202 protein-coding genes and 2 riboswitches (2 of these 204 only partly in view) are annotated in these 230686 nt (G+C 69.2%); of the genes, 92 read left to right on the top strand and 110 right to left on the bottom strand.

Annotated features, from left to right (window positions below; translation table 11 throughout):
• Positions 1-828: the 5' portion of a response regulator transcription factor gene (locus ACYU7G_RS03045; protein WP_461104632.1), read on the bottom strand. Its footprint begins 75 nt before the window's first position; the window shows 828 of its 903 coding nt (coding positions 1-828); the start codon lies at positions 826-828; its stop codon lies off the left edge, out of view.
• Positions 829-1087: 259 nt separating this feature from the next.
• On the opposite strand from ACYU7G_RS03045, the gene ACYU7G_RS03040 reads away from it, so the two are divergent.
• The 4 genes from ACYU7G_RS03040 to mshB all read left to right on the top strand — a co-directional run bounded on the left by ACYU7G_RS03040 (position 1088) and on the right by mshB (position 5514).
• On the top strand, positions 1088-2449 hold the full coding sequence (locus ACYU7G_RS03040) for a hemolysin family protein (protein WP_461104630.1): 1362 nt from the start codon (positions 1088-1090) through the stop codon (positions 2447-2449).
• Positions 2446-3510 carry a hemolysin family protein gene (locus tag ACYU7G_RS03035; RefSeq protein WP_461104628.1) on the top strand — a complete coding sequence of 355 codons (1065 nt, stop codon included), beginning with the start codon at positions 2446-2448 and terminating at the stop codon, positions 3508-3510. Before ACYU7G_RS03040 ends, ACYU7G_RS03035 begins: the two co-directional genes overlap by 4 nt.
• Before the next feature lie 263 nt (positions 3511-3773).
• Positions 3774-4556 (top strand): hypothetical protein, encoded by a 783-nt coding sequence (locus ACYU7G_RS03030; protein WP_461104626.1) that lies wholly within the window; start codon positions 3774-3776, stop codon positions 4554-4556.
• Between the two features lie 46 nt (positions 4557-4602).
• Complete coding sequence (mshB, locus tag ACYU7G_RS03025) at positions 4603-5514, top strand: N-acetyl-1-D-myo-inositol-2-amino-2-deoxy-alpha-D-glucopyranoside deacetylase (RefSeq protein ID WP_461104624.1); 912 nt, start codon at positions 4603-4605, stop codon at positions 5512-5514.
• Positions 5515-5642: 128 nt separating this feature from the next.
• Here mshB and ACYU7G_RS03020 read toward each other — a convergent pair whose 3' ends face one another.
• Positions 5643-6794, bottom strand: a complete 1152-nt coding sequence (locus ACYU7G_RS03020) for an IS30 family transposase (RefSeq protein ID WP_461104622.1) — start codon at positions 6792-6794, stop codon at positions 5643-5645.
• A 137-nt stretch (positions 6795-6931) separates the two neighbouring features.
• Here ACYU7G_RS03020 and ACYU7G_RS03015 point away from each other — a divergent pair, with 137 nt between their 5' ends.
• Both ACYU7G_RS03015 and ACYU7G_RS03010 read left to right on the top strand, forming a co-directional pair.
• Positions 6932-7573, top strand: coding sequence for a class I SAM-dependent methyltransferase (locus tag ACYU7G_RS03015; protein WP_461104620.1), 642 nt, complete (start codon positions 6932-6934; stop codon positions 7571-7573).
• Between the two features lie 166 nt (positions 7574-7739).
• Positions 7740-10517: a choice-of-anchor D domain-containing protein gene (locus ACYU7G_RS03010; protein ID WP_461104618.1), complete on the top strand. Its 2778-nt coding sequence runs from the start codon at positions 7740-7742 to the stop codon at positions 10515-10517.
• A 46-nt stretch (positions 10518-10563) separates the two neighbouring features.
• Here ACYU7G_RS03010 and ACYU7G_RS03005 read toward each other — a convergent pair whose 3' ends face one another.
• Complete coding sequence (locus ACYU7G_RS03005) at positions 10564-11187, bottom strand: VOC family protein (protein WP_461104616.1); 624 nt, start codon at positions 11185-11187, stop codon at positions 10564-10566.
• Between the two features lie 283 nt (positions 11188-11470).
• Here ACYU7G_RS03005 and ACYU7G_RS03000 point away from each other — a divergent pair, with 283 nt between their 5' ends.
• Positions 11471-11644: a hypothetical protein gene (locus tag ACYU7G_RS03000; RefSeq protein WP_461104614.1), complete on the top strand. Its 174-nt coding sequence runs from the start codon at positions 11471-11473 to the stop codon at positions 11642-11644.
• An 11-nt stretch (positions 11645-11655) separates the two neighbouring features.
• Here ACYU7G_RS03000 and ACYU7G_RS02995 read toward each other — a convergent pair whose 3' ends face one another.
• From ACYU7G_RS02995 to ACYU7G_RS02950, 10 genes are all read right to left on the bottom strand, one after another.
• Positions 11656-12369: an ABC transporter ATP-binding protein gene (locus tag ACYU7G_RS02995; RefSeq protein WP_461104612.1), complete on the bottom strand. Its 714-nt coding sequence runs from the start codon at positions 12367-12369 to the stop codon at positions 11656-11658.
• A complete protein-coding gene (locus ACYU7G_RS02990) occupies positions 12366-13127 on the bottom strand; it encodes an ABC transporter ATP-binding protein (RefSeq protein ID WP_461104610.1) in 762 nt (253 codons plus the stop codon). Before ACYU7G_RS02990 ends, ACYU7G_RS02995 begins: the two co-directional genes overlap by 4 nt.
• Positions 13127-14185 (bottom strand): branched-chain amino acid ABC transporter permease, encoded by a 1059-nt coding sequence (locus ACYU7G_RS02985; protein ID WP_461104608.1) that lies wholly within the window; start codon positions 14183-14185, stop codon positions 13127-13129. The genes ACYU7G_RS02990 and ACYU7G_RS02985 overlap by 1 nt, the downstream gene beginning before the upstream one ends.
• Positions 14182-15051, bottom strand: a complete 870-nt coding sequence (locus ACYU7G_RS02980; RefSeq protein WP_461104606.1) for a branched-chain amino acid ABC transporter permease — start codon at positions 15049-15051, stop codon at positions 14182-14184. Before ACYU7G_RS02980 ends, ACYU7G_RS02985 begins: the two co-directional genes overlap by 4 nt.
• On the bottom strand, positions 15051-16310 hold the full coding sequence (locus tag ACYU7G_RS02975; RefSeq protein WP_461104604.1) for an ABC transporter substrate-binding protein: 1260 nt from the start codon (positions 16308-16310) through the stop codon (positions 15051-15053). Before ACYU7G_RS02975 ends, ACYU7G_RS02980 begins: the two co-directional genes overlap by 1 nt.
• A 67-nt stretch (positions 16311-16377) precedes the next feature.
• Entirely contained in the window at positions 16378-17799 is a 1422-nt protein-coding gene (locus ACYU7G_RS02970; protein ID WP_461104602.1) for an FAD-dependent oxidoreductase, read from the bottom strand.
• On the bottom strand, positions 17796-19208 hold the full coding sequence (locus tag ACYU7G_RS02965; protein ID WP_461104600.1) for an FAD-dependent oxidoreductase: 1413 nt from the start codon (positions 19206-19208) through the stop codon (positions 17796-17798). The genes ACYU7G_RS02970 and ACYU7G_RS02965 overlap by 4 nt, the downstream gene beginning before the upstream one ends.
• Positions 19205-20542, bottom strand: coding sequence for an MmgE/PrpD family protein (locus ACYU7G_RS02960; protein ID WP_461104598.1), 1338 nt, complete (start codon positions 20540-20542; stop codon positions 19205-19207). Before ACYU7G_RS02960 ends, ACYU7G_RS02965 begins: the two co-directional genes overlap by 4 nt.
• The gene (locus tag ACYU7G_RS02955; RefSeq protein ID WP_461104596.1) at positions 20539-21903 is read right to left on the bottom strand and encodes an FAD-dependent oxidoreductase; all 1365 of its coding nucleotides are present in this window, start codon (positions 21901-21903) and stop codon (positions 20539-20541) included. The genes ACYU7G_RS02960 and ACYU7G_RS02955 overlap by 4 nt, the downstream gene beginning before the upstream one ends.
• Entirely contained in the window at positions 21900-22517 is a 618-nt protein-coding gene (locus ACYU7G_RS02950) for a cysteine hydrolase family protein (protein WP_461104594.1), read from the bottom strand. Before ACYU7G_RS02950 ends, ACYU7G_RS02955 begins: the two co-directional genes overlap by 4 nt.
• A gap of 115 nt (positions 22518-22632) precedes the next feature.
• Here ACYU7G_RS02950 and ACYU7G_RS02945 point away from each other — a divergent pair, with 115 nt between their 5' ends.
• The 4 genes from ACYU7G_RS02945 to ACYU7G_RS02930 are packed head-to-tail and all read left to right on the top strand — an operon-like array spanning position 22633 to position 26341.
• Positions 22633-23316: a GntR family transcriptional regulator gene (locus ACYU7G_RS02945; RefSeq protein ID WP_461104592.1), complete on the top strand. Its 684-nt coding sequence runs from the start codon at positions 22633-22635 to the stop codon at positions 23314-23316.
• Complete coding sequence (locus ACYU7G_RS02940) at positions 23317-24216, top strand: isocitrate lyase/PEP mutase family protein (RefSeq protein WP_461104590.1); 900 nt, start codon at positions 23317-23319, stop codon at positions 24214-24216.
• Complete coding sequence (locus ACYU7G_RS02935) at positions 24216-25706, top strand: aldehyde dehydrogenase (RefSeq protein WP_461104588.1); 1491 nt, start codon at positions 24216-24218, stop codon at positions 25704-25706. The genes ACYU7G_RS02940 and ACYU7G_RS02935 overlap by 1 nt, the downstream gene beginning before the upstream one ends.
• Positions 25655-26341, top strand: coding sequence for a class I SAM-dependent methyltransferase (locus tag ACYU7G_RS02930; RefSeq protein WP_461105138.1), 687 nt, complete (start codon positions 25655-25657; stop codon positions 26339-26341). The genes ACYU7G_RS02935 and ACYU7G_RS02930 overlap by 52 nt, the downstream gene beginning before the upstream one ends.
• 355 nt (positions 26342-26696) lie before the next feature.
• On the opposite strand, the gene ACYU7G_RS02925 is transcribed toward ACYU7G_RS02930, so the two are convergent.
• Positions 26697-28859 (bottom strand): heavy metal translocating P-type ATPase, encoded by a 2163-nt coding sequence (locus ACYU7G_RS02925; protein ID WP_461104586.1) that lies wholly within the window; start codon positions 28857-28859, stop codon positions 26697-26699.
• Positions 28860-28918: 59 nt separating this feature from the next.
• Between ACYU7G_RS02925 and ACYU7G_RS02920 the strand changes: the two genes are divergently transcribed.
• From ACYU7G_RS02920 to ACYU7G_RS02905, 4 genes are all read left to right on the top strand, one after another.
• Positions 28919-29338 carry a DUF6153 family protein gene (locus tag ACYU7G_RS02920; RefSeq protein WP_461104584.1) on the top strand — a complete coding sequence of 140 codons (420 nt, stop codon included), beginning with the start codon at positions 28919-28921 and terminating at the stop codon, positions 29336-29338.
• 82 nt (positions 29339-29420) lie between these two features.
• Complete coding sequence (locus tag ACYU7G_RS02915) at positions 29421-30038, top strand: CueP family metal-binding protein (RefSeq protein ID WP_461104582.1); 618 nt, start codon at positions 29421-29423, stop codon at positions 30036-30038.
• Positions 30039-30382: 344 nt separating this feature from the next.
• Positions 30383-32236 (top strand): ABC transporter transmembrane domain-containing protein, encoded by a 1854-nt coding sequence (locus ACYU7G_RS02910; RefSeq protein WP_461104580.1) that lies wholly within the window; start codon positions 30383-30385, stop codon positions 32234-32236.
• Positions 32229-34157, top strand: a complete 1929-nt coding sequence (locus ACYU7G_RS02905; RefSeq protein WP_461104578.1) for an ABC transporter ATP-binding protein — start codon at positions 32229-32231, stop codon at positions 34155-34157. The genes ACYU7G_RS02910 and ACYU7G_RS02905 overlap by 8 nt, the downstream gene beginning before the upstream one ends.
• A 58-nt stretch (positions 34158-34215) precedes the next feature.
• Here ACYU7G_RS02905 and ACYU7G_RS02900 read toward each other — a convergent pair whose 3' ends face one another.
• Complete coding sequence (locus ACYU7G_RS02900) at positions 34216-34758, bottom strand: TetR/AcrR family transcriptional regulator (RefSeq protein ID WP_461104576.1); 543 nt, start codon at positions 34756-34758, stop codon at positions 34216-34218.
• A 205-nt stretch (positions 34759-34963) separates the two neighbouring features.
• On the opposite strand from ACYU7G_RS02900, the gene ACYU7G_RS02895 reads away from it, so the two are divergent.
• The 13 genes from ACYU7G_RS02895 (at position 34964) to ACYU7G_RS02835 (ending at position 50164) form a co-directional block, all read left to right on the top strand.
• Positions 34964-35260 carry a hypothetical protein gene (locus tag ACYU7G_RS02895; protein ID WP_461104574.1) on the top strand — a complete coding sequence of 99 codons (297 nt, stop codon included), beginning with the start codon at positions 34964-34966 and terminating at the stop codon, positions 35258-35260.
• Positions 35257-36471, top strand: coding sequence for a hypothetical protein (locus ACYU7G_RS02890; protein WP_461104573.1), 1215 nt, complete (start codon positions 35257-35259; stop codon positions 36469-36471). Before ACYU7G_RS02895 ends, ACYU7G_RS02890 begins: the two co-directional genes overlap by 4 nt.
• Before the next feature lie 10 nt (positions 36472-36481).
• Positions 36482-36853 (top strand): hypothetical protein, encoded by a 372-nt coding sequence (locus ACYU7G_RS02885; protein WP_461104571.1) that lies wholly within the window; start codon positions 36482-36484, stop codon positions 36851-36853.
• Complete coding sequence (locus tag ACYU7G_RS02880) at positions 36850-37410, top strand: hypothetical protein (protein ID WP_461104569.1); 561 nt, start codon at positions 36850-36852, stop codon at positions 37408-37410. Before ACYU7G_RS02885 ends, ACYU7G_RS02880 begins: the two co-directional genes overlap by 4 nt.
• 72 nt (positions 37411-37482) lie before the next feature.
• On the top strand, positions 37483-38844 hold the full coding sequence (locus tag ACYU7G_RS02875) for a glucose-6-phosphate dehydrogenase (protein ID WP_461104567.1): 1362 nt from the start codon (positions 37483-37485) through the stop codon (positions 38842-38844).
• 128 nt (positions 38845-38972) lie between these two features.
• On the top strand, positions 38973-41462 hold the full coding sequence (locus ACYU7G_RS02870) for an alpha-L-rhamnosidase (protein WP_461104565.1): 2490 nt from the start codon (positions 38973-38975) through the stop codon (positions 41460-41462).
• Positions 41463-41500: 38 nt separating this feature from the next.
• The gene (locus tag ACYU7G_RS02865) at positions 41501-42907 is read left to right on the top strand and encodes an MFS transporter (RefSeq protein WP_461104563.1); all 1407 of its coding nucleotides are present in this window, start codon (positions 41501-41503) and stop codon (positions 42905-42907) included.
• 39 nt (positions 42908-42946) lie between these two features.
• Positions 42947-43924 carry a LacI family DNA-binding transcriptional regulator gene (locus tag ACYU7G_RS02860; RefSeq protein ID WP_461104561.1) on the top strand — a complete coding sequence of 326 codons (978 nt, stop codon included), beginning with the start codon at positions 42947-42949 and terminating at the stop codon, positions 43922-43924.
• A gap of 51 nt (positions 43925-43975) precedes the next feature.
• Positions 43976-46258, top strand: coding sequence for a glycoside hydrolase family 3 N-terminal domain-containing protein (locus tag ACYU7G_RS02855; protein ID WP_461104559.1), 2283 nt, complete (start codon positions 43976-43978; stop codon positions 46256-46258).
• Positions 46259-46375: 117 nt separating this feature from the next.
• On the top strand, positions 46376-47239 hold the full coding sequence (locus ACYU7G_RS02850; RefSeq protein ID WP_461104557.1) for an SDR family oxidoreductase: 864 nt from the start codon (positions 46376-46378) through the stop codon (positions 47237-47239).
• 122 nt (positions 47240-47361) lie between these two features.
• Positions 47362-48141 carry an HAD-IA family hydrolase gene (locus ACYU7G_RS02845; protein WP_461104555.1) on the top strand — a complete coding sequence of 260 codons (780 nt, stop codon included), beginning with the start codon at positions 47362-47364 and terminating at the stop codon, positions 48139-48141.
• Between the two features lie 56 nt (positions 48142-48197).
• Positions 48198-48311, top strand: a riboswitch (SAM riboswitch).
• 32 nt (positions 48312-48343) lie between these two features.
• Positions 48344-49096: a DUF3293 domain-containing protein gene (locus ACYU7G_RS02840; protein WP_461104553.1), complete on the top strand. Its 753-nt coding sequence runs from the start codon at positions 48344-48346 to the stop codon at positions 49094-49096.
• 390 nt (positions 49097-49486) lie between these two features.
• On the top strand, positions 49487-50164 hold the full coding sequence (locus tag ACYU7G_RS02835; RefSeq protein ID WP_461104551.1) for a class I SAM-dependent methyltransferase: 678 nt from the start codon (positions 49487-49489) through the stop codon (positions 50162-50164).
• A 107-nt stretch (positions 50165-50271) separates the two neighbouring features.
• Here the strand turns inward: ACYU7G_RS02835 and pepN are convergent, their stop codons facing one another.
• From pepN to ACYU7G_RS02815, 4 genes are all read right to left on the bottom strand, one after another.
• Positions 50272-52707, bottom strand: coding sequence for an aminopeptidase N (gene pepN, locus ACYU7G_RS02830; RefSeq protein WP_461104549.1), 2436 nt, complete (start codon positions 52705-52707; stop codon positions 50272-50274).
• A 28-nt stretch (positions 52708-52735) separates the two neighbouring features.
• The gene (locus ACYU7G_RS02825; RefSeq protein ID WP_461104547.1) at positions 52736-53536 is read right to left on the bottom strand and encodes a hypothetical protein; all 801 of its coding nucleotides are present in this window, start codon (positions 53534-53536) and stop codon (positions 52736-52738) included.
• Between the two features lie 166 nt (positions 53537-53702).
• Complete coding sequence (locus ACYU7G_RS02820) at positions 53703-55604, bottom strand: YhgE/Pip family protein (RefSeq protein WP_461104545.1); 1902 nt, start codon at positions 55602-55604, stop codon at positions 53703-53705.
• Entirely contained in the window at positions 55601-56278 is a 678-nt protein-coding gene (locus ACYU7G_RS02815; RefSeq protein ID WP_461104543.1) for a hypothetical protein, read from the bottom strand. The genes ACYU7G_RS02820 and ACYU7G_RS02815 overlap by 4 nt, the downstream gene beginning before the upstream one ends.
• 145 nt (positions 56279-56423) lie before the next feature.
• Between ACYU7G_RS02815 and ACYU7G_RS02810 the strand changes: the two genes are divergently transcribed.
• Positions 56424-56828, top strand: a complete 405-nt coding sequence (locus tag ACYU7G_RS02810) for a zinc-binding dehydrogenase (protein WP_461104541.1) — start codon at positions 56424-56426, stop codon at positions 56826-56828.
• A 135-nt stretch (positions 56829-56963) separates the two neighbouring features.
• On the opposite strand, the gene ACYU7G_RS02805 is transcribed toward ACYU7G_RS02810, so the two are convergent.
• The 4 genes from ACYU7G_RS02805 to ACYU7G_RS02790 form a co-directional block, all read right to left on the bottom strand.
• Positions 56964-59042, bottom strand: a complete 2079-nt coding sequence (locus ACYU7G_RS02805; RefSeq protein ID WP_461104539.1) for a glycoside hydrolase family 2 protein — start codon at positions 59040-59042, stop codon at positions 56964-56966.
• Positions 59043-59044: 2 nt separating this feature from the next.
• Entirely contained in the window at positions 59045-59851 is an 807-nt protein-coding gene (locus ACYU7G_RS02800; protein ID WP_461104537.1) for a carbohydrate ABC transporter permease, read from the bottom strand.
• A 105-nt stretch (positions 59852-59956) separates the two neighbouring features.
• Positions 59957-60826 carry a carbohydrate ABC transporter permease gene (locus ACYU7G_RS02795; RefSeq protein ID WP_461104535.1) on the bottom strand — a complete coding sequence of 290 codons (870 nt, stop codon included), beginning with the start codon at positions 60824-60826 and terminating at the stop codon, positions 59957-59959.
• Positions 60827-60890: 64 nt separating this feature from the next.
• The gene (locus tag ACYU7G_RS02790) at positions 60891-62246 is read right to left on the bottom strand and encodes an ABC transporter substrate-binding protein (RefSeq protein WP_461104533.1); all 1356 of its coding nucleotides are present in this window, start codon (positions 62244-62246) and stop codon (positions 60891-60893) included.
• 97 nt (positions 62247-62343) lie between these two features.
• Here ACYU7G_RS02790 and ACYU7G_RS02785 point away from each other — a divergent pair, with 97 nt between their 5' ends.
• The 3 genes from ACYU7G_RS02785 (at position 62344) to ACYU7G_RS02775 (ending at position 64223) form a co-directional block, all read left to right on the top strand.
• Complete coding sequence (locus ACYU7G_RS02785) at positions 62344-63348, top strand: LacI family DNA-binding transcriptional regulator (protein WP_461104531.1); 1005 nt, start codon at positions 62344-62346, stop codon at positions 63346-63348.
• 228 nt (positions 63349-63576) lie between these two features.
• Positions 63577-63831 (top strand): type II toxin-antitoxin system VapB family antitoxin, encoded by a 255-nt coding sequence (locus ACYU7G_RS02780; RefSeq protein WP_461104529.1) that lies wholly within the window; start codon positions 63577-63579, stop codon positions 63829-63831.
• On the top strand, positions 63828-64223 hold the full coding sequence (locus ACYU7G_RS02775; protein WP_461104527.1) for a type II toxin-antitoxin system VapC family toxin: 396 nt from the start codon (positions 63828-63830) through the stop codon (positions 64221-64223). Before ACYU7G_RS02780 ends, ACYU7G_RS02775 begins: the two co-directional genes overlap by 4 nt.
• Here ACYU7G_RS02775 and ACYU7G_RS02770 read toward each other — a convergent pair whose 3' ends face one another.
• A complete protein-coding gene (locus ACYU7G_RS02770; RefSeq protein ID WP_461104525.1) occupies positions 64224-64664 on the bottom strand; it encodes a YybH family protein in 441 nt (146 codons plus the stop codon).
• A gap of 361 nt (positions 64665-65025) precedes the next feature.
• Between ACYU7G_RS02770 and ACYU7G_RS02765 the strand changes: the two genes are divergently transcribed.
• From ACYU7G_RS02765 to ACYU7G_RS02740, 6 genes are all read left to right on the top strand, one after another.
• Positions 65026-65205: a hypothetical protein gene (locus ACYU7G_RS02765; protein ID WP_461104523.1), complete on the top strand. Its 180-nt coding sequence runs from the start codon at positions 65026-65028 to the stop codon at positions 65203-65205.
• 84 nt (positions 65206-65289) lie between these two features.
• The gene (locus ACYU7G_RS02760; protein ID WP_461104521.1) at positions 65290-65700 is read left to right on the top strand and encodes a hypothetical protein; all 411 of its coding nucleotides are present in this window, start codon (positions 65290-65292) and stop codon (positions 65698-65700) included.
• An 81-nt stretch (positions 65701-65781) separates the two neighbouring features.
• A complete protein-coding gene (locus ACYU7G_RS02755) occupies positions 65782-66231 on the top strand; it encodes a hypothetical protein (protein WP_461104519.1) in 450 nt (149 codons plus the stop codon).
• 14 nt (positions 66232-66245) lie between these two features.
• Positions 66246-66836 (top strand): hypothetical protein, encoded by a 591-nt coding sequence (locus ACYU7G_RS02750; protein WP_461104517.1) that lies wholly within the window; start codon positions 66246-66248, stop codon positions 66834-66836.
• Complete coding sequence (locus tag ACYU7G_RS02745; protein ID WP_461104515.1) at positions 66833-67192, top strand: hypothetical protein; 360 nt, start codon at positions 66833-66835, stop codon at positions 67190-67192. Before ACYU7G_RS02750 ends, ACYU7G_RS02745 begins: the two co-directional genes overlap by 4 nt.
• A gap of 40 nt (positions 67193-67232) precedes the next feature.
• A complete protein-coding gene (locus ACYU7G_RS02740) occupies positions 67233-67811 on the top strand; it encodes a T6SS immunity protein Tdi1 domain-containing protein (RefSeq protein WP_461104513.1) in 579 nt (192 codons plus the stop codon).
• A 189-nt stretch (positions 67812-68000) separates the two neighbouring features.
• Here ACYU7G_RS02740 and ACYU7G_RS02735 read toward each other — a convergent pair whose 3' ends face one another.
• The 8 genes from ACYU7G_RS02735 to ACYU7G_RS02700 all read right to left on the bottom strand — a co-directional run bounded on the left by ACYU7G_RS02735 (position 68001) and on the right by ACYU7G_RS02700 (position 74899).
• Positions 68001-68633: a cysteine hydrolase family protein gene (locus ACYU7G_RS02735; RefSeq protein WP_461104511.1), complete on the bottom strand. Its 633-nt coding sequence runs from the start codon at positions 68631-68633 to the stop codon at positions 68001-68003.
• 183 nt (positions 68634-68816) lie between these two features.
• Positions 68817-69590: an ABC transporter ATP-binding protein gene (locus ACYU7G_RS02730; RefSeq protein ID WP_461104509.1), complete on the bottom strand. Its 774-nt coding sequence runs from the start codon at positions 69588-69590 to the stop codon at positions 68817-68819.
• Positions 69587-70699, bottom strand: coding sequence for a FecCD family ABC transporter permease (locus tag ACYU7G_RS02725; RefSeq protein WP_461104507.1), 1113 nt, complete (start codon positions 70697-70699; stop codon positions 69587-69589). The genes ACYU7G_RS02730 and ACYU7G_RS02725 overlap by 4 nt, the downstream gene beginning before the upstream one ends.
• Entirely contained in the window at positions 70696-71481 is a 786-nt protein-coding gene (locus ACYU7G_RS02720; protein WP_461104505.1) for a class I SAM-dependent methyltransferase, read from the bottom strand. Before ACYU7G_RS02720 ends, ACYU7G_RS02725 begins: the two co-directional genes overlap by 4 nt.
• Entirely contained in the window at positions 71478-72464 is a 987-nt protein-coding gene (locus ACYU7G_RS02715) for an ABC transporter substrate-binding protein (protein ID WP_461104503.1), read from the bottom strand. The genes ACYU7G_RS02720 and ACYU7G_RS02715 overlap by 4 nt, the downstream gene beginning before the upstream one ends.
• Before the next feature lie 22 nt (positions 72465-72486).
• A complete protein-coding gene (locus ACYU7G_RS02710) occupies positions 72487-72984 on the bottom strand; it encodes a hypothetical protein (RefSeq protein WP_461104501.1) in 498 nt (165 codons plus the stop codon).
• A gap of 184 nt (positions 72985-73168) precedes the next feature.
• Positions 73169-74584: a serine hydrolase domain-containing protein gene (locus tag ACYU7G_RS02705; protein WP_461104499.1), complete on the bottom strand. Its 1416-nt coding sequence runs from the start codon at positions 74582-74584 to the stop codon at positions 73169-73171.
• Positions 74585-74671: 87 nt separating this feature from the next.
• Positions 74672-74899: a hypothetical protein gene (locus tag ACYU7G_RS02700; protein WP_461104497.1), complete on the bottom strand. Its 228-nt coding sequence runs from the start codon at positions 74897-74899 to the stop codon at positions 74672-74674.
• 287 nt (positions 74900-75186) lie between these two features.
• Between ACYU7G_RS02700 and ACYU7G_RS02695 the strand changes: the two genes are divergently transcribed.
• Together ACYU7G_RS02695 and ACYU7G_RS02690 are read left to right on the top strand one after the other, a co-directional pair.
• Entirely contained in the window at positions 75187-76113 is a 927-nt protein-coding gene (locus tag ACYU7G_RS02695) for a hypothetical protein (RefSeq protein WP_461104495.1), read from the top strand.
• Between the two features lie 48 nt (positions 76114-76161).
• Positions 76162-76467 (top strand): hypothetical protein, encoded by a 306-nt coding sequence (locus ACYU7G_RS02690; RefSeq protein ID WP_461104493.1) that lies wholly within the window; start codon positions 76162-76164, stop codon positions 76465-76467.
• A 269-nt stretch (positions 76468-76736) separates the two neighbouring features.
• Here the strand turns inward: ACYU7G_RS02690 and ACYU7G_RS02685 are convergent, their stop codons facing one another.
• From ACYU7G_RS02685 to ACYU7G_RS02675, 3 genes are read right to left on the bottom strand one after another with little or no spacing between them, the layout of a single operon-like run.
• Complete coding sequence (locus tag ACYU7G_RS02685; protein WP_461104491.1) at positions 76737-79826, bottom strand: DUF3427 domain-containing protein; 3090 nt, start codon at positions 79824-79826, stop codon at positions 76737-76739.
• A 19-nt stretch (positions 79827-79845) separates the two neighbouring features.
• Positions 79846-80241 (bottom strand): (deoxy)nucleoside triphosphate pyrophosphohydrolase, encoded by a 396-nt coding sequence (locus ACYU7G_RS02680; protein ID WP_461104489.1) that lies wholly within the window; start codon positions 80239-80241, stop codon positions 79846-79848.
• Positions 80238-80594 (bottom strand): hypothetical protein, encoded by a 357-nt coding sequence (locus ACYU7G_RS02675; RefSeq protein ID WP_461104487.1) that lies wholly within the window; start codon positions 80592-80594, stop codon positions 80238-80240. Before ACYU7G_RS02675 ends, ACYU7G_RS02680 begins: the two co-directional genes overlap by 4 nt.
• A 61-nt stretch (positions 80595-80655) precedes the next feature.
• On the opposite strand from ACYU7G_RS02675, the gene ACYU7G_RS02670 reads away from it, so the two are divergent.
• Both ACYU7G_RS02670 and ACYU7G_RS02665 read left to right on the top strand, forming a co-directional pair.
• A complete protein-coding gene (locus ACYU7G_RS02670) occupies positions 80656-81192 on the top strand; it encodes a nucleosidase (RefSeq protein ID WP_461104485.1) in 537 nt (178 codons plus the stop codon).
• A gap of 223 nt (positions 81193-81415) precedes the next feature.
• Complete coding sequence (locus ACYU7G_RS02665) at positions 81416-82222, top strand: ribosomal RNA small subunit methyltransferase A (RefSeq protein ID WP_461104483.1); 807 nt, start codon at positions 81416-81418, stop codon at positions 82220-82222.
• Between the two features lie 67 nt (positions 82223-82289).
• On the opposite strand, the gene ACYU7G_RS02660 is transcribed toward ACYU7G_RS02665, so the two are convergent.
• The 8 genes from ACYU7G_RS02660 to ACYU7G_RS02625 form a co-directional block, all read right to left on the bottom strand.
• The gene (locus ACYU7G_RS02660) at positions 82290-82832 is read right to left on the bottom strand and encodes a pyridoxamine 5'-phosphate oxidase family protein (RefSeq protein WP_461104481.1); all 543 of its coding nucleotides are present in this window, start codon (positions 82830-82832) and stop codon (positions 82290-82292) included.
• A gap of 104 nt (positions 82833-82936) precedes the next feature.
• Positions 82937-87211 carry a LamG-like jellyroll fold domain-containing protein gene (locus tag ACYU7G_RS02655; RefSeq protein WP_461104479.1) on the bottom strand — a complete coding sequence of 1425 codons (4275 nt, stop codon included), beginning with the start codon at positions 87209-87211 and terminating at the stop codon, positions 82937-82939.
• A 193-nt stretch (positions 87212-87404) separates the two neighbouring features.
• Complete coding sequence (locus ACYU7G_RS02650) at positions 87405-88478, bottom strand: LacI family DNA-binding transcriptional regulator (protein WP_461104477.1); 1074 nt, start codon at positions 88476-88478, stop codon at positions 87405-87407.
• A gap of 41 nt (positions 88479-88519) precedes the next feature.
• Entirely contained in the window at positions 88520-89386 is an 867-nt protein-coding gene (locus ACYU7G_RS02645; RefSeq protein WP_461104475.1) for a carbohydrate ABC transporter permease, read from the bottom strand.
• The gene (locus ACYU7G_RS02640) at positions 89383-90300 is read right to left on the bottom strand and encodes a carbohydrate ABC transporter permease (protein WP_461104473.1); all 918 of its coding nucleotides are present in this window, start codon (positions 90298-90300) and stop codon (positions 89383-89385) included. Before ACYU7G_RS02640 ends, ACYU7G_RS02645 begins: the two co-directional genes overlap by 4 nt.
• A 58-nt stretch (positions 90301-90358) precedes the next feature.
• Positions 90359-91690: an ABC transporter substrate-binding protein gene (locus ACYU7G_RS02635; protein WP_461104471.1), complete on the bottom strand. Its 1332-nt coding sequence runs from the start codon at positions 91688-91690 to the stop codon at positions 90359-90361.
• A gap of 26 nt (positions 91691-91716) precedes the next feature.
• Positions 91717-93825: a glycoside hydrolase family 36 protein gene (locus tag ACYU7G_RS02630; RefSeq protein ID WP_461104469.1), complete on the bottom strand. Its 2109-nt coding sequence runs from the start codon at positions 93823-93825 to the stop codon at positions 91717-91719.
• A gap of 90 nt (positions 93826-93915) precedes the next feature.
• Positions 93916-94566, bottom strand: coding sequence for a hypothetical protein (locus tag ACYU7G_RS02625; RefSeq protein ID WP_461104467.1), 651 nt, complete (start codon positions 94564-94566; stop codon positions 93916-93918).
• A gap of 255 nt (positions 94567-94821) precedes the next feature.
• Here ACYU7G_RS02625 and ACYU7G_RS02620 point away from each other — a divergent pair, with 255 nt between their 5' ends.
• Positions 94822-95241: an HIT family protein gene (locus tag ACYU7G_RS02620; protein ID WP_461104465.1), complete on the top strand. Its 420-nt coding sequence runs from the start codon at positions 94822-94824 to the stop codon at positions 95239-95241.
• A gap of 185 nt (positions 95242-95426) precedes the next feature.
• Here ACYU7G_RS02620 and ACYU7G_RS02615 read toward each other — a convergent pair whose 3' ends face one another.
• Complete coding sequence (locus ACYU7G_RS02615; RefSeq protein WP_461104463.1) at positions 95427-95726, bottom strand: hypothetical protein; 300 nt, start codon at positions 95724-95726, stop codon at positions 95427-95429.
• A 68-nt stretch (positions 95727-95794) separates the two neighbouring features.
• Between ACYU7G_RS02615 and ACYU7G_RS02610 the strand changes: the two genes are divergently transcribed.
• Complete coding sequence (locus tag ACYU7G_RS02610) at positions 95795-96157, top strand: ArsR/SmtB family transcription factor (RefSeq protein ID WP_461104461.1); 363 nt, start codon at positions 95795-95797, stop codon at positions 96155-96157.
• Entirely contained in the window at positions 96154-96672 is a 519-nt protein-coding gene (locus ACYU7G_RS02605; RefSeq protein ID WP_461104459.1) for an SRPBCC family protein, read from the top strand. Before ACYU7G_RS02610 ends, ACYU7G_RS02605 begins: the two co-directional genes overlap by 4 nt.
• A gap of 2 nt (positions 96673-96674) precedes the next feature.
• On the opposite strand, the gene ACYU7G_RS02600 is transcribed toward ACYU7G_RS02605, so the two are convergent.
• Entirely contained in the window at positions 96675-97049 is a 375-nt protein-coding gene (locus tag ACYU7G_RS02600) for a DoxX family protein (protein WP_461104457.1), read from the bottom strand.
• A gap of 276 nt (positions 97050-97325) precedes the next feature.
• On the opposite strand from ACYU7G_RS02600, the gene ACYU7G_RS02595 reads away from it, so the two are divergent.
• From ACYU7G_RS02595 to cynS, 3 genes are all read left to right on the top strand, one after another.
• Entirely contained in the window at positions 97326-98111 is a 786-nt protein-coding gene (locus ACYU7G_RS02595; protein WP_461104455.1) for a class I SAM-dependent methyltransferase, read from the top strand.
• Between the two features lie 174 nt (positions 98112-98285).
• On the top strand, positions 98286-99479 hold the full coding sequence (locus ACYU7G_RS02590) for a carboxylate-amine ligase (protein ID WP_461104453.1): 1194 nt from the start codon (positions 98286-98288) through the stop codon (positions 99477-99479).
• Positions 99480-99562: 83 nt separating this feature from the next.
• The gene (gene cynS / locus ACYU7G_RS02585; protein ID WP_461104451.1) at positions 99563-100018 is read left to right on the top strand and encodes a cyanase; all 456 of its coding nucleotides are present in this window, start codon (positions 99563-99565) and stop codon (positions 100016-100018) included.
• A gap of 37 nt (positions 100019-100055) precedes the next feature.
• On the opposite strand, the gene ACYU7G_RS02580 is transcribed toward cynS, so the two are convergent.
• Positions 100056-100649 (bottom strand): TetR/AcrR family transcriptional regulator, encoded by a 594-nt coding sequence (locus ACYU7G_RS02580; RefSeq protein WP_461104449.1) that lies wholly within the window; start codon positions 100647-100649, stop codon positions 100056-100058.
• A 106-nt stretch (positions 100650-100755) separates the two neighbouring features.
• On the opposite strand from ACYU7G_RS02580, the gene ACYU7G_RS02575 reads away from it, so the two are divergent.
• Together ACYU7G_RS02575 and ACYU7G_RS02570 are read left to right on the top strand one after the other, a co-directional pair.
• Complete coding sequence (locus ACYU7G_RS02575; RefSeq protein ID WP_461104447.1) at positions 100756-101244, top strand: hypothetical protein; 489 nt, start codon at positions 100756-100758, stop codon at positions 101242-101244.
• Between the two features lie 46 nt (positions 101245-101290).
• Positions 101291-102544, top strand: coding sequence for an MFS transporter (locus ACYU7G_RS02570; protein WP_461104445.1), 1254 nt, complete (start codon positions 101291-101293; stop codon positions 102542-102544).
• Between the two features lies 1 nt (position 102545).
• On the opposite strand, the gene ACYU7G_RS02565 is transcribed toward ACYU7G_RS02570, so the two are convergent.
• Positions 102546-102983 (bottom strand): hypothetical protein, encoded by a 438-nt coding sequence (locus ACYU7G_RS02565; protein WP_461104443.1) that lies wholly within the window; start codon positions 102981-102983, stop codon positions 102546-102548.
• Positions 102984-103091: 108 nt separating this feature from the next.
• Entirely contained in the window at positions 103092-104462 is a 1371-nt protein-coding gene (locus ACYU7G_RS02560) for a hypothetical protein (protein ID WP_461104441.1), read from the bottom strand.
• A 260-nt stretch (positions 104463-104722) separates the two neighbouring features.
• On the opposite strand from ACYU7G_RS02560, the gene ACYU7G_RS02555 reads away from it, so the two are divergent.
• Positions 104723-105115 (top strand): ankyrin repeat domain-containing protein, encoded by a 393-nt coding sequence (locus ACYU7G_RS02555; RefSeq protein WP_461104439.1) that lies wholly within the window; start codon positions 104723-104725, stop codon positions 105113-105115.
• Positions 105116-105182: 67 nt separating this feature from the next.
• On the opposite strand, the gene ACYU7G_RS02550 is transcribed toward ACYU7G_RS02555, so the two are convergent.
• The 8 genes from ACYU7G_RS02550 to ACYU7G_RS02515 all read right to left on the bottom strand — a co-directional run bounded on the left by ACYU7G_RS02550 (position 105183) and on the right by ACYU7G_RS02515 (position 112361).
• Positions 105183-105938, bottom strand: coding sequence for a lipoate--protein ligase family protein (locus ACYU7G_RS02550; RefSeq protein WP_461104437.1), 756 nt, complete (start codon positions 105936-105938; stop codon positions 105183-105185).
• An 11-nt stretch (positions 105939-105949) separates the two neighbouring features.
• Complete coding sequence (locus tag ACYU7G_RS02545) at positions 105950-106372, bottom strand: DUF1801 domain-containing protein (RefSeq protein WP_461104435.1); 423 nt, start codon at positions 106370-106372, stop codon at positions 105950-105952.
• Positions 106373-106414: 42 nt separating this feature from the next.
• A complete protein-coding gene (locus ACYU7G_RS02540; RefSeq protein ID WP_461104433.1) occupies positions 106415-107065 on the bottom strand; it encodes a thiamine phosphate synthase in 651 nt (216 codons plus the stop codon).
• The gene (thiM, locus tag ACYU7G_RS02535) at positions 107062-107832 is read right to left on the bottom strand and encodes a hydroxyethylthiazole kinase (RefSeq protein WP_461104431.1); all 771 of its coding nucleotides are present in this window, start codon (positions 107830-107832) and stop codon (positions 107062-107064) included. Before thiM ends, ACYU7G_RS02540 begins: the two co-directional genes overlap by 4 nt.
• The gene (locus ACYU7G_RS02530; RefSeq protein ID WP_461104429.1) at positions 107829-109187 is read right to left on the bottom strand and encodes an MFS transporter; all 1359 of its coding nucleotides are present in this window, start codon (positions 109185-109187) and stop codon (positions 107829-107831) included. The genes thiM and ACYU7G_RS02530 overlap by 4 nt, the downstream gene beginning before the upstream one ends.
• Positions 109184-110830 (bottom strand): bifunctional hydroxymethylpyrimidine kinase/phosphomethylpyrimidine kinase, encoded by a 1647-nt coding sequence (locus tag ACYU7G_RS02525; protein WP_461104427.1) that lies wholly within the window; start codon positions 110828-110830, stop codon positions 109184-109186. Before ACYU7G_RS02525 ends, ACYU7G_RS02530 begins: the two co-directional genes overlap by 4 nt.
• Positions 110813-110911, bottom strand: a riboswitch (TPP riboswitch). (Overlaps the previous gene by 18 nt.)
• 117 nt (positions 110912-111028) lie before the next feature.
• Positions 111029-111883 carry a GNAT family N-acetyltransferase gene (locus tag ACYU7G_RS02520; RefSeq protein ID WP_461104425.1) on the bottom strand — a complete coding sequence of 285 codons (855 nt, stop codon included), beginning with the start codon at positions 111881-111883 and terminating at the stop codon, positions 111029-111031.
• Between the two features lie 49 nt (positions 111884-111932).
• Positions 111933-112361 carry an SRPBCC domain-containing protein gene (locus ACYU7G_RS02515; RefSeq protein WP_461104423.1) on the bottom strand — a complete coding sequence of 143 codons (429 nt, stop codon included), beginning with the start codon at positions 112359-112361 and terminating at the stop codon, positions 111933-111935.
• A 32-nt stretch (positions 112362-112393) separates the two neighbouring features.
• Between ACYU7G_RS02515 and ACYU7G_RS02510 the strand changes: the two genes are divergently transcribed.
• Positions 112394-113260 (top strand): exodeoxyribonuclease III, encoded by an 867-nt coding sequence (locus tag ACYU7G_RS02510; protein ID WP_461104421.1) that lies wholly within the window; start codon positions 112394-112396, stop codon positions 113258-113260.
• 48 nt (positions 113261-113308) lie between these two features.
• On the opposite strand, the gene ACYU7G_RS02505 is transcribed toward ACYU7G_RS02510, so the two are convergent.
• The 3 genes from ACYU7G_RS02505 to ACYU7G_RS02495 form a co-directional block, all read right to left on the bottom strand.
• Positions 113309-114487 carry a ferrochelatase gene (locus ACYU7G_RS02505; RefSeq protein WP_461104419.1) on the bottom strand — a complete coding sequence of 393 codons (1179 nt, stop codon included), beginning with the start codon at positions 114485-114487 and terminating at the stop codon, positions 113309-113311.
• Positions 114488-114560: 73 nt separating this feature from the next.
• Complete coding sequence (locus ACYU7G_RS02500; RefSeq protein WP_461105136.1) at positions 114561-116063, bottom strand: SDR family oxidoreductase; 1503 nt, start codon at positions 116061-116063, stop codon at positions 114561-114563.
• Positions 116064-116128: 65 nt separating this feature from the next.
• Positions 116129-116788 (bottom strand): DNA alkylation repair protein, encoded by a 660-nt coding sequence (locus ACYU7G_RS02495; protein ID WP_461104417.1) that lies wholly within the window; start codon positions 116786-116788, stop codon positions 116129-116131.
• A 51-nt stretch (positions 116789-116839) separates the two neighbouring features.
• Here ACYU7G_RS02495 and ACYU7G_RS02490 point away from each other — a divergent pair, with 51 nt between their 5' ends.
• The 4 genes from ACYU7G_RS02490 (at position 116840) to ACYU7G_RS02475 (ending at position 121099) form a co-directional block, all read left to right on the top strand.
• Positions 116840-118165, top strand: a complete 1326-nt coding sequence (locus tag ACYU7G_RS02490; RefSeq protein WP_461104415.1) for a hypothetical protein — start codon at positions 116840-116842, stop codon at positions 118163-118165.
• Positions 118166-118460: 295 nt separating this feature from the next.
• Positions 118461-119174, top strand: coding sequence for a hypothetical protein (locus ACYU7G_RS02485; protein ID WP_461105156.1), 714 nt, complete (start codon positions 118461-118463; stop codon positions 119172-119174).
• Positions 119090-120022 carry an HNH endonuclease signature motif containing protein gene (locus ACYU7G_RS02480; RefSeq protein ID WP_461105134.1) on the top strand — a complete coding sequence of 311 codons (933 nt, stop codon included), beginning with the start codon at positions 119090-119092 and terminating at the stop codon, positions 120020-120022. Before ACYU7G_RS02485 ends, ACYU7G_RS02480 begins: the two co-directional genes overlap by 85 nt.
• 75 nt (positions 120023-120097) lie before the next feature.
• Complete coding sequence (locus ACYU7G_RS02475; RefSeq protein WP_461104413.1) at positions 120098-121099, top strand: LacI family DNA-binding transcriptional regulator; 1002 nt, start codon at positions 120098-120100, stop codon at positions 121097-121099.
• Here ACYU7G_RS02475 and ACYU7G_RS02470 read toward each other — a convergent pair.
• From ACYU7G_RS02470 to ACYU7G_RS02435, 8 genes are read right to left on the bottom strand one after another with little or no spacing between them, the layout of a single operon-like run.
• On the bottom strand, positions 121096-122112 hold the full coding sequence (locus tag ACYU7G_RS02470) for an N-acetylglucosamine-6-phosphate deacetylase (protein WP_461104411.1): 1017 nt from the start codon (positions 122110-122112) through the stop codon (positions 121096-121098). The genes ACYU7G_RS02475 and ACYU7G_RS02470 overlap by 4 nt on opposite strands.
• A 5-nt stretch (positions 122113-122117) precedes the next feature.
• Positions 122118-122867: a 6-phosphogluconolactonase gene (locus tag ACYU7G_RS02465; RefSeq protein WP_461104409.1), complete on the bottom strand. Its 750-nt coding sequence runs from the start codon at positions 122865-122867 to the stop codon at positions 122118-122120.
• Between the two features lie 37 nt (positions 122868-122904).
• Complete coding sequence (locus ACYU7G_RS02460; protein ID WP_461104407.1) at positions 122905-123786, bottom strand: carbohydrate ABC transporter permease; 882 nt, start codon at positions 123784-123786, stop codon at positions 122905-122907.
• Between the two features lie 12 nt (positions 123787-123798).
• Positions 123799-124761 carry a carbohydrate ABC transporter permease gene (locus ACYU7G_RS02455; RefSeq protein ID WP_461104405.1) on the bottom strand — a complete coding sequence of 321 codons (963 nt, stop codon included), beginning with the start codon at positions 124759-124761 and terminating at the stop codon, positions 123799-123801.
• A gap of 4 nt (positions 124762-124765) precedes the next feature.
• Complete coding sequence (locus tag ACYU7G_RS02450; protein ID WP_461104403.1) at positions 124766-126100, bottom strand: ABC transporter substrate-binding protein; 1335 nt, start codon at positions 126098-126100, stop codon at positions 124766-124768.
• Positions 126101-126129: 29 nt separating this feature from the next.
• Positions 126130-128520: a hypothetical protein gene (locus tag ACYU7G_RS02445; protein WP_461104401.1), complete on the bottom strand. Its 2391-nt coding sequence runs from the start codon at positions 128518-128520 to the stop codon at positions 126130-126132.
• Positions 128521-128568: 48 nt separating this feature from the next.
• Positions 128569-129879 (bottom strand): Gfo/Idh/MocA family protein, encoded by a 1311-nt coding sequence (locus tag ACYU7G_RS02440; RefSeq protein ID WP_461104399.1) that lies wholly within the window; start codon positions 129877-129879, stop codon positions 128569-128571.
• Entirely contained in the window at positions 129876-130904 is a 1029-nt protein-coding gene (locus tag ACYU7G_RS02435; RefSeq protein ID WP_461104397.1) for a glucuronyl esterase domain-containing protein, read from the bottom strand. The genes ACYU7G_RS02440 and ACYU7G_RS02435 overlap by 4 nt, the downstream gene beginning before the upstream one ends.
• 141 nt (positions 130905-131045) lie before the next feature.
• Here ACYU7G_RS02435 and ACYU7G_RS02430 point away from each other — a divergent pair, with 141 nt between their 5' ends.
• Positions 131046-132572 (top strand): glycoside hydrolase family 3 protein, encoded by a 1527-nt coding sequence (locus ACYU7G_RS02430; protein ID WP_461104395.1) that lies wholly within the window; start codon positions 131046-131048, stop codon positions 132570-132572.
• Positions 132573-132706: 134 nt separating this feature from the next.
• Here the strand turns inward: ACYU7G_RS02430 and ACYU7G_RS02425 are convergent, their stop codons facing one another.
• Positions 132707-133483 carry a YwaF family protein gene (locus ACYU7G_RS02425; protein WP_461104393.1) on the bottom strand — a complete coding sequence of 259 codons (777 nt, stop codon included), beginning with the start codon at positions 133481-133483 and terminating at the stop codon, positions 132707-132709.
• Between the two features lie 18 nt (positions 133484-133501).
• The gene (locus ACYU7G_RS02420) at positions 133502-134137 is read right to left on the bottom strand and encodes a DUF3060 domain-containing protein (RefSeq protein ID WP_461104391.1); all 636 of its coding nucleotides are present in this window, start codon (positions 134135-134137) and stop codon (positions 133502-133504) included.
• 105 nt (positions 134138-134242) lie between these two features.
• Between ACYU7G_RS02420 and map the strand changes: the two genes are divergently transcribed.
• The 8 genes from map (at position 134243) to ACYU7G_RS02380 (ending at position 142434) form a co-directional block, all read left to right on the top strand.
• The gene (gene map / locus ACYU7G_RS02415; RefSeq protein ID WP_461104389.1) at positions 134243-135019 is read left to right on the top strand and encodes a type I methionyl aminopeptidase; all 777 of its coding nucleotides are present in this window, start codon (positions 134243-134245) and stop codon (positions 135017-135019) included.
• A gap of 145 nt (positions 135020-135164) precedes the next feature.
• On the top strand, positions 135165-136958 hold the full coding sequence (locus ACYU7G_RS02410; RefSeq protein WP_461104387.1) for an alpha-amylase family glycosyl hydrolase: 1794 nt from the start codon (positions 135165-135167) through the stop codon (positions 136956-136958).
• A 39-nt stretch (positions 136959-136997) separates the two neighbouring features.
• The gene (locus ACYU7G_RS02405) at positions 136998-138005 is read left to right on the top strand and encodes an NAD-dependent epimerase/dehydratase family protein (protein ID WP_461104385.1); all 1008 of its coding nucleotides are present in this window, start codon (positions 136998-137000) and stop codon (positions 138003-138005) included.
• 85 nt (positions 138006-138090) lie between these two features.
• On the top strand, positions 138091-138429 hold the full coding sequence (locus tag ACYU7G_RS02400; protein WP_461104383.1) for a hypothetical protein: 339 nt from the start codon (positions 138091-138093) through the stop codon (positions 138427-138429).
• Positions 138430-138647: 218 nt separating this feature from the next.
• Positions 138648-139685 carry a sulfate ABC transporter substrate-binding protein gene (locus ACYU7G_RS02395; protein ID WP_461104382.1) on the top strand — a complete coding sequence of 346 codons (1038 nt, stop codon included), beginning with the start codon at positions 138648-138650 and terminating at the stop codon, positions 139683-139685.
• Entirely contained in the window at positions 139682-140506 is an 825-nt protein-coding gene (cysT, locus tag ACYU7G_RS02390) for a sulfate ABC transporter permease subunit CysT (protein ID WP_461104380.1), read from the top strand. The genes ACYU7G_RS02395 and cysT overlap by 4 nt, the downstream gene beginning before the upstream one ends.
• The gene (locus ACYU7G_RS02385) at positions 140493-141428 is read left to right on the top strand and encodes a sulfate ABC transporter permease (RefSeq protein ID WP_461104378.1); all 936 of its coding nucleotides are present in this window, start codon (positions 140493-140495) and stop codon (positions 141426-141428) included. Before cysT ends, ACYU7G_RS02385 begins: the two co-directional genes overlap by 14 nt.
• A gap of 34 nt (positions 141429-141462) precedes the next feature.
• Positions 141463-142434, top strand: a complete 972-nt coding sequence (locus ACYU7G_RS02380) for a sulfate/molybdate ABC transporter ATP-binding protein (RefSeq protein WP_461104376.1) — start codon at positions 141463-141465, stop codon at positions 142432-142434.
• 27 nt (positions 142435-142461) lie between these two features.
• Here ACYU7G_RS02380 and ACYU7G_RS02375 read toward each other — a convergent pair whose 3' ends face one another.
• A complete protein-coding gene (locus ACYU7G_RS02375; RefSeq protein ID WP_461104374.1) occupies positions 142462-143046 on the bottom strand; it encodes a DUF3060 domain-containing protein in 585 nt (194 codons plus the stop codon).
• Between the two features lie 135 nt (positions 143047-143181).
• Entirely contained in the window at positions 143182-143574 is a 393-nt protein-coding gene (locus ACYU7G_RS02370) for a winged helix-turn-helix transcriptional regulator (RefSeq protein ID WP_461104372.1), read from the bottom strand.
• Positions 143575-143672: 98 nt separating this feature from the next.
• Here ACYU7G_RS02370 and ACYU7G_RS02365 point away from each other — a divergent pair, with 98 nt between their 5' ends.
• Positions 143673-144521 carry an SDR family oxidoreductase gene (locus tag ACYU7G_RS02365; protein WP_461104370.1) on the top strand — a complete coding sequence of 283 codons (849 nt, stop codon included), beginning with the start codon at positions 143673-143675 and terminating at the stop codon, positions 144519-144521.
• Positions 144522-144630: 109 nt separating this feature from the next.
• On the opposite strand, the gene acs is transcribed toward ACYU7G_RS02365, so the two are convergent.
• The 7 genes from acs to ACYU7G_RS02330 all read right to left on the bottom strand — a co-directional run bounded on the left by acs (position 144631) and on the right by ACYU7G_RS02330 (position 154794).
• Positions 144631-146616 (bottom strand): acetate--CoA ligase, encoded by a 1986-nt coding sequence (gene acs, locus ACYU7G_RS02360; RefSeq protein ID WP_461104368.1) that lies wholly within the window; start codon positions 146614-146616, stop codon positions 144631-144633.
• A 510-nt stretch (positions 146617-147126) separates the two neighbouring features.
• A complete protein-coding gene (locus ACYU7G_RS02355; RefSeq protein ID WP_461104366.1) occupies positions 147127-147654 on the bottom strand; it encodes a hypothetical protein in 528 nt (175 codons plus the stop codon).
• Positions 147655-148214: 560 nt separating this feature from the next.
• Complete coding sequence (locus ACYU7G_RS02350) at positions 148215-149033, bottom strand: Cof-type HAD-IIB family hydrolase (protein WP_461104364.1); 819 nt, start codon at positions 149031-149033, stop codon at positions 148215-148217.
• Between the two features lie 70 nt (positions 149034-149103).
• Positions 149104-149583 (bottom strand): NUDIX hydrolase, encoded by a 480-nt coding sequence (locus ACYU7G_RS02345; protein WP_461105132.1) that lies wholly within the window; start codon positions 149581-149583, stop codon positions 149104-149106.
• Between the two features lie 71 nt (positions 149584-149654).
• Positions 149655-150887: an AGE family epimerase/isomerase gene (locus tag ACYU7G_RS02340; RefSeq protein WP_461104362.1), complete on the bottom strand. Its 1233-nt coding sequence runs from the start codon at positions 150885-150887 to the stop codon at positions 149655-149657.
• A gap of 173 nt (positions 150888-151060) precedes the next feature.
• Positions 151061-153676 (bottom strand): hypothetical protein, encoded by a 2616-nt coding sequence (locus tag ACYU7G_RS02335; protein WP_461104360.1) that lies wholly within the window; start codon positions 153674-153676, stop codon positions 151061-151063.
• A gap of 479 nt (positions 153677-154155) precedes the next feature.
• Positions 154156-154794 carry a nucleoside/nucleotide kinase family protein gene (locus ACYU7G_RS02330; RefSeq protein WP_461104358.1) on the bottom strand — a complete coding sequence of 213 codons (639 nt, stop codon included), beginning with the start codon at positions 154792-154794 and terminating at the stop codon, positions 154156-154158.
• 52 nt (positions 154795-154846) lie between these two features.
• Here ACYU7G_RS02330 and ACYU7G_RS02325 point away from each other — a divergent pair, with 52 nt between their 5' ends.
• On the top strand, positions 154847-155353 hold the full coding sequence (locus ACYU7G_RS02325) for a hypothetical protein (protein ID WP_461104356.1): 507 nt from the start codon (positions 154847-154849) through the stop codon (positions 155351-155353).
• Between the two features lie 64 nt (positions 155354-155417).
• Here ACYU7G_RS02325 and ACYU7G_RS02320 read toward each other — a convergent pair whose 3' ends face one another.
• Positions 155418-156494 carry a branched-chain amino acid aminotransferase gene (locus tag ACYU7G_RS02320; protein WP_461104354.1) on the bottom strand — a complete coding sequence of 359 codons (1077 nt, stop codon included), beginning with the start codon at positions 156492-156494 and terminating at the stop codon, positions 155418-155420.
• A gap of 381 nt (positions 156495-156875) precedes the next feature.
• Here ACYU7G_RS02320 and ACYU7G_RS02315 point away from each other — a divergent pair, with 381 nt between their 5' ends.
• From ACYU7G_RS02315 to ACYU7G_RS02305, 3 genes are all read left to right on the top strand, one after another.
• Complete coding sequence (locus ACYU7G_RS02315; RefSeq protein WP_461104352.1) at positions 156876-157721, top strand: hypothetical protein; 846 nt, start codon at positions 156876-156878, stop codon at positions 157719-157721.
• A gap of 66 nt (positions 157722-157787) precedes the next feature.
• A complete protein-coding gene (locus ACYU7G_RS02310; RefSeq protein WP_461104350.1) occupies positions 157788-158840 on the top strand; it encodes an NAD(P)-dependent alcohol dehydrogenase in 1053 nt (350 codons plus the stop codon).
• Between the two features lie 4 nt (positions 158841-158844).
• Complete coding sequence (locus ACYU7G_RS02305; protein ID WP_461104348.1) at positions 158845-160158, top strand: MFS transporter; 1314 nt, start codon at positions 158845-158847, stop codon at positions 160156-160158.
• 41 nt (positions 160159-160199) lie between these two features.
• Here the strand turns inward: ACYU7G_RS02305 and ACYU7G_RS02300 are convergent, their stop codons facing one another.
• Both ACYU7G_RS02300 and ACYU7G_RS02295 read right to left on the bottom strand, forming a co-directional pair.
• On the bottom strand, positions 160200-160964 hold the full coding sequence (locus tag ACYU7G_RS02300; RefSeq protein ID WP_461104346.1) for a hypothetical protein: 765 nt from the start codon (positions 160962-160964) through the stop codon (positions 160200-160202).
• A 35-nt stretch (positions 160965-160999) separates the two neighbouring features.
• A complete protein-coding gene (locus tag ACYU7G_RS02295; protein WP_461104344.1) occupies positions 161000-161980 on the bottom strand; it encodes a ribose-phosphate diphosphokinase in 981 nt (326 codons plus the stop codon).
• A 143-nt stretch (positions 161981-162123) separates the two neighbouring features.
• Between ACYU7G_RS02295 and ACYU7G_RS02290 the strand changes: the two genes are divergently transcribed.
• Both ACYU7G_RS02290 and ACYU7G_RS02285 read left to right on the top strand, forming a co-directional pair.
• Positions 162124-163038: a hypothetical protein gene (locus ACYU7G_RS02290; protein WP_461104342.1), complete on the top strand. Its 915-nt coding sequence runs from the start codon at positions 162124-162126 to the stop codon at positions 163036-163038.
• Between the two features lie 53 nt (positions 163039-163091).
• Positions 163092-163751, top strand: a complete 660-nt coding sequence (locus ACYU7G_RS02285) for a hypothetical protein (protein WP_461104340.1) — start codon at positions 163092-163094, stop codon at positions 163749-163751.
• Positions 163752-163843: 92 nt separating this feature from the next.
• Here ACYU7G_RS02285 and ACYU7G_RS02280 read toward each other — a convergent pair whose 3' ends face one another.
• From ACYU7G_RS02280 to ACYU7G_RS02255, 6 genes are all read right to left on the bottom strand, one after another.
• Entirely contained in the window at positions 163844-169546 is a 5703-nt protein-coding gene (locus tag ACYU7G_RS02280) for a PKD domain-containing protein (protein ID WP_461104338.1), read from the bottom strand.
• 114 nt (positions 169547-169660) lie between these two features.
• Complete coding sequence (locus ACYU7G_RS02275; protein WP_461104336.1) at positions 169661-170407, bottom strand: hypothetical protein; 747 nt, start codon at positions 170405-170407, stop codon at positions 169661-169663.
• 248 nt (positions 170408-170655) lie between these two features.
• A complete protein-coding gene (locus tag ACYU7G_RS02270; RefSeq protein ID WP_461104334.1) occupies positions 170656-171396 on the bottom strand; it encodes an ABC transporter ATP-binding protein in 741 nt (246 codons plus the stop codon).
• Complete coding sequence (locus tag ACYU7G_RS02265; RefSeq protein WP_461104332.1) at positions 171386-172297, bottom strand: ABC transporter ATP-binding protein; 912 nt, start codon at positions 172295-172297, stop codon at positions 171386-171388. The genes ACYU7G_RS02270 and ACYU7G_RS02265 overlap by 11 nt, the downstream gene beginning before the upstream one ends.
• A gap of 112 nt (positions 172298-172409) precedes the next feature.
• Complete coding sequence (locus ACYU7G_RS02260) at positions 172410-174284, bottom strand: ABC transporter permease (RefSeq protein WP_461104330.1); 1875 nt, start codon at positions 174282-174284, stop codon at positions 172410-172412.
• Between the two features lie 211 nt (positions 174285-174495).
• Positions 174496-175656, bottom strand: coding sequence for an ABC transporter substrate-binding protein (locus tag ACYU7G_RS02255; RefSeq protein ID WP_461104328.1), 1161 nt, complete (start codon positions 175654-175656; stop codon positions 174496-174498).
• Positions 175657-175806: 150 nt separating this feature from the next.
• Between ACYU7G_RS02255 and ACYU7G_RS02250 the strand changes: the two genes are divergently transcribed.
• Together ACYU7G_RS02250 and ACYU7G_RS02245 are read left to right on the top strand one after the other, a co-directional pair.
• Complete coding sequence (locus ACYU7G_RS02250) at positions 175807-177726, top strand: FAD/NAD(P)-binding protein (protein ID WP_461104326.1); 1920 nt, start codon at positions 175807-175809, stop codon at positions 177724-177726.
• A 42-nt stretch (positions 177727-177768) separates the two neighbouring features.
• Positions 177769-178944, top strand: a complete 1176-nt coding sequence (locus ACYU7G_RS02245) for an AAA family ATPase (protein WP_461104324.1) — start codon at positions 177769-177771, stop codon at positions 178942-178944.
• 2 nt (positions 178945-178946) lie between these two features.
• On the opposite strand, the gene ACYU7G_RS02240 is transcribed toward ACYU7G_RS02245, so the two are convergent.
• The 5 genes from ACYU7G_RS02240 to ACYU7G_RS02220 all read right to left on the bottom strand — a co-directional run bounded on the left by ACYU7G_RS02240 (position 178947) and on the right by ACYU7G_RS02220 (position 186185).
• Positions 178947-179879 carry an acetylxylan esterase gene (locus ACYU7G_RS02240; RefSeq protein WP_461104322.1) on the bottom strand — a complete coding sequence of 311 codons (933 nt, stop codon included), beginning with the start codon at positions 179877-179879 and terminating at the stop codon, positions 178947-178949.
• Positions 179880-179901: 22 nt separating this feature from the next.
• Entirely contained in the window at positions 179902-181791 is a 1890-nt protein-coding gene (locus tag ACYU7G_RS02235) for a hypothetical protein (protein ID WP_461104320.1), read from the bottom strand.
• A gap of 2 nt (positions 181792-181793) precedes the next feature.
• Positions 181794-182654 carry an HNH endonuclease family protein gene (locus tag ACYU7G_RS02230; protein WP_461104318.1) on the bottom strand — a complete coding sequence of 287 codons (861 nt, stop codon included), beginning with the start codon at positions 182652-182654 and terminating at the stop codon, positions 181794-181796.
• A complete protein-coding gene (locus tag ACYU7G_RS02225; RefSeq protein ID WP_461104316.1) occupies positions 182651-184639 on the bottom strand; it encodes an AAA family ATPase in 1989 nt (662 codons plus the stop codon). Before ACYU7G_RS02225 ends, ACYU7G_RS02230 begins: the two co-directional genes overlap by 4 nt.
• Before the next feature lie 184 nt (positions 184640-184823).
• Positions 184824-186185 (bottom strand): MFS transporter, encoded by a 1362-nt coding sequence (locus tag ACYU7G_RS02220; RefSeq protein WP_461104314.1) that lies wholly within the window; start codon positions 186183-186185, stop codon positions 184824-184826.
• Between the two features lie 119 nt (positions 186186-186304).
• Between ACYU7G_RS02220 and ACYU7G_RS02215 the strand changes: the two genes are divergently transcribed.
• A complete protein-coding gene (locus tag ACYU7G_RS02215; RefSeq protein ID WP_461104312.1) occupies positions 186305-186550 on the top strand; it encodes a DUF6458 family protein in 246 nt (81 codons plus the stop codon).
• A gap of 82 nt (positions 186551-186632) precedes the next feature.
• On the opposite strand, the gene ACYU7G_RS02210 is transcribed toward ACYU7G_RS02215, so the two are convergent.
• Positions 186633-187178, bottom strand: coding sequence for a YceI family protein (locus ACYU7G_RS02210; RefSeq protein ID WP_461104310.1), 546 nt, complete (start codon positions 187176-187178; stop codon positions 186633-186635).
• Between the two features lie 264 nt (positions 187179-187442).
• Between ACYU7G_RS02210 and ACYU7G_RS02205 the strand changes: the two genes are divergently transcribed.
• From ACYU7G_RS02205 to ACYU7G_RS02170, 8 genes are all read left to right on the top strand, one after another.
• A complete protein-coding gene (locus ACYU7G_RS02205) occupies positions 187443-188729 on the top strand; it encodes a citrate synthase (protein ID WP_461104308.1) in 1287 nt (428 codons plus the stop codon).
• Positions 188730-188886: 157 nt separating this feature from the next.
• The gene (locus tag ACYU7G_RS02200) at positions 188887-192192 is read left to right on the top strand and encodes a beta-N-acetylglucosaminidase domain-containing protein (RefSeq protein ID WP_461104306.1); all 3306 of its coding nucleotides are present in this window, start codon (positions 188887-188889) and stop codon (positions 192190-192192) included.
• A 122-nt stretch (positions 192193-192314) separates the two neighbouring features.
• Positions 192315-195839 carry a family 20 glycosylhydrolase gene (locus ACYU7G_RS02195; RefSeq protein WP_461104304.1) on the top strand — a complete coding sequence of 1175 codons (3525 nt, stop codon included), beginning with the start codon at positions 192315-192317 and terminating at the stop codon, positions 195837-195839.
• A gap of 159 nt (positions 195840-195998) precedes the next feature.
• The gene (locus ACYU7G_RS02190; RefSeq protein WP_461104302.1) at positions 195999-197789 is read left to right on the top strand and encodes an ABC transporter ATP-binding protein; all 1791 of its coding nucleotides are present in this window, start codon (positions 195999-196001) and stop codon (positions 197787-197789) included.
• A 61-nt stretch (positions 197790-197850) separates the two neighbouring features.
• Positions 197851-198078, top strand: coding sequence for a hypothetical protein (locus tag ACYU7G_RS02185; RefSeq protein WP_461104300.1), 228 nt, complete (start codon positions 197851-197853; stop codon positions 198076-198078).
• Positions 198079-198237: 159 nt separating this feature from the next.
• On the top strand, positions 198238-199056 hold the full coding sequence (locus tag ACYU7G_RS02180) for an ATP-grasp domain-containing protein (RefSeq protein ID WP_461104298.1): 819 nt from the start codon (positions 198238-198240) through the stop codon (positions 199054-199056).
• Positions 199057-199073: 17 nt separating this feature from the next.
• Positions 199074-200510, top strand: a complete 1437-nt coding sequence (locus tag ACYU7G_RS02175) for a sensor histidine kinase (RefSeq protein ID WP_461104296.1) — start codon at positions 199074-199076, stop codon at positions 200508-200510.
• Positions 200510-201172: a response regulator transcription factor gene (locus ACYU7G_RS02170; protein WP_461104294.1), complete on the top strand. Its 663-nt coding sequence runs from the start codon at positions 200510-200512 to the stop codon at positions 201170-201172. Before ACYU7G_RS02175 ends, ACYU7G_RS02170 begins: the two co-directional genes overlap by 1 nt.
• 6 nt (positions 201173-201178) lie before the next feature.
• Here ACYU7G_RS02170 and ACYU7G_RS02165 read toward each other — a convergent pair whose 3' ends face one another.
• From ACYU7G_RS02165 to ACYU7G_RS02140, 6 genes are all read right to left on the bottom strand, one after another.
• Positions 201179-204688: an Ig-like domain-containing protein gene (locus tag ACYU7G_RS02165; RefSeq protein WP_461104292.1), complete on the bottom strand. Its 3510-nt coding sequence runs from the start codon at positions 204686-204688 to the stop codon at positions 201179-201181.
• 61 nt (positions 204689-204749) lie between these two features.
• The gene (locus ACYU7G_RS02160) at positions 204750-205526 is read right to left on the bottom strand and encodes a sirohydrochlorin chelatase (RefSeq protein ID WP_461104290.1); all 777 of its coding nucleotides are present in this window, start codon (positions 205524-205526) and stop codon (positions 204750-204752) included.
• Positions 205523-205930 carry a nitrite reductase small subunit NirD gene (gene nirD / locus ACYU7G_RS02155; protein ID WP_461104288.1) on the bottom strand — a complete coding sequence of 136 codons (408 nt, stop codon included), beginning with the start codon at positions 205928-205930 and terminating at the stop codon, positions 205523-205525. The genes ACYU7G_RS02160 and nirD overlap by 4 nt, the downstream gene beginning before the upstream one ends.
• Positions 205927-208584, bottom strand: coding sequence for a nitrite reductase large subunit NirB (nirB, locus tag ACYU7G_RS02150; RefSeq protein WP_461104286.1), 2658 nt, complete (start codon positions 208582-208584; stop codon positions 205927-205929). The genes nirD and nirB overlap by 4 nt, the downstream gene beginning before the upstream one ends.
• A gap of 232 nt (positions 208585-208816) precedes the next feature.
• Positions 208817-209308 (bottom strand): hypothetical protein, encoded by a 492-nt coding sequence (locus tag ACYU7G_RS02145; protein ID WP_461104284.1) that lies wholly within the window; start codon positions 209306-209308, stop codon positions 208817-208819.
• 83 nt (positions 209309-209391) lie between these two features.
• Positions 209392-209853 (bottom strand): TY-Chap domain-containing protein, encoded by a 462-nt coding sequence (locus ACYU7G_RS02140; protein WP_461104282.1) that lies wholly within the window; start codon positions 209851-209853, stop codon positions 209392-209394.
• Between the two features lie 237 nt (positions 209854-210090).
• Here ACYU7G_RS02140 and ACYU7G_RS02135 point away from each other — a divergent pair, with 237 nt between their 5' ends.
• Positions 210091-211014, top strand: a complete 924-nt coding sequence (locus ACYU7G_RS02135) for a type IV toxin-antitoxin system AbiEi family antitoxin domain-containing protein (protein ID WP_461104280.1) — start codon at positions 210091-210093, stop codon at positions 211012-211014.
• Positions 211015-211109: 95 nt separating this feature from the next.
• Here the strand turns inward: ACYU7G_RS02135 and ACYU7G_RS02130 are convergent, their stop codons facing one another.
• Positions 211110-211910, bottom strand: coding sequence for an HAD-IIA family hydrolase (locus ACYU7G_RS02130; RefSeq protein ID WP_461104278.1), 801 nt, complete (start codon positions 211908-211910; stop codon positions 211110-211112).
• An 87-nt stretch (positions 211911-211997) separates the two neighbouring features.
• On the opposite strand from ACYU7G_RS02130, the gene ACYU7G_RS02125 reads away from it, so the two are divergent.
• The 4 genes from ACYU7G_RS02125 (at position 211998) to ACYU7G_RS02110 (ending at position 215233) form a co-directional block, all read left to right on the top strand.
• Complete coding sequence (locus ACYU7G_RS02125) at positions 211998-212330, top strand: hypothetical protein (protein ID WP_461104276.1); 333 nt, start codon at positions 211998-212000, stop codon at positions 212328-212330.
• Complete coding sequence (locus ACYU7G_RS02120; protein ID WP_461104274.1) at positions 212330-213178, top strand: hypothetical protein; 849 nt, start codon at positions 212330-212332, stop codon at positions 213176-213178. The genes ACYU7G_RS02125 and ACYU7G_RS02120 overlap by 1 nt, the downstream gene beginning before the upstream one ends.
• Before the next feature lie 64 nt (positions 213179-213242).
• Entirely contained in the window at positions 213243-214703 is a 1461-nt protein-coding gene (locus ACYU7G_RS02115) for an AlkA N-terminal domain-containing protein (protein ID WP_461104272.1), read from the top strand.
• Positions 214700-215233 (top strand): methylated-DNA--[protein]-cysteine S-methyltransferase, encoded by a 534-nt coding sequence (locus tag ACYU7G_RS02110; RefSeq protein WP_461104270.1) that lies wholly within the window; start codon positions 214700-214702, stop codon positions 215231-215233. The genes ACYU7G_RS02115 and ACYU7G_RS02110 overlap by 4 nt, the downstream gene beginning before the upstream one ends.
• A 4-nt stretch (positions 215234-215237) precedes the next feature.
• Here ACYU7G_RS02110 and ACYU7G_RS02105 read toward each other — a convergent pair whose 3' ends face one another.
• From ACYU7G_RS02105 to ACYU7G_RS02090, 4 genes are all read right to left on the bottom strand, one after another.
• A complete protein-coding gene (locus ACYU7G_RS02105) occupies positions 215238-216944 on the bottom strand; it encodes a sensor histidine kinase (protein ID WP_461104268.1) in 1707 nt (568 codons plus the stop codon).
• A complete protein-coding gene (locus ACYU7G_RS02100) occupies positions 216941-217306 on the bottom strand; it encodes a response regulator transcription factor (RefSeq protein ID WP_461104266.1) in 366 nt (121 codons plus the stop codon). Before ACYU7G_RS02100 ends, ACYU7G_RS02105 begins: the two co-directional genes overlap by 4 nt.
• A gap of 444 nt (positions 217307-217750) precedes the next feature.
• Positions 217751-218719: an NAD-dependent protein deacetylase gene (locus tag ACYU7G_RS02095; protein WP_461104264.1), complete on the bottom strand. Its 969-nt coding sequence runs from the start codon at positions 218717-218719 to the stop codon at positions 217751-217753.
• A 10-nt stretch (positions 218720-218729) separates the two neighbouring features.
• Positions 218730-219749 (bottom strand): LacI family DNA-binding transcriptional regulator, encoded by a 1020-nt coding sequence (locus ACYU7G_RS02090; protein WP_461104262.1) that lies wholly within the window; start codon positions 219747-219749, stop codon positions 218730-218732.
• Between the two features lie 138 nt (positions 219750-219887).
• Here ACYU7G_RS02090 and ACYU7G_RS02085 point away from each other — a divergent pair, with 138 nt between their 5' ends.
• Genes ACYU7G_RS02085 through ACYU7G_RS02075 form a run of 3 tightly spaced genes read left to right on the top strand, consistent with a single transcriptional unit; the run spans position 219888 to position 222824 of the window.
• Entirely contained in the window at positions 219888-220928 is a 1041-nt protein-coding gene (locus ACYU7G_RS02085) for an NAD-dependent epimerase/dehydratase family protein (RefSeq protein WP_461104260.1), read from the top strand.
• Positions 220928-221995 carry a dihydrodipicolinate synthase family protein gene (locus tag ACYU7G_RS02080; protein ID WP_461104258.1) on the top strand — a complete coding sequence of 356 codons (1068 nt, stop codon included), beginning with the start codon at positions 220928-220930 and terminating at the stop codon, positions 221993-221995. Before ACYU7G_RS02085 ends, ACYU7G_RS02080 begins: the two co-directional genes overlap by 1 nt.
• A 4-nt stretch (positions 221996-221999) precedes the next feature.
• Positions 222000-222824: a Gfo/Idh/MocA family oxidoreductase gene (locus ACYU7G_RS02075; RefSeq protein WP_461104256.1), complete on the top strand. Its 825-nt coding sequence runs from the start codon at positions 222000-222002 to the stop codon at positions 222822-222824.
• A gap of 142 nt (positions 222825-222966) precedes the next feature.
• Here ACYU7G_RS02075 and ACYU7G_RS02070 read toward each other — a convergent pair whose 3' ends face one another.
• From ACYU7G_RS02070 to ACYU7G_RS02045, 6 genes are all read right to left on the bottom strand, one after another.
• Positions 222967-225390, bottom strand: coding sequence for a hypothetical protein (locus ACYU7G_RS02070; RefSeq protein WP_461104254.1), 2424 nt, complete (start codon positions 225388-225390; stop codon positions 222967-222969).
• A 48-nt stretch (positions 225391-225438) separates the two neighbouring features.
• Complete coding sequence (locus ACYU7G_RS02065) at positions 225439-226389, bottom strand: Gfo/Idh/MocA family protein (protein ID WP_461104252.1); 951 nt, start codon at positions 226387-226389, stop codon at positions 225439-225441.
• Positions 226390-226392: 3 nt separating this feature from the next.
• Positions 226393-227295 (bottom strand): carbohydrate ABC transporter permease, encoded by a 903-nt coding sequence (locus ACYU7G_RS02060; protein WP_461104250.1) that lies wholly within the window; start codon positions 227293-227295, stop codon positions 226393-226395.
• Entirely contained in the window at positions 227288-228115 is an 828-nt protein-coding gene (locus tag ACYU7G_RS02055; RefSeq protein ID WP_461104248.1) for a carbohydrate ABC transporter permease, read from the bottom strand. Before ACYU7G_RS02055 ends, ACYU7G_RS02060 begins: the two co-directional genes overlap by 8 nt.
• A 112-nt stretch (positions 228116-228227) precedes the next feature.
• Positions 228228-229538, bottom strand: a complete 1311-nt coding sequence (locus ACYU7G_RS02050; RefSeq protein ID WP_461104246.1) for an ABC transporter substrate-binding protein — start codon at positions 229536-229538, stop codon at positions 228228-228230.
• A 105-nt stretch (positions 229539-229643) separates the two neighbouring features.
• On the bottom strand, positions 229644-230243 hold the full coding sequence (locus tag ACYU7G_RS02045; RefSeq protein ID WP_461104244.1) for an SGNH/GDSL hydrolase family protein: 600 nt from the start codon (positions 230241-230243) through the stop codon (positions 229644-229646).
• A gap of 101 nt (positions 230244-230344) precedes the next feature.
• Here ACYU7G_RS02045 and ACYU7G_RS02040 point away from each other — a divergent pair, with 101 nt between their 5' ends.
• Positions 230345-230686, top strand: partial view of an L-serine ammonia-lyase gene (locus tag ACYU7G_RS02040; protein WP_461104242.1) — the start only. 1014 nt of this gene lie beyond the right edge of the window; 342 of the gene's 1356 nt are visible here — the first part of the coding sequence; its start codon is at positions 230345-230347; the stop codon falls past the right edge of the window.

Here is a 230686-nt window from a genome sequence, read left to right as displayed (position 1 = left end):
AGGACGACGCGGGTCGTCGCCCAGCTTCCGCCTCAGGTTGCCCATGTGGACCTCGATGGTGCGCTCGTCGGCATCCGAGACGAACGTGCCGGCATCCGGCTCCTCGTCACGCAGGGTCCGGAACAGCTGCGCCTTGGAACGCACCATCCGACGCGAGGTCAGCAGCGTGCGCAGCAGGATGAACTCCGTGGGCGTCAACTGCACGTCGTCGCCCTCGACCGTCACCCGGTACAGGTTGGGGAACAACTCGAGCCCGTCGAGGCGGTAGGAGATCTCCTCGCGCCTGGTCGCCTGCTCCGACGCCGTCGCCGCCGAGTAGGGCGTGGGAGCGGCCGAGGCCGCGGTGCCGGGGGTGCTGATCGGAGCACCCGGCACGCCGTGGGCGACCTGCGTCGGGGGCGACGCGCTGCTTGGGGTCCACAGCTCGCCGTTGACGGCGGGCCCGGCCGGCCGCTGCACGCGGGGACGCCGCAGCATGGCCTCGATCCGCGCCCGCAGCTCGCGCGGGCGGAAGGGCTTGGTGATGTAGTCGTCGGCGCCGGCGTCGAGCCCCATCAGGGTGTCGATCTCCTCGGTGCGGGCGGTCAGCATCAGGATGTAGGCGTCGGTGACGCGGCGGATGCGACGGGCCACCTCGAAGCCGTCGATGTCGGGCAGTCCGAGGTCCACGGTCACGATGACCGGGTCGTGCTCCATCACGGCACGCACGCCGTCGGTGCCGTTGGAAGTTTGGTGGACTTCGAAGCCGGACTGCGTCAGCAGCCCAGCGAGGAGTGTCCGAATGTCCGCGTCGTCCTCGACGACGACGGCGGCACCACGCTCATCCACTCCGACCTCCAGCTCCCCCCGACGTACCCCGCAAACTTGCGTGTAGTTTACCCCGCGTGGCCCCGTGGCGTGAAGCCCGCCCTGTGGTAGTGCACAACTGGGTGTCCGGTGGACCGCCGGAGGACGTTAGAATCGGCCCACGAACGTCGCACGTCGAAAGGCATCATGGACCAGCCGTCCCAACCCGAGCCCCCGTCTACCCGGGGGGCCCAGAGATGAAATCCCATAGTCTCAGGCCCCCGAGGATGGGGGCAGCCCGATGACACCGGTCGTGTCACTGCTCGTGGGCCTGGTGGTGGTCCTGCTGATCACCGTCGCCACCGGATACTTCGTGGCCCAGGAGTTCGCCTACATGGCGGTAGACCGCTCCAAACTGCAGGCCCGCGCCGCCGCGGGTGATGCAGCCGCCGCACGCAGCCTGGACATCACGCGGCGCACCTCCTTCATGCTCTCCGGGGCCCAGCTCGGCATCACCGTGACAGGCCTGCTGGTGGGTTACGTCGCGGAACCGCTGATCGGCCAGGCCCTGGCGGAACTGGCGCCGGGCGCCACCACCGCGATCGCCGTCGGCATAGGCGGCGTGCTGGCGATCGCCTACTCCACCTTCATCCAGATGCTGTTCGGCGAGCTGTTCCCCAAGAACTACTCCATCGCCAACTCCACCAAGGTGGCCGGCTGGCTGGCCCGCAGCACGCAGATCTACCTGGCGATCTTCGGACCGCTGATCTGGGTGTTCGACCGCGCCGCCGAGGGGCTGCTGAAGCTGTTGCGCATCCAGCCCGTCCACGACGTCGAGCACTCCGCCACGGCCCGTGACCTGGAGCGCCTCATCGACGCCTCCCGCGAGACGGGCGACCTGTCCCCCGAGCTGTCCATCCTGCTGGACCGCATCCTGGACTTCCCCAACCGCGACGCCGAGCACGCCATGATCCCGCGGCCGCGGATCGACGTGGTGCGCGCCGGGACGCCCACCTCCGAGGTGCGGGAGCTGATGGCCACCGGCCACACCCGCTACCCCGTCGTGGACGACGACGACAAGATCATCGGCATCATCCACCTCACGCACGTGCTCTCCGCCGGCGTCGGCCAGGACCGTCCCATCGAGGAACTGGCCGACGAGCCCCTCGTCGTGGCGGAGTCGATGGCCCTGCCCGACGCGCTGACGCTGATGGACCAGGCGGGTGAGCAGCTGGCCTGCGTCGTCGACGAGTACGGCGGCTTCGCCGGCATCATCACCATCGAGGACCTGGCCGAGGAGGTCGTCGGTGACATCACCGACGAGCACGATCCCAACCCGCCCGAGGAGCTCGACGAGATGGGCGACGGCGTTTGGCAGGTTGGCGGCGAGGTGCACGTCGACGAGGTCGAGCGCACCATCCACCAGGGCCTGCCGCGCGGCGACTACGAGACCGTCGCCGGGCTGGTCATCCACAACTTCGGCGGCCTCCCCAAGGAGGGCGACACCACCGAGGTGGAGCTGCCGCCCTCACCCGAGGACCTCACCGAGTCCGACCCGGAGCCCCGCTTCCTGACCGCGAAGGTGCTGGAGATCGACAACCACGTCCCGTCCCTGATCGAACTCACCCTGCCCGCGACGGGCGAACAGGAGGTGGAGTCGTGAGCGGCCTGTGGGTGACCGTCTGGACGGTCGTGATCATCTTCCTGTCCGCGTTCTTCGTGGCCGCCGAGTTCGCGCTGATGTCAGCCAAGCGGCACCGGCTCGAGCAGGCCGCGAAGGAATCTGCGGCCGGGCGGGCGGCGTTGAAGAACTCCGCCGAACTGACGCTGCTGCTGGCGGGTTCCCAGCTGGGCATCACCGTGTGCACGCTGGCGCTGGGTGCCATCACCAAGCCCGCCGTGCACCACGCCCTGATGCCGCTGCTGGAGGTCACCGGGCTGCCGGTGGCGGTGGCCGACGTCGTCGCCTTCGTGCTGGCGCTGTTCATCGTCACGTTCCTCCACCTGGTGGTGGGCGAGATGGCGCCGAAGTCGTGGGCGATCGCGCACCCGGAGAAGTCGGCCATCCTGCTCTCCCTGCCGATGCGTGGCTTCATGGCCGTGACCCGCCCCCTCCTGAAGGGCCTCAACGGCGCCGCCAACTGGTTGGTGCACAAGACCGGCTCCCCCGTGGTGGACGAGCTGTCCTCGGGTCAGGACCCGGACAGCCTGCGCCACCTCGTGGAGCACTCCGCCAACGTCGGGGCACTCGACGCCGGCTACCGCGCCACCCTCGCCAACGCCCTGGACCTGCGGGAACTGACTGTGGCCGACGTCGCCATCCGCGGCGACATCACCGCCGTCGGCCCGGAGGCCACCGTCGCCGAGATCCAACGCGCCAGCATCAACAGTGCGCACCGTCGCATCCTCGTGCGCGAGGACGGGCGGACCATCGGTGTGGTGCACGTGCGCGACACCCTGGACGCCGCCGCCCAACTCGAGACCGCCGGTTCCCTCGCACGGCCCGCACTGAGCCTGGACGCCGGCACCCTGCTGGCCCAGGCGCTGCGCGAGATGCGCGAGGGTCGCACGCAGCTGGCGCTGGTCTGCGAGGACGGCGTGGAGACCGGACTGCTGTCCGTGACCGACATCATGCTGCGGATGCTGCCCCTCGGACAGGCCCAGGCCGCCGCAGCCGCGCCCGCACCGTCGGTCAAGAGCGCCCACCCGCACCCGCAACCGTGACGTCGGCGCAACAGTGTTGCGGTGGAGCTCTGACTGTGCCTGCTGCGACAGTGCGGTGGCGCGCGGCGGCGCAGGGGTGCGGAGGCGCGGGGGTGCGTCGCTACCGCTGTTGCTCCGTGCTACCCCTGTCGTGGGTGCTACCGCTGTGACGGTAGCACTGAGCGGTTCGGGTAGCGTTGAGCGGTTCGGGTAGCGTTGAGCGCGCTCCGGGGCGACGTCGTCGGCCCGCCTCCCGCGGCCGTGTTGGGCGTAGAATCGAGCCCATGTCGGACGAGCCGTTCCAACGGCCGGGCAGCCATCCCGGCGGGACCGACGTGCGGCTGCGGACCTCATCCGTGTGGGACCAACCCGACGACGACGCGCCCCCGCTGCTGGAGCTCGGCGACCCGCAGGCGCCACCCGAGGAGCCGCCCCGACGAGGACGCGTGGACGTCGCGCTGGCAGCGGCTGCCGGCATCGCGTTGGGCGTGGCGGGCACCGGGTTCGCACTCAACGCCGGCAACGGCACTGGTGACCCGCTGGAGATCACCCCGGACACCTTCCCGCGCGAGGTCATGAACCTGCTGCGCGACGACCTCCTCCCCCGCGACCTGCAGGACGCCGAGGCCATCACCCGCCTCGACGAGCACTTCGCCCAGCAGGTGGAGAGCTACCGGTTCGCCTACGGCGGCGAGGGCGCCTCGATGTACTACTCGGTGGGCGGCAGTGGGGTGGAGTACACCATCGTCAACGGGATCCTGCCGCCGTCGCTGCCGTCGAGCGGCCCCGGCGACGGAACCCTCGCCCCCGTGCTGGTCTCCCACGAGTCGGACCTGGTGGTCTGCACGGTGCAGCGGGGCGGCATCACCGTCGACGCGGAGACCGGCCTGCCGGTGGAGACCGACCTGGACTCGGTGACCGGCTGGACCAGCTGCATCCTCACCGACGGACCCCGCAATCTCAGCCTGCGCCTCACCGAGGTGGGCGTCCAACGCAACAACGCCGTCGCCAGTGCCGAGCAACTGAGCACGGAACTCGAGAGACTGCACGACGACCTGACCAGCTGACCGTCCTACCGGCCGCCTCCCACGCGAGCGACTAGGCTGGGTCGACGTGAGTACCAACGGTCGCATCCTCTTCGTTCATGCGCATCCCGACGACGAGTCCAGCCAGTCGGCCGGGTCCCTCAGCCGGTACGTGGCAGAGGGCGCCCAGGTGACGCTGGTGACGTGCACGCTCGGCGAGATGGGCGAGATCCTCGTCGACGACTGGGCGCACTTCAGCCCGGCCGAACTCGGCAAGCACCGCATCGAGGAACTGGCCGTCGCGCTGGGGATCATGGGCGTGACGGACCACGTCTGGCTCGGCGGCCCGGGCCGCTACCACGATTCCGGGATGGACCGCGACGAGTTCGGCAACGCCTGCCCGCCGCCCCACGAGAAGCTCCCCGAGGGCGCGTTCTGGAGCGCGGACCTGCTGGAGGCCGCCAACCACCTGGTCGAGGTCATCCGCGATCGCCGCCCCCACGTCGTCAGCAGCTACGACACCTTCGGCGGCTACGGCCACCCCGACCACATCCAGGCGCACCGCGTCACGATGTACGCGACGCTGTTGGCCGGCGTCCCGTCGCACCGGCCCGACCTCGGCGAGGCCTGGCAGGTGCCCCGCCTGCTGTGGAGCACCCACAACACGCTCAAGTGGCACGAGGCGGTGGTGGCCGCGAAGGAGCAGGGAATCACCCTGTTCGACGACGAGCAGGAGCAGGAGAGCCGCCGCGACCGCAGCGCCGACCCGTCGCAGATCGTCGCCGTGGTCCCCTACGGCCAGTACGCCGCCCAGGCCAGCGAGGCGCTCTTGGCGCACCGCAGCCAGGTGGACCCCGGCAACGAGTTCTGGCAGTTCTTCGAGATCATGCGCAGGCTCGACGGCGCGGGCGAGGCCTACCTGTACGCCTCCGGTGTGCCGTTCCCCAAGAGCGACGGCCCGGCCGAGGACCTGTTCGCGGGCCTCGACCTCGCCGACTGACCGCGCACCCCATCCCCTCGTGTGGGTCAGACCACCTGGCCCCGGCCGCTGAGTGGGGTCGTTTTGCGGCCCGAATTCAGGGGGCGGTCGCAACACCCGAGTCTTCTGCGATGAGTCTATGGAACTCTTCACGGGGTGTGTGGAAGCCGAGTCGTTCGGGGTCTGTCGTTGAGTTGGTCCTGGACGAATTGGAGGTAGTCGGCGGAGTGGATGGACAAGTCGGTGCCCTTGGGGAAGTACTGACGCAGTAGCCCGTTGGTGTTCTCGTTCGTGCCGCGCTGCCAGGGGCAGTAGGGGTCGGCGAAGTAGACCTCCAGCCCGGTGGCCTTGGTCAGGTTCTTGTGGCTGGACATCTCGTTGCCCCGGTCCCAGGTCACCGACTTCAGGAACGCCGGCGGGTACTGGTTCATCGCAGCGGTGAGCTGGGCAACGACGTGGGCGGTGTTGCGGCCCTGCGGCAGGTGGACCAGCGTGGTGTAGCCGGTGACTCGTTCCACCACCGTCGCGATCGCCGAACTCGACTCGGTGGACCCCACGATCAGGTCACCTTCATGGTGACCGGGAACCTGTCTGGTCTCGACGTCGACGGGCCGTTCATGGATGGAGACCAGATCGGGGATCGTCTTGCCCTTGCGGTGTTGTCTGCCCTGCCGGCGCCGCTCGCTCCGCCGGGACCTCAAATCCGCTTTGAGTAGGCGTTCCAGCCCTCCGACGGGTTTGACGTAGATGGCTTGGTAGATCGACTCGGGACTGATGCGCATGTCACCATCGTCGGGGAAGTCCACCTTCAACCGGCCACTGATCTGCTCAGGTGACCAGTTCTCGTCCAGCCCGGCCCGCACCACCCGACGTAACCGCGGCCGTTGCTGCAGCTTGCGTTCCTTCGGTCTGGCCTGCCTGACAACCGCCTGCCGATGAGCCTCCCACGGCACATACCTGAGCCCGGGGCCGGCGCTGCCGGCGGCGGCGTTGCGGCGCAACTCACGACTGATCGTCGAAGGGCAACGCCCCATCATCCGCGCGATCTGACGGATCCCGTGACCGGCGTGGAACAACTCGCCGATCTCGAACCGCTCCGCCATCCCCAGATACCGCCCCGAGTACTGCCTCACACGCTTGAACATGTCACCAGCCTGTTTGTGGAGCAGCCACATCCACGACTTCGACACACCGAACTCCGCAGCGATCGACTCCACCGGCTGACCTGCTTCCAACCGGCACCACACCTGCTTGTGCAGCTCCAACGAGTACTTCGGCCTCCTCTGGAACCAACCCCTCATCACAACCTCCCTCGCCAAGGGGTGTTGCGACAATCGTTGGATCCTGACCGGGAACTCGAACACATCAGCCCCACTCAGGCCCCGCGGCGGGTCCGGAGGGCGCACTACGGGCCTTCCGCACCGGCAGAATTGAACCCATGAGCAGATTCGACGACGAAGCGAGCACGTGGGACGACGAGCCGAAACTGCAGCGCGCCAGACGCGTCGCGAAACTGCTCAGGACGCGGCTGACGCTCCGCGGCGACGAGCGCGTGCTGGACCTCGGCGCGGGCACGGGCCAGTTGAGCCTCAACCTGGCTGATGCGGTGGGCGAGGTGGTGATCAGTGACGCGTCGCGCGGCATGGTCGAGGTGGCGGCCCGAAACATCGACGCGGCGGGACACCAGGACAAGATGTCGGCACTCCAACTGGACCTCACCACCGAGGAACCGCATCTGGCACCCTTCGACGGCGTGTGGAGCATGCTGGCGCTCCACCACGTCCCGGAGTTGGACCGGCTACTGACACGTGTCCACGCGCTGCTCCGCCCGGGCGGTTGGTTGGCCGTGGTGGACCTGGACAAGGACCCGGAGGGCGCGTTCCACGCCCACGTCGGCGACGACTTCGAGGGCCACCACGGCTTCGACAGGGACAGCTTCCGCCGCCGTTTGGAGGGCGTGGGCTTCACCGACGTCACGACTGAGGACGCGGGCCAGGTGGACAAGGAACTGGGAATCCACGGCGGCCACACGCAGGCGTTCCCGATGTTCCTCGCAACCGCGCACAAACGCCCTGCCTGACGCCTCATCGGCCCCTCACAAGCCACTCCACGCCGATTGGTTTCTGGGATCGCCCCCCGCAGCCGTCGTGAGTCCCTATATTTCGCCCCGGGACAGTCGTTGCATGGACATTGGGGAGATGATGGGGAATCACCGAGGTGGACCACTGGCGCCACGACGTGCATTGATGGGGCTGCTGGGGCTGGTGCTGGCACTGATGGGTGGATTGGCGGCGGTTCCTGCCGCTGCGGACAGCCCAATCATCGTCACACCTGCCACCTACGACTGGGGATCGGTCAAGGTGGGCGAGACGGGCCCATGGGTGGAGTTCGCCGTGGACGCGAACGGCTACACCGGCCCGATGGGGGCCTCCGCCGACGAGGGCATCGAACTGGACCCCAGCGGCAACTACGAATGTCAGGACGGCTTGGTGTGCGTCCGCTTCCGGTTCGCCCCCACGCAACGCGGCACCGTCACTCCAAGCCTCCGCATCCACGCCACCGCTCTGGGCACCTGGACCAGCGTTCCCACCACCGGCGTCGGGCTCGACCACGAAGCCACCCTGACGCCCAGCACGTGGGACTTCGGCATCGTCGAGCCGAACTCGGCCATCAGCAGGGACTTCGTGATCACCAACACCGGCGATTACGACGTCCGGGCGCGCATGATCTCCATCTCGTCCACGAGTCCTACCACGGCTTCGTGCATGGACCCCATTGCACCGGGTGACTCGTGCACCTTGACCATCAATCCGCTGACCGAAACAGCCGGGCCGGGGGAGGGGTTCCTGGCAGTTGAGTTCTTCCACGGCACAACTCTCACCTCCCACTACACCTGGCTCGTCGCCAACCGGTCGGCCACCGTCACCGCCGCCGACTTCGGGACCGTCCACGTGGGGGCGACCGCATCGAGGACCGTCACCCTGACCAACACCGGGAACGTCCCCATGTCCGTCGAGAGCATCGACCCTCCCGCAGGCGTGGCGGTGTCCTCCGCATGCGAGGACAACATCCAGCCGCAGGCCTCCTGCACCCTCACCCTCCAGTGGGTTCCCCACGCCGCCGGCCAGCTCGACGCTGAACTCACCGTCAACACCAGCAACGGCCCGGCCACCGCGAGTGTCACCGGCCTCGCCGAACTCCACGCCGCGACGCTCGCCCCGCTGTCGGTCGACTTCGGCACGGCTGCCGTCGGTACCACGACCGATCGGGTCCTGGTGGTGGAGAACACCGGCAGCGTCCCACTCACGGTCACCGCAGCCACCGCACCCGGCGCCATCACCGTGGACTCGACGGCCTGCACCGCCGCCGCCGTTCCCGTCGGCAGCACCTGCGCCCTCTCCCTCACCTACGGCCACTCAGTCCCCGGCAACATCACCGGTGAACTGGCACTGGCCACCAGCGCAGGCAGCCTCACCGCCGAGCTGACCGGCGTGGGCGAACCCATTCAGGTGGACCGCAGCCTCGTCGACTTCGGCGACGTCACCGTAGGTCACACCGCCACCCGGTCCTTCACCGTCACCAACCTGGCCGACGTCGCCGTGCCGCTGACACTCGACGTCGCCACATCCTTCAACCTTGGGGGCACCTGCGGCACCGAACTGGCGGCGAACGCCACCTGCACCGCACAGGTCACCTTCACGCCCTCCGCGGCAGGGACCAGCACCGGTGCGGTGAGCGTCGAAACCACCAACAATGGGGCAACGCAGACGCTGGCCGTTGACGTCACGGCCGAAGGTCGGGCAGCAGACGTGCTCGTGGGTGCACTCGACTTCGGCGAGGTCGACCTCGGCACCACCAGCACCGCCTCGGCCACCATCACCAATCAGGGCGAGGCTGATGTCACCATCGACGACGTCACCACCGACGCCCCGTTCGACGTGACCAGTTCGACGTGCGACTCCCTTGCACCAGGCGACTCCTGCCGGGCCGAGGTCACCTTCGCCGCCACCACCGCGGGAGCAACCACCGCTGACTTGATGCTTCACCTCCCGGGAGGACTCACCGCCACGGGGGCCCTGTCCGGTTTCGGGTCCGTTCACGGCATCGCGGTCGCCGGTGACGGGCTCTCCGACAACGGCGTGGACTTCGGCGAAGTCCTCGCCGGCACCCAGTCCGAGCCCTTTGAGCTGGTGGTGACCAACACGGGCAACGTCTCGGACGAGATCGCAGCCCCCGTCTTGGAGGGCCCGTTCGAGGTGCTCGGCAACACGTGCGCGGACGCCCCCGTCGAGGCGAGTGCCACCTGCACGCTCAGCGTCGTCTACTCCCCCGGCGCCGACGCCACCGGCGAGCAGGCCGGCAGCATCACGATCCTCCAGGCCAGCACGGGCGTCCCCGGCGAGACCGGCCCAGCGGCCCGGAGGGCTGTGGCTCCGATGGCCGACGACGCCGCAGCAGTCCTGGCCGACGGCCCGGCCGCCACCTCCGTGACAGTCGCCCTGACCGGCTTCGCGGCCGCACCCGCCGTCGCGGTGGACGTCACGGACCTGGACTTCGGCACCGTCGTCGTCGGCGACGAGCCCGCAGTCCGCTCCTTCGAGGTGACCAACACGGGCAACCTGCCGCTGCTGGTCTCACTGCTGGCCGACGACGTCGCGGGCCTGACCCTCGACGCGGACGCCTGTGCCACCGTCGCGCTGGAACCCGGAGTGACGTGCGCGGTGACCGCGACGTTCGGACCCTCAGCCGCCGGCGTGCTGGACATCCCAGCGACCCTCGCGGCCACGGCCATGGTTTCCGGCGAGGAGGTCGTCCTCGACCCGGTGGCTCTGGTGCTGACCGGCGTGGCCGAGGAGCCCGCCCCGACACCCACGCCGTCACCGAGCCCGGCACCCACACCGTCGCCGTCCCCGAGCCCGGCACCCGCACCGTCGCCGACCCCCAGCGCAGCACCCACTGCCACGGCGGCTCCCACTGCCACGCCTGCACCGACCAGGCCCGGCCTTCCCTCAACGGGCGTCTGACGGTTGCCACTGCCCGGGGTGGCTTGGCCAGTTGGCCGCCCCGGGGTCAGCCGATCCGAACCCGACCGTTCGGCGTGTCCAGCTCCACCGCGATGCCGGCCTCGCCGGACTTCACGGCGCTGACCGGGCCGAGGGCATCGACGGCGGCGAGGGCCGAGCGGACGCCGTCGACGTCGGGGTGGGTGATGGTGAAGCTGCGCAGGCTGACTTCTGGCAGCCCACCGGAGGGGTGGGTGGTGTCCAGCCAGTCGATCAGGAACGGGATGACGCCGTCGAACCCGCCGGTGGGTGGGGTGAGGCGCCAGGCGACGAGATCGCCGGCCGGGGTGCGGCGGTCCATGTCGCGGACCTGTCCCGGGTCGTAGCCGGCATCGCGGGCGGACCGGACCAGGGCGTCGAGGTCGTCGGGCCGGGCGGCCCAGCCGGTGACGGTGGCCTCTGACACCTCGTCGACGCGCAGGGGCCGTGGCTGGGTGGGGTCGGGCTGCTCGGGGTCGGGGCCGATGAGCTCGATGTAGCGGCCCTCCCCCAGCCCGACGAGGTAGTTCGCGGTGCCCTGGCCCTCGTGACTGCCACCCTTGACCGGCCTCACCCCGGTCAGGTCACGGAAAGACGCGACGAGTGCCTCCAGGTCCGGTCCGGCGATGGCGATGTGATCGAGCTGCGACATGACCCGAACTGTAGACCTGCCCCATGTCAGGCGGAGCGGGGTCCACGCCTCCTGCTGAACGTCAGGTGCGTCACACCGCTCGGAGTGGAGACGGTCTCGACGGCGCCTCCGCAGTCTGCGGCTCGCCCGTGGCGAAGCCGTCCAGGGAGATGGAGAGATTGTGAATCCGTACTCGCGGCATCGCGACTCCTCGGTTGTCCCCGCCGACTGCCTGCGAGGCAAACGCGGGGCGTCTCCGAAGATCCTACTCGCGACGCCCCGCCGCTACCGTATGGTCTGGCCCATGGATCCCACCACTGCAGCCACAGGCGGTTTCGGCTGGTTCACGCTCGCCTGCATCAACGCGGGACTGGCCGAGTTCAAGGGACGCAGCCGGCTCAACTGGTTCCTGCTGTCCATCTTCCTCGGCCCCATCGCAACCATGCTCGTGGTGGTGATGGGACCTCCGAACCGCTGACCTAGACCGCGTCACACATAATAGTTCGTCAGCTCGGCCCGGTAGTCGGCACCCAACTCCTCCTTGGTCCCGGAGTAGACGGTCTCTCCCCGGCGCAGGACGACGACGTGGTCGGTGGTGGCCATCGCCACCTCGACGTTCTGCTCGATGACCAGCAGCGTCAGCCCCGACGTGGCCAGGGACTTGATGCTGTCGACCACCCGCTGCACCATGATCGGCGCGAGTCCGGCCGTCGGTTCATCCAGCAAGAGCACGTCCGGCTGGGTGAGGAGTGCACGGCCGATGGCCAGCATCTGCTGCTCCCCACCACTCAGCGATCCCGCGGCCTGGCTCATCCGTTCCTTGAGGACCGGGAAGCTCTCGAAGACGGCGTCCACGCTGATGTCCCGGTCCCGGCCCCTGGATGCGATTCCTCCCAGCACCAGGTTCTCCTCGACGCTCATCTGGGGGAACAGGTCGCGGTTCTGGGAGACCTGGGCGAGGCCACCACGCACGATCTGGTGGGAAGTGGCGGACGTGATGTCCGAGCCCTTGTGGAGCACCCGGCCGCCGCGCTTCTTCGCGAGACCACAGATGGCGTCGACAGCCGTCGACTTCCCGGCGCCGTTGGCCCCGAGCAGGCACATGGTGCCACCGACCGGCACCTCGAAGGACAGTCCGCAAAGGACCTCGACGCCGCCGCGCTCCGCGGAGAGCCCCTCGACGTGCAGAGCGATGTCGTTCATGCGGATTCCTCCTCGGTGGTTCCCAGGTAGGCGTCGATGACGCGCTGGTCGTTCCTGACCTCCTCGGCCGAGCCCACGAGCAGGACCGTTCCGTGGTCGAGCGCAAGCACGGTCTCGGCAGTGCCGAGGACGAGATCGGTGTCATGGTCCGTGATGAGCACGCTGGACCCCTGGTCGGCCAACTTCCAGACCAGTTCCTTGAGGAACTCCCGATCCGGCGGTGTGAGACCGACTCCCGGCTCGTCGAGGAGGATGAGCTCTGCCCCGGAGGCCACGCAGCGCGCCACCTCCACCGCTCGCTGGGTCCCGGACCCGATCGCGCCGGCCTCGAACTCCGCGTAGTCGCTGAGCTGGAGGTCGTCGAGGATCTGTCGGGCTTCCTCCAGCACTTGCTTGCGCTTCACAGAGGCGAACCGACGCCCCTGGATCCGCGTCTTGTGGTCGATGCCGAGCACGACGTTCTCGAGGACCGTGAACTCCTTGATCAGCCCACCCAACTGGAAGGTGCGGGCGACGCCGGTCCGCATGCGGCTGTGGGCGGGCAGCCCGGTGACGTCGTTGCCGAACAACTCGACGCGACCCTCGCTGGTCCGGACCACCCCGGTCACGCTGTTGAACAACGTGCTCTTGCCGGCCCCGTTGGGGCCGAGGAGCCCGAAAACGGTGCCCTTGTCGATGGTGAAGGAGACGTTGTTGACCGCCAGGAGGCCACCGAAACGCACGGTCACGCCCTCACAGCGCAGGACTTGCTCGCTCATCACGCCCACTTCTCCCTGGTCCGGGTGATCTTCTCGATGACTCCAGCGATACCGCGACGCATCAGCAGGACGGCTAGGAGCAGCGTGGCCCCGTATACGATCTCGCTGATACCCGCGAAGGAACGGATGTACTCCGACGCCAAGGTCAGCACGATGGCGGAGACCCATGCCCCGATCGGGGACTTGACGCCTCCGACGATCAGGAAGACGAAGTGCGTGAGCATCATGCCGAACCCGAACGTGTGGGGCTGGACGTACTGGTTCACGACGGCGTACCAAGCGCCTGCGAGTCCGATGATCGCGGAGGCGATGATGAATGCGATCAACCGGGAGCGGTACGGGTTCACGCCGACGGCCTGGCCGAACTTCTCGTCGACGCTCAGCGCCGCCCAGCCACGGGCGAGGGAGGTGCGGCGCAGCCACATCACGAAGGCGAGCACGATCACCGTCAGCGCCAGGCCGATGTAGTAGGTGGACACGCCCCGCAGCGGGTTCATGCCCAGCACCAGCACCGGCGGCGCCGAGATCAGGAACCCGTCCACTCCGCCCGTCACCTCGCCGCCCTCACGGGCGACCATCTCGACGACGAACATGAACGAGACCGTGACCACGGCCAGGTAGTAGCCCTTCACCCGCACGGCCAGCGCACCGAAGGCGAGGCCGATCAGCGCGCCGGCCAAGCAGCCGAGCACCAGGCCGACCTCGAGCGGCAGGCCGTCCACCACGTTGAGCAGTCGGCCTCCGGTGTAGGCGCCGATCGACATGAACGCGGCGCTGATGAACGCGAACTGCCCGCTCCAGCCGAGCAGCGGCACGAGCCCGAGGACGACGATGCCGTTGATCAGCATCATGTTGGCCAGGAGGAGCCGGTAGTCGCCCAGCACGAGAGGCAGCGCGATGAGCGCCACAACAGCCAGCACCATGATGGCGATCTTGGCGGGGACCGGAACGCGGGCGCTGACCGAGAGCTTGGGTTGTGCCCCGGCCTCGACACCCCCTTGGACCCCCTCGTGGCGCTCCTCGGTCTCGACGTCGACGGTTTCGGTCGGTGTGCTCATGCTCTGGCTCCTGACGGTGTTCCGAGGATTCCCTGGGGACGGACCAACAGGACCAGCATGATCAGCAGGAAGCCGGCGCCGTCGCCGAGGGTGGTTGAGATGTAGGTGGATGCCAGCACGTTGGTGACCCCCACCAGGAGGCTGCCCAGGACCGCGCCGGGGATGCTGCCGAACCCACCGAGGGCCATCCCGACGAATGCCATGTTGGTGGCCCGTGCCCCCATGTCGGCCGAGACCAGGTAGACGGGAGCCGCCAGCAACCCGGCCACGGCCCCGAGCACGGCCGCGACCGCCCAAGTCACGAGGAACACCCGCTTGGTGTTGATACCCACCAGGGATGCACCCCGCACGCTCTCGGTGGTGGCCCGCAGGATCCGTCCCGTCGAGGTCCGCTGGAACACGACGACCAGTGCGATCAGGCACACCACCAGCACGGCGATGGACAGGAGGTACTGGGGGTTCAGCGCCACCCCGCCCACCCGGAGGACGGCGTCGCCCATGATCGGCGCGACGCGCTGGGGCACGGCGACGAGACTGCGGACGATGCCCTCGCCGATGAACAGCACGGCCACCGTCGCGAACACCTGGGGCAGGTGCTCCGCGTTGAACAGGGGCTGGATGGTGAGGCGCTCGATCAGGAGACCGAGGATGAAGACTGCCGCCAGGGCGATCGCGCTCGAGACCAGCAGGGGCAGCCCTGCCTTGGTCAGGAAGAGCACGAGCACCGGAGCAGCCATGAAGTTCACGGCGTGGCCGAAGTTGAGGATCGTGGTGGCCCGCAGGACCAACACCATCCCCAACGCCATCAGGGCGAAGATCGAGCCTTCGGACAGGCCGGCGACGAAACTCTGGATGAAGGTGGTCATCAGCGGTTGACCCACTCCGCCCAATCGGGCGCGATGACCACGATGCCGCTGTCGGGGTCCTCCTCGTTCAGGTAGGCGAGGTTGCAGGTCTTGACCGCCAGCCGCGTGCTGGGGTCGGACTCGTCGAACGCGGAGAAGGAGATCGGCTGGGCCGCCCCGGCCTCGAAGTCCTTGATGGTCTCGGCCTGCGCGATCCAGGACTCCCACGTGAGGTCGTCGCCGAGATCGGTGAGGATCTGCTCGTTCACCGGGACGCCGGTGGCGCCGAGCATGGAGCTCAGGTCGAACTCGTCGTTGGGGTAGAACTCGGCAGTGGCTTCCTTGAACGGTGCCAGCGCCTCGGAGTCGAGGGTGTCTGCCATGCAGTAGGCCGAGAAGAAGGTTCCGACGGTCTCAGCGCTGCCCAGTCGGTCCAGTTGGTCTTCGGGGAATGTTCCCTGTCCCGTGATCACGGGGATGTCCAGCCCCTGCTGGGACTTGTTCCGCAGGAACACCGACATCGGGTCCGGGTAGGCATAGACGACGGCGAGGTCGACTCCCGCCGACTTCACGTTCTGCACCTGTGCGGTGGCGTCGGTGGTGTCGGGGGCGAGGTCCATCTCGGTGACGATCTCCACGGAGTCCGCCTTGCCGGACTCCTCGAGCGCAGTCTTGAAGCTGTCCGTCCAGCCCTTGCCCCAGTCGTCGGCCTGGGTGACGATCGCGATTTTGGCGGAACCCCCGTTCTGCTCGGCGTAGCTCGTCACGAATGCGGCGTCCGCGTTGGTGCCTCCGGTGTTGTCGGCCCAGCCGTGGAAGACGTTGACGGTGGGCGGGTCGACGAGCGAGTGCGCTGCGGCACCAGCGATGATGTAGGGGATGCCGGACTCAGCGATCAGGGGCATCGCTGCCGTGACGGCACCGCTGCACTCACCGCCGTGGAGCATGAACACCTGGTCCTGCTGGATGAGCTTGGTGATCGCGAGCCGTGCGGTGTCGCCCGCGCACTCGTCGTCCTCGATGATGAGTTCGATCTGGCGGCCGTTGATGCCGCCGTCGGCGTTGATCTGTTCGTACATCGCGGCGATCGTGTTGATCCCCTTCCCGAAGACGGCGGAGGGTCCGGACATGGGTCCGAACAGTCCGATCTTGATGGTGTCGTCGGTGACTCCCTGCGCTGTTTCGCCGCCGTCGCCGTTGGTGCCGGTCGAGGAACAGGCTGCGAGGGTGACTGCGAGTCCGGCGGCGAAGATGGTGCTTGTGATCTTGCGTCGAGACATCAGTGGCTCCTTGTGTGTTTGTGGACCGCGGTCCAAGGTTCTGGTTCGGGTCTGGGCCGTCGTCGGCTCAGGACCTGGTTGGGTTGGACGGATTCTCATTGACTGCGTTGCGGCCGGCGATGCGGCCGAAGGTGATCGAGCGCATGACGGAGGTGGATCCGGCGTAGGCCTCGAAGTACAGGCCGGTCATCTCGCCGGCCCCGTAGAGTCCACGGATGGCGTGCCCGTCGGAGTCGACCACCCGCGCCTCGTTGTCCGTCCTCACCCCACCGAAGGTGAAGACGTTGGCGCAGATCTGCGGGTAGGCGAGGAACGGCCCCTCCTCGATTCGGCGGGCCCAGTTGCTCTTGCGCGGTTGGTCGGCAGGTTCGGCGGCGAGGCCGTCGAGGCTGGTGACCCGGAAGCTGCTCTCGTCCCCGGGACAGGCGGCGTTGTACTGCGCGACGGTGGCACCCAGCGCTTCCGCGTCCACTCCGATGGCGAGCGCGAGTTCCTCGATGGTGTCCGCCCGGATCGGCTCGACGTCGGTCTTCACGGCATGCTCCCAACCCTCGATCCGCGGCGCCCGCTGGTCGAAGATGGCGTAGGCGATGCTGCCCTCCTCCTCGAGGATGGTCCGCGCGACCTTCTCGTAGGTCAGGTCGACGGTGTTGCTGGCCTCGTCGATGAAGCGGCGCCCGGAGCTGTTCACGAGGATGCCGTAGGGGAACATCATGACCACGGCCTCGGCCACGGCAGTGCTGCGGGGGTCCTTGGGCTCGGCGTGGAACAGGTCGAACTGGCCGTCCGTGTCGGCCCCCACCTCGAGGGCCATGAGCAGGCCATCGCCGCGGTTGTGTCCGCCACCGATGGAGATCGGTGGGATCCGGTAGGCGTTCCGGCCGACGTAGCGCGTCATGAGTTCCGGGTTTCCCTGGAACCCGCCGGTGGCGAGGACGACGGAGCGGGTGCCGAGGACCCGGCGGGTCCCGTCCGGGCCCACCACCTGGACCCCGGTCACCGCGCCGGAGTCGTCAGTGAGCAACCGCCTTGCGGCGGTCTCGTACTGGACCTCGACGCTGGTCTTCTCGAGCTCGGCGAACAGAGGCTCGACGATGCTGATGCCACCGCCGACAGGCTGGTACCTGGGCGCTGATGCGGTGACGAAGATGGTGGGCAGCTGGGCGAGTTCCACTCCGCGCTCCTGTACCCACTGGAAGGCCTTCGGCGCTGCTGCCACCAGGGCTTCGTAGTAGTCGCGGCGGGCATTGCCGCTCGAGGCAGCCATGCCGTAGTCGACGAGCGTCGAGACGGGGGTGGTGGGTGCTTCGAGCCTGAGGTAGGCGCCTGACCAGCGCGTGTTACCGCCCCGGAGGTCCTTGGTGGCGCGCTCGAGCACGACGACCCTGGCGTTCGGCGCCTCCTCGATGGCGGTGAGCGCAGCGGAGAGGCCGGCAGCGCCCGCCCCGACCACCACGACGTCGTAGTCGGTCTGTGGATTCTGGTTCATGCGTTGGCTCCAATCGGGAGTGAGGTTTCGACGTCGGTGCCGTTCGTCCGGGCGGCGGCGCTGCTCCCGGCGAGGAATCCGTATCCGAGGGCTGCGAGGAGGCCTGCCCCGGAGATGTATCCCCCGGCACCGGCCGTGCCGACGATGGTCTGCGCGGTGCCGCCGGCCGCGTACAGCCCGGCGACGGGGTGGCCGTCGGCCCGGAGCACGCGTGCCTGGTCGTCGACCACGAGGCCGCCCAGCGTCGTGAGGACGGCGGGCTCGGAGCGCGCCACGTAGAGCGGTCCCTCGAGCGGCGCCCAACCGAAGTCGCGACGCCCGAACTCGTCCTCGGCCTCACCCGCAGCCGCGCGGCCGTACGCGGCGAGGGTGTTGCGGAGCGTGGCCGCGTCCAGTCCGAAGGGCGGGTGGTCCGGGTCCAGGGGACGGATCGGCGACCCCTCCCGCTCCGCCAGCAGCCGGAAGCGCTCCTCCCACTTGCTGACGGAGTTCAGGATCCGCTGGTCGAAGACCACGTGGACGGTGCCACCACCACCCGATTCGAGGATGGTGTCGACGAAGGCCGAGTAGCCGCTCGACTCGTCCCCGAACCGTGCCCCGCTCGGGTCCACGATGAATCCGCCGTTCTCGACGGCTGTCCAGGACACCATCGTGGCCCAGGCCGAGGGTTCGTCGTCGGGGAGGCCCATGCTGGCGAACCCGAGGACGGCAGTCATGCTCGCGGTGTGGCCGCCCAGTCCGGTTCCGAGCCGGATGCCGTCGCCCGTGTTGCCCTCCCCTCCCATGTAGGACAGGCCGGCGTACTGGGGCGCCACCTCGTGCAGCATCTCCCGGTTGGCGCCGAACCCGTCGGTGGCGAGGACCACGTTCCGGGCGCTGTAGGTGTCGGTGGCGGTCAGGACCGCGAAGGTGTCCTCGTCGGAGTGCTCGACGGTGGCCACCCCGCTGCCCGTCTGGATGCGGACGCCGCGGGAACGGGCGAAGTCCGCGAGGTGCTGGACCAGCACCCTGCCCTCACGTCCGGGCGGGTTGTGGAGGCGATTCACGCTGTGCCCGACGTGGCGGTAGTCCTCGGTCAGGGTCAGGGGGATGCCCACCTCGTCGATCAGCCAGTGGACCAGGCTCGCGGACTGTTCGGACAGCAGCCCGAGGCCACGCTCGTTGAACGAGCCTCCCGTCTGCGCGTCGACGTCGGACATGAACTGCGAGGGTGAGTCCGTGATGCCGGCCTCCGCCTGCAGCCTGGAGCCGGCTCCGGGGATGGAGCCGATGCTGCGCGCGGTGTTCCCGCCCAGTTCCGGCTGCTTCTCGAGGAGCAGCACGGAGGCCCCGTCGAGTGCCGCGGAGATGGCGGCTGTCAGGCCTGCGCCGCCGCCACCGACGACGATCACGTCGTAGGTTCCGGTCATGATGTTCTCCTGTCGTGGTTCGTGAGGCGCTCCGGGCCGGGCCAGTCAGCCCCGTCGAGGGCGCGGAAGATGTCGGTGGCCAGTTCGGACACGTCTGGTTGGTGGCGGCGGTCGAGGAAGTCGAGCATCGTCGCCCGATCCCGGAAGAAGGACTCGCGGGGCGCGTCGTCGGCCCGCGCCGAGACCTCCCCGTCCTTGGTCCGGACGCAGACGCTGCCCTCCAGGTACCCCAGGGCCGCGTCCGGTTCGATCCGGGTCAGTGAGACCAGGCGCAGCAGGTCCTCGTCCTCGAGCAGCTCGGGATACTGCGAGTACTGGAACGGCCCGTGCAGCAGGACGGCCGCGACTCCGAAGGCAGTGCTCGCGATGCCCTGCTCCACGCGTTCGAACGGGCCTGCGTACTGGGTGCCGGGGTACTCGGCGAACTGCGCGTTCATGCCGATGGTGATTTCCTCGACCTCCTGCGCCGGGACCTTCCCCGTCAGGGTGGAGGCGGCGACGGCGGGGGCCATGTTGTCCCCGAGGATGGGGTAGGGCTTGAACCACACCTCCAGGAGGGCGTCGAAGCTCGGCGGCCGGTGCCAGCCCTCGGGCACCGCACCGGAACCGTAGGTGGCGAGGAATCCCTTCGGCCCCATCAGCGGATGCTCCGGTCCGCGGACGCCGCGACGGGCGGTCAGGGCCGCCACGAGCCCCCGCTGGGCGGCGAAGCCGTTCTGGAGGCGCCAGTCCTGGGCCCCCGAACGGACCGGCTCGAGCGTCCCGCCGAGCGAGTCGGCGGCGATTCCCAGCGCGGACCTGACCTGCTCGGGGTCCAGCTGGAGCACGGTGGCCGCGCCCATGGCCGCGGCCATCGCCCCGAGAGTCGGGCTGGCCCGGAAGCCACCCTCCACCAACTGCCGCGCGATCTCCTCGTGTGCGGCGAGCCACGCCATCGTCGCGTAGCCGACGGCCAGGCCCTGAAGGAGGGCCCGTAGGTCGCGGCCAGCCAGTTCCGCGGCTGCGGCGACGGCCGGGATGACGACCGAGGCGGGGTGTCCCCAGGTGTTCATGTCCGTGTCGTCCTGGAAGAACGCATGGATGGCCACGCCGTTGACGAAGGCCGCGTCGGTGGCGGAGAAGCGCTCGCCGGTGGGCCAGCTGGTGGCGGCGTAGATGCGGGGAAGGCCGACGACGTCGTGGACCGCCAGGACCACTTCGTGCTGTGCTGCCGCCTTGGCCAGGGAGAGACCGTCGAGCAGGCACAGGGCCGCCTTCTCGAGGACCTCGGGGGACGGGTCCTCCTGCCGTGCCCGGGCCACGAACTGGACCAACCGGTCTTCGGGGGTCGTCACGGGATCCTCACCTCTTCCTGTGCGTGGGCGGCGGCACGGCTGCCCGCCTCGATGCCGAAGAACGCGGCCTTGCCCAGCGAACTGCCCGTCATGTAGGCGGCTCCGTGGAACCCACCGGTCACCTCGCCGACGGCCCACAGGCCGGGGATGGGGGCGCCGGAGGCGTCCAGCACCCGTGCGGTGGCGTCGATGCTGAGTCCGCAGTAGGTCGCGATCAGTGCGGTGGTGCTCGGGTAGGCGTAGAACGGTGCCTGGCGGAGAGGGACCAGCTCCCCGGTCCCGTTCACCAGGCCCGCCCGTCCGAAGTCGTCGCGGGCGCCGCGGGCCACGGCGTCGTTGTAGCGCTCGACGGTGCTGACGAGGGCGTGCACCGGCACGCCTATGCGTCCGGCGAGTCCCTCCAGCGTGTCCGCCTTCAGGATCTTCCCCTCCTCGACCATCGGCCGGGGATCGAACAGGGCCACCCCTTCGGGTGCGGCGTCGAGGATCGCCTGGTCGAACACCTGGTAGGCCAGTGGGGCGGGAAGGGCGACGCAGGCGTCGCCGATGAGCTTGTAACTGATGGACTCGTCGACGAACCGGCGGCCGCTGCCGTCGACGATGATGGCGCCGAGGTAGTAGGCCAGCAGGAACTGGTGCTCGTCGGTGGTGGTGCTGGGGTGCGTCCCGAAAGTCCCCTTGATAAACTCGAAGTCCTTTGCGGCGGCACCGACGTCGAGGGCCATGCGCAGGCCGTCGCCCGTCGATCCCACGCCGCCGACTCGGACGGCGCGCACGTTCTGCGGGGAGTACTGCTGGAGGAGTTCCTCGCTCCGGGAGAAACCACCGGTGGCCAGCACCACTGCCGGGGCCAGGATCTCGCCTTCGGAGGTGTTGACGCCCACCACGCGGCCGGCTTCGAACGCGAGCGATTCGACCTTCGTGTCGGTGCGGAGTTCGACTCCCAGTTCGACACCCTGCGAAACCAGTGCGGCGATGAAGTCCCTGGTGCTGGATCGGTGGCTGCGCGCAGCGGACTGGCCCGAGCTCAACTCCACGTCGAGGGGCTTCCAGCCGTGCGTGGTGAGCCAGTTCCAGAACTCGGACTGCCCGGCGGCGTAGGCATGCACGAGTTCCCTGTCATTGCGGTACTCCCCCACCTCCAGGAGGTCCTGCTCAAGCAGATTCTCGTCGTCGTGGATGCCGAGGGCACGCTGCGCGGGGGTGCCCGCGAGGGCGAAGAACCCTCCGCTCAGCACCGTGCTCCCGCCGACCTTCGGGGTCTTCTCCAGGAGGAGGACACGTGCGCCCGACTCAGCTGCGGAGACCGCGCCCGTCCAGCCGGCCAGGCCGCCACCCACCACGACGACGTCGAAGCTCATGCGAAATCCGCCCCCGACAGGACATCGGCGGTGCTCACGACCGTCGCGAAACTCGGGATGGTCTTGCTGACGGCATGCTGGTGCAGTTCCGGGACGGGGGTGGCGCAGGCGTCCTCGACCACGTAGACATCAAGTCCGCGGTCGGCCGCGTCCCGGGCTGCCGACTCGACCGCCAGGTGGGTCGCGAGTCCCGCGATGACGAGCTTCTCCGTCCCCCGGGCGAGGAAGGCCTGCAGCAGCCCGGTGGACGCGAAGGGGCTGACGGAGCCCTTCGCCACGACGTGCTCGCCCTCGACGGGCCGCACTTCCCCACGGATCTCGCTCTCGACGCTGCCGGCGACGAATCGTCGCGCCTCCTCGTGGCCCTCGAAGCGTGCCGTCCTGTTGGTCCGGTTTCCGTAGGAGGGATCGAACGCGAGGTGGACGTGCGTCACGTCCCAGTTCCGGGACCGGGCCGCCGCCAGGAGTTCGGCGGCATGCTCCAGCACCTTGCCCTCTCGCACGGCCGCGGCGAGTCCGCCTGCACCGGCAGGGCCGTCGTCGTCGCACATGCCGCGCTGGAGATCGACCAAGACCAGGGAAATGGGTTGACGGGACGCAACGTGTGGCTGCATCTGCTCCTCCATCCACTTTGACGGAAAGTGATTGACAACTGCCAATCCTTAGGATGTGATGATCACACCCTAACTGCCAACTGTCAACAGTTGACGTGGAAGAAGGAAACGCCGAATGAGTAGCCGTAACTCGGGAAGAGTGGAGAGGGCGACGTACGCCACATTGGTGGAGCAGACCGTGCGAGGAATGATCCTCGACGGAGAGCTCCCCGCCGGCGAACGGATCAACGAGGTGGCCCTCGCAGAATCGCTCGAGGTGAGCCGAGGCCCGCTCCGTGAAGCGCTCCAACGCCTTGCCAGTGAGGGTTTGCTGGAAGTCAAGGCCCACCGAGGAACCTTCGTCAAGAACTTCGACGACGAGGAACTCGGGGACCTCTACTCGCTCCGCATCGCCCTGGAGACCTGGGCGGTCCGGCAGGTCCGCGAGGACCAGCTGGGCGAGCTCAAGGACATGCTGGAGGAGACTCGGACCGCACTGCGCAACACCGCCGCCAGCTACCCGAGCGATCGCGACTTCCACCGGAAGCTGGTCAGTCTGGCCCACAGCCACGCGGTCACCGAGGCGCACGAATCGGCACTGCGCCGCATCCAGCTCGCACGCCTCCGCTCGGCCCGCGTGCCGGCCCGTGCACAGGCGGCCCTCCAGGAGCACGAGCAGGTTCTCGGCGCCCTGGTGGAGCACCGGACCGAGGATGCCGTGCGTCTCCTGGAGGAGCACCTCTTGCAGTCCTACCGAAATGCCGCGTCAATCATGGTCGGAGGCGACGATGCCCCGCCCACCAACTCAAAGGAGAGCTAGATGGAAGGATCCCTCCGGTCACGCGTTCAGCGGGGCCAACCCCCTCTACTCCTTCCGGGGGCACCCAACGCGTTGACGGCGAGGGTGATCGAGGAGCTTGGCTTCGAGGCCCTCTACGTCAGTGGCGCGGGAGTGGCCAACACCTTTCTGGGCGCGCCCGACATCGGGCTCGTATCCCTGTCCGAACTGACCCAACACGTGGCGGCCATCCGCGACGCGGTGGACCTACCGGTCTTCGTCGACGCGGACACCGGGTTCGGGAACGCCATCAACATGACCAGAACCGTTCGGGAACTGGTCCGCGCCGGGGCCAACGCCCTCCAGATCGAGGACCAGGTCACGCCCAAGCGGTGCGGCCACTTCGAGGGCAAGGACATCATCACGGCAGCGGAGATGGTGGGCAAGATCCACGCCGCCACCGACGCCCGGGATGACCACGAGGTCCTCATCATCGCCCGCACCGACGCCCGCAGCGTCGCGGGTCTGGACCATGCCATCGAGCGGGCCAACTTGTACCTGGAGGAGGGCGCCGACGTGGCGTTCGTCGAGGCCCCGATCTCCACCTCGGAGCTGCAGGAGATCCCCCGGCGGGTGGACGGCCCCGTGATGGCCAACATCGTCGAAGGGGGCAAGACCCCCCAACTCCCGCTCGCGGACCTCGAGTCCTTCGGGTACTCGATCGTCCTCTACGCCAACGCCGCCATGCGTGCCGGCATCTCCGGCATGACCAAGGTCCTCCGGTCGCTGAAGACCGAGGGGGACACGTTGTCCGTGCTGGACGATCTGGCTGACTGGAACCTCCGCCAGAGCCTCGTCCGCAAGCCCGCGTACGACGCCCTGGACAACCGGTACGCCGCAGAGAACTTCACCCGAGACACCACCACTACAAGGAAGCAGTGATGAACAATTCCCCTGAAACCTTCGGCCTCTACATCGACGGGGAGATCACCGTCCCAGCCGGGCGCGACCTGATCGACGTCGAGAATCCCGCCACCGGCGAGTGCTGGGCACGCGTCCCGGACGCGTCGGCCGAGGATGTCGACCTTGCCGTCCAGAGCGCCAAGCGCGCCTTCACCGGGGAGTGGGCCGACTGGCGGGCCGCCGACCGGGCCAAGTTCCTGATCGACTTCGGTCGGCTCGTCGGCGAACACGCCCAGGAGCTGTCCGAACTGCAGGTCAGGGAGAACGGCAAACTCCTGCGTGAGATGGTGGGGCAGTCCAAGCTGTTGCCGGAGTTCTTCAACTACTACGCCGGCCTGGCGCAGATGCCGACGGGGACGACCAACCCCCTCCACCTGCGCGGCATGATGAACTACACCGTTAGGGACCCGCTCGGCGTCGTCGCCGCGATCACCCCCTTCAACTCCCCCATCCTGCTCCTGGTGTGGAAGCTCGGACCGGCGCTGGCCGCCGGGAACACCGTCGTGGCGAAGCCCTCCGAGGTCACGCCCGTGTCCACCATCAGGTTCGCCGAACTCGCCACCGAGGCCGGCCTGCCACCGGGCGTGTTCAACGTCGTGACGGGTTGGGGCAGCCCGTCGGGCACCTCACTGACCTCCCACCCCGACGTGGCGAAGGTTGCGTTCACGGGAGCCACCGGCACCGGCCAGGCCATCGCCCGCACCGCGGCCGACACCCTGAAGGGCGTCACCCTGGAACTGGGTGGCAAGTCACCGAACATCGTGTTCGAGGACGCCAACCTGGAGAGCGCGATGAACGGGCTCGTGGCCGGAATCTTCGGTGCGAGTGGGCAGACCTGCATGGCGGGCTCCCGGATCCTCGTGCAGGAGGGCATCTACGAGCAGGTAGTGGAGGCCCTCGGCAAGCGGGCCGATGCCATCAAGGTGGGCGACCCGATGGCTGACGACACCCAGATGGGAACCATCGCATCCCGCCCCCAGTACGAGAAGGTCCTGTCCTTCTTCGAGGCCGCCAAGGGCGACGGCGCCCGGCTCGTCGCCGGCGGCGTCCCCACCACGGTTCCCGGGATGGACAAGGGACTCTTCGTGCGCCCCACCGTCTTCGCCGACGTGCACAACGATATGATGCTCGCCCGGGAAGAGGTCTTCGGTCCCGTCGCGGCAGTCATCCCGTTCAAGGACGAGGAGGACGCCGTCCGGATCGCCAATGACACCAAGTTCGGGCTCGCGGCCGGGGTGTGGACCGGGGACGTGGCCCGTGCGCACAGGGTCGCTTCCAAGCTGCGGGCAGGCACCGTGTGGATCAACAATTACCGCAAGACCGGGTACTCCACCCCCTTCGGCGGCTACAACCTGAGCGGCGTCGGACGTGAGAACGGACCCGACGTGTTGCGCGAGTACACCGAGGAGAAGAGCGTCTGGGTGGACATGGGACAGGGCGTCAAGGACCCGTTCAACCCCCGCGCCTGAGCGGGCCCGACTCGGCCAGGTACACGCTCGGCTACGCCACAGCAATACAGCGCTCCCACTCCTGGCGCACAGCGGAGCGCTGCGCTCCGGACCTGCTGGCCCGCCTGGGCCCCGGGGACCACGTGCTGGACGTGGGCTCCGGGGTCGGAACCATCACCTGTGGTATCGCGCAGGTCGCGGGTCGAGTCACCGCCGTGGAGGTCACAAAGGAGGCCGCGGCCCTGACCCGTCGCCAGGCAGCCCAGCGAGGAATGACCAACATCGAGGTGGTCATAACCGACGCCACGGCCCTCCAGTTCGAGGACGACACCTTCGACGCCGTGCACATGCACCAGGTCCTGCAGCACCTCGGAGAACCGGTCGCGGCGATCGGCGAGGCCATCAGGGTGGTGCGACCCGGTGGTCTCGTGAGCCTGACAGAGGCCGACTTCGGCGGGTTCCGCTGGTACCCGCCCATGCCCGGGATCTCGCAGTGGCTCACGATCTACCGCGAGGTGGTCCGCCGAAACGGAGGAGAACCGGACGCGGGCGTCCGGCTGCGCCACTGGGTCAACGCCAGCGGCGCGGAGCCGGCGTCGGTGCAGTACCTGTCCCGGGCTTGGGCGTTCTCCTCCCCGGACGACACAGCCTGGTGAGGAGGCACCTGGGGTGAACGAACCACTCACTCCTCGCTCGCGGAGAACCTCCTGCAGGAAGGGCTCGCCAGGCCTGATGACCTCATCTCCCGGCGCGAGGCCTGAGAAACTTGGTCCGTGCATCCGGATGCGTTCTTCCACGTGCCGCACGGGGTGGCGTTGATCGAGAAGTAGGGCCCCAGTCGCTCGGCGTGGTGTTTCCGATGGTGAACCCGCAGAATCACCACACCGTGCGCGCCTGGCCCCTGAGTCTGCTGCCGCGCCGCCGACCCGACCGCTCAGCGTGGCGTTTCCGACGGTGAACCCTCGGAATCTCCACACTGGGCGCCCTGGTGGGAACTGCCTGGACGGTCGACTACGCCTCGAGGAACCGGCGCGCGACGGCGTCGGGCGCGAGGTCCAGCCGGCGCAGTAGTTGCGCGTTCAGCGCTACGACGACGGTGGACGCGGACATCAGGATGGCGCCGACGCTCATGGGGAGCACGAACCCGACCGGCGCCAGCACTCCGGCGGCCAGCGGCACGGACAGCAGGTTGTAGCCTGCGGCCCACCACAGGTTCTGCTTCATCTTCCGGTAGCTGGCCCGCGAGAGTTCGATGACCGAGAGCACGGCGCGCGGGTCGGAGCTCGCGAGGATCACTCCGGCGGAGCCGATGGCGACGTCGGTGCCGGCCCCGATGGCGATGCCGACGTCGGCCTGGGCCAGCGCGGGGGCGTCGTTGACGCCGTCGCCCACCATCGCCACGCGGCGCCCCTCGGACTGCAGTTCGGAGACCTTGGCGGCCTTGTCCTCGGGCCGGACGCCGGCGAAGACGCGGTCGATGCCGAGTTCGCCGGCGACTGACTCGGCGACGGCGCGGGCGTCGCCGGTGATCATGGCCACCTGGACCCCGGCTGCGTGCAGCGCGTCGACGGCGGCTCGGGACTCGGGCCGGATCTCGTCGGCCATCCGCAGCGCCCCGATGGCGGCACCGTCGGCGAGCACGTGGAGGATGATTGCGCCCTCGCGACGCCACTCCTGCGCGACGGGCAGTTCCTCGAGGCCGTGCTGATCGAGCAGGCCGGGGCCACCGACCTCGACGACGACGCCATCCACGCGCGCGCTGACACCGACCGCCGGCGAGGAGGAGAAGTCCGTCGACGCGGGCGCCTGGACCCCACGCTCCCGGGCGGCAGCGACGATCGCCTTGCCCAGGGGATGCTCGCTGTCGGCCTCTGCCGCCGCGGCCAGGGCGAGCAGCTCGCCCTCGGTCCGGCCATCGACGGGGGCCACACCGGTGACTGCGGGCTCGCCCTTGGTCAGTGTGCCGGTCTTGTCGAACAGGACGGCGTCCACGCCGCGCATGGACTCGAGCGCGAGCCGGTCCTTGACGAGGACCCCGGCGCGGGCGGCGCGCTCGGTGGCGATGGAGACCACCAGCGGGATGGCCAGGCCCAGCGCGTGGGGACAGGCGATGACCAGGACGGTGATGGTCCGGACGACGGCGGCGCCGGGCATCCCGAGGACCGCCCAGACGACGGCGGTGACGGCGGCCGCGCCGAGCGCGAACCAGAAGAGCCACCCGGCGGCCCGGTCCGCGATCCGCTGGGCGCGCGAGGAGGAGTTCTGCGCGTCGGAAACGAGCTTCTGGATGCCGGCGAGCGCGGTGTCGTCGCCGGTGGCGGTGACCTCCACCCGCAGGCCGGAGTCGGTGGCGACGGTGCCCGCCACGACGGACTCGCCCACCCCTCGGCGAACGGTGCGGGACTCGCCGGTGACCATGGACTCGTCCATGCTGGCGCCGCCGTCGACGATGCGGCCGTCCGCAGGCACGGCCGAACCGGGCCGCACGAGCACGACGTCACCCACCACCAGTTCCGACGGCGAAACCGGAACCACCGCGTCGCCGTCGACCCGCTCAGCCTCGTCCGGCAGCAGCGCCGCGAGGGAGTCCAGCGCGGAGGTGGTCTGCGCGAGGGAGCGCATCTCGATCCAGTGGCCAAGCAGCATGATCACCACGAGGAGGGCGAGCTCCCACCAGAAGTTCAACTGGTGGTCGAGGATGCCCAGCGACGCGCCCCAGGAGGCGACGAAGGCGACGGTGATGGCCAGGCCGATCAGCAGCATCATCCCCGGCTTGCGGGAGCGGATCTCCGAGACCGCTCCGGACAGGAACGGCCTGCCACCCCAGACGTAGAGGACGGTGCCGAGCAGCGGGGAGACCCAGCGCTGCCACGCGACATCGGGCAGTTCGTAGCCGATCAGGGAGGCGAACATGTCGTTGAGCGCCACCACCGGGACGGCCAGGGCGAGCATGATCCAGAACAGCCGGCGGAACTGGGCGACATGGTTGCCGTGACCACCGTGACCCGCATGGTCGCCTTGGCCGGAGTGGTCCCCGTGACCCGCATGGCCGCCTTGGCCGGAGTGGACTTCGGACCCGGCGTGCGAGTGGCCACCCGGCGTGGCGTGGTCGGCATGTTCATCGTCGCGGTGACTGCTCTCGGCCCGGGTCATGTGCTGTCCGTGGGTGTCCATACCGTCACCCTATACCCCCTGGGGGTATATTCCAAGGGTGTGGCCGATAGATTGGCAGCGTGACAGTCTTGACAGTTCGAGCTGGGAGTGGACGCAGGGCAGGTCTGCGCCCACTCCTGCTCGGCGGCCTGCTGGCGATCGCCGTGACCATCGGACTGCTGACCATGTGCACGTTGAACGCCACGGCCGGCTCGCACGAACCGTCCCCCGCCGGGGCCACGGCAGTGCACCACGGCGCCGACGACGTCGGAGGTCAGCACACCGCCAGCCCCGTCGTCGTGGACGGCCACCATCCCGGCCACGCGATGGCGATGGCGTGCGTGATGGCCCTGCTGGCCTTCATCATCGTGCTCGCACTGCCACGCGGCTCCGGGCGGCGTGCGACAGCCCGCTTCGTCGCCGATCCCCTCCCTCATCAGCGCGCCATCGCCAGACGCACCCCGCCATCACCACTGGTCCTCTGCATCAGCCGCACGTGAGAGTCGAGTGCCGCGGCCCCGACGTCGGTGGCCGCGGGCACCGAACCACCACGCAAACACTCGAACAGAAACCAGGAACCCCATGAAGAACCGTTTCGCGGCGCTCGCTGCTGCAGCCCTTGCCACCACCCTCACCCTGACCGCCTGCGCCGTCACCGAACCCCAGTCCCCCAACACGGCCGAGCACTCGACGTCGGCCACCTCCTTCGGAACCGACACCGACGCCTTCCTGGCCGCCCACGGCCTGGCCGGGCTCGACGTCACCCAGATCATCGAGCGGCTGGACACCACCCCGCTGGCCGATCGCTCGACGGAGCTGATGGTGTCGATCCGCCCGAATGAGGTTGTGTTCGCCGACACCTCGAGCGAGGTCGCCCTGCCCATGCCCGAGGACAGCTTCTACCTCTCGTTCGCGCCCTACGTGTCGCAGACCCACGACTGCCACTTCCACAGCCTCACCACCTGCACCGGCGAGCTGCAGAGCGCCGACGTGCACGTCACGGTCACCGACAACCAGACGGGCGAGACCGTCGTCGACGAGTCCACCACCACCTACGCCAACGGCTTCCTCGGCCTCTGGCTGCCGCGGGATCTGGACGCGACCCTCACCGTGACCTCCGACGGCAGGTCCGCCAGCGCGCCCATCTCAACCGCCGGCACCGAGGACCCCACCTGCCTCACGACGCTGCAACTGGTCTGAGCGGGTCACCGCGGCCCCCGAAGTGCGCGCCCGTCCGTTCGCGTCGGCGTTCCAACGTCGGTGCGAACGGACAGGCCTGCGGCACGCCAGAGCGGCGCCGCGACCCAGAATCGGAGTATGTCTTGACAACCAAACGGACCCGGGACTAGCGTTTACGCGTTGTCGATTCGGAGGAGGTGCGCAGCATGTTGAGCATCATCAACACTGTGATCCTCGGTCGGCCGCGCACGTTCGCAGGCTGACCGAGCCGCGCCGGGCCATGCCCACCTGACGCCCACGAGCGTCCCAACTCCTCCATCGCTTTTCGCGTCGAGAATCGACGCCGTCCGTCAGGACCCCCACTCATGCTTGCACCGCAGCGCGGCCGCTTCGACTTCCCGCCCGCCATCCCTGCCGACTCACGCCCGGATGTCCGCTCCCCGAGCCGGTTCCTGTTCTGGCTGATCCGCTCCTACGGCTGGGTGGTCCCGGCCATGACACTGGCCGCCGCCACCTGGCTGATCCCCGCCTCGGTCACACCGTGGCTGCTGGGCCGCGCCATCGACGCCGGGGTGGCCGGCGGCGTCCCGGCCGCCCTCGGCTGGGTGGCGGCCCTGCTGGGCGTCATCGTCGTCGGCGTGGTGGGCGGCATCGGCTTCCACACCTTCGCGGTGCGGATGTGGCTGCTGGGCATCTACGGCCTCCAGCGTCGCGTCTCCCGGCAGTCGGTCCACCTGGGCCACGTCCTGAACCGGCGCGTCCCCACCGGCGAGGTGCTCAGCGTCTCCGCCTCGGACAGCGACCAGTTCGGAGCCACCATCGACGCCTTCGGACACGTCATCGCGGCCGCCGCCAGCTTCCTGCTGGCCTCGGTGCTGATGCTGACGACGTCGCCCTTCCTGGGTGCGGTGGTGCTGGTGGCGGTGCCGCTGCTGATGACGGCGTCGGCGCCGGTGCTGCGTCCCCTGACGAGGGCGCAGGCCGACGAGCGCACGGAGGGCTCCACCCTGACGTCGCTGGCCAGCGACATCGCCACGGGGCTGCGGATCCTCCGCGGTGTCGGTGGTGAGCGCACGTTCGCGGGCAACTACGAGCGGCAGTCGCAGAAGGTCCGCCGCCTCGGTGTCCGCCTGGGCACGTGGCAGGCGGTGGTGGAGGCCATCAGCATCCTGCTGTCCGGTCTGCTGCTGGTGGCGCTGGTATACCTCGGCGCGCTGCAACTGCTCGACGGCACCCTGAGCGTGGGCCAGCTGATCAGCTTCTTCGGCTACGCCGTGTTCCTGACCTCGCCGATGCAGACCTTCTTCGACTTCGCGCAGAAGTGGGTGCAGGGCCTGGTGTCGGCGGGCAAGACCATCGCACTGCTCGGCGCCGACGTCCCGTGGGCCCCGGCCACCGGCAAGCTCGGGCCCGCCCCGGTGCTGCACGACGAGGCCTCCGGCGTCACCGTGCACCCCGGCCGGATGCTGGGCATCGTCTCGGAGGACCCCGACGCGTCGGCCGCGCTCGCGGACCGGCTCGGCCGCTACCTGCCCGACGGCGCCCAGGAGCAGGGCGACGACGAGGAGCTCAAGGGCCGCGCCAAGCGGAGGGCCCGCAAGGAGAAGCTGGCCGACCGACGTCGCCGCGCCCGCGAGGACGCCGAGGCCGCGGCCCGCCCGTGGGGTGTCACCGCCGACGGCGTGGACTACGCCCAGCTCGACGTCGCGGACCTGCGGCGCCGCGTCATGGTCTCCCACACCGGCGCCATCCTGTTCGCCGGCACTCTGCAGAGCGCCGTCGACCCGTGGGGAACCCACTCCCGCGCCGAGGCCGAGGAGGTCCTGCGGGTGGCATCGGCCGAGGACATCTACGCGTCACTGGCCGAGGGCTGGCAGGGCCGCATCGACGAGAAGGGCCGCGGCCTGTCCGGCGGGCAGCGCCAGCGGGTCATCCTCGCGCGTGCACTGCTGCTGGACCCGGACGTCCTGGTGCTGGTGGAACCCACCTCCGCGGTGGACGCCCACACCGAGGCCCGGATCGCCGAGCGGCTGCCCGGCCACCGCGCGGGCCGGACCACCGTCGTCGTGACGGCTTCGCCGCTGCTGCTGCGGCACTGCGACGAGGTGGCCGTGCTCAGCGAGGGCCGCGAGGTGGCGCGCGGCAGCCACGCCCAACTGCACGAGAATCCCGACTACCGCCGCGTGATCGCACGCGGCATGGAGGAAGACGATGAGTGAGCAACTGCTCACGGCCACCTCCGCCGACACCTGGCGTGAGGGGCCCGCCGTCGCGCGCCTGCCCGAGGGGCTGGAGGTGCCCGTCGGCGCCGGACCGCGCCGTCGGTGGGCCGCGTTCCGGCACCGGCACGAGGTCCGCTCGGCCACGGCCCGCGAGGTCTACGACGACGCCCGCGCACCCAAGCGCGGGTTCCCCGTCGCCACCTCCGGGCAGGCGGCCGGGTTCCTCGGCCAGCTGCTGAAGACCCGACGGGCCGCGCTGGCCTGGGCGATCGGACTGAACGTCGCCGCCGCCGGCGCCGGCCTGGTGGCCCCGCTGCTGCTGGGCCAGCTGGTTGACGACGTGACCGGCGGGGCACTCGGCCGTTCCGGGCTGACGACGATGGTGGCACTGATCGCCGGCGTGGTGCTGGCGCAGGCGCTGCTGACGTTCGGCGCCCGGCGTGCGTCGGCGGTGCTGGGCTACGACCTGCTCGCGGCCGCCCGCGAGGAGGTGGTGCGGATCGTGCTGCGTCTCCCCCTCGGGCACGTGGAGGCATCCGGCTCCGGTGACCTGCTGACCCGGATCACCTCCGACGTCAGCAAGATGGCGGGCGCGGCGCGCTGGGCGTTCCCCAACCTGATCGTGTCCGCGGTCATGATCGGCGCCACGCTCACGGCGATGGTGGTGAACTCGTGGCTGCTGGCGCTGCCCATGCTGGGCACCGCGGTGATCATGTTCTTCGGCGGCCGCTACTACCTGGCGCGCGCCACCGCCGGCTACATCACCGAGTCCGCCTCGTACTCGGTCATCAACTCCACCACCACGGAGACGGTGGAGGGTGCCCGCACCGTCGAGGCCCTCGGCCTGGGCCGGCAGCGCAACGCGCAACTGGACGAGGACACCGAGGTCTCTGCGCAGGCCGAGCGCTACACCATGACCCTGCGCAACATGCTGTTCGCCATGGTGGACTCGTCGTTCCAGCTGCCGCTGGTGGGCGTCGTGCTGCTCGGCGTGTGGGGGCACTCGCAGGGCTGGGTGAGCATCGGCCAGATCACGACGGCGGCGCTGTTCGTCTCGCAGCTGCAGGGTCCGCTGGACCGCGTGATCGCGGTGCTGGACCAGCTGCAGCTGGGCATCGTCGCGACGGCGCGCCTGATCGGCGTCGCCCAACTCGAGGATGACCGCACCCCCGGCCAGGCCCAGCCCGACGGCGTGAAGCTCACCGGCAACGGGCTGCGGTTCGGCTACCGGGAGGGCGTGGACGTGCTGCACGGCGTCGACGTGAACCTGCGTCCCGGCGAGCGGCTCGCCATCGTCGGACCGTCGGGTTCGGGCAAGTCGACGCTGGGCAGGCTCGTCGCCGGCATCAACCGGCCGCGCACGGGTGACGTCACCGTCGGCGGCGTCGACGTGATGGACCTGCCGCTGGACCGGTTGCGCACCGAGGTGGCGCTGGTGACGCAGGAGCACCACGTGTTCGTCGGCACCGTGCGCGACAACGTCGTGCTCGCCCGCGAGGCCAGCGCCTCCGACGCCGAGGTGCAGCAGGCGCTCGTGACCGTCGGCGCCTGGGGTTGGGTGTCCCGCCTGCCCGGCGGGCTGGACGCCGAACTCGGCCACGGCAAGGCCACGCTGACGCCCGCCCAGGCGCAGCAGGTGGCCCTTGCCCGGCTGATCATCGCCGACCCGCACACGCTGGTGCTGGACGAGGCGACGTCGCTGATCGACCCGTCGTCGGCACGCAGCCTGGAGGGTTCGATGGCGGCGCTGCTGGAGGGTCGCGCGGTCATCGCCATCGCCCACCGGCTGCACACGGCGCACGACGCGGACCGGATCGCCGTGGTCGACGGCGGCCGCATCGTTGAGCTCGGGGACCACCACGAGCTCCTCGAACTCGACGGCCAGTACGCCCACCTGTGGCGCACCTGGCGCGACTGACCGCGCTCAGTCCAGTCGCCCTGAGGAGCGAGCGGCAGCGAGCCTGGAAGGGCCAAGCTCAGCCAAGCGCCCCGCGGACGGCCGCCTCGACCACGGGTCGGACGTCCGCGTCGTCGCCCCGTGCGATGCGATGGAGGATCAACCCCTCGGCACAGGCCATCACGGTCTGGGCGCCGACCCGCGGATCGGACGCCCCCAGCACGGCCAGGACCGGCTCGAGGACGGCCGCGAACTGGGCGCGACCAGCGGTCAGCCTCTCCCGCAGCGCGACGTCGTGGCTGGCCTCCATGAACAGCGCGAGCCGGGCGGATGTGAGGACTCGCTGCTCGCCGATGGTGCGGTCCAGCAGCGCCACCACGCCGTCGACGAACTCGTCCGCGCTGCGGGGGACGAACGCGGGACCGGCACCTGCCATCTCGCGCTGGAGGATGGCGTCCAGCACACCGGCGACGAGGGCTCCGCGGGTTCGGAAGTAGTTGGAGGTGGAACCTGGCGGCAGTTCGGCCTGCTGGTCGATGCGGCGGTGGGTGAGGGCCTTGAGCCCCTTGGTACCGAGCAGTTCGATGGCGGCGTCGAGGGCGCGGTCTCGCAGCGAGGGCATGGGGAAACTATAAAGGTAGTGACTCCGTAGCCGGCGCACTCGGCACCGGAGACGGAGCCGAGTGCGCCACTCAAACAAGGTGGCGCACTTGGCTGGCGCAGTTGGCACCGGAGACGGAGCCAAGTGCGCCGGCTCAGCGCGTCCGGCTGACCCGAGCGCTGACCTGCCCTCCTCCTACCCTTGACAGGTCTACGAAGGAGATGAAATGGCACTGGACGTCTCACCGGACGCGGTCCGGGCGCAGGCCGGCAAGGCGGCGGAATCAGCCGACGCGATGCGGCAACTGACGCACGAACTCCACTCTCCCGCGGGCGGCACGTTCGCCGTGGACCAGGTGGTGGCGCAGCTGTTGCCGCACCTGCAGGAGCAGGCCGGCAAGCTCGCCGCGAACCTGGACGAGCTGTCCGAGGGCATGAAGGCTTCGGCCGACTCGATCACCGAGGTGGAGGCCCGCAACACGGCCGCGGCCGCCCAGTTCCCGTGGCTGGGTGGCGGCGCGTGACCATCACGGTTCCCGAGCTCGAGGGCTTCAACCGCATCGTCTGGGACACCACCGCGACGTCGCTGCGCACCACCGCGAGCCTGTCCGACGCGCAGGCGCAGTCCCTGCGCAACATGGCCGCGGCCGTCCGGCAGGCCTGGCGCGACGACATCGGCGCGATGATCGCGCAGCGCTGCGAGGAGCAGGCCGACGACGTGGAGCGCTTCGGCGCGGCGGCGCCCGGCCTGGCGGACATCCTGAGCGGCGCAGCGGACCAGATGACGAAGCTGCAGGCGCAGCTGGCCTCGGTGCTGGCGATGGCGGCGAGCAATGACCTCGTGGTCTCCGACTCCGGCAACGCGCGCCCGAAGCTCGGCGTGATCCTCACCGACCCGATCAGGGCGTTGAAACTGCGCTCCCTGGCCAACGCTGTCTCCGCCCACGTCAAGGCCCTGTTGCAGGCCGCGACGGTGGTGGACCGCACGGCCGCCACGGCCCTGGCCGCGGCCCTGGGGCTCAAGGTGGACGACTTCGACCTGGGGCCGCTGGACCTCAGCCCGGAGGGCCTGCAGGACCAGGCGTTCAACACCTCACAGGGGTCGGTCGGGTTCTGCGCGTGGCTCACGCCCTTGATGAGCATGTCGTCGTCCCACCCGGAGCACCTGGCCGAGCACATGGTGTGGGACCCGGTCACACAGACCTACGAGGTGACGCTCTACGACCCGGAGACCGGTGAGAAGGTGGTCACCAACGTGGACCCCCGCACCCTGGGCCCGAACTTCGGCGACCCGAGCGAGGCCGTGCCCCGCCACACCTACACCGACGACCCCACCTACCTCTCCATCTATTCGCAGGCGCTGCGGCAGGTCTACCCGGACATCACCAGCAGCAACTTCGAGCTCACGGCCAAGATCGTGCTCGGCCCCGGCAACTACGTCGAGACGCAGGCCGCCAACACCAGTTTCGACAGCATCCGCCAGACCCTGGAGGCCAACCCGCCCGGGGCGGTCATGGTGGCGACGACGAACGCGCCGGAGCAGCAGCCGGACAACATGCCGGATGACAAGAAGTTGCAGGGCGGCCACGCCTACAGCGTCACCGGTTTCACGCCGGACGGCCGCATCATCCTCAAGAACCCGCACGGCCCGGGCGCGGCGGACCACACCATCATGTTGACTGAGGACGAGTACCAGCGCTGGCTCAACGGCGTCATGCAGATCCCGGGCGAGTGAGGAGGACACCATGAACGACGACGTGTTGCAGGACTGTTCCCGACGCTACGGGCCGGTGCTCGACGAGCTGCAGGACCTGATCGAGGCCACCATCGGCCCGCTGCTGTGGAAGGAACGAGCGGACACCGCCCTCACCGACGACGAGCTGGCGGTCCGCGTCGGGCCGATCTTCGGCAGCGGTGTGGCCCTGGCCGTCATCGACGCCCCACCGCTGGTGCGCCGCATCAACCAGTTGCTGCGCAACAACGGGTTCGAAGAGGTGCCCGGCTTCGACGTGAAGGAGTGGGCCGAGTGGCGCATCGAGTCGCCGCACGGCGACGGCGCACTGCTCACGCTGCACCTGGCCGGCTACGCCAAGGCCTACGTCACGGTCCGGGCATGACGCTCACCCGGTGGCTGGGCGTCGCGGCCGCTGCGGCGACGGCCCTGGCCCTGGCCGGTTGCTCGCCTACCCCCGCGCCGTCGCCGTCACCCACGGGGGCGGACAGGGTCCCCGAGTGGGACCCGCCGGCGGGGACGGAACTCGGCGTCGGCGTCGACGAGGCCGTGGACCAGTTCTCGGGCCTCTTCGCCGACGCGCGGACGGCGGCGTCGGAGGTGAACGGGCAGGAGCTGACCTGGCAGGGCCTCCTGCAGGAGGTCTCGCTGCTTCCGACCGCATCGGGTGAGGTCTGCGCGCTGTACCTCAGCGACACCAACAAGGAGTTCATCGAGGGCGGGTTCGACGTCGATGCCGACGTGTTCCTCGCCACCTACGCAGCGACGCTCGAGGGCCACGACCTCCCCGCCCCCGAGCAGGTGTTCAAGGATGCCGGCGGCGGCAACGTCGTCGTCTCCGACCGGGACGGGATCCGGTTCCGCGCCACAAACGCCACACGGGCCACCCTCACCCTCCTGGCCCCGCTGCCCGACGAACTCTGCGAGTCGGCCGACTCCTGACCCGCCCGGCTGCAGGGACGCGGTGTTTCCACATCCCCGCGCCGCCACCCCGGCCGTGCCTACAGTGGGGAAATGACCCCAGTCACCCTCGCCATCCTGGGAGCCTCCGGCGACCTGGCCCAACGACTCCTCATGCCGGGCCTGGGCACGCTGCTCAACACCAGACCGGACTACGAGGTGACGCTGGTCGGGTGCGCGGTGGACGAGTTGTCCCACGACGAGTGGGTCGCCCGGGTTCGGGAGGCCATGGGCGGCCAGTGCCCCAGGGCGAGCATCGAGAGGGTGATCGCCACCACCCGCTACGAGAAGGTGGACCTCACTGACGACGACGCGCTGCACACGTTCGTCCGCGGCCTCGGGGAGGCGCCGGTGCTGTACATGGCACTGCCACCCCGGATCACGATGGAGGTGTGCAAGGCCCTCAGGAGCATGGCGGAGGTGCCGGCAGGGCTTCGGCTGGGGCTGGAGAAGCCGTTCGGCTCCGACCTCGAGACCGCCCGCGAACTGAACCACCTACTGGCGGACCTGGTGCCGGAGAACCAGGTCTTCCGCATCGACCACTTCCTCGGCAAGTCCGTGGTGCTCAACCTGCTCGGCCTGCGGTTCACCAACCGGGTGTTCGAGCACGCCTGGAACAACCGCAACATCGAGCGCGTCGAGATCATCGTCGACGAGGCACTCGCGCTGGAGGACCGAGCCCGCTACTACGACGGCGCGGGCGCGTTGCGGGACATGATCCAGAGCCACCTGCTGCTGGTGCTGGCACTGTTCGCGATGGAGGAGCCGCCGTCGCTGGGCGAACGCGACGTCCGTGACCTGATCGCGCTCATGCTGCGCCACACCCACCTGTGGGACGACGACCCGGTGACGTCGTCGCGCCGCGCCCGCTACACCGCGGGCACCATCAAGGGCGAGGCCATCCCCAACTACGTCGACGAGCACGGCGTCGACGGATCCCGCAACACCGAGACACTCGCCGAGATCACCGTCCGCATCAACACGGACCGCTGGGCCGGCGTCCCGTTCCGACTGCGCAGCGGCAAGGCGCTCGGCGACGCCCGAAACGGCATCACCGTCGTCTTCCGTCCCGTGGACCACGTGCCCGAGGGCTTCACGAACGTCCCGCCCAACGTGCTGAGCATCGGCATGAAGCCGGCCAACATCAAGCTGGGGCTGTCCACCAACCTCGAGGTGGACCGCTTCGAGCTCAGCCGCTCCGTGCTGTCCACCGAGCTCGCCGAGAGCCCGCTCAAGCCCTACGGCGAGATCCTGGACTCCATCTTCCGCGGCGACCCGCTGCTGACCGTCCGCGGCGACGTCGCCGAGGAGTGCTGGCGCATCGTCGAACCGGTCCTGGAGGCGTGGCAGCAGAACCTGGTGCCGATGGACGAGTACACCGCCGGCGGCGCGGGACCCACCAACTGGAACGCCTAGCGTCGGACATTCGGCCGGCGTTGGCGGGCAGCCGACAAAGGAGATTTTTGAAACGTATTGCTTCTGCCTCTGGGATCTGAGAAGCTACTTGCGCGCGCAAGTAACTGACTGACGAAGGAGTCCAGCGGATGTTCGCAGCCACCGGTGTGAATGCACACTTCATCACTTCCCGGCGCCCGTGCGGCGCCGCCGAGGATCCCGCGTTGTACGTCCGGCGCGAGTTCGCGGTCGCCGACGGACTACGACGCGCCACCCTCCGCAGCACCGCCGTCGGCCTCGTTGAGGTCCACCTCAACGGTCAGCGTGTGGGCAGCGAGGTGCTGGCACCGGGCTGGTCGTCCTACAGGCACCGGCTGGTGGTGAGCACGCACGACGTGACTGACTTGGTGACCGACGGCGCGAACGCCATCGGCGCGATCGTCGGGCAGGGCTGGGCGGTGGGGCGGATCGGCTGGGAGGGCAAGTCCCACCACTGGTCAGAACAACCCGCAGTGCTGTTGCAACTCGAACTTGACTACGGTGACCGCACCGAGGTGATCGGCACCGATGAGTCCTTCCTCACCGGCACCGGCGGGGTGCGCGCCAACAGCATCTACGACGGCGAGACCTACGACGCGACGCTGGAACAGCCCGGCTGGTGCCGGCCCGGCACGACCGGGGGCGAGTGGACCCCGGCGGTCCGCTTCGACTGGGACCACGACGCCCTGGCCCGCCCCACCACCGCACCCATCACGCGGACGGAGGAGATCTCCCCGCGAGAGATCGTGGACAAGGGCGACGGCAGGTTCGTCGTCGACTTCGGCCAGGTGCTCACAGGCTGGCTGCGGCTCACGGTCCGTGGGGAGCAGCCCGGCCACCGCATCACACTGCGGCACGCAGAACTGCTCATCGACGGGGAGCTGGACCTTCGCACCCTGCGCACGGCGAAGGCCACCGACACGTTCGTCGTCGGCGGTCCCGAGGCGGCCACGTTCGAGCCGCGCTTCACCTTCCACGGCTTCCGCTACGCCGAGGTGGCAGGCCTCTCGTCCGGGCTCGAGCCCGACGACGTCCTGGCCGTCGTCGTCCACTCCGGTATGCGCCGCGCCGGCTGGTTCGAGTCCTCCAGCCCCGAGCTGGACCAGCTCCACGAGAACGCCGTGTGGTCCATGCGCGGCAACTTCGTCGGAGTCCCCACCGACTGCCCGCAGCGCGACGAGCGCATGGGCTGGACGGGCGACATCAACGCGTTCGCCCCCACCGCGGTCCTCCTGCACGACGTCCGTGACTTCCTGTCCACCTGGCTGCTGGACGTGCGGACGGAACAAGCCGCGTCCGGGTTCGTCCCGTGGGTGGTCCCCGACGTCAGCAGCGCACCCTCCTCCCCGACTGCGCTGTGGAGCGACGTGGCAGTGAACCTCCCGATGGTGCTGCACGCGGAGTACGGCGACGTCGCAATCCTGGAGCAGTCGTACCACTCGATGGCCACCTTCACCCGCAGCGTGGCAGAGCTCCTCGATTACGAGGGCCTGTGGAGCACCGGCTTCCAGTTCGGTGACTGGCTGGACCCCGACGCGCCGCAGGACAACCCCGCCGGCGGCAAGACCGACCGCCACCTGGTGGCCACCGCGTTCTTCGCCCGGACCGCCCAACAAATGGCCGAGGCCGCGAAGCTGCTCGGCCGCGACGACGACGCCGAGGAGTTCCTGGCCCTTGCCACGCGGGTCCGGGACGCGTTCCGGCGGGAGCACGTGACGGCCTCGGGTCGGGTCACCGGCGAGTCCGCAACCGCCTATGCACTGGCGATCTGCTTCGACCTGTTGGACGCGGACCAGGTCGCGAAGGCGGGCCAGCGGCTCGCGGCCCTCACCCGGGAGGCCGGGAACACCATCTCCACGGGCTTCGCGGGCACCCCGTTCATGCTGCCGGCGCTGGAGCGCGCCCGTCAGCTCGAAACGGCCTGGGAACTCCTGATGGAACCCAGGTGCCCGTCGTTCCTATACCCGATCAGCATGGGCGCCACCACCATCTGGGAACGTTGGGACGCCATCACCCCCGACGGTGAACTGAATGACCACGGGATGACGTCGCTGAACCACTACGCGCTGGGAAGCGTCGTCGCCTGGCTCTACGGGACTGTGGCGGGGCTCGCGGCAACCGAGGCCGGCTGGCGTCGGATCCGGGTCGCACCGAAGCCGGGCGGCGGCCTCACCCACGCCCGCGCCAGCCACGACACCGTGCTGGGGCGGGCCGAGGCCGGCTGGCGAATCGAGGCGGGCCGGATCACCGTCGACGCCGTCATCCCGGAGGGCGCGGAGGCCGACGTCGTGCTTCCGCTGAGCCCCGAGCCGTCGGTCACGGTCGGGCCCGGCAATCACACCTGGACCTACGACCTCCCGGCCGACCACGACGTCCGGCCCGAGTTCACGATGGACACCCCGCTGTCCGAACTCGCCGCGGACTCGAAGACCTGGCAGGCGCTCACCGCGGTCTTCGCCACCCATCTCCCGGGGATCCCCATCGACGGGAACGACCCCCAGGCCAGGTCCATCTCGCTGAGCACGATGCTCGACTTCGTGCCCGGCGCCACTGATGCGTTCCGCTCGGACCTCGAGAACACCCTCATCAACAACTCCTGACACCCTTCGGCACCCACACGGAAAGAACAGGCAAAGCCATGGCAAAGAAGCCACTCGGCCTCGACACGCAAGGCATCCAGAAGACGATGCGAGCCCACAACTACCTCGGCGACGGCGCCGCGCAGCTGGGCCTCAATGCACTCACCGGAATGGTGGGCATCCTCGTCTACTTCTACACGGACAAGGTTGGGATCGCGGCGGCTGCCGCGGGCACCGTCATGTTCGTGGCACGACTCCTCGACGCGTTCACGGACCTCGCCATGGGCTGGGTCATGGACCGCACCCGCTCGCGGTGGGGCCGGGCCCGACCATGGCTGTTGTGGATGGCGGGCCCCACCTTCCTCGCCGTCGTCCTCATGTTCACCGTTCCGGCCGGAGGCAGCGACGGCACGAAGTTCGCCTACGCCCTGGCGACCAACGCGTTCGCAACGGCGATCGTCTACACCGCAGTGGCCATCCCCTTCGGCAGCATGCTCTTCTACACCACCCGCAGCACGGAGGAGCGCTCGAAGATGGGCGTCGTCCGGGCCGTGTTCGGCTACCTGCTCGGCATGGTCATCGTCATCGGCTACATCCCCATCACCAACGCGCTCGGCGGTGACCAGCGGGCGTGGGTCATCTTCGCCGTCTGCATCGGCGCCGTGGGTGCGATCGGGCTGGTCGTGGCGTTCCTCGCCAACCCGGAACGCAACGCCGACACTCCTCAGGAAGCCCAGCAGCGCGTCCCCTTCCTCGAGGGACTGGGGATGCTGTTCCGCAACAAGTACTGGGTGATCATGCTGGGCGTGATGGCCCTGGTCAACATCGTCTACGGGCTCGCCGCCGGCTCCAGCATCTACTACGTGAAATGGATTCTGGGCGACGAGAACTTGATGGCCATCCTGGGTGCCGTCGGCCTGGTCCCGGTGGTGGTCGGCTTCGTCCTGATCGCCCCCATGGTCAAGCGCTTCGGGGCGACCGGCACGGTCCGCATCGGCCTCCTCATCGGCATCGCCGCCAGCGTGGTCCGCGCAGTGTTCCCCTACGACCTCTGGGCGCTGCTCATCTTCGGTTCCCTGGTCACCTTCGCCACCATCCCGATGATGGCCATCGGCGGCGTGCTGGTCACCAACACCATCACCTACGGCGAGTGGAAGCAGGGCAAGCGTCTGGTGGGCATGGCGAATGCGGCGAACAGTTTCGGCATCAAGGTGGGCACAGGTCTCGGCGCTGCCGGCGTCGGCTGGATCCTCGCCCTCGGTGCCTACGACGGCACCGCCGCCGCCCAGTCGGACTCAGCCATCGCGAGCATCCTGGCCGTCTCGATCTGGGTGCCGGGCATCATCCTGCTGGGCATGTACGCCCTGCTCCACTTCTACGACCTTGACGCCAAGTACCCGCAGATCGTGAAGGAACTCGACGAGCGCACCAACGCCGCCGAGGCCCAGCGCACCGCCCAGATCTGACCCGGCCCTACGCTTGGGGAGACGCCTACGGAGGAGACAATGCCCAACCAGCTCAAACGCGTGACGGCCGCCGATGTCGCCCGCGCGCTCGGCATCTCCCGCGCCACCGTCGGCTACGTCCTGAACGACACCCCGGGTCAGAAGATCTCGGAGGCCACCAGGCGCAAGGTGCTGGAGAAGGCGAACATCCTGGGCTACCAGCCGAACCGGGCTGCCCGGGCGCTGGCCAGCGGCAGCAGCCGGATCGTCCTGCTGCTCCTGCCGGACTGGCCCCTGGACCACAGCATGCGGGCCCACCTCGACGAGACCTCAATCGCCCTCGAGGAGGCCGGGTACTCGCTTGTCACTTTCACCGAGCACCCGGGCAGCCGCGCCAGGCCGCTGTGGGAGACCCTCGACCCCGACGTCGTCATGGGCCTGTCGGACTTCACCGAGGAGCAACTGGCAGCGATGCGGGCCTGCGGGGTCCGCCGTATCGTGGAGCACGGGCCACCCAGCAAGGGACAACTCGGGTACGCGATGGGACCGAAGCTGCAGGTGGAGCACCTCCTGGAGCGGGACCGACGCAGGCTGGCGTTCGCGGGCTCCACCGACCCACGGCTGGCAGAGCTGGTGGGCCAGCGACGAGAACTCGCCGAGGACACGCATCGCCAACTCCTCGGGAGCGGGCTGGCCGCCGCCGCGGACGTCGACCCCGGCAACGTCGCGGCCACGCTGGCCGAGTGGATCGCCGCGGGCGTCGACGGAGTGGTCGCGTACAACGACGACGTCGCGGCCCTCGTCGCTGGCACCGCGCTGCGGATGGGCGTGGGGGTCCCTGACTCGCTGGCCGTCGTCGGGCACGACGACTCCCCCGTCGCGCAGCTGTACTTCCCCAGCCTCACCAGCGTCCGCGTCGACTACAAGGGCATGGGCCGCTACCTGGCCTCACTGGCACTCGCAGAGCTCCAGGAGCAGGAGAGCCGCCCGACAGAGGTCGAGTTCAGCGCCAGCATCGTGCCACGAGAGTCCAGCTAGAACGCCGGACCAACCAACACTTCCATCCCCAACGAACCGGAGAACCTCCAAATGGATGACATGGCCTACCGAAACCCGTCGCTGCCCGTCGAGGAAAGGGTCGCGGACCTGCTGGGCCGGATGTCCGTCGAGGACAAGGCCGGCCAGCTGACACAGTTCTTCTACTTCGGCGGCATGTTCGACCTGCCCGAGGACTTCAACCTCGACTCGCTGCCGCCCGAGCACCGGGCCTTCGTGGAGCAGCCGGCCATGGTGAAGCAGGCCGTGCGGGCCGGCCGGGCAGGCTCGCTGCTGTTCGTGAAGGACCCCGCCCTGGCCAACCAGCTGCAGAAGATGGCGGTGGAGGAGACACCCCTGGGCATCCCGCTCCTCTTCGGCTACGACGTGATCCACGGTTTCCGCACCGTCTTCCCCGCGCCCGTCGCAGTGGCGGCCAGCTGGGACCCGCAGGTGGCCGAGGACGGCCAGGCCGTCGCCGCCCGCGAGGCCCGGGCCGCCGGCATCCACTGGACGTTCGCACCCATGGTTGACATCACCCGTGACGGCCGTTGGGGCCGCATCATCGAGGGTGCCGGCGAGGACCCGTGCCTGGGGTCGGCCATGGCGGCTGCCCAGGTACGTGGCTTCCAGGGGGACCTGGGACCCGAGAATGTCATCGCCGGGCCGAAGCACTTCGCCGGCTACGGCGCCAGCCTCGGCGGGCGTGACTACGACGACGCGGACATCTCCGACGCCGAACTCCACAACGTCTACCTGCCACCGTTCAAGGCGGCCATCGACGCCGGCGCCGGCAACATCATGAGCGCCTACATGGACCTCAATGGTGTCCCGGCAAGCGCGAACAGGTGGCTGCTGACTGACGTGCTGCGTGACGAGTACGGGTTCGACGGCTGGGTGGTCAGCGATGCCAACGCCGTCCGCTCGCTGGAGGTGCAGCACTTGGCGAAGGACCTCACCGACGCCGGTGCCCGCGCCCTGGCGGCCGGGTTGGACATGGAGATGGCCATGTTCGAGCCAGCCTTCGACAACCTGCCCGCAGCCCTCGAGCAGGGGTTCATCACCGAGGAGGCCCTCGACAAGGCAGTGCGCCGGGTGCTGGGGGCCAAGTTCCGGATGGGCCTGTTCGAGAACCCCTGGGCCGACGAGGCCGAGGCCGCCACAGTGCTCGGGCGCGACGACCACCGCGACGCCAGCCGGAACGCAGCGGAGCGCAGCGTCGTGCTCCTGAAGAACGACGGGGCCCTGCCGCTGGCCGCCGGCACGAGGCGCATCAGCGTCTCCGGCCACCTGGCCGATTCCGCCCGCGACACCCTCGGGCCCTGGGTCTTCGCGCACCACCTGGACGAGACCGTCACCATCCTCGACGGGATCCGGACCCGCGCCACCGACGCCGAGGTGGACCACGTCTCCGCCACCGCAGTGCCGCAGCGCCTGACGACATCGATCTTCGACCAGCAGGAGACCAGCCCGCTCCCCTCCACCCCAGAGGACTTCGACGCGGCCGCCGAGCTGGCGCGCGCCGTCGAGAGCGCTCGGGGGGCCGACGTCGCCGTCGTGGTGCTGGGACAGCCGCAGAACATGATCGGGGAGAACGCTTCGACGTCCACGCTTGACCTGCCGGAGGACCAGGTCGAACTCCTGAAGCACGTTCACGCCACCGGCACCCCCACAGTCGCGGTGGTGATGACCGGGCGGCCGGTGGACCTGCGCTGGGCCGAGGAGAACGTCGACGCCATCGTGCAGGTCTGGTATCCCGGCACCTGTGGCGGCGAGGCCGTGGCCCGCGTCCTGTTCGGCGACGTCTCCCCCGCCGGCCGGCTGCCGTTCACGTGGCCTCGCCACGTGGGCCACGTCCCCATCCACTACGCGCACCACCGTACGTTCGCCCCGCAGGACCAGGACAAGCGCTACTGGGACGAGCCGAGCACACCGCTGTACCCGTTCGGGCACGGCCTGACCTACTCCACATTCGAGTACTCCGGTCTGGAGGTGACGGAACAAGTCGCAATCGGGAACACGGCCGAGGTCCGGTTCACCGTGACCAATACCGGCGAGATGGCCTCAGACGAGGTGGCCCAGCTCTACATCCACCAACGACACGGCACCTCCGCCCGCCCTGTGCGCGAGCTCAAGGGATTCGAGCGACTGCACCTCGAGCCCGGGGAGTCGCGCCAGGTCACGCTCCCGTTGGGTCCGGACCAGCTGCGCTACTGGAGCGCCGTCACCCGTGACTGGATCCAGGACGCCACGACGATCGACGTCTTCGTGGGCGGTGACTCGACGGCAGAGTTGACGGCCTCGTTCGAGGTGACCGGTCCCGCGCCCGCCGCTTGAGCGACGCCGAATGCGAGCACGTTCGGCCTCGGCTGGGTGACTACGAAAGTAGTGACTTCACACTACGGGAGTAGTAGGATGGCCTCCTCGGCACCATCGTCGGGAAGGGGGCACACCATGGCAGCAGCACTGGTTACGGGAGCGAGTCGGGGCATCGGGGAGGCCATCGCGCTGCGCTTGGCGGGCGCGGGCTGGCAGGTGTTCGCGGGAGTGCGGGAGCACGCCGACGGTGAGCGCCTCGTCGCGCGGGACGCCCGGATCGAGCCGATGGAGTTGGACATCACGAATGAAGCGCACCTTGCCGCACTCCCCTCCCGGCTGCCGGAGCGGCTGGACGCCGTGGTCAACAACGCGGGCATCGGGGTGCTCGGCCCGGTGGAGGCCGTGGCACCGGCGGACTGGCGGCTGCAGTTCGAGGTGAACGTCGTCGGGCAGGTGGCGGTCACGCAGGCGGTGCTGCCGCGGTTGCGGGCGGCGCGGGGCAGGATCGTGTTCATCTCGTCGTCCGGTGGTCGGGCGGCGGTGCCGATGGAGGGCGCGTACTGCGCGTCGAAGTTCGCGCTCGAGGGCCTGGCCGACGCGCTGCGGCTGGAGCTGCGCCCGTGGGGAATGAGGGTCTCGGTCGTGGAGCCGGGCCCCACGGCCACGGAGACCTGGACCGACGTCGGCACGTTGATCGACGACGCGGAACGGCGCATGTCGCCAGCCCATCGCGACCTGTACGCGGGGCACGTCGCAGGCCTGCGGAAGGTGGTGGGCAGCCTCGACTCGCTGTCCATGCCGCCCGACGGCGTCGCCAAGGTGGTGGAGCGCGCACTGACGGCCCGGCACCCGCGGGCGCGCTACCTCATCGGACTGCCGGCCAAGTCCATGGTGGCGATCCAGGCCGTCCTGCCGACGTCGGTCAACGACGCCATCGGCGCACGGATCAACGGACTGAAGCCTCTGCCCGAGCGGACGGAGCCCAGCTTGCTTCCGTAGACTGGGGCCATGGCGCCCGAGGTGGAGCATCCCCCCACCGCCCTGGACGAGACCAAAGCCGCGCTCGTCACGGCGGCCACTCGGCACGCGACCGCCCCGTCGATCCGGAGGGGGCGACGGACGTGATCACGCTGATCTTCGACTGCGACGGCGTGCTCGCCGAGACCGAGCAGCACGGCCACCGGCCCGCGTTCAACCAGGCCTTCCGCGAGTTCGGGCTGCCCGTGTACTGGTCCGAGCAGGACTACGCGGAGAAGTTGAAGATCGGCGGCGGCAAGGAACGCATGGCGGGCGACCTCTCGACGGAGATCTGCACCGACCACGGCTACGCCGGCCGCAGGGGCCGCAAGACTCTGATAGAGCGGCTGCACGAGCGCAAGGTGGCACTGTTCCAGCAGCGCGTGCAGGCCGGCGAACTGCTCCCCCGGCCGGGCATAAGGCGCCTCGTCACGGCGGCCCTGGCGAAGAAGTGGACGGTGGCCATAGCGTCCACTGCGACGGAGTCCTCGGTGCGAGCGGTCCTGGCCAGCACCGTCGGCGAGAAGGCGGCCGGCGGGTGCAAGGTGTTCGCCGGGGACATCGTCGCGCACAAGAAGCCGGCCCCGGACATCTACCTGAAGGTGGTGGCCGAGCTTCGGCTGGACCCGGAGCAGTGCCTCGTCATCGAGGACAGCGCCCGCGGCTGCCAGGCGGCGATCGGGGCGGGGCTGACCACCGTCGTCACCCCCAGCGTCTACACCATGGGCCAGGACTTCACCGGCGCCGCCAGGGTTCTCCCCCACCTGGGCGACCCCGACAACCCCATCCCCGAGACCGCCGACGCCGGGGACCTGGCCGGCCGCTGCGTCGAGCTCACCGACCTGCGCAGCATCCTGCGCCACCACGGCCACGGCCACACCTGACCGGCCGGGCTCCCCCCAACTGGACTTGTCAGTGGTCCCTGCCATACTCCTGGGCAGGTCAAGAGTTGCGGCCAGAACTCCTCGGGGTGGTCGCACAGCAACCGGAGCCGCTCCGGTGCTTCCCGAGGAAGACCCGGCCTCCGCAGACCGCGAGAGGTCAAGCGGCCTCGTTCCAGCGAGGCTCGGAACGAGGAGTTCTCCCATGTCCCCACAGCCCATCCCCGGCAACAACTCCGGCACCGTCCCGGGAGACCAGATCCCCATCCCGGTGCCCCCGCGCCGTGGCAACCCCGACGGTGCGCGCCGGCTGCTGCAGGCGGTCAGCAGGTCCCGCTCCTACAGCGAGAACGTGATCCGAATCTGGCCCGGCGGGCTCGAGCAGCCGGCAGTGGACCTGGTCCCCTGCCCCGGCGAGGAGGCCCAGCGCCCAGGCGTCGTCTTCCCCGGGAACGAGGAGGTGTTCGTCGTAGCCGGGGTCGCCCCGCCGGGCAGCCCCGCCACCCGCATCGAGGCCGGCGGACACCTGCTCCGCCTCCAGCAGAAGCTGGACGAGCTCGGCTGGGACTGGCGCCCCACCGTCGCCAGTTCGCCCGACCGGCAGTGGGTGGAGGGCGGCGCGCTGGTCCTCGGCGTCACGGCGAGCGACGTCGCCGGGCTGGCCGCGCTCCAAGGCCAGCCCGCGGTGCTGTGCTGGGACGAGACGGGCCTCACACCCGTCCCCACCGCCCCGGACCACGAACCCGACCCGACGCCGGTTCCGGTCCGACTCACGCCTGCGCGGACCGGCTGCCCGCTCCGCGGGGGCGGCGACGACGTGTGCCAGGTCTACGGCGGGGATTGGACCAGCGCCTCCCGACTCGCGCTCTCGCCTGGCAGGAGCACAGGGAACTGCTGTTGGCCGCGTTCGGGTGCGGCGTCTGCCACGGCGAGGGAGGCGCGAGAATGGTCGGGGTGACCTGTGCACCCCGTCGCGCGACGGTGGCTGGGCTCGGGCAGCACCGGGGCCATCCGGGCGACCACGGGACTGAGCCACCCGCGCCGCCGGTGGCCAGGTGCAGGTGCCGCAACCACACGGACACCGGGGGCCCATCCGGAAAGCTCGGTTCCCGGATGCGCCCCCGTGCGTCACCACAGGCGTCGGCGTCAGCGCGATTCCTCCGCCACCGCGTTGCGGCCAGCGATGCGGCCGAAGGCGATGCGCTCCGCGAACAACCTGATCCTCACCCGCGGTCCCGGAGCACCGGAACCCGGACAGCCCTGGCGGCGGCCGCAGGACTCGGCCCGGCGGGAGGTACCGGATTCCGGACTCCCGTCCGGCGCTGGCCGGCGGGGCCAGAATTGTCGGATGGTACTGCGAGGACTGGGCGCCACCCGCGCGGGCGCCGGAGCTGCCGAAGCCCTGCGAAGGTTCAACGCCCGACACCCCTGGAGCCACAACGACCACTTCCACAGCTGGATCGTCGCGAACCTGCCGGAGGGCCGCTCGTCCGCGTTGGACGTCGGCTGCGGGCGCGGTGAACTGGCGTGGAGGCTCTCGTTCCACTTCGAACAGGTGCTGGCCGTCGACGTCGACGAGGACATGCGCGCCGCGACATCCGGGCGGTGTGCGGCCGTGGACAACGTGGCGGTCCGCGCCACCGAGCTCAGGGACCTCGAGGGCCCCTTCGACCTCATCACGATGGTGGCGGTGCTGCACCACCTCGACGTCGAGGCCGCCCTGCGCCATGTCCGCCGGTTGCTCGCACCCGGCGGCAGGTTCCTCGTCGTCGGGCTCGCTGCGGCTTCCAGCCGCCCGGCGGACCTGCTGTGGGACGCCGCCGCCATCGTCACGAACCCGTTGATCGGCTACGTGAAGCACCCTTGGCCCCAGCCGGTGCTGGATGCCCCTGAGCCCTTCCCCGTCAAGGATCCCGAGCTGACCTTCGACGAGCTCCGCGTCCTGGTTCAGCGAGTCCTACCCGGCGCCGAGATGCGGCACCGGCTGGGATTCCGGCACACCATTGGTTGGACGAAACCCCTCTAGCTCCCCGCACCGACCGGGAGTCGGCGCACGGGGCGTCGCCAGCGGCTGGCGGTGCCGGGGGCGCTCGAGGCTGCCGTGCCGGCCGGGATCATGGACGCTTCGCGAGTTCACCCGATTCGCCGGGACAACTCGTCGGCCAGGTCCCCGACACGGCGACGCAGCGGGGCTGCCAGTTCCTCGTCAGCCGCCAGCGCCTGCACTTGGGTCAGGAAGTCCCGCTGCAGCGCGATTATGGGGAAGAACGCCTCGGCGACGTCGGCGAGAACCCAGCCGGAGAACACCCCGGCGGTGGCCGGCAGTTCGTCCAGGTAGCGCTGCACGTACGGGGCGGTCAGTTCCTCCTGCCCGCGCTGCCAGAAACCCTGGCCGATGGCCTTCAGTTCGTAGTTGGAGGCGGCCTCCTCCCCGGTGAACCGCTGCCAGGCCCATGCCTTGTGCTTCGGATCGGGCAGGCTGGCCCTGGCCCGTGCGTACTCCACCCGTGCGGTTGCCGTGGGTTCGGACTCGAACTCGGCGAGGAGTGCAGCTTCGTCGGTCTCGCCGAGTTCGGCGAGGCGAACGTTGATGCGCCAGCGCAGGTCCTCATCCAGTTCGAGGCCCGACGGCAGGTCGTCCTTGCCGAGCCAGCGGCGGAGGCGGTCGGCTTCGCGGCTGGACGAGACGAGCGCACCGAACGCGGCGAGCTGCAGGGTGCTGCCGGCCAGGGCGGCGTCGAGGATCTGGGCGGCGGATTCCTGGACGACGTCCTCGACGGCAGCCGGTTCGGCGACGGCACGCAGGCGTCCGAGGGCCCATCCGCTCAGCACGCCCACCGCGTCGTCGTCGCGCTCGCCGGGCAGTCCGGCTGCGAGGACGGTTAGGGCGTCGTCGGCGGAGACGGCCCCGGCGTGGACGCCGCTGCGCACCGCGTTCCAGATTCCGGCGCGGAGCATGGGGTCGTTGGTTTTCGGGAGCAGCGCGGGCAGTGCGGCGAGGGTGTCGGCGTCGGGGACGTTGCGGCTCCAGGAGTCCTCGAACGGGTCGACGATGACGGCTGCACCCGGCGCCACGTCGAAGGGCGTCGGTTCGGCGCCGAGGCTCACGGTCTGGGTGTTCCACTGCTCGCCCGGGGCGGCGGTGGCGACCCGGACGGTGTGCTGCCGGTCGGCCGGGTACTCGTCGGGGGTGCGGCGCACGAGGGCACCGGTGGCGCGGTCGTAGGCAAGCTCGTCGACGCCCGCGGTGCGGAGCCATCCCTGGATGAAGCCGCTGAGGTCACCGGCGCCGGCGCGCTCCCACGAGGCGAACAGGTCGCCCATGGTGGCGTTGCCGAAACGGTGGCGGGTGAAGTGATCGACGGCACCGGCAAGGAAGACCTCGTCGCCGAGACTGGCGGCGAGCTGCTTCAGCACGCTGGAGCCCTTGGCGTAGGAGATGCCGTCGAAGTCCTGGAGCGCGCTGGCGGCGTCGCGTGCACCGTTGCCGGCGACGGGGTGGGTGCTGGGGCGCTGGTCCGCCACCAGTCCCCACTGACGACGGCGGTGCGCGTTGTGCACCCAGGCGTCGCTGAACTCGGTGACGTCGGCAGCCACGCGGTTACCCATGTACTCGGCGAACGACTCATTGAGCCACAAGTCATCCCACCACACCGGCGTGACCAGGTTGCCGAACCACTGGTGAGCCATCTCGTGCGCGATGGTGACTGCCCGCTGGATGTGTGCGCCGCGGGTGGCGCGGCTGGTGAAGACCATAGGGTCGCGGAACGTGACGCAGCCAGGGTTCTCCATGGCGCCCGCGTTGAACTCCGGCACGAAGGCCTGGTGGTAGTCGCCGAACGGGTAGCGGATGCCGAAGAGCCGGTGGAACTCGTCGAAGCACTGCTTGGTGACGGTGAGGATCTCCGGGGCGTCGGCCTCGAGGTTCTTCGCGATGCTCTGCCGCGCCGACAGGCCCAGCCTGATGCCGTCGTGCTCGTCGGCGATGTGGTGGTACGGGCCGGCCACCAGCGTGACGAAGTAGGTGGACAGCGGCTGCGTCTGCTCGAACTGCCACACACCGTCTCCGATGTGGGCTCCCGGCGCGTTGCCAGTGACGGTCCAGTCCTTCGGGGCCTTCACCGTGAAGGTGTAGGGGGCCTTGAAGTCGGGCTGGTCGAAGCACGCGAAGATGCTCGGGGCCGCGTCCATGAAGCTCATGCCGTAGACGTAGCGACGCCCATCGGCCGGGTCCACGTGGTGGTGCAGGCCTTCTCCGTCGACGCGGAACGGCATGACCGCCTCGACAACCAGTTCGTTCTCCCCCTCGCTGGCCGGCACCGGGAACCTGCCCCGGGCCAGCGCTGAGACGTCCATGTCGGACCCGTTCAGCCGCACCCTCCTCAGCGAGACCGGCTTCACGTCCAGGAATGTGTCTCCACCCGTGTTGCGGAACCGGATGGTGCTGCGTGAGGTGAATGTGTCGTCGCTCGAATCGAGGTCGAGGTCGACTGCGTAGTCGAGCACCTCCAGTTGCGCGGCCCGCGCCTGCGCCTCTAGCTGTGTCAGGGACTGCACTGAGTTGCTCACGGCATCCAGACTAGGCGCCGGCCACGGCTCAGAAGGGGTGGGCCGCCGTCGCCAACGGGTCGGCTCCGGTGAGGGAGACCTGGCGCCAGTCGAGCCGCGCGGCACCTGCGCGGGGCTCGAACTCCACAAGCATCGTGTGCGGAGTCTCGACCAGCCGGAGTTCAGCGATGAAGACTCCGTCACGCCACCCGCCGCTGGCGGCGACGGCCACCTCTGCTCCCCGCTTGGTGGGCCAGTTCGAATCGAGCTGGCGCCCGTCACCGAACCGGGTGACCAGTCCCCCATCCGGGTGGTCAAATGTGAGGACGTGACCGTCGTCTCCGGGTTCCTGCGTGGCGGAGCTGAACGCTGCGGGCAACTGCGACGCCGGGTCCCTCGGGAGTGTGAGGGCGGTCCGTCGCTCCTGTCCGGCCAGGGGCGGGTGCTGGAGGTCGGCCAGACGGCTGGCGAGTTCGACGTCGGCGTCGGGGTCCGGTGCGGCGTCGATTGCTGGGATGAGGTGCTGCCAGAGCAGGTCCAGCACCTCCGCCATGTCGGAGACCTCGGAGGTGATGGCCACCGCCACGTCGTGCTCCGGGAGCACGATGGCGAACTGCCCGAAGGCGCCGTCGCCGCGGTAGCCGTGGCGCTGGCTCCAGAAGGAGTAGCCATAGCCTCGGGACCAGTCGCCGACGTCGTCGCCTCTCCAGAGCTGCTTGCGCATCTCCAGCCACGTTCTCAGCACACCCGACCAACGGTCCGGCGAGAACTCGACCCAGCCGAAGACCGCCAGCCCCGCCGCCGGATGGCCAGAATCATCGGCGTAGATCATCCGCTCCAGGCTCGGCACCGACTGTCACTCCTCTCGCCCCGCCCCGGGGCCGCGGTCCAACGCTGGCGAACGGTCATGCTTGTGAGGCTGATCCATCAGCAGCCCGCGACCACCGCCTGGATCTCGCCGCTACGGACAGTGCTCGTGACGGCAGCCAGACATCGGCTCGACACCGCAGCGAGGGTCAGCCGATCAGGCTGGGCGCCAGGTCCCGCATGGTGCGACGGCGGACCATGCGGGCGACTCCCAGCATCGTCAACACCAGGCCGCCCAACAGCCAGGCCAGGAGGACGGCGTAGTCTGCGGCGACCCGGCCCAAGTCCCCGCCGTACATGAACTGGCGCATGGCGTCGACGACGAAACCCATGGGCAGCACGTGGTGCAGCGCGGCGAGCGGCTCGGGCAGCGTCTGCCAGGGGAACGTGCCACCGGCGGTGACCAGCTGGAGCACCATGAACACCAGCGCCAGGAACTGCCCGACGCTGCCCAGCCACACGTTCAGCGCCATGATGATGGCGGTGTAGGTGAGCGAGGCCAGCACCATGGTCCCCAGCGTCTCCCACGGTTTCTCGAAGCTGAACTGCAGCACGAAGGACAGCACCAGGAACAACCCCACCATCTGCAGGGCACCCAGCGCGGCGGGCGTGGCCCAGCCGCTCAACGTGATCCGCACCGGCGAGCGCAGGGCGGTGATGGCGCGCTTCGAGACGGGCTTGACGATCAGGAACAGGGCGTAGATGCCGATCCAGCCGGCCAGCGCCGCGAAGAACGGGGCCAGGCCCGCGCCGTACTGGCCCGCCGCGGCGAGGTTGCCGGTGTTGACGTCAACCGGGTCCGCGATCACGCCGGCCTGCAGCTCTCGCAGTTCGTCGTCGGTGAGCGGGATCTCGGAGGCGCCCGCCACCAGCCCGGAGTGCAGCGCCTCGGCGCCGTCGGCCAGCTCCCCCAGCCCGGTTGCCAGCTCGCCGATCCCGTCGCCCAGCGTGACCGTCCCGTCGGACAGGGTGAGGGCACCGTCGTGCAGTTGTCCGACGGCGTCGTCGACGGTGACCGCGCCGGCACTGACGTCGGAGGCGCCGTCGGCCACCTGCTCGGCGCCGTCGGAGAGCTGGTCGATCTGCGAGACCGCCTCCTGGATGCGCGAGTTGCCGTCCTTCAGGTCCGCGTCGAGGGGGTCGAGGAGGGCCACCACCTCGGCGGCCTCCTCGGGGGTGAGGCCACGCTCGAGGAGGCGGTCGGTGATGTCCTGGCGGATGGTGGGCAGGGCATCGATTGCGGTCTGGGAGGCGCTTCCGGCGGTGTCGGCGTAGCCGCGGATGGTGGCGACGCCGTCGGCCACCTGGCGCGCGCCGTCGGCCACTTGGGCGCTGCCGTCGACGAGGGTCGCGGTGCCGTCGCCCAGCTCGCCCAGTTTGCCGGCGAGGGTGGCGGCGCCGTCGGAGAGGTCGGTGGCGCCGGCGGACAGCTGGGAGGTGCCGTCGATGGCGGAGGCAACCCCGTCGGAGAGCTGCGACGCGCCGTCGGCGGCCTCCGCGATCTTGGTGCGCACGGTGCCCAGGCCGGTCAGCATGCGGGAGGCGGCCTCCTTGTTGACCAGCTCCGTGACCTCGCGGCGGATCTTCTCCACGGCCTGCGAACCGATGGTGGAGGCGAGGTAGTTGTTGGCGTCGTTGGTCTCGAGCGTAATCTCGGCGCGGCGCGGGTTCTCGGTGCTGCCGGAGACGAGGGCCTCGGAGAAGTCGGCGGGGATGGTTACGGTGAAGTCCACCTCTCCCTCATGGAGGGCCTGCGCTGCGACGGCGGCGTCCATCAGCTGCCAGTCGAAGGCGTTGCCGGCGAGCAGTTCGTCGGCCACTCCCTGGCCGTAGTTCTGCGCCTCGGTGCCCTCGGTGGCGGCGACGCCCTCGTCGGCAACCACGAGCGCTACCGGGATCTCGTTCAGGCGCGCGTACGGGTCCTGGTTGGCCCACAGGTACAGCCCGCCGTACAGGACGGGAACCAGCATCAGCGCCAGGAGCGCGAGGACGGCCATGGGGCTGGCGGTGAGGCGGCGCAGCTCGGCCGCGATCATGGCTGGGGTCTTCATCGCGTCAGGGCCTCCTCGTCGGAACGGGCACGGCGCGGGCGCGCCGTTGGTGGGGTGCCGTCGTCACCGCCGGCCTCGGCCCGGGGAGCGACGCCCTCCAGCACCGAAGCCGACGCACCGCCAGCGATCACCAGCACGGCCAGGCCGCGCTCGCCGAACTCGGCGGCGATGTCCCACCACTCGAACGGGGTGCCACCGTGCCGGTCGGGCGAGACCAGCACGATCCCCTCCACGCCCTTGCGCAGCGCGGCGAGTTCCAGCAGCAGCCGCACCCGGTCCCGAGGGCCCACGTCGGCGATGCTGCGGTTGCGCAGGCCGGACATGCCGAGCCCCTTCAGGAACGCACGCGCGGCCACGCGGTTGGAGAGACGGCCGGCGAACATCAGCTCCTCGGCCACCACAGCCCAGGTGGCGACGTCCGGCGCCGGGTCGCACACCGCCGGAGCGTCCACCAGTGCCACGCGGCGCCGGATGCGGGTGCGGGCGTCGTCGACCTCGCCGTCGACGAGGATGCTGCCGTGCTCCGGCGCCATCCGTCCCGACGCCAACAGTCCCAGCACCGTCGGCCGCTGCTCCGTCTCCGCCGCGGCCAGCCGGGCCGTGCCCGACTCGAACGCCAGGCTCGTCGCCGCGAAGCTGCTGCCCTTGGTCACGTCCCGCAGTTCCACCCTCATGCCCTGCAACCTCCCAGTCCCTGCCGTCGCGAACGGCGCCGACGACTTTACCTGCCCGCCCCCCCCCAGGACCCGGTTCGCGGCGTTCGACCGTCGGCAGAACCAGCAAGCCAGCGCGCTCGTTGCACCACTTCAAGAGAATGAAGTGGCAGTCGGATTCGGTGCGGGCCGGGCGTTCACCGTCGGGCAGGACGAGGTCCCGTCCGAGGAGTACGACGTCGTGTACGAGTGCTCCGGGGTGCCAGCGGCCATCAACACCGCGCTGCTGGCAGTGCGTCGGGCAGGGGTGGTGATGCAGGTGGGCATGCTGCCGAACGCACCCGTGGGAATCAACCTGGCTCCGCTGGTGAGCAAGGAGGTGGCGTTGAAGGGCAGCTTCCGGTTCAACGACGAGATCGACGAGGCCATCACGTTGCTGGCCCAGCGCCCGGAGATCACGTCGATAATCACCCACGTCGTGCCGGTGACGGACGTGGAGAAGGCATTCGCACTTGCCAGGGACTCCCAGGCGTCCGGGAAGGTCGTGGTGTCGCTCTGGCTGGATGACTGAGCGACGCTGGGTCTCGAGGGTCCGGCTCCCTCCCCGGGGCTCCCGACATCGTGGTGACAGGTGTGAACGACACGCCTCGTAGAGGAACTGGCGATCCCGGGCGAGGCGTGTCACTCACGTCTGTCACCAGGCCTGTTACGAGGTGCGGGCACCCCGACGGTTGCGCGGCTCCACCTCGGCTGCATCGAGGAATGCCCGCGCCACGACGCTCCCGTCCGAATCCTCGGCCCAGATCAACAAGCGGCCCGCCCCGGTACGGGCGGGCACAGTCAGCCCGACGGTCACCGAGAGCCGGAACGGCTCGACGAGGACGGCGTCAGTGCTGGAGCTGGCCGTGACATCGGAGACCGCCATCGTCACGCCTGCACGGCCCCAGACGCAGTGCACAGTCAGGGACAAGGGAGCCTTGCCGTGGTGCGAGACAGCCACTCCCAACTCGAACTGGCTGACCGGCACGGCAATGTCGGCGCCGGCCTCACTCGGCACCATGTCCAGTACCAACACCGTCTCGGCGTTCACATCGGCGGGGTTGCAGCCTCCCCAGTCCTTTGCCCGACGGTCGGCTGTGAGCAGTCCCGCACACTCGTGCTCCACATCGGCGAACTCCGTGTAGACGTAGCCCGCGTACCGGTCGTGCCGGCGCAGTTCCTGGGTTTCCCAACGCAGGTGCCACGCCCGTTCCAGGCTGGTGAATCCCTCGCCGTACTCACTGTTGAGGATGGGCACGCCGGTCCGGGGAAAGTCATCTGAACCGTAGAAGGACTTGTCCACCACGAAGTCGGGCCCAAGGCGAACGGGGAAGGTCTCGCGTTCCCCGCTCGCCAGGTCCGCAATCGTCTGCTTCCAAACGGCTAGGTCAGGTTCGTAGTAGTGCCAGTCCACCAAGTCGCTCTCCACGTGCGCCCAGCCAGAGTTCTCCACGATGGGGCGGGTGTCATCCAGGGCTCGCAGCACGCGATAGGCCTGCGCGGCCACCGCAGCCCTTTCCGGGCTGCCGGGGATGTCCCAGTCCAGTCCCCACTCCTCGTTGTAGAGCCCCCAGATGACGATGCTGGGGTGGTTTCCATCACGCTCCACCATGGGCTGCAGCTGGGCCTCGAACGCCGCCACTGCCTCCACGGAGAATCGGCTTGGGCATGCCGGTTCCGCCCACACCAGCATCCCGGCCCTGTCAGCCTCGTTCAGCCAGATGGGATCCTCGAACTTCAGGTGCTTGCGCATCAGGTTGTACCCCAGACCGTCAGCCAGCTCGATGTCCTTGCGGAGCGCGTCCGCTGTGGGGGCCGTCAAACCGGACTCGGGCCAGTAGCCCTGGTCCAGCACCCCCCGCACGTACAGGCGTTCACCATTGAGGAACAACTCCTCACCGCGCGTCTCGATGCGACGCAGGCCAGTGGTGGCGACGACGCGGTCCGCGGCCTCGCCGTCGCCAACGGTGACCTCAACCCGGTACAGGTGCGGGTCCTCCGGGCTCCAGAGCCGAGTGTTCTCAAGTTCTAGCCGCCCGGCGCGGTCACCGTCACCAATGGCCGTCAGCTCGACAGTGACGCCATCCACCTGGGCCTGCGCCACGGCGTTGGCGACGTCGTCGCCCTGAAGCCGGACCATGACGTCGATGCCGGTCAGGGAGTCACCACGAAGTTGGACGGACTCTGCGTAGGTTCGGCCTCGCGCCTCCAGCCACACGGACTGCCAGATGCCGGAGGTGGGGGTGAAGCAGACGCCGTCGTAGTCGGCGCGTGGGATCGAGCGCTGCTTGCCGTGGGCGATGCTGCGCTTGTCAGCGGGCGCAGTCACCTCGACAGCGAGCTCAGCCGGGGTGCCGGGAAGGAGGTGCTCTGTCACATCAATCTCGAACGAGTCGTAGCCGCCCACGTGCTCGCCGACTTCGAGGCCGTCGACGCTGACCGTGGCATGATGGTGGACAGCACCGAAGTTGAGCACGACGCGTCGGCCCTGCCAGGAGGTGGGTACGGTGACCGTGCGGCGGTACACGGCGTGCTCCAGCCAGGTCCAGCCAATCCCGGACATGGGGGTCTCCCAGGCAAAGGGCACGGTGATCTCGGCCCGCTCCCCGTCAGCCTCGAAGTTCCACTGGCCGTTGAGGCTCAGCCACTGCTCGGAGCGGTCACGGTCCGGCCGCGGGTACTCCGGGCGAGGGACGGCGTCGAGCTCGTGCGCCGGGACGGAGGAGTTGGTGTGGGATTGGTACACGTTCAGCCTTTCACGCTGCCGGCGAGGATGCCGTTGATGAAGTGACGCTGGAGCACGATGAAGAGCACCAGCAGGGGGATGAGCGCCACAGAACTGGCGGCAAGGAGCTCGCCGGTCACCGTTGCGTAGTCAGCTCCGACGCGGTTTCCGGTGATGTTCTGGGCCAGGGTGGAGAGCACCACCTGGAGGGTGGCCATCTGCTCGGAGCTTGCGACGATGACTGGCCAGACGAAGTCGTTGTAGATGTTCATGATGGTCAGCACCGCAAGGCCGGCCAGACCCGGCCGGATCACGGGCACGATGACCCGCCAGAAGATGCCGAACTCACCACAGCCGTCCACACGGGCGGCATCCAGCAGTTCATCGGGCACGGCCGAGATCACCTGCCGCATCCAGAAGATGGCGAAAGCGTCGACGGCGCCCGGCAGGATGAGAGCCTGGTAGGTGTTCACCCAACCGAGCGCCTTCATCTCCAGCAGCAATGGGATGATCAGCACAATGGTTGGCAGCATCAGCGTGACCAGCACTGCTCCGAAAATGATGTTCTTCCCGACGAACTGGTACTTGGCGAAGGCGTAGGCGGCCAGCGGCGCGCAGAAGAGCGTGATGGCGCCCTTGAACACCAGCACGATTCCGGTGTTCATGAACCCATGCCAGATGGGGACGTCGGCGAACATGTTGATGAAGTTGTCGAGGGTGAGCGTGGTGGGGTCGAAGCCCAGCGGATCCCGGATGATGTCATTCGGGTGCTTGAACGAGGAGACGATGGCCCACACCACGGGTGCGAGGAAACCCACCAGAAGCGCCATGAGGAAAACGTGTGCGCCCAGCTGGAGGTGACGAGCTGGCCTGCGCCCACTTCCGGCAGCCACTGACGTCGCCGGTTGCGTGGGCGGGGATGAGATGGTCATGGCTCAGTCCTGCGCCTTCAGTAGTCGGACGAAGAACAGCGAGAGCACCATCACCAGGATCACCAGCAGGAACGAGTTGGCGGCGCCGGTGCCAAGATCCCCACGGGTGATGTGGTTGTACAGGTAGTAGCCGGCGGTTGTCGTGGAGTTGTAGGGGCCGCCTTGGGTGACAACGAACGGTTCTGCGAACATCTGGAAGACAGCCAACGTCTGCAGTACGACCGCGAACATCATGGTCCGACGGAGCAGCGGCACGGTGATGCTCCAGAGCTGCCGCAGCCGGGATGCGCCGTCGAGTTCGGCTGCCTCATATAGCGCGGCGTCGATGGACTGAAGTCCCGAGAGCAGGATGATGACGATGAATCCAGTGGTCTTCCACAGGAACAGCAGTGCCAGCGTGGGTTTGGCCCACAGGCTGGTGGTGAGCCAGCCGATCTCCGGGATCCCGAATATCCCGAGCATTGCGTTGACGGCGCCGTAGCGCTGGTCGAACAGCACCACCCAGATCTGGGCCACTGCCACCAATGGGGTGACGAAGGGAACGATGAAGGAGATTCGGTACAGCCCTGTCAGCTTCAACCGGGCCGAGTTCAGAAGCACGGCCACCACTACAGCCAGAACGATCTGGATGGGGACGATCAGTAGCCACAGCACCGCGGAGTTGCCCAGCGAGTTCCAGAAGGCATCGCTGGTGAGCAGGTAGCTGTAGTTTCCCCAACCCACCCACTCGGCGGCACCGGAGCCACGCCAGTTGGTGAAGCTGAGCCGCGCGGTGAAGATCAGCGGGTAGACGCTGAACGCCAGGAAGACCAGCACGAACGGGAGGACGAACAGGTACGGGGCTCCCAGCCGTTTCAGTCTTGCTCTGCTCATCCGGCGACGCGTGGGCGCCGGTGCCGCGAGCGGGAGGGTTGTGGAAGTCATGCCGTCGGGCCCGTCACTGCCTGTCGATCAGGTTGGTCTGGATTTCCTCAGAGGAGTTGCTGATTACCTCCGCGGGAGTCATGTCGCCGTCGAGCATCCGTTGGATGTCGTTGCCCAGGTAGTCGACGGCGCCGTTCCACCACGAGGGGATGGCGGTACCGGCCGGGATGCCGGCTCCTGCGGACGTAGCGACGGCCCAGAGATCCTGTCCGCCCAGTGCCTCGAGCGGCTGGAACAGCGGCTTGGCGGGATCTGCGGCGGGCAGGTAGGCCGGGATGGAGGTGTTCAGGCCTGTGGGGTAGATGTCGTTCTCTCCCCAGACAGCGGTGTAGCCAGCCTCGTCGTACATCAGGAACTCGTAGAACAGCCACGCCAGTTCCGAGTTGGCACCGTCCTTGGGCAGGACGAAGGAGGCACCGCCCATGGCACCGCCGCGGGCGCCGCCGGCCTCCCAGGCTGGCAGTTCCATGGCACGCCAATCGCCGCTGGTCTCTGGGAGTAGCTGCTGAGGGGCGAAGTCGAACCAGATGGCCCACGGGTAGAACACCTGGCTGCCGTTCTCCAGTTCCGCGATGTCGGTTGGACCGAGGTACTCCGCACGGGTGCCGAGGTTCTCTGCGCGGACCGTGTCAAGGAAGGTGAGGATCTGCTCGTACTCGGGGCTGTCCAGCCTGAGCTGCCCCTGGGCGTCGCCGATGGAGGTACCCAGTTGGCTGGCATACATCTCCAGCTGGAGCTGGCCCAGGAACGGGCTCTGCTCCAGGTGGATCGGGCCGGATTCCGGCTTGAACGCCTGGTAGGCGCGCGCTGCCTCCAGCAAATCGTCGTAGGTCTCGATCTGCGTGGCGTCGATGCCAGCAGCCTCCAGGGCCGTGGCGTTGTAGAACAGCAACCCAGGGTTCAGGTCATACGGCACGCCGTGCAGCGCGCCATCGACGGTGGTGGCGTCAATCTTCTGCGGTGCGATGTCAGGAAGGTACGGGGCCAGCACGTCACTGAGGTCCCACAGGTGGTCCGCATAGCTGCTGACCAGGGCGTCGTCGAGGAAGACACCATCAGGTACGTCGGTTCCGGTGATGAGGGTGTTCTGCAACTTCGCGTTGATGTCCACGGCCTCGTGATGGACGGTGATATCCGGGTACTTCTGGTTGAAGTCGTCGATCACGCCTTCGAACACCTCATAGAGGTCACCGGAGCGGTCCCAGATGGTGATCTCTCCGGACGGGTTCTCTGACGATGGTGCCTGCAGGCGGTCCGAACTCGGCTCGTCGCCGCCAGTGATGTCTGGGCCGCAGGCCGAGAGCAGCAGTGCGGAAACTGCACCGACCGCGACCAGGCGGGCACCCCGCCGGTTCCAGTTGCGTTTCATGGACACTCCCTTGTGTGCTGGGCTGGCACTCATTTGCCAACGTATGCAAAAGCGTACTCGACAATTTGCCAACGTTGCAAGGCCTATGATGGAACGCATGCCTGCAACCCTGCGTGACGTCGCTGAGACGGCTGGCGTTTCCGTGCGCACCGTCTCGAACGTGGTCAGCGGCTACGCGCATGTCAGCGACCGCATGCGCGAGCGCGTCCTCAAGGCCATCGCCCAGCTGGACTACCGTCCCAACCCCGTCGCCCGGACCCTCCGGACTGGCCGGACCGGCATGCTGGCCCTCGTCGTCCCGGAGATCGACGTCCCGTACTTCAGCCAACTGGCCCGCAACATCATCGACGCCGCCGCCGAGGAGGGCTACCGAGTGATGGTGGACCAGACCGGCCATGATCATGAGCGCGAGAAACAACTCCTTCTGGGTGGGGACCGCACCATGCTCTTCGACGGCATCCTCTTCAGCCCATTGGTCACTCGCGCCGAACTACTGGAACTGAAACGCGCCACCACCATGCCGTTGGTGCTTCTGGGAGAACACGAGTACGACGGCAGGTTTGACCATGTCACCATCGACAACGTCGCCGCAGCCCGGGATGCGGTGAACCACCTCCTCGCGTCAGGACGGACGCGGATTGCAGCCATCGGTACACAGCCCAAGGAGGAGTACGCAACCCCGCGCCAACGCACCGCTGGCTATGAGGAGGCGCTGCGCTCAGCCGGCCTTGCGGTGGATCCAGAGCTGATCCGCCCCTCGTCAAACTACAGCCGCGCCGGCGGCTACCAGTCAGCCCAGGAACTGCTGCCACTGCGCCCCGACGCCATCTTCTGCTACTCCGACCTGTTGGCAATGGGCGCCATCCGCGCCATCTTCGACGCCGGATTGAGCGTGCCCGAAGACATCGCAGTGATCGGGATCGACGACATCGAAGAGGGGCGGTATGCCAAACCGTCGCTGAGCACCGTCGCCCTTGACACACCTTTCATCGCCCGAGAGGCGGTTCGAGCTATCTCCGCACGAATAGCCGATCCCGAAACCGAGCCGAGTCAGCGCATTGCGCCACATCGCTTGTTTCAGCGTGAGAGCACCGCCACCTGATCCACCCGCTGGTTCCGGGCGCAATGCTCACTGTCGCGACCTCGGACACCCCGGAGTCCAGACCTCGTGGTGACAGGCCTGAGAGACACGCCTCGTGCGAGCCATCCAGTGCCCGGTAACGGGCTTCCGTTCACACCTGTCACCAGACCTTCGCCTCAACGCTCAAATGCCGTGCAGCCGCCACCGAATCCACCATCGATGGTGGAATTCTTCCTATAAGGTTGGGCCATGGCGCTCAACATCAAGGACCCGCAGACCGACGCACTCGCCCGCCGGTTGGCAAATGAAACTGGTGAGAGCATCACCGTGGCCGTGCGCATAGCCATGGAGGAGCGGCTGGACAGGATCCAACGGGCAAACCGCGTGAAGAAGCGACGTCCCGGGCTGGACCGCTACATCGAACGCGCCCGGGCCCGGAGGATCCTGGATGACAGGTCGTCCGACGAGATCCTCGGCTACGACCAGAGCGGACTGCCCACATGATCGTTGACACGTCAGCCCTGATGTCAGTCATCCTCGGCGAGCCAGACGCGGAGCACCTACTGTCCTTGATGAGTGGCGCCAATGAGCTGGCTGTCTCGGCGGCCACGCTGGTGGAGGCCGGGATCGTCGCCGAGGCCAAGGGTGGCCACGAAGCCGCCGACGACCTCCAGGCACTGCTCGCGGACCTGGAATGCTCGGTGGTCCCGCTGGACCAGGAGCAGTCCCTGGCCGCACTGGAAGCGTGGCGACGCTTCGGCAAGGGCCGCCACCCCGCCGCGCTGAACCTTGGTGACTGTTTCGCCTACGCGGCGGCGAAGGTGGCGGGTAGACCACTGCTGTACAAGGGGCAGGACTTCAGCCAGACCGACATCGCCGCGGCAACCGGAATGTGATCAGTCGAGCTGCTCCGGCTCCACCGGATCTTCATCGTCCTCGTCATCCTCGAGGTCCACGGGGATGGACGTGTGCTCGTGGACGAGCAGCCACTGCTCCTCGAACCGCTGGAGGACGAAGGTGGCACGGACCTCCAGCTCGACCTCCTCGTCGGCGCCGAGGATGGTGCCCTCGTACTCGAGGTGGGCGTTGATGACGGCAAGATCCTCCGACTCGATGATCTCGACGTCCTCGAAGTCGCACTCGGCCTCGCCGTCGCGCTCGAGGGAACCGAACCAGCCCTCCACCTGGATGCGCCATGCGGCCTTGTCCGGGTACTCGTCGGGGACGGCGGCGTCGAAGACACGGACGTCGTCGGCGTAGAGCGCAAGGAAGGCCTCGACGTCGAGGGCCTCATAGGCGGAGATGTAGGCGTCGATGAACTCGCGAGGGGTGGACATCTTCTGCTCCTGGGAGTGCGGGGTTCCCGGCCGGGAACCATTGCACGAAACGCTATCCCGGGCAGGCCTGACAGGCAGCCGAACGCATTGCCGGCACCCAAGCATTCACCAGCTGTTCACCTTGCAGCTCTCGGGCGACGTCGCCTCCAGGGTTGCCGACGCCGCCCGCGGGCATCCGACTCCTCACTGCTGCTCGCCGCCCCAGCCCGGGTTGCCTCCGCCCTGGCGGCACGGCGCTCGGGACATGTTGACACCGCAAGACGCTGTGCAAGCACTAAGCGACTACTTTCGGGAGCATCCTCCGCGACTGAATGGTGAACTGCATTTCACGGGAGCGTGGTCGGAAGATGATCGCGACTACATGCCCGTCTGGGGAAGCCGAGAGTTCCTCGTCGAGGGACGTGAAGCGTTCGCGAGATGGGACAACCTGGCCTACTTCGTCGACAAGCAGACCGGCGAGGTTCGCGCTGAGGTATTCAGCGCGAGCTTCGACAAGATCGGCGACATGACCGACTTCTCTGCGGAGGGCACGAAGGCGTGACGATCTCTGCCGGGGTGGACGAGTTCCTCGCCGCCGTTCCTCGACTGACCGGAGCCGATGTCGGCGCGATTGCTGGAGGCCAGGGTGCCTGATGCGGTGATGCCTGCCGGGCTCTACGTGCGCATCGGTGCCGCGGAGTACCGCGTCATCCGAGCCGGCGGGTGGGCGCTGTGGTCACCGAAGCCGGCGACCGGCTTCGCGAAGGTCGCCGGTGTCCGCGGATACGTACGTTCGATCGCTCCTGGCGAGCGGCTCGACTGCTACCGCGTCGCGCAGCGCGGCACGTACCGCGACGTGCCGGTCACGGTGTATCCGAGCAGTGAGGGTCGGGTCATGGTCACCTCCCGCGACCCCAGAGCGGTCGGCTTGGGATTCGACCCGGCGGAGCGGCAGGAGTGGGTGAAGGTCGCGCAACCGTCCGATCCGCACCTGCGCTTCACGACGACCCGCACACCGGAACGAGCCCCGTGGGCTGACCGGGAACCCGGCGGCTAGCCGGTCGGGCAGGACGGCTGCTCCGCGCGCTGCTCGCGATCGACGGGCTCACCCACGCCAACCAAGAGGAAGTGCAGACGGATGACAGCTCATGCTGAAGAGAAGATCCTGCGAGAGCTGATCAGTGGTTGGGTCAGTGTCGGATCGGAGTACGTGCGTGGCGTTGAGGAGATCGACGCGCTGTACTTCTACGCTTCCTCTGAGTCCGGCGTGACCTACGCGAACCTCTATGTCGAGCAAGCCGGCGTGGTGAAGTTCCCGGGCGATCTCGACGGGCTGGCGGCCGACACATCCCGTGTCAGGGCACTCCATGACGCGGTGTACTCGGATCTGCGCGCCGCCGAGGCTGCGTTCGCGGCAGTAGACGTTCCGGCGCCGACCGAGTACCGGGTCTCGTATGTGCTCGAAACGGGTGCACTCGACGTCGAGCTGTCTCGAGCGAGCAAGTTTCCCCCGGAGGGGGAGAAGGACCCGATGGAGGACGGGATCTTCGAGTGGCTGGGCAACCGCGCCCCCAGACTCCCGTTCTGAATGAGGACCGAAACATGGACTTGACCCCCGAGCAGTCACGTTTGGCTGAACTCGCGAAGGCGGTGCTTGCGCCTCGCTTCCCGGATGCAGAGCTGAAAACGGTCGCCCTCCCCGACGATGGAGCCGTGTACGTATATCCCGAGATGCGCGGCGGTGGGGTGCTCATCGTCGGCCCGGACGAATCGATGCTCTTCGCGGCATCGTCGATTCCGGTCGAGACTGCGCTCGCTGAGTATCGGAACGGGCGGCGCAGCGTATCCGTCCTTTCGAGAACCGCTCATGATGTCGTCCGCATCTCGCGGCGGATCCTCTTGACACCGCAAGATGCTGAGCGCGCGCTGCGCGAGTACTTTCGTGAGCATCCGCCGAGCCTGAACGGGCAGTTGCATTTCACGGGTGCGTGGTCGGAGGACGATCAGGACTACCTGCTGACCTGGGGGAGTCGAGAGTTCCTCGTCGATGGTCGCGAAGCATTCGCCCGCTGGGACAACCTCGCCTATTTCGTCGACAAGCAGACCGGCGCGGTGCGCACGGAACTGTTCAACGCGAGTTTCCGCAAGATCAAGCAGATGACCAAGCACTCTGCGGACGAGGCGAAGGCGTGACGATCTCTGCCGGGGTGGACGAGTTCCTCGCTGCCGTTCCTCGACTGACGGGTGCCGATATCGGTGTCGTGAGGGCGGCGGCGCTGGAGATCGGACCACCCGCGCGCAAGGAAGCCCGACGCGCATTGAAGCTCTCAGCTGCGGAGAAGAGTTCGCTCGAGAAGCGCGCACGCGATGCTGTCAGACAGATGGACCTCACCGGTGGCGTGGCAGCTGTTGGCGCCGATGCGGTCACGTCGGTGCTTTCGGCCACGAACGCGATCGCCTCGCGTCACAGCCTCACAGCCGCGCAATACGCCGCGTTGACGGGACCGTTCGCAGGCTTCGACGTGCCGATCCCCGCGTTCGACGCCTGATCGAGCCACACACCTTCCTCATCTCTCACAAGGAGCCCTGATGCCCACGTTCATCGAATTCACCCCGGTCGCACCGATCTCCGAGGAGACGATCGCGCGGTTCGCGCCCCAGGTGCCCGACAAGGTGGTTGCTGCGTGGCGTGAGCACGGGGCCGGATTCGTCGGTTCCGACGGGTACGTCCGCTTCGTGGACCCCGCGCGGGCCGCGCAGATGCTGGAGGGCGTGTTCGGCCTGCCCAAAGGTGCGACGGTGCTGTTCGCGAGCGCGCTCGGAGATCTCATCGTGCATGCCAAGGGGCTGTACCTGGTCATCAAGGCACGGTGGGGCGCGATCGACATCGTCGCCGATCACGCGTTCGAGCAGCTCGTGCAGCGCTTGGAGGATCCCGCGGTGCGGGCGACCGCACGGGAGTGGGAGCCGTATCCGGATGCCCGAAAGCGAATGGGCGTGCCGGGGTTCGAGGAGTGCTTCGGCTTCGTGCCGCTGCTCGCGCTCGGCGGGCGGTCGTCGGCCGACAACCTGCAGCCGGGCGGCCTCTACGAGCACCTGGCCGTGATCGCGAGCATGGCAGGGATGCCGCAGACTCGACGTATCCTCACCTTCGAGCCGACGACCTGACCGCCGGGTCACCACGTTTGCCGGCCCGATGACGCCGAAAGATGCTGGGCGCGCGAGTTCCTCGCCTCCGTTCCTCGACTGACCGGAGCCGATGTCGACGCGATTGCCGGGGGCCAGGATGCCTGATGCGGCACCATCGTGGGCCAGTCAGTGCTCATGCCCCGGACCGTAGGCGACGGCGAGTTCGCGTCAGTAGCCGCGACTCGAGTCTGTCACCTCCGCGCCGGAGAGTTCGGCCACGAACTCCTTGCCCGTCATGGGGCGGGAGAACATCGGGTAGTCGTACTTGATGGCGTTGGCATGCTCCTCGTTGCTGGTGGCACCCACGCAGTCGGTCAGGGTCACGACGTCGTAGCCGCGCTCGTAGGCGCTACGCATGGTGGACTCCACGCAGCAGTTGGTGAGGAACCCACCGAGTGCGATCCGGTCGATCCCCTTGCTGCGCAGGATGAAGTCCAGGTTGGTGCTGCCGAAGGCATCCAGTCCGCGCTTGCCCTCGATGATGATGTCCTCGTCGGCCGGCTTCATCTCCTCGGTGATCTCCGCACCCCAGCTGCCGGCGACGAAGGCGTTGGACTCCACCACGCCGGAGAGGATGCCGTAGGGGTGGTTGGTGATCTCCTGGTAGCCCTCCTTGAAGCTGATGGGGATGTGGATGATGGTTGCGCCAGCGTCGCGTGCGGCCTGCATCACCTCGCTGGAGTTGGCCAGCATGTTGGTCTCGGCCATGTTGGCCTCCACGGCGCCGTGGAGTGCGCCGCCGCTGGTGGTGAAGTCGTTCTGGTACTCGATCAGGAGCAGTGCGGTCTTGCCGTTGGCCATCGGAGATCCGTGGCTCGTCGTCGAGGCCGTCATCCGGGGAGTGCTGCCACCGGGGGCCGGGTGATCCTCCCGGCCCAAAGCCCACTGCCATTTGTTGGCAGCCTCGTGAAGAGGCTACTGACCGAGTACTCACAAAGCACCGAGTTCCTGATTCACGAGGTGGGGTACAGCAATGCCGAGGGCTCACGTGCTGACCCGCAGGTAGGTCGCCACGGGGGCCCCGGTGTGGGGGGACGGCTCGACGACGGCGGTAACGCCGTAGACGTCGTCGATCAGTTCGTCCGTGATGACGTCCGCGGGCAGCCCGGCCGCACGGACCGTGCCCGCCCGGAGCACGACGACGCGGTCGCAGAAGCGCGCGGCCAGGTTGAGGTCGTGCAGCGCCGTGACGACGGTGGTGCGCTCGCGGCGGAGCAGTTCCAGCATCTCCAACTGGTAGCGGATGTCCAGGTGGTTGGTCGGCTCGTCAAGGACGATGACACGCGGCTGCTGCGCCAGCGCCCGGGCCAGCTGTGTGCGCTGTTGCTCTCCACCGGAGAGCGTGTGCCAGCTGCGGGAGCGGTACGCCGCCATGCCGGTCCCGTGCAGTGCGTGCTCCACCGCCTCACGGTCCTCGGCGCGGAGGGGTTCGAACGTGCCGCGGTAGGGGGTGCGTCCCAGGTTGACTGTCTCCTCGACCGTGACGTCCTCATGCACCTCGAGGGATTGTTCGACGATGGCCAGGCCCTGCGCGAGTTCACGCCTGGGCATCTCCCGCACGGGGACGCCGTCGAGATGGACGGCGCCCGCATCCGGACGGCGGAGTCCCGCCAGAATCCGCAGCAGTGAGGTCTTGCCGGCGCCGTTGGGTCCAAGCACACCCAGCACCTCGCGGGGGCGGGCCTCGAGCGAGACGTCGTCGAGGATGCGCCGGGAGCCCCTCACCCAGGTGATGCCCGTGGCCGTGAGCGCGCTCATCGGGCGGCCGCCTTCCGGAGCACGAGCGCGAACACCGGAGCACCCAGGAGCGCCGTGACCACCCCGACAGGGATCTCGTGCGGCGAGAATGCCGAGCGGGCGAACGTGTCCACCCAGATCAGGAAGATGGCGCCGCCGAGCGCCGAAAGGGGCAGCAGCATACGGTGCCCCGGCCCAGCAAGGAGGCGGACCACATGGGGCACGAGCAGGCCGATGAAACCGATCGCGCCCGACGCCGCAACGGCCGCTGCCGTCACGAGCGCGGCCAGGACCATCAGGGACACGCGGGCGCGGGTGACGTTGATGCCGAGGGAGGCTGCGGTGTCCCATCCGAACGCGAAGGCGTCGAGGGCCGGGGCAAACAGCAGGCACAGTCCGGTGCCGACGAGGATGACCGCTCCAGCGATGAGCAGCGGCTCCCACCGGGCCCCGCTGAGGGAGCCGAGCAGCCAGTAGGTGAAGCCGCGGGTGGAGTCCGCGTCGCCGTCGAGCATGAGCACCAGCGACGTCACGGCCGAGAAGAACTGCGAGACCAGCACGCCGGTGAGCACCACGCGGGCGGGGTTGGAGACCCGGCCGCCACCGACCAGCACGAGGACGATGGCGAAGGCGACGACGGCACCTACGAAGGCCCCCGTCGAGAGACTGACCGCGCCGGATCCCAGTCCCAGGATCATCACCGCCACGGCACCGGTGGAGGCGCCGGAGGACACTCCCAGCAAGTACGGCTCGGCGAGCGGGTTGCGGGTGATGGACTGCAGCACGGCGCCAGAGACCGCCAGCCCCATGCCGACGACGCCAGCCAGTAGCACTCGCGGCAGCCGCGACTCCCAGATCAGGGCGTCGGTCAGCGGCGACGCCTCGGGCCCGGGCGCGAGCACCCCCAGGCCCAGGTGCCGCACGAGGATCCCGTAGACGTCGGCCGGCCCGATGTTCGCGGTCCCGATGAACCCGGCCGTCAGCACCGACGCCACCAGGCCGGCCGCGAAGACCACCAGCACCAGCCCCGCTCTGAGTCGTCTGCCCGGCCTGCCGGGAGGCGACGACGGGGTGCTCGGCGTCGACGCGTCCGGGCGGGTCCTTTCCGCCGGGATGGTCGCCGTGGTCATCGTCGGGCCAGCACCACGAGGTCGTCCCAGTAGCGCCAGAGCACGCCCGCCTCCGCGAATCCCGCCGTCCGCAGCGCGGCCAGGTGCAGTTCGAGCGGTGCGTCGGCCGTCGGGGGTCGGTCGGCGAACCGGCGCTCCCTCTCCACCCGGAGCGCTGCGAGTTGGGGTTCGGCCGAAGCCTGTTCCCACCACTGGTCCCAGTCGGGCACGCCGCGCTGGTGGGCGTCCCGCTGCGTGCGGGCGTCGTCCTCGGCGGCGCCGGCGGTGAGGAACGGTTGCGTCCCGGGGTGATAGCGGAGGTGGTCGGCGTTGAGGAACAGGCCGCCCTCGGGCAGCACCTGTCCCAGCTGCTCGTAGAGCGCCACGAGCTGGTGCGGGGCCAGCCAGTGCAGCGCCGTCGAGGAGACTGCCGCCTGGATCGGGGCTCCGGCGAGCGCTTCTGACCAGCTGCCGGCCAGGTCGGCGTCGACGGCCATGAACCGCCCCGGGTGCCGTTCATCGAGCCAGGTGCGGGCGATGTGCAGCAGCACCGGATCATGGTCGACGCCGATCACCCGGACGGCGGGGAACCGGTCGAGCAACCGCTGGGAGAGGCTTCCCGGGCCGCAGGCGAGGTCCAGCACCGTGAGGCGCGCGCCGTCGTCACCGAACTCGCTGGAGGTTGCGAGCAGGTGCGCGATGGCGTCGCACATGATGGCGAACCGCTGTTCTCGGTGGGTGATGTAGGCGGCCTGCTGGTTGTCCCAGTCCTGCACCAGGGCCGCGAGGGATTCGGCGCTCATTCGATGTCTCCAAATCCCACCAGGCCCTCGGCCACCGTCGGGAGGGCCTCGACGGTGTGGATGGAGGGGTCCATGTACTGCCCGGGGACGATGATGAACCGCTCGTTGACCACGGCGTCCATGGTCCTGGTCAGGGGGTCGCTCTTGAGGAAGTCGATCTTCTCCTGCGCCGTGTCACCCGGGTAGCCGCGGGTGAGGTCGCCGAGGATAATGACGTCGGGGCCACGCGAGGCGATCTCGTCCCAGCTGACCTCGGGCCACTTGGTGTCCGCGTCGTCGAAGAGGTTCTTGGCGCCGAGCATCTCCGTGACCGTCTGCGGCAGTCCACCGGGTCCGGCCACCGACGGCGTGGCCGCGGAGGCCGCCGTCGAGTAGAACCAGACGAGCTTCGGCGTGCCCTCGATCTGCTCCGCCGCGGCCAGACCCTCGTCTATGATCCGCTGCTGGTCAGCCACCACTTCCGCCCCGGCCTCGGGGACGTCGAAGATCTGGGCGATCGTCTGGATCTCGTCGAGCAGCATCTCGAACTTCGCGCCGCCATCGACGGCCTCGTGGTAGGTGCAGTCGAACTCGGTCAGGTAGGTCGGGACACCCAGCTCGTGCAGCTCGGCGCGCTCGCCCGCATTCACCGCGGTCAGGAACGACGCGAAGGACGAGTAGACGAAGTCCGGCTCCGCCTCCAGGAGGGTCTCGTGCTTGAGTATCCCGTCGGAGAGCAGCGGGATGGCCTCGTAGGCCGCGGCGATGTCGTCGGCCACGGGCTGGTTCTGGTAGGCCGTCCCGACGACGCGGTCCTCGAGTCCCAGTGCGATGAGGATCTCGGTGGCCGACTGGTTCAGCGAGACGGCCCGTTCGGGTGGGGCCTCGAACACCACGTCCGTGCCGCAGTTCTGGATGGTCATCGGGAACGTGCCGTCGGCCACGCCCTGGGCAGGTCCGTCGATGTCCACCTCGGGCGCGGTCCCGCCACAACCGGCCAGCATTACTGCGGCACCAAACAACACACTATTGGTAACGATTCTCATCTTCATGCCGCGAAGCTACAGCGGCCCGGGAACGGGAGTCAAACCGCGGCGCCGGAGAGGCAGCCCTAGTCAGTGCGGGAGTTCGTCGACGCCGGCGCTCGCAGGTCTGGATGAGCCCGGCGGAGATCCGGTCCGGTGGCCAGTGGTCGGGAGCGGCGAGGACGACGCTGCCGGCGAAGGGTCTGGAGGTGAGGCCGCGGGCAAGCCACCTGAACGACGCGACGTCGTCGCGCAGCCACACCCGGTAGCCAGTGGGAATCTCCCTGCCCCCCCCACGGCGGGCAGCGACGGCGACGTCCCGGCTGGTGAGCCAGCCGCACATCGGCCGCCACGCCTCTACGAGCGTCTCGAACATGGCGACGGCGAGAGCGGGCTCCACAGATCCGCGCTGCGAGTGCGTGAGCGTGCCGGTCAGGTTCTGCCGGGGCAGGCGCCGGCCGAGCTTCGGGCCGCCCACGTCGACTCCCCCGGACAGCACCACCGGTTCCCGCCGGGGTTACAGGGTGAAGGCGCACCCGTCGCTGGGGCCGGTAGGCCGGTGGCGGTCGTGGAGGGCTGCCACCTCAAAACGCCATGCCCGGATCTACCCGTGCACCACGTGCTATGACAACGCCCGGCGCTCCGTCCACGCCAGCGGCACCAGCCGAAACCAACCCGGCGGGTCAGAAAGGGTGGGCTGCAGTCTTCAACGGGTGGGGGCCGGTGAGCGGAATCTGACGCCATACGAGCCGTGCCGCACCAGTACCCGGGTCAAGGTGCACCAGAATCGTGTGTGGGGTCTCGGCCAGGCGGAGTTCGGCGTCGAAGCAGCCGTCCCGCCAGGCCCCACTGGCGGCGACGACAACCTCCAGCCCACCCGGCGCGGGCCAGATCGACTCGACCCATCGCCCGTCACCGATCCGCGTGACCAGACCGCCATCCGGGTGCGCCAGCGTCATGACATGGCCGTCATCGGAGGGCTCAAGCGTCACCTCAGCGAATGCCGGGGGAAGCTGCGACGACGCGGCCAGCGGGAGCGTGAGTGAGGACCTGCGTTCCGACCCACCAAGTGGAACATGCTGGAGCTTGGCCAGCCGGTCGGCGAGTTCGGCGTCGGCACCGGGGTAGGACGTGCCATCCATCGCTGGGATGAGGTGCTCCCAGAGCAGGTCAAGCACGGATGCCATGTCAACGGTCTCGGATGTGATGGCCACCACCGTGTCGTGTTCCGGCAGTACGACGGCGAACTGGCCGAATGCGCCGTCGCCGCGGTAGCCGTGGCGCTGGTTCCAGAAGGAGTAGCCGTACCCTCGTTCCCAGTCCCCGGCTCCACCAGCCATCGAAGCCGCGGTGGGGATGGGGGCTTCCGTGGCATAGTCGACGGGCACGATCCGCCTGCCCTCCCAGACGCCGCCATCCAGCCAGGTCTGGGCCAGCGCCAGGATCGACGGCGTGGTGACGTGCAGTCCGCTGAACCCCAGGTCGCGTCCCTGGTGGGTGCGTTGGGCCTTCGCCGGGGCGCCACCGAACGGGTCCAGCAACAGCCGGCGCACGTGCGCCGAGACCGGCTCCCCAGTGGCTGCGGCAATAGCCTGCGCAACCAGGTAGGTGCCCACCTGGTTGTAGGCCCAGACCTCGCCCGGTTCGCCGTCGGGTTCGCGCTCAAGGATCAAGGAGAGGAGTTCGTCGTCACCGTCGTCATCCGACCGCGGCGGCTCGTCGTCCCCGCGCCAGTCCCACGCGTCCTCGCTGTGCCCGACTGTCATCGAGATGCAGTGACGCACCGTCACCCGGCGCCACCGCTCCGGGACCGAGTCGAGATCTGACAGGTAGGACCACACCGGCGCATCCAGCGAGATGACGCCCTCACCCACAAGGTGACCCAGCACCGTCGAGGTGAAACTCTTGCTCAACGAGTACCCCAGATGCACCCGTCCACGCTCGTAGGGGGACCACCAGCCCTCCGCGATCACTTTTCCGTGGCGCGCAATCATCAGGGAGTGCAAGCCGTGCCCGGGAGTCTCGAGGGCGTCCAACAGACGCAGCAGCCCTCGTGCGTCGACTCCTTCGGCGGAAGGCGAACTGGGTGACATTGCCATCCGGTCACACTATCCCGCGATCGACCTTCACAGGCAGCTGTTCGTCGAGCCCTCGGCCTACACTCACAGGATGGACTGATCCCTTACCTACAGCTCCCAGGACAAGCTGCCGAACCGTTCGAGTTCTATGCATCCGTCTTTGGCGGAAAGGCGAGGCTGTTCACTTACGAGCAGGCGGGGCGCACCGACGGCCCGGCCGACGCCATCACGCACGGCATGCCCCTGGATGGACCAGTCGAGATCGCGGGAGGCGGATGCCGGCGCCGGCAACGACACCGTGCACATGGCGGGCACGTTCTTCTCACTGATCGGCACAGCCGAACCCTAAACGCTCGAAGTCTGGTTCGACGCGCTCGCCGAAGACGGCAAGGTGATCGACCCGTTGCGGAAGCGGTCATGGGGAGACCACGTCGGCACGCTGGTGGACCGGTACGGGGTGCGCTGGCTGATCGGACACCAGGGCTGACTCCGACGCTGCGGCGCGGTCCCACCTTACGCGTCTTGGCCCTTGTCCCTACCGAATGGTGGAGTAGGGCAGAATTTGTCAAGGCACTCGCGCAGGATGAGGTGGGGGAAGTATGCAGGGGTCCGGGTTGCGCACAATGATCTTGGTCGCCGTGGCGACATTTGCTGTAGCTGGCTGCAGCGGCCCTGAACAGCCGGCGCCCACGGTCACTGTCACAAGCACGGCAACAGTGACTACCCAGAGCAGCCCTTCCATCGCTCCCGCACCGGCAACTTCTCCTTCTTCCCCCCAGCCCCAGACTTCCGAATCCTTTGATGTCAAGCCCGAAGACTTCGTCATCACCCTGCACATCACCAAGAAGAAGTGCTTCGGCTCGGCAGGATGCAACCTCGAGTACCGGGTGGCCACGCCTGAGTACCGAGGTACATCACCGCTTCCTGACACAGGAGAAATAGAGGTGATCTACGAGATCCGAGGGGGTGAACACGGCCCAGCCATCGACTCGTTTACCATCCAAGGGGATCAGGTTTGGTGGTCAGACGAAGGAGACATCTCAACGGCATCATCTGCTGACGAATTGACCGCAGTGCCAATGTCGGTGAGCTACGAGAACTACTTCATCGAGAGGCAGGCGCCAGCTCCGGATTCACCTGGCACAGGGCAACGGCCATCCGAGGCGGTCTCACGAACCGTGCAGCTCGGTGAGACCGTGTCGCTGCGCTACTTCGATGTCTCGGTGATCGAGCTTGACACCACGAGTGACTCTGCCGGCTTCCTCGCACGGGTCTGTTACGCGGCAGCGCACCCCGACGCCAATGCTGATGGAACCACACGCGTCAGCACCAACCCGTGGTCAGTCGGACTCGGCGGCTCCGGGGCCAGTGCACTCCAGTTCTGGCGGGTGGACGACTTGAGCACCATTACTTGGCCCCAAAGCTACGGGGAGACCAAGTTGCGGGTAGGTGAGTGCAACGAGGGTTGGGTGGCCGTCAAGACAGACCCCATTTCAGCGGTGAGATACGCGCCTCGCGACTTCGGCGACGTCATCATCTGGGAGCCATGACACCCCATCCCGTGAATCGGGGGTTTCACCTCCAGTACGGTCTGCACCATGGGTTTGAAGGACGTCACAGATCGCGGGGCCGTACTACTTGCTCTTGAGGAGTTCGACGCTTGCGGGAGGGACGCCTTTCTGGAGAAGTACGGGTTCGGACCAGCCCGCAGCTACTTCGTGGTGCATCAGGACCGTCGGTACGACTCGAAAGCAATCGTCGGCGCCGCTCACGGCTTCCAGCATGGCAACCCTCTCGGCCCCAAGGACTTCAGCGGTGGCGTGCAGACCGTGGTTCCTGTACTGGCTGCACTGGGATTCGACATAGTCGCGGACAGCCACATCGCAGGACAACGATCAATCTGACTTGTCGCCGTTCACACACCCAACCGTCCACTAGTCTCAGCGGCACGCTCGCAAGGAGGAGGTCCAACTCAGGAGCCAAGCCCAACACTGAGGAAGCCCACCAGTTAACCACTGCAACCATTGGCAGGCAGGGTTGCGGGGCAGGCAGCAGGTCTATCCGCTCCCGCAGACTTCGCCCCCTACCCGGCCCACAAGATGCCGTACCTGGAGGCGCTTCAGCGGTGCTGTCTCGGCATACCCTTTCCCGTTCTAGGCGGCCCGCATCCCGCTCAACTCACCGCACTTGACTCCTGCAGGATCTCAGTCGGCATCGGACGCCTGAGTCTCCACGTGATCGCGATTGGCTTCTCGCCGCGGTGGTCCACGAAGTCGAGGTCGCCCAGGAGCGTGTACGGGGCGCCCTTTCCGAACTCCCAGGCACCCGTCGACCGCACGAACAGGACCGCCTCCGTACCGTTCGTGCGCTGGTTCAAGTAGCGCTGTCCCGTAGGGGAGTCGACGGACGTCCGCGACTGAGATTCCCAGTGGAACAGCGTCGAGTTGATGGCGTAGTCGCGGTACATCGTCGTCGGGGAGAAGTGCTTCTCTGACTTCACCAGCGTCACCAGAAGTGCGTCGACGTTCAACTCCTGTCCAAAGAACACGCCTTCCCTCAGGTTGGCTGGAGGCCGCTTCAACTTCGCGTACTGCAAGGCAGCGGCGAGTTCCTCTCGCGTGTAGCGAGCGTGAGACCGAAGCGGCGTCTCCACCAAACGGCCTTCCAGAGGACGCGCTACGTGCCCGGCTCGTTCAAGCGCCCAATCGAGCACTTGGGTTGCCTCGGCTCGGAACGCCCGCTCGTTTCGCAAGGCCTCCAGCCCCTCCTCAACGCTTTGGAATCCCCCACCATTCGGCCAGAGGGAGAAGAAGAGCATCCTGGCCCACGTGCCCCATTCCTCATCCAACTCACCTCGCCTGGGGGCAGTGTCACTCAACAGGGTTCGGTACGCGCTGTGCCTGTCGACGTCGTCGACGTGAGCCAGTGCTTTCAGCCTCCCGAGCAAGTGCTTCTCATGCTCACCTCCGGGGTGAGTCTTGAGTTGTGCCTCACGCCGGAGTTGTGAGAAGGAGCCCTTCTGGAGGAGATCAGCCAACTCGATGTCGGTCTGGCTGAGGAACGAGTTGAGATCCACGTCGCCAACAGCCCTCAGTTCCTCGAGGAAGTGCTTCCAGCGAGTTGCGATCTGAGACCTGATGTTCTCCAGCACCTGCTGCTGTGTGACTTCATCGAGGATGATCTGAGACCCCGCGGGCAGGTATGGAAAGCCTCGCTCAACCTGTTCCTTCAGCGCCTTACGGGATCCTCCAACGACAGCTCGGTACCTCTGCGCAAGGTTGAACTCCTTGCGATGGTGGCCGACAAAATCGAGGACGGTGAGGACCGGCTTGTCTGCGGTCCGTCGCAGTCCCCTGCCCAACTGCTGGAGAAAGATCATGGAGCTCTCGGTCGGGCGCAGGAACAGCAGCGTGTCGACGTCGGGGATGTCGACACCTTCGTTGAACAGATCAGCGGTGAACAACGCCACGACCTCCCGCCGCTTCAACCGCTCGACGGCCAACTTACGTTCTGCGGCCGGAGTCTCGCCGTGGACTGCCTCAGCGGGAAGCCCAGCGCCCTTGAAGACTTCGGCCATGTACTGGGCATGCTTCACATCGACGCAGAACCCCAGCGCACGCATGCGGTGAGGCTCCCCAACCTTCTTCTTAAGCTCCTGGAGGATGATGCGTGAACGGGCGTCGTTACCCGTGAACACGCCTGAGAGGTCACCCACTTGGTATCGGCCTCGCGCGAACGGGACCGCGCTCAAGTCCGTGGTGTCAGCTATCCCGAAGTAGTGGAAGGGACTCAACAGATCCGAACTCAATGCATCCCAAAGGCGGAGCTCGTATGCAGAGCGCCCCCCGAAGAAGGAGCGCACGTCTACGCCGTCGCCACGCTCAGGCGTTGCCGTGAGGCCGAGGAGTTCGCGCGGTTCAAGGTGATCGAGGATGCGACGGTAGCTCGCAGCTTCGGCATGGTGGAACTCATCGATGACCACGACGTCGAAGCCCTTGGGATCGATCGAGGACAGCGTGTCTTCGTTCAGGGACTGAACCGACGCGAAGACGTGTTGCCAATGGGTGGGTCGGAATCCTCCGACGAGCAGTTCGCCAAAGCCCCCGTCGGCGAGCACCTCGCGATATGTCCGCATCGACTGCTCAAGGATCTCTTTGCGATGCGCCACGAACAGCAAGGTCGGGCGATCACCGAGGAATCCGCCCAGTCGCTTGTAGTCGATGGCAGCGACTACTGTCTTACCCGTTCCCGTTGCTGCTACTACTAGGTTCCGGTGCCGATTGTGGACGTAGCGCTCAACGTCCAGCGCCTCGAGAATGAGCTCCTGATGCGGCCAGGGCTGGACCTCCAGCCCAGAGACAAGATCAGCGGTGGTCTGCCGCTCCCCTCCCCTGGCTCTCGCAAGTGCGGCATCGAGGCGATCGCCGTCGGCTGGGGTGTAGGGCTCAAAGGCCGGGTCGTTCCAATAGGTGTCAAAGGTCGCGGCGAACTTCCTCAGCAGGTCGGGCGAGCCACCCGACGTCAACCGCACATTCCACTCAACTCCGTCAAGCATTGCCGCGCTGGATAGGTTGGAGGAACCGACGTAGGCCGTGTCGAACCCCGTGTTGCGCACAAATCTCCAGGCCTTGGCATGCAATCTCGTGCGCTTGTTCTCATAGCTGATCCGAACCTCTGCCCCGAACTCGTTGATGAGCCGGTCCAGCGCGACGCGCTCAGTTGCCCCCATGTAGGTGCTGGTGATGACGCGAAGGGGTACGCCCCGATCTCGCAAGCTCCGGAGCGGCTTCTCTAGGGTCCGGATCCCGTACCACTTGATGAACGCGCACAGGAGTTCCACCTGATCAGCGGAGCCCAGTTCCGAACCCACCTCATGCCCCATCGACGGTTCACCCTGGGCATTCGTAAGAAGCGCCAGGTCCGCGAGCGGCGTCTCGGGCGGGTTGAGGTATCGCTGTGGCCTTCCCGGCTCAGCAGCCGCAAGGAGGGAATGGAGGACTCGCGGTTCGTCATCGGCGATGAACTCACCCTCGTCACCGATGACGGCGAGGAGATCATCCACCAACGGACGTCGGTCCCTCTCCTTCAGCTCTCGCAACCGTTGGCCCAAGACCGTACGGAAGTGCTCTGATAGTCGGTCCGCCAATTCATCGGCGTCAATCTTGGAGTCGGATACCTCGTAGCCCGACTCCTTGATCCGCTGCGCCAACGCTCGAGTGATCAGCGCGTCGTAGAAACCCTCTGGCTGCCCAATGTTCCCCACATGGCCCAGGATGGCAGGGTTACGTCAAGGTTGCTGTGATCAACTCAACCGCGGGCACGTCTGCCGGGGCCCACTCCAAGGTCAGGAGATCGCCCGGGGGAACCCATCTAACCTCGGAGTGCTCTGTCAGCTGCGGCGCTCCAGCAACCAGTTCACAGTAGAAGGTGGTCAGCGTCACGACGCCGAAGTCGTACTCATGCGTAGTGGTTGTCACCTCGTCACCGACCCGGATCTGGCATCGGAGTTCCTCGACGATCTCCCGCTCCAGCGCCTCCCGCGGCGTCTCCTCAGGCTCGACCTTCCCGCCCGGGAGCTCCCACATCCCCGGCAGGGCTCCACCCGGCCCCCGCTGAGCACAGAGGACCAAGCTGTCCTTCACGATGACAGCACCGACGACCACGATCGACTTCTTCACAGCCCCAGTGATTCCCCACAGTTGGCACATTCATCACCCTGCGGAGTGCGCAGGTAGCAACTGGGGCAGACGACCTCCGGGGCACGTGACCGATTGCGGCCGCTGCCTCCGCTGCCATCCTCATTGGGAAGGTGTTCGTCACAGAAGAACCGAGTCTGGAAAGAGTCCCCCCATTCACGGCGCATCATCCAGAGATCCGCCCTGGAGCGGCGAGCCGAGTTCTTGCCGCAGGGCGAGCAGTACATGCCCTGCCCATAGTCGCGATATCTCTCTGGTTGGACGGCGAGGGCCGACACCGGCAGGAGTTCACCAAGCGGCAGGTCATCGAAGGATTCGTACTTCTGCTCGGTCACGCAACCATCATGCCGGATCCACCAACGTGGCACCTGCGCTCCGGTTGCTACCGTTCCCCGCATGAGTGATCTCGTCGCCGTCGCGGCAGCGCAGGAAGCCAAGTACCTCCCGTCGGATGTGAACGTGGTGCTGACGGGGATCGGCATGGCGCAGGCCGCCGTCGCCACCACCCGCGCCATCCTTGAGCGCCAACCCACTCGTGTGGTGAACCTGGGCTCGGTGGGTTCACTCGACCCAAGTATCCACGGCATCCAGCGCCCCTCCGCCGTGATCAACCGCGACCTCAACGCCGACGCCCTCCGCGCAGCAGGCCTCACCCCCGACGAGCGGATCGAACTCAGCGGCGACGGTCCGGTGCTCGGCACGGGTGACTCGTTCGTGGCTGGCGGACCGGAACGCGACGCACTCCTCGGGCGATGCCAGCTGGTGGACATGGAGGGGTTCGCCATCGCCCACGCCTGCCGGGTACTGGGCGTGGAACTGGTGATGGTCAAGCACGTCTCGGACCCCGCCACGGAGGAGTCCCTCGGCTGGAAGGAACTCGTCGACGTCTCCGCCCGAGCGCTCGCCGAGGCCTACGCGGCCATCCGTCGGTGACCAGCGGCTCCCCAGCCAACCGCGCGTTTGGCATCGGCCGCCGTCGACGCATATGGTCTTGTGCATGGGTAACTGCATGATGTTCGTTCGGATCCGCCGCCACTGACGGCGCGGACCCGCAACCCTTCCTCAGAATCACTGTCGCGTTCGCGCCGCACGGCCTCCCGCCGGGCGGAGGTTCCACCCTGCCCGGCTCCCTACCCTTCTTGGCTCAGGAGCCCCCATGCGCGCAACCCAACCCGGCCGACACGAACTCGGCCAGAACTTCCTAACCGACACCGCCACCGTCAACCGCATCACCGAACTGGTCGCAGCCGTCCCCGGACCCATCGTCGAATGGGGCACCGGCGACGGCGCAATCACGCTCCCTCTTGCGACCCTCGACCGCCCGCTGGAGGGCATCGACCTCGACGAACACCACATCCGACGCCTGCGGCCGCGCGTCGGCCCACGGGTCAGCATCAGGCAGGGCGACATCCTCAGACACGCACCGCCCGTCGGCTCAGTGGTGGTCTCCAACGTCCCCTTCCACCTCACCACGCCCGTCATCCGGCACCTGCTGGGTTCACCCGGCTGGCACCACGCCATCCTGGTCACCCAGTGGGAGGTAGCCCGCAAACGCGCCGCAGTGGGCGGCGCCACCCAACTGACCGCCCAGTGGTGGCCCTGGTTCCGCTTCAGGCTGGACCGACGCATCCCCGCCCGCGCGTTCCGCCCAGTGCCATCGGTGGATGCCGGACTGCTGACCATCGACAGACTCCAGGACCCCCTGCTGCCGCCCGCCCGTCGCAAGGACTACCAGGCCTGGGTGGCCCGGGTGTTCACCAGCAGGGGCCGCGGACTCCGCGAGATCCTCGTCCGCAACGGCGTCCCCGGGCGCGTGGCGTCGGGGATCGCAGCGGAAGTAGCTGGACGAAGACGCATGCCGCTCCCCCGGGACATGGGCGCGGCCGACTGGGTCCGCGCGTTCACGTCGCGACCATCCGACGCCCGGTCCAGCCGGACCCCGACCCAAAGGCGCTCCCGGTAGCGTGCCCACCCCCCAGCTCGTTGGGTGCCGGGGGCCCCAGGTGGCAGGGGGTACCGAAAGTTGTGCCTCAAACCACGGGCAGGCCGGTGGGGAAACCGTCGATGCTGAAGTGGTTGTTCGCCTGCTGGTAGTCCACCACGCCCTCCCCCTTCTTCTGTGACCACTTGTCCATCGTGTCGCGGTCCTCGACGAAGTCCATGAACGGAACACCGAAACCGCAGGAGGTCTGCACCAGGTCGACGTCGACGTCGAAGATGTTGCGGGATCCCTTCATCGGCGGGAACAGGGGCAGCAGTTCATCCCAGCCCGGCTCGCCTACGTGGATGGCCTTGGCCGTTCCGTAGAGCCGCAGGATCAGCGGCTTGGTCTCGAACGAGCAGAACATGATGGTCATCCGGTTGGTCTCCAGGATGTGGGCGGCGGTCTCGTTGCCACTGCCCGTGCCGTTAAGCCACACCACCCGGTTGGGGCCCAGCACCCGGAGGGAGTCCAGGCCCTTCGGAGAGACGTTGACCCGGCCCGTGCTCGCCGCCGTCGCCACGAAGTAGATGTGCTGGGCCTCGATGAACTTCTGGAGTCGGTCGATGATCTCCGGGAACTGCTGTGCCATGGGGTCCAGTATTGCCGGTAGGGAAGTAGCCCGGCTTCCTTCGGAGCATGGGTGAGCCTCGAAGGACGCTGGTGTGCGCCCTTCGAGGCTCAGGTGCCGGCAGGTCAGCTCACCTTGAAGCGGACGATGTTGTTGAACACCCAGTCCTGCTTCACCGAGTACGACCACTTGCCGTCCGCGCCCTGCGTACCGGCAGCGAACGTGGCCCACGCCCAGGAACGGCACGCGTCCCTGCCCGTCTGGGCCGTGTCGCACTCCGTCTTCCAACGCCGCCCATCCGACGCCGTCCACTCACCGGCCACGCCGAGGGGGTTGTTCGCCCACTGCGCGCGCGTCATGAACGGCAGGTAGGTGAGGTTGTTGAACGTCCACCCGTTCGTCTGCACGAACCGGCCACCCTCGTACACCACTGTGGTAGCCCAGATCTCCGTGGTGCAGCGGATGGTCTGCGAGTAGGGCTCGCACTGCGTGTACCACCAGCGTCCGTTCACGTTGTGGAAGCCAGGCGTCGAGTACAAGTCACCGGGCTTGGCGGGCGCCGTGACCGTCACCGTCGCAGTGGGCGACGGCTCCACACTCGGCTCCTCCGACGGCTCCACCGGCTCCGAGGGCTCCGGTTCCGGCGCGCGTGCACCACCGACCACGAACGGCGCGATCGCCAACCAGTCGACGTCGGGCGCCATGGCGTAGCCGGGCAGAATGACGTCGTCATGCGTGCCCCACTCAGTGCCCTCGTCGATGTACAGCGTCGAGCGGGTGTTGCCGAAGGTGATGGCACCCGCGTCCGTGCTCAACGTCAGCGGCATGACCGCCTCCCAGAAGTTGAGCTCGCCGTAGGTGTAGCGGAACGTCGTGCGTCCCGCCAACCCCTCGGTGCCTGCCTCGCTGGCCTGCAGCCCGAGGTCAACCACCTGCGGGTTGTAGTCGTGCGTGCCCTCGATGTCGTCGTTCGAGTAGTGGACGACGACGTCGTACTCCCCGGCCTCGGCGAACCCGTCGAGCCTGGGGATGGTGAGCGTGCCTTCGTTGGCGGGGTTGGCGTCGGTGATGCCCAGGCCCTGGACGAACCCGTCACCGCTGCCGGTGGTTAGATCCGAGGAGAACTGCGCCACCCGTGCGGTGCCGCCCAGTTCCACGACGTCCAGGTCCTCGGCCTCGATGCGGACGATGTTGGCGTCAGCCGCCTCGTTGCGCACGGTGCTGAGCGAGGACACATTCGCGCCCTGGGCGGAGAAGAGCTCCACCTCAGTGATGCCCTCCGGCAGATGGACCGTGACCGTGGACTCGCCGTCGGCGAAGATGGCGGCGGTGCGGCCGTTGACGCGCACCTCCAGGTCAGTGCCCTCCCAGTCCGCGGTCAGGTCGTAGTAGCCCGACTCGTGATTGGACAGGTACACGTCAGCGCGCTGCCCGTCAGCGAGGGTGGCGCTGCCAGCGGCAAGGCCCGCACCGTCGAACAGTCGGAAGGTGCTGGCCGGGTAGGTCAGCTCCTCGGTGTTGGCGGCGTCTCCGACGCGGACCAACTCGAAGCGGTCCAGGGTGACTCCCCCGGCCTCACCAGCGCCGGGCAGGAACGTGGTGCCGTCGCGGCTGGTGCGCAGACTCAGGGTCTGCTCACCGGCCTCGAGGTCCACGTACACCTCGGCGCTGCCACGGGCCACCGTCGCGACGTTGCTGGGCATCATCGCGTTGGCCCCGTAGGTGACGGTGGCGGCGAACTCGTCGTCGACGAACAGCGCATGCTGCGCGACGATGCCCGGCGTGGCACCCAGCACCTGCAGCCGGTAGCGGGCGGCTTCGGCGACGTCGACGGTCCAGTCAGCGCGCGAACCCACCGCGGCGAAGCCTGCCACGTCGCGGTTGTTGGAGGCGCGGTAGCCGCTGGGGGTGCGGACCTGGGCGTCGGTGAGGAACGCCTGCTCGGCCTCGAGGAGGAAGCGGCCCGACTGCTGCGCGAGCGCGGCCTCCGGGTCGGCGTCGCTGGCTGGAGTGATGATGACCTGGTAGGTGCTGCTGTCGTTCCGCGACGGGATGCGCAGCTGCAGCTGGCCGTCCGTCAGCTCGACGTCGTTGCCGGCAGCCACCAGTCGCGGCGCGGCGGCGATGCCGTCGGTGCCGCTGACCAGGTTCTCACGAACCTCGAAGTCCACCGCGGAGCCGAACACACCCGTGTCCAGGCCGGTGAGCCGTAGTCCACCGTCGTTGCCGTTGGCGAACCCGCCGACGATCACCTGTGCCCGGCGGGCGTCCGTGTCGATGGCGGCGATGGCGTTCTGCTCACCGGTGGTCACCTCGACGGTCTCGGACCCGGTGAGGTCGCCGTACCACTTGAACAGCCACCAGCCACCGTTGCCGGCGTTCACCTTGGCGTAGTTGTCCGAGAGCGTGCCGGAAGCGGTCCAGTACGCCGTCTGGGCGTCCACCTTGGCGGCCTCGAAGCTGGCGAACCAGCGCAGGAGGTTGGCGGGCGAGCTCATGTCGCCGGAGGCGCCCCACTCGGTGATGTTCACCTCAGGGATCTCCTCGCCGGTCAGCCCCACGTCCTGGGCGTACTCGCGGAACAGGCCGGCGCGCTGCGGCAGCCACTGGTAGCCGCGCAACTCGTGCCAGACGTACACGTCGGGAACGGTGTCGGTCTCGATGGCCATCTCCAGGAAGGCCTTGATGTTGCCCTCTCCACGCCAGGCGGCATCGCCCGGTCCGGCGATCTTGGGCCGCTCCAGCCCGTACTTGGCGTAGGTGTCCGTGATGACGTTCCACGCCGCCTCCCAGTCGGTCTCGCCGTTGGGGGTGTAGCTGTCCGGCTGGCCGCCCTGGTGCATGTAGCGGTCATACAGCGAGTCGCTGTTGAGCCACTGCAAGTCCACCTCGTTGAACGGGATGAACGCGTACTTCTCCGGGTTGTCGGCCTCGCGTGCGATGGCGTCGACGACTATCTCCAGCACCTCGAGGTAGTCCCACACCCCGTTGGACTCGTTCGTGTACTCGCCGGTCAGGATACCGTCGTCGCCGCGGACGTAGCTGCGGTCGTCACCGGGCCGCTGGCCACGGTTGTAGGGCCAGTCCGGGTAGTAGTCCTGGGTGTAGACATAGAGGTCCTGGCCGTGCTTCTCGAAGAAGGTTTCCTCGATGTTGAACGCGTCACCGCCCGGGTGCTGCGTGCCGTACGGCGGCTTCTGCGAGACGTTGGTCATGGCCGCGCCGTTGACGATGGCACTCGTCGGGGACTGCTCGTCGCCCAGCCCGTACAGCGTGCCCGAGGCACCGCCGCGGAAGGCACCGGTGCGCTGCCCGAAATCGACGACGACGTCCTGCAACGGACGTGCCTCGACGGTGATCCGCGCAACGAGGGGCTCGTCCCAGCCGGCAATCCAGCCCTGCACCTCGAAGGTGTTGCCCGGGGTGGCCAGGTCCGCAGCCGGGATCTGGTCCCAGACGATGGGTGCCGTGGTGGTGAACCCGGTCTCGGTGACCACGGTGGTGGTGTCCGGCAGCTGCGGGCTGACCGAGGCCGGCGTCGTCACGTCGAAGGTGCTGTCCCCGACGGAGGCGATGGCGCCGACGTAGTCGGTGTACAGCTGCGCGACCTGATCCGCCCCCAGTGCGGCGTCGTAGACGGCGAAGTCATCGAACTCGCCGCCGAACGGGGCGGCCCACTGCGGCGCCCATGGGACGGTGCCGATCAGGCCGGAGCGCGTGCTGTTGGCGTTGCCCAGCTTGGTGAAGTCCAGCGGCACTGCCACCTTCGCCACCAGCGCACCGTTCATGTAGTACGAGAGCGACTCCCCGTCGGCAACGCTGGTGATGTGCACCCAGGTGTTGGAGGCCAGCGGTGACTCGGTGACCGCCTTGACCTCCTGGCCGGAGTTGGCCACGGCCTTGGACTGGCCGTCCTCGTTGGGCTGGTAGTAGACGCCCCAGTTGTTGTTGGGCAGTGCATCGCTGCCGACGATGTAGGCCCACGGCAGCTGGTTGGCGTTGGCGCCGTTCCAGTTGATCCAGGTGGAGACCGTGATGGCCTCCATACCGTCGAAGAGCCCCTTGGGGATCTCGAGGTACGGTTTGCCGTCCATGGAGGTGTTCTGCGGGCCGCCGGGGAACTTGCCCGAGGCGCCCAGTTCGGCGGTGGGGCCGGTACCGCGCGGCAGCGTCGGGGCGGAGACGACGCGGGCGTCGAATGCGCTGCCAAGGCTGCCCTCGTTGGCGACGGCGCTGGCATCGGCGTTGTCGTCGAAAGTGTAGAGGAGGAGCGGTTCGGGGGTCTCCTCGGCCACGGCCATGGGCGCGTGGACAAGGTGGGCCCCCACCATGGACAGGCCCAGGGCGGCGATTCCCGCCGTCAGAGCCCTTGGCCTCCGGGAGGAGGTTCGGCGTGTCATTGGAGGTAGAACCTTTCTTGTCGGAACTGCACTGTTTCGGCTTGGGTGAGGCCGCTCTGGCGGCGGCGCGCAGCCACCCCCTGCTGTGGGGTGGATGTGGGATGGCGGGACTGCGGCAAGCAATCTTGATAACGCTTTCAAGCTACGTTACAGGCAGCCGCGCCACGGGGTCAAGGGTTTTTTGAAAGCGTTATCAGAATTCTTGGGCGGGACGGTGCCCGCGGGCCGGGCTGGGGGCCGCGGCGCTGTCCCGGATGAGCACATCCGGGGTGGACGAGACCAGCGGACGGTCCTTCGAGCCTTCGATCTGCTGCTTCAGCAACTCCCAGCCGCTGCGCCCCATGTCCGCGAAGTCCTGGCGCGCCGTGGTCAGCGCCGGATCCCACAGCGAGGACAACGGATGATCGTCGAAACCGACGACGCTGACGTCCTCCGGCACACGAAGGCCCTTGTCACGCAGGCCTGCGATGACGCCCATGGCGATCTCGTCGTTGCCGCAGAACAGTGCGGTGACGTCGTCGCGCGCGGCGACAGCGTGGCCCACGTCGCGCCCGGACAGGGGGTCCCAGGTGGCCTCGAACACCGGCGGCACCTCGCGGCCCGCGTCCTTGAGCGCCTTGCGCCAACCCGAGGTACGTCCGTCCTCCCGGCGCGACGGCGGAATCCGCACGTGGTGAACGGTGCGGTGCCCCAACTCCAGCAGGTGCTCCACCAGGTGCCGCGCGGCGACGGCCTCCCGGATGACCGCCTGCGCGTAGGCCCGGTCACGCACGCCCGAGAGCGCCACCACCGGCATCCAGTCCGGGATGCGCTTGATGGCGGCCACGCCCGGGGGGTCGAACTTGAGGACCGCCACACCAGCGATGGCCTGCGAGAGCACCAGAGAGATACCCGCGGTCAGCGACTCCTCGTCGGCATCCTCGATCACGGTGAACGTGACGACGTAGCCGTCGGCCCGGGCAGCCTCCTCCAGCCCACGGATGGTTTCCGCGTAGCCGTAGCGCGACGTGTTGCCCACCACGGCGGCGATCACCTTGGGCTTGCCGCCCACCAGCACCCGCGCCGACGCGTTGGGCGTGAAGTTCAGCTCCTGGATGGCGGCAGCCACCCGTTCCCGCTTGTCAGCACGCACATTGGCACTCCCGCTGAGGAACCGGGACACCGTCGGCACCGAGACGCCGGCCAATTGGGCGACGTCCTTCATGGTGGCCGGCACGCGGGCAGCGGCCACGGGATCGGTCCCATTGGCGGCTGCACTCGTGTTCATGTCCCCGAAGCGTAGCGGGGCCGCGGGTGTTCTGGTGACCATCACTTGACGGCACCGCCGGTGATGCCGGAGACGATGCGACGCTGCGCGAGGATGAACGTGACCAGCAACGGCAGGCTCATCAGGATGATGAAGGCGAAGATCAGGTGCCAGTTGTTCAGGTAGAGCCCGGCGCTGGCCACCTGGAACAGGTTCAGCGGCAGGGTGTCCACGCGGCCGCCGATCACGAACAGCGCGTAGAACACGTCGTTCCAGATGTAGAGGCAGAGCATGATGGTGGTGGTGGCCAGCACCGGCACCAGCAGCGGCAGGATGATGGTGAAGAAGATCCGCAGCGGCTTGGCGCCGTCGACGCGGGCCGCCTCCTCCAATTCCACCGGGATGGTGCGCACGAAGCCGGTGATCAGGAAGATGGCCGTGGACAAGTACATGCCCATGTAAACGCCCACCATGCCGGGCACCGTGCCAGCCAGGCCCAGCTGGCGCAGCAGCAGCACGATGGTGACCACGGCGGGCGGCAGCACCACGCCACTGATGGCCAGTGTGTAGAGGATGGCCATCCAGCGCTCGGCGCGGCGGGCCAGCACCCATGCGGCCAGCGAGCCGAGCAGCAGCACGCCCACCACCGACGGCACCATGATCAGCAGGCTGCCGAAGAAGCCGGCCAGCATCCGGCCCTCCGAGAACACCGTCGCGAAGTTCTCCAGCAGCTGCCACTGGCTGGGCAGCGCCAGGTTGGGGTTCAGCGCCTCGGCCTGGTTCTTGCCGGCGGTGACCACCACCAGCCAGAACGGGACGCCCAGCAGGAGCGCGGTGACGGCCACGACGGCCAGTTGGTGGACCAGCCGGCCCGGCTTGAGGCGTCGGCGGGTGGCCACGGGGGCCTGGGTCTGGGTCTGGGTGGTCACAGGACTTCCTCCCTCTTGCGGAGGTAACGCACCACGGGGAACGCGATGATGGTGACGGTGAGGAACAGGATCAGGCTCATCGTCGTCGCCTGGGCGAACAGCCCCTGCCCGAAGGTGCGGAAGATGAAGATGTTGAGCAGTTCGGTGGTGCCGCCGGGGCCGCCCTCGGTGAGGGCCTGCACCACGTCAAAGCCATTCATGGAGCCCAACAGGGCGGTGGCGACGTTGAACGTCACGGCCGGCGCCAGCAGCGGGAACCGGATCTGGACGAACGTCTGCCACCAGCTGGAGCCGTCGATGCGGGCCGCCTCCAGCACGTCCTCGCTGATGGTTTTCAGACCGGCGAGGTAGATCAGCATGGAAAGGCCCATCCACTTCCAGGCGTGCACCAGGGCGGTGACGACGATGGTCCAGGTGGTGCTGCCCAGCCAGGCGATGCTGACGTCGGTGCCGGTGATGAAGGACAGGATGCCGTTGAGGGCGCCGTCGGGCTTCAGGACGGCTCGGAAGATGTAGCCGACGGCCAGCGCCGACATGATCACGGGGATGAAGAACAACACGCGGGCGGTGCGGTTGAGCCAGGTGTCGCGTTCCAGCAGGAGGGCCAGCACCAGGCCGAACAGGTTCTGGAAGATGGCCACCAGGGTGGCGTAGACGAGGGTGACCTTGAGGGCGTTCAGCAGCGAACCGTTGCCGAACAGCGATTTGAAGTTGTCGATGCCCGCGAAGTTGATGGCCGATTTGAAGCTGGACCAGTCGGTGAAGCTGTAGACGAAGTTGAACAGCGTGGGAACGAAGAAGAACACCACGAGGACAGCCAGCGCCGGCACGAGGAACACAGCCGGGTGGTCCGTGCGTCGGCCGCGACTGGTGGCCTGTCCCGCGCGGGTCGGCTCGGCGAAGAGCGTTGACATGGGGTTTCCTTCCGGGGAGGCCGGGAGGGCGGCGCGGTTGCCGCCCTCCCGACAGGGATCAGAATCCCTCGGCGCCGAGGGCCTTGGCCAGTTCAGCGAACTGCTGCTGCGTCGCCTCACCAACCTGCTCAGGCGTCTTGGTGCCCTGGATCATGTCGGCCAGGTTGATGTAGAGGTCCGGGTTGGCAACAGCGAGCGACTGCATGGAGCCCACCGAGTCGGCCAGCGACGCGTGCACGTCCAGCAGGGCCTGTGGGACACCGTCGGGGTTGGCCACCTCGGGCTGCAGGGAGATGGTGTTGGCGGCCTGCACGAAATCGCCGTAGCCGTCGCCCAGCCAGTAGGACAGGAACTGCTTGGCGGCAGCCTCCTGCGTGGCGTCGCCGGTCTTGAACGCCACCAGCGCGTTGGACTGGTCCGGGATGGAGGTGCCGACGTTGCCCTCGGGGCTGATCGGGAAGAAGCCGATCTTCTGGTCCAACTCGGCCGTGTCAGCCTTGGCCTGCAGCTGCCCGAAGAACGAGTTCACCTGGACCACCATGGCGGCGTCGCCGGCCAGCAGGGCGTCGCCCTGGTCCTCAAAGGTGGCGGTCTTGATGTCGTCGTTGAACAGGCCCTCGTCGATCCAGCCCTTGTAGTTGGTGATCGCCTGCATGATCGTCTCGTCGGTGAAGTGCTCCTCGTTGGCGTTCACGCGGTCCCACAGGCCGTCCCTGGCGGCGTCGGCCAGCTGGATCTGCACCCACCACTGGGTGCCCCAGCGGTCGGCGGCCATCTCGTAGAAGGGCGTCACGCCGTCGGCGTCGAGGCTGCGGGCCAGCTCGATCATCTCGTCGATGTTGCCGGGGGTCTCCGTGATGCCTGCTGCTTCGAAGACCTCCTTGTTGTAGTAGACGCCCTGCACGGCCGGGGTGGAGATGAGGGCGGCGTAGCGGGTGTCGCCGACGAAACCGGTCAGGTCCTTCAGCGCCGGGTCCATGGCATCCAGCCAGGGGGCACCGTCGAGCGGAAGGAGGTTGTTGCTGGCGTTGAGCGCGTTCAGCTGGGACTCGGTGGGCTGCCAGAACGCGAGGTCCGGCTTGTCACCGGTGGCCACCTTGGTCTGGATGCCCTGCTCGTAGGGGTCGGGGATGGTGACGACGTCGACGGTGGCGCCCGTGAGCTCCTCGAACCCGGCGATCACGGACTCCGCGGTCTTGTTGGAGTTCTGCGCCGCCCAGATGGTCAGCGTGACGCCGTCGAGGTTGGTGTCCTGCGCCGGCCACTCGGCGACGGCGCCGCCGTCACCCTCCGGGGTGGTGGGGTCCTGGACCCCCGGGTCGCTGCAGCCCGTGAGGGCAACTCCTGCGGTGAGGGCGACAGCAGCCGCCCGTACCAGGGACTTCTTCATTGGAATCTCCTTCGGTGCGCTCGCCACTACGCGAGCTCTCGGGGGCCGGATCCGCCCTTGTGACTGATCCGGATGAGCCGTGCCGACGGAGCGGTCCCCGCATCCACGCGGAGCACTCCTTCCGCAGGGCTCCACGCCATCTGCCATGGCGTGAGGTTATTGGGGAAGGCGGTCTCGATCTCCACGTCCGTGCCGGCGAAGCGGGGAAGGTGGAGTCCCACCGGCGCGGCGTCGGAGCGGCGCCAGACGAACAGCAGCGTGGCGTCGTCGACGTCGAGGCCGAGGGCCACCCACGGGTCCTCCCAGCCGGGCAGGCCGAGCGGCCAGTGTGGGGTGGCGCGGCGGATCTGGTGGCGCAACTGCTTGGTCAGGGCGACGGCCTCGCGCACCAGTTCCAGTTCCGGCTCGGTCATGTTGTTGAGGTAGCCGGACAGGAAGAACCGGCCCGGCAGGCCCGTGACGAGGCAGAACGCCGACTCCTCCGGCGTCATTCCCGGCTGTGGGTAGGCCCAGCTGGCCGCCTGCTCGGGGAGCATGCTCATCGGCGCGGAGGCGGTGACGGGCGGGTAGAGCAGCGGGTCCTGCTGGTCCGAGGTGGACTGCAGCTGGAGGCGGGACAGGAGTGCACCGTCGGCGCGCATCGCCCCGGAGCCGCAGTTCTCGATGACCAGTTGCGGGTGGCGGTCGAGGAGGGAGTCGAGCCAGGCCAGGTGGGCGCGGTTGTGCTCGAGGAGGCCGTCGCCGACGCTCTGGCTGGCGTGGTCGGTCCCCGGGCCCGGGTTGATGTTGTAGTCGAACTTGAAGTAGCCGACCCCGAAGTCGGTGACCAGGCGGTCCACGACGGCATCGACGTGCGCGACGGCCGCCGGGTGCCTGAAGTCCAGGTGGTAGCGACCCTGTTCCATCAGGCGCTGGCCCCCACGCTGCAGGAAGGCCTCGTCGGGGAGCTGGTCCGCGAGTGGGCTCCGCACGCCGATGACCTCGGGCTCGAGCCAGAGGCCGGGGACCATGCCGTGCTCGACGATCTTGTCGACCACTTCTCCCAGGCCGTTCGGGAACCTGGTCTCCGACGGCTGCCACGCCCCGACGGAGTCCCACCAGAAACCCGAGTCGTCGTACCAGCCGGCGTCGATGCAGAAGATCTCCGCGCCGACGGCGGCTGCTGCGTCGACCAGTGGAAGCAGCTTTTCCGTGGTGGGGTCCCCGTCGAGGGTGTTCATGTAGTCGTTGAAGATCACCGGCAGCCGGTCGTTGTCCGGGTGGCTGCGACGGGTGCGGCGTCGGAGTTCGGTGATGGCGGCGACGGCTTGCGTGGTGTCGCATCCGACGGCCACCGCGGCGGGCACCGTCGTGAACGACTCCCCCGGCTGCAGGGTCCGCGACCAGCCGTGGTCCATGTGGTTCGGGCCGGAGACTGCCACCTCGAAGTCGCGGTACTCCTCGCCCAGTTCCACGCGCCAGGCTCCGTTGTGCAGCACCTGCCACACCCAGGCCACCTGCTGGTCCGCCGAGCTGGCGGCCACCACCGGGGTCCACTGGCCGCTGGACCAGGTGCCCGTCGAGACCATGGCTTCCTGGCCGCGCGGCCTGTGGCCGGTGAGGTGCTGTGAAATGCGGGGGAACAGCTGGGAGAAGGGGACCTGCTCCCAACGGTTCTCCGCCAGCCAGTCGCTGCGCGCCCGGTGGAGGTGCCAGTCGGTGTTACCCAAGGGGCGGTCGTCCCGGTTGCCGAGCGGGGCCGACCAGCTGGTGACCGCCAACAGGGTGACTGGCTCGTCCGCCGTGTTCGTGACGGTGGTCTCTGCGGTGAAGGCGGCCACGGCGTCGTAGGTGGCCAGACGGGTCACCACGTCGAGGCCGGCGGTGCGCATGGTGAGCTCGAGTTCGTGGCGGGCCGCGTCGGAGCTGCTCCGGTGGTCCACGAGGCGCAGCTCCCGCCCCAGTTCGGTCATGCCGAGGCGGGAGCTCGCGAGGGAGTGGCCGTGGCCGGCCGTCAGGACCTGGACCAGGGGGACGACGTCACTCGTGCTCATCCGGGTCCTGCCGGAGGTGGCCGAACTGAGCACCACAGGCTGGTCCGCACCATGCCCGATCTCGAGCACCAGCGCGTCGTGTCCCCAGCGGATTGCCGTCAACGATCTCTCCCTTGCGATCTCTACCCCGTCGTGTCATGAGTAGTGAAGCACAAGTTTGATAACGCTTTCAAGCTTGTTCTGAAATCGTTATCAAGATTGGTGGTGGCCGCCCCGGAGGTGCGCGATCCCCTCCTCCACCGCCTTCGCGACGGCGTCCGCCTCGGCCTGCGTGAGGGTGCCGTCACTGACAGCCTCGTCCAGCACTGCCCGGTCCTGCTCGGCACGCTCGGCCTCGCGCTCGACGGCCAGTTCCTCCATCGCCTCCGCCACGTCGGCCTCGTCCAGCCCGAGTTCTGCGGCGACGGCGGCAGCGAACTCCGTCCGCTGCTCCTCCCGTGCGGCCTCGCGTTCCTCGTCGGTCTGTTCACCCGGGTCAGCCGGCCTGGCTTCGTGGTCGAGCGAGTTCCGCGCCGCCTGCACCGCGTCCGCCAGCGCATCCTCCGTCACCTCGAGCTTCTCGGCCAGCGAAGCCAGGTCGCCACCCAGCCAGCCCCCGCCCCTGCCCTCACCGTGGCCGGGCCCCGGCCCGTGGGCACGGCCGGATGCGTCACTCCCGGTCGACGGCGTGGCGTCGCCGTCACTCGCGGTGGCATCCGGCGTGGGCGTGGCGTCGCCCTCGGTCGCGGTCGCGCTGGGCGTGGGCGTGGCTTCGTCCTCAGCACTGGCCAACTGGCCCATGCCGAGCCCCAGCCCTGCCGCCATCGCCGCCGCGGAGATCCCGATGATCGCCTTGTTCCTCATGGTGTTCCTCTCGGTTGGTTCCGTCGGAGGTGGTTCCGACGTGTCCACACTCGAGGCGCTGGCTGGCAGGAAACTGTGAATCCGCTGGGCGCGCGCTGGGAGTCCGGCAGGGGTGGGGCACCGAGGCTCCCGTGACAGGCGTCCGCAGCACGCCGCGTTCAGGCTCTCCAGCGCCAGAAACCGATTGCCCACGGACGCCTGTCACGCCTGCCCATTTGAAGCCCGTGGTTGCCCGGAATCCGGCAGGATGGGTCCATGAGTGAACCCGCTGACCTCGTGTGCCGCATCGTCGCGGGCGAAGTCGAGGCCGAGGTGGTCCACCGCGACGAGCACGTCGTCGCTTTCCTCGACCACCGACCGGTGTTCAAGGGCCACGTCCTGGTCTGCCCGACGATGCACGTCGAAACGCTCGAGCACCTGCCGGCCGACCAGTTGGAGCCACTGTTCAGCGCGGTCCAGCGGTTCGCCGTCGCCATGCGGGAGGGCCTGTGCGCGCAGGGCAGCTTCACGGCGGTGAACACCGTCGTCAGCCAGTCAGTGCCGCACCTGCACGTGCATGTGGTGCCGCGCACCAAGGGCGACGGCTTGCGTGGCTTCTTCTGGCCCCGCACCAAGTACGGCGACGGCGAGGCAGCCGAGTACGCCGCCCGCCTGCGGGACTCACTCGGGCAGTAACGCGGAGGAGGTCACGCCCGCGATGGGGACAAGTTCGCCAGTGCGCGTCTCTTGGAACATTTGTGGATCCACAATCCAACTCTGGGACAGTTGTGGCGAATTTCAGCCGTGTGATTTCGCACACCGCAAAGCTTCGTGGATTGCCCGGGCGGACTCACAGCCAGAGTGGGCAGCCCGCCCACGCGTCACTCGGGCAGGGGAACTGAGCTCCGTTGCTGCAGGTCCAGTTGCTGCTGGACGATCGAGCGCACGCCCACGAGGACGAAGCCCGCGATGATGCACGTCGCGCCGACGATGCCGAGGCCGATGCCGAAAGCCAGGGCAAGGGTCATCGGGGCCTCGCTGCTGCCGCGGGAGCCGAAGGAGTTGATCTGCCCGAGGAACAGGAAGACCACACCAGCGAGGAACAGTAGCGTCGACATCCAGGGCCATCGGATGCGAGTGACCGAGGGGGCCGACGGGGCGGAAATGTTCGGGTCTGCCATGCGAGGAGTATGTCATTGGGCCCGGCCGAACCGTTGACAATTGGTAACCATTGGGTTACCAATGATGCATGGACACGTTCGCCGCCATCGCGGATCCGGTGCGCAGGGCATTGTTGCGCCGGCTCGCGACGGGCACGACTCGCGTTGCGGACCTGGCCGAGGACCACGAGATCAGCAGGCCCGCCATCAGCAAGCACCTGCGGGTCCTCGCAACGGCGGGACTCGTAGAAGCGGACGACGTGGGCCGCGAGCGGCACTACCGCCTCGTCAGCGAGGGTCTGGCCCCGGTCCGAGAATGGCTCGAAGACATGTCCACCCCTGCCCCGCGGGTTCCGGAGCACGCCTTCGACGCGCTCGAACTCGAGGTCAGGCGCGCAGGCCGTGACCGCCGTCGGGCTGCCACTGAAACCCAGCACAAGGAGACAGGATGACCACGCCAACTTCACAACGCGGCACCAAGCAGGTCCACGACGGCCAACTCTTCGTCGAGTTCGAACGCACCTTCCGCGCCCCGGCGGAGGACGTCTGGGCCGCAGTCACCGAGCCGGGTCGACTGGCCCGCTGGATCGGTTCCTGGCGCGGCGACCCCGCCGACGGAGTCGTCTGGTTCAGGATGCTCTTCGAGGGCGACGAGATCCCCGAGGAGCACATGGCCATCCACGTCTGCGAGGCGCCCCACCGGCTGCGCGTGACGTCGACGTCGCCCTCCGACGACGGGCCGCAGGTCTGGGACTTCCGGATCGACCTCGCCGAGGTCAACGGCGTCACCACCCTCACCTTCGCGCAGAGCGTTCCCGACGCGCAGCTGGCCGAAGGGGTTGGTCCCGGCTGGCAGTACTACCTGGACCGCCTGATGCTCGCCGAGACCGGTGGCGACCCCGCCGACGTCGCCTTCGACGACTACTACCCCGAGCTCAAGGAGCACTACCGGGAGTTGTTCGCCTGACCTCAGAAGGGCAGCAGGGAGAATCGGCCCACGGCGACGAACACGGCCAGCGTCAGCAGCACCAGCGGCATGCCCAGCGCGGCGAACTCCTTGCGGGCGGCGTGAACGATCACGGCACCCACCATCGTCACGGCCAGGCACACGGCTGCGATCGGGACGAGGATCGGCGCGATTCCCAGCAGGCCCGGGAGGATGACCCCGACTGCGCCCAGGACCTCCGCGCAGCCGATGGCCCGGAGCGCCGCCGGCGGCCAGGGCTCCACCCAGCCCATGCCGGACTCCCGCAGCTGATCCTTGGACTTGAGCGCTTTCGTCAGTCCGCCGAGCAGCATGCCCGCGGCCAGGATCCCCGCGGCGATCCACAAGACGGTGTTCATATGGCTCCTAGGTAAGAGTTGATCGGCGACAAGCACCGGGGGTGACTAGCTGGGGCCAGTTTGCGCGAACTCGAGCAAAATGACCCCACTTTGGCCCCGTGGGAACCCGGCTGGGCGGTGGCCGCCGCCCGGTCGGCTAGGTGGGGTCGTTTTGCGCGTACTCGTGTATAACGACCCCACCCAAGCGCCACAGGGGCGAGCTCCGACCGTCCACCCTAGTCGGCGGCCTGTCAGAATGGCTGCGCCGACGACGTAGTCCCCCAGATTGGAAGCCGCATGCCGCAGGACCACATCGATGCCCGCATCCAGACCTACTACGGCACCCAGTTCTCCGAGGACGCCCGCCTGACCACCCGCTCCGCGCAGGGACCGTTGGAGTTCACCCGCACCCAGGAACTCATCCGCGCGCACGTCCCTGGCGGCAGGGTGCTGGACGTCGGCGGCGGCACCGGCGTCCACTCCCGGGCGCTGCGGGACCACGGGTTCGACGTCGCGCTCGTGGAGCCGGTGCCCACCCACGTGGAGGCGGCACGCGCATCCGGGATCGACGCCGTGCTGGGCGACGCGCGCCGGCTCCCGTTCAACGACGACACCTTCGACGCCGCGCTCCTGCTCGGTCCGCTCTACCACCTCGAGAGCCGCGACGACAGGCTCGCGGCCCTGCGCGAGGCCGCACGCGTGGTCCGGAGCGGCGGGTTCGTGTTCGCGGCAGCCATCCCGCGGTTCGTCGCGTTCGCCGCCGCTTGGCTGGGCAGGCCGACGGGGCCGGTGCCGCCGGAGTTGCTGGCCCTGCTCGAGCACGGCACGCCGTCACCCGGCCTCCGATTCCCCGCCGGCCACTTCCACACCGCCGAGGAACTCGCCGACGAGGCGGCCGCGGCCGGGCTGGAGGTGGTGGAAGTCCACGGCATCGAGGGCCCCGGTGGGCTGTTCCTGGAGCAGCGCGACGTCGCGGAGACCGAACTCGTCGACGCCGGGCTCACGCTCGCCCGGGCCGCCGGCGACGCACCCGGTATCCGCGACATGAGCGGCCACCTGCTCGCGGTGGCGCGCGTCGCCTGAGGCGCCGTCGTCGACGATGCGCCCCGCCTCGCTCGGACGCCGACCCGGGCGCGGCCCCCGTGTTAATCTCGAACTGAGTCAAGCAGTCGGCTCTCCCTTTCGGGGGCTGGGCTGCGCCGTGCTCAACCTCCCCTTAACCGGACGCCAACGAGGGCGTCCCTCGACGGAGGTTCGATGCGCACGTTCGGAGTACAAGAAGAGCTCATGGTGGTCAGCGCCCGCACGGCTGCCCCACTCCCCCTCGGAGAAGACATCGTGCGCCGCTTCGAGCAGGACTTCCTCGCCTTCGAGGTGTCCGAGGACGACTCGGGGGCTCCCGCCACCGTCTCCCCGATGCGGCACGTCCTGCGCACCGGCCTGCACCGGGAGCAGATCGGGGTGGCCGGCCCGCCGCTGATGACCCTGGAGGAGCAGTTGGAGTCCATCAGGTTCGGCCGCGCCCTGGCGGACCGCGCCGCCAGCCAGCTCGGTGCACGGGTGGTGGCGCTGGCCTCCCCGGTCTCACCGGAGCTGCCGCACGTCTCCGACGACCCGCGCCACCGTCGCATGGGCAGCGACTACGCCGTACTCACCAAGACACTGCTGACCTGCAGCCTCCATGTGCACGTCTCGGTGGCGTCGCGGGAGGAGGGGGTGCAGGTCCTGGACCGCATCCGGGGCTGGCTACCCGTCCTGCTGGCGATGAGCGCCAACTCGCCGTTCTGGTTCGGGCGCGACACCGGCTTCGCCAGCTACCGCCACGCAGCCTGGAGCAACTGGCCGTCGGTCGGGACGACGGAGCCCTTCGGCTCCGTGGCCGAGTACGACCGGCGCGTGCAGGCCGTGACCGACTGCGGCGCCGCCCTGGACGAGCAGATGGTCTACTCCGACGCCCGCGTCTCCAGCACCCGCCCGACGGTGGAGGTCCGGATCACTGACGTCTGCCTCGACGCGCGCCATTCCGCCGCGATCGCGGCCATGGTGCGGGCACTGGTGGAGACGGCCGCACATGCCTGGCGAGACGGCACTCCGCCGCCGCAGTACCGCAGCCCCTACCTCCGCGACGCCACGATGCTGGCCGCCCGCAACGGCCTGGGCGACACCCTGCTGAGCCCCGGGGCGGGCGAGCTGCGGCCGGCCAGCCACGTCGTGACCGAGTTCCTGCGCCAAATCCGGCCGGCGCTCGACGAGAACGGGGAGTGGGACCGCGTCGACGCCGTGGCCCTGGAGCTGCTGACCTTCGGGACCGGCGCCACCCGCCAGCGCACCGCATACGGGGCCAGGAGTGATCGCGACGACGTCGTCCGCTCGGCCCTGGACCTCACGCATGCCGCCGCCTCCGACGACGGGTTCCCGGCAGCGCCCGGCGGCCACCCGAGCATCCCCTGACCGGCACCTACCAGCACCCTCCCCGGTTGCTCCGCATCCGGCTTGGCTAGGCTCGATGGCAACCCCGAGCACAAGGAGGAAGCATGTCCTACAACGCCGCCAAGGACAAGGCCGGCCAGCAGGTCCGTGAGGCCAAGGAGCGCGCAGGGGTGACCTGGGCGCAGCTCGCGGAGGCGATCGGCCAGCCGCGCGAGTGGACCATCTCCGCCCTCCTGGGCATGCACCCGGTCCCCGAGGCTTTCGCTAAGAAGGTCGGCGAGCTGCTGGACCTCGACGCCGACACCGTCGCCGCCCTGCAGCGCCAGCCCTACCGCCCCGGCCTGGGCGAGCTCGCCAACGACCCCACCATCTACCGCTTCAACGAGGCCATCGCCGTCTACGGCGCAGCCATCAAGGAGGCCATCCACGAGGACTTCGGCGACGGCATCATGAGCGCCATCGACTTCAACGTCTCAGTCACCCGCCGCGAGGACCCCAAGGGCGACCGCATCGTCGTCACCTTCGACGGCAAGTACCTCACCTACCCGCCGCGCGACTGACGGAGATCGGGTCGGCGTCAAGGATGCCGCCGACCCTTCACCGCCGCTTGAACCGCCCCTGGGCCCAGATGCCCCGCAGGGGTCGGAGGCCCTCCTCGACGTAGTGGGCGATGGGGCGCACACCACCGTCGGTGTGCCACGTCTCGAGGGCGGCGAAGTAGCCGAACGTGAGGGCGTTGGCGGCCACGCGCGCCTGTGCTGCGGTCATGCCGTGTTCGGCGAAAGTGGGTGCGATCCGCTCCGCCGCGCGGTCCAGCGTCGCCAGGGCGGCGGCCCGCACCGAGGGCTCGGTGAAGAAGTACCGGATCCGGCGCGCCGCAGCGCCGGCGTCGGCCGCACCGTCGCCGGGTGACTCGTAGCGCTCGACGGCGGCCACGAGGCTCCCCACCGGATCGGCTGGGTCCAGGATCTCGGCCAGCCGTTCGGCACTCATCGTCTCGAACTCGTCCGCGGCGAGCAGTCGCTCCTTGGTGCCGAAGTACCGGTAGATCGAGGACGCCGACACTTCCGCCGCCGCCGCAATCTCCTCGATGGTGACGGCCGCGAAGCCGCGCTCGTCGAACAGATCGAGGGCCTTGTCCTGGATGACGCGCATCGCGTCCCGACGCCACTGCTGCCTCAGTCCTGCCATGTCCCAGACCCTACCAGTTTGGAGCAAGCCTCTTCCGTGTATACAGTGGCCCTCTGTCTGACAGTCACTTTCAGATAGGAAGTGCGTATCGCAGAAGGGAACTGACATGACCGCACACGCATCCACACGGGGCCTCACCAACCGCCCGGCTGTCCAGCCCTTCCTCTGGGCCGGACTGCTGCTGACGGCGGTGGCCACGATCTTCCCGTTCGTCGACGACGCCACCACCGGCTTCATGGCCGACCACCTGGCGGCCTCGTACCCCGGCTACTCGGCCGCGGAGATCGGGACGGCCACCATGGCCTACCTCGTGATCCTCGCCGTCGTCGGCCTCGTCGGTGCCGCCGGGTGGGTGGTGACGGCTTGGGCCGTGCGCTCTGGCAAGCGCTGGGCGCCCGTGCTGGCCACCGTCGCCCTCGTGGCCGGCGCCGGCATCGCGGCGAGTGGCCTCAGCGTCGTCGACACCTCCGGCGACGTCGGCCTGGCCCCCGTCCTGGGCTGGCTCCAGGTGCTGCCGGTGGTGGCCGGCGCCTTGGCCGTCGTCCAGCTGTGGCGCGGGCGCGCCCGCAGCGACACAGGAGGTGGAGGCCGATGAACCAGACCGACACCTCCGTTGCCGACTCCCCACCGAGGGGGAGGCGGTGACCCCGTGGCGCCGCCAGGTGGCGCTGTTCCTGTCCGGCCAGACGGCCTCGCTGTTCGGCTCGATGCTGGTGCAGTACGCCATCATGTGGCACCTCACTCTCGAGACCGGCTCCGGGTTGGTGCTCGCGCTCGCCGGGGTCTTCGGGTTCCTGCCGCAGGCAGTGGTCTCGGTCTTCGGCGGCGTCTGGGCGGACCGGATGAACCGCAAGTTCCTGCTGGTGGCGGCCGACGCGAGCATCGCCGCCTCCACCCTGGCGCTGGCACTGCTGATGCTCGCCGGGCACGACGGGCTGTGGCTGGTCTACGCCACGCTCGCGGTCCGCTCGGTGGGCGCGGGCCTCCAGATGCCGGCAGTCTCCGCGATGATCCCGCAGATCACCCCGGGCGAGCAGCTGATGAGGGTCAACGGCACCAACGCCACCATCCAGTCGGCGATGATGCTCGTGGCACCGGCACTGGCGGCCGTGGTGTATGCCAACCTGTCCATCATCGGCATCTTCCTAGTCGACGTCGTCACCGCGGTGATCGGCATCGGACTGGTGCTGCCGGTGCGCGTCCCCACCGTGGAGCGCACCGACGAGCCGGCCTCCTACTTAGGGGACCTCGTCGCCGGTGTGCGCTACATCGCCGGGCACGAGTTCATCCGGTGGTTGCTGGTGCTGTTCGCCCTGGTCTACGTGCTGGCGGCCGCGCCCTCGTCCCTGATGCCGCTGCTGGTGACCAGGCGCTTCGGCGACGACGTGTGGTTGCTCGCCGCGGTGGAACTCGCGTTCAGCGTAGGGATGCTCGCCGCGGGGCTGCTCATCTCCGTGTGGGCGGGGAGCCGCAACCGGGTGGCGATGATCGTGGTCACCTCGATCGCGTTCGGCGTGTTCACCCTCGGCACCGGCCTGAGCCCGAACGTGTGGGTGTTGGCGGCATTCATGTTCGCCGTCGGGTTCAACGTCCCCTACTTCTCGACCCCGTCCATGACCCTGATCCAGGAGTCCGTGGAGCCCGGGATGCAGGGGCGGGTGTTCGGGTTCATGGGGATCGTGATGGCCTTGGCCATGCCACTTGGCATCGGGATCTTCGGCCCGCTGGCCGACCGGTTCGAGGTGCAGACACTCCTCGTGGTGGCCGGCTCCCTGATGCTGGTGGTGGCCGTCGCGGCCGTCACCCTCCCGGCCGGGCGCCGGGCGATGGCCGCCGGTCCACGGGCGGCCACGCCGTCGGCACCGGTCCGGGAGGAGACTGCGACGGCCGGGTGAGTCAGGCCGTGGCCTTCTTGACCAGCTCGCGGATCCGGTCCTCCACCTCGGAGTTCACCTCGACGACGGCGAACGACGTCGCCCAGATCGCGCCGTCGTCGAGGTTGGCCGCCTCGTCGAAGCTCACGGTCCCGTAGCGGGTCTTGAACTTCGACGCCGGCTGGTAGAACACCACGTTCTTCCCGTCGCGGGCGTAGGTGGGGAACCCGTACATCGTCTTGGGGTTCAGGTCCGGGGCCACCTCCATCACGACGGAGTGCAGCAGCACCGCCGCCTGCTGGTCCACGCCGTCGAGGGCGTCGATGGCCTTCATGCAGGCCTCCACCTCGCGGGCCATCTTCGCGGCGCCCTTGAGGCCCTTGGTGGCCCGAAGCTCCTCTGCCCGCTGCTGCATGGCTGCGCGCTCGTCCGCGGTGAACCCGGTCTTCGTGTCAGTCATGACAATGCTCCTTCGTTGTTGTCATCGGGGTGCTCCCCCTTGCATGACCCTCACGCTACGGAGCCGTGAACGAGATGGCTTCTCCATTCCTGCTCACTGTGGTGGTGCTCAGTTGAACTGGACGCCCTTGATCTCGTAGTAGGAGTCGCCGCGGTAGAACTGCGCGTCGGAGTTGAAGAACTGCTTCTCCCCCTCGCACAGCATCCGCAGGCCGACGGCGAGCGCCTCGCCCTTGTCACCCGAGCCCGTGAGCACCGTGTAGGCATCCAGCATCCGCGGCTCGTCCGCGAGGGGCTCCTGGCCGTCGAACCAGACGGTGAAGCCGGTGAGCTTCGGCTCGTCCTGACCCGCTGTGGAGACTGCGCCCATGATGGTGCCGCGGCCAGGGCCCTCACACGTGAAGGTGGCCTCCTCGTCCTCGCAGAGCCAGTCCAGTTCCTCGAGGCCCGCGATGACGCCGGCCGGGTCGTCGGACAGCGGGATGGCGGCCATGAAGTCCGTCGACGAGTTGCCGATGTCGAGGCTGCTGGTGTCGGTGCCGAAGCGGTAGCTGAAGCGGCCGGTGATGTCGTCGCGCCACTCGGTCTCGCCGTCGACGTTGGTCTCCGTGCCGGTGACGGCGGCGAGGAACGCCTCGCGGTCCGCATCCGAGATGGGCAGCGTCGGCAGGATCGGGTCCACGAGCGCCACCAGTTCCTCGGAGCGCTGCTCGGGCGTGGTGTCGTTGTGCAGGAGGGTGAGGTTGAACTTGTCGATCTCCGCGCCGTCGGTGATGCGGAATCGCAGCGTGATGAGGTGGCCGGGCTCGTGCAGGTAGCAGCCCTTGACCTGCACCCCCGTGGACGCCTCGTCGTGGCACGTCAGCCCCGCGGCCTCCGCCACTTCGTCGATCACCTCCGGCGCCTCGATGACCGGGTTCTCCGGCAGGTCGCCCTGCGGGACCTCGCCTTCGGTGGACTCCGTGACCTCGTCGGTGGGCTCCTCCCCCGCCAGCAGGTCACGCCCGAACAGCGCCCAACCGCCCGCGAGGAGCGCGACCACCACGACGACGATGCCGACCGTGAGCCAGACGCGATTCTTGCGCCCCTGCGCCGGTGCTCCCGGGTGCTGTGCGTAGGGCTGCTGGCCGTACTGCTGAGGCTGGTACTGCTGGGCCTGGTGCTGCTGCTGGAACTGGGGACCCTGGCCCTGCGGCGCGGCCTGGAACTGCGGGCCCTGGCCCTGCGGCGCGGCCTGGAACTGCGGGCCCTGGCCCTGCGGCGCGGCCTGGAACTGCGGGCCCTGGCCCTGCGGCCCCGGCTGGTTCTGGGATGCCTCCTGGAACTGTGGCCCGCTCTGGCGCGGTGGGGTCGTGGGCTGTTCCGGGGCCGGCTGGAACTGCGGTCCCGGCTGCTGGGGAGCGCCTGACTGGGAGAAGTCCGGGCGTCCGTCGGGCTGGGATCCGGGCCCGTTGCCGGGGCCCTGAGGGTGCTGGTTCACAGAGTTCCTTCTCGCGGGAAGACGTCATTCGTGGCTGAGCCATTGTTTCAGGGGAGGGAGTCACCGCCTCGGGGTGCCGTGGCACCGGTACCCACGGCGGGTGTGACCAGCGCTCGCGAGAAAACGCTTCCACTGCCCTGACCGACATACCGACCGGCGTGTCGCGAGCCCCTGTCACACCCCCGCCACGGCACCCGCTCCGCCCCAAGAATCCCGACGTTTCGGAACCGACCGAGGTCCGCACCGATTACGCTCACGCCATGGCCGACGAACCCACCCAGATGTCCGACGAGCAGATCGAGCTGGCCAACCAGCTCTTCGACTTCGCACGAGCCGGTGAGACGGAGAAGCTGGCCGCCTACATCGACGCCGGGGCGCCGCTCGAGATGCGCAACGCCAACGGCGACACGTTCCTCATCCTCGCCGCCTACAACGGCGCACCCGAGACCGTGGCCATGCTCATCGAGAAGGGCGCCGACCTCGAGACCCAGAATGACCGCGGCCAGAACGCTCTCACCTGTGCCGTGTTCAAGCAGGACGTCGAGGCGGCCACCCACCTGCTCAAGGCCGGCGCCGACCCCGATGCCGGCACCCCCACTGCCCGCGACACCGCCAAGATGTTCGGCTTCACCCAGTTGGACGACCTGCTCTGACGCAAAGCCCTTCGAGGCTCGCTGGCGCTCGCGCCTCAGGGAGACTGGGACGGCGGCCCTTCGAGGCTCAGGGAGACTGGAGCGGGGTCACGTGGTCCGCGACCAAGGCGCGGGCCTCGGCCAGCAGCACCGCGTCCGGGCGCGACTCCACCAAACCGAAGCGGTCGTCGTAGGCGCCGATGAAGGCCTGCTCCAGGACGTCGAGGGTGATCCCTGGCGCCTCGGTGGCGACGGCGCCGACGGACGCGGGGTCGAACGGCAACTCGAGTGCGGCGTAGACGTCGGCCAGCAGCGGACGCAGCCGGGCAGCGTCGTCGAAGATCACCACGGAGCTGAACAGCCAGGCGTCGCGCACCATGCGCTGGGCGGTGCCCACCAGCTTGACCGTGCCGCTGGCGTTGATGGAGTGGGCGCCGGGGCAGTACTCGCCGGGCACCTCGCCCACTCGGGCGTCGATGCCGAAGTCCGCCAGCACGTCGGCGAGCATCGCACCGAAGTCGCGGAAGCGGGCCTCCATGCGGCCGGGCGAGGTGGGGTCGTGCTGGACGTGGTCCAGGACGATCGTGTTGGCGGTGCATGCGACGGCGCGGCCGCCGGAGGCGCGCACCACCGGCGTGAACCCGGCGCCCCGGCAGGCCACGGCCGCGCGGGGAAAGCCGGCGCGGTTGGCGTCGCGGCGCCCGAACGCCACCATCGGCGTCGGCCGGAACACGCGCAGCGCCGACGCGACCCCACCCGTCGCGGCCCGGCGCAGCAGCGCGGTGGTGGCGGCCATCTCGAGGGCCGGGTCGGCGTCGGCGACCCGGCCGATCAGCAGGTCCATGCCTGGGCCGGTCAGCTGGGCTCGGGGTCGTCGGTGCGCGACCAACCGATGGCCACCAGCCGACGCAGGACGTCCAGGTCCACGTCGTCGAGCTTCTTCACGTAGACGCAGCCGGCGCCCTCGGTGTAGCCGCCGAGTTCGGGCAGCAGGGCAGCGCCCTCGGGGAGGTCCTTGAGCCCGTACAGCACCAGTTGCGCCTTGCGGGGCGAGAAGCCCACCTTGGGCCATTCGCCCTTGGTCCGGCCGTTGGGCGAGACGTAGCGGTAGCTGCCGTAGCCCACCATGCTGGGCCCCCACATCACCGGTTCCGCGCCGGTCACCTCGCGGAAGATATCCGCCACGCGGAGGCCGTCTTCGCGGCGGCGCGCCGGGGTGGCCGCCTGCAGGAAGGCCTGCACGTCCGCGTCGGTGGGGAGGGTCTTCTGCTCGCTCATGGACACATCGTAGGGCCGTTCCACCCGGGGGATCCGACGGACTCAGCTGCGCCCCGCCTCGTACGCCGCGACGACATCGCCCACCACTTCGCCGGGGCGCTCGGCGTCCATGACGGCCCGCACCACGGCGACACCCGCCACGCCCGTACCCGCGAGCTGTGCCACGTCAGCGGGGGTGATGCCGCCGATGGCGACGACGGGCAGCCGGGTTGCGGCGACGAGCGCCCGGTAGCCCTCGACTCCAAGTGGCGTGCGCCCGGAGTCCTTGGTGGGGGTGGGGCGGAACGGACCGGCGCCGAGGTAGTCCACCAGGTCCGCCAGTTCGTCGGCCCGGCGGACCAGCTCGAGGGTGCCGGTGGTGAGCCCGATCACGGCGTCGGCCCCCAGCAGCGCCCGGGCCGCCGCCACCGGCAGGTCGTCCTGGCCCAGGTGGACGCCGTGCACGGCCGCGCCGCACAGTCGGGCCGCGAACGCGACGTCGCACCTGTCGTCCACCACCACCCGGGTGCCGGACCCCACCGCGGCGACGGCGTCCGCGACGGCAACCGTCAGCGCCAGCAACTCCGCGGTCGAGGCTTCCTTGGCGCGCACCTGGATGGTGCCGGCACCCGCGGCGGCGGCCTCGGCGGCGGTCTCGACGGTGGCACGGCTGGTGCCAGACGTCACGAGGTAGCAGCGCAGGTCAAGGTTCATCGGCCCACCTCGTCGAGCACGTCCAGCAGGTGCATTCGGAACGAGCCCGGCCCCGGGGCGCGCCCGGCCGCCACCTCTCCCGCGACGGCGAGCCACGTCGTCGCCGCCAGGGCGCCGGCGAACCCGTCGTCGGCAACCGCGACGCAGGCCGCCGTCAGCGCCCCGAGCAGGCAGCCGGTGCCGGTCACGCGCGCCAGCATGGCGGTCCCGCGCGCGAGGCCGACCAGCCGTCGCGAGTCGAGCACCACGTCCGCCTCCCCGGATACGGCCACGACGCCGCCGGTCAGCTGCGCCACCCTCGCGGCGGCCGGCATGGCGGCATCCGAGGTCACCGTGGCGTCCGCGCCCCGTCCGCCCCGACCCTCACCGGCCAGCGCCAGCACCTCCGAGGCGTTGCCCCGCACCACCGCCGGGCGCGAGGCCAGCAGCTCGCGCGCGAGCGGGGTACGGACGGGGGCGATGCCGATGGCCGTCGGGTCCAGCACCCACGGCCGCGAGTCCCGGACCGCCGCCTCGACGGTGGGCGGGATGCCGGCCGCGCCGTCGGTGCTGAGGGTGCCGAGGTTCACCAGCAGCGCGTCGGCGACAGTGGTGAGCGTGGGTGCCTCACCGGCTGTCTCGGTCATCATCGGCCGCGCACCGGCGGCGAGCAGACCGTCGGCCACCAGACCCATGGAGACGGTGGCCGTGATGCAGTGCACCAGCGGCTGCCGACTGCGCACGGCGTCGATGACCGGTGCGGCGCGTTCCACGTCCGGGTCACTCATGCCTCCACCTGCTCCGAGGTGGCGACGTTGGCGGCGACGTCGTCGATGTCCGCGTCGATGTCCCGGGGCGACAGGCGCGGCCCGAGCAGCGCCCCGACCACCACCAGGCACCCGCCCAGCGCCACCATCACCATCACCGACGTGCGCTCCCCCAGCACGGCGGCCACCGCGGGCAGGTAGAACGGGTACAGCGCGGGCAGCACCAGCGAGAGGCTGTAGCCCATGCCGTAGCCGGTGGAGCGGACCTCGGTGGGGAACCGCTCCGACAGGTACGCCGAGACCGGGCCGTAGGCGCAGACGGTGATGACCTGCAGCAGGGCCGCCATCAGGGCGGCGCGGCCCAGCGACTCCGAAGTCACGGCCAACCACCAGACGACGGGCCCGAGCGTTGCCGCTCCGACCCCCCACACCACGAAGAGGTTCCGACGGCCGGTGCGCGAGGACAGGTGGCCGGCCAGTGCCATGACGACGGCCTGCGCCACCGACGCGACGCCCATGGCGACGGACACGCCCGTGGCGGGCAGGCCGGCGTCGGTGGCGAGCCGGGCGGTGAGCAGCAGGACCGTGCTGTTGGTCAGCAGCCACAGCCCGGTCATGAGCACGAAGACCTGCCAGAACGCCGGTGACCAGCGGCCCCACAGCAGCGCGCCCAGCCCGGCCCGTGGAGCCTTCGAGGCCTGCCGCGCGCGGCGGTGGAACACGGGGGCGTCGGCCACCTGGCGGCCGTAGTAGACCAGCATTCCCACCGACGCCAGCGCCCCCAGCCCGAACAGCAGGCGCCAGCCCCAGGCCGCGTAGGCGTCGGGGCCGAGCAGGACCAGCAGCCCGGCCACGGAGAAGGCGATGGTGGCCTGCGCCCAGGGCGCCATGGAGAGGATCAGCCCGCTCATCAGGCCCCGACGGCGGGGCGCCGACCACTCCATGGCCAGCGGGATGGCGGCCGAGTACTCGCCGGCCACGAAGATCCCGCCGAGGAACCGCAGCACGAGGATCAGCGCGACGGTGCCCGCGCCGAGCACCTCGTGGGTGGGGATGACGGCGATGGCGACGGCGCAGGCGGCGGTTCCAGCGATCGCGATCCGCGTGGTGCGGGTGCGGCCCAACCGGTCCGAGATGCGGCCGAACACGATGCCGCCGATCGGGCGTCCGAGCAGCATCGCCACGACGATCAACGCACCCGTCGACGCCGCGGCCGCCGGGCCGGCCAACACCAGCATCGCGGGCGCCAGCGCCGTCAGCGGGAGGAACATGTGGATGTTGTCCACCCAGTTGCCCACCACGCCGGCCCGCAGCGCGGCGCGGCCGGCGGGCGGGAGGGACTCGACGGCGGGGGCGGCGGTGACCGGGGCGCTCACGGCGCGACCGTCCCGGCCGTGGCGAGCTCCCGTCGGGCGGGGGCCTGTTCCCGGGGCGGCGTCGGTTCCAGCCGCAGTGCCTGTTCGAAGAACTCGAGTTCGTGCCGGCACGCGATGAGGTAGGCCCGGGCGGCCTCGGCGCGGGTCGTCGGGTCCGCCGTCGCCAGCGCCCGCTCGACGTGGACCAGAGCGGTACGGACGGAGTCCACGAATCCCGGCGCCCGGTAGGTGCCCAGCCAGCGGGCGTAGGGGTGGTCCTCCGGGACGTGGGGCAGGGTGGCGCCGGTCTGGGCGTAGAGCCAGTAGCAGGGCAGCACGGCGGCCACGCCCACGGGGTGCGGCTCCCCGAGCGTGGTGGCCAGGAGGAAGTCGGTGTAGGAGCGGGTGACTGGGCCCATGGCCCTGCCCGCCCGGTCCCCCAGCCAGGTGCGGTGCATCCCGGTCTCGGCGGCCAGGGCGGTCTGGGCGCTGCCGGCCCAGAACTCACGGGCGTCGGGCCGGTCCGCGGCCACCGACAGCGTCGCGAGCGCACGGGAGTACCGGCCGAGGTAGAGCGCGTCCTGCGAGAGGTAGAACATGAACGCTTCCTCCGGGAGGCTGCCGTCCACCAGCGAGCGCACGAAACCGGACGCCGCGATCGCCTCCGCGGTGGGCTGTCCGGCCCGCCACAGCGCCCGGGTCCAGGGACCGACCGGTTCGACGGCGGGGTCGGGTTCGCCGTCGGGGAGGTCGGGGGCGAGGTCGTCAGGCCGGTGGAGGGCGGGGGCCACCGCGTCGTCGTCGAGCCAAGGGTTGGATGCCGCGGCGGCCTGGAGGCGTCGGGAGCGGTGCGAGTGGTCCACCGGGCCGTGGCCGGAACCCACGGCCAGGGCATGGCCGTGGGCGATCGCCTCGTGCAGCCACGCCGTCGCCCAGGCGAGGGCTGCGGCCGGGTCGTCGCCGCGGCCGAGGCGGGTGGCGAGCGCTGCCGCGAGGGAGCAGCCGGTGCCGTGGGTGCTGTCGGTGTCCAGCCTGGTGGCGGGCACCGGGATACGCGTGCCGTCCGGCGAGACCCAGGTGTTGGTGACCCGGCTGGAGGCCAGGTGGCCGGTCTTGACGACGACGGCGACCCCGACGGCGCCGGCCCAGGCGGCGGCCTGGCGGAGCGCCTCGGCCTCGTCGGCCGCGGGCGGGTTGCCGGTGAGGCGGGCGAGTTCCGCGATGTTGGGGGTGACGACGGTGGCTCGGCGGCAGAACTCCACCATCGCCTGCTCCGCCTCCGAATCCAGCAGGCGGTCCCCGCTGGTGGCCACCATCACCGGGTCCACCACCAGGACCCGGGGCGGGTTGGCGTCGAGCCATTCGGAGACGGTCTGGATGTTGTCGACGGTGCCGAGCATGCCGGTCTTGACCGCGTCGATCTCGACGTCGTCGCTGACGGCCAGGAGCTGCTCGCGCAGGAACCTCGGCGCTGGGGTGTGGATGGCGCGCACGCCGTGGGTGTTCTGGGCCACGAGCGAGGTCACCACCGTCATTCCGTAGCCGCCGGCGGCGGTGATCGACTTGAGGTCTGCGGCGGTTCCGGCGCCGCCGCTGGGATCGGTTCCTGCGATCGAGAGCACGCGGGGAACGGGGGCATGGGAGACAGAAGTCACTGAGGACATCCCTTCGCTAGTACTAGCTAGATCAGGTTCCACGGGTGTGATCTCAGCGCCACATCGGGTGACGCACCCCGTGTCCAGGCCGTCAGTATAAGCAGATGCCCCGGCCCCGCCGTCGGGTCCGGGAGCGGTGGTGAGACAGGCCGGCCAGCTGCCTCCCACACGCGGCCAGCGGGTTTCGGCCCGTTCCGCAGCCGGAAACTACTGACCGGCCACGCGGTAGTGGTACTCGCCGAGCGGCTCGAACCCGAGGCCGCGGTAGAGGGCGATCGCGGGCGCGTTGTCCCGCTCCACCTCCAGCAGCACGCGCTCCACCCCGTGGGCGGCCGCCACCGCCAGCAGCGTCTCGGAAACCGCCCGCCCCAGCCCCTGCCGGCGATGCTCCGGGGCGACGGTGATGACGTTCAGCACTGCCACGCTCAACTTGCCGACCTCCGCCAGCGCGGCCCGCCCGACGGCCACCACCTCGTCGGGCTCGGCGGCCTCCGCTCCTGCCGGGCGCAGCATCACCTGGACGGCCGGGGTGGCGGCCATGATCGAGCGGGTCGCCTCCCGGGCACCCTCCCCCTCCCGGGGCGCGAGGTGCCAGGCGGCGTCGAACCAGTCGTCGTCCAGTTCCCCGGCGCGGATCTCGGCCGAGGTGTGCGGGACGAACTCGCGCGCCCCTGTCAGGGACAGGGACAAGATGGTGCTCTGGCCGGCGACGGTGTACCCGCGCCCAGCCAGGAGCGCGTCCAGTTGCGCGGGGCCGTGGGTGCTCATGATCCGGAAGCAGGCCTTGTCACCGGCCATCTCGCACAGTTGCTCGACCCGCCCGATGGCCTCCAGCAGCGCCTCGGCGTCCTCGGGTGCGTCCAGCGCGACGGCGCTGTTGGCGCGCTTGGTGACGCCGCCGGAGCGGAACAGCGCGAACCCGGCCACCTCGAAGCGCTGCAGCGGCCGCCAGCCGGCCACCAGCGCGTCCGTGAGGCGCACGCCGGTCAGCGCACGCGACGCGGACGCCTTCCCGGGGTTGCGGGACGACTTCTTGCCCGAGCTGCGGCGCGACTTGTTCACCCGCCAAGCCTACGGCTCCGACACCCCCGGGCCGGGCGGAACGCCGGTCTCAGCTGCAGCGGATGACGTAGCGGCCCAGCACCATCAACCAGCCGGAGACGTAGGGCTCGCGGCGGGCGGCGCCGTCGGGGATCTGGTCCCAACCGGAGTGGACCAGCCGCACGAGGGTGCCGTCGCCGTCGGGGGTGAAGGTGACGGTGATGCGGGTGGCCTCGTCGGCCCCGCGGGTGGGGTGCCAGGTGAAGGTGAGGGTGCTCGGCGGGTGGTGTTCCAGGACCTCACCCCAGACACTGACCTCCCGGCCCAGCCGCTCCACCACCTCGTCGCCCTCGAACGCGACGGTGGCCTCCTCGCCGAACTCGCCGTGGCTCTCCAGCGGCCACCACGAGCCGAGGTGCGCGGTGAAGTAGCGGTGCGCCGCCTCCTGCGAGCAGGGGACGTGCACCTCGTGGACGATGGGCTCTGTCGACGCTGACATGCCCCCATTATCGACCCGGTAGCCTCGCAGACGTGAGGATCGCCACCTGGAACGTGAACTCGGCCAAGCAACGGATGCCTCGGCTGCTGCCGTGGCTCGAGGAGCGCAAGCCCGACGTCGTGTGCCTGCAGGAGACCAAGCTAACCGACTCCGCCTTCCACGACCTGTTCTCCGGTCCGCTGACCGAACTCGGCTACGAGGTGGCCCACCACGGGCAGGGCGGTTTCAACGGGGTGGCGCTGTTCTCCCGCGTCGGGCTGGAGGACGTCGAGGCCAACTTCGCAGGGCAGCCCGACTACGAGGACCGCACCGAGGCGCGCGCTCTCAGCGCCACCTGCGACGGCGTGCGCGTGCACTCGCTGTACGTGCCGAACGGGCGCGAGGTGGACTCGCCCCACTACAACTACAAGCTGGCCTGGCTGGACGCGCTGGCGGCCGTGGTGGCCGACGGCCCCGCCGACGTGGCGCTGTGCGGCGACATCAACATCGCCCCCTCCGACCAGGACCTGTTCGACCCCGCCGCGTTCGCCGGCCACACCCACGTCACCGCCGCCGAGCGGCAGCGGGTGGAGGGGTTCGGACTGGTCGACGTCCTGCGCGCGCGCTGGCCGGAGCACGACAGGCTGTTCTCCTACTGGGACTACCGCGCCGGCATGTTCCACCAGGACTACGGCATGCGGATCGACCTGGTCCTCGCATCGCAGCCGGTGGCGGACCGGGTGGCCGCCGCCTGGGTGGACCGCAAGGCGCGCAAGGGCAAGCTGCCGAGCGACCATGCCCCCGTCATAGTCGACCTCGACATCGCGCCCGACGGCGACATCGGCCCCGTCGTGCCCCCGCCGTCGCGGCCGGGGCGTCGCGGCACCGGGAAGGTGAAGCTGCCGCACGCGGTGGAGTGACGCAGGTCACTGCCACCCGTCGCGGGCCCTCGGCCCACAGTCGACCCCTCAGGGGGCGACGCCGGCGACCGCCGGCTTGAACCCCGCCCGCACGTTCTCGCAACACCCCGGTCGGCAGACGTCGAACCACGGGCCCATCGACGTGGCCGCAGGGCGATCCTCGGGAGCAGTCCCCTCGAGCCGCTCCTGGACCAGGTCGACGATCCCGGACACGAACGCCGGTGCCACACCCGGGGTCGCCGATCTTGCCGCGCGGAGACCCGCCGCCTCAGCGGCCTCCAAGGCTTCGGTGTCCAGGTCCCACAGGACCTCCATGTGGTCGCTCACGAAACCGATCGGGGAGATCACGATCGCCTCGACGGACTCCGCCGGGAGCTGCTCGATGCGGTCACAGATGTCCGGCTCCAGCCACGGCTGGGAGGCAGGCCCGGAGCGTGACTGGTAGACCAACTCCCACTCGATCGCGCCGAGCCGCGCGTCCCGGCTCGCCACCCGCTCCATCACTGCGGCCGCCACGGCGAGATGCTGCGCCGCGTACGCCCCGCCGGGTCCGAAGTCACGCTCCCGCGGTCCGGAGCGTTGCGCGTCCTCCACCGGGATCGAGTGGGTGGCGAAGAGCACGCGCAGGCCGACGGCCTCGATGCCGTCGTCCAGGAAGCCCAGCAGTGATTCGACGATGCTGTCCACGTACGAGTCGACGAAGCCCGGGTGGTCGAAGAACTGGCGGATCTTGTCGATGGTGACCTTGCCGGCCAGTTCAGTCTCGGCGAGCGCGCGGGCCAGGTCCTCACGGTACTGGCGGCAACTGGAGAAGGAGCTGTAGGCGCTGGTCGCGAACGCCAGGAGCCGGGTGTGCCCCGCGTCGGCGGCCTCCCGGACGGCGTCGGGAAGATACGGCGCCCAGTTGCGATTCCCCCAGTACACGGGCAGTTCCAACCCACGTGCGGCGAGTTCGGCCTCGAGCGCAGACTTGAGGGCCCGGTTCTGGGCGTTGATGGGGCTGACGCCACCGAAGTGGCGGTAGTGCTTGGCAACCTCCTCCAGGCGCTCGTCCGGGATGCCGCGTCCCCGCGTGACGTTGCGCAGGAACGGGATCACGTCCTCCTGGCCCTCCGGGCCTCCGAAACCCGCCAGGAGCACGGCGTCGTAGTGCTGCGGACCGTTCGCGTAGGGCTCTCCGCTTGCGCAGGCGGGCGAAGCGTTCGGTACAGGTGTCTCAGGTGCCATCTCGATGTCCGTCTCTGTCAGTTCGGGCCCGGGGCCATTGTCATCCCCCGTGCAGTTGTGTTTGTTCCGCAGGTCATTTCAGCTTGTTCTCGGCCGTCGCCGTGATCCGAGCCGCCATTCCCGCGAAGATGAATCCGTGGAACGGCAGCACCGCGAACCAGTACAGGCGGCCGGTCAGTCCACGGGGGAAGAAGATCGCACGCTGCACATAGCGTGCACCGTCGGGTTCGGGAAGCGCCCGAAGTTCCAGCCAGGCGGAACCCGGCGCCCGCATCTCCGCGCGCAGCCGCAAGAGGCTTCCGGACGCATCGGACTCGGCCACCTCCACCCGCCAGAAGTCGATCGCATCCCCTACCCGCACCGAGCCGCGACTGCGCCGCCCCCGACGAAGCCCGACTCCACCGGCCAGACGGTCCAGCCAGCCGCGCGCGGCCCACAGCAGCGCCGATGAGTACCAACCGTTGTCACCTCCGACACCCACGATGACGGACCACAGCCGTTCTGCCGCGGCGGAGGTGTGCAGCTCTCGACTGTCCGTGAAAACGGTGCGGCCGGACCATTCGGGATCGCTCGGAAGCGGGTCGCTGGGTGCTTCCGGCACTGCGGCGTCCTGCCAACTGGTCTCCACCACGTCAGCGTCCAACCGTCCCAGCGCCAGGCGCACGGCGTCGCGATAGGCAGTCAGGCCCCCCTCGGGCGGCGCCACGATCTCGTCGATGTCGCGGTCCCTCATCACGCAGTCGTTCTGCAGCGACGCCACCAGTGGGCGCGCGATAGAACTGGGGACCGGGGTGACCAGATTGACCCACAGCGATGCGAGCCTCGGTGTCAGTACGGGCAGCGCCAGAATGGCCCGGCTCGGCAGGCCCGCCTCGGCGGCGTAGCCATTCATCATCTCGGCATACGTGAGGACGTCGGGTCCGCCGATGTCCAGGGAGCGGTTCGGGAACCCATCGACTCGCGTGGCACCCAGGAGATAGTGGAGCACGTCGCGCACGGCGATCGGCTGGATGCGATTGCGGACCCACTTGGGGGCCGGCATCCAGGGGAGGACGTCGGTGAGGTGCCTGATCATCTCGAATGAGGCCGAACCGGAGCCGATGACCACCCCGGCCTGGAGCACGAGGGCAGGCACCTTCGAGCGCAGGAAGATCTCTCCCACCTCGACGCGCGAGCGCAGGTGCGGGGACAGGTCGACCCCGTCGGGGTGGAGCCCACTCAGGTAGATGATCCTGCCGACCCCGTGTGCCTCTGCCGCCCTGGCCACCACAGTCGCCGCCCGCCGATCCTCCGCCTCGAAACTCGCGCCCGCACCCATCGAGTGGATGAGGTAATGGACGACATCGACGCCACGCATGGCGCGATCGACTGCGTCGGCGTCGGTGGCGTCACCTTCGACGACCTCGCACTGGTCACCCCAAGGAAACGATCGGGTGCGGACCGGTGACCGCGACAGCACGCGGACCCGGTAGCCGGCGTTCAGCAGCCTCGGCGTCAGTCGGCCACCGATGTACCCGCTAGACCCGAGGACGAGGACCCGTGGGGCCTCTCCCTGCTCCGACCCCGTTGCCCCCAACGCACTCTCGCGCCCCGTCGGATACGTGAGTTCGCTCATCTCAAGAGCATACGCGACGCTCGCGCTCAGGCCCTCTGACGACCGACCATTTCGTTGATCCAGGTCGGCGCGAAGGGTGACGTGCAGCCGGGCGAAGTGGGGTAGTCCTTCAGCACCTCCAGCCGCTCGCCGATCTCCAGCGCCCGGGCGCGCAGCGGTTCGTGGGTGATCCCGATCTGCGCCAGCGTGATGTTCATCTGCCACTGCAGCCGCTCCGGTGCTTCCTTCATCTCCGTCTCGACGACGTCCAGGAGCGCAGGGAGGTCAAGGCCGTCGGGCGTGCGGACGACACGGTCGGCGGTCAGCGCCCAGCCGGCGGCGGCCACCACCGGGTCGGAGTCTTCGAGCCACACCAGCCGCAGCTCCTCCACCTGCGGGTGCTTGCGCACCACGTAGTTGACGAGCCAGTCGTGCACCTTGGGGGCGCGGGCCTCGCGGAGCATCGCGTCCAACTGTTCCGGCGTGAACTCCTTCGGCCTGCAGATGAGCAGCGAGACGAGGCGGGCGGCGGTGTCGCCGGTGGCCCAGAGCTCCACCGCGAGCGGGTGCTGCGTCTTCAGCCGCTTCGCGACGGCACGGAGCTTGGTGAGGTTCACGCCGTGGTCGTCACCGTGACGCTCGTTCACGGCCCGCATCCTCGGGTCCTCCAGCTCGGCCAGTTCAGCGAGCACCTCGTCGACGGTCATGCGGCCTCCTTCTCCACCGCCAGCCTACGCCGGGACGGGTACGATTCTGCGGTGACCCAGATCCCGCTCGCCGCCCAGTTGTCCTACGCCTCCGTCGACCGTGGCGACGGCACCGACCCCCGCCCCGACGCACTCCGCATCCTGCGGGAACTGCGCGTCCTCTCCGCCCTGCGCGACGCCCGCGCCGAGTGGTCCCAGGACGACGAGGAGGCCGTGGTGGTGGTCGCGCTCGACGACCAGGGGCGCGTGCTCACCCTTACGGACCAGGACACCATCGCACCGGGACCCCGCGTGCCGGAACTGCGTGAGCAGTTCGAGGAGGCCGGCCTGGCCCTCTACCTCGACGACCCCGACGACGAGTACGAAGAGTTCGGCGAGGGCGAGGAATCAGACGAGGGAGAGGCTGCGTCCGAGGACCTCGACGAGGACGAACCGATCGAGGATGATTCCCCCGACGACGACAGGGAGCTGTCCGAGGAGGAACTGGCCGAGCTGTTCAAGCCCGTGCCGGTGCGCGTGCGTGAGCTGTCCCACCGCGGCCCGCTGGCCTCCCGCCTCCGCGCCACCAGCACGGGTGTGGAGGTGGCCCATTCGGAGGTCGGCGACTGGTCGCTGGCGGCGTACGAGACCACCGAACCCACCCCCGGCCTGATGTCCCCCACCCGCGCCGAGCTCCCGCTGGTGGTCCTGAACCTGCCCGCCGACGGTGGCGCGTGGTTGGAGGTCACCACTCACGGCTCCCAGCTGTTCCCCGCCTCGTTCTGGCCGGACTCCGAGCGCGGCACCGAGCTGGTGCTGGACCTCGACACCATCACGGTGCCCGCCACCCGCGAGGTCTACCGCACCCTCTTCATCGAAGGCGACGGCGTGCGTGCGGAGCTGGAGGAGGTGGCGCAGCGCTGCATCCTCGATGTCGAGCGCGCACACCTGGCGCTGAGGGCCGAGGCACTCGGTGGCGTGGTGGGGGCCGACGAGCGGCTGCAGGAACTCCTCGGTGCGTTCGGCATCCCACGCGTCCTGGTGGCGGCTGCGCTCTCCGACTCCGGCGTCGACGGCCTTGACCAGGTCCGTCGTTTTTCCCCCAAGGGCTGGCCGCGCACCGTCGCGGATGCCTTGGTGGCCGGGACGGCCGATTCCACACCCCTCACCCGACGCTCCCGCCCACTCGCGCGCGCCGCCCGCGTGGTCCGTCACCGACCGCTGCTGGGCACCGCCATCGCCGTGGGCGAGCTGGCCGCCGGCCTCCTCCTCACGCGGGTTCTTCCCGGCGGCTGGAAGGCGGTCGGCGTGGCCGTCGTCGTCGACGCCACCGTGGACCTCGGCATCTCCCTCGCCCGCACGCGCACGGACAAGACACTTCCGCCCACCGCCGGCTGACCCACCCGGTTGAGCCGCCCGTCGGTCGAGCCGCCCCGCCGGTTGAACCCTGCCCCCGGTTGAGCCCCGCCCCTCGATTGAGCCGCCCCGCCCCCGCCGGTTGAGCCGCCCCGAGCGGTTGAGGCCAGCCCCCGCCGGTTGATGCCCCGTAGGTTCACCGCCCCCCGTCGGTTGAACCGCCCCGGCGAGCGAAGCGAGCAGGGCGTGTCGAAACCACAACCCGGAGACGCCTGGCGCTCCTGATGCCCATAGTCGTGATCCGCAATTGTCAGAGGGTCCGCATAGTGTCATCGGCATGGACGCGACGAAGCGCAGTGACGGGGCCGACGGGGCCGGCTCCCGTGCTGCGCGCGGCGTCGGTGCCGCCATCGGCGCCGCGCTGCAGGCGCTGGAGCAGGTGGACCATGACCGCGAACACGCGTCGGACGCCGAGCGGCTCGAATGGCTGCTCGCGGCCCAGCAGCTCGCCCGCCGGACGGAGGCCCTCCATAAACAACTGGTGGCCGAGGCCGACGCCGCCGGCTCGTCGATGCGGCTGCACGGCACCCCCACCACATCTTGGCTCGCCCTCGACGGGAAGCTCTCCACCCGGGAGGCGGCCGGCCTCGTGAACTCGGGCAAGAAGATCTGCAGCCACCCCGAGGTGATCAAGCAGTCGCTCTCCGGCAACATCACCCCCACCCAGGCCACGGCCATCACGAAGGTGATGGACGAACTGCCAGTGACGCTGACCCCGGAGGAGGTCAAGCGCGCGCAGGACATCCTGATATCACGAATGCTGGGAACACTCCCGCCGAGGACATCCGCAAGTCCACCGGCGCCATCATCGAGCAGGTTCGCCCCTCACCCACCGAGGAGGAGCGGCTCGCCGCGGAGCAGATCCGCCTCGCCGAGCAACAGCAGCGTGCGCATCGACGCCGCAGCCTGTTCATCTGGGAGGACGGCGACGGCTCCACCAAGTTCAAGGGCTCACTGCCCACCCTGGAGGGCGAGTCACTGCGGCGGCTGATCGCCGCCTACGTCGAGACCGACCGTCGCCGCGGCCGGGACCAGGCAGACCCACGCGCCGAGGAGCGCACCCAGGAGCAGCGCCGCGCCGACGCGCTGGTGCAGTTGCTGGCGAACCACCAACAACACCGAGGGGCGCCCGGAGTCGCCGGTGATCGTCCTCGCGTCGTCGTGGTCATGCAGGAGGATTCGCTGCGCCAGCGGGCCGAGCAGGCGGGCAGGCTCAGCACCGGGCAGGCCATCCCCGCCGGCGAGCTGCGCCGCATCGTCTGCGACGCCGAGCTCGCGCCGGTGGTGCTGGGCGGCGCCTCCGAGGTACTCGACGTCGGGCGGTCCAGCCGCTTGGTCACCCCACCGGTGCGCCGGGCGCTGACGGTGCGAGACGGCAGCTGCCAGTTCCCGAACTGCGACGTCGCCGACGAACGCTGCGAGGCGCACCACATCCGCCCATGGTGGGCCGGCGGGGAGACGTCACTCGCCAACTTGGTGCTCCTGTGTCCCCATCACCACAAACTCATCGAACCCGAGCGGTTCTGGACCAACCCACGCGCGGACAGTTGGCAGGTCCGCATCCGCGACGACGGGGCACCCGAGTTCCTGCCACCCACCCGTGTCGATGCCACCCGCACCCCCATCCTCGGCAACACCAGCCGGAAGCAGTCCCCCACAGCAAGTGGGCGAGGAGACCCTGTGCAGCAGGAACTCGTACCCAGCGGCGGCGGAGGACCTCCCGACTCGGCCGGACTCCGGGACGACGCAACAGTCCTCGACGTCTGGGAGGGAGACCCGGACCTGACGGTCGGCGAGAATCCGCACGAAGGGCCGCTTCCCAGTGCCCGGAGCGCCTGAAACCACTCGCCACAACCGGTTGCAGGAGGTCGTGGGCGGGTCTAGAGTCGGGGCAGTCTCGCGAAGGAGCTGGCCGTGGCAAAGGTGACCATCTACTCAATAGCCGAGTCCCTTGGGATCGCGGCGTCGACGGTCTCCCGCGCCATGACCCGACCTGAACTGGTGAAGCCGGACCTGCGGGACCGCATCCTCGCCCGCGCCGAGGAGCTGGGCTACCAACCGAATCGGACAGCCCGCCGCCTGGCAACCGGCCTGACGGGCGCCATCGGACTGCTGGTCCCGGACATCACCAACCCGTACTTCCCACCGCTGGTCAGGGCCATCCAGACCGCAGCTGCAGCAGACGACGCCGCCACGGTCATCCTCGTCGACGCGGGCGGTTCGGCCGACGACGAGGAGGGCCTGATCAGGAGGCTGAGGACGCAGGTGGACGGCATCCTCATCGCATCGCCCCTGACCGGCGACGCGGACCTCCTCGAGGCCGTCGGAACCACCCCCGCAGTGGTCCTGAACCGCGAGATCGAAGGCATGCACTCGGTCATCGTCGACGTCACGTCGGCCCTGCACGAGGCCGCTGACCACCTGGTCTCCCTCGGACACGAACGCGTCGCACTGCTGACAGGCACCGTCGGGTCCTGGGCCGCCACCCAGCGCCGTGACGCCATCCGGGGCTGGGCGGCCGCCACCGGAGTTGCCCTTGATGAGCTCGGTCCCTTCGACGCCTCCTATGACGGTGGGGTGGAGGCGGCGCACAAGCTGCTGGAATCGGACGCGACCGCGGCGTTCGCCTTCGACGACCTGACGGCGTGCGGCGTGGTGGCCGGGCTGTCCGAGGCCGGCTGGCGGGTGCCGGAGGACCGCTCCGTCGTCGGCTGCGACGATGTCCTCCTCGCACGCGCGCTCACCCCCAACCTGACCACGGTCAGCACCCCCAACAAGGAGCTGGGCGAAGCGGCCATCGCCGCACTGCACGCTCTGATCGCAGGCGATACCCCTGCCTCCACGCCGCTGACGGGCAAGTTCATCGCACGTCGATCAACCGGCCCTGCGAACGTCGGAGGGCTCCGAGCGGTCTAGACCACCCGCTGCCCCAGCACCGTCGCCCGGACGACCCGCAAGCCACCATCGCCCTGCTCGAGCAGCACCCGGTCCCCCGAATCGGCGACGCGGTCCTCCACACCGAGAATCCTCGCGGGGTTCGCCGTTGCCATGTCCACGAGGTGCTGCTCCTCGAACGGCAGGGATCCGAGCGCCCATGCCAAGCAGTCCAACAAGCTGCTGCCGGACCCGGCCAACAGCTCGGACCCATGGAGCAGCAACCGGCCGTCACCGGTGACCTGGACGCGACCGCCCACCGGCGTCTCATGGACACCGGGATCCATCCCGGCCAGCGCTGCCGAGTCGGACGTCAGCAGGACGCGCCCCGGGCCCTTCGCACGCATCATCACGGTGGCGGTGTCGGCGGGCAAGTGGTGTCCGTCCGTGATCAGCATGGCCGTCAGCCTGTCATCGGCCAGTTGGGCCCAGATGTGGTTGGGGTGGCGCGGCAGCAGTTGCGGCGCCCCGTTGCCGAGGTGGGTGGACAACGTGGCGCCGGCGTCGATGGCGGCCAACACCTGCCCCGCGGTGGCGGCGGTGTGTCCGAGGGAGGCCAGCACCCCGCGTTCCACGGCCCCGGTAACGAAATCCACCGCCCCCGGCAACTCGGGCGCGATGGTCACGATGCGGACCAGTCCGCCGGCAGCGTCCTGCCACCGGTCGAGCTCCGCAAGGTCGGGTGCGCGCAGCGAGTCGGGGTCGTGCGCCCCCACCGCTCCCGGTTCCCCGCTGATGAACGGTCCCTCGACGTGGATGCCGGCAACGGAATGCGCCACCAGGGGATCCGCCTCGCGGGCCGAGACCACCGCACGGATCGATGCGAGGATGCGCGGCTCCGGGGCCGTGATGATCGTGGGCAGGTAGGTGGTGGTTCCCACCTCCCACAAGGCTCGGGTGAGCGCGCCGACGGTCCCGGCGTCGACGTCGGGAGCGTTGACGTCGATGCCGCGGTAGCCGTTGACCTGCAGGTCGACCAGTCCGGGTAGCTCCACCCGGCTCATCCTGCCTTGGCCTGCGCCACCCTCGTCAACCTAGAGGCAGCCACGTCGTCGAGGAACCAGTGGACATTGCCCAACTGCTGCAGACCGCTGGCGGGACAGGTCGTGGTGACCGGCCCCTCCAGTGCTGCTGCGACGGCCTCCGCCTTGTGATCACCCACGACGGTGCAGACGAGGTGCTTTGCCCTGGTGAGTGCGGAGAAGGTGAGCGACAGCGCCTGCGTAGGCACCTCGTCGACGGTTGCGAAGAGTCCCTCCTCCACCTGCTGCAAGCGAGAGGCCAGCTCCAGTTGCACGAGGCGCATCGCGGTGGGGTCATCGAACTCGACGTCGCCCGGCTCGTTGAACGCCACGTGACCGTTCATGCCGACGCCAAGGCAGGTCACGTCCAGCGGGGCGGCCCCGAGCAGTGTCGTGTAGCGCTGGATCTCGGCCTCCGGGTCCGCCCCGGCGTCGATCCGCTGCAAGCCGGGCCGTGCCTCGGCCGGGAGTCTGTCGGCCAACCACTGCCCGAAGGCCCGTGGGTGGGAGGCGGGCAGGCCGAGGTACTCGTCGAGGTGGAAGGAGTCCACGCGGCTCCAGTCCACCCGCGGGTCGGCGGTGAGGGTGGCGAGCATCTCCTCCTGCGAAGGGGCACTGGCGAACACCACCCGTGCGCGGCCCCTGCTCTCGACGGCGGACGCGATCGCCGCTGCTGCAGCGGCTCCTGCGTGCGCCCCGGGGTTGGGTGCGATCGTCACGTTGGTCATCAGTACTGCCTGCCTTGTCTGGGTTGTGGGTTGTTGCTCATCCCTTCACCGCCCCCTTCATCCCCTCCATGATGTTTCGCTGCATGAAGAGGAAGAAGATGACGATCGGGACGATGGAGATGATGGATCCGGCCGCCAGCGAGCGTTCGTCGGTGCTTCCGATTCCGGCCAGGTAGGCCACGCCCAGGGCGATCGGGTACTTCGACTCATCGTTCAGGACCACCAGTGGCCACAGGAAGCTGTTCCACACGTTGATGAAGCCGAAGATGACGACGATGGCCACCGACGGCTTGACCACCGGCAGCATCACGTTGAAGAAGATTCGGCCCTCGTGTGCACCGTCGATGACGGCGGCCTCACGGAGCTCCTTCGGGATGCCGGCGAACGCCTGCCGCATGATGAGCGTGCCGAATGCGGTCAGGAGGCTCGGCAGGATGACGCCGAGGTAGTCGTTGGCGATGCCGAGGTCACTGACGACGATGAACCGCGGGATGAGCATGACCTCGTCGGGAAGGAACATCGTCCCGAGGATGAGCATGAACATCACGTTGCGCCCCCTGAACTGCAGCGCACCGAACGCGTAGCCGGCGAGGATGCAGGTGATGGCGCTCAACGGCACGATCGTCACCACGTAGAGCAGCGAGTTCAGCAGGTACTTCAGGAGTGGGACGGTGGTGAAGGCCACCTTGTAGGACTCAAGCGAGATGGGCCACGGCAGGATCCTCGGCGGGAAACTGAAGAGGGTCTCGCCGATGGGCGTCAGGGACGTGGTGAGCAGGATCAGGAACGGCACGGCGAAGACTGCCGCGATGGCGATGAGCACCAAATAGTTGACGCTCAGCCCGGCGATCCGGCGAGGCGTCATGGGACGGCGCGCGGCCTTCTGCGCCCGACGGGTGCGCTGCATTGTCTGTGTCATGGGATGCCTTCCCTACGCCTGGTAGCGCGCACGGGTGACGCGGTAGTTGAGGATGGCCAGCAGCACCAGGACGATCCAGAGCACCATCGAGATGGCACTTGCGTAACCCATCTCGAATCGCTGGAACGCCAGGGACCAGATGTAGTAGCCCAGCGACATGGTGGAGTCCGACGGACCGCCGTTGGTCAGCACGAAGACCGAGGTGAACACCTGGGTGGCCCCCTGCATGACCAGCACCATCGTCACGGCCACGTACGGCACCATCAGCGGGACCGTGATCTGGAAGAACCGCTTCGTGGCGGAGGCGCCATCGACGCGTGCCGCCTCGTACAGCTCGCTCGGAATCGCCTGGAGTCCCGCCAGGTAGATGAGCATGTAGGTGCCCATGGACTTCCAGCCCTCGACGACGATCAGGGCGGGCAGCGCCCAGGTCTTGTCCAGCAGGAACTGGATCGGTTGGTCGATGATGCCCAGGCCCTGGAGGAACCAGTTGATGACGCCCGCGTCGTGGAAGACGTAGCGCCAGGCGATGGCCACGGCCACCATCGACGTCACCACCGGCAGGTAGTAGAGGAACCGGAACGCCCCCATGCCGCGCAGCTTCTGGTTGACCAGGACCGCCAGCACCAGCGGGATCACGACGGTGAGGGGGATGAGCCCCACCAGGTACCCCAGCGAGTTGAGCGCCGCGCGCCAGAACCGGGTGTCGCCCAGCATCCGCGTGAAGTTCTCGAACCCCACCCAGACGGTCGGCTTGATGATCGAGTAGTCGTAGAACGACAGCTGGACGGCAAGTACCGCCGGCCACACGAAGAAGACCGCGAACAGCGTCATGATCGGCAGGACGAACAGGTACGGCACGTACCAGGGCGTCATCCGGATGCCGCGACGCCGCGGTGGCGGGGCAGCCCGGGGGCCGTCGTCCCGGAGCTGGGCCCCAGGACGACGGTCCGCGGTCATGGTCGGCGGAGCCATGGGCTCAGGAGCTCCGTGGGGCGGAGTCGAGCTGTGCCTGCCACAGGGCCTGCTGTTCCTCGAGCGCCGGGAGGGGGTCCTCACCGCTACGCATGACCTCCTTCATCTTCTCGATGAAGTCCTGCCGCACCTGGTCCGGAACACCGGCCGGCAGCGGGACGGTGGTGTCGACGGCGTTGGAGAAGTTCTCCACGATGATCGCCCGTGCCTGTTCCTCCGGGGTCTCACCGGGGTTCTCGGTGAACAGCGGGGCCTCCAGCGTTTCGTGCGTGGAGGGGAAGATCGGCACCAGCTCGCAGAAGGCGAGCTGCGCCTCGGCACTGGTCACGAACTTGATGAACTCGGCGGCGGCCGCCTTGTTCTCGGACTGCGCGGGAATGGAGAAGCCCATCTGCCCCGGCAGCTGGTCGCGCCCCTCGGTGTCCCGGGGCGACGTGGTGACGTAGATGTCGTTGTAGGCGTCGGGCGCGTTGTTCGCCAGCGTCGTGATCTGGCCCGGTCCCATGTCCGCGACGAAGGCGATCTGGCCGTTGTCGATGGTCTGCGGCTCGTCGGTGTCCGCGGCGGTGGCGCCGGGGGCGATGGCGCCACTGGCGTAGGCGTCCTGGAACAGCTTGACGAAGTCGGCAGCCTCCTGCGTCGCGAACGTCGCCTCGGTGAGGTCGTCGTTGACGAAGTCGATACCCATCGCCTGCAGCACCCGCAGGCTCGGGTCGGCATTGGTGCCGTAGGTGCCCGTGGTCTCGTGGACCTCTGCCGCCAGTTCCAGCACCTCCTGCCAGGACTGCGGCGGGTTGGCCGGGTCGAAGCCCACCTCGTCCACGATGGACTTCCGGTAGACCCCGACGAGTGTTCCCGAGTTGTACCAAGGGATCCCGAACAGGCCGTCGGAGGTCCGGAAGCCGTCCAGGAGCCCCGGCTGGTAGATGCCGAGTTCCTCCTCGCTGAAGTGGTCCTCCAGCGGGGCCAGCGTAATCGCCAGCTGGCCGAAGTTCTTCATGTCGATGTTGACGGCGTCGGGGACGTTGCCGCTGGCCAGGGCGGCGAGGTACTTGGTCTGCATCTCCGCTCCCGGGACGTCCACCCAGTTGATGGTGACCTCCGGGTTGGCCTCCTCGAAGTCGGCGATGATGCCGTCGAAGTAGTCCTGGAAGTTCTTGCGCAGGTTGATGGTCCAGAACTCCACCTCCCCACTGAGTTCACCGTCTGCCGCGACCGACTCCTCCGCGCCGGGGTCGGCCGGCTGGCCTCCCCCGCCGACGCATCCCACCAGTGCGAGGCTGGCGGTCACGAACGCACCGGCCACTGCCCGGCGGGTCCTGCTGGAACGTGCTGTCATTTCCTTGTTCTCCTTCGAACTTTGCTGGCTCAGAGGTCGGCGCACTCGTTGGTGGCCGAGCCGTGGACTGTGATGGGTAGGCCCCGGTTGGAGGGGTTGACGTTGCCGGAACAGGCGAGGGCGCCGTTGACGGTGGTGTCGGAGACGGTGAGGACCTCCGCCGTACCGGTGAGAACCGTGCCCCCGCTGAGCGAGTTGCCCGCACACAGCGACGGCGTGGCACCGATGCGCACCTCGTCGGCCCCGTTCGTGGCGAGGGAGCCGTTGAGGCTGGACCCGCAGAAGGCGAGGTTGCCGAGGGCCTGCAGCGACCCGCCGATGCTGGAGTCGACGACGAGGAGTTCTGCTCCCGGCTCCACCTTGATGGTGCCCCCGACGGTGGCGTCCACCAGGCAGGTGCGGCCTTCGTCGGCGACGACGCGGTACTGCCCGCCGGTGATGGTGACGTCGCAGTTCGCGAGGTCGGTGGCGGCGTAGTCACCGTAGAGTTCGCCGATGATGGCGCGTTCGATGCCCTCGGGCGAGTCCAGCGGCGAGCTGAGGTTCAGCACGTAGATCAGAGAGCCGTCGAAGCTGCCCTCTCGCATGAAGTCCAGCCCGTCGGTCTGCACCGAGCGGATGTACTCGGGCGTGGGCTGGTGGCCCGGGACGTCGGCCGAGAGCCGCGAGGCGTAGAGCATCCAGATGGCCTCGTGGCTGCGTGTCTGGCTGGCGGCGATCCCTGCTCCGTCGACGGTGGTCCAGGTCGACGGCTCGTCGAAGCTTGCCGCGTCGGCGCTGGTCCCCGAGATGGTCAGATCATCCACCCAGACGTGCCGGGCCCGTTCGACGTCATCGGCGCTGGCACGCAGGCGCACTCCCACCTCCGCGGTGGTCACTTCCGAGAGTGCGTCGCTGAGGTCAGCCTCCACGCCGTGCCAACCCTCGTAGCCACTGACAGGGAACGTGGCCGCGACGTCGCCGTCGACGAGCACGTCGAGTTCGTACTCCCCGGAGGTGTAGGCACCCTTGTGGTGCTCGCCCACGCGGGACCAGGTCCAGGCCTCGGAGTGGCGGTCGTCGAACGAGCCGTCGGTGACGTCTGCGCCCGTGATGGTCACGTCGTCCACCCAGAACTGGCCGCCGAAGTTTCCGACGCCCTTCGGGTTGTGGAAGCGGACGGTGAGCTCGACGGAGTCGGCGTCGCCGACCTGCTCGGTGACGTCAGCGCTCAGGTGGCCGGCGTCGTCGGCACCGCTCATGTCGCGCTGGATGACCAGCTCGCCGTCCACGAGGACCTCGAGCATGTGGTAGCCGGCCTGGACTCGGCGGAAGGAGTCGTCCACCCACAGCGAGAGCTCGTGGGGGCCGTCGTCTGTGATCTCGACCTGCTGGGTGATGGCCACGTGATCGCCGTTGGCGGTGGGGATGTAGCCCTCGAGCGAGAACTCGAAGCAGGCGCCGTCGGGGCAGGTGGCGAGGTAGTTGTCGTTGTTGACCTGCATCTGGAGCTGGTGCGAGGCGCTCGCGTCCACGCTCACCTGCCGGCTGGCGGTTGCGGCATCGTCGAGCTGCGACGGCGTGGCCGCGGCGAACTCCAAGCACGTCTCGTTGGAGACGCAGGAGCTGATGTCGGCGTAGATCTCACCCTCGCTGCGCGCCTTCGAGGGGTCGGCCGTGCCGGGGTCACCGGTGTGCGCGCGGTACGGGAAGACGACGCCGTCGAGGGCGTCCCGGAAGGCGGCGGCCGTCTGGAGGCCCTGGTAGTAGACCACGCCGTAGATCTTGAAGTCCGGGTCGTGCACCCGCGCGGCGGCCGACATCTCGCGGACGTATTCCGGGGTGAAGGCGAAGCTGTAGGGGCTGTTCTCGATCTCGGTGTTGGAGTCGAAGTCGTCGATGAACAGGCCGCCGATGTTGGGGTGGGTGACGGCCAGCTTGGCGAGTTCCTCGGCCCACTTGACGTAGTCCCAGCCGAACGGGCGCAGGCCGGGGACCTGCTCGGGGCGCGGGACCTTGTTGCTGAGGTACCCGATGGACGGCGGCATGATGTAGATGTAGACGTCGATGTCCCGCTCCGCGGCAGCCGCTGCGAAGGCCGGGAAGTCGGCCCACTGCGCACCGGTGATCACGTCGGGTCCGGTCTGGCCGTCACCGTAGTGGGGCAGGCCGGAGATGATGTAGGCGTAGCTGTTGGCGTTGGCCTCCTCGAGGGCGTCGAGGGTGGCCTCGATGTCGACGTGCTTCACACCGTCGGGCATCTCGTCCTGCCACACCGGCGCCGCGAAGTCGGCGAGCATCGTGGCGTGGTTGGGGGTGCCGCCGAAGGGGACCTCCGGTGTGCCCGGTGACTGTTCGGCGCCTGCCTGTTGCGGCAACAGGGTGAGGGTTAGGGCCGCGGCGGCGGCGAGGGCGGGGACTACCTTCTTCCAGCGAAACATCAATGCTCCCTTGCAGATGTGGTCTTTGTGGTCTGGTTCTCGTGGCGGTCAGGGGGTCGGGGAGCTGGCGGGGGCCATCTCGTCGAGAGGCACCCACCGCCCTTGGATTCGTGCCCGCTCGGCCGCGAAGCCGATCAGGTGGCCGTTGATCGAGTCGGACAGGGACGTGGTGGAGATGCTGGGGGCACCCCCGGTGAGGACGTCGACGAAGTCGGCTACGAGTCTGAGGTCTCCGCCCCCGTGCATGTCGTCGCCGTCGACGGTTTTGCGGTGGTGTTCCACGAGGCTGCGCTCGGATCCGCTGCTCGGGATGCGGCGGACGGTGAACTCGCCGCTGTGGAGCTCCCCGAAGAGTTCCCCCTCGGTGCCGACGATGTGCAGGGTGCGGCTCGGTGCTGCGGAGTTGCCGATCATCGAGAGGGAGCCGGTGGCGCCGTCGGCGAACTCCACGGTGACCACCTGGTGGTCCACCAGATCTGTGTCCGTGCGCCACACGCATCGTCCGTACGGGTTGTCCCCGCGCAGGGATTCGAGCTTCTGCTCGCGGGTGGGTTCGGGGCCGAGTTCCTCGATGCTCTGCCAGGCGTAGAAGGGCCACCAGCCGTTGTCGACGTAGTGGCGCTTGGCGGAGTAGGCGCAGCGGGACTCGATCTGGCAGTCCACGAGGCAGCGTTCGCCGGAGCCCTCCGGAGCGTTCTCCTCCCGGAAGAACATCCGGCTGCCGACGCTGGTGGCGCGCACCGGCTGGTTACCGCTGACCAGCCAGGTCATGAGGTCCAGGTCGTGGCAGGACTTGGCCAGCAGCATCGTGGATCCGGAGCGCGAGGAGTTGGAGAAGGAGCCGCGCACGTAGGAGACCGCCATGTGGTCATAGGCGACGTTCTCGGCCATCTGGATGTTGATCACGCGGCCCACCGCCCCACCCAGGAGGACTTCGCGGACTTTTCGGTAGAACGGCGCGTGGCGCAACACATGGCACACGTGGACGAGCCGCTCGGTGCGTCGGGCGGCCTCGGCGAGGACGAACAGGTCCTCGGCGTCGGTGCTGATGGGCTTCTCGAGGAGGACGTCGAACCCCTTGTCGAGCAGCTCCACGGCGGTGGCCACGTGGACGCGGTCCATGGTGCCGTTGATGGCGGCCGAGGCCCACTCCCCCGCCTCCGGCAGTTCGGCGATGGCTGCCCACTGCTGGTCACGGGTGAGCTGGAACTCCTCGGCCGCCTGGCCCCGGCGGATCGGGTCCGGGTCCACCACCCCCACCACGCGCATGCGCTCGGGCGCCTCGTTGGCGTAGCTGCCGTAGATCATGGTGCGGTGGCCGGCCCCCACGAGGATCACGTTCACGGGCTGGGCTGTCATGCGTTGGCTCCTGACTTGCTGGCGAAGAACTCGACGAAGTGCCGCCAGTCCTCGGTGGTGACGTCGTGACCACCGGGACGACGGTGGTAGCCGAGCACCGCTGACGGCTCCGCCGCCCGCACCTGTTCGACGGCGGCCTCCTCCCCCAGTGGGTCCGCGGCGTGGTCGTCCTCGGCGCTGGCGACGTAGACGGGCCGCGGGGCGATCGCGGCCATGAGGCGGGTCTGCGGGTGGAGCGGCTGGGCGCCGGCGCCGACGGTGTCTGCGAAGTTGCGGTTGAACCAGTACGGCCGCACGGTGGCCATCAGTTGCGGGGTCTCCGCCCCGGGGGTCGTGGACAGCGAGGCGCCCATGCAGCCGGAGTTGTTGGAGACCACGCCGTCGAAGGCCTCGTCCTGCGCCGCCGCCCAGAGCGCCGTCTTTCCGAGGCGCGAGTGCCCGAAGAGGATGTGGTGGCCACCGAGGCCCTCCGCTGCCAGGACCTCGCGGATGCGCTGCAGGTACCAGGCCCACATCCCGATGCCACCCCACCGGGAGGGGTCGGGCTGGAGCAGCGGGAAGAGGCCGGTGCCGTGCAGTTCCGCGCTGTCGGGACCCAATTGCAGGTAGCAGGCCGTGGCCAGCCCGAACCCGCGCCGCAGCAACAGTTCCACGGCCCAGCGGGACCCGTACGAGCCGCGCGGCTGTGGGTCCGGGGTGTGGGCGTCGTAGTGGATCGGTTCCTGCTCCGGGCCGGGGAGTTCGACGGCAGGGTCGGTGGAGATCGTGTGGTTCCCGCGGAAGTTCATCCCGACGAACATCGGGACCCGAGGGTTGCCGGCCGGGTGGATGGCAGTGAGCAGGGCCCGGTGGGAACCGAGGTCGCTGCTCGTCTCGAGGACCAGGTTGTGGGCAGTTCCCATCTCCTTCCATCCCGTGGCGGTGCGGTGCGCGAGCACCGAGACCTCGGCGGGCACGGCCGGGCCCTCGCCGAAGACGGCGCGAGAGAAATCGGCTACGAGGGCCGATCGTCCTTGGTTGTCCACGGTGCGCTTCCTTGCGTCGGATCTGGGGGTTCTGCGTCGAACTTCGGCCAACGCTAAGTGACGGAAGCCAATCTTGCAACCGGTTGCGAGAAATCGGTCAGGAACCTACTCTGGAGACAGTCGGACGTCAGAGAGGACACCATGACTGCCCCCACCCCGATCGATCCCAACGCGCTCTGGAACGCCCTGAGCCGAAGGGAACGCCTTGCCAGACTGCTGTTGCTGCGTTCGGCGATCACCCCGGCCGGTGAGCTGACCGACGACACCCGGGCAGCCGTGCTGGCCGGGGTGGGCGCCTTCCACGGCCCTCCGATGTTGGAGCAGGACGTGGCCGTCGGGCCGACCGTCGCGAAGGCCTTCAACAACTCGCTGCGGGGCCTCGGCATCGAGGCGCACGGGCTGTCCGCCCTGATCGGAGCCAACGCCGAATGCGGCCTGTCCTACACCACTCGCCGAGGGGGCACCGATGTGCCCTACCCGGCCGCGCTGGGACTGGCGGAGCCGGCGCTCAGCGAGGACGTGGGGCGCGTCGTCGGCTCGGAGTTCGCGGCGGCCGGGTACTCGTGGGCGTTCCAGCCCGTGGTGGACGTGCGCACCACCACCAAGGATCCCGTCATCGGTGTGCGCGCCTTCGGGGACGACCCAGCCGTCGTCGCGGCCCACGGGGCCGCCTACGTCCGCGGCATGCAGTCCGCCGGCATCCTTGCCACGGCCAAACACTTCCCGGGGCACGGGGACGCGGAAGTTGACTCACATCTGGGCCTGCCCGTTGTCCAGCGCACTGCGCATGCCCACGAAGAGGTCCACCTGGCACCGTTCCGCGCGGTGGTGGAGGCCGGCGTCGCCACCATCATGACGGCTCACCTGACACTGCCGCAGCTCGGGATCCACGAGATCGCCACCTTCTCCCGGGCGGTGTGCACTGACCTGATCCGGAACGAGTTGGCGTTCGACGGGTTGTTGGTGACCGACTCCCTACGGATGGCTGCCGTGGCGGCCGACCACTCCTACGCAGACGCCTACATCGCTTCCCTCCACGCCGGGTGCGACCTCATGAACGTCCGCTGCTGGCCGGATGAGGTCCCGGCCCTCCTCGACGAGCTCGAGAACAGGCTCGAAGCCGGGCTGGTGGACGAGGAAGCGCTGTTCGTCGCCTTCAGCCGCGTGGTGGCGGCGAACAACCGTGTCAGCCTGCCCGAGGCGCCCGCACCTTCGGAGACCACCGCCGCATTCACCGATCCCCGCCTGGCGGAACTCCTCGTCGTCGACGATCCCTCCCGGATGCTGCCCCTGCGGGTCGCTCACGACGGCACCCTGGGCGTCCTGGTGGACTCGCCGCGGGGGACGGACGCACCACCACTGACGCTCATGGAGACGATTGAGCGGATCACCGGGTGCACCACCCGACGGATAACCACCGACGACCTGGGTGACGTGGATGCAGTGTTGGCCGTCAGCTACGGCCAGACCGGACCCACTGACTCGGAGAAGGACTGGTTCGCTGCGGCCGCCGCCTCCCCAACCCCCGCGGCGGCGCTGATCGCGGGGCCGCGTCTGGAACACGCCCCGACGGCCCTCCCGACGGTGGCAATCCCGGCCATCGACGTCTTCGGTCTCGGGTCGACGGCTGCGCTGAACTTGGCCCTGCCTGCACTGGTGAGCACCTGATCTCACGGCCGGCGGAATTCGATGGCCGGGTCTCTCGGTTACGACTGGCTTCGACACGGGCTGCTCGCAGAGCTCGCCGGCCCGGCTCAACCAGCGGGATGACCCCCTCGCTCAAGCGGGACGGCCGCCCCTTCTCAAGCGGGGTGGCCGCCCTCGCTCAACCGGCGGGATGGCTCCGCCGCCCACGCGGGGTCTGCCTCGTCCTGGCCCCAGCGGCGGCCGCCCAGCCAGGCGAGCAGCATGATGCAGACCACGAGCACCTCCAGCACCAGCAGGTAGGTGGGCCACGGTGGGAGGAGGTCCAGCACCGTCGCGAACTCGGGCTTGCCGTTGATGTAGAGGTAGTTGCTGCCAACGGCCCAGTTGATGACGAACACCACCAAGGCGTAGACGTGCAGGATCCCCAGGCAGCGCAGCACCCACATGAAGGTGGGCCGGATCTGCTCGACGAACACCAGCCACGTCGGCACCACCACCAGCAGGCCGTGCGCGATCGCCGACTGCCACACCCTGTAGTGTGGGAACCCGAACGGCGCCACCTCGGGCGTCAACAGCGCCTGCAACGCGCCGCCCACACCCAGCAACCAGGACAGGTTCACCAGTGTCACCGAGCGCGTCAGGACCGCGAACACCGTCACCACGCCCATCACTGAGCACAGGTGCAGCGGCAACATCAGCTCCACCGTCCACAGCCCCACGGCGACGTTCCACACCTGCCAGCCGATGATGTTGATGCCCATCACCACAGCCGCTCCGATCCGCACCCGCCGCCGGGCAGCCTCACCCAGCCGTCGCCCCCAGACCACCGATCCGACGGCCATGCCGAACACCACCGCCAGCATCGTCAGGTGCTGCCAGCTGAACAGCCTGAAGGGGTCGCCGGACCAGGTTGCGGCGAACAACTCCTCCATCGGCACTCCTCGGGTGGGTCAGTTGACGGTGTTGCCGGTGCCCTCGTCGTCGACCTCCGGGTGGCCCGCACTGAAGGTGACGGTGTTCTGGTTACCGCTGATGTCGATCTCGGAGCTGATCTGGTCTGCCTCCACCACGTTGGCGTCGCCCTCGATGTCGACGCTGTTCAGGGATCCCGCCGCAACGGTGTTGCCGTCGCCGTCGATCTTGAGGTCGTCCGCGGCCTCCAGGGTCACGGTGGCGCCGCCGGCGTTGACCTCCACGTCGTCGCACTCACCCGTGACGGTGACGACGGCAGCGGCGTCCACCTTCAGGTCGCCCGGGCCCTCGCAGAGTACGCTGACAGGTTCGACGGCGGTGATCCGGTACTCCTCGTCGGCGGAGATGGTGACCTGCTGCACGGGCGGGTCGACCGGTGGCGGGCTGGCGGAGGGTTCGCCGTCGCCACCCTGACCCTCGGGGGTCGACTCGCGCGGCGAAATGGGGGGTTCGTCGGGGTCGACGGTGACGGCCGGCGTCACCGACGGCGTCACGGCAACGGGTGTGCCGCTGTTGGGGAACGGGTCGGCCGGGCCGTTGTCCGTGCAGGCGCCCAGCAGCAGCAGCCCTGCGGCAGCCGCAGCCGTCAGCCACCCACGGTGTGCGTTGATCATCGACCCTCCTGACCGAAACGATACGTGCTGGCCCGACGGCCCGCCCGAAGCAGCCCCTTCCCGCGTTCGCGGGGGTAACATTCGACGCTGCGAGGAAGGCACTTCATGATCGAGATCCTGACACCTGCGCAGGTCAAGCGCGCCCGCGTCACCGGCGCCCTGGTGGCCGACATCCTGCAGGCGATGAAGCAGCGCAGCACCGTCGGCACCAACCTGCTGGAGATCGACGCCTGGACCAAGGAGATGATCGAGGCCGCGGGCGCCGAGTCGTGCTACGTGGACTACGCACCATCGTTCGGCCGCGGACCCTTCGGCCACTACATCTGCACCGGCGTCAACGACGCCGTCCTGCACGGCCTCCCACACGACTACGCCCTCCGCGACGGCGACCTCCTCACCCTGGACCTCGCCGTCATCAAGGACGGCGTGGCGGCCGACGCGGCCATCAGCTTCATCGTCGGGCAGCCGCGCTCGGCCGACGACGTCGCGCTGATCGATGCCACGGAGCGCGCGCTGGCCGCCGCCATCGCCGTCGCCCGTCCGTTGGCCAAGACCGGGGACCTCGGCCACGCCATCGGCAACGTCCTGCAGGGCGCCGGCTACAAGGTCAACACCGAGTTCGGCGGCCACGGGATCGGCACGACGATGCACCAGGACCCGCACATCCCCAACGCCGGCCAACCCGGCCGCGGCTACCGGATCCGCCCCGGCCTGATGCTGGCCATCGAGCCATGGGTGATGCAGGACACGGACGAACTGGTGGTGGACGACGACGGCTGGACCCTCCGCAGCGCCACCGGCTGCCGCACCGCCCACAGCGAGCACACCGTCGCCATCACCGCCCGGGGAGCCGAGATCCTCACCCTGCCCAGCGATTCCTGACCGGCCGGGAACTTCGCCACCGCTTCGTCACCTTGCTTCCGCTGTAGCGGTGGCGAACTGACCAAGCGGTGGCGAACCCGCCGGGAAGCCCTTGCGGCTGACCGCGGCGGTGGGCAAGACTGCCGAAAACGTCGAAGGGATCAGCATGTCCGAGACTGACGAAACACTGGCGGGTATGGGCGCGATCGTCGCCGACGGCGGCACCGGGTTCCGCGTGTGGGCCCCCAACGCGGACTCCGTCGCCGTGATCGGTGAGTTCAACGACTGGGACGCTGCGACCCATCCCCTCGAACAGGAGGGCGACGGCTACTGGTACGGCTTCGTCGACGGCGCCCGCCCCGGCCAGGGATACAAGTTCCGCATCACCAACGGCGAGTTCACCGCGGACCGGATCGACCCGTATGCCATGGCCGTCACCAACTCCGTCGGCCACGGCCTCATCCACGACCACTCCGACTACGACTGGGAGGACGACTCCGCCGACTGCCCGCCCCACCACGAGCTGGTCATCTACGAGATGCACGTGGGCACCTTCTTCCGCGACGACTCGCAGGAGCAGGTGGGCGGCTTCGACGACGTCGCCTCGAACCTGGACCACCTGGTCGAGCTGGGCGTCAACGCCATCCAGGTGATGCCCATCGCCGAGTTCGCAGGGGACCTGTCCTGGGGCTACAACCCGGCCCACATCTTCGCCGTCGAGTCCGCCTACGGTGGCCCCGACGGCTTCAAGGACCTCGTCAAGCAGGCCCATCGGCGCGGGCTCGCAGTGATCCTCGACGTCGTCTACAACCACTTCGGCCCCTCGGACCTGGACCTGTGGCAGTTCGACGGCTGGAGCGAGAACGACAAGGGCGGCATCTACTTCTACAACGACCACCGCTCCGCCACCCCCTGGGGCGACACCCGCCCCGACTACGGCCGGGAGCCCGTGCGCCGGTTCATCCGCGACAACGCCCTGATGTGGCTGCGCGACTACCACGTCGACGGCCTGCGCCTGGACATGACCCCCTACATGCGCTCGGTGGACGGCTCCGGGTTCGAGCTGACCGACGGCTGGAGCCTGATGCGCTGGATCACCGAATCGGTCCGCAGCGAGTTCCCCGGCCGCATCACCATCGCCGAGGACCTCCACGGCCACGACCGCGTCGTCGGACTGGAGGAATGGGGCGCCGGCTTCCACGCCCAGTGGGACGCCGAGTTCGTCCACCCCGTCCGCGAGGCCCTCACCACGATGCGCGACGAGCACCGCTCCCTGGCCGCCGTCCGTGCCGCAATCGAGCACAGCTACGACGGCGACCCAATCCGTCGCGTCGTCTACACCGAGTCCCACGACGAGGTGGCCAACGGCTCCGCCCGCGTCCCGTACGAGATCGACGAGGTGGACGCGGAGGGCTACCACGCCAAGAAGCGCTCCACCATCGGCGGCGCGCTGGTGATGACCAGCCCCGGCATCCCGATGATCTTCCAGGGCCAGGAGGTGCTGGAGGGCGGCTGGTTCGCCGACGACGACCCCCTGGACTGGGAGCGCAACGCCCGCTTCGAGGGCATCGAGCTGCTGTACCAGAACCTGATCGACCTGCGTCTCAACCGCCACGGCACCACCCGCGGCCTCACCGGGCGCGGCCTGAACGTGTTCCACGTCAACGACGACGACAACGTGATGGGCTTCCACCGCTGGTTCGACGGCGGCCCGGGCGACGACGTCGTCGTGGTGGTGAACCTGTCCAACCGCAGCTTCGAGGGCTACCGCATGGGCATGCCCGCCGAGGGGCTGTGGAAGCTCCGGTTCAACAGCGACGCCAAGGCCTACAGCCCGCTGTTCGGGGACTTCGACAGCTTCGACGTCACCGCCTTCCACGAGGACGACGACCACCTCCCGGCCCACGCGAACATCGACATCGGCCCCTACTCGGTGCTCATTTACAGCCAGGACGCCTGACCACAGCGCCCAGCGCCGCGGCCTGTGACAGGCTGGGGCATGGCACAAACGCGCAATCCCCTCGACATCCTGTTCATCGGCGGCAGCGGCACCATCTCGCACGCCTCCGTCGAGCGCGCCGTTCGGCTGGGGCACCGGGTGAGCGTCCTGAACCGGGGCCGCTCCACCAGGCACCCGCTGCCGGACGAGGCGGAATCACTCACGGCTGACATCACCGACGACGAAGCCGTCGACACAGCACTGGCCGGGCGCGAGTTCGACGTCGTTGCACAGTTCCTCGGCTTCACGCCGGACCTGGTGGAGCGGGACCTGGATCGGTTCCGCGGCCGGACGGGCCAGTACGTGTTCATCTCGTCGGCGTCGGCCTACCAGAAGCCGCCGGCGCGGCTGCCGGTGACGGAGTCGACGCCGCTGCGCAACCCGTTCTGGCAGTACTCACGCGACAAGATCGCCTGCGAGGACATCCTGGTGCGGGCGTACCGCGAGGACGCGTTCCCGGCGACGATCGTGCGCCCCTCCCACACCTACGACCACACGACGCTGCTCACCATGGGTGGCTGGACCGACGTGGCGCGGCTGCGGGCGGGACGGCCCGTGGTGGTGCCCGGCGACGGGACGTCGCTGTGGACGGTGACGCACACCGACGACTTCGCCGTCGGCCTCGTCGGCCTCCTGGGCAACCCGCTCGCCGTGGGGGATGCGTTCCAGATCATGGGTGAGCATGCCCCCACCTGGGACCAGATCTACACCTGGCTGGCGCATGCCGCGGGGGTCGAGGACCCGGAGCTGGTGCACGTCGCGTCGGAGACGATCGCCCGGGCGCTGCCCGACATCGGCCCGGGACTGCTCGGCGACAAGTCCCACTCGATGGTCTTCGACTGCTCCAAGCTGCGTGCCCTGGTGCCCGAGTTCGACCCGCGCACCACCTACGACGAGGCGGTCCACGAGCAGATCGCCTGGTTCGACGCCAACCCGGAGGCCCAGCGCCTCGAGGCAGATCTCGACGCCGGCTTCGACCGGCTCGTCGCGCATGCGAGATCGATCTGACAAGGCCCTGCACCCGGATCTCGGGATCGCGGCCCTTCCCCGTGACACGATGGAGAGCCGAACCACACGCAACGGAGAGGCCACGATGAGCACCCCCAAGGGGCCGCAGGGACACCACCCGAACCATCCGCACGGCCGGCCACCGCACCCGCCACACGGAGGTTGGGAGCAGCCCCAGTTCGACGCCGGGCAGCAGCCGTCCCAGTACGGTCAGGACTTCCCCCAGAGCGGCTACGGCGGCCAACTACCGCCCCAGCCCTACAGCGAACAGGGCTACGGCGTGTACCAACCGGCTCCCACACCGCCGGGCGGCTACGGCCGGGGCATCAGCAGGCGCGCGGGCGTGGTCGTCGGGATCGTCGCGGCGGCCATTTCGATCCTCGTCCTCATCGCCGTGGTCACGTTGGTGCTGGTCCGCGGCTGAACCGAACCAGGGGCCGGAGCCCGCCCCGCCGGGCCGGAAACCGCAGGTCGGGGAACTCCCCAGAACCCCGCCGGGACCCGATTAATTCCCGATCGGGCAATCATTTCGCTGCTCGGCGAACAGGGCCGTTTTCCCTGTTCAGCGCCCCCTTTCCTCCCGTAGCGTCCGTGCTCTGCCAGATGGGCAGGACACCGAGTTCCAGAGAAGAGGGAAGGGCAATGAGCCACAGGCTTCGCGCTGCGATCGCAGCCACCACCGCCGCACTACTGGGGCTCACGGCCTGCAGCGGCGCATCCCCCGGCAGCGGCGACGACGCCGCCTCCGAGACGCTGGCCATCGTCGGGTTCGCCGTCCCGGAGGCCGCGAACAAGGCAATCGGCGAGGCGTTCAACGAGACCGAGGCGGGTGCCGGCGTGCAGTTCCGCACCTCGTACGGGGCCTCGGGAGACCAGAGCCGCTCCGTCGTGGCGGGACTGGATGCCGACTACGTCCACTTCTCCGTCGCCTCCGACGTGACCCGCCTCGTCGACGAGGGTCTCGTCGCCGAGGACTGGGACCAGGGTGAGAACAAGGGCGTCGTGTCATCGTCGGTGGTGGTCTTCGGCGTCCGCGACGGCAACCCGAAGAACATCCAGACCTGGGAGGACCTCCTCGAGCCCGGCGTCGAGATCGTCACCCCCAACCCGGCCTCCTCCGGCGCGGCCCGCTGGAACGCGCTGGCCGCGTGGGGACAGGTGGTCGAGAACGGCGGCACCGAGGAGGAGGCCGCCGAGTACCTCGACGCGTTCTTCGCCAACGTGGTCTCGCTGCCCAACAGCGGCCGCGACGCCACCACCGGCTTCCTCGCAGGCACCGGCGACGTGCTGATGGCCTACGAGAACGAGGCCATCCTCGCCGCGCAGAACGGGCAGGGCTTCGAATACGTCATCCCCGAGACCACACTGCTGATCGAGAACCCGGGTGCCGTACTGATCGACGCCACCCCCGTCGCCGCCGACTGGCTCGAGTTCGTCCTCAGCGACGCCGGCCAGACCGAGTTCGCACTCAAGGGCTTCCGCCCCATCCGCGACGACGTCGACTACGGCGGCACCGTCGAGGGCGCGGCCGACCCGTCGAACCCTTATCCCCAGGTGCCGAACCTGCTCACGGTGGCCGACGACTTCGTCGACTGGCCCACCCTGACGGAGAAGTTCTTCGCCGAGGACGGCGGCATCGTCATCGAGGCCATCGCGAAGTCCGGGAAAGCCACCCAGTGACCGCAGCGACCATCGCCAAGCCCAGGCGGTCGACCCTCACCCGGTCGGCCGGCCTGGGCCTCGGCGTGGCCATGATCTGGTTCAGCCTGCTGGTGCTGATCCCGCTGCTGGCCATCCTCGTCACCGCCAGCCAGGGTGGCTGGCCCGCGTTCTGGGCCGCCATCACCAACGAGCAGACCGCCGCCGCCATCCGGCTGACCGTCACCCACGCGTTCCTCGTCACCGCCGTCAACGTGGTGATGGGCACCGTGATCGCCTGGGTGCTGGTGCGTGACCGGTTCTGGGGCAAGTCGGTCCTCGAAGTGCTGATCGACATCCCGTTCGCGCTCCCCACCATCGTCGCCGGCCTGGTGCTGCTTTCGCTTTACGGCAGCGACGGCCCGTTCGGGATCTCGGTGGCCAACCGTGCGTCGGCGGTGTTCTTGGCGTTCCTGTTCGTGACCCTGCCGTTCGTGGTGCGGGCCGTGCAGCCGGTGCTGGAGGAGATCGAGGTGGAGGTGGAGGAGGCCGCCATCTCACTGGGCGCGAGCCGCTTCACCGTGCTGCGCCGCATCCTGCTGCCCAGCCTGGCGCCCGCGATCATGGCCGGCGCCACGCTCTCGTTCGCCCGCGCCATGGGCGAGTACGGCTCGCTCGTGCTGCTCTCGGGCAACCTGCCGTTCCAGACCGAGGTCACCTCCGTGCGGATGCTCGGCAGCATCGAGAACGACAACCTCCCCGGCGCCGCCGCCATCGCCGCGGTGCTGCTGGTGATCGCCCTCACGGTGATCGTGGCCCTCGACATCATCCAGCGGAAGGTATCCGGCCGTGACAAGCACTGACACCGCCGACGTCCTCGAGGCCACCGACGTCGCCCCCGCCGCCCCCGATGCCGCCGACGCCCAGCGTCGGTTGCGACGCCCCGCGCGCGGGAACCCCGGCAAGCACTCCGTCGTCCACGGCAACCGCGGGCCCCTGCGCTACGTGCTGCGCGCCTTGGTGGTGTTCTACCTGTTCATGCTGGTGGCCTGGCCCGTCTCGCTGGTGGCGATCAACACCTTCGCCGACGGCCCCGACGTCCTACTGGGCGTGCTGGCAGACCCGGACATCGCCGTCGCCCTCCGCCTCACCGTGGTGGTGGCGCTGGTGGCGGTGCTGGTCAACACCGTGTTCGGGGTGGGGGTCTCGCTGCTGCTGGTGCGCTACGAGTTCCCCGGCAAGCGGGTCCTAAGCGCCCTGATCGACCTGCCGCTGTCAGTCTCGCCCGTCGTGGTGGGGCTGGCGCTGGTGCTGGTCTACGGCGGCCGCTCCGGCTGGTTCGGCCCGGCCCTCGAGGGCGCCGGCATCCAGGTGATCTTCGCCACCCCCGGCATCATCCTGGCGACGGCGTTCGTCGCGCTGCCGCTGGTGATCCGCGAGGTGGTGCCGGTGCTGGAGGAGATCGGCACCGAGCAGGAGCAGGCCGCGCAGAGCCTCGGCGCCGGGCCGCTGCAGACGTTCCGCCGCATCACGCTGCCCGCCATCAAGTGGGGCGTGGTGTACGGCGTCGTCCTCTCGCTGGCCCGCTCGCTGGGCGAGTTCGGGGCCGTGAAGGTGGTCTCGGGCAACATCCTGGGCTCCACGCGCACCGCCACCCTCGTCGTCGAGGAGCAGTACCTGAACTTCAACCAGCCCGGCGCCTACGCCGTCGCGTTCCTGCTGGCCATGGTGTCGGTGGCCTGCATCATCGTCGTGGCCGCCATCCGCCCGAGGGGCAACCGATGAACACCCGCACGAGCAATCAAGGAAGGAGCCCGCGATGAGCATCGAGGTCAAGGGCATCAACAAGCGCTTCGGGGACTTCGTGGCGCTGGACGACGTCAACGTCTCCATCCCGGCCGGGCAGCTGACCGCGCTGCTGGGGCCAAGCGGCGGCGGCAAGTCCACGCTGCTGCGCATCATCGCCGGCCTGGAGGGCTGCGATTCGGGCAGCATCGAGATCGAGGGCGTGGAGGCGACGACGTTGCCGGCCCAGAAGCGCAACGTCGGGTTCGTGTTCCAGCACTACGCCGCGTTCAAGCACATGACGGTGGCCAAGAACGTCGCGTTCGGGCTGGAGATCCGCAAGCGCCCCAAGGACGAGATCCGTGCCCGCGTGGACGAGATGCTGGATCTGGTGCACCTGCGCCAGTTCGCGCACCGGCTGCCATCGCAGCTCTCCGGCGGTCAGCGGCAGCGCATGGCGCTGGCGCGCGCGCTGGCGATCGAGCCGAACGTGCTGCTGCTGGACGAGCCGTTCGGTGCGCTGGACGCGAAGGTCCGCAAGGAACTGCGCGACTGGCTGCGACGCCTCCACGACGAGGTCCACGTGACTACGGTGTTCGTCACCCATGACCAGGAGGAGGCGCTCGAGGTGGCCGACGAGATCGTCGTGATCAACGAGGGTCGCGTGGAGCAGATCGGCAGCCCCGACGAGCTCTACGACTCCCCGGCCAACGACTTCGTGATGAGCTTCCTCGGCCCCGTCACCAGGCTGGACGGCCAACTGGTGCGGCCCCACGACGTCGAGGTGGACACCGCCCACACCCCCGGCGCCATCGCAGGCACCGTGCAGCGGGCACTGCGGGTGGGTTTCGAGGTGCGCCTGAGCGTCCTCACCGACGGCGGCGAGTCCGTCGTCGCGACGATGACCCGCGCCGCCGCCCGCAGCCTGGACCTGGCCGAGGGTGCCCGCGTGTGGCTGCGCTCCGACTGCCTGGCACCGGAGGTCCCCGAGCCGCTGGCCGGTTGAGGAGACGTCAGGACCCGTCCGGACAGGTCAGCCGATGGTGTTGCCGGTTCCCTCGTCCTCGATCTTCGGCGAACCGTCGCTGAAGCTGACGGTGTTGTCATTTCCCTCGACCTCGATGTCTGAGCGGATCTGGGTGGCTGTGACGACGTTCTCGTTGCCCTTGATGTCCACGTCCGCCACGGCGCCGATGGTGACAATGTTGCCGTTGCCCTCGATGTCCAGATCCTCCGAGGCCTCGATCTCCAGGACGGCACCGTCTGCGCGCACCTCGATGTCGTCACAGTTGGCACCAGTGATGGTGACGACGGCTGCGGCGTGCACCTTGACGTCTCCCCGGCCGACGCACTCAACGGTGACAGGCTGAGCGGCATCCGTGATGCGGTACTCCTCATCGTCGCCCACCCGGACGACGGCGCCGGGTCCGGAGGTGATCTCGGTGTCAGCGGTCTCATTGGGAGCTGCCTGAGTGGCCCCTCCGTCGGTGGTCTCCTCAGGGGAGAGGGTCGGGGCAGGGTTAGGTGGCCCGTCGGATTCTGGCGAGGAGCACGCCCCCAGTAACGCCAGGGCGGCCGCAGCCAGAGCCGGGATGATGAGACGCGCGTACTGGTTCACAGGGATCCTCCATCGGGCAATGTTCCCCGAGGCTACCGGTCCAGGAGTGCACGTCCTGGTCGATGATCCAAACAGCTGCGCAGCTTCCGCGGCGCAGGACTGGCGCGTCACTAGTTATCAAGGAGGCTGATCGGTTCAGCGCAGGGTCTGCGCCTTGTGGGCCTCGAGGACTTGGGGCAACTCCGCCTCAAGGGTGTCAATGAGGGCCAGGAGCGGCTCGGCAAGCTTGGCCCCAAGCGGCGTCAGGGCGTAGTCCACATGGGGAGGGATCCCGCTTCGGACGGTGCGATGGACCATGCCGTCGTGCTCGAGTTGGGAAAGCGTCTGGGACAGCATTCGGTCGCTGATGCCGTCGATCCGGCGCCGGATCTCCCCAAAGCGGAGGGCGCCGTCGCCAAGCCTCAGGGCCGCGATGGCCAGTACCCCCCAGCGCCCAGTGAGGTGCTGCAGAACCTGGCGGGAGGGGCAGCCGCGCGCAAAAACGTCGGCCTCGAACGGCTCGACGGGCGCCTCCTCGGGAACTGACATACCCCACACCCTACCTCCCGTGAGTGCTTACTTAAAGTTGGCGCTTACGAATAATTAGTGCAAGACTGGGCGCACATCACCTACCAAGGAGCACCACAATGCGCATCGCAGTAACCGGAGCAACGGGCCAGCTGGGCGGCCACATCATCGATTCCCTCCTCACCCGTGGCATCGCCCCGGCCGACGTCGTCGCCGTCGTCCGCAACGAGGCCAAAGCCGCCCCGCTGGCCGAGAAGGGGATCGACGTCCGCGTGGCCGACTACGCCGACGAGGCCGCGCTCACCAAGGCACTCCACGGCGTGGACCGCCTGGTGCTCGTCTCCGGCAGTGAGGTGGGCCAGCGCCTGGCGCAGCACACCAACATCATCAACGCCGCCAAGGCTGCAGGGGTGAAGTTCATCGCCTACACCAGCCTGCTGAACCTGGACACCTCCGAGCTCGGTCTGGCCCCCGAGCACAAGGGCACCGAGCAGCTGCTGGCCGAAAGCGGCATCGAGCACGCACTGCTGCGCAACGGCTGGTACTGGGAGAACTACGCCTCGGGCATCGAATCGGGCAAGGCTGCCGGCAAGTTCTTCGGCGCCGCTGGCGAGGCCAAGGTCTCCGGCGCCGCCCGTCGTGACTACGCAGAGGCCGCCGCCGTCGTCATCACCGGCGAGGCCCACGCGGGCAAGACCTACGAGCTGGCAGGCGCACCCGCGCTCACCTACCAAGGCATCGCCGACGCGATCGGCAAGGTCATCGGCTCCGAGGTCACCTACGTGAACCAGACCGCGGACGAGTACCGCGCCACGTTGGAGGGCTTCGGCCTGCCTGCCGAGGTGGCGGCCATGTTCGCCGGCATGGACCCGGTCATCGCCGGCGGAGCCCTTTACAACGAGAGCACGGACCTGCAGGACCTGATCGGTCGGCCGTCAACGCCGGCCGCCGAGGCCCTGTCCGCCTGACACTCGCAACACCGGAGGGTGTGACAACAGCACGCGACGCGCCGAGGGGGCTGCTCTGGAGGGCGCCCACCCCGGCGTGGCGCGTGCGCTGGTCACGCCGCGCCAGGGGTCAGTCCTCGCCCTTGCCGGACTCGATGCCCGCGGAGATGAGGTTCATCACGGAGGCGTCGGCCAGCGTCGTGACGTCGCCGAGCTGACGGTTCTCCGCGACGTCGCGCAGCAGGCGGCGCATGATCTTGCCGGAGCGCGTCTTGGGCAGTTCCGGCACCACCATGATCTTCTTCGGCTTGGCGATGTTGCCGATCTCGTGGGCCACGTGGCCACGCAGCTCCGCCACCAGGTCCGCGCCCTCGCCCTCCTCGTCTGCCTCGTGGATGGCGTCCTGGCGCAGGATGACGAACGCGCAGATCGCCTGGCCGGTGACGTCGTCGGACGCGGCCACGACGGCCGCCTCGGCCACCTTCTCGTGCGAGACGAGGGCGGACTCGACCTCGGCGGTTGACAGCCGGTGCCCGGAGACGTTCATGACGTCGTCGATGCGGCCGGAGATCCAGATGTTGCCGTCCTCGTCGAGGCGGGCGCCGTCGCCGGCGAAGTAGATGCCCGGGAAACGGCTCCAGTAGCCGTCCTTGAAGCGCTGCGGGTCACCCCAGATGCCGCGCAGCATCGACGGCCACGGTTCGGTGACCACCAGGTAGCCGGCGGAGCCACGCTCGACGGGGCGGCCCTCATCGTCCACCACGACTGCGCTGATGCCCGGGATCGCGTGTTGCGCCGAACCGGGACGGGCGGCGGTGACGCCGGGGACGGGGGTGATCATGATGGCGCCGGTCTCGGTCTGCCACCAGGTGTCGACGACGGGGGTCTCGCCGCCGCCGATGACGTCGCGGTACCAGATCCAGGCCTCCGGGTTGATGGGCTCGCCGACGGAGCCGAGGAGGCGCAGGGAGGTGAGGTCGAACTGGTCGGGGATGTCGCGTCCCCACTTCATGAACGTGCGGATCGCCGTCGGGGCGGTGTAGAGGATGGAGACCTTGTGCTCCTGCACGATCTCCCAGAAGCGGCCCTTGTGCGGCTGGTCCGGGGTGCCCTCGTAGATCACCTGGGTGGCGCCCAGCGTCATGGGGCCGTAGACGGTGTAGGAGTGGCCGGTTACCCAGCCGATGTCCGCGGTGCACCAGTAGACGTCGGTCTCCGGGTGGATGTCGTGGACGACGTGGCTGGTGAACGCGGCCTGCGTCAGGTAGCCGCCGGTTGTGTGCAGGATGCCCTTGGGCTTCCCGGTGGTGCCGGAGGTGTAGAGGATGTAGAGCGGGTGCTCGGAGTCGAAGGACTCGGGCTGGTGGTTCGGCTCGGCGGCTGCCAGGGCGTCGTGCCACCAGTGGTCGCGGCCCTCCACCCAACCGATGTCCTGCTTGGTGCGCTGCACCACGAGCACATTCTCGACGGTGGACTCGCCCGAGGCGAGCGCCTCGTCGACCACCGGCTTCAGCGCGTACGGGGCACCCTTGCGGTAGAGGCCGTCACCGGTGATGACCAGCTTGGCGCCCACGTCGTCGATGCGGGTGCGCAGCGCCTCCGCGGAGAAGCCGCCGAACACGACGGAGTGGGGTGCGCCGATGCGGGCGCAGGCAAGCATGGCCACCACGGCGTCGGGGGTGTTGGGCATGTAGATGGCGACGGTGTCGCCGGCCTTGAGGCCCAGGTCCAGCAGGGCGTTGGCGGCGCGCTGCACCCGCTCGTGCATGTCTGCGTAGGTGACGGCCTCGTGGTCGCCGGGCTCGCCGACGAAGTGGAAGGCCACGCGGTCACCGATGCCGGCCTCGACGTGGCGGTCGACGGCGTTGTAGCAGGCGTTCAGCTTGCCCCCGACGAACCACTTCGCGAACGGGGCGTCGGACCAGTCGAGCACCTCCTCGAAGTCCTTGTCCCACTTCACGTACTTGCGGGCCTGCTCGGCCCAGAAAGCGAGGCGGTCCTCGCCCGCGCTGTCGAAGAGCTCCTGCGTGCCGTTGGCGGCTGCCGCGAACTCGGGGCTGGGTGGGAAGGTCCGCTCCTCGACGAGGACGGCGGTATCGGCTGCCTGCTCAGACATCGGTGTCTCCTGTTGCGAATCAACTCGGGCCCAAATCGAAAGTCACGCACGGCCGACCGGCTGGGCCCGGCACTGGAAAGCCATGCGCGGGCAACCGGCACCAACTCTGGCCACGAACCGGACTACCCGCACCCAACCAAACCACAACAGGGGGCCCGGGGCGAGAGGTTGCTACACAAGTGAACAGTGATTCCTGCCCAAGTGCGCAGTGGGGCGATCAGCCTCGCGCAGTCCGACGGTGTGGGCGCGGCCGGTGTGAGCGCGGCGGCCTACACGCCGGGGTGGCCCGAAGGTGGCACACCGGGGTGGCTGACGGCGTTGGCAAGGCAGGGTGGCCCAACAGCGTGGCAGCGGCGAGGCGGCCGCGGCGGCATGGAGGCGTCCTGGTGGCCCGCAGGCGCTCTCCCCCACACGCCACGACCCGACCCGCCGAAAGGATCGGTCGAGGAGGTGGCGGGCCACCTTCCCAGCGATTCTGCTCGGCGGGTCGGGTCGGGTTGAGGGGTGGGGTCAGAGGTCGTTGCGCTCGTCGTCGGTGACGCCGGAGGGGGTCTCGTTCTCGACGGGCTCCTCGTGGAGGTCCTGACCACCCACGACGTCGGTGACGTCCTCCTGCGCGGCCGTCTGCTCGTCGTCGGTGCTGGAGCTCCAAGACTCGCGGCCACGCTCGGACAGGTCACGGAAGCCCTTGGCGAGGTCCTCGACGAACTTGTTCAGCTTGTCGGAGAGCTGCTCCAGGAACTCCTTGGCGCCGGGGTCCTTGTCCTGGTCGGGGTGGGTCTCGGCGTACTGCTGCTTCTGCTCCTCGTAGAAGGCTTTGGCCTTGTCACCGACGAGTCCGGCGAACCCGGCAGCGGCATAGCCGGCGTCCTGGGCGAACTTTCGGGCGGCCTCGCCGAACTTCTCGGCCTGCTGCTTGGCGTCCTCGCCGAGCGCCTCGAGCTGCTCCTTGGCCTTGTCCGACTGGGCCTGCTTGTCCTCGGCTGACTTGGTGGCGTTGGTGTCGAACCAACTACCTGGCTTCGGGTTGTCGTTCATGTCTGCGACTCCTGTTCCGGCCGCGCGGTTGCTCACGGCCAATCTCCAGTCTTGTCCGGGAGAGGGTCACGGGCAATGGTTGTCGTCCCTGAATGCTCCCTGAGCCGCGCCACGGTTGAGCCCTCCCGTGCTTCGGCGCCGTCCACCACGGCATGCCCGGGCCATCTCCCTGCTTTCGGCACATCGTCCCCGCGCAGCAAGCGCTTACCGTGACCACGAGTGGATCGAGTGCTCTGAAATCCGAGCAATCTCCCCAGAGGCACCGATCAAGATGCTCAGGCGCGGATCGCCCCGTTGGCCGGCGAGAGAGCCGACGACACCGGCAGGGGCATCCGGAATGCCCTTGCGGGCCAAGCCCCCGCACCGGACAGGGCGTTCCTGAACTACCTCGAAATGCGGCGAGCACTGCCGGTGCTCTGATTTCAGAGCACTCGATCGACCTGGACGGCAGGTAACCGGTCACAACCGCGACACAGTGCGACACCAGCAGGGAACAGCCAACCCAACGACCCACGGACGTGCGGAGGCACAGGACGCGACTGCAGCATTGCGGCCGGCGGTCAGGCGTCGGCGAGGAGCGCTTCGACCACCCGGGCAACCCCGTCCTCGGTGTTCGCGGGCGCGATCCCGTCCGCGGCCTCCTTGACGACGACGTCGGCGTCGGCCATCGCGAGGCCCCGGCCCGCCCAGCGCAACATCTCCACGTCGTTGCGCGCATCCCCGAAGGCGAGCACCTCGTCGGCGGCGATGCCCAGGTGGCTGCACAACTGCGCGAGCCCCCACGCCTTGTTCACCCCCGCCGCCATCACCTCGACGAACGGGGCGCCGGAGGTGGTGGCCTCGAATCCCGCACCGTCCAGCTCCTCCACCAAAGCCAGCACCTCCCCCGCGGACACGGTGGGGTGGCGCAGCACCAGCTTGAGGCTGGGCTCGGCGAGGACGTCGTCCAGATGGACGCCGCCCATGGTGGAAGGGTCGCGTCGATGGTCGGTGAAAGTGGCCAGAGCCGCGTACCCCTCCTGCGCGACGAACCGCTCGCCCGCGTCGCGGATGCTCACGTGCAGCAGGCCGGGGATGCGCTCGGCGAGGTCGGCCACGAGACGAGTCTGGACGTCGACCGGCAGTGCGCGCTCGAACAGCAACTCCCCCGTCGCCAGATGGATACCGAACGCCGCGTTGCCGCACAGCGCCCACTCCTCGAACCCCGCCTCCTGCGCGATCAGCCGCAGCCCGATCGGCTGCCGAGCCGTCACCGGCACCACGACGATGCCCGCCGCCCGCGCCGCGTCCAACGCCGCGCGGGTGCGGGGAGAAACGGACGTGTCCGGCTGCAGCAGCGTGCCGTCCAGGTCCGTGGCGATCAGTCGGGGGAGGGTCATTCATTGCTCCTTCGGGCGATTTCGACACGGGCAACTCGCAGGGCTCGCCGGCCCGGCTCAACCAGCGACCTCACAGGCGGGTGATCCCGATCGCCTCGGTCAGCAGGACGCCGTCGCGGTAGGGCAGGACGGCGTGGAACTGGCAGGGGTCGTCGTCGAATACCAGCGGCAGGAAGTGACGGTCTCCCTCCCACATGGGGAGTTCCCCCAGCCGCTCGATCGGCACCCAGGACAGGGGGCCGTCGTCGTTGCGCGCGGGGGGTTCACCCTCGAACCCGTCCACGACGAACACCAGCCCGAACCAGTCGGAGCCGTCGGACCCGAACCCGGGCCAGGCGATGGTGCCGCGCAGCGTCAGGGACGTGGCGACGATGCCGGCCTCCTCCAGGATCTCCCGCCGCAGGCACGCCACGGCGTCCTCACCGGGTTCCAGCTTCCCGCCCAGGCCGTTGTACTTGCCCTGGTGGTCGTCACCGTCACGCTGCCGGTGGACGAGCAGCACCTCGTCGCCCCGGCGGACGTAGCCGAGGGTGCCGATGATGGCCTTCATCGGCATGTCAACACACCCTTCGAGACGGTCGCGGGGCGACCTCCTCAGGGAAACTGGCACGAGCGCGCATGTCAGGAACGCGCCGCCTTCAGCGCCGAGGCGAACGAGGGCGTCGTCGGAAGGTCCTGGATGATGGCGGCCTGGTAGGCGTGGTAGACATCGGGCTTGCCGGGCCAGGTCTCGGATGCGGGGGCGTTGGTCTCGTCGAGTTCGTGTCGCCAGGAGCCCTGCTGATGGTCGATGAGGTGTTCGTCGGCGTAGGCCCACCAGCGGTCCAGGTCGGTGCGGTGGGGCTCCTCGCCAGCGACGCGGGAGAGCACCGTCGAGGTTGCGATGGCCTCGGCCAGCACCCAGTGCATCCGCGCGCGAACCACCGGATTGCCGTCCCAGTCGGTGGTGTAGACGAAGCCGTCGGCACCATCGACGGCCCAGCCGTCGGCGAAGGCGCGGTCGGCCAGCTGGACTGCGGCCTCGGTCAGGCCGGCGGGGGCCTCGTCGCCGAGGGTCTGGTCCGTGGCCACCAGCAGGCGGGCCCACTCCAGCCCGTGCCCGACGGTGGCGCCGTAGGGCTGGAACGGGTGGGCGGGCTGGTCACGGTTGTGCTCCAGCATCGGCTCCCACGAAGTGGTGAAGTGCTCGGGGATCCGCCAGTCGTTCCCGCGCGCCCAGTCGGCCACGCGGGCGGCGATCCGCCCGGCGCGCTCGTGCCAGCGTCGGTCCCAGGTGACGTCCCCAGCAGCCAGGTAACACTCAACGGTGTGCATGTTGGAGTTCACGCCTCGATAGTCGTCCAACTGCGTGAAGTCGGCGTCCCACTCCTCCACGACGAGCCCCTCGGACTCGTCCCAGAACCGCTCGTCCTGGACCTGCAGCGCGAGCTCGAGCAGCTCCTGCCCACGCTCGGCACCGGCCGCGACGGCGCTGCTGGCCGCCAGCACCACGAACGCGTGGGCGTAGGCCTGCTTCGCGCTGATCACACTCCCGTCGGGGTTGATGCCTGCGAACCAGCCGCCGTTGCCGGTGTCCCGCAGCGGCCCGTCGAGCAGCGCCGCCACACCGTGCTCGACGAGGTCCCGCAGCGCGGCGGCGTCCGGGCCACCTTCGGCGGGTTCCTCACCGGCGAGCAGCCCGAGGGAGAAGGTGTGCGTCATCCGGCAGGTGATCCACAGTTCAACCGGCCGGTCTGCAACCACCGCGCCCGCGTCGTCGAGGTATCCGAAGCCGTTGCGGTGTCGGGAGCCGGCAGCGAAGCGGAGGAGCTCCGCGCGCACGGTCTTGCGGTGGGCGGCGTCGCCAGGGGTCATCGTCGGTTCCTCCAGAACGGTTGTGGGCCAAGCCTAGTTGTCCCGGCCACCGAGATTGGCACGCGAGATCCCGCGGTTGCGGGAACTGGTGGGCGGCAGTCCCATCACCGCGCATGTGAATGGCCCGCTGCCCGGAACGGACAGCGGGCCATCTGCGTTGGCCGCTCAGCGGATCAGTTCACCTTGAAGCGGGTGATGTTGTTGAACACCCAGTCCTCGGTCACGCGGTGCGACCAGACACCGTCGGCGCCCTGCGTACTGGCGACGATGCTGGACCAGGCCCAGGAACGGCAACCGTCCCGGCCGGTCTGGGCCGTGTCGCACTCCGTCTTCCAACGACGGCCGTCGGCCGCAGTCCACTCACCGGCGACTCCCAGCGGGTTGTTCGCCCACTGCGCACGCGTCATGTGCGGGAGGTAGGTGAGGTTGTTGAACACCCAGCCGTTCGTCTGCACGAACCGGCCCCCCTCCACCTTGACGCTGGTGGCCCAGATCTCGGTGGTGCACCGGATGGTCTGCGAGTACGGCTCGCACTCGGTGTACCACCACCGGCCATTGACGTTGTGGAACCCGGGCGTGGAGTACAGGTCACCCGGCTTGGCCGGAGGCGTGACCGGATCCGTTTCAGTGGGTTCCGGCGAGGGCTCCGCCGTCGGCTCCTCGGTGGGTTCCTCCGTCGGATCCGGTGTGGGTTCCGGCTCCGTCGTCCCCTTCGACTGTGCGAACAGCCAGTCGAAGATGGTCCCATCGGCGAAGTCCTCATGGCCGGCGCCAAATGCGAAGGCGGTGTTCGACTGGCTGATCTTGTTGCTGAAGAGCTGCGCCTCGGTCTCATGGGGCGTCCAGTCAAAGCCGAAGTACGGGAAGTTGAACGCCTGGTTGGTCTCGAGGACCGAGACGTTGGCTTCCTCGAACAGCTCGCCGGCACCCGGACCCGTGGAGAAGTACTCCGTCCAGGAATTGCCGGCCCCGTCGTCCTTGTGGGTGTGGGCCCAGACAGACACCTTCCCCAGCTCGGGGTTCTCCGTGAGCTGCTCCTCGCTCGGCAGGCCGCCACCGGCCAGCGGAACGATGGCTGCGAGGAACTCAGGATTGCGGCTGTACATGCCCAGCGTGTACATGCTGCCCATCGAGAAACCTGACATGTAGACGCGGTCCGGGTCCACGATGCCATCGTCAACCAGTTCGTCCACGTAGGCGATCAGGGCCTCGTTGTTCTCCTGGTTGTTCGAGTGGTTCTGGGTGGCGATGATGTGGGCGTTGTACTCACCGGGATTCTCCAACTGACGCTTGGAAAGCACTGCCGCCCCGTTCGCGGTCTGCACGGGAGCGAAGTAGTCGCCCGCAGGGCCACCGCGGCCGCCGCCGTGGTTGTAGATGAACAGGGGCAGCGGACCGTCGTCCTCCCACGACTCGTCGATGGAGAGCAGGATGTCCATGCTGCCCGGGCCGCCGTCGTTCGTCTTGGAAGGAACGAACTTGTCGAGCGCCGGGTTGACCACTGCTGCCTGGCTGAACCGCGGGACGATGGCAGTGCCGTCTGTCAGCAAGATCTCACGATCCACATTGAGGCGATAGTTCAGGATTGCCGAGAATGCGTTCTGCAGGTTTCCGGAGACCATTGACCCGGAGGTGTAGCCGTTGGCATTCCAGAACTCGAGTTCAACAACGATGTAGCGACCACTTTCGGGCGTGTCGAGTTCGAGGTCATCTGAACCCGGCTCGGGTGAGATGTAACCGAGGGGCTCGGGAGCATCGTTCACATAGGCCCGCGTGACGTTCCGCGTTCCATCGAAGATCACACTGGATCCGTCCAGCCTCGTGTTCTTCGCGGCCACCGCAAACATCTCGGCATCGACGTCGTCACGGTCAGCCTCGTTGCCTTCACCCAGGTCGACAATGACGGCAGTGGTCACGTTGCCCACGGAGAGGATGTCATTGAACACCGTGAACGGAATCTCCGTTGCGTTCGGGTCCGGCCTGAAAGTCACATGGATTCGCGCACCACTTGTGGTGACGTTCTCCATTGTGTACTGGTTGTCGGCGAAAGCCACTTCCACGTCGTCGACGGTCACGGTGTCGACCTCGAACCCGAAAGCAGGTTCGAATTCGAAGGTGAGGTCCTCGCCCTCGGTGACCCAGACATGCCCTGCCGGGGAAGACGGGCTGATGCTGCCGTTCTCGCCGGCCGATGCCATCACGTAGTGCTGTTCACCGACGTCCGTGTTCGGCTCGTAAAGCCGCAGGGCAGGTGACGCCTGCATCTGCTGCAGCAACTCGGCCGCGCTCGTGGCACCTGCGATGTGGCTCTTGGCGGTGAAGCCGCCCTCCGCGGCGGTCAGGGCGAAGTTCCACTGATCCGCGCCGCCCCAGATGTAGAGGGACACCGTGCCTTCGGCCTCGTCCAGGACGTGCATCAGCATGCTCTGCTGATTGCCGTTGACGGCTGCGCCGGTGGTGTTGAGGGGGGCGTGCTGCGCGTTGAAGCTGGATTCCCTTCGCAAGGGTTCCGTGCCTCCCCCTGCACCCGGAGCGTCGTTCAGCAGGTAGTATCCGGGGCCCTCGCCAAGGCCGTCGGCAGGCTCCGCAGTGTTCGCACCGGGGCCGAACTGCCAGATCATGTCATCCGTCACTTCGGATGTGATCAAGCCGTCCTCAATGGTCACCGGCCGGGACTCCATGCCGATCTGTGTGTCGCCGGTGACGTCGCCGGGCGTGCTGATCGTGGCCTCGGCATTGACGAGGGCGCCGTCCGGGGACACGACGAGATAGCTCTTCCCGGGCACCACATCGGCAGGGTCGACCTGCCGCCAAGTGTCCGGTTCCGCCGAGGTTGCAGTTGCTTGCGGGAGAACTAGAACTAGTAGCGCAAGAACCAATGACAGGACTGGTAATCTTTTCACGGTACTTCCTTCCAAGATTGTTTTACGAACTTTCATGCTCCAAACACCGGTTACTCCGGACATCTGGGTTCCGACCATTCGACGAAGAAGCGATCACCCCACTTGTTGTTCAAACCGCACTTTCCGACGGCCCCACCCTCAAGACCATTGGCCTCTGAGGGACACAGCACATTTCGGAATCACCAATGGAACGTGCCCGAGGGTGCTGCTGGCGCCGCATTTTCAACGTTGTAATTGGGCAGGAGACCACTGACGGCCTCGTCAGTTTGTTGTGCGAACGAACGTATCGCCGTCGAGGGATCCGTGTCAAGGGTTTGGTCGAGACGACCTGCTACCGGCCCGGGACGGGGGCTCGAGGAATGGGCCTACGCCCCGCCGACGATCCGCACGACCAGGTCCGCCCTGCCCCGGCCCCGTTCGACGAGCGCCCCGTTGACGGCGTCGACACCCTCCACCCACGCCGTCGCGTGCTCGACGGAGTCCCCGTCGGCCAACCGCCGCGCGAGCAGCCGACGGTGGAGCTCCTCGGGCGCGACGTCGATGAACCACACCTCGTCGAGCAGGGGCCGCACCGCCTCCCAGCCCTGCGCGTCGTGCAGCAGGTAGATGCCCTCGGTCACCACGAGTGGCGTCTCGGCCGGCACGGGGAGGGCGCTTCCGATGGCGAGTTCGAGCGACCTGTCGAAGCGCGGCGCGTACACGAGACCGTCGCGGGCGCGGAGGCGTCGGAGGAGGGCCACGAAGCCGGCAACGTCGAAGGTGTCGGGGGCGCCCTTGCGATCGCGGCTGCCGAGGGCCTCGAGCACCGGGTTGTCCAGGTGGAAGCCGTCCATCGGGACCAGCGCCACCCGCTCCGCCAGCGCCTCCGACAGGGCCGCCCCGAGCGTCGTCTTGCCGGCTCCGGGCGGGCCCACGATCCCCAGGATCCGGCGCTCACCGGTCACTGCGAGGTTCTCGGCGCGGCGGACGAGATTGGCCACCGTGGCGTCGACTACCTCCTGCATGGGGTCGAGACTAGCGGTGGGGGTGCTTGGGTCCGCGCATAGAATTGCCGCCATGCGCATGAAGAAGCCCCTCGCAGCCTGGTTGGCCGGGATCGCGGCCGTGTCCCTGTTCACCGCCTGCTCCGGCGACGACGATCCGGCACCGGTCACCGACGGCAACCAGCCGGTGGAGACCGGCGCACCGGCGGACCCGAGCGACCCGGCTCCCCCGGTGGACGACGGCGGCGACTCGCAGACGTTCGAGGGCGAGGTCTCCACCGAGACCATCACCGCCAACATGATGGAGATGCAGATCCCCACCGGCCTGCGGATCCCGGAGGACTCGCTGGTCACCCAGGCGCTGCAGACGTCGATCATGATCGCCGACGCCGACGAGACCGCCGTCGTGGACATGGTGAACTCCAGCGCGGAAGAGGCCGGCTATGAGGTCTACGCCGAAGTCCCAGGCGGCAAGGTGTTCGTCGGCCACGGCAACGCGGTGCTGTTCACCGCGTTCCCCAACGCCCAGATCATCACCTGGGGTCCCGAGTCCATGAAGGACGCGCTCGCGGGCAACTGACCGCCGCGGTCAGAGGAGCGGACGGCACCGGAGACGGAGCCGTCCGCTCAACTGAAGTCCTGGATCAGACGACGCGGCGCATCCAGCCGTGCTTGTCCTCGGCACGGCCGTACTGGATCTCCAGGAGGTGCTCGCGGATGGCGCGGGTCTTCTCACCGGGGGCGCCGTCACCCACGGCCTCCTCGCCACGGTCGGGCGAGTTGAAGCCGACGATGGGCGTGATCACCGCTGCGGTGCCGCAGGCGAAGGTCTCGGTGATGTGGCCGGAGTCGAGCCCCTCCCACATCTCGTCGATGGAGATCGGGCGCTCGACAGGCTCGAGGCCGTGGTCGGAGGCCAGGGCCAGGATCGAGTTGCGCGTCACGCCATCGAGGATGGAACCGAGCGCGGGCGTGAGGAGCTGGCCGTCGGCGGTGACCAGCATGAAGTTCATCGTGCCGCACTCCTCCAGCCACTTGTGCTCGGCGCCGTCGGTGTAGAGCACCTGGCCACAGCCGTGCTTGGCGGCCTCGTTTGCGGCGGCGAGGCTGGCGGCGTAGTTGCCGCCGCACTTAGCGGCCCCGGTGCCACCCTTGGCGGCACGCGTGAAGTTGGGCGTGATCCACAGCTTGACCGGCTCCGGGTAGTAGGCGCCGGCCGGGGTGGCGATCACCGCGAAGATGTACTTGTGGGCCTCGCGCACGCCGAGGTAGGGCTCGTCGGCGATCATGTAGGGCCGGATGTAGAGGCTCTGCTCGTTGACGCCCTCGGGCACCCACTGGTGCTCCAGCTCGACCAGTTCGGTGACGGCGTTGAGGAAGGTCTCCTCCGGCAGGACGGCCATCTCCAGGCGCTCGGCCGAGCCCATGAAGCGGCGCGCGTTCCGCTCGGGCCGGAACAGCCACACGGAGCCGTCTGCGCGGCGGTATGCCTTGAGACCCTCGAAGATCTCCTGCCCGTAGTGCAGCACGGCAGCGGCGGGGTGGAGCTGGAATGCCTCCGTGGCGATCAGTCGGGGATCGTGCCAGCCGGTGCCCTCGGTGTAGTTCATCACGGCCATGTGGTCCGTGTAGTACCGACCGAAGCCGGGGTCTGCCAGCGCAGCGTTGCGCTCAGCCTCCGACGTGGGGTTCTGGCTGCGGTTGAGAACGAATTGACCCATGGGGGCCAGAGTAGTGGGCCTCGCTCTCGCAGTCACCGCCGCGTCCGTGGCGGGCGCACGCACCCGACCCCGACGGGGCACGGGGACAGCCGTGACAGCCGTCCGCGGGAGGCGCCCTTGAGGCTCTGCAGAGCTTGAATGCGGCGTGTCGCGGAGCCTGGTCACGCCCGCAACGGCAGCGGCCCCGGGCACACCGGTGGCGGCCCTCGACACGGCTCCCGGCACGGACCCCGCCGCGGACCCGCAGGGCGGTTGCACGCGCTTGCCTTCCGCATAACCGGCCGTCAGACGAGAAAGCCGTGGTCAGATGCTGGACGCGTTTGATTTTCTGAGAAACCTGAGAGAATCTTGGACGGGTTGCCACAGAAGGGAAGTGGATCGGTGCGCAAGCTACTGACGCGAGTCGCGACGGCTGTTCTGGCCACCGCGGCGACCCTCGGTGCAGCCCAGGCCCTCGCCCTGCCCGTCGCGCCGCCGCCCGTGGCACCGGTCAGTGGCATCCCCACCCCCTGCGCTGTGACCAACGAGTGGCCGGGCGACGACGTCGGCATCGACGCGATCGCGGCCCAGATCACCGAGACGTTCGGCTTCAAGCTCGCCGGCAAGCAGTGGACCGAGGAGAACCGCGCCTCCATCAAGATCCTGTGGGAGACCCTCGACGCGGTCAGCTGCACCGACTACATCACCAACCTCCAGGCCAAGGTGAACGGCAACGTCGGCATCAACGCCAACCGGATCTCCGGCTGGGCATGGGGCGACTGGAGCCTCACCAAGGGCAGCTACGTGACGCTGGACTTCGCCAAGTTCGCCAAGGCCCTCGAGGCCGGCGACGAGGGCCGCCTGGTCCGCCTGGTGATCCACGAGATCGCCCACGTCCTCAATTCGGACCGCCACTCCAACCCGGCCTACTGGCAGGAGTTCGGTGACCTGTTCCGCAGCGAGGGCCGCTTCGGCGACTACGCAGGCAGCTCCAAGTCGGAGACCTTCGCCGACGTCGTCGGCTACTACGTCGGCCGCTGCGCCCTGAACAACCCGTACGACACCGGCGAGTTCGCCGGCTACTACGAGTTCGTCAAGGAAGAGGTCTTCGGCGGCAAGGAGTTCGGCCCCGAGCCCGGCGTCAAGCCCGAGTGCACGGTCCCCGACGCCGGCGCCGAGGAGCCCGTCCCCGGCGCCCCGGTCACCGAGGAGACCATCAGCTGGATCGAGGCCGTCTCCGGCGAGTGAGGCTTTCGGTCCGGCAACGGCACCACCGAACTAGGATTGGCGACGTCGCCCATCCCAGGAGGTCAAGTGCCCGAGGTCAGCGCCTACGCGATCGACTCCCCCACCGGCTCATTCACCCGGACCACCATCACCCGCCGCGATCCCGGCCCCACGGAGATCTACTTCGACATCGCCTACGCCGGCATCTGCCACTCGGACATCCACACCGCCCGCGAGGAGTGGGGCCCCGCCCGCTTCCCGCTGGTGCCGGGCCACGAGATCGCGGGCACGGTGACGAAGGTCGGCTCCGAGGTGACCAAGTTCAAGGTGGGTGACCGCGTTGGCGTCGGCTGCTTCGTCGACTCCTGCGGCACCTGCCCCGAGTGCGAGGACGGCCAGGAGCAGTTCTGCACCGGCGAGGGCGGCACCGTCGGCACCTACAACTCCATCGGACGCGACGGCGTCCCCACCGCGGGCGGCTACTCCACCGGCTTCACCGTGGAGCAGGACTACGCCCTCCACATCCCCGACGAGATCTCGCTCGAGCACGCGGCCCCGCTGCTGTGCGCGGGCATCACCACCTACAGCCCCCTGAAGCGCTGGGGCGCGGGCCCCGGCAAGCGCGTGGGCGTCGTCGGCATGGGCGGACTGGGCCACATGGCGGTCCAGATCTCCGCCGCGCTCGGCGCCGAGACCCACGTGCTGTCCCGCACCCGCGCGAAGGAGTCCGACGGCCGCAAGCTCGGCGCCGTCGCGCACCACGCCACGTCGGAGGAAGGCACCCTGGAAGGGCTGCGCAACTCCTTCGACCTGCTGATCTGCACCGTCTCCGACGGCATCGACACCAACGCGCTGCTCCGCACCCTCGACACCGACGGCGCGCTCGTCGTGGTGGGGCTGCCGTCGGAACCCACCAGCGTCGACCTCGGCAACGTCATCCACCGAAACCGGGCTCTGGCCGGCTCCAACATCGGCGGCATCCCCGAGACCCAGGAGATGCTGGACTTCTGCGCCGAGAAGGGCATCCGCCCGATGGTGGAGGTCATCGCGGGCGACGAGATCGACCGCGCCTACGACGACGTGGTGGCCTCCCGCGTCCGCTACCGCTTCGTCATCGACGCCGCCACGATCGGGGCCTGATGCGGTGAGCAGCCCAGTGGTGGAGCGCGCCTCGGGGGCGGCCTGGGGCGTGTTCGCGATCGGTGTCCTCGCCTACGCCGCCACCATCATGCAGCGCACCAGCCTGGGCGTGGTGGGCATCCACGCTGCCGAGCACTTCGGCACCACCGCCGGCGTGGTCTCCACGTTCGTGGTGGTGCAGCTGGCCACCTACGCGCTGATGATGGTGCCCGTCGGGGTGCTGCTGGACCGGTGGGGCTCCCGGCTGGTGCTGGCCTGCGGCACCGTCGTCATGGGCATCGCGCAGGTGGTGATGGCCACGACGGAGCTGCTGCCCGTCGCGATCGGCGCACGCATCCTGCTGGGCGTCGGTGACGCCTGCATCTTCACCGGCGTGATCCGGCTGCTGCCGTTCTGGTTCCCGGCGCGGCGGGTGCCGCTGCTGCAGCAGATGATCGGCCTGCTGGGCCAGCTCGGGCAGATCGCGTCGGTGGGTGCCCTGCTGCCGATGGTGGTCATCTCCGGCTGGCGGCCCACCTTCATGTTCGCCGCCGGCGTCGCATTCGTGATGGCGGTGGTGGTCTACCTCGGCATCCGCGACGTCCCGGAGGGCATGGAGCGCGCCACGTCGGGGGAGCGGCTGCGGGAGATGCCCCGCCAGCTGGCCGCCGTCGCCCGCCACCCGGCCACCACGCTCGGGTTCTGGATCCACCTCACCGGCGGTTTCGCCGCCAACACGTTCGTGATGATGTGGGGGATCCCGTTCCTGGTGGTGGGCCAGGGGTTGAGCCAGGGGACGGCGTCGGCACTGTTCATCCTCACTGCCGTGATCGGCGGCGTGTTCGGGCCGGTGATCGGTTGGCTCACCAGCCGCCACCCGCTGCGGCGCAGCACGCTGGCGCTGACGGTGATCTGGGCCAACTTCGTGTGCTGGTCCGCCGTGTTGTTCTGGCCGGGTCCGGCACCGTACTGGCTGCTGACCCTGCTGGTGGTGGCGACGGCGGCCGGCGGTCCCGGCACCGCCATCGGCCTGGACTTCACCCGCACCAGCCTGCCCGCCCACCGGCTGGGCGCGGCCAACGGGATCGTGATCACCGGCTCGTTCTCCGCCAGCACGTTCGCCATCCTGGCCATCGGCATCCTGGTTGACCTGATGAGCGGCGGCGGCAACTACACCGGGCAGCAGCTGCGCCTGGCCATGATGGTGCAGCTGCCGATCTTCGCCGTCGGCCTGGTGGCCATCCTCATCAGCCGCCGCAGGCTGCGCGCGCTGATGCGTGAGCAGGGCACCGTGGTCCCCACCTGGCGCGAGGTGCTGGAGCGCTACCGCCGTCGGTGATGGCCGGGCGGGCCAGACCGGGCCCCTGCGGCAGGCCCCCGTCAGGGGACGGGTGCCCAGCCCAGACGGGCCTCGACGACGTCGGCGGCCGCCGACGGGAACCCGTCCCAACCGGGTTCCAGCTCCTCGCGGGCCAGCCGCAGCAGGCCCCGCGCACAGACCTCGAGGTCCAGGTCCAGCAGGTCCCCAAGCCGGGCGGCCACCCCGGGCAGGTGCTGCTCCAGCCGTCGCAGCGGGTCGAACGGGCTGCCGGCATCCGCTTGCGGCGCCAGGCGACGGCGCAGCGCCCAGCACAGCCCCACCAGCGCGTGGCCGCGCACGTGGGCACTGGCGGCCACGCGCTCCCCACGGCGGTGGCGGCCCACCCCGATGAACAGCTTCACCAGGAACAGCCGCACCTGGTTCTCCGCCGACGGCGGCTCGGGCGGCGCGCCGAAGCGCAGGTCCCCGCCGTCCAGGGCGACTTCTCGCGCCGGATCGGTGACCTGCCACGCCAGCCCGGCCCCGAACTCGTAGACCATGGCGTCGTCGTAGAGGGCCACGCCACCGTTGTCACCCTCCCGCGCGGTCAGCACCAGCCGGTCGGGCTCGGGCAGGAAGGGCCACCCGGCGCGCAGCCGGTGCGCCGCTTCCGGGGCGAGGAATACGTTGAAGTCCAGGTCGGACCACTCGTCGCGCCGGCCCTCGCCGTCGCGTGTGGATGAGCCGTAGAAGACCAGGCTGGTCACGCCGTCGACTGCGGCGCAGGCCTCCTCCAGCCGTCGCCGGTGGGCGGCCAGGTCAGGTGCGGCAGTGTGGTGGGTCATGGGAGTCCTCCGGTGGTTGTGGCGCCTGATCGGGCTCAGAACAGGCCGGGCAGTTCCTCGGGCGGGGCGTAAGCGGGGTCCACCCCGTTGAACAGTTTGGACACGGAGCGGCCGCTGTGGATGCGGTCGATGGCGTCGGCGAAAAGGCTGGCGACGCTCAGCGTGGTCAGGCCCGGGAACTCGGCCGGGGCCGGCACGGTGTTGGTGGAGATCACCTCGGTGATGTACTCCGAGCCGGACAGTTTGGCCACCGCGTTCCCAGTGAACAGGCCGTGCGTGCACACGACGGTGGCCGACGTCGCGCCGAAGTCCACCAGGCGGTGCACGATCTCCACCACGGAGCCGCCGGTGGCGATCTCGTCGTCCAGGACGATCGCCTGCTTGCCCGCGACGTCGCCGACGATGGACTCGATCACCACCTTGTCATCGGCCATCCGCTGCTTGTTCCCGGCGGCAACGGGCAGCCCGAGGAGCCGGGCCAGCAGCGTGGCCTGCTTGGCGTTGCCCAGGTCCGGGGAGACGACGATGTGGTCGGTCAGGTCCCGCCCGCGGAAGTGCTCGGCGATCACGCCGAGCGCGGTGAGGTGGTCCACGGGAACGTTGAAGAACCCGTGTACCTGGGGCGCGTGGAGCGCCATGGTGAGCACCCGGTGCACCCCGGCGGTGTGGAGCAGGTCCGCCACCAGCCGGCCCCCGATGGAGATGCGGGAGGCGTCCTTCTTGTCCGAGCGGGCGTAGGCGTAGTGCGGCATCACCGCGGTGATCTGCTTGGCCGAGGCCCCGCGCGCGGCATCCACCATCAGCAGCAGTTCCATGAGGTGCTCCTGCGTGGGCGGCACCAGCGGCTGCACGATGTAGACGTCGCGTTGGCGGCAGTTGGCCAACAGTTGCGCCTGCAGGCAGTCGTTGCTGAAACGTGAGATCTTCACGGGGCTGCGCTCGATTCCGAGGTTGCCACAGATCTCGTCGGCCAGCGCCTCGTGCGCGGAGCCGGAGAACACGACGATGTCCTTCAAGGCTGCTCCCTTCGGTGGCGCCCAGACTAGCGGGCGGCATCACCACCACGGGGCAGGATCCTCCACTCCACCGCAGATGCGGCCACGGAACGGATGGGGCGCCGGGCTAGAGTTCGAGATTGAGACGACGAGGAGATGCAGCCGTGAATGACGTGACCGCCAAGGGACAGGACCGCTCGTGGGGACCGTCCCACACGAGGGCCCGCCGTACCGGTTGGGCGCTCGCCGCCTTGGTGCCGCTGCTGCTCACCGGCTGCTCCGACGCCGAGCACATCCGCCCGGCAGACATCGCGGGCGAGGTGCTGGCACAGCGTGTCACCGACGAGATGCTCGTCGCGGGCTTCTCCGTCTCCGAGACCCGGATCACCCTCACCAGCGGCGAGCCGCCGGCCATCACCCAGCTGTACCCGGAACCCGACGAGGCCGTGGAGCCGACGGTTGACTCGGCCAATCCTGTCACCGTCCGCGGCAGCGAGCTCGACGTGGCCGCGGCGGCCTCCCGCGCCACCGAGTCGCTGACCCGGTGCGGTGAGGAGTGGGGCATGGTGGAGGTCCAGGTGCTGACCGCCTCCGCCCTCGCCACGCGCACCACGTGCGAGGTGGACGGCCAGGAGGTCCACACCGTGCTGTTGAACGACGACGAACTCCCGTCCCTGCCCGGCCCCGTCACGGGCGGGACCATCGAGCAGGTGTGGGACGAGATCACCACCGCCGGTCTGGCCGAGTCGGTCACGCGGGTGGAGTTCGCCGGCGAGGCGGACAGCGTGGGCGTCATGTTCACCGGCGACGCCACCGACCTCACCTACGAATGGGCCCGTGGTCTGGAAGTGGTGGACTCGGCCGTCCTGTCGCACCCGACGTCGCCCGATCGGGAACTGGGCCTGCCGGAACTGCCCGCCGCCGACGTCGCCGCCGTCCTGGACGAGACGCGCGCCACCCTGGAGGACCCGGACGCCGCGGTGCGCGTCACGGTGGAACCCGCCCCCACCGGCCATGGGGTGGATCTCGTGCTGGGCGACGTCGACCACAACGAGCTGGCGAGGGTGCCGCTGGGCTGAGCAGCGGCGGGGAGGACCTCTGCCCCGGGCCCCGGCTGTGGTGGAATCAGCGGGTGAATTCCCCAGCCGCGCCAGAGTCCGCCGAAGAGTACTACGCCCGCATCGCGGCCGCTGCAGGGCCTGATGGCCGCATCGAGGTGGCCGTGCAGGAGATGCCGGGGTGGGACATCTACCCCTACGAGATCGACTCGCTGCGGATGAAGCCGCTGCTGCCGCTGGGTGAGGACGAGCTGCCGCGCCGCGGGGAGGACCCGGCCGAGTGCTGGTGCGTCGGCGCCTCGGAACAGCTGCCGGAGCGGTTCGCGGACCACGTCTGGCGCAACGAGCGCTGGGTGCTGCTGGCCGACCTCGAGCAGGGGCTGCCCGTCATCCTCACCCTGTACCCGATCCCCCACTGCGACCTGCCCACCGTCCCCGACGAGCTGGCCGGCGAGATGGGGCGGCTCGTCGTCGCCATCTCCGCCGCCGTGGAGGCCCTGCCCAGCGTCGGCCGCGCGCAGCTCGCGAAGTGGGGCGACGGTGGCGCCCACCTCCACCTGGTCTTCCTCGGCCGTCCGGCACTCACGCGGCAGTTCCTGGGCTCGCCGCTGCTGAACTGGGCGGAGAACCTGCCCGACGCCCCCGCCGAGGTGCTGCGCACGAACGCGGCCTTCGTCGGAGCGCGCGTGGCGGAGACCTTCGGCGGCGAACTGGGGCCGAGCTTCACCGACTGAGACCAGCACCGGACCGGCCGCACGATGGCGTGCGACCGGCCCGGACCAGTCCAATCGACCGGGCCACTCCCCCGATGTGGCCCGGCCGAAGCTCAGCGGATGGTGAAGCGGACGATGTTGTTGAACCGCTCCGCCAGGACGTACCGGATCCCTTCTGGGGTCTGGTCCAGCACCTTCGTGGTCACGTAGCTGCGGCAGCCGTTGCGGCCGGAGACCGCCGTCTCGCACTCGGTGCGCCAGCCCCGCCCCTCGCCGTCGGTCCAGGAACCGGTGTTCCCGAGCGGGTTGTCGGTCCACAGCGAACGCGGCGAGGCCATGTAGGTCAGGTTGTTGAACACCCAGCCGTTGACCTTGAAGTAGGCGCCCGGCGCCCCCTTGATCTGGGTGCCCCAGATGTAGGTCCAGCAGCGGTGCGTGACCGAGTACGGCTCGCACACCGTCATCCACTTGCGACCACCCACCTCGTGGTAACCGGGAGTCTCGTAGAGGTCCTGCGGCGGCCTAGTCGTCTTGGTGGCCGTGACCGTCGGCGCCGGCGCCGGCTTCGCCGTCCGGGTGGTGGTGGCTGTCGCCGTGGCGGTGGCGGTCGCCGTCGCAGTGGCCGTCGCCGTCGCAGTGGCCGTAGCGGTTGCGGTGGCCGTGACCGTGGGACTCGTGGTCACCGTCGGCGTCGCCGTGGCGGTCACCGTCGCGGTGGCGGTGGCCGTCGCGGTGACGGTGACGTCAGGGTCCGGGGTCGGCGTCTCCGTCGGCTCCGGCGTCGGGGTCTCGCTCGGCTCGGGCGTCGGGGCCGCGACGATGGTGTCGGTGTCGGAGTCGACGTTGTTGCCCGGTGTGACGTCCTCGCCGCCGGCGCCGTCGTCGGCCACCCGGGCGGTCACCTCCACCGTGTCCCCGGGCCGGCCGGTGACCTCGACGGTGAACGTGCGCGTGTTGCTGGACTCGCCGGCCTGCGTGGCGGCGGGCCAGGTGATGGTGCCGGCGTCGTGGGTGCCGCCGTCGGAGGCGGAGACGAACTCCAGCCCCGCCGGCAGCGTCACGGTGGCCAGCACGCCGGTGGCGTCGATCGGGCCGGTGTTGGCGACGGTGACGGTGTAGGTCACCGCGGCGCCCTCCTCCACCTCGGTGAGGCCGTCGTCGACCGTCACGTTGAGGTCCGGCCGCTCCACGATGGCGCTGGAGCAGTTGGCCAGCAGCGTCTGGAGCACCGGCCCGGGGTCCGTGCGGAACTCATTGATGTCGAAGAACCCGCCGCCCGACTGCGTGGCGAGCTCCTGGTAGGGCAACGTCTGGGCGTTGATGTTGATGATGGAGTACAGCACGATGTCGGCTTCGGCGAGGGCCTGGTGGGCCATCTCGTCGGTGGTGCCGTTGCGACGCTGGGCCGGCTCGTCGCCGATCAGCACGAGGCACTTGCCCACGCTGGGACGCCAACCCACGGACGGCTCCGCCGCCAGGACGATGCCGTCGATGCCGAGCTCGCCACCGTTGGCGGTGCCGAGCCCGTTGGCGCCGGCGATGGCGTCGTCGAGGTGGTTGGTGGGCGGCATCTTGATGAACAGGTCGTGGCCAGAGGTGGGCATGCCGGCGACGCCGATCTGGTGGTCCAGGCTGGCGGCGAGTTGCTCGGACATGGCCACCAGGTTCTCGCGCACGCGCTGCTGGTAGCTGCCCATGCTGCCGGACTCGTCGACGACGAAGAACACGTCGCCGGGCGGGCGCTGGGCGGTGGTGATCCCGGTGGTTCGCACGATCCCCTCACGCAGCCTGGACTGGGCGATCGTGGCGGTGAGCTCACCCTCGGGTCCCGCGAACGGCAACCTGGCGGTGACCTCGCCCGCGGCGTCGGAGGTGGCCGTCACACTGGCACCGTCGACCTCGAGGACCACGTTCGCCCCCGCCACCGGCGTCCACTCCCGGGTGTCGCGGACGATGGCGCGCACGTCGACGCTGCCGCCGCGCGCAGTGCCCGGGACGGCATTGGCGACGACGTGGACTGGGAGACGGGAAACGGTCACCTCGGAGGTGCGCACCGTCTGGTCACCGTCCTTGTCCGTGACCGTCAGGGTCACGGTGTAGGTACCGGCCTCGGTGTAGGTGTTCGGGATCCTGATGTCGGCGTTGCGGCAGTTCTCCACCTCGGCGGCCGGGCTGCCGTCGCCGTGGTCCAGGACGCAGCGCAGGCTGTTGCGGTCCACCGTCGACGGGTCGGAGACGCTGAGGTTGTTGAACGGCAACTCCTGGTCCACCCAGCTGGTGTAGGTGGCCGGCATGCTGATCGTCGGCGGCTGGTTGGCCACCTCCACCTGCTTGGTGACCGAGGTGGTGAAGCCGTAGGAGTCGGTCTGGGTGAGGGTGACGTCGTAGGTCCCGTTGTCGGGGTAGCTGCGGCTGCTGTTGTAGTTGTTGTTGGTCACGTTCCCGTCGCCCCAGTCCCAGACGCTGTGCACGATGGCCGTGTCGGCAGGCACGGTGCTGGTGTTGGTGTAGCTGGAGCTGACTCCCTCGCGGGCGTTGGTGGGAACGGCGAAGTCCGTTGTCACAGGCGATTCGATGACCGTCTGCTGCAGGCTCCCGGTGGCGGTGTTGCCCGCGGCGTCGGTGACGGTCAGGACCACCACGTACGCGCCGGGGCCGGCGTAGGTGTGGGTGGGCGAGGCCTCCGTGGAGGTGGCGCCGTCGCCGAAGTCCCAGGCCCACGCGACGATGTCGTCGGCACCGTCGGGATCGCTGGAGAGGTCCTGGAAGGTGACCGTGGCGTCGCCCACCTGACCGGTCCAGGCCTCGAGCACGTCGGTGGTGATGTAGCTGCCACCGCGGTTGCTGACGGCCTCGTAGCGCAGCCAGCGCCCCTGCGTCGGAGTGGCCAGTTCCAGTTCCTGGAGTTCGGAGCTGTTGGCGAGTTCACCGTCGAACACGGTGCCGTAGCCGCTGCCCGTTCCCGTGGTGGACAGGGAGAGGTTGACCTGAGCGGGCCGGTAGCTGTTCGACGTGCCGGGCTTCAGCTTGATGCGGTCCACGAGGTACTCGGCACCGAGGTCCACCACGGTCCACTGGTTGCTGTTCAGGCCGGTGGCCGTGCGCCAGCCGACAACGCCACCCGGGTAGTCGACGTCGATCATCTCCACGGCGGCGTAGGTGTTGCTGGCCGCGCTGGAGTAGCCGGCGATCGAGGCGCCGTGCGGGACCAGCGCCATGTTGGTGCCGCCGTTGGCCGGGCGCGGGTTGAAGGCGGCCACCGGCGGCCCGGTGAACCCGATCTCACGGCTGACCACCTCGGAGACAGCCCCGAGGGCGTCGGTGACTCGCAGGGCCACCGTCGCGGAGCCCGTGAAGGTGTGGGTGGGCGAGGCCTCGGTGCTGTCGGTGTTGAAGGTCACGCCGTCGTAGCTGAAGTCCCACTCCAGGCCCGCGATGCCGTCGGCGTCGGTGGAGGTGGACGTGAAGGTCACGGCCTCGCCCGAGTTCGGGGTGGCCGGCTCGTGGGTGAAGGACGCCACCGGGCGGTCTGTGACCACCACCTGGCGGGTGACGTCGTCCTCGAGGCCGTCGGAGTCGACGACGCCCAGCGTCACGTCGTGGCTGCCGGCGGTGCCGAAGGTGTGGACCGGGTGCTGCTCGGTGGCGGTGGCGCCGTCGCCGAAGTCCCACGCCCAGCTCGCGACGGGGCCGTCGGGGTCCGTGGAGCCGTCGGTGAAGGCGACCTCCTCGCCGACGATGGCCGGCGCAGGCGCCCAGTCGAAGGCGGCGGTGGGCGGCCCGGTGTCCGGGGTCGCCGGGTTGCAGTCGTCGTCGATGCCGTTGCCGGGGACCTCGGTGGCGCCCGGGTTCACGGCGGCCGAGGTGTCGTCGCAGTCGACGTTGGCGTGCCAACCGTCGCCGTCCTCGTCGGGGTGGGTGCCCAGCAGGAGCCACTGGTTGGTGGCCTTCGCCCCGCTCGGGTCCGTGGTGACCACCTGCACGACGGCGGGACCCTCCGCCGCGGTGACCGTGGCGGTGGGGCCCTCGCCCACGGCGGCGCCGTCGAGCGTCCAGGTGGTGGTGGTCACGTCGGCGGAGTCGGGGTCACGCACGGTGACGGCGAAGTCCTGGGTCCCGCCGATCGGGGCCTCGACGGTGCCGAGGGCCGGCGAGGGTGCCGTGTGCGTGGGTGCCCGGTTGGAGGTGCTGACGTTCACGCGGGCGGTGTCGGTGCTCTGCTGGCCGGCGGCGTCTGTGCCCAGGACGCCGACGACGTGGCTGCCGAAGGCGAACTCGTGGCTGACCGATTCTCCGGTGGCGTCGTCGTGGACGCCGTCGCCGTCGAGGTCCCAGGCGATGGTGACGCAGTCCGCGCAGGTGGCGGTCAGCGTCACAGGGGTGCCGACGCGGCCGCTGTAGGGGCCGCGCGCGTCGATCACCGGGTATGCCGTGAGGGTCTCGTCGGCCGCCACTACGGCTTCGAGTTCGGTGACGACGGGGATCAGCTCGTTGTGGACCTGCACCCAGGCCGCACCCATCTGGTTGTTGGCGTCGATCATCGAGTTGGCCATGGCCGAGATGTTGGCGAAGGGGTGGTCACCGTCGAACTCGTCGACGAAGTTCTCCCGCAGCGAGTCGAGCGCGGCGTCGTCGAGGCCGAGGTTGCGCAGCTGGCGCTCCTCGTCGGCGGTGAACCCGTCGGCGGCGAGGCGGTCGCGTGTGGCGCGCAGGTCCCGCAGTTCGTTGTCCACGTTGACGCGGGTCCCCAGGCGGCCGAACAGCGTGTTGAGCGAGGAGGCCTGGGCGGTCTGCGAGTCACGCAGTGCGATGGCGTAGTCCTGCATCGAGCGGGCGTGCATGAGCGCTGCGGCGGGCTCGTCGTCGATCTCGGCGCCCTGGTACTTCTCCATCGCCGCCAGGTAGGCCTCGGCGAGTGCCTCGTCCTGGGCCACCTGGTCCATGTGGGCGATCAGCGCCTCCTCGATGTTGTCCCCGAGGACGGGCTCGAAGGTGTCGGTGGTGCCGAGCAGGCTGGGGCCCTCGTAGTCGAAGTCCGGCGGGTCGGCGGCGATGCCGTTGTAGTGGGCGGCCTTGTCGATGATGGTCTTGACCACGGCCAGTTTCAGGCGCACCAGGTCCGGCACCCCCACCGTCGGGCAGTAGACGGTGATGGGCATGTCCGGGTCCGGGTTGGGCGGCAGGAACAGGCACACGTAGGTGAGGTAGAAGCCGGCGATGTTGCGGGCGTCGGACCACAGCGAGTAGCCCAGGTAGGCGGTGAGCAAGGCGCTGTAGGCGGCTGCGGCCTGCATCCAGTGGTCCCGCTGCTGCTCCGCAGCGGCCTTCATGTTGGCGATGGCGGCCGACGGCAGCGGCGGCACACCGGAGGGGAACTCGACGGTGAACGCGTTGGTCAGGATGGAGTCCGAGCCGTCGAAGACGCCGTTCTGGCAGGTGTCCTCCACCACGTCGTAGGTGCCCTCGGGGATGGAGCCGCTGGGCCCGGTGAAGCCGATGACCTCGTCGATGAGGGCGCTGCCCAGCAGGGCGCTGGTGACGGTGTTCGGGGTGCCGCTCACGTCGCTCAGGCTGCCGCCGAAGGAGACCGAGCCGGTGGGCACCACGTAGATGTCGGAGGTGGTGTAGATGAAGTCGCAGTCCCTGGTGAGGGCGCCGAGCTCGATCATCACCGTCGCGTTCGGGCCGTAGGCGCCGCTGCCCATCATGAACTGGGAGGCGTCGGCCCTGGCCGGCCTGATCGTCGTGATCGACATCGTGGCCACCAGCGCCACCGCGGCCAGCGCCGCCACCAAACCTCGAAGTCTCGTGCGCATCTCTTCCCCCTGCCCCGAAGGGCTGCTCGGCCTCGTCGGGGCCCCCCGGCACCGATCAGCGGCAAACATTATGTCCTCAGACGGTCAGGAGTCCCCGGCCGTCGTCCTGATACCTCAGCTGAATCTCACGATGTTGTTGAACACCTCAGTGCGCACGAACGCGTAGCCGTCGTCGGTGCGCGCGGCCACCTTGGTGGTGACCCAGGAGCGGCAGCCGTTGCCGCCCGTCACTGCCGTGTTGCACTCAGTGCGCCAGTCGCGGCCCTCGGCGTCGGTCCAGGTGCCCGGGTTGCCCAGCGGGTTGTCCACCCAGAGCCGCTTCGGCGAGGCCACGTAGGTCAGGTTGTTGAACACCCACCCGTCTGTCTGGATGAACCGGTCACCGCCCACGTGCTGGACCTGAGTCCCCCAGATCCAGGTCCAGCAGCGGTGGGTCACTGAGTAGGGCTCGCAGGCAGTCATCCACTGCCTGCCACCGGACGTGTGTGTGCCGGGCGTCTCGTAGAGGTCCTTCTCGACGGGTGCGGAGGTGACCGTCTCGGTGGCGGTCACCGTCGGTTCCGGCTCGGGCGTCACCACCACCGTCTCCGAGGCGGTCGTCGTCGCGGTGGCAGTGGTGGTCCGGGTGGCGGTGGCGGTCGACGTCGTGGTGACGGTCGCCGTCGCCGTGGCGGTGGGTGCGGTCTCGGTGGCGGTGGCCGACGACGTCGTGGTGGCCGTGACCGTGGCGGTTGCCGTCGTGGTGGTGGTCACCGTGGCGTCCGGGTCCGCCGCCCGCACCGTCGGTGGCGACGCCACCAGCACACCCAGCGTGACCGCGACCGTCAGTGCCGCGAGTCCTCCCCGAAAAACTGCCTGCATCCCCTGCCCCCTGAACCCCGGAGGGTGCCCACACCGCGGGCACCCTGACATCGGAAGCCTAGGGGTGGATGGGTGTCGTTATCGTCGGGGTAAACCCTGACATTCGGGGGTTCCGCCGGCGCCGTCGGCTCCAACACGCGTGGTGACCAGCGTGACCGACACGCCGCGTCCAGGCTCTCCAGAGCCCGGAAATCGCATTCTGCTCACGCCTGTCACCAGGGCCCGGCGCTCGTCCCGGCTCCGCCCCGTCAGGCGGCCTTCTGGCCCAGGTAGGCCTCGCGGATGCGGGGGTCGCGGATCAGTTCGTTGGCGCCACCGGAGAGGGTGACCACGCCGTTGACCAGCACGTAGCCGCGGTGCGCGATGGACAGCGCCAACTCCGCGTTCTGCTCCACCATGAACACCGAGAGCCCCAGCTCGGAGTTGATGCGCTGGATGGTCTCCAGCACCTGGTCCACGATGATGGGCGCCAGCCCCATGGTGGGCTCGTCCATGCAGATCAGCTTGGGCCGGCTCATCAGCGCCCGGGCGAAGGCGAGCATCTGCTGCTCGCCGCCGGACATGGTGCCGGCCTGCTGGCGACGGCGCTCGGCCAGCCGCGGGAACAGGTCGTACTGGGCGGCCAGGTCCTTTCGGATCTCGGCCGCGCCGTCGCGTCGGGTGTAGGCGCCCACGAGGAGGTTGTCCTCGATGGTCATCTCCGGGAAGACGCGCCGCGCCTCCGGCACCGAGGCGATGCCGCGGGCCACGACGTCGGCGGTGGACATCCCCAGCGTGGACTCCCCCTCGAAGGTGATGCTGCCCGAGCTGGGCTGCACCAGGCGCAGGATGGTCTTCATGCTGGTGGACTTGCCGCAGGCGTTGCCGCCCAGCAGGGACACGATCTCGCCCTTGCCGATGGTGTAGCTGACGTCCTGCAGCGCGTGGAACTGGCCGTAGTGGACGTTGACGTCGCGGGCCTCGAGCAGTGATTGCTTCTCAGATGACATAGTTCGTCCCCAGTGGATCGCCCTCGGTGAGCTGTTCGATGTCGTGGCCGTCCTGCAGCCGGGTGGCGCGGTTCTTGCCCAGGTAGGCCTCGATGACGCGCGGGTCGTTCTGGACCTCCGACGGCGTGCCCTCGGCGATGATGGCGCCCGAGTCCATCACCACGACACGGTCCGAGACCGTCATCACCAGGTCCAGCTTGTGCTCCACCAGCAGCATGGTCTGGCCCTCGGCCTTCAGCTCCAGCAGCTGGTTCATGACCTCGGCGGTCTCGGAGGTGTTCATGCCGGCGGTGGGCTCGTCGAGCAGCAGCAGCCGCGGCGACGACGCCAGCGCGCGGGCGATCTCCGTGCGTCGCCGGTTGGCGTAGGAGAGGGTGGCGGCGTTGTGCTGCCGGCGCGGGGTGAGCCGGTCGGAGAACCGGGCCAGCTGCTCGGTGACGCGGCCGTGCATCTGCTCGCGCTCGCGCGCCTTGCCCGGCGACGGGATGAGCGCCCACACGATCTCGGCGGCGAGGGAGACCCAGCGCAGCACGGGGACGTTGCGCAACCCACGCAGCGGGTAGACCTTCTCCGCCAGCGGGGTCTGCCCGATCAGCACGTTCTCCTCGACGGTGGCGTTGCCGAAGACGCGGCCGTTCTGGAACGTGCGGCGGGCACCGGCGAGGGCCACCTTGTCCGGGGGGTTGCCGGTGATGTCGGCCCCGTCGAGCAGCACCTTGCCGGAGTCCGGGCGCAGCTCGCCGGAGACGAGGTTGATGGTGGTGGACTTGCCGGAGCCGTTGGGCCCGATGACGCTGACCACCTCCCCCTCGTTGATCTCGAACGTGGAGTCGTCGACGGCCACCAGCGAGCCGAACCTGCGGGTCAGGCCCTGGACGCTGAGTACGGGTGTGGTGCTCATGCGTGGGCCCCCGTCGTCGACCCGAAACGCCGAACGAACTCGACGAGGAGGTGGCGGGCCACCCCGATCCCGATTTCCGACGGCGTGTCGGGTCGGTGCTCAAGTGCGCGGCTCATGCGTCGCTCCCTTCCAACTCGGAGTCCTTGGTGCGGCGGCTCTTGAGCCGGTCGAACCAGGCGAAGTGGGTCCACAGCCCCTGCGGGCGGAACCGGATCAGCAGCAGCAGGATCAGACCGTAGGCCAGCAGGCGGGCGGAGGCGGAGAACCGGAACAGCTCCAGGCCGCCCACCATCACCACGGAGCCGAGGATGGCGCCGATGGGGCTGAGCATGCCGCCCAGCACGGCGACGATGACGATCTGGAAGCTCATCAGCGGCGGGAACGTCTTCGGGTCGATGAAGCCGTAGTCGGCGGCCCACAGCGCACCCGCGATGCCGGCGATGAAGCCGGAGACGCCGAAGGCGAGGGACTTGTACTGTGGGGTGGCGATGCCGGCGGCGCGGGCGGCCACCTCGTCGTCGCGGATGGCGCGCCAGTACATGCCGACGTGGCTTCGGCTCCACAGGAACACCAGGCCGCACAGCACCAGCAGGACGACGAACACCAGTCCGTAGCGGGCGGAGTTGCTGGACAGGACGATGCCGAAGACCTCGGCCTGCGGGATCAGCGCGATGCCGGCGCCACCGCCGGTGACGGAGTTCCAGTTGGCCGCGATGGCGGTGATGGCGGCTCCCGTGGCGAGGGTGGCGATGGCCGGGTAGTGGCCGCTGAGGCGCCAGCTGGGGGCGGCGACGACGGTCATGATGACCGCACCGATCAGGCCCGCCAGCAGCACGGCCGGCAGGAACGGCAGGCCGGCGTTCTTGGTAAGCAGCGCCAGCGCGTAGGCCCCGAGGGCGACGGTGCCGGCCTGGCCGAGCGAGAGCTGACCGGCCTGGCCGCCGAGGATGGTCATGGACAGTGCGGCGAGGGCGAACAGGATGATCTGGATGCCCACCTGGACGACGTAGCCGTCGAGCAGCCCCGGGATCATCGGCAGCGCGCCGATCACGACGAGCACCAGCACGCCCCACCACGGGACGCGGATCTTGCGGGCGGCGGCGAAGAAGGTGCCGGTGAGGGGTTCCTTCTTGATGGCCTTGGCGCCGAAGAGCCCCTGGGGGCGGATCCACAGCACCAGCAGCAGCACGCCGAAGGTGATGATCTGGCGGGCGGCGTCGCCCCAGAAGGAGACGCCGAACGCCTCGATGACACCCAGCAGCAGGCCGCCGACGACGGCGCCCAGGAGCGAGCCGAGGCCGCCCAGCGTCGCGGCGGCGATGCCCGCCAGGCCGACGGTGAAGCCCTGCGTGGGCGAGATGGTGGTGAAGTAGGCGGCCACCAGGACTCCGGCGAGGCCGCCGAGCGAGGAGGCCAGCATGAACGCGAGTGCCTGCACCCGGTTCACGGGGACGCCCATCTGGGCGGCGGCCTCCCGGTCCTGCGACGTGGCGCGCACGGCCCGGCCGAAGCGGGTGAAGCGCAGCAGCGCGGCGAGCCCGAGCATCAGCACCACCGACGTGCACAGGATGACGATGTCGATGGGGTTGATGGTGAGGCCGAACAGCTGGAAGGAGACGTCGGGCAGGCCGGTGCGCATCGGGCGCAGCTCGGGGCCGAAGATCAGCTCGTTGGAGGCGTCGAGGATGATCATCATGGCGATGGTGGACAGCACCGCCGCGATGGGCGCCTTGCCCGCGAACGGTTTCACCGCCAGTTCGTTGATCACCCAGCCCAGCAACGCGGTGACCAGCATCGCGACGATGACCGCCACCCACAGCGGCAGGCCGAGCGTGGTGGTCATCACCCAGCCCACCATGGCGCCGACGGCGAACAGGGAGCCCTGCGCGAAGTTGATGACGTTGGCGACGCCGATCACCAGCGACAGGCCCAGCGCGATCAGGGCGTACGCGTTGCCGTTGATGAGGCCGGCCAGAACTGTGTCCACGATTCTCTTTCCTGCTGCTTGCCCGGGGAGCTCCCACGGTGCGGTTGCCCGCCCGTCGGTGCCGTTCCCCCGGCTGTTGCGGTTTGCCACCGCTGGGTCACTTTGCCACCGCTGTAGCGGTGGCGAACTGACTTGACGGTGGCGAGATCCGCGAAGTGTCGACGGAGCGGGCCCGGCCCGGCGCTCGCACGCATGACCGGTCCCGTCCGGGTCACTCTACGAGGGGATCGACCTCGACGAACTCGCCGTCCTGCACCTGGATCCAGCGGAAGGTCGGATCGTCGATGCGACGCTCGTCGTTGAACCCGAAGGTGCCGTAGACGATGGAGGGCAGGTCGGTGCTGGTGGCCAGCGCGTCGCGCAGGCCCTCGCGGGTGCCGTCGGACTCCTCATAGGCCTTCGCCAGCGCCTTCACGCCGTCGTAGGCGTAGGTGTTGAACAGGCTGGGCTGGTGCCCGAACTTCTCGGTGAACGCCTCGACGTAGGCCTTGACCTCCGGGTCCTCGGAGGCCGGGAAGAACGTGGTGGCCATGTAGACGCCGTTGCCGGCCTCGCCGGCCAGGTCCAGGTACTCCAGCGAGTAGTTGGAGCCGACCGCGCCGAACTCGGCCTCGAGGCCGACGTCCTGGGCCTGCTGCATGAGCAGCGAGGTGGTCTTGTAGTAGGTGAGCATGTAGACGACGTCGGCGCCGGCGTTCTTGGCGTTGAGCAGCAGCGGCTTGAAGTCGGTGGAGGCCTCCTCGACGGCCGAGGAGTACACGATCTCCAGGCCGTTGGTGCCGGCCTGCTCCTCGAAGACGTCCCAGGTGGTGATGCCCCAGTCGGTGTTCAGGTAGAACACGGCGGCCTTGTCACCCAGTGCCTTCGCGCCGTCGGCCTGCAGCTGGCCCTCGACGGCCTGCGTCACGGGCGAGGCGAAGATGAAGTCGCCGGTGTCGGTGAACTCGGGGTGCGAGTTGGTGATGCCCAGCTGGACGAGCCCGCCGCGCTGGAACACGGGGCTGGCCACCATGGAGGTGGCGGAGGAGAAGTCGCCCATGGCGGCGAGGATGTTCTCGTCGGAGACGAACTTCTGCGCGATGTTGCTGGCCTGCGCGGGCTGGCCCTGGGAGTCCTGGAAGTCCACCTTGTACTCGATGTCGCCCTCGGCGTTCAGTTCCTCCAGCGCCAGGTCGAAGCCCTTCTGCCAGTCCTCGCCGTACTGCGCCTGGTCACCGGTCTTGGGGCCGACGACGCCGAACGTCACGCTGGTGGCCTTGCCGTCCTCACCGCCGCCGTCGGAGGGGCCTGCGTCCTGACCGCAGGCGGCCATGGCCAACATGGCGATTGCAGAGGCGGTTGCCGCCAGGGTCTTCCTGATGGATGGACGCATTCGTTACTCCTTGCGATGACTCAGGACGCAAGAGTTGCGTCCGAACCGGGCAACCACGGGCGTGCAGCCGTTATTCCCACATCGCTGAAAGGGAATGAATTTGAGACAATCCCGGTTGTTGCGGGGTGGTGGACATGAACAGGAGCGCGCGTGGCTGAATCGGCACTGACCGTTGTGATCGTCGGGCTGGGGCCACGGGGCGTCTCGCTGATCGAGCGGATCGCCGCCCGCGGCAACCGTCGGCTCACGCTGCACCTCGTCGACGACGCGCAGCCCGGCGCCGGCCGCCTGTGGCGCACGGACCAGGACCGCGACATGTGCATGAACACCCTCGCCGGTGCCGTCACGATGTTCACCGACGACTCCTTCAGCGGCGTCGGCCCCGTCGTGGAGGGCCCAACCCTGTGGGAGTGGTGCCACCTCGTCGCCGAACAGGTCACCCCCACCCCGGCGGTCGAGCCGACCCCCACCCCGCCCGCAGACCTGGTCCCCGCCTCCCACCGGCGTGCGTTCGAGGAGGGCGCCGACGTCGCTGAGGTCCTCGCCGACGAGGGCTTCCGCACGGAGGTGGCCGCAGCGGGACCGGGCTCGCACCCCAGCCGGGCGCTGTTCGGGCTCTACCAGGACTGGGTGCTGCGCACGTCGCTGGCGAAGCTGGGACCCGACGTGGAGGTGGTCTGGCACCGCACCCGCGCCACGGCCGTCACCACCGACGGGGCCGGGCGTCCCGTCGTCGAACTGGCCGACGGTGCGGTGCTGCCCGCCGACGCCGTCGCGCTGGCGCTGGGCTGGCTGGAGAGTGAGCCCAACCACGCGGACAAGGAGTTGGCGGCCGCCATCGCGGCGTCGGGCGCCGACGTGACCTGGGTGGCTCCGGACAGCCCCATCGAGCAGGACCTCTCCGGCATCCCGGCGGGCGAGCCGGTGATCGTGCGCGGCTTCGGCATGGGGTTCTTCGACTCCATGTCCATGCTGACCATCGGCCGCGGCGGCCGGTTCGAACCCGACGGTGGCCGCCTGCGCTACGTGCCCTCCGGGGAGGAGCCCATCCTGAACGTCGGCTCCCGCAAGGGGCTGCCGTTCCGTGCGAAGTCCGTCTACGACGGCCTGCCGCCGGCGGTGAAGCTGGCCCGGGTCCGCGCCGTCGACTGGAGGGCGCGCCGGCCGCTGCGCTTCACCGAGGACTTCCTGCCGCTCCTGGCCCGCGACGCCACGCAGGCCTACTACGAGACCGCCGCCCGCTTCCACGAGCTGGACCTCGAGGCCATCGTCGAGCTCATCGACGCCAACGAGCCGTGGGAACTGGCCCCGGCGATCGTGCACCTGTTGCCCCACGACCTGCCGCCGTTCGACTTCCACGCCCTCCTCCACGAGCACGTACACCCGCAGGGCCACGCGTCGTACGAGGAGTTCATCGTGGACCGGGTGGCCAAGGACCTCGCCGAGGCCGAACTGGGGCTGGACTCCGCGTTCAAGGCCGGCCTGTGGGAGGCCAACGCCGCGCGCCGCTTCCTGACCGAGCTGGCCGCCTTCGACGGGATCGACGCCGAGGGCTACGACGGCGACCTGCGCGAGTTCCTCTCCTTCGGCGGCACCATCGGTTCCGGCCCGCCGGCGTTCCGCGCCGCGCAGCTGCTGGCCCTGGTGGACGCGGGACTGGTGCGGTTCGTGGGCCCGAAGATCACCGTCGAGGTGGACGGTTCCGGGTTCGTGGCGTACTCGCCGCTGATCGAAGGGTCCCGGGTGGAGTCGCGCTCGCTGCTGGACGCGTGGGTGCGGCTGCACGACGGCCGCTTCACGCTGGACCCGGTGATCTCGAGCCTGGTGGAGCAGGGGCTGGCGCAGTCGTTCGGGCGGCTGACCGCCAAGGGCGACCGTTCGCTGGGACCTGCCTTCGTGATCGACGAGGTCACCAGCGAACTCATCGGCCCCGCCGGCCGGCACCGGATCCACCTGCTGGGGATCCCCTCCGACGTCGCCCGCGGTGACACGATCATCTCCCCCATGCCGAAGACGGACCCCACCATGCTGCGCGAGATCGACGCCGCCGTCGAGGCCATCCTGTCCTGAGCCCGGGGCTCGTTGTCAGGGCGGCGTCGTAGCGTTGCGCCCATGATCACGACGCTCGCAGTCCACGGCTACCGCTCGCTGCGGGACCTGGCCGTGCCGATGGCGCCGGTGACCCTCGTCACCGGGGCGAACGGCTCGGGGAAGTCCAGTCTGTACCGCGCGATGCGCCTGCTGGCCGGGACCGCGACGTCGGGGGTAGTGGGATCGCTGGCCGCGGAGGGTGGCCTGGACCGGGTGCTGTGGGCCGGTCCGGAGCAGATCTCGGGCGCGATGCGGCGCGGGGAGGTGCCGGTGCAGGGGTCGTCGTCGCGCAGCAAACCCGTGAGCCTGATGCTGGGGTTCGCGACGGCGGAGCTGGCCTACCTGATCGACATCGGACTGCCCATCCCGTCACAGACCGCCTTCGTCCGGGATCCCCAGATCAAGCGTGAGGAGATCTTCGCCGGCCCCATCCTGCGCCCGGCGTCGCGGTTGGTGCGGCGCAAGAACTCCACCGTCACCGTGTTCGACGAGGTGAAGCGGGAGGTCGGGTCCAGACTGTCGCCGCGCGTGAGCATGTTGTCCGAACTCGCGGACCCCGACGGCTACCCGGACATCGGCTGGATGCGGCAGGTGGTCTCGGGCTGGCGCTTCTACGACAGTTTCCGCACCGACGCCGCCGCCCCCGCCCGCTCGTCGTGCGTCGGCACCTGGACCCCGGTGCTGGCCGACGACGGGCACGACCTGGCCGCCGCCGTGCAGACCGTGCTCGAGTCCGCCTGGTCCGGCCCGTTCACCAGCGCGTTCGAGGAGGCGTTCGAGGGCAGTGAGGTGGGCGTCCACGCCGAGGGCACCGACGGCCGCTTCCACCTGCAGGTGCGCCAACCCGGCATGCTGCGGCCCCTCGGCGCGGACGAACTCAGCGACGGCACCCTGCGGTTCCTGCTGCTCGCCACCGCCCTGCTGAGTCCCCAACCGCCCGGCCTGTTGGTCCTCAACGAGCCCGAGACCAGCCTGCACCCCCACGTCCTGCCCGTGCTCGCCCGCCTGATGACCGACGTCGCCCGCCGCACCCAGGTGATGGTGGTGTCCCACTCCGACGCCCTGATCCAGCCGCTGCTGGCCCTCGGCGACGAAGACACCGTCGTCCACCACCACCTGGTCAAGAACACCGGCGAGACCCGGCTCGAGGGTCAGGGCCTGCTGAACACCGTCGCGTGGGAGTGGGGCAAGCGCTGACCCTATCCGTCGGTCGAGCCGCCCCGCGAGCGAAGCGAGCCGAACAGTCCGCGCACCGTCGCGGCCCAGGCGGCCATCTCCCCGGCCTGGCCCGGGTACTGGTCCACGTGCCCGGCGGTCAGCCCCACGACGGTGCGCAGCTCCTCGGGGACGGCGTTCGCGACGGCCCACTGGCCGACGGGCGGCACGGCCGGGTCCTCGTGGGCGGCCGCGATCGCCGTCGGAACGTCGATCCGGGCGGCGGCGGTGGCGGCGTCGAAGTAGTCGAGGACGTCCCAGGCCTCGGGATGCGCGCGGACGTGCGCGGAGACGGCGGCGCCACTGCCGACGCAGGCGGCGGCCAGGCGCGCGGGGTTGTTGCCGAAGCTGGGCACCAGCAACGCGACCGCGTCGACGCGCTCGTCCCACGGCGCACCCATGGCGGCAATCCCACCGCCGAAACTGCCGCCGTAGAGGCCGAGCGGCAACCCGCCCCGGCGCTGCCCGAGCCTGCGGCCGAGGAGCTCCTCGAGCGTGTTGAGCGCGCAGAACACCAGGTCGGCGGTGCAGCCGCCGTGGACGTAGGTCTCACGCGAGTCGATCCCGTGCAGCACGTGCGCCGCGGAGTGGTCCGGGATGCCGTCGACGCGGGACAACTCCGGCAGGCCGCGGGCCACGGGGTAGAACGCGGCCGCGCCGTCGGGGACGTACTGCGGCTCGAGCTCGCCCCGGCCGCCGTAGCCGTGGGCGTTGACCACCGCGGAAGTCACCTCACCCTCCGGGAGCACCAGCCAGCCGCCCACGCGGACGCCGTCGAGGGAGGTGAACCGAACCAGTTCCGTGCGGGAGTCGGCCGTCCGCTCACGTGCCACGTCCGCTGGCACCGCCCGGGAGCGCTGCGCCAGCGCGGCCCAGAAGTCGTCGAAGTCAGCCGGCACCGGACGCGTCGTGGTCACCCCGGCATTGTGGCAGACGGGTCTATTGGGTCAGGCCGTCGGCGGTGCCGTCGTCGGGGACCAGGCGCAGCTGGGGCCTGGGGCTGGGCGCGTTCTTGATCAAGGAGTCGTCGCCGCCCCAGGCGGTGGCCAGCGTCTCCAACTCGCCGACGTGCTGGTTGAGCAAGCGGCGATCGCCGACTCCGACGATGTAGGAGGGGAGGTCCGCGACGGCGCCGGGGCCGGCGAGGTTGGGGTAGGGCACCTCCTGGGAGCTCTGGTAGCCGGCCAGGAACTCCGCCACCCAACCACTCAGCCCGGCGGTGGAGGTGCGCATCCGGATCCACTGGTGGTTCTTCCACGCCTCCCCCTCGGGCCCGAAGGCGGCCACGAGCTTGCCCGCCGCCTGTCGGCCGCGCTCGGCGAGCGAGGAGACCACCTCGTGCGGCATGTCCAGGTTCATGCCGCCCTCGGAGGCGGTGTGGTGGACGGTGACGATCCGGTCGCGGTACCCGGGCATGGTCATCTGCCCGGCGTCCACCCACTCGCGGGCAGTGTGCAGCATGATCCCGGCAAACCCGCCCCAGGCGCCGAGCCCCGCCGTCGCCAGCGGGAACCAGCCGCGGGTGGCGCCGCCCTGGTTGACGCTGGGCAGGTAGCTGTTGGCGCGCTCCTCGGGTCGCTTCGAGCGCCCGGGCGGGAACGGGCCCAGGTTGAACGCGAACGTCGGGTGCTTCGGCAGCGGTGAGTCGAAGAAGTGGACGGGCAGGTTGGCGCACAGGCCTCCGTCGGTGAACCAGGCGGGTGAGAACTCCGGCAGCGGCAGTGCGGCCGCGGCCTGTGCGACGGTGCCGTCGGGGTGCTCACGCCGCCACTGGGTCACGGCGTCGCGGGCGTCCCTGTTGGTGGGTCGGCCGTAGTCGACGGCCGCGAGCCGGACGGCCTGGATCAGCACGGGGAAACTCAGCGACATCCGGGTGGCGACGACGACGGGCAGGTGCCTCGCCTCCGGCCAGGGCCGCAACGGTCCCGCCTGCGCGCGCAGCAGCTGCGACGAGAATCCACCGGCGGGCGGCGGATGGGCCACCATCTGGTCCACCACGTCGTCGGGGAACAGGGTGCGGAAGTAGTCGGGGTCGAAGAAGTACTCGTTGCTGCGCCACGGCATGGCCATGGGCTGGTGGCGGCTGAGGTTGGTGGTCATCATGCGCAGTTCGACGCCCGCGTCGTCGAGCTCCCCGAACGTCAACGGGGGCGCGTCGGGTCCGCGCCGGCTCAGCGACTGGATCTTGGCGTGCAGCCACGGCGTCAACGCCGGTGCGGAACCCGAGTCCACGCCGGGCATCCCGGAGCACATGCCGAAGCCGTCGCCGGCCACCCGCCCCAGCGTCCGTGCCGCGGCCAGTGCCACCCCCAGCACCAGCCCGACCAGCGCCACTACGGCGCCGCCGACGATCCCCGCCACCCGGCCGGTCCCCGTCCCGAGGACGCCGAGCACCAGCAGCACCAGCCCGGGCAGCGCGCCCAACAGCGCCGCCCACCAGTAGCCGCGCAGCAACCCGGCGATGACGGCCACCACCTTCCCGACGCCCTCCCGGACGCCGACCGCCGCCACCAGCCGGAACAGCGGCGCCGCGACGGGGGTGGGTTGGAACAGGGTGGCGAGGGTGGAGCGGCCGTCCGGTCCGGGCGCGGTGAGGTCCCGGGGCAGGGTGTCGAGCTCACCGAAGCCGCCGTCGGCGCGTCCCAGTTCGGCCGCGGCGGCTGCTGCGGCCGCGATCGCCCCGGCCGAGGCCCCGCCCACGGCGCGCAGCCGGTAGGTGCGGGCCAGTTCGGCGACGGCGCGCGGGTAGATGACGCCGCTGGTGATGCCGCCCTTCATCACGATGTCGCACTCCAGCTGCGGTGAGGCGTGCGGGTCGGTTCGGGTCATCGTCACTCCTTCGGTCCGAAGAGCCTGTCGTGGTAGGCCGCCACCACCTGGCGGGCCATGACGCTGTACGGGGCGTGGTCCTCGACGAAGCGGGCCACCTCCCTGGCACGGCGCGCGAACTGCTCGGGGAAGCGGGGGTCGTCGGGGTGGGCGACGGCGTTGTCGCGCGCCTCGACGACGCTCTCCAGGTGGCCCACCAGGGACTCCAGCAACTCCCGACGCGCCTTCACCAGGCCGCGCCGTTGCAGGGCGCAGACCGCGATGGTGGCCCTCCCCTTCGCGCTCACCCGCCCCGACGGGCTGCGCGCGGGCTCCACCCAGCCGTCGCTGATCGAGTCGGTGCCCCACACGAACCTGAAGTGCTTCTCCGGGTGGTCCCAGTAGGGATGGACGAGCAGCCGCTCCTCGCGGGCCTCCTCCCCCGGTGCGTGCGCGCGCGTCCCCTCGGAGGCCAGCGGGAACGCGTTCGCCTTCCCCGCCGTGCGGTGCTCCCCGGGCAGGTCCTGGCCGCGCGGGCTGTTGCAGTCGGTGCACGACGGCAGCAGGTTGGTCCACTCGCTGGCCAGCCAGTAGTAGCCAGGCGGGGTGGGTCTGCCGCCGTCCCCGATGATGACGCCACCCTTGGGCCGATAGTGCTCGATGGCCACCGGCTGGGTGGCCGCGTAATAGGTCTCGCAGTAGGCGCACTTGCCACCGAAGGCCGCCTCCAGCGCGGGGCGCACGTCGGTGGCCTTGTAGGCGTCGAACTCGAACTTCGCCTCGCCGTCCCAGTGCGCGTAGAACGCGAGCGCGTCGGCACGCTCCCGGCGGGCCTTGTCCGAGTCCAGACCGGCCGGGGCGGCGGGCATCGGCACCCTTCTCATGGCGCCTCCGTCGGGAGGTTCTCCGACCACAGCCGGGACAACTCCGCCACCACCGCGTCCGGGGCCGGGGCGACGGCGTCGCCGGTCTCGCGACGCTGCGCGATGTAGCGGTCCGCGGCGGCCATCAGGTAGCGCTCGCGCTCGGTGGAACCCAGTTGCTCGAGCTCGCCGAGCCGGGCACGGACCGCGTCGAGTCGCTCCCGTTGGCCCGCGTTCGGCCTGGCGACGGCCTGCAGGGCGTAGTAGGTCTCCCAGAGGTCGGCCACCTCCGGGTCGTCGGTGCTGCCGAGGCCGAAGTGTTCGGAGGTGAGCAACTGGTCGATCCGCATGCCCTGCACCGAAGGCAGGTCGACGATCGTGACGACGTCGCCGTCGCTGTTGCGGCGCACCACCACCACCTCGCCGTCGAGGACGCCCCGCAGGCACAGCGGGTCATGGGTGGAGATGATGAACTGCACGCGGGGCAGGAGCCGGCGCACCGCGGTGACGATCCGCATCCGCCAGCGCGGGTGCAGGTGGGCGCCCACCTCGTCGATGAGCACGATGCCCTCGGCCAGCGCCGCCCTGGGCCACATGGTGAGGACGCTGCGCAGGATGTCGCAGGACATCACGACCATCGCCTGGTAGCCGTCGCTGAGGGTGGTGAGGTCGGACTCGGTGTTGCCCTGCCGCAGCCGCACCCCCGCGCCGGTGCGGACCAGTTCGGCGTCGTCTGAGAGGGCGAGGAGTTCGTGGATGCCGTCGGCCACCTCGGCGAAGGTGTCGTCGTCGAGGGAGAGCAGCCACGACGTCGGGTCGGTGAGGGGCAGGAGCGGGTCGAACAGGTTGTCCACGCGCACCACCCGTTGGTCCGGCGGGCCGTCGGCGTGCCTCGGGAGCAGCCGGGTGGCGCAGTAGCCGAGCAGCAGCGCCGGCACCGGTTCGGGCCCGGTGAACTCGGCGTCGCCGTGCTCCCAGCGCAGTTCGAGGGGCTCCGGGTTGCCGCTGAGGAACACCTGCACCATGCCCTTGTGGGCGCGGTGGCGCAGGTAGCTGCGGGCGTCGATCCCCAGCCGGCGCCGCTGCTCGCCGCCCATCAGGGTGAGGGCGACGGCCTGCAGGATGGAGCTCTTGCCGCTGCCGTTCTCGCCCAGCAGCACCGTCCAGGGGCCCTGTTCGCTGCTGGAGCGCGACAGGTCCACCTCCAACTCACGGATGGGCCGGAAGTTGCGGATCACCACGCGCTCCACCCACTGCGTCGCCTGGAAGTACTGCTGCTTCTCGGCGGCGGCGAGGTCCGTGTTCAGGTCATAGTTGCCCTGCTGCGGCAGGGCCGGGCCCACCGGCAGCGACGGCGGTGGCGGGGCGGCCTCCAGCTCCCGGGCGCCGGGGGCGGGCGACGGCGCGGCCAGTTGGCGCCGCATCGTCGCGAACTGTGGGCCCGCCCCGTCGGACAGGGTCCCGGCGCGGGCCCGGACGAGGGGCTCACGGTTGAGGGCGAGCACCTCGATGGTCACCCGGCCCCGTTGGGTGATTGCGGCGACGGTGCCGTCGGGCTGGAAGCGCAGGTGGGGGTCCGGGTCGTCGACGGCCGGGTCCAGCAGCACGGCCCGCTCGGCTGCGAGGTCCGAGTCCGGGGTGGCGCGCGGCCCGTCGACGGGGAAGCGGGTGCCCTTGGCCCGCACGCAGTCGGCGCAGGCGGGGCGGAGGTTGTCCCAGACCAGCGCGAGCCAGCCGTAGGCGCCCATCGTGACCGTGCCGTCGGCGGCCATCGCTCCCCAGGTGGGGCGGTGGTGGGTCACCACCACGCCGTCGGGTCCGGTGCCCGTGAGGGGGCGCTCGCAGTAGGCGCAGGTCCAGCCGGTGGCCTGCAGCAGCGGCGCCACGACTTCCGCGTGCTGGAGGACGGGGTCCGGGGGCCGCTGCGTCGGGGGCGGCGCCGCCTCGAGGAGGCGGGCGCGCGCCTCGGACAGGACGAGTGGTTCCGAGATCCGTCGAAACCCCATCACACACCCCCCAGCGCTGATGACCCCAGTCCCAGTATCCCGCCCGGACACGGCGGATGGTCCTACTTGGGTCAAGAGGCGCCGACGGCGTTCCTGATACGTCGACCCCAGCGCAACAGTGTTGCGAAAGGGTCGGTAGACGGACCCTTTCGCAACACTGTTGCGTTGGGGTCAGTCACCGCCCTCACTTGCTGAAGCTGTGGCCGCCCTCCTTGACGGGGATCATCACCAGCAGGCCGGCCAGCAGCACCAGGACCACGCCGAGGATGCCGAAGTACTGCGTCTCCTGGCTGCCGGTGACGGCCGCTCCGATGACGATGAACAGGCCGAAGAACGACGACGACAGGAAGGAGACGGCACGGCCGGTGGTGGCGTAGAGGCCGAAGATCTCGCCGGACTTGCCCTCGGGGATGGCCCGGGCGAGGAACGAACGGCTGGCCGACTGCGCAGGCCCGACGAACACGCACATGGCGAGGCCCAACACCCAGAACACGGTCTTGCCCTGGTCGTGCAGGAAGAACACGCCGAGACCCAGCACGACGAGGAAGAACAGCGAGATCAGGATGACCTTCTTGGGGCCGAGCACGTCGTCGAGCAGGCCGAAGGCCATCGTCGCGACGCCGGCGACGAGGTTGGCGGCGACGCCGAAGATGATCACCTCGGAGAACTCGAAGCCGAACGTGCCGGCGGCCAGCACCGCACCGAAGGTGAACACGCCGCCCAGGCCGTCGCGGAACAGGGCGGAGGCGAGCAGGAAGTAGACGGTGTGGGGGTTGTCCTTGTACACGCGCTTCAGGGACCGCCACAGGTCCCGGTAGCACTCGGGCAGGGAGCGGCGCGGCGGTGGGTTGTCCACCTTCTCGTCGCGCAGGGCGATGAAGATCGGGATGGTGAACACCAGGGTCCACAGGCCGCACACGATCATGGAGAAGCGCACGTCGTCGGGCCCGAAGTCCGAGCCGCGCAACGCGATGATGAGCAGCAGGATGGCGATGCCGCCGATGTAGCCCAGGCCCCAGCCGAGGCCGGAGATCCGCCCCACGGTCTTCGGGGTGGAGACCTTGTCGATGGCGGCGTAGTAGTTGACGTTGGCGATCTCGCCGACGAGGTTGCCGGCAGCCAGCAGCACCAGGCCGAGCACCAGGTAGGACGGCTCGGGCGCGACGAACCACAGCGCCGCGGAGATCGCCGCCAGCAGCCAGGTCTGCCAGCGCAGGTGGAACATGCGACGCCCGGAGCGGTCGGCGCCCTGGCCGAGGATGGGGGCGAGCAGGGCGATGAACAGCCCGGCGGCGCCGGTCGCGATCGAGAGCGCGATGGATGTCTCGTTCTCCGTGCCGAAGGCCGAGGAGGTGATGTAGACCGAGAACACGAACGTGGTGATGACGGTGTTGAACGGTTGGGTGCCCCAGTCCCACATGCCCCAGCTGAACACCTTCCACTTCGGCGCGGGGACGTCGGCGAGGGCGCCGGTGGTGAGGTCGACGACGTCGTCGGCCGTGGGCGGGTCGTACAGGTGACCCCGGGGTGGCTCGTGGCTGTTCACGTGCTCAACGTAGCGATCCTTGGTGAACCTGAGGTGTACGACGCGTGGATTGGCCGCCCACGCGTTACAGTGACAAGATCCGGACCACGCGGCCGGGCACTACTAAGAGAGGACTCATCATGCGTATCGGTACCTCCATCTTCCTGCTCGCGCTGGGCGCCATCCTGGCGTTCGCGATCGACAAGGACACGGTTTCGTTCTTCAACATCAACATCGCCGGCTACATCCTGATGGCCTGCGGTGTCTTCGGCATCATCTGGTCCTTGGTCGCGTCGCAGCGCCGCCACAGCACCGAGACCCGCGTGACCCAGGACCCCAGCACCGGGGACCACGTGACCCGCTCGGAGACCCGGGACGGCCTCTGACCGAACACGGACGAAGGCCCGGGCAGCGTGTGCTGTCCGGGCCTTCGTGTTGTTCCCCGTTCCCCCGGGTCCTGCGTGTGGGTCAGGCGTTCTTGACCAGGGCCACGTCGAACTCGAGCGTGACCTTGTCCGAGACCAGCACGCCGCCGGCCTCGAGGGCCGCGTTCCAGGTGAGGCCGAAGTCGGAGCGCTTGACCGGCAGCTTGCCCTCGAACCCTGCACGGGTGGCGCCGAAGGGGTCGACGACGGTGCCGGTGTACTCCAGCGGGATGGTGACGGACTGGGTGACGTCCTTGATGGTCAGGTCACCGGTCACCTCGAGCTCGTCCTCACCGGTGACGTTGACGTCGGTGGAGGTGAAGGTGATGTTGGGGTACTTCTCGGACTCGAAGAAGTCGCCGCTGCGCAGGTGGGCGTCGCGGTCCGCATTGCCGGTGTTCACCGAGGCGGTGTCCGCCGAGACGGTGATGCTGGAGGCCTTCGGGTCAGCGGCGTTCAGGACGGCCTGGCCGGTGGCGGCCAGGGTGCCGCGGACCTTCGTGATCATCGCGTGACGGGCGACGAACGCCAAGGTGGTGTGGGATGCGTCGACGGTGTACTCGCCGTTCAGTTCCTCGTGGATTGCCATGGTGGTCTCCTTGCTGGATGTCTTCGGAAATTGCTTGCTACGTCAAGTATGCACACATCCTAGTTGAAAAGTCAACCACTTCTGGGAAGTTGTTGGTTTTCGCCAAACCAGAGCCTCCGACATACCCTGAGGGCCGTCGAGGTGTCACAGTTCGGCTGAGTTGTGTCGAGTCCCACGCTGTATGGTTGGCTGGGCAGAGGCAGGCACAGCCACACATGACACCGCGGCATTGACGTCGTAGTCCCCAGGAAGGCACATCTGAACATGACCGAAAGCGCCACTTTCAAGCACGGCGACACCGAGCTGGAGCTCCCGTACGTTGAGGCGGCACAGGGCAACGACGGCTACGACGTCTCCAAGCTGCTGGCCACCACCGGCAACGTGACGCTCGATCCCGGTTTCGTGAACACCGCCTCCTGCAGCTCCGCGATCACCTTCATCGACGGCAACGCCGGCGTCCTGCAGTACCGCGGCTACCCCATCGAGCAGCTGGCCTCCGAGTCCACGTTCCTCGAGACCGCCTACCTCCTGATCTACGGCGAACTCCCCACCGCGGACGAGCTCGCCGACTTCGAGGCCAAGGTGGCGGACCGGATGCTCCTCGACGAGCGCATGCGTGAGCTCTACCGCATGTTCCCGCGCGGCGCGCACCCCATGCAGGTGCTCTCCGCCGGCATCATGGCGCTCGGCGCCTTCAACCGCGACGCACTGGACCCGCACGATCCCGCCCAGGTGGAGGAGGCCTCGCTGCGCCTCATCGGTTCCATGCCGACGCTGGCCGCCTACGCCTACAAGTCGTCGGTGGGTGAGCCGTTCATGTACCCGAGCAAGAAGCTCAGCTACGTCGAGAACTACCTCAGCCTGTCCTTCGGTACCCCGGTGGAGGAGTACGAGATCGACCCGGCCGTCGTGAGGGCCTTCGAGACCCTGTTCATCCTGCACGCGGACCACGAGCAGAACTGCTCCACCTCCACGGTACGCATGGTGGGCTCGGCCGACGCCAACATCTACGCCTCCATGTCCGCCGGCGTGAACGCCCTGTCCGGCCCGCTGCACGGCGGCGCCAACCAGGCGGTGCTGGAGATGCTGGTGAAGCTGCGCGAGGACGGCCTCGACGCCAAGACCTTCATGAACCAGGTCAAGGACAAGAAGTCCGGCGTGAAGCTGATGGGCTTCGGCCACCGCGTCTACAAGAACTACGACCCGCGCGCCCGCATCATCAAGGGCCACGTCGACGAACTGCTGCGCAACTCCGGCAAGTCCAACGATCTGCTGGACCTGGCGCTGGAGCTCGAGGAGACCGCGCTGAACGACGAGTACTTCGTCGAGCGCAAGCTGTACCCCAACGTCGACTTCTACACCGGCCTGATCTACGAGGCGATGGGCTTCCCCGCCAACTACTTCACCGCCCTGTTCGCGCTGGGCCGCCTGCCCGGCTGGATCGCCCAGTGGCGCGAGGAGCACGCTGACCCGAAGCGCAAGATCGGCCGCCCGCGCCAGATCTACATCGGCGAGACCGAGCGCAACTACAAGCCGATCTCCGAGCGCTGATCCACGCAGCCTGCCGAACCGCCAGTCCCGAACGGGGCTGGCGGTTTCGCTTTCCCCAACTGCGACGTCGCAGTGAGCGTTTCGCCTCCTGTTCCCGTGACTGTCAGTGGCCTGCGGCAACATGACGTGGGCACACAGCGTCGTGGAAGGGAACCCGATGAAGAAGCTCGCCTGCGTACTGGCCTCGGCCGCACTACTGGTCACGGGAGTGGTGGTCTCGGGGTCCCCGGCTCACGCCGTCGCGCCGGCCGAGGTGCTGCCCACACCGCAGGAGGCCTCCGACGAGGGCGTCGCGGTGGCGCTCGACGGTGCGGTCACCGTGGTGGCAGACACCGACGTCGACGCGCCGTCGAAGGCCGCCCTCACCGCCCTGCTCGACGCAGCGGGCGCCACCACCACCTGGGCGGAGAGCGCCCCCGGTTCCGGCACCGTCGTCCACCTGGGCGTCAGTGACGCGGACACGCAGGCGGTGGCCGCGGCGCTGGGTGTGGCGGACGCCTCCGGGCTGGCCGCCGACGGCTACGTCGTCGCGAACGGCATCGTCGACGGCTCCCCGACGGTGCTGCTGGAGGGCACCGATGCCACGGGTCTGTTCTACGCGGTGCAGACGCTGCGGCAGCTGGTGACCGTCGGCGCCATGCCCGCCACCACCATCCGGGACTGGCCGCTGATGTCCATCCGCGGCGGCATCGAGGGCTTCTACGGCATCCCGTGGAGCCACCAGGCCCGGCTGGACCAGCTCGAGTTCTACGGCGAGCACAAGATGAACACCTTCATCTACACGCCCAAGGACGACACCTACCTGCGCTTCAACTGGCGTGACCTCTACCCGGCCGAGGACCTCGAGAGGCTCGAGGAGCTGGTCACGCAGGCCAAGGCCAACCACGTCGAGTTCGTGTTCGCCCTCTCCCCCGGCAACGACATCTGTTACGCACTGGAGTCCGACTTCGACGCGACGGTGGCCAAGTTCGAGCAGCTGCGCGGCATCGGCGTGACCAGCTTCTACATCGCGCTCGACGACATCGACCCGTACCTGAAGTGTGACCTGGACCGCGAGACCTTCACCGCCCCCGGCTTCGAGAAGCTCGCCGACGGCCAGGCGCACTACCTGAACCGGATCGTCACCGAATACGTCGAGGTGCACTCCCTCAAGCCGCTGCAGACCGTCCCCACCAACTACTCGGGCTCCGGACCGGACGCCTACAAGCACCGCTTCGGCACCATGGTGGACGACTCGGTGCTGATCCAGTGGACCGGCGAGGGCGTCTTCTCCGACCAGATCACCATGGCCTCCGTGGCCGCGGCCGAGGTCAGCTACAACACCGACAACCTCTACATCTGGGACAACTTCCCGGTCAATGACGGCCAGCGCGACCGCCTCTTCCTCAACCCGTTCACCGGGCGCGCCGCAGACCTGTACCAGCACATCGAGGGCTTCACCTCCAACCCGATGATCCAGCCCTACGCGTCGCTGGTCGCGTTGGCCGGGTACGCCGACTACACGTGGAATGGTCCCGCCTACGACGCGCAGACCACGCTCGCCGCGGTCATCGACGAACTGGCCGGCGACGACGCGGCCGTGCGTGAGGCACTCGCGGTCTTCGTGGACCTGAACCAGGACTGGCGCCCCTACCGCCCCAGCTCCGAGCAGGCACCCGCCTTCGCCGCCGACGCCGCGGCCTGGTGGACGGCCCTCGAGGCGGGCGACGGCGCGGGCCGGGCGGCGCTGGAGGCCCGGGTGCAGACCATCACCGAACTCCCGGAGACCCTGGCCGCGATGGCGGAGCCCGGCTTCCACACCGACTCCCTGCCGTGGCTGGAGGCGGCCTCCCAGTGGGGCATCGCCATCCAGGCCGCGATGGTGGGCCTGGAGGCGGTGGCCGAGGGCGACGCCGACGCCGCCGCGGCTGCGATGCTCGCCTCGGTCTCGGCGCGGGATGCGGCCGCCACCACGCCGCGGGTCTCGGACCTGCGCGGCGACGCGGTGGCCGAGGACGTGATCATCCCGAAGGTCGGCGACGGCCAGTTCGACGTCTTCCTGCAGGAGGCCTACGAACACTACGAGGCCGCCCTGGGCGCGGCTCCGGTCCCGGGCGCCTCCCCGATCGAGGGGACGCCGTCGCGCTCCTCGGACCTGGGCCAGTGGCAGGACTACGCCCAGGCGCGCATGACCGATGGCGACCTCGGCTCCTACTGGTGGTCCAACGCCGCCCCGACGCCGGGCTCCTGGGTGCAGCTGGACCTGGGTTCGGCGCAGGAGGTGGGCAGCGTCGCCATCCACCAGGCCGACAACGACACCACCGCCGGTGACATGCTCTACGACGCCACACTTCGGTACTCGGTCGACGGCGAGAACTGGACCGACGCCAGCACGTTCACCAACGCGGTGGTCATCAAGCACGTGTTCCCCGAGCCGGTGCAGGCCCGCTACGTGCGGCTGGTCTCCAACGAGTCGAACAACAAGTGGATCAAGATCCGCGAGTTCCAGGCCACCGGGCCGGTGGAGGCGTTCGGCACCGACATCGACGTTGCTGACGGCTCCGCACCGAGCCTCGCGTTCGACGTCGACGTCCAGACCGCGCTCACCGGTACCGCGGCCGACGGCGACGTCCTGGAGCGCCAACTGACCGAGCCCCAGACCGGGGGCTCGCTCGTTCTGATCGGAGCGGCGGCCGGCGAGGTCGAGGTGCTGACGGAGGCCGGCTGGGCCACCGTGGGCGAGCTGGACCCGGCCGCGTCGTGGAACGGGATCGGCATCGACGACGACGTGACGTTCACCGGCGTGCGGGTCAGCTTCGCCGCCGGCGACGTGTCCGTCACCGAGTTCATCGTCTCCACCGAGACCATCACGCCCCCGACCGAGCCCACGGAGGAGCCGTCGGAGGAACCGAGCGAGGAGCCGAGCGGCGAACCGAGCGAGGAGCCAAGCGGCGAACCGACCACCGAGCCCAGCGAGGATCCGAGCACCGGCCCCACCGGGGAGCCCACCGCCGCCCCGACGACGACGCCCACCGCGTCGCCGACAGCGTCGCCGACCGCCCCCGGCGTCGACGTGTACTCGGAGCCGGGCGTGCACCAGGTCAACGGCCGCCTCTGGTACACCGAGTGCGAGCCGTACTCGCAGACCATCCGCTGCACCACCGAGATCTGGGCCACGCAGGTGGAACTGGTGGACGGTCGGTTCGTGGGCAGCACGGGCTGGAAGTTCAACAACCTCACCTACCTGCCGGGCATGACCAGGCAGCAGTGGAGCCAGAACCCGCTGGGCCACACCGGCTCCTGGGTCTCCGAGGAGGGGCGACGCTGGCGCACGGAGTGCGACACGGCCGTCACGGGCCAGGGCGGCTGCCGCAGCTACATCTTCGCGACGTTGGTGCAGTCCAGCCAGGCCGCCGACGGCTCCTGGTCCCACCGCACCGGCCAGGACTGGGTGTTCAACAACATGGTGAGGTTCAGCGAATGAGGCGGGCAGGGGGCGTATCGCTCATTGTGACGGTGCAGTTGAGACATCAGACGTGACACGGGAACCTGCCGTCGTTAGCGTCGGGCAGCAACCACACTGCTGTGCTCTGGAGGTCACCACACATGCGCCCATCGAAATCCCTGCTCGGCCTCGGCGCCGCAGTGGCCCTCGTGGCCACTCTCGGCCTGCCGCTGACATCGAACGCGGACCCGCTCCCAGCCGACGAGGTGGCGCCGCTCGCCGCCGGCGAGCTGCCCCCCACCATCCCGGCGATGTCCGACTGGACCGAGGGCGAGGGCCAGTGGGCCCTGACCGACGGCACCCGCATCGTCGCGCCTGAGGCGTTCGCGCCGCGGGCGCAGGTGTTGGCGCAGGAGCTCGACGTCTACCTCAACCCCGAGAAGGCTGCCACTGACGTGGTCCCGGCCACCCCGGGCGCGGTGGACGTCGTCACCTCCGGGGCCGACGCCGACGACATCGAGATCGTCCTCGACGACGCCCGCGCCACGGAGCTGGGCGAGGAGGGCTACGAGCTGGAGATCGCCTCCGACGGCGTCACCATCACCGCCGCCGACGAGCGCGGCGCCTTCTACGGCACCCGCTCGCTCTCGCAGCTGCTGCGCCAGGCGACGACGCTGCCCGCCGGCTCGTCGGTGGACGTCCCCAAGTACCTGGAGCGCGGCGTCACCCTGTGCGCCTGCCAGATCAACATCCAGAACGACTTCATCGACCGCCTCCTCACGGACATGGCGGACCTCAAGCTGAACCACCTCCTGCTGGAGATGAAGCTGGAGACCTCCGACCCGCGAAACAACACCTGGTCCTACTACACCCGCGACGACGTCGCGGAGCTGGTGGCCAAGGCGGACGTGCTCGGCATCGACGTGATCCCCGAGATCAACTCCCCGGGCCACCTCGGGATCTGGCTGGAGCACCGCCCGGACCTGCAGCTGCGCAACAACGCCGGCATCGCGCAGGAGAACCAGCTGGACCTCTCGCACCCTGAGGCCCTGAACTTCTACACGGGCCTGATCGACCAGTACGACGGCGTGTTCACCACCGACTACTGGCACATGGGCGCCGACGAGTACATGATCGGCACGAACTTCGGCAACTACAACGACCTGACGGCCTGGTCCAAGGCCGAGTACGGCGAGGACGCCACCATCGGCGACGCGTTCATCGCGTTCGTCAACGACGTCAACGACTACGTCAAGGACAAGGGCAAGCAGCTGCGCATCTGGAACGACGGCGTGATCTCCACCCAGGTGGTCCAGCTGGACCGCGACATCGTCGTCGAGTACTGGTACGCCGAGGGGCTCAGCCCGGCCACCCTGATCGAGCGCGGCTACGAACTGATGAACGCCAACTCGGTCCTGTACTTCTCCCGTTCCGCCCTGGTTTTCAAGATGAACTCCCAGAATCTCTGGAACAGTGAGTGGCACTTGGGAAGGTTCCCCGGCTCAAACGGCCTCCTGGACCCTGACAACGAGCACATTCGTGGCGCCAAGGTCTCCATCTGGCCCGACTCCTCGCACTGGCAGACGGAGAACGAGGTTGAGGACGAGGTCTTCGAGTCCCTGCGCTTCATCTCGCAGCTCACCTGGCAGGGCAGCCACGAGGACGCCCACGGCCAGGAGATGGACTGGGCCACGTTCGAGGCCGGCATCGAGTCCGTGGGCCGCAACCCGCTGTGGCTGAACCTCGAGCGCCAGCCGCTGGCCGACGGCATCTACTCCTTCGCCCTCAATGGCTCCGCCGAGGCCCTGCTGGGCGCCGGCGAGGCCCGCGGCGACGTCGTCGAGGACCTGCAGACCTGGCAGCTCACCTCCGCGCACGACCACTACTACCAGCTGAAGAACCTGGCCACCGGCGAGTGCCTGGCCATCACCGAGGGCAAGAAGCGGCTCGACGTCGTGGTGGGCATCGGTGCGCTGACCAACATGGTGGAGTGCGTGGACCCGAACGGCACCGCGCACGCCACCGGTCCGGAGCGCAACGTGCAGAAGTGGGCCATCATCCCGTCCGGGGAGGGCTTCATCCTGCGCAACGCCCTGAGCAACCAGGACCTGTCCACCATCAAGGGCGACGAGTCCAGCATCGACTTCTCCGCCACCCCGACCGTGACGGACCCGCTCGCGGACCAGAGCCTGCGCCCCGCCACCGGGACGCTCGCCCAGCTGCCGCCGCACCTGAGCGACGACGTGTGGACCGCCCGCACCGAACTGGGCGCCATCGCCACCACCGACACCTCCCTGATCCGCCCAGGCGTGGACGCGGAGATCACGGTCCGGGTCAGCGCCCCCAGCGCCGATGCCCTGTCCGACGTCGTGGTCACGGCCCCGAGCATCGAGGGCCTGACCTTCACCCCGGCCTCGGCCGAGCTGGGCGACATCGCAGCCGGTGAGGTGGGTGCGGCGACGTTCACCGTCGCCACCGATGGGACCGTCGGTGCGAACACCATCACCTTCGACGTCGCCTGGGAGGGCGGCGCCACCACCGCCGGCGTCGTGGTCACCGGCACCTGTGGTCCGACGTTCACCCCCACCGGGCTGGGAGCCAGCTCCGAGCAGACCAGCAACGAGCCGGCGCCGAACGGCTTCTGGGCCGCGGCGTTCGACGGTGACCCGGGCACGTACTGGCACTCCCGCTGGTCCGGCACCCCGGCCACCTACCCGCACTGGCTGAGCATGGACGCGGGCGAGCAGATGAGCCTGTGCGCCGTCACCCTCACGCCGCGCCAGAGCGGCGCCAACGGACGGGCCAAGGACGTCAACGTCTACATCTCCGACACCCCGTTCGGTGAGGACCCCGCCACCTGGGGCGAGCCGGCGGCCACCGCCGTCCTCGAGAACTCGTCGGTCGACCAGTTGGTCAGCTTCGAGCCGGTCGTGGGCCGCTACGTGATCGTCGAGGGCACCAGCAACTACCCGGCCGCCCAGAACGACGTGTGGATGACCATGGGCGAGGTGTCGCTGACCGGCACCGCCGCGACCTCCGGCCCGCAGCCGACCGTCACGGTGACCGCACCCACCCCGACGGTGACCGCCACCGCCACGGTCACGGCCACCGCGACCGCCACCGCCACCGCCACCCCCACGGTGACGGCCACGGCCACCGCGACCGCCACCACGACGACGACGGCCACCGCCACCGCGACCGCCACGTCGACGAACACGCAGACGGTGGAGGTGACCGTGACCCCCACGACCGCCCCCACCAGCAGCCCGTCGCGACCCGCTGACGGATCCTGGGTGTACACCACCCCGGGCTACCACGAGGTCAACGGTCGCAAGTGGTTCACCGACTGCGAGCCCTACTCGCAGACCACCCGCTGCACCACGCAGATCCTGGCCGCCACCGTCGTCGACACCGGCAACGGCTTCGAGCAGCGCACCGCATGGGTGTTCAACAACCTCACCTACCTGCCGGAGATGACCCGCGCCGCCTGGGGCGACAACCCGCTGGCCAACACCGGCGAGTGGACCATCGACGGGCGGCAGTGGCGCACCGAGTGCGACACGAGCACGACGGGCCGCGGCGGCTGCCGCAGCTACATCGTCGCCAAGGTCGTGGAGGCCGACGGTAGCGGCTACCGCTGGGTGACCAAGGAGGTCTTCAACAACCTGGTGCTGTTCAAGAGCTGACCCCTCGAGGCTCGCTGCCGCTCGCACCTCGGGGAGACTGTTCCCAGTTTCCCTGAGGTGCCGGGAAGCAGTCGCCGCCTCGAAGGGCACTCCTACCCGCCGATTGAGCCGGCCCCGACCACTCGGGGCCGGCTTTGTCGTCGTGACTACTGTGTAGGCGTGAGAAGCATCGCCCGGATCATGGGCACCGCAAGGACCCTGTGGCCGATGTACGTCGGCATCATCGCAGCGTCGGTACTGACGGCTGCCACCACGCTGCTGGCACCGTTCGTGATCGCCGAGGCCACGCAGACCGTCGTGGACATGGCCACGGGCGAGGGCGGCACGGTTACGACGCTGGTGTGGCTGGCGGTGGCGCTGCTGGGCATCATGCTGGCGGCGACGTTGTCCACCAACATCGGCGGCTACCTGGGTGACGTGATGAGCACGCGCCTGCGGGTGATCCTGTCCCAGCGCTACTTCGACAAGCTGCTGCGGCTGCCGCAGCGCTACTTCGACTCGGAGCTCACCGGCACCCTGATCTCGCGGCTGAACCGCTCCATCACGTCGGTCACGGACTACCTGCAGAACGTCGCCAACGGCTTCTTCACCACCATCCTGACGGTGCTGGCGGTGCTGGTGATCTCGGCGTTCCACTCCCCGTGGTTGGCGCTGCTGCTGGTCATCATCTACCCCACCTTCGTGTGGCTGACGGCGCTGACGTCGCGGCGCTGGCAGAAGCTGGAGACGCTGAAGAACGACGAGTACGACCAGGCCGGCGGCCGCTTCGCCGAGGTCATCGGCCAGATGCGGGTGGTGAAGTCGTTCGTCACCGAGCAGCTGGAGCTGAAGCAGTTCACGGGTCGCTTCGAGAAGGCCGTGGACATCACCAAGGAGCAGTCCAGGTGGTGGCACGCGATGGACGTGCTGCGTCGGGCGGTGCTGGACCTGGTGTTCTTCGGGCTGTACCTGATCATCTTCATCCAGACCGCCCGCGGCGAGTTCACCGTCGGCGCGATGGTGCTGCTGGTGCAGCTGGTCAACATCGCCAAGCAGCCCATCACCGGCATGAGCTACATCGTGGACAGCACCCAGCGCGCCGTCACCGGCAGCAACGAGTACTACCTCGTGATGAACCAGGCCGACGAGCCCCACAACCCCATGGACGAGGCCGCCCACGAGGTGGAATGGGTGGACACGGACCCGGTGATCACCTACGACGCCGTGGACTTCGGCTACGACGACGATCTCGTCCTGCGCGACGTGTCCCTGGCCATCCGGCGGGGCGAGCGGATCGCCTTCGTCGGTGAGTCCGGCGGCGGCAAGACCACGCTGGTGAACCTCCTGATGAAGCTCTACGTCCCCACGGCGGGCACCATCACCGTCAACGGCCGCGCCACCACCGAGGTGCCGACGGCGGCGCTGCGCGGCGAGATCGGCGTCGTGTTCCAGGACGCGTCGCTGTTCTCCGGAACGGTGCGCGGCAACATCGCCTACGGCCGCACGGGAGTCAGCGACGAGGAACTGCGTGAGGCCGCTCGCCGGGCGAACGCGCTGGGCTTCATCGAGAAGCTGCCCAACGGCTTCGACACCGAGATCGGCGAGCGCGGCATCAAGCTCTCGGGCGGGCAGAAGCAGCGGATCGCCGTCGCCCGGGCCATGCTGAAGGACGCGCCCATCCTGGTGCTGGACGAGGCGACGTCGTCGCTGGACACCAAGGCCGAGCGCCAGGTGCAGGCGGGGCTGGAGGAGCTGATGGCAGGCCGGACCACGTTGATCATCGCCCACCGCCTGTCCACCATCTCCACCGTGGACCGGATCGTCACCATCCGCGACGGCGCCATCGACGAGGTGGGCACTCCCGCCGAGCTCGCCACCACCGGCGGCATCTACGCCGAACTCCTCGCGCTGCAGGGCTCCACCTCGAAGGCGGACCGCGCGAAGCTGCTGAACTGGGACATCACCCAGTGACCCTGTGACAGGCCCTGGTCACATCCCGCCCCGTGACCCCCTCCCGGGTTTGACTGGGGCCATGGGCAACCAGCCGGAGGGATTCGCGTACTCGGTCCGCAAGGACGGCACCGTGGTGATCACGCACCACGGGCGGCAGGCGGGGCTGTTGCGCGGGCGGCGGGCCGCTGACTTCCTGGCTGACGCGGAGGCCGGCGACGAGCAGGAGCTGATGGCCCGCCTGACCGGCAACTACAAGCACGGCAACGAGCGCACCGCCCGGGACCACCCCCGCAACCGGCGCCGCTGACCGGCGCACTCGGCACCGGAGACGGAGCCATCTGCGCCACCCTGTCGAAGTGCACGCATTAGGGCGTTCTCATCTGGTTCTCACCCACCGCTCAGCACCGACCGCTTGAATCGAGCGCATGTACAACTGGTCTGTCCTCGTCCCCGGTGGTGGTGCCTGATGCGAGTTCTCGTGTCCGGGGCCACCACCCCTGCCGGGCGCAGCGTGCTGGACCAGCTCCGCGCCCGCGACGTCCACGCCATCGGCGCCGACCACCACCCCGCACCCCACCCGGGCGACTGGGTGCAGCTCCCCGCCGTCGGGGACCCGCACTACGTCAACGAATTGGCTGCGGCGGTTGCCCGCCACCGGGCCGACCTGCTGATCCCCACCGGTTCCGACCTGCACCTCGTCGGGGCCGCCACCAACCTCCCGCAGGCGGTGATCGCGCCGCTGGAGGCCGTCGTGGCCGCCAACGACAGGTGGCTCACCACCCGCAGGCTCGCCGCGGCCGGCATCGCCGTCCCGCTGTCGGTGCACGGCTGGCAGGTGTCGCGGCCCGTCCAGGACCTGATCGGGGCACCGTTCGTGGTCCGCTCGCGCACCGGTCACAGCAACGGCATCCGCGTGTTCGAGGACTGGGCCGACGCCCCCGAGTTCTCGTCGGCCGAGATCGTCACCGAGCTGGTCCCGGGCAGTGCCTTCCGCGCCGACGTCCACCTCACCGAGGACGCCCGCGACGACGTCATCGCCACCACCGCCCACACCGAGGCACCGGCGGGCCGGAGGGTCGAGCGCACCGACGCCCCCGACGTAGCGGCCCTGGCGCTGTCCGCCTGCCGCGAGTTGGGGATCCTGGGGCCGGCCGAGGTGGACGTCCGCCGTCGCGCCAACGGCACGCCCGTGGTGCTGGGCGTCAACGCCCGCTTCGGGGCGCACAGCCACCACTCGCCGGAGATCCTGGGAGCCGTGCTCTCCCGGGCCAAGGTGGGGGCCTGATGGGCAAGAATGAGTTGGTGTCCACCAGAGGATCGAAGAAGGAGCCGCGCCGGGTGACCATCCGGCAGCGGATCTCGCTCGCACTGGTGCTGCCGGTGATGTTCGCCCTGGCCGTGACGGGCACACTGGTCTACTTCCTGGAGTCGCAGGCCATCGAGCGGCGCGTCACGACGGAGCTGGCGGGCAACCGCGAGGAATTCACCGTGCTCGCCACCGAGGGCGTGGACCCTGACACCGGGCTCCCGTTCGCGGGGCCGTCGGAACTCCTGCGGGTCTACCTGACCCGTTCGGTGCTCAGTGCGCACGAGGGCGAGGTGGGCTTCGTCAACGGACGCCTGCAGTGGCAGTCGTCGAGCAACGCCGTATTCACGCCCGAGACCGACGAGGAACTGATGGCGCACCTGACGCCGCTGACCACCCTCGACGTCGTGTCCAGCGGAGCCATCACCACTGCCCTGCACGAGTACCGCTACATGGTCACGCCGGTCCACTTCCCCGACGAGTCGGGTGCGCTGGTGCAGGTGCACGACTACGACGGCGCACGGGCGGAACTCCACCAGACGATGCTGGCATTCATCCTGGTGGCGGCGGGCGCGACCCTGGCGGTGGCAGCTGTGTCCTGGCTGCTGGTGAGCCGGCTGCTGAAGCCGGTGGAGGAGCTCCGGGTGGCCGCGGAGAGCATCCGCGAGAACGACCTCACCAGCCGCGTCCCCGAACGCGGCAACGACGACCTGACGAGACTCTCGGTCAGCATCAACCACATGCTCGACCGGCTCGAGAGCTCCGTCGACGGGCAGCGCAGGCTGCTCGACGACGTCGGCCACGAGCTGCGCACACCCATCACCATCGTGCGCGGCCACATGGAACTGATGGACGTCGACGACCCGGGCGACGTCCGCCAGACCCGGGAACTGGCCCTCGACGAGCTGGACCGGATGGGCGGGCTCGTGGGGGACCTGCTGACTCTGGCGAAGTCCCAGCAGAGCGACTTCGTGAAGCAGGAGTGGTACTCGCTCGCCACGCTGACGGACCAGGTGCTGGAACGCTCCCGCGGGCTCGGTGACCGCAGCTGGCGGCTGCGCAGCATCGAGTCCGCCGACGCCTGGCTGGACCCGGACCGGATCACCCAGGCGTGGCTGCAGCTGGTGGCCAACGCCGTGAAGTACTCCGAGCCCGGGACCGCCATCACGCTGGCCTCCGAGCTGGTGCGCGGCGAGGTGCACCTGAGCGTCGAGGACCGCGGCACCGGCATCCACCAGGCCGACATCGAGAAGATCCGAACCCGCTTCGGCCGCGGCCGGGGCGTGTCCGAGAAGGCGGGCGCCGGGCTGGGACTGTCCATCGTCGAGAGCATCGTCGAGGGCCACCGGGGCCGCCTCGACATCGAGTCGGAGTACGGTGTGGGTTCCACGTTCACGCTGGTACTGCCGTTGGCCCCCGAGAAGGAGAACTGATGAGCACGATCCTGATCATCGAGGACGAGGCGCGGATCGCGTCGTTCGTCGCCAAGGGCCTGAAGGCCGCCGGGTTCACCACCCACATCACCGCCTCTGGGGTGGAGGGCGCAGCGCTCGCCGTGCACGGCAACTTCGACCTGGTGATCCTCGACGTCGGCCTCCCCGACATCGACGGCTTCGAGGTGCTCGAACGGGTCCGCGGCCAGGGCGTGAACGTGCCCGTCATCATGCTGACCGCCCGCGCGTCGGTCACAGACCGCGTCACCGGCCTCGAGGGCGGCGCCGACGACTACATGCCCAAACCGTTCAGCTTCGAGGAACTCCTCGCGCGCATCCGGCTGCGGCTGCGCAAGGAGTCCATGGCCGACGCCTCGGCCACCGAGCTCTCGCACAACGGGTTGACCCTGGACCTGCGCACCCGGCAGGCGTCCGTCGACGGCAAGGCCGTGGACCTTTCCGCCCGCGAGTTCACGCTGGCCGCCACGTTTCTGCAGAACGCCGGCCAGGTGCTCAGCCGCGAGCAGCTGCTGAGCAACGTGTGGGGTTACGACTTCGACCCGGGCTCCAACGTCGTCGACGTGTACGTCCGCTACCTGCGCACCAAGCTGGGCAAGGAACGCTTCGAGACCGTCCGCGGCATGGGCTACCGCCTGGTCTGAGTCCACTCAGTTCGTCCTGAACCGCACCATGTTGTTGAACACCCAGTCCTGGGTGACGCGGTGGGTCCAGACGCCGTCGGCACCCTGCTGCGAGGCGACCAGCGTGCTCCAAGTCCAAGTACGGCAGGCACCCCGGCCGGTCTGGGCGGTGTCACACTCGGTGCGCCACTGCCTGCCGTCGGCGGCCGTCCACTCCCCCGCGTGGCCGAGCGGGTTGGCCGCCCACGCCGCCCGTGTCATGAACGGCAGGTAGGTGAGGTTGTTGTGCACCCAGCCGTTGCGCTGCACGAACCGCCCGTCCTCCACCGTGACGCTGGTGGCCCAGATCTCGGTGTTGCAGCGGATGGTCTGCGAGTAGGGCTCGCAGGTGGTGTGCCACAGCCTTCCGCCGAAGTTGTGGAACCCCGGCACGGAGTAGACGTCCCCCGCGGGCGGTTCGGCGATGACGGTCACCGTCGCGGTGGGCGTCGGACTGGCCGACGGCGTCGGTTCCTCACTCGGGGTCGGCGACGGCGTGGGCCCCTCACTCGGGGTCGGCGACGGCGTGGGCTCCTCACTCGGGGTCGGCGACGGCGTGGGCTCCGCGCTCGGATCGGTGCCGGGGAGGGGGGTGCAGCCGAGCTCCCGCTCGGGCAGTTCGGCGTCGATCCCCATGCCGAGGAAAGTCACCTCGCTGGCCACCATGTGGGTGTTGTCGCGGGCGGTGAACACGAAGCGCACCTGGGCAGCGGTGACGTCGAGCGGCACCTCCACCACGGGCCCCGTGCCGGCCACCCCGCCCACCTCGACGGCGTCCCCGACGGCCACCCACTCCTCGCCCTGCAGCGCCTCGGCCCGGATGGTCACCGGCCAGGACAGGGAGCTGCCGTCGGCGTAGAAGTGCCAGGTGGCGGAGACGATCTCGCGTTCGGAGGCGAAGGCCGCCGTCAGCGTGTCGCTCAGGTTCTTGTTGCTCGCCTTCCAGTTGGACCAGGCCTTGTCCGTGAGGTTGCCGTTGACCAGCCCGGCGGTGCCGTAGCCAGGTTCGACGAACGTGGCGCTCACCTCGGGGGCGTCGGCCATGGGGGCGGCGACGGCGGGCAGCACGTCCACCAGCAGCCGCACCGGCGCGGTGGTCCCGTCGGGCAGGGTGGCGACGCCGGCCACCTCCACCAGGCCGAGCTCGGCCACGTCGTCGACGGTGACCTCGTCCCAGACCACCGGAACCTGCACCTCGCCGCCGGCCGGGTCACCGCCGAGCACGGCGACGGTGGCCGGCAGTTCCCCGAGCAGGCCGGGAGCGGCGGTGGTGTGCGCATCGCGGACGCACTGGCCCGCGATCACGACAACGGTGGCACTCACGTCGTGCTCGGTGCCGGCGACGTCGGTGAAGCTGCCTGCGACGGTGAACGACCCAGCTGCGGCCACCGCTGACTCGGCCACCGTCTCCCACGTCACGGCCACCTTCTCTGCCGCGCCGGCGACCGTGGTCCCGGAGACCTCGGCGGGCAGCTGGGGCAGGACACCCACCAGGGTGGTGACCTCGATGTCGTCGATGTCGGCGAGCGTCACGTCCTCGATGCGCCACTGCTGGTTGGCGCCGGAGTTGGGCTGCCACATGGTGACTTCCGAGCCCGCGGCGGTGTTCTGGCCGCCCACCTCGAGCACCTGCTCCTCGAGGGCGCTGACAAGGGTGTACGTGCCGTCGCCGGGGGTGGAGAGAATCCACTCGGTGGCGCCGTCGTCGGAGGTCAGCACCTCGCCGGCGGCGGAGGTGAGGGTGTAGGTGGCGGTGTTGGTGAAGCCGCCGGAGGTGCGCTCCAGGTACCAGGCCTGGGCCGGGTCCGAGGAGTCGACGTCCTCGATGGTGCGGCCGTCGGCCAGCGCGCGGCCGGACTGGGTGCCCACCACCCGGTAGAGGTGGCCGTCCTGCCCGAGGGCGGCGGTCTCGTCGACGCCGGAGACGGCGCTGACCTCGAAGGTCACCACGGAACGGGCTGGGACCACGAGGTCCGCCACGCCGTCGACCACCGCCACCGGCTCCCCCGCCACCAGCGGCGAGGACTCCGTGGTGACGATGGGCGTCACGACGGCCCCCGCGGTCTCGGCGAAGCCGTTCAGGTCCAGCCGCACCGTGCGCTGCGTCGCACCGGAGTTCACGTGCACCAGCGAGGCGCCCACTCCGTCGGCGTTGACGGCGGCGACGGTGTCCGCGTCGTCGGTGGCAACCAGGGTGGAGCCGGGCTCGATGTAGTGGGTGAAGTTGCGCGCGGTGTTGTACTTCGAGTTGGTGAAGATGGGGCAGGTCTCCAGCGTGTCGGTGGCCGTGCAGTCGAAGGGCAGCTGGATGGAGCCCCAGTTGGAGCCCAGCTCGGACTCGCCGCCGGGAGCCATGTTGTCGTAGTCCTCGACGGGTTGCCAGAACACCCAGGCGTCCGGCTCCAGGAGCCGCAGGTCCCCGATGACGTGCTGCGCGAGCCCGAGGCCGGGATCCATTGACACGAAGTCCTGACCGGTGCCCCAGTTGCCGCCCACCTCGCTCATCCACAGCGGCTTGTCGGCGATCTTGGCGATGTCGCGCACGGTGGTGCGGCCGCCGGTGCCGTAGGTGTGGACGTTCAGTTGTGCGACGTTGCCGCGCGTCTCCTCGTCGTAGGCGCGCCAGTTGGTGGCGAAGGTGCCGGGGTTGGTCTCGTCCATGGCCGAGACGACGGCGTCGGTGTCGGCGGCGGCCAGCTCCGCGGCCAGCGCGTCGATGATCTCGGCCTGCCGCTGCGGGCCGACGTGGGCGCCCTCCTGGCGGCCGCCCACGGGTTCCCCGTCCACCAGGGTGGTGCCCCAGTAGTTGGTGTTGGGCTCGTTGACCGGGTCGATGGTGTCCACCGTGATCCCGTGGGCGGCCTCGAGGCGCTTGACGGCACCCACCATGTAGGCGGCGAAGTCCCCGACGGACTCGGCGCGGACCTGCTCGGCTGTGGAGTCGAAACCGCCGGAGGTGTAGCCGGAGACGGTGTGGAACCACGGCGGCGAGTTCGAGAACGCCTCCCAGTGCGTGATGTCGCCCTTGGTGCGCTCCACCCACCAGCGCTGCGTGGCGTCGGCGTCGTCGTCCCAGTGCTCGGGGTTCTCCGGGTCCCACCAGTCCTTGTCGTCGCGGGTGGTGCCCTCGGGGGCGGCCCACCAGCCCTCGACGGCGCCGCCGGCACGGAGGTAGTCGGTCACGTCGGGCGCGTTGCCGCCGCCGACGTTGTAGCGGGCGATGTTGAGGCGCAGCCCGTCGTCACCGAAGACGCGTTCGTAGAGCGCCTCCCGGATCTCGTCGGGGTAGCCGCCGGTGGCGTTGGCGAACCAGATCAGCGAGGTGCCCCAGCCCTGGAAGTCGGGGTTGGCGTAGCTCGGGTCGACGGTGATGGTGACGTCGGGCGCCGGGCCCTCGTCGTCGCCCGGCGCGGCCGCCGAGGTCTGGCTGGTGACGATACCCGCGGTCACCATCGCGGTAGTGGCCAGGAGCGCACCCAGCCTGGTGTTCAAACGCATTCGATTCCCCTCAACCCTGAGTCCGGAATTGCTTGGCGTGTGAACGGTAACACAGAAATGGTTACGTAAACATGGCTTCTCGCCCATACCTTTCGACGACGATCTCGGCGAGCCTCGGGTCGGGCCCCAAGGGTGCCGACACCACGTCCGCGCCGGCAGTCAGGAGCCGGTCGTGGAAGTGGCCGGGCGCCAGCAGGTAGGAGGCCACCACCACCCGCGGGGCGGCGTCCAGCGGGTGCGGCACGTGGCCGAGCCCCGCCCGCGCGGCGGCCACGGCGTCGGCCACCGACGGCTGCGCGATGGCGCCGTAACCAACGCTGACCGGTCCCCGGTGGCGACGCCGCACCGCCGCCACCACCTGCGCCACGTCGGCCGCGGCATCGAGCCTGCTGGAGCCGGCCGCCGCCACGACGACGGCGTCGAACGGACGGGTCCCGGCGGCGGCGAGCCGGTCCATGAGGATGTCGACGAGCCTGGGGTCGGGCCCCAGCGGTCCCGCCGCGCTGGCCGAGCCCGCGTCGTCGCCACGGGGCGCCACGGCCTCCGCGATGTCGACGCCCACGTGGTAGCCGGCAGACAGCAGCAGCGGGACGACGACCGCATCGCGGCACTCGTCCCCCGGCGCGACGACGGCGGACACGACGTCGGCCACCTCGGGACGTTGCACGTCGACGAAGGCCTCGCGGACCTCGAGGTCGGGGCGGAGGGCGCGGACGTCGTCGAGGATTCCCCGGACGACGGCGCGGCCGGCCGGGTCGTTGGTGCCGTGCGAGCAGCCCACCAGCACCGGCGGCTCCGTCAGCGGCGCCGGGCGGCGGGCGAGGGCGGGGCTGGTCATGCCGCGTCCCCCGCATCCGTCGCGGGCGCGTGGCCGACGTGGACCACGCCGTCGTGCACGGCCACGGGCCAGGTGGCCAAGTCCGCGGCGAGGCCGGGTCTGGGGGTGTAGCCCGCCTCGTCCAGGCAGCGGCCGGTGGCCAGGTCGAAGACCTGCTTGTACATGGGGCCGGCGACGGTGGCCGCACCGCCGCGGGTGCCCACCAGACCGCGCGACATCACGTTGGCGCCCGAGAACGGGTCCAGCTGCTGGATGACGTGCACCGTGTCGTCGGCCAGGCGGAACAGCGCCACCTGGACGCCGTCGACGATGGCCGCGGCGCCGCGCTCGGGCAGGAGGTCCTGCAGCAGGCACACCCGCTCCCACGTCGTCTCGGTGTCTGGGTGAAGGGACAGCAGGGTCATCGACGGACCTCCAGTTCGGCGCCGGCGATCATGACCGGGCCATCGGGGACGGCGCCCGCGAGCGCCAGGCGCTCGTCGGGGCTGGCGGGGCGGATCTGGCCGCGCTCGGCGACGTAGGCCAGGTCCGGGTCTGGCTGGGTGGGGGCGTTGACGAAGGAGTTGAACCGACGCAGTTTCTCGGGGTCCTCGAGGACGGCGCGCCACTCGTCGTGGTAGTTGCCGATGTGGCGGGCCATGGCGGCGTCGAGGTCCGCCCCGATCCCCAGCGAGTCCTCGAGGACCACCTCACGGATGGCCTCGAGGCCGCCCTCGTGGTCCTCCAGCCATGCGGCCGTGCGCTGCAGCCGATCCGCGGTGCGGATGTAGTACATGAGGAAGCGGTCGATGGTGCGCAGCAGTTCCTCGGAGGTGAGGTCCTCGGCCAGGAGTTGCGCGTGGCGGGGCGTGAAGCCGCCGTTGCCGCCGACGTAGAGGTTCCACCCCTTGTCAGTGGCGATCACGCCGACGTCCTTGCCACGGGCCTCGGCGCACTCTCGGGCGCAGCCGGACACGCCCAGCTTCAGCTTGTGGGGCGAGCGCAGCCCGCGGTAGCGGAGCTCCAGCTCGACGGCCATGCCCACCGAGTCCTGCACCCCGTAGCGGCACCAGGTGGACCCGACGCAGGACTTCACCGTGCGCAGCGACTTGCCGTAGGCGTGGCCGGACTCGAAGCCGGCCTCCACCAGGCGCCGCCAGATGTGGGGGAGCTGCTCGATGCGGGCGCCGAACATGTCGATGCGCTGACCGCCGGTGATCTTGGTGTAGAGGCCGAAGTCGCGCGCCACCTCACCGATCAGGATGAGGCCCTCGGGCGTGATCTCGCCGCCGGGGATCCGGGGCACGACGGAGTAGGTGCCGTCCTTCTGGATGTTGGCCAGCACGTGGTCATTGGTGTCCTGCAGGGTGGCGTGTTCGCCGTCGAGGACGTGCTCGCTGTAGAGCGAGGCCAGGATGGAGGCGGCCACCGGACGGCAGATGTCGCAACCGCGGCCCGGTGAGTCGAGGCCCTCGGGGGTGCGGCCGAACCGCTCGATGATCTCGGTGAAGGTTCGCAGCTCCGCCACCCGGACGGCATCGAAGAGTTGGGCGCGGGAGAGGTCGAAGTGCTCGCAGAGCGCGTTGGAGACCTCGACGCCGGCGCGCTCGAGTTCGGTGGTGGTGATCTTCTTCACCAGCGGCAGGCAGGACCCGCAGCTGGTGCCGGCGCGGGTGCAGGCCTTCACTCCGGCCAGGTCCGTGCAGCCGTGTTCGGTGACGGCGCCGCGGATGGTGCCGGCGGACACGTTGTTGCAGGAACAGACGGTGGCGTCGTCGGGCAGTTCCAGCGTGGGCGCCCCCTGGGACCCGGCCCCTTCCGGCAACAGGAAGAGACTCGGGTCGCCGGGGAGCGCGGTGCCCAGCAGCGGCCGCAGTGACGCGTACGGGGCGGCGTCGCCCACGAAGACCCCGCCCAGGAGGGTGCGGGAGTCGTCGGAGACGACGAGTTTCTTGTAGACGCCGGCGAGCGGGTCTGAGTGGACCAACTCGATGGCGCCCGGGGTCTCGGCGTGGGTGTCGCCGAAGCTGGCGACGTCGACGCCCTGCAGCTTGAGCTTCGTGGCGGTGTCCGCGCCCGGGAACTCGGCGGCGCCGCCGAGCAGGCGGTCGGCCACCACCTCGGCCATGGCGTAGCCGGGCGCGACCAGCCCGATGCAGCGTCCTTCGATGCACGCCACTTCGCCGACGGCCCAGACGTGCGGGTCCTCGGTGCGGCAGTCGAGGTCCACGACGACGCCGCCCCGCTCCCCGATCGGCAGCCCGGCGGCGCGGCCCAGTTCGTCGCGGGGCCTGATGCCGGTGGCCACGACCACGACATCGACGTCCAGGCGGCTGCCGCCGACGAAGTCGAGCCGGCCGACGTGGCCGGTGCGGCGCGACGGCTTCATCCCGCTGGTGATGGCGTCGCAGCGCACGGCGATGCCCATGGCGTTGATGAGCCGGCCGAGCGCCATGCCGCCGCCCAGGTCGATCTGGGTGTTCATCAGGTGGGTGCCGTTCTGGATGACCGTGGCGTGGGCACCCAGTGCCTTCAGCGCACCCGCCGCCTCCAGGCCCAGCAGGCCGCCGCCGATGACGGCGCCGCGCACCGAGCGGTCCCAGTCGCCGTTCCAGGACTCCGGCTTGCGCTTCTTCTCCACCCAGCCGCGCAGGGCCGCGACGTCGTCGATGGTCCGGTACACGAACACGCCGGGCAGGTCGGCGCCGGGGATGGGCGGGACGGCGGCGCTGGAGCCGGTGGCGAGCACGAGCTCGTCGTAGTGGTGGACGCGCCCGAGGCGGTCGGTGACGGTTTGCGCGGCGCGGTCGATCCCGGTGATGGCGCAGCGGCTGTGGAACGTGACCAGCGGGTCCTCCCACAGTTCGCCGGAGCCGAGGTTCAGCTCCTCCGGGTCGCGGGCGGAGAAGTAGCTGGTGAGTGCGACGCGGTCGTACGGCCTGCGGGGCTCCTCGGCGAACACCGAGATCCGCCAGCGGCCGTCGACGTCGCGGGCGCGCAGGGCTTCCACCAGACGGGCGGCCACCATGCCACCACCGACGACGATCACGTGGCGGGTTGCGGTGCTGGCTTCGGTCACGATGGGCTCCTGGGGTGGGAATCAGGTCACCCACCCGCTTGTCACGGGCAGGTGCCACCGACACTAGGAAGCTGCCGTTTCGCCAAATGCCTGCGCACGTTCCGCCCCGGTAACGATCGATTTCCCTCCCGTAACAGACCTCTCACCAGCGCCGGGGCCGGGCGTGAACAAGGAGCTGCCCCGGTGCGGGGGACACCGGGGCAGCCGTTCAGGGGGTCAGACGAGGGACCTGTCAGTCGTCATCGTCGTCATCATCGTCATCGTCGTCCCAGTCGTCATCATCGTCATCGTCGTCGTCCCAGTCATCGTCGTCATCGTCGTCGTCGACGTGGACCGGTGGTGGTGGCGGGGGCTGCTTGGCGGTGGTCTTCTTCGCCGGCGGCGGGGCCGCCTTCGTGGTCTTGGGTGCCGGCGGCGGGGCTGCCTTGGTGGTCTGGGGAGCGGGCGCCTGGGTGGTGGCCGGAGGCGTGTCAGCCGGCGCGGTGGTGCCCGCGGTCGGGGTGGGCGAGGGTGAGGGGGAGGGCGACGGCGTCGGGCTCGGGGAGGGGCTCTCGCTGGGCTCGGGGCTCTCGCTCGGTACCGCGCTGGGCGAGATGGTGATGGCGGGCTCGTTCTGCTGCTCGCCGCCCGGGCTCGCGACCGACGCGAGCACCCCGGCCAGCACCACCGCCAGACCGAGCACGCCCGCGACGACCCAACTGGCGGTTCGCTTGACCGGTGACATCTGTTCCTCCTTCGACTGGGCACCAGTCAATCGGGCGCAGATTAGCGCGTGCGGAGTCTGGGATTAGAGAACTCTAATGTGGCTCAGGAGTTGGGGTCCGGCTCCGGCGCCTTCGGCAGCCCGAGGCCCGGGAACGTGAGGGACTTCTCCTTGCCCGACTTCCAGAACTGCCACGCCGGCGACGGTGTCGGCTCCTCCCACGCCAGGTAGCCGAAGCCGTCCGGGCGCGGGTTGCCCCACCAGTTCCGGACGACGAACGCGGCCTCGTTCACCGCCTCGGTGACCTGCTCCGCTGTGGCGGGCCAAGCCGTGGAGCGACGCCAGACGCCACCCCACGCGTCGCACAACTCCCACCCGCGGGAGGCGAGGCGTTCGTCGTCGGAGCTGCCGTTGGTGATCTCGGCGTGCAGTCGGTCACCCTCGGCGGACACGGAGAACTGCATCCTCACCTCGGGCGACTCCTTCTTCACCACGAGGTTCCCGCCCGGGTTCAGCGAGGCGAGCGCTTCGATGAGTGCGGTCTGCAGTTGCGCCCAGTCAGCCATGGGAAGTCCTTTGCATCGTCGGAAAGCTATGCCCCATCCTCCCAGATCGGCACAAACCAGCTCCCGCGAGGTCCGTGCAACCCAGAACTCCAACGTCCAAGCCCTCGGTTGCAGCAACACCGGGCCCCATCGTCGGTGCAACCGAAAGCTCCAACAGCCCAGCCCTCGGTTGCAGTGTTGTCCACAGCGCCACGTGCTCCCTGACGGATCGCGGAGCCAGACTCCCAGAGTGTGGGCATGAAGAAGGTCGACGTCCCACCTGAACTCCGCTCGCTCATCCGCATCCAGAACGGTGTGTTCACCCCTGCGCAGGCACTGGAGCACGGCGTCACCCGAGCGGTCCTCGACCGCCTGGCCCGCGAGGGGCACTGGCAGTCCCTCACGCGCGGACTGTGGTCCGTCGTGGAGGAGCCCGGATGGCTGGGACTGGCGTGGGGAGGACTGCTGTTGGCGGGTGAGGGCGCCGTGCTCGGTGGGGCGGCGGCTGCTCACCTGTGGGGAGCGGCGAGGCAACCTCGGACGATCAAGGTCTGGACGCCGCGACGACTGAAGGGGCACCCGGCGCTGGGGTCCCTCCGCCTCGGTCATGCAACACGCACACGTGCACCGGAAACCCAGCCGCCGCGGCTGTCCCTGGCCGACGCCGTGGTCGAGATGTGCATGGACGCGACGGTCGACGACGTCGTGGGCCACGTCTCCCGCGCGGTGAAGTCCCGCAACACCACGACGGCGCAGCTCCGCGAGGCCCTGGGGGCCACGCGAAATCATCCCAACCGTCTGCTGCTGGCCGACATCGCGCACGACCATGATTCGGGCACGGAGTCGCCGATCGAGCGTCGGTACCTGCATGACGTCGCGCTGGCCCATGGCCTGCCGGTGGGCACACGACAGGCGGAGGCTTCGCGCAGGGGGTTCACCGACGTCGGGTACGAGGAGTACGGCGTGCTGGTGGAGCTCGACGGGCGCGCCTTCCACGAGGGCCTGGCAGCCCACGACGACATGGCGCGCGACAACGGGAACCTGCTCAACGGCAATCGGACGTTTCGCTACGGCATGCGGGCGGTGGCCGGAACACCGTGTCGCGTCGCGGGCGAGGTGGGTACCGGACTGCGGCAGGGCGGCTGGAGGGGTCAACGCCACAGTTGCCCCCGGTGCGGGTGAGTGCAACCGAAGACTCCAACAGCCAAGTCCTCGGTTGCAGTGACCTCGCGGGCCGATGTTGCTGCAACCGAGGGCTCCAACAGCCAAGCTCTCGGTTACACGTTCACGGAGCCCGCGTCGTAGTCCCGCACCAACTGGTGGACGCCGTCGAGGATCTCCACGGGGCGGAAGGGGAACGTCTGGATGTTCTCCCGGGTGGCGATGCCGGTCAGGACCAGGACGGTGTGCAGGCCGGCTTCCATGCCGGCGACGATGTCGGTGTCCATGCGGTCACCGATCATGCCGGTCTCCTCCGAGTGGGCTCCGATCTTGTTCAACGCCGAGCGGAACATCATCGGGTTGGGCTTGCCGACGACGTAGGGGTGCAGCCCCGTCGCCTTGGTCATGAGCGCGGCGATGGCACCGGTGGCGGGGAGGATGCCCTCGGCGCTGGGGCCGGTGGCGTCGGGATTGGTGACGACGAAGCGGGCACCGGCGGCGATCAGCCGGATGGCGGTGGTCACCTGCTCGAAGGAGTAGGTGCGGGTCTCGCCGACGATGACGAAGTCGGGGTCCCTGTCGGTCATGATGAAGCCGCGCTCGTGGAGGGCGGTGATCATGCCGGCCTCACCGATCACGTACGCGGAGCCGCCCGGCTTCTGGGAGGCGACGAAGTCCGCCGTCGCCAGGGCAGAGGTCCAGATCCGCTCCTCCGGAACGTCCAGACCGGACGCCCTGAGCCGGGCGGCGAGGTCGCGCGGGGTGTAGATGGAGTTGTTGGTGAGCACCAGGTACTCGGTGCCGTCGGCCGTCCACTGGGCGATCAGTTCCTGTGCGCCCGGGAGCGCATTGTTCTCATGGACGAGCACTCCGTCCATGTCTGTGAGCCAACTCTTGATGTCCTCGCGAACGCGCATGACGCCACACTAGCCACCCCGCACGGGTGCCGCCCGAGTTCTCGGGACCTGTCCCGAGGCCGCGGCGTCCTCCGTAGAGTCTCCGGCATGGCTGGGGGAACGGATCGACTTCCGAAGGGCATGCGCCTGCGCACGGGACCGGGACGGGGAGGCTACGTGGTGGCCGCCCTGCTGTGGCTGGGTGGTTGGCTGGGGCTGTTCGCCGCGGGGCACGCCGCCTGGTGGGAGGCCGGCAGGCCCGGGACCGCCGAGGGAGTCGTCGCCGGTGACGGACTGCTCGCCCTGGTCCCGATCATCTGCCTCGGGCTCGTGACCGCGGGCTTCATCGTGTGGCTCTTCGTGAACCGGGCGCGCTCCTCGGCCCGGCGGAAGCTCCTCGTCGGGGCGGCGGCACCGGCGCCCACGGGTTGGGAAGGCTGATGTCCTCCTTCGGTTTCGAGTCCGACCACGTCGTCAAGGCGGCCGCGCAGGACGGCAACCGCCACGCCCAGGCCGAGCTGGACCGGCGGGAGAACGACCAGCGCCGCCTGCACGAGGGCGCCCAACAGCCCAGCGTCCCGTCGGGCGTCGACTTCACCGCCTACCTCGCACTCGTGTCCCCCATCATCGCCGTCGCAGTGCTGGTGGCGGTGCTGGCTAAGGGTGTCCAGTGGCTGGCGCTCGAGTCCCCGCTGGCCTCGCTGTTCCCGGGCCCCGCCACGAGCACGCCCCAGTACGTGCTGGCCGCCTTCACCCTCCTGGTGATCCTGCCGGTGGGGCTGTGGCTCGTCGGGTTGTGGGTGTACTCGACGCGGGCCCGCGTCGCCAGTTGGCTGCTCCTCCCCCTGGCGACGGCGCTGGTGCCGGCCATCCTGCTGATGACGCAGCAGACGGTCTCCACCGGGGACCCGTCGCGTGGCGTTGGCGTGGCGGCCTTGGTGCTGGGACCGGTGCTGGTGGCGGCCTACCTGGCGCTGCTGGTCTGGCAGCGCACCGGGCCGCGCGGGATCGTCGGTCTGCACAGGCGCGCCCAACGGACCGGGCAGCGCGGCGACCTGGTCCGGTTCGTCGAACTCCAGCAGAAACTCATGAACCGCGGGCTGCGCTCGCTCGGCTGGGAGGACCCGCGCATGCTGGAGGAGGCGCTCGCCCTCGCCGAGGGCTACCGGCTGCTCGGGCAGCACGCGCGTGCCCAGCACCTGGTGCAGCACACCTTCAGCCACGCCTCCGCACTGGACCCGCAACGCCTGCAGGACCTCCAGCTGTACGCGCACGAACTCGGGTTCTGACCCGCCGACAGCCGTGTCCGAAATCCGCTAGCGAGCGCCCCGACCGCGTGCCAGAGTGGGTGGCATGACACCACAGCTGGGCTTCGACGAGCGGTACCGGGCGATCTCCGCCCGCGACACCCGCTTCGACGGCCAGTTCGTCACGGCGGTCCGCTCCACCGGCATCTACTGCCGCCCCAGCTGCCCCGCCCGCACCCCGAAACCGGCCAACGTCACCTTCTACCCCACCAGCGCCGCCGCACACGAGGCGGGCTACCGCGCGTGCAAGCGCTGCCTGCCGGAGGCCGCACCCGGCTCGCCGGACTGGAACCTCCGCGGCGACGCCGTCGCCCGGGCCATGCGGCTCATCTCCGACGGCGTGGTGGAGCGGGAGGGCGTGCCCGGCCTGTCCGCGCGGCTGGGCTACTCGCCGCGGCACCTCACCCGGCTCCTGACCTCGGAACTCGGCGCCGGTCCGCTGGCGCTGGCCCGCGCGCAGCGCGCCAACACCGCCCGGATGCTGCTGGTGGGCACGGACCTGCCCGCCACGGACGTCGCCTTCTCCTCCGGCTTCACCAGCGTCCGGCAGTTCAACGACACCATCCGTGAGGTGTTCGGCATGACCCCGACGCAGCTGCGCGCCACCCGGCGCGGCCGCACCGTACCCGCGGGGCTCACGCTGACGCTGCCCGTGCGCGAACCGTTCGACCACGCCGGGTTGTTCGGTTGGATGGCCGCCCGGGCGCTCGCCGGCATGGAGTCCGGCGACGCCACCAGCTTCGAGCGCACCCTCGCCCTGCCCTCCGGCACCGGCTGGTTCCGGCTCAGCGTCGACGGTGGGCTGCGCCTGGAGGCCCAGCTCGAGCACCTGGACGACCTGGCCACGCTCGTCGCCCGCGTCCGTCGGCTGTTCGACCTCGACGCCGACCCGCTCGCCGTCGACGCCGCGCTCGGCCGGCACCCGGAGCTGGCGCCGCTGGTGGCCGCCACCCCGGGCATCCGGCTGCCCGGCACAGCGGACCCGCACGAGCTTCTCGTCCGCGCCATGGTGGGCCAACAGATCTCGGTGGCCGCGGCACGCACGCACCTGACCCGGCTGGTGGCCGCCCTCGGCCCGGAGGTCACCATCGCCGGGGCACGCCGTCGGCTGTTCCCGACGATGGCCGCCATCGCCGAGCACGGCGCCGAGGTCCTGACCGGGCCCGCAGCCCGGATCCGGGCCGTCGTGGAGGCCGCCGCGGCACTTGCATCCGGTGAGCTCCGACTCAGCCATGCCGACGACGGGCCCGAGCAGCGCACGGCACTCCTGGCCCGCCGCGGCATCGGCCCCTGGACCGCGGACTACGTCCGGATGCGCGTGCTTGGGGACCCGGACGTCATCCTCACCGGTGACCTCGCCCTGCGCTCCGGCGCCGCCGCCGTCGGCATCCCCCACGAGCCGTTGACCCTCCAGGCCTGGGCCGCCCGCGTGGCCCCCTGGCGCAGCTACCTGTCCATGCACCTGTGGCGCGCCAGCGCCGCCCCCGCAGTGAAGGAGACCCCATGACCACCACCGCCCGCACCATCGACACCCCCGACGGGCCGTTCACGCTGGTCGTCGACGGCGACGGGGCCGTGCTCGCCTCGGGCTGGAGCGCCGACGTCGACGCCGTCGTCGCCCGCATCCACCCGAGCCTTCGCCCGCTCGACGTCACCGTCGCCACCGGCGGCACCACCGTCGCCGCCGACGCCGTGCGCGCCTACTACGCGGGCGACCCCACCGCCATCGACGACGTGGCTGTGCGCCACCACGGCACCGCGCTCCAGCTCGCGGGCTGGGCGGCGCTGCGCCGGATCGGGCCGGGGGAACCGCTCAGCTACACGGCGTTCGCGGACGTGGTCGGCTCGCCCGCCGCGGTCAGGGCCGCTGCCGGGATCTGCGCACGCAACGCGCCGGCCCTGTTCGTACCGTGCCACCGGGTGCTGCGCAGCGACGGCAGCCTCGGCGGCTTCGCCTGGGGCGAGGAGGTCAAGCGCTCACTGCTGGACCGCGAGGCGCACTGGCTGGCCGGGAGCCGCCCCGCCGTCGTCGGGTGAGCCGTCAGTCGGCCTGACCCGCAGTGTCGGGCGGGTGCCGCTCGTCGTCGGCGCCCTGCATGAGGATGGTCATGCGGGTGCCGCGTCCGATCTCGCTGTCCACCTCCAGCTCACCGCGATGCGAGTCCACGATGGCCTTCACCACGGCCATCCCGAGCCCGCTGCCGGTCACGGTGGAGGCGCGGGCACCCTCGGTGCGGTAGAAGCGGTCGAAGATCTGGCGCTGTTCCTTCGGGGTGAGGCCGGGACCGGTGTCCTCCACCTCCATGAAACTGCGGCCGTCGCGGACCCCTGCCCGCACCACCGCCCCGCCGGTGACGGTGTACTTGACGGCGTTGGAGACGAGGTTGTCGAAGGCCTGCGCCAGGCGGCCGCGATCGCCCACCACCCATGCCGGCCCGTCGGACTCGAACCGCAGTGTCAGGCCGTTCAGCGTCGCCAGCGGGTGCGCCGCCTCCGCGCACTCCTTGGCGATGGCGCTCAGGTCCACCCTTTCGTGCACGACGGAAACCACTCCGGCCGCAGTGCCGAGCAGGTCGTTGACGAGGCCCAGGAGGCGCTCGGCGTTGCGCTGCACGATGATCAGGCTGCGGCGGTCCTCGGCCGTGAAGGCGTCCTCGGGGCGTTCGAGCAGGATGTCGGTGTAGCCGATGATCGAGGTCAGAGGGGTGCGGAACTCGTGTGAGATCCCGGCCACGAACTCGTCCTGCGCGGCCAGGGCGGCGACGAGCTCGGTGACGTCCTCGAACACGAGCACCGAACCGGCGAACTCGCCCTGCTCGTCGCGCATCGGGGAGGCGGAGATGTTCACGGCCCGCTGCTCCGCACCGACGCCGAGCCAGTGCCGCTCCCGGGTGAAGCTCTCCGCGCGCGCGGCGCGTCGTACCGGCCGGTCCTGGACGGGGAGCAGCTCACGGCTGGCACCCCCGAAGACCAGCAGCCGGCCCTCGCCCGGGTCGTCGCTCGGCTCGAGTGGTTCCGCCCTCGCCTGCAGCCTGTGCTGGCGCCGGTTCTTGAGGATTTCACGACCCTCGCTGTCGATGGCAAGCACCCCGACGTCGGCGGTGTTGATGATGGCCTCGACGAGGCGACGGCGGCTGCTGCCGAGTTCCTTCTCCTTGCTCAACTGCTCCTGGTGGTGCTCCATCTCGCGCTGCATGTAGGTGGTGGCGACGGAGACGCCCAGGCAGATCGTCGCCAGGGCGAGCGAGCGCGACAGCACGTGGTTCGCGAACGGTTCGGAGGCGAACAGGAGGCGCGGCCCCATGATCACCAGGAGCGGGACGACGAACGAGACCACCATCATCAGCCTGGGCCGGATGGAGGACCACGCCAGCCACAGCACCGGGAACACGAGCAGGCCCGCGACGGCGGGGACTTCGGGCTGGCCATGGGCGAGCAGGGCCACGGCGACGAAGTCCAGCATCGGCACGATGAGGTAGGTGCCGTACGGGGTGCGGTCCCAGGGCACCACCCCCGAAGCGACGGTGAGCAGGCCGACCACCACGAGGCCCGCCTGGAACAGGGGTGTGCCGAACGGGTCGTCAGCCGTCAGCGCCAGGAAGATCAGGGTCACGGTCAGCGTGACCATGAGCGGCATCTGCGAGAGGAAGACCCGCATCTGCAGGGAGTATCGGTGGAACGGCTGGGAGAGCATGGGCATCATGCCCGAGCCCGCCTCGACCTCCGTCCCGGTCGCCTCGTCGCTCATCGCCCGAGGATACGTTCCAGGTCCTCCCGGAGCGTACGTGGCCTGAAGGGTTTGACGAGGTAGCCGTCGGCGCCAGCTGCCAACGCACGCTCTGCGTCGGCGGCCCGGCCCCGGGCGCTGACCACCACCACCGGGCCGGAGTGGAACTCACGCAGCTGGGTCAGCACGTCGAGCCCGTTGACCCCGGGGAGGCCGATGTCCAGCGTCACGAGTTCCGGCGCGTGTTCCCTGACCGAGGTGATCCCCTGCTCTCCCGTGACGGCGGCTATGGCCTCGTAGCCCATCTGTCCCAGGACGATTTCCAACAGACCCCGGATGTCGTCATCGTCCTCGACGATGACGGCACGCTTCGTGTTCCCCATGGGACAAGTTCACCACAGCCGGAAGAGAAATGGGTTGTCGGCCCTCGCTTGGGAGTCGACAGGGCCCCGGACACGCCGGAGCCGGCAGGTCCCCCAACCTGCCGGCTCCCAGTGCGAGCACTCCTGCAACGAATCCGCCGGTTTCGCCTGTTTCCCCCCAGAAAATCGCTTTGCGGGCCGGGGCAGCAGTGCTGCCACTCAGCCACGTTCGCGGCGACCAGCGAAACTTCTCGCTCGTCCGGTTCGGCGCAATTCTCACCGCGACTTCGGGACGAGCCTGTGGATTCAGTTCTTGTCGAGGAGTCCCGACACGGAGGACACTACGCCCTCCGACGGTGTTTGGCAGTCGATTCGCAGCGTATTTGGTCAAGATTTACAGAATCTTGAGCTTCAGCCTGAACAGGAATCACTTCTGCATCGGTGCCCGGATAATTGCCACTGGTACTACGGGAGCATCGGGCCACCCCGGGGACGGCCAAGCTCCGCCCAACGCGCCAGTACCACCTCGAGCCGGCCGTGCACGCGCGTCGTCGCGAGTTCGTCGCCGCGGGTGCGGCCGTCATTGACGATCACCACTGGAACCCCGTCGCGAGCGGCGTGGCGCACGAATCGCAGGCCGCTCATGACCGTGAGGCTGGAGCCCAGCACCAGCAGGACCTCCGCGTCGTCAAGAATCGCGAACGCCTCGGCGACCACCTCGCGGCGGGCGTTCTCCCCGAAGAACACCACGTCCGGCTTGAGGATGCCTCCACACACCGCGCAGGCCGGGTACTCGAAGGTCTCGGTCCGGTCCACCTCGGCGTCGCCGTCGGGCGCGGTGGCGCTGTCCCGGGCGAGTTCGTGCAGTCGGTGCCGGAGCTCCGGGTTCAGGGCCAGCATCGCCTCCTGCAGCTCATCGCGATGGACCCGGTGGCCGCACGCGAGGCAGTAGGCGCCGTCGAGCGAGCCGTGCAGGTCCACCACCCGACGCGACCCGGCGGCCTGGTGCAGGCGGTCCACGTTCTGCGTGACCACCCCCACCACGTCGAGCTGGCCCTCCAGTTCGGCGAGGAGGCGGTGCGCCGCGCCGGGCCGGGCGGCCCCGAACGTCATCCAGCCGACGGTGCTGCGCGCCCAGTACCGGCGCCGGGCGAAGTCCGAGCCGATGAACTCCTGGTAGGTCATGGGGTTGCGGACCTTCGCGTCCCGTCCGCGGTAGTCCGGCAGGCCGGCGCCGGTGGACATCCCGGCCCCGGTCAGCACCATGGTGGCGCGCCCGCGCAGGAGCCCCAGCGCCTGAGTGACCTCCGCGTCGGAGGACGTCCGGCCGAACCCTCCCAGCGGCTCCCACGGCTTCACCCTGGGGGCGTCGGGAACATCCGCGACGGCGGAACGGAACCAGCCGCCGACGTCGGGGACCGGTGCGTCGGGCACGTTCCCCGGACTAGTCAGCGGCCCGGGCCGGACCGGTGGATTCCCGCACGACGAGTTGGGGTTCGAAGGTCTCGTCGACGAGCCCCTCCGTGCGGGCGCGGACCCCCAGCTCGAGCGCAGCGGCACCCATGTCGCGCAGCGGTAGGGCCACCGTGGTGAGCGCGGGCGTGAGGTCCCGCGAGACCCAGATGTCGTTGCAGCCGACGACGCTGACGTCCCCCGGGACGGAGTAGCCGTTCTCCCGCAGCCACACCATCGCGCCGATCGCCATCTGGTCGGCCGTCCCCACGACGGCGGTGGTGCCGGGGAACTCCGCCATGGCGTCGGCCATCACGGCGTGCGCGTCGTCACGGGTGCCCCGTGCGGGCCGCACCCGCACCGAACCGCCCAGCACCTCGCGGATGCCCTCGATGCGGTCCACGGTGGAGGTGAGGGCCGGGTTTCCGGACAGGATGATGACCTCGCGGTGGCCGAGACCGGCGAGGTGCTCGCCGATCTGCCGCCCGGCGCTGCGGTTGTCCACCAGGATGCGGCTGACAGGGGCATCGACGTCGTGGCGGCCGATGACCACGGCGGTGCGCAGGCCGTCGGAGGTGAAAGTGGTGAGGCGGGAGGCGATGCTGCGCTGCCACTCCTCGTCCAGCAGTCCGGAGCCGGCGATGATGGCCATTCCCACGCCCTGTGCCTGCAGGGAGCGGAATGCCTGGATCTCCTGGGCAGGGTCCCGCTCGGTGTTCAGGACCGTGACCATGTACTTGCGGACCGTGGCCTCGTCGTGGATGCCGGCGATCATGCTGGAGAAGTACGGGTCCCCCACGTCGCCCACCAGCACGCCGATGGAGCCGGGGTTGCCCAGCAGGAGGCCCTGGGCCTGCGCGTTCGGGATGTAGTCGAGAGCCTCGGCCACCTCGAGCACCTTGCGGCGCAGGTCCTCCTTGACCGGGTAATCACTGCCGGAGAGCACGCGGGAAGCCGTCGCCAAGGACACACCGGCCCCCTGTGCGACGTCCCTGAGTCTCGCTCCGCTCATGGCCCACAGAATAGCGTTACTGAACACGCTCGAAGCGGGAGCCGCGCCAAACGATGGCGCCACCGGTCGGACAATCTGCTGCTTGACCACCGGCCGGGCAGTCCAATAAGGTGATGGAAAAGGATTTCTGGAGGGAAGATGGCCACATTCAGCGAGAGCGTCCCCGGCGACGAAGCCGCGCTCGAGGAGCTGCTGTCCCGTCCGACGCCCGGGGTTGTCGAACAACTCTCGAAGCTCGACGGGGACCTGGTGCTGCTCGGTACCGGCGGCAAGGTGGGGCCCAGCCTCGCGATGATGGCGCGCCGTGCCCTCGACGAGGCCGGCTCCCGGAGCCGGGTGATCGGGGTCTCGCGCTGGAGCGACGCCGCGGCCCGGCAGCGGGTGGAGGCGCAGGGCATCGAGACCATCTCAGCAGACCTGGCCGACCCCGACGTCTACGCGGGCCTCCCCGACGCCGGGGCGATGCTGTTCCTGGTTGGCCACAAGTTCGGCAGCTCGGGCGACTCCTCCCGGACGTGGTGGATGAACAGCACCGTCCCCGCACTGGCGGCCAACCGCTACCGCGGGGTCCCCACCGTCGCGTACTCCACGGGCAATGTCTACCCGCTGCGTCCCACCAGCCTCGGCGGCGCCTCCGAGTCCGACCCGACCGGCCCGGTGGGCGACTACGCGCAGTCCTGCCTGGCCCGCGAGCAGATGTTCGCCCACGCCGGGCAGGCGTGGGGCACGCCCTCGGTGGTGTACCGCCTGAACTACGCGGTGGAGCTGCGCTACGGCGTGATCGCGGACATCGCCACGAAGATCCTCGCCGGCGAGCCGGTCGACGTCACGATGCCTGCCGTCAACGTCGTGTGGCAGGGCGACTCGAACGCGTGGACCCTGCAGAGCCTCGGGATCGCCGACCCGTCCGCCACCATCCTGAACGCGACCGGACCCGAGACCATCGGCACCCGCCGGATCGCCACCCTGCTCGGGGAGCTGCTGGAAACCGAGGTCGCCATCACCGGCGACGAGGCTGACGACGCGCTCCTCAACGACGCCTCGTGGTGCCACAGCCTCTTCGGCTACCCATCCGTCCCGGTGCACCAGGTGATCCACTGGGTGGCAGCCTGGCTGCGCAGTGGTGGCCGCCAACTGGGCAAGGCCACCAAATTCCAGCAGCGAGAGGGCAGCTTCTGATGTCCCTCCCCCTGGACGCCGCCTGGTTCCAGCAGGGCGTCGCCATTCCCGCCCACCCGCTCGCGCTGGACGGCAACGCCCGCGTCGACTGGGCCTCCCAGACCGCGCTCACGAGGTACTACGCCGCCGCCGGGGCCCACGGCATCGCCGTTGGGGTGCACACCACCCAGTTCGAGCTGCACCACGATGAGGCCCTTCTGGGCGAGGTGTGGCAGCAGGCCGCCGCAGCCACCACCGCTTCCGCGAACCCCGGCATGGCCCTCATCGCCGGCATCTGCGGGGACACCGAACAAGCCGTCCGCGAGGCCGAGATGGCCCGCGAGCACGGCTACGGCGCCGCCCTCCTGTGCGGGTACGGCATGCAGAATCCCTCCGAGAACGCCATGCTCGAACGAGCACGGGCCGTGGGCGAGGTGCTGCCCACCATCGGCTTCTACCTGCAGGAGAGCGTGCGGGGCGTCTACCTGTCCCCCGGCTACTGGCGCGCGCTGTTCGAACTGGAGAGCGTCGTCGCCGTCAAGGCCGCCCCGTTCGACAGATACCGCACCAGCGACGTCGCCGTCGCCCTCCTGGAATCCGACCGTTGGCGGGACATCGCACTCCTGACCGGCAACGACGACACCATCGTGGCCGACCTGCTCCTGCCCACCACCCGGGTGGTGGGCAGCGTCGAGCGGAAGGTCGAGTTCTCCGGCGGCCTGCTCGGGCAGTGGGCCGTCGGCACCCGGGCCGCCGTGCAACTGGTGGCCGACGTCATGGCCGCCCGCACCAGCGGCCTGACCAGACCCGAACACCACGAGGTGGCCAACCACCTCGTCGAGGTGAACGCCGCCGTCTTCGACCCGCACAACGGCTTCGCCGGCTGCGTGTCCGGGATCAACGAGATGCTGAGACAACAAGGCCTGATCGAGTCCAACGTCTGCCTGTCACCGCAGGAGCGCCTCTCACCCGGGCAGGCGGAGGCCATCGCCGAGGTCCGGCGCCGCTACCCGGAACTCCTGGACGAGACCTTCATCGCCGCCAACCGGGACCAGTGGCGCGGGGAGCCGGCCAGCGCGATCGCCTGATCCCATGGTCCTGCGCATCGGCGTGCTCGGCACCGACACCACCCACATCGACGAGTTCATCCGGCACCTCAACCCCGAGGGGCGCTTCCCCGGGCTGAGGATCACCAGCGCGCTGGCCGAGTCCCCCGAGCGCGACGCCCACCTGGTTGCCCGGGGCATCACGGTGCTGCCGGAAGTGGCCGACGTCGTGGCCGCCAGCGACGGCATCCTCGTGACCCACCGCGAGGGCAGCCGCCATCGTGCTCTCGCCGAACCGGGGCTGCTGGCGGGGCTTGCGACCTTCGTGGACAAGCCTCTGGCCACGACGCACCGCGACGCCGCGCACCTGCTGGACCTGGCGCGGAAGTCCGGGGCGGCCGTCGGCTCGTGCTCCGCGGTGAGCGTGCATCCCGCGGTGGTCGCCGCCCGTTCGCGCGGCACCACCCAGATCACTTTCCGGGGCCCGGCGGACCACCACTCCCCATACGACGGGCTGTTCTTCTACGGGATCCATGCGGCGGAGACGGCCTGCACCATCGCGCTGGGGCCCGGGCAGGCAGGGACCCCGGAGGATGTGCGCGCCATCGCCGACGGCGACGGGGTGGTCCTGGAGGCACTCCTGTCCGGTTGCCGGCTGCGGCTCGAGCTGCACGCCGCCACCGTCGGCTTCAGCATGGACCTCGGCGAGGGTCCCATCAGCCTGGATCTCGGCCCCGACTACCTGGCCCCAGTCACCACCCGGATCGCCGCCGTGATGCACGGAGGACCCGTCCCAGATCCCGCGCCCACCGTCGCGGCCGTCTCACTGCTGGAGCAGGCCGTGTTGTTGCTCGCGCCGCCCGCTGCCTGAGGGACCGCCCCGAGTGGTGCTGTTCATCGACAGTCAAGTGGATAGTGCACGTGACTGTCGATGAACAGCACCACTCAATCGCGCATCAGGTCACCCTGACGGCCCGCCCCGGGAGTTCTCCCGGCGCGGGCCGCACTGGTGGTCAGTTGTCCCAGGGCCGCTTCGGCAACGGCGCCTTGCCGGACTCGGGCAGGGCCCGCTTGTAGACCGGCGCCCCGTTGACGGTGAGGATGTCTGTGGCGACCATCGGCTCGCCGTTCACCAGACGGTGCGCCGGGTCCCGCAGGACCGTATCGGTGCCGATGTCCAGCAGCGTGCCGTCGACGGCGGTCAGCTGGATGCGTCGCACGTCCCCTTCCGTGGAGTGCACGACGGGCGCTGCCGCCACCGCGGCGGTGAGATCACGCGCGTCCTGTTCGGTCGCGCAGTCCGCGGCCTGCAGGTAGAAGCCGACAGGGGCGGAGTCCGTGGTCAGCCGAACCGGGGTCTCCGACTCGAACTGGCTGATGGTGAAACGGGCCATCCGCTGTTCCAGCCCCGCGCCGTCGACCACGAGCGACGCGGTCGGGGTCTGGCCCTCGACTCCTGCCGCACCCAGCACCCGCACGACGCCGCAGGCACCGCCGGCCATCACCGTGAGGGTGGATGTGGTGCTGCCGACGGTCTCGCCGAGCACCTGCGTGTCCACGGGTTCACCGTCGAGGAGGACGAGGTCCGCGTCACCGGGAATGAGGACGCTCGTGTAGTAGGCAGGGACCCGTTGACCAGCCGGGTTCAGGTCCAGCTCCGTGAGGACCGCACCCTTGTGCTGTGCCGTCGTCGGGAACAACGGGGCGTGCAGGGGCGCGGAGCCGGGGTAGTCGATGCCGTACGGGTCGGTGTTCCACGATGGGACCAGCGTGATCTGCCCGAGCTCCCGCCCGCCGCCGAGCTCGAGGTTGAACGGCTTGTCGTAGGGGGTGGTGCCGCCGGCGCCGGGGATGACGTTGGTGAAGGACTCGCTGGTGGAGCCGAGAGCCCAGTTGCTGCTCACGTAGTTGTACCGGTCCAGGTTGCGGTCCGGGTCCGTGATGGCCTCCACCTCCTTCTCCGGCTTGAAGGCGAGAGCCGTGTGGGCGGGGTGCGGGTGGTAGATGTGCTCACCCCAGTAGCTCTGCATGGCCTGGTAGTTGAAGGTGGTGTAGCCCGCATTGAGGGGCTTGTCCGGGTTTTGCCAACCCTCGATGCTGAGGAAGTAGGCCGAGGGCCCGGTCCCGCGGACGAAGTCGTAGTCACGCGAGTGTGATCCGGACAGGGATTCGCGGGCGGGGAAGTAGTTGGCGGCCATGTCCCACCAGAACAGGTCCAGCGCCCACGCGAACTCGGCACGCACCGTGTCGTCGGCAAGGTAGTTGTGGGCCATCATGAGGGCGCCCAGGTCGATGCCGTAGTAGACGGGCGAGTTGTACTCGCGGATGCCCCATTGCCTCGTGTACGCCAGCCAGTCACGGTAGTTGGCCAGACCGAGCTGGTAGAGCTCCTCGTCGCCGGTGGCCTGGCCGACGAGGATCATGTGGACGTCGCGGATCAGGCGGGCGTTGGTGTAGCCGATCTGCGCATGCGGCTCGTCCACGGTGTTCCAGGAGGCGATCCTGGTGCGCTCCTTGAGCAACGTCTGCTGTTCGGGGGTGAGGAGGTCGATGTCGTCGGAGTTCATGATCCCGGCGAGCATCAGGGAGGTGAAGGAGGTGGCGTTGATGTCCGAGGAGCTGTTGGCCTGCAGCCCCACGGAGACCCCGATGCCACCGGTTTCCAGGTCCCAGACCCCTTCGGACTTCACGTCCCCGTTGAGATTCGTGTTGCTCAGGGCGAAGTTGTCGAACGAGATCTTGATCGGCAACTGGGCGACGGCGCGCTGCTCGTACAGCCGCACGGCGATCGTCGCCCTGGACTTGCCCTGGAGCTGGGCGGTGAGGTCCACCGACAGCGTCTCCCACGACTGGTCCCCGGAGTTGGCCTGTTCCTGCCACACAACGGTTCCGTCGACCAGCACCTGCAGCAGGTGATAGCCGCCGGAACCGTACGGGAAGCTGCGCCGCTGCGCCCACTCGAGCACATGCTCGCCCTCCGACACGTCGACGGTCTGGGAGAACTGCGCATAGCTGCCCGGCTCGGTGCGGGTGTAGTAGGGCACCTCCAGGTTCAGGCACTGGAGGCCGTAGTAGCACCCCGCCCAGATCTGGGACACGAACTGGCCGTAGTTGTGGGCGCTCGGGTCCATGTTCTGGTGGTCGAGGATGATCTCGAGGGCCTCCCAGGCGGCCACCGGGTCCCGGTCCTCACGCAGTTCGGCGGCGACGACGCTGGCCAGGCTGCGCGAGGTGATGGAGGTGTTGGATCGGTCCCACATGCCGTCCTGGGTGACGGCCACGGCGCCGAGCACGCCCTGGGTGTGCTGTTCCAGGCGCTGCTCCCAGCCCTCGTTGTGGGGCGGTGGCGGGTCCGCGCTGGTGGGGGTGGAAACGAGACCGAGCATCATCACTGATGCCAGGCCCGTTGCGACAATGCGTCCTGCAGGGGTCTTCATTGGCTCTCCTCTGGCCGCTCGCCGGGCAGGACTCTCCCGCCCGGTGACTCAGGTGGCCGGGGCGGGGACGGCGGACAGCTGCCACGCCAGTCCAAGTGCCTCGGCGGCGGCGGCGAGCCCTACGGTGGGCTCCCCTTCGCATGCGATCCTCTGCGCGATCCCCGTGTACTGGCGGCCGAGGGCCTCGCTGGTGTCGCAGGATTCGGTGACGGTTCGGGTGCCGTCGGCGGCGGTGACGACGAGCCGGGTGTTGGTGAGCACGGCGGCACCGGCGTGGCCGCGCAGTTCGATCCTGAAGGGTTCTGCCTGTCGGGCCGCGAGGCTGGCCTCGAGGACGCCCAGCGTGCCGGAGGCGAACCGCATGGCGGCAACGCACGACTCGTCGATGTCGACGCCGTCGAAGCGGCTCGGCGCGGCCAGACCCGTCGCCGAGACAGGGCTGCCCAGCAGCCAGATCACGAGGTCCACCAGATGCATGCCGTGGTTGAGCAGGTTCCCTCCGCCCCGGGCCCGGACGCCGTGCCAGGGTGAGTCGAAGTAGTCGGCGTCGCGCCAGACCGTGCTGGAGCAGTTGAGGGTGGCGATGTGGCCGAGCTCGCCGGCCGCCAGCAGTTCAGCCAGCCGCTGCGGTCCCTCCTGGAACCGGCGCTGGCTGATGACGTCCACCCACCCTCCGAGTTGCTTCTGCAGCGCCGCCAGCTCGGCCGCCTCGTCGGGGTTGGCCACCACGGGCTTCTCGACGACCACGCGGCGGCCTGCCCGCAGCACCTGGGAGACGAGTCCGAGATGGGTCGAGGTGGGAGTCACGACGCTGACCACGTCGGCTTCGGACTCGGCCATGGCACGGTCCAGGTCCGTCCAGCCGGGGACCGGCAGGTCCTCGGGGAGGGACTGGTCGCAGACCCCGACGAGCCGGACCTCGGGAGCCGCAGCGATCTGGCGGGCGTGGACCGCACCGAAACCGCGTGCCCCGACCAGGAGGATGCCGACGTCTGCCATGTCTCAGCCCTTCAGTCCTTGGGACGCGATGCCCTGCACGACCTGCTTCTGGAGGATCACGAAGACCACGAGGATCGGGAGCGTGGCCATCAGGGAGCCCGCCATGATGACCGGGTAGTCAGTGATCTGGTCACCGGCGAGGGTGGCCAGGCCGACGGACAGCGTCATCGACTCCTGACTGGAGTTCACGATCAGCGGCCACATGAGTTCGTTCCACGAGTACAGGACCGTCAGGACCGTCACCGTGACCATGGCGGGCTTCACCAGCGGCAGCATGACGTGCCAGAACGTCTGGAGTGGGTTGCAGCCATCGAGTCTGGCGGCCTCCTCCAGTTCGTTGGGAAGCGTCATGAATGCCTGCCGCAGCAGGAAGGTGTTGAACACGTTGAACATGCCCGGCAGGATCAGCGCCTGCACGGTGTTGAGCCAGCCGAGTTCGGAGACGATCAGGTACTGCGGCAACAGGAACAACTCGACGGGCACCATCAGGACGGTGAGCATCAGGAAGAAGATGACGTTCCTGCCCGGGAACCTCAGCCGCGCGAACGCGTAGGCGGCCATCGAGCAGAAGACCAGTTGGGCGACGGTGCGGCCGATGGTCATCAGGAGGGTGTTCACGAACATCTGGCCGAACGGGAGGATCTCGAAGACCTCGCGGTAGTTGGCCCAGTCCCACAGCTCCGGTAGGACCTTCAGCGGGACCTGGATGGAGTCCGGATAGGTCTTGAGGCTGGTGAGGATCTGCCAGCCGAACGGGACCAACATGATGAGGGCGCCGAGCGCCAGGAGCAGGTGGCAGGCGAGGAGTCGCCAGTCCCGTCGGCGCTTGCGGGGCCCCTCCTCGGGCCACTCGATGGGGTCCGCGGGGGCGCCCGCGGCGCGGGTGGCGGTGAGCGTCTCAGGCATAGTGCACCGTCCGCTTCTGGATCAGGAACTCGACGGCGGTCAGGGCGAGGATGATCAGGAGCATCACTACGGAGACCGCCGCGCCGGAGCCCTTGTCGTTCATCTGGAAGGTGCGTTCGTAGAACAGGTAGACGATGGTCTTGGCCTCCGGCAGTGCCGGGTTGATGCGGCCGATCATGATGAAGACGAGGTCGAACAGGTGGAGACCGCGCATCGTCTGGACCACCACGAGGAAGAACGTGGTGGGGCTGACCAGCGGAACGGTGATCCTGAAGAACTTGCGAATCGGGGTGGCCCCGTCGAGGGACGCCGCCTCGTACAGTTCCGGCGGGATCCCCTTCAGCGCCGCCGACATGATGATGATGTTGTAGCCCACCTGGGACCAGATGCCGACGACAATCATCGCGACCAGCACCGTCGAGGGGCTGCTGATCCAGTTCGGCCCGGTGATCCCGAGGTTGGCCAGCATCGCGTTGAGGAGGCCGAACTCACCGTTGTAGATCCAGCGCCAGACGATGGCGATGGTCACGGGCATGGTGACCATGGGCAGGAAGTAGATCACGCGGTACAGGGAGCGGTACCTGAGGCCCGGTGCGTCGAGGAGCACGGCGACGACCATGCCCAGCGGGATGCTGACGAGGACGCCGACCGTGTAGATCAGGGAGTTCCGGATGGCCCCGAAGAAGTCGGGATCCCGGAGGAGGCCCTCGTAGTTCGCGAGGCCCACCCACTCAGCCCCACCGAAGGCTCCCCACTCGGTGAAGCTGAAGTACAGCGTCTGGACCAGCGGCCACAGGTAGAAGATGCCGACTCCGAGCACCAGGGGTGCGATGAAGAAATAGCCCCAACCCCACGACCGGGGCGATCCCCAGCGGCTGGACCGTGCGAGTCGCCGGGGTGTCGCCTCGGTCGTGGTTGATGTCATGGTCGGGTCACTTCTCCGCGGCGAGGACCTTGTCCACGCCTTCCTTGATGGTGGCCAGGCCGTCGGAGGGGCTGACCTGCTGCGCGAAGATCTGGGTGACCGTGTCAACCTCGATCTTGGTCCACTCCGCGGTGTTGGCGGTGGCGGGCAGCCGGCGTCCGGTCTCGAGGGACTCCTCGTAGAGCCCGACGAGGTCGAACGGCGAATCGGCTGCCCAGTCCTGCCACATGTTGTTGAAGGCGGGGGCCTTGTCCTGGACGTCGACGCGGATCTGCGCGGCGGTCTCGCTGGCGGTGAACAGGGCGAAGGCCTTGGCCTCGTCGAGGTGCGGGCTGGACGCGTTGGTGGCGCTCATGAGGGACCCCAGAACCGTTGCCTCCTCCTCACCTGCGGGCAGCGGGACGACGTCGACCATCTCGGCGATCGCGGGGTCGTCGGTGTAGGGGCCGACGTTCCACGTGCCCGAGTAGTACATGGCGAGCTTGCCGCTGGGGAAGAGCTGGTCCGCGGTGGTCTCCGCGAGCTGCGCAGCCGACGGCGAGTGGCCCTTCTCGATGAAGTCGACCCAGTACTGGATGCCCGCGAGGTTCTCCGGCGTGCCCCAGCCGGAAGTGCTCTCATCCTCGGAGATGATCTCTCCCCCGGCCTGCCAGATGGTGGGGTAGTAGTTCGACTGGGAGTCGACGCTGGAGGCGATTCCGTAGACACCGGCGTCAGCGTCGGTGAGCGTCTCGGCCGCGGACTTCACGTCGTCCCAGGTCCAGTCGGCGGTCGGGTGTTCGAGGCCGGCAGCGTCGAAGAGGTCCTTGTTGAACCACATGCCGACGGTGTCGAGGTCCTGTGGGAGGCCGTACTGGGCGCCGTCGTAGTTGTACATCTCGATGGTGCTCGGGTACTTGGAGACGTCAATGCCGAGGTCGGCGATCGCGTCGTCGACAGGGGCGATGATGCCGTTGTCGGCGTACAGCCGGAGTTGGAGGTGGTTCATCCAGAACACGTCGGGCGCGTCGCCACCCTGGACTGCCGTCTGGAGCTTGGTCCAGTACTCGGAGACCGGGGTCAGCTCGATGGTGATCGAGACGTTCGGGTTCTGTTCCTCGAACGCGTCGGCCATCGCGCGGAAGGTGGGCTCCTGGTTCTTGTTCCACATCCAGTAGGTGAGCTCGACCTTCTCGGCTGAAGTCGCGTCCCCACCGCTGGTGGTCTGGGTGTCCGCGGTTGGGTTCTGGTCTGCCGGGGCAGTCCCTCCCCCACAGGCCGCGAGCGGTGCGACCAGTACCGCGGCAAGGCCCACGGCCATGCGCCTGCTGATTTTCATGTAGACCTCCACATTGAAGTACTGCTCCGACGGAGCGGCTGATGGAAGCGTAGTAATCCTTTTCCCAAGTGTCAACGTGTCCACAGAGGCAGCGCTGGGGAGCTGTCAGCCGCCGAGGAGGACGTCGAGCACCCGTCTGGACATGCGCTCGTGGCCGACGGCGTTGGGGTGGATGTCGTCTGCCAGCCACCCGTCGTCGAGGCCACCGTCGGGGAGGTTCTGCGACCAGTCGAGGTCGTGGTCCACCAGCGGCAGGGACTCCCGGGCGGCGACGGCCCGGACAGCGGCGGCGTAGGCGGGCATCGCACTGCGACCCGACGGTTCACCCCGCAATGGGGGCGGGACCTGCAGCACCAACTTCGCCCCCGTCGCCAGGATGCGGGCGACGAGTTCCGAGAGTTGCGCCTCGAACGCAGCGACGCCGTCGGGCCCGGCCTTGGCGTCGTTGGTGCCGAGCATGACCACGACGACGTCGGCTGCCCACCGCGAGACGCGGAAATCGAAGTCGGCGAGGACGTCGGGGACCTTCCAGCCGGAAACACCGGCGTTGACCACGACGTCGCGCAGGCGGCCGTGCTCCCAACGGATGGCCTCGGCACAGTGCTCGACGAAGCTGCGCGCGCCGTGGGTGTGCAGGACGCCCTGCGTGATGCTGTCACCCACGAACAGCCACGTCGTCGGGTCGGATCCCGGTTCGATCGTCATTGGTTGACCTCCAATCCTCGTAGCCAACCCTAGCCCCAACCACACAGTGTGAGAAAAGCTATTCTCTAGTGCATTCGTGACGGCGGCGATAGCGTGGGCCCATGATCAGCTGCTTCGATCTGTTCAGCATCGGAATCGGTCCGTCCTCGTCCCACACCGTCGGCCCCATGCGCGCTGCCCGCGAATTCGTCTCCCACCTTGTCAGCACGGGGTTGCACTCACGGACCACCAGGCTGCGCGTCGAGCTCGAGGGTTCGCTGGCAGCCACCGGGGTGGGTCACGGCACGCCGGGCGCGATCGTCCTCGGACTGGTCGGGCACCGCCCGGAGACGGTGGATCCTGGCTCACGTGACCAACTCCTGGGCGAGGTCTCCGCCGCCGGAGAGCTGGTCGTCAAGGGCCATGGTGTCGACTTCCGGCTGGAGCGCGACGTCGTCGGGGTG

This window comes from Tessaracoccus terricola (genome assembly GCF_054776555.1).
This window is presented reverse-complemented; position numbering and strand designations above follow the sequence as displayed.

Coding starts and splice junctions, on each gene's coding strand:
- ACYU7G_RS03040 (WP_461104630.1), top strand. CDS start 1,088: ATGACACCGGTCGTGTCACTGCTCGTGGGCCTGGTGGTGGTCCTGCTG.
- ACYU7G_RS03030 (WP_461104626.1), top strand. CDS start 3,774: ATGTCGGACGAGCCGTTCCAACGGCCGGGCAGCCATCCCGGCGGGACC.
- ACYU7G_RS03020 (WP_461104622.1), bottom strand. CDS start 6,794: ATGAGGGGTTGGTTCCAGAGGAGGCCGAAGTACTCGTTGGAGCTGCAC.
- ACYU7G_RS03015 (WP_461104620.1), top strand. CDS start 6,932: ATGAGCAGATTCGACGACGAAGCGAGCACGTGGGACGACGAGCCGAAA.
- ACYU7G_RS03010 (WP_461104618.1), top strand. CDS start 7,740: ATGGGGCTGCTGGGGCTGGTGCTGGCACTGATGGGTGGATTGGCGGCG.
- ACYU7G_RS03005 (WP_461104616.1), bottom strand. CDS start 11,187: ATGTCGCAGCTCGATCACATCGCCATCGCCGGACCGGACCTGGAGGCA.
- ACYU7G_RS03000 (WP_461104614.1), top strand. CDS start 11,471: ATGGATCCCACCACTGCAGCCACAGGCGGTTTCGGCTGGTTCACGCTC.
- ACYU7G_RS02995 (WP_461104612.1), bottom strand. CDS start 12,369: ATGAACGACATCGCTCTGCACGTCGAGGGGCTCTCCGCGGAGCGCGGC.
- ACYU7G_RS02990 (WP_461104610.1), bottom strand. CDS start 13,127: ATGAGCGAGCAAGTCCTGCGCTGTGAGGGCGTGACCGTGCGTTTCGGT.
- ACYU7G_RS02985 (WP_461104608.1), bottom strand. CDS start 14,185: ATGAGCACACCGACCGAAACCGTCGACGTCGAGACCGAGGAGCGCCAC.
- ACYU7G_RS02980 (WP_461104606.1), bottom strand. CDS start 15,051: ATGACCACCTTCATCCAGAGTTTCGTCGCCGGCCTGTCCGAAGGCTCG.
- ACYU7G_RS02975 (WP_461104604.1), bottom strand. CDS start 16,310: ATGTCTCGACGCAAGATCACAAGCACCATCTTCGCCGCCGGACTCGCA.
- ACYU7G_RS02970 (WP_461104602.1), bottom strand. CDS start 17,799: ATGAACCAGAATCCACAGACCGACTACGACGTCGTGGTGGTCGGGGCG.
- ACYU7G_RS02965 (WP_461104600.1), bottom strand. CDS start 19,208: ATGACCGGAACCTACGACGTGATCGTCGTCGGTGGCGGCGGCGCAGGC.
- ACYU7G_RS02955 (WP_461104596.1), bottom strand. CDS start 21,903: ATGAGCTTCGACGTCGTCGTGGTGGGTGGCGGCCTGGCCGGCTGGACG.
- ACYU7G_RS02950 (WP_461104594.1), bottom strand. CDS start 22,517: ATGCAGCCACACGTTGCGTCCCGTCAACCCATTTCCCTGGTCTTGGTC.
- ACYU7G_RS02945 (WP_461104592.1), top strand. CDS start 22,633: ATGAGTAGCCGTAACTCGGGAAGAGTGGAGAGGGCGACGTACGCCACA.
- ACYU7G_RS02940 (WP_461104590.1), top strand. CDS start 23,317: ATGGAAGGATCCCTCCGGTCACGCGTTCAGCGGGGCCAACCCCCTCTA.
- ACYU7G_RS02935 (WP_461104588.1), top strand. CDS start 24,216: ATGAACAATTCCCCTGAAACCTTCGGCCTCTACATCGACGGGGAGATC.
- ACYU7G_RS02925 (WP_461104586.1), bottom strand. CDS start 28,859: ATGGACACCCACGGACAGCACATGACCCGGGCCGAGAGCAGTCACCGC.
- ACYU7G_RS02915 (WP_461104582.1), top strand. CDS start 29,421: ATGAAGAACCGTTTCGCGGCGCTCGCTGCTGCAGCCCTTGCCACCACC.
- ACYU7G_RS02910 (WP_461104580.1), top strand. CDS start 30,383: ATGCTTGCACCGCAGCGCGGCCGCTTCGACTTCCCGCCCGCCATCCCT.
- ACYU7G_RS02905 (WP_461104578.1), top strand. CDS start 32,229: ATGAGTGAGCAACTGCTCACGGCCACCTCCGCCGACACCTGGCGTGAG.
- ACYU7G_RS02900 (WP_461104576.1), bottom strand. CDS start 34,758: ATGCCCTCGCTGCGAGACCGCGCCCTCGACGCCGCCATCGAACTGCTC.
- ACYU7G_RS02895 (WP_461104574.1), top strand. CDS start 34,964: ATGGCACTGGACGTCTCACCGGACGCGGTCCGGGCGCAGGCCGGCAAG.
- ACYU7G_RS02885 (WP_461104571.1), top strand. CDS start 36,482: ATGAACGACGACGTGTTGCAGGACTGTTCCCGACGCTACGGGCCGGTG.
- ACYU7G_RS02880 (WP_461104569.1), top strand. CDS start 36,850: ATGACGCTCACCCGGTGGCTGGGCGTCGCGGCCGCTGCGGCGACGGCC.
- ACYU7G_RS02875 (WP_461104567.1), top strand. CDS start 37,483: ATGACCCCAGTCACCCTCGCCATCCTGGGAGCCTCCGGCGACCTGGCC.
- ACYU7G_RS02870 (WP_461104565.1), top strand. CDS start 38,973: ATGTTCGCAGCCACCGGTGTGAATGCACACTTCATCACTTCCCGGCGC.
- ACYU7G_RS02865 (WP_461104563.1), top strand. CDS start 41,501: ATGGCAAAGAAGCCACTCGGCCTCGACACGCAAGGCATCCAGAAGACG.
- ACYU7G_RS02860 (WP_461104561.1), top strand. CDS start 42,947: ATGCCCAACCAGCTCAAACGCGTGACGGCCGCCGATGTCGCCCGCGCG.
- ACYU7G_RS02855 (WP_461104559.1), top strand. CDS start 43,976: ATGGATGACATGGCCTACCGAAACCCGTCGCTGCCCGTCGAGGAAAGG.
- ACYU7G_RS02850 (WP_461104557.1), top strand. CDS start 46,376: ATGGCAGCAGCACTGGTTACGGGAGCGAGTCGGGGCATCGGGGAGGCC.
- ACYU7G_RS02840 (WP_461104553.1), top strand. CDS start 48,344: ATGTCCCCACAGCCCATCCCCGGCAACAACTCCGGCACCGTCCCGGGA.
- ACYU7G_RS02835 (WP_461104551.1), top strand. CDS start 49,487: ATGGTACTGCGAGGACTGGGCGCCACCCGCGCGGGCGCCGGAGCTGCC.
- ACYU7G_RS02820 (WP_461104545.1), bottom strand. CDS start 55,604: ATGAAGACCCCAGCCATGATCGCGGCCGAGCTGCGCCGCCTCACCGCC.
- ACYU7G_RS02815 (WP_461104543.1), bottom strand. CDS start 56,278: ATGAGGGTGGAACTGCGGGACGTGACCAAGGGCAGCAGCTTCGCGGCG.
- ACYU7G_RS02800 (WP_461104537.1), bottom strand. CDS start 59,851: ATGGCGCTTCTGGTGGGTTTCCTCGCACCCGTGGTGTGGGCCATCGTC.
- ACYU7G_RS02795 (WP_461104535.1), bottom strand. CDS start 60,826: ATGAGCAGAGCAAGACTGAAACGGCTGGGAGCCCCGTACCTGTTCGTC.
- ACYU7G_RS02790 (WP_461104533.1), bottom strand. CDS start 62,246: ATGAAACGCAACTGGAACCGGCGGGGTGCCCGCCTGGTCGCGGTCGGT.
- ACYU7G_RS02785 (WP_461104531.1), top strand. CDS start 62,344: ATGCCTGCAACCCTGCGTGACGTCGCTGAGACGGCTGGCGTTTCCGTG.
- ACYU7G_RS02780 (WP_461104529.1), top strand. CDS start 63,577: ATGGCGCTCAACATCAAGGACCCGCAGACCGACGCACTCGCCCGCCGG.
- ACYU7G_RS02775 (WP_461104527.1), top strand. CDS start 63,828: ATGATCGTTGACACGTCAGCCCTGATGTCAGTCATCCTCGGCGAGCCA.
- ACYU7G_RS02770 (WP_461104525.1), bottom strand. CDS start 64,664: ATGTCCACCCCTCGCGAGTTCATCGACGCCTACATCTCCGCCTATGAG.
- ACYU7G_RS02765 (WP_461104523.1), top strand. CDS start 65,026: ATGCCCGTCTGGGGAAGCCGAGAGTTCCTCGTCGAGGGACGTGAAGCG.
- ACYU7G_RS02755 (WP_461104519.1), top strand. CDS start 65,782: ATGACAGCTCATGCTGAAGAGAAGATCCTGCGAGAGCTGATCAGTGGT.
- ACYU7G_RS02750 (WP_461104517.1), top strand. CDS start 66,246: ATGGACTTGACCCCCGAGCAGTCACGTTTGGCTGAACTCGCGAAGGCG.
- ACYU7G_RS02740 (WP_461104513.1), top strand. CDS start 67,233: ATGCCCACGTTCATCGAATTCACCCCGGTCGCACCGATCTCCGAGGAG.
- ACYU7G_RS02735 (WP_461104511.1), bottom strand. CDS start 68,633: ATGGCCAACGGCAAGACCGCACTGCTCCTGATCGAGTACCAGAACGAC.
- ACYU7G_RS02730 (WP_461104509.1), bottom strand. CDS start 69,590: ATGAGCGCGCTCACGGCCACGGGCATCACCTGGGTGAGGGGCTCCCGG.
- ACYU7G_RS02725 (WP_461104507.1), bottom strand. CDS start 70,699: ATGACCACGGCGACCATCCCGGCGGAAAGGACCCGCCCGGACGCGTCG.
- ACYU7G_RS02720 (WP_461104505.1), bottom strand. CDS start 71,481: ATGAGCGCCGAATCCCTCGCGGCCCTGGTGCAGGACTGGGACAACCAG.
- ACYU7G_RS02715 (WP_461104503.1), bottom strand. CDS start 72,464: ATGCTGGCCGGTTGTGGCGGGACCGCGCCCGAGGTGGACATCGACGGA.
- ACYU7G_RS02705 (WP_461104499.1), bottom strand. CDS start 74,584: ATGGCAATGTCACCCAGTTCGCCTTCCGCCGAAGGAGTCGACGCACGA.
- ACYU7G_RS02695 (WP_461104495.1), top strand. CDS start 75,187: ATGATCTTGGTCGCCGTGGCGACATTTGCTGTAGCTGGCTGCAGCGGC.
- ACYU7G_RS02690 (WP_461104493.1), top strand. CDS start 76,162: ATGGGTTTGAAGGACGTCACAGATCGCGGGGCCGTACTACTTGCTCTT.
- ACYU7G_RS02670 (WP_461104485.1), top strand. CDS start 80,656: ATGAGTGATCTCGTCGCCGTCGCGGCAGCGCAGGAAGCCAAGTACCTC.
- ACYU7G_RS02665 (WP_461104483.1), top strand. CDS start 81,416: ATGCGCGCAACCCAACCCGGCCGACACGAACTCGGCCAGAACTTCCTA.
- ACYU7G_RS02660 (WP_461104481.1), bottom strand. CDS start 82,832: ATGGCACAGCAGTTCCCGGAGATCATCGACCGACTCCAGAAGTTCATC.
- ACYU7G_RS02655 (WP_461104479.1), bottom strand. CDS start 87,211: ATGACACGCCGAACCTCCTCCCGGAGGCCAAGGGCTCTGACGGCGGGA.
- ACYU7G_RS02650 (WP_461104477.1), bottom strand. CDS start 88,478: ATGAACACGAGTGCAGCCGCCAATGGGACCGATCCCGTGGCCGCTGCC.
- ACYU7G_RS02640 (WP_461104473.1), bottom strand. CDS start 90,300: ATGTCAACGCTCTTCGCCGAGCCGACCCGCGCGGGACAGGCCACCAGT.
- ACYU7G_RS02635 (WP_461104471.1), bottom strand. CDS start 91,690: ATGAAGAAGTCCCTGGTACGGGCGGCTGCTGTCGCCCTCACCGCAGGA.
- ACYU7G_RS02625 (WP_461104467.1), bottom strand. CDS start 94,566: ATGAGGAACAAGGCGATCATCGGGATCTCCGCGGCGGCGATGGCGGCA.
- ACYU7G_RS02620 (WP_461104465.1), top strand. CDS start 94,822: ATGAGTGAACCCGCTGACCTCGTGTGCCGCATCGTCGCGGGCGAAGTC.
- ACYU7G_RS02615 (WP_461104463.1), bottom strand. CDS start 95,726: ATGGCAGACCCGAACATTTCCGCCCCGTCGGCCCCCTCGGTCACTCGC.
- ACYU7G_RS02610 (WP_461104461.1), top strand. CDS start 95,795: ATGGACACGTTCGCCGCCATCGCGGATCCGGTGCGCAGGGCATTGTTG.
- ACYU7G_RS02605 (WP_461104459.1), top strand. CDS start 96,154: ATGACCACGCCAACTTCACAACGCGGCACCAAGCAGGTCCACGACGGC.
- ACYU7G_RS02600 (WP_461104457.1), bottom strand. CDS start 97,049: ATGAACACCGTCTTGTGGATCGCCGCGGGGATCCTGGCCGCGGGCATG.
- ACYU7G_RS02595 (WP_461104455.1), top strand. CDS start 97,326: ATGCCGCAGGACCACATCGATGCCCGCATCCAGACCTACTACGGCACC.
- ACYU7G_RS02590 (WP_461104453.1), top strand. CDS start 98,286: ATGCGCACGTTCGGAGTACAAGAAGAGCTCATGGTGGTCAGCGCCCGC.
- cynS (WP_461104451.1), top strand. CDS start 99,563: ATGTCCTACAACGCCGCCAAGGACAAGGCCGGCCAGCAGGTCCGTGAG.
- ACYU7G_RS02580 (WP_461104449.1), bottom strand. CDS start 100,649: ATGGCAGGACTGAGGCAGCAGTGGCGTCGGGACGCGATGCGCGTCATC.
- ACYU7G_RS02575 (WP_461104447.1), top strand. CDS start 100,756: ATGACCGCACACGCATCCACACGGGGCCTCACCAACCGCCCGGCTGTC.
- ACYU7G_RS02565 (WP_461104443.1), bottom strand. CDS start 102,983: ATGACTGACACGAAGACCGGGTTCACCGCGGACGAGCGCGCAGCCATG.
- ACYU7G_RS02555 (WP_461104439.1), top strand. CDS start 104,723: ATGGCCGACGAACCCACCCAGATGTCCGACGAGCAGATCGAGCTGGCC.
- ACYU7G_RS02550 (WP_461104437.1), bottom strand. CDS start 105,938: ATGGACCTGCTGATCGGCCGGGTCGCCGACGCCGACCCGGCCCTCGAG.
- ACYU7G_RS02545 (WP_461104435.1), bottom strand. CDS start 106,372: ATGAGCGAGCAGAAGACCCTCCCCACCGACGCGGACGTGCAGGCCTTC.
- ACYU7G_RS02540 (WP_461104433.1), bottom strand. CDS start 107,065: ATGAACCTTGACCTGCGCTGCTACCTCGTGACGTCTGGCACCAGCCGT.
- thiM (WP_461104431.1), bottom strand. CDS start 107,832: ATGAGTGACCCGGACGTGGAACGCGCCGCACCGGTCATCGACGCCGTG.
- ACYU7G_RS02525 (WP_461104427.1), bottom strand. CDS start 110,830: ATGTCCTCAGTGACTTCTGTCTCCCATGCCCCCGTTCCCCGCGTGCTC.
- ACYU7G_RS02515 (WP_461104423.1), bottom strand. CDS start 112,361: ATGTCAGCGTCGACAGAGCCCATCGTCCACGAGGTGCACGTCCCCTGC.
- ACYU7G_RS02505 (WP_461104419.1), bottom strand. CDS start 114,487: ATGGCACCTGAGACACCTGTACCGAACGCTTCGCCCGCCTGCGCAAGC.
- ACYU7G_RS02495 (WP_461104417.1), bottom strand. CDS start 116,788: ATGACCGTCGACGAGGTGCTCGCTGAACTGGCCGAGCTGGAGGACCCG.
- ACYU7G_RS02485 (WP_461105156.1), top strand. CDS start 118,461: ATGGACGCGACGAAGCGCAGTGACGGGGCCGACGGGGCCGGCTCCCGT.
- ACYU7G_RS02465 (WP_461104409.1), bottom strand. CDS start 122,867: ATGACCAACGTGACGATCGCACCCAACCCCGGGGCGCACGCAGGAGCC.
- ACYU7G_RS02460 (WP_461104407.1), bottom strand. CDS start 123,786: ATGACACAGACAATGCAGCGCACCCGTCGGGCGCAGAAGGCCGCGCGC.
- ACYU7G_RS02455 (WP_461104405.1), bottom strand. CDS start 124,761: ATGGCTCCGCCGACCATGACCGCGGACCGTCGTCCTGGGGCCCAGCTC.
- ACYU7G_RS02450 (WP_461104403.1), bottom strand. CDS start 126,100: ATGACAGCACGTTCCAGCAGGACCCGCCGGGCAGTGGCCGGTGCGTTC.
- ACYU7G_RS02445 (WP_461104401.1), bottom strand. CDS start 128,520: ATGTTTCGCTGGAAGAAGGTAGTCCCCGCCCTCGCCGCCGCCGCGGCC.
- ACYU7G_RS02440 (WP_461104399.1), bottom strand. CDS start 129,879: ATGACAGCCCAGCCCGTGAACGTGATCCTCGTGGGGGCCGGCCACCGC.
- ACYU7G_RS02430 (WP_461104395.1), top strand. CDS start 131,046: ATGACTGCCCCCACCCCGATCGATCCCAACGCGCTCTGGAACGCCCTG.
- ACYU7G_RS02425 (WP_461104393.1), bottom strand. CDS start 133,483: ATGGAGGAGTTGTTCGCCGCAACCTGGTCCGGCGACCCCTTCAGGCTG.
- ACYU7G_RS02420 (WP_461104391.1), bottom strand. CDS start 134,137: ATGATCAACGCACACCGTGGGTGGCTGACGGCTGCGGCTGCCGCAGGG.
- map (WP_461104389.1), top strand. CDS start 134,243: ATGATCGAGATCCTGACACCTGCGCAGGTCAAGCGCGCCCGCGTCACC.
- ACYU7G_RS02410 (WP_461104387.1), top strand. CDS start 135,165: ATGTCCGAGACTGACGAAACACTGGCGGGTATGGGCGCGATCGTCGCC.
- ACYU7G_RS02405 (WP_461104385.1), top strand. CDS start 136,998: ATGGCACAAACGCGCAATCCCCTCGACATCCTGTTCATCGGCGGCAGC.
- ACYU7G_RS02400 (WP_461104383.1), top strand. CDS start 138,091: ATGAGCACCCCCAAGGGGCCGCAGGGACACCACCCGAACCATCCGCAC.
- ACYU7G_RS02395 (WP_461104382.1), top strand. CDS start 138,648: ATGAGCCACAGGCTTCGCGCTGCGATCGCAGCCACCACCGCCGCACTA.
- ACYU7G_RS02380 (WP_461104376.1), top strand. CDS start 141,463: ATGAGCATCGAGGTCAAGGGCATCAACAAGCGCTTCGGGGACTTCGTG.
- ACYU7G_RS02370 (WP_461104372.1), bottom strand. CDS start 143,574: ATGTCAGTTCCCGAGGAGGCGCCCGTCGAGCCGTTCGAGGCCGACGTT.
- ACYU7G_RS02365 (WP_461104370.1), top strand. CDS start 143,673: ATGCGCATCGCAGTAACCGGAGCAACGGGCCAGCTGGGCGGCCACATC.
- acs (WP_461104368.1), bottom strand. CDS start 146,616: ATGTCTGAGCAGGCAGCCGATACCGCCGTCCTCGTCGAGGAGCGGACC.
- ACYU7G_RS02355 (WP_461104366.1), bottom strand. CDS start 147,654: ATGAACGACAACCCGAAGCCAGGTAGTTGGTTCGACACCAACGCCACC.
- ACYU7G_RS02350 (WP_461104364.1), bottom strand. CDS start 149,033: ATGACCCTCCCCCGACTGATCGCCACGGACCTGGACGGCACGCTGCTG.
- ACYU7G_RS02345 (WP_461105132.1), bottom strand. CDS start 149,583: ATGAAGGCCATCATCGGCACCCTCGGCTACGTCCGCCGGGGCGACGAG.
- ACYU7G_RS02340 (WP_461104362.1), bottom strand. CDS start 150,887: ATGACCCCTGGCGACGCCGCCCACCGCAAGACCGTGCGCGCGGAGCTC.
- ACYU7G_RS02330 (WP_461104358.1), bottom strand. CDS start 154,794: ATGCAGGAGGTAGTCGACGCCACGGTGGCCAATCTCGTCCGCCGCGCC.
- ACYU7G_RS02325 (WP_461104356.1), top strand. CDS start 154,847: ATGCGCATGAAGAAGCCCCTCGCAGCCTGGTTGGCCGGGATCGCGGCC.
- ACYU7G_RS02320 (WP_461104354.1), bottom strand. CDS start 156,494: ATGGGTCAATTCGTTCTCAACCGCAGCCAGAACCCCACGTCGGAGGCT.
- ACYU7G_RS02300 (WP_461104346.1), bottom strand. CDS start 160,964: ATGACCCACCACACTGCCGCACCTGACCTGGCCGCCCACCGGCGACGG.
- ACYU7G_RS02280 (WP_461104338.1), bottom strand. CDS start 169,546: ATGCGCACGAGACTTCGAGGTTTGGTGGCGGCGCTGGCCGCGGTGGCG.
- ACYU7G_RS02275 (WP_461104336.1), bottom strand. CDS start 170,407: ATGCAGGCAGTTTTTCGGGGAGGACTCGCGGCACTGACGGTCGCGGTC.
- ACYU7G_RS02270 (WP_461104334.1), bottom strand. CDS start 171,396: ATGTCATCTGAGAAGCAATCACTGCTCGAGGCCCGCGACGTCAACGTC.
- ACYU7G_RS02265 (WP_461104332.1), bottom strand. CDS start 172,297: ATGAGCACCACACCCGTACTCAGCGTCCAGGGCCTGACCCGCAGGTTC.
- ACYU7G_RS02255 (WP_461104328.1), bottom strand. CDS start 175,656: ATGCGTCCATCCATCAGGAAGACCCTGGCGGCAACCGCCTCTGCAATC.
- ACYU7G_RS02245 (WP_461104324.1), top strand. CDS start 177,769: ATGATCACGACGCTCGCAGTCCACGGCTACCGCTCGCTGCGGGACCTG.
- ACYU7G_RS02235 (WP_461104320.1), bottom strand. CDS start 181,791: ATGACCCGAACCGACCCGCACGCCTCACCGCAGCTGGAGTGCGACATC.
- ACYU7G_RS02230 (WP_461104318.1), bottom strand. CDS start 182,654: ATGAGAAGGGTGCCGATGCCCGCCGCCCCGGCCGGTCTGGACTCGGAC.
- ACYU7G_RS02225 (WP_461104316.1), bottom strand. CDS start 184,639: ATGGGGTTTCGACGGATCTCGGAACCACTCGTCCTGTCCGAGGCGCGC.
- ACYU7G_RS02215 (WP_461104312.1), top strand. CDS start 186,305: ATGCGTATCGGTACCTCCATCTTCCTGCTCGCGCTGGGCGCCATCCTG.
- ACYU7G_RS02210 (WP_461104310.1), bottom strand. CDS start 187,178: ATGGCAATCCACGAGGAACTGAACGGCGAGTACACCGTCGACGCATCC.
- ACYU7G_RS02205 (WP_461104308.1), top strand. CDS start 187,443: ATGACCGAAAGCGCCACTTTCAAGCACGGCGACACCGAGCTGGAGCTC.
- ACYU7G_RS02200 (WP_461104306.1), top strand. CDS start 188,887: ATGAAGAAGCTCGCCTGCGTACTGGCCTCGGCCGCACTACTGGTCACG.
- ACYU7G_RS02195 (WP_461104304.1), top strand. CDS start 192,315: ATGCGCCCATCGAAATCCCTGCTCGGCCTCGGCGCCGCAGTGGCCCTC.
- ACYU7G_RS02185 (WP_461104300.1), top strand. CDS start 197,851: ATGGGCAACCAGCCGGAGGGATTCGCGTACTCGGTCCGCAAGGACGGC.
- ACYU7G_RS02180 (WP_461104298.1), top strand. CDS start 198,238: ATGCGAGTTCTCGTGTCCGGGGCCACCACCCCTGCCGGGCGCAGCGTG.
- ACYU7G_RS02170 (WP_461104294.1), top strand. CDS start 200,510: ATGAGCACGATCCTGATCATCGAGGACGAGGCGCGGATCGCGTCGTTC.
- ACYU7G_RS02165 (WP_461104292.1), bottom strand. CDS start 204,688: ATGCGTTTGAACACCAGGCTGGGTGCGCTCCTGGCCACTACCGCGATG.
- ACYU7G_RS02160 (WP_461104290.1), bottom strand. CDS start 205,526: ATGACCAGCCCCGCCCTCGCCCGCCGCCCGGCGCCGCTGACGGAGCCG.
- nirD (WP_461104288.1), bottom strand. CDS start 205,930: ATGACCCTGCTGTCCCTTCACCCAGACACCGAGACGACGTGGGAGCGG.
- ACYU7G_RS02145 (WP_461104284.1), bottom strand. CDS start 209,308: ATGTCACCGGTCAAGCGAACCGCCAGTTGGGTCGTCGCGGGCGTGCTC.
- ACYU7G_RS02140 (WP_461104282.1), bottom strand. CDS start 209,853: ATGGCTGACTGGGCGCAACTGCAGACCGCACTCATCGAAGCGCTCGCC.
- ACYU7G_RS02135 (WP_461104280.1), top strand. CDS start 210,091: ATGAAGAAGGTCGACGTCCCACCTGAACTCCGCTCGCTCATCCGCATC.
- ACYU7G_RS02130 (WP_461104278.1), bottom strand. CDS start 211,910: ATGCGCGTTCGCGAGGACATCAAGAGTTGGCTCACAGACATGGACGGA.
- ACYU7G_RS02125 (WP_461104276.1), top strand. CDS start 211,998: ATGGCTGGGGGAACGGATCGACTTCCGAAGGGCATGCGCCTGCGCACG.
- ACYU7G_RS02120 (WP_461104274.1), top strand. CDS start 212,330: ATGTCCTCCTTCGGTTTCGAGTCCGACCACGTCGTCAAGGCGGCCGCG.
- ACYU7G_RS02115 (WP_461104272.1), top strand. CDS start 213,243: ATGACACCACAGCTGGGCTTCGACGAGCGGTACCGGGCGATCTCCGCC.
- ACYU7G_RS02110 (WP_461104270.1), top strand. CDS start 214,700: ATGACCACCACCGCCCGCACCATCGACACCCCCGACGGGCCGTTCACG.
- ACYU7G_RS02105 (WP_461104268.1), bottom strand. CDS start 216,944: ATGAGCGACGAGGCGACCGGGACGGAGGTCGAGGCGGGCTCGGGCATG.
- ACYU7G_RS02100 (WP_461104266.1), bottom strand. CDS start 217,306: ATGGGGAACACGAAGCGTGCCGTCATCGTCGAGGACGATGACGACATC.
- ACYU7G_RS02090 (WP_461104262.1), bottom strand. CDS start 219,749: ATGAGCGGAGCGAGACTCAGGGACGTCGCACAGGGGGCCGGTGTGTCC.
- ACYU7G_RS02085 (WP_461104260.1), top strand. CDS start 219,888: ATGGCCACATTCAGCGAGAGCGTCCCCGGCGACGAAGCCGCGCTCGAG.
- ACYU7G_RS02080 (WP_461104258.1), top strand. CDS start 220,928: ATGTCCCTCCCCCTGGACGCCGCCTGGTTCCAGCAGGGCGTCGCCATT.
- ACYU7G_RS02075 (WP_461104256.1), top strand. CDS start 222,000: ATGGTCCTGCGCATCGGCGTGCTCGGCACCGACACCACCCACATCGAC.
- ACYU7G_RS02070 (WP_461104254.1), bottom strand. CDS start 225,390: ATGAAGACCCCTGCAGGACGCATTGTCGCAACGGGCCTGGCATCAGTG.
- ACYU7G_RS02065 (WP_461104252.1), bottom strand. CDS start 226,389: ATGGCAGACGTCGGCATCCTCCTGGTCGGGGCACGCGGTTTCGGTGCG.
- ACYU7G_RS02060 (WP_461104250.1), bottom strand. CDS start 227,295: ATGCCTGAGACGCTCACCGCCACCCGCGCCGCGGGCGCCCCCGCGGAC.
- ACYU7G_RS02050 (WP_461104246.1), bottom strand. CDS start 229,538: ATGAAAATCAGCAGGCGCATGGCCGTGGGCCTTGCCGCGGTACTGGTC.
- ACYU7G_RS02045 (WP_461104244.1), bottom strand. CDS start 230,243: ATGACGATCGAACCGGGATCCGACCCGACGACGTGGCTGTTCGTGGGT.